The sequence below is a fragment of the Bradyrhizobium sp. USDA 4541 genome, from assembly GCF_024171085.1.
GTDB classification, from domain to species: Bacteria; Pseudomonadota; Alphaproteobacteria; order Rhizobiales; family Xanthobacteraceae; genus Bradyrhizobium; species Bradyrhizobium australafricanum.
In genome coordinates this window covers 7,449,891-7,678,931 of the sequence record NZ_JALJZF010000001.1, presented here as the reverse complement: position 1 = coordinate 7,678,931, position 229,041 = coordinate 7,449,891, and the positions used below count along the sequence as shown (strand labels likewise).

Genomic DNA, 229,041 nt, shown 5'->3' with positions numbered 1-229,041 from the left:
CCTGTTCGGTGGCGCCTGCCGCCGCCACCGCGCGGCCGCTGGCGTCCGACGCGACGGTTGCGATGGTCTGCGCGGTTTGACGCATCGTCGCGGCGTTGTCGTGCACCGCGCGGAGCACCTCGCCGATCGTGCCACGGAACGCTTCGACGAAGGTCTCGATATGCCGGCCGCGCGCGTCGCGCGCCTCGGAATCCTGTACGACCTGCGCGTTGAGGCTGCGATTGCGGTCCATCGCCTCCTGGAAGACCTTGATGGCGCGTGCCAGTGCGCCGATCTCGTCGCTGCGCCCGACATGCGGTACTTCGACATGGTCGGTGCCCTCGGCGACGCGCTTGATCGTCATGGTGATCTGCGACAGCGGCCGGGCCACCGAGCGGGCGATGATCAGCACGCCGAGTACCACCACAATCAAGGCCGCGGCGCCGAGGCCGGTCAGCACCAGCGCCATCGTGCGGTTGGTGTCGGTCTCGCGCGCCAGCTTCTTGCTGCGCTCGGCATAGACCTTGGAGAGCGCCTCGAGATCCTTGTTCAGCGCGGTGCGCACGTCGCGGTTGGCGTCGTTGTCGCCCCACTCCCGCCCGGCTGCGGCGCCGATCTCGATGCCGCGGCGTACCAGCTCCTTGCGGAAATCGATGAACTGCTCGATGCGCTTCTTGAACACCGCGAACTGGGCGGCGTCGTCGGCCTGCACCAGCGTTTCCCAGTTCTTGACCACGCCGAGAATGCGTTCGTTGAACGCCAGCAGCCCGTCGCCGTATTTCTTCACCGCTGCCGGATCGGTCGACATGTAGATGCCGCGGGATTCCATCACCACGGCGTAGACCAGTGAATTGACCCGCTCGACATTGAGTGCGGCACGGCTTGCGAGGTCGACGGCCTCGGTCAGCTCGGCATTACGCCGCGCATTGTATTCGGACAGGAAGGTGATGGCCGCGGTCAGCGCCGCAATCAGTGCAAACGTCGAGTACAGCTTGGCAGCAAGCGAGAATCGGGATGCCATTGGAGGCCGGGACATGGAGATGGGGGATGTGACGGGGGCGGGCATTGCGGGGCACTCCAAGAGGCCGGGGAGTACCTTCGGCCGATTAAAGCTTATGCAAAATTTTCATGGACAATTTCTTAACGGGCGAGTTTTGTGTCGCCGCAACCGTTAAAATCCGTAAATAGTCTCAATACCTTATGGGCTGCATTGAGTCTGGCGGTGCTCGTGGCTCGCTTCCGTGCCGGTGATGCGCCGCGATCACCGCCAACGGCGCCGGCACGCGGGGCGAAGCCGATGGCACGCCTTTCGCAAAGAGGTGCTAGATTGCGCCGCCCAGCCCGCGACGAACCCCCATGCTCTATCGTCACACCATCGACGCCACCAATTACGCATTCGACGATCTGCGCATCCTGCTTGCCAAGGCCTCGCCGCCGCGTTCAGGCGACCGCTTGGCCGGCATCGCCGCCGACAGCGCGGAGGAGATGATCGCAGCGCGGCTTGCGCTGGCCAATGTTCCGCTCAAGCAATTCCTCGATGAGCCTGTCATCCCCTATGAGGCTGACGAAGTCACCCGCCTGATCCTCGACAGCCACGACGTTGCTGGCTTTCTGCCGGTGTCGTCGCTCACCGTCGGCGGATTCCGCGACTGGCTGCTGTCGGATGCCGCCAGCGGGGAAGCGATCAAGAAGATCTCGCGCGGCATTACGCCAGAGATGGTTGCGGCGGTGTCGAAGCTGATGCGCAACCAGGATCTGATCCTGGTCGCGAAGAAATGCGAGGTCACGACCCGCTTCCGCAACACCATCGGTTTGCGCGGGCGAATGAGCACGCGGCTGCAGCCGAATCATCCTTTCGACGACCCCAAGGGCATCACCGCCTCGATTCTCGACGGGCTGCTGCTGGGAGCGGGCGATGCCTGCATCGGCATCAATCCGGCGAGCGACGACCCAAACGTCATCGGCACCCTGCTGCGGCTCCTGGACGACATCATCACGCGATTCGAGATTCCGACGCAGGGCTGCGTGCTGACCCATGTCACGACCACGCTCGGACTGATCGGGCAGGGGCTGCCGGTTGATCTCGTGTTCCAGTCGATCGCCGGCACCGAGGCGGCCAATCGCAGTTTCGGCGTCGACCTCTCGCTGCTGCGGGAAGCCCGGGAAGCGGGGCTGTCGCTGCGCCGCGGCACGGTCGGTGACAATGTGATGTATTTCGAGACCGGGCAGGGCTCGGCGCTGTCCGCCAATGCCCATCACCAGGTCGACCAGCAGACGTGCGAGGCGCGGGCCTATGCGGTGGCGCGCGCGTTCGATCCACTGCTCGTCAACAGCGTGGTCGGCTTCATCGGTCCTGAGTACCTCTATGACGGCAAGGAAATCATCCGCGCCGGGCTCGAGGATCACTTCTGCGGCAAGCTGCTCGGCCTGCCGCTCGGGATCGACGTCTGCTACACCAACCACGCCGAGGCGGATCAGGACGACATGGACAATCTCCTGACGCTGCTCGCGGCCGCCGGCGTGAACTTCATCATGGGCGTGCCGGGCGCGGATGACGTCATGCTGAACTATCAGTCGACATCGTTTCACGATGCGCTCTATGTCCGCGACTTGTTCGGCTTGAAGCGGGCTCCCGAATTCGACGACTGGCTCGCGCGCGTCGGCCTTGCCGGGCAGGACTTCCGCCTCGTGGCCGGTGCGGAGCGGCTGCCCGACCTCGCTGCCAGGCTGCTGACCTGAGGGGGATAGCGAAATTCTGCAGAGCAACTATCTCGTCGTTATGACGTTAAGTAGTGCCACAATGTTGAAGAATTTCTGGCCCAGCGTTCCGCGCCGTGGTTAGATTTGCCGGTGCTTCGGGGTCGTTTGATGAGAGCTGAGGGCATAAAGACAGTACGACGTATCCTCTGCGTTTTTCCGCGCTATACGTCGTCGTTTGGGACCTTCGAGCACGCCTACCCCCTCACTGACGGCGTCAAGGCGTTCATGCCGCCGCAGGGCCTGCTGCTGATCGCCGCATACCTTCCCGAGAACTGGCCGGTGCGTTTCGTCGACGAGAATCTGCGTCCGGCGACGGCGGAGGATTTCGAGTGGGCGGATGCCGTGTTCGTCAGCGGTATGCATATCCAGCGCCAGCAGATGAACGACATCTGCCATCGCGCGCATGACCATGACCTGGTGGTCGCGATCGGCGGCCCGTCGGTCAGTGCTTGCCCGGACTACTATCCCTCATTCGACTACCTCCATGTCGGCGAGCTCGGCGATGCGACCAATGAGCTGATCAAGCGTCTGGCTGATGATACCAGCCGTCCCGACGAGCAAGTGGTGCTTAAAACCATCGACCGGCTGCCGATGACGGAATTCCCGCTGCCGGCCTATGAGCTCGCCGAAACCAAGAAGTATTTCCTCGGCAGCATCCAGTTCTCCTCGGGCTGCCCCTATCAGTGCGAGTTCTGCGACATCCCCGGGCTCTATGGCCGCAATCCGCGCCTGAAGTCGCCGCAGCAGATCATCGCCGAGCTCGACAAGCTGCGCGCCTGTGGTGCCACCGACACCGTGTATTTCGTCGACGACAATTTCATCGGTAACCGTAAGGCCGCGAGCGAGCTGTTGCCGCACCTGATCGAGTGGCAGAAGCGGACCGGATATGTCACGCGCCTCGCTTGCGAGGCGACGCTCAACATCGCCAAGCGTCCCGAGATCCTGGAGAAGATGCGCGAAGCCTACTTCGTGACGATCTTCGTCGGCATCGAGACGCCCGATCCCGACGCGCTGAAGGCCATGCACAAGGATCAGAACATGATGGTTCCGATCCTCGAGGGCGTGCGCACCATCAATTCGTTCGGCATGGAGGTCGTCTCCGGCATCATCATGGGGCTCGATACCGACAAGCCCCAGACCGGCGACGCGTTGCTCTCCTTTGTCGAGGAGTCGCGGATTCCGCTGCTCACCATCAACCTGCTGCAGGCGCTGCCGAAGACGCCATTGTGGGATCGGCTCGAAAAAGCCGGGCGGCTGATCGATGACGAGGGCCGCGACTCCAATGTCGAGTTCCTGCTGCCCTATGAGGACGTGGTCAGTTCCTGGCGCAAATGCATGGAAGTTGCCTACGAGCCGAAAAGGCTGTTCGCGCGCTATTTGCATCAATGCAACTACACCTATGCCAATCGCATCAAGGTGCCGGTTAGCCCGGAGATGAAGAGCTGGGCCAACATCCGGCGCGGCCTGATCATGCTCCGCAACATCTTCTGGAAGGTCGGCGTGCTCGGCGACTACAAGCGCGTGTTCTGGAAGTTTGCGCTTGGCCGGCTCAAGCGCGGCGACATCGAGGGATTGATCTCGGCGACGTTGGTTGCGCATCATTTGATCACCTTTGCGCGTGCAGCCTCCAGCGGCCGGCAGAACGCCTCGAACTACTCGATCCGGCTGCGCGAGGCTTCCGTCCCCGCCGAATAACAGCATGACGACACCGCCGGCGCCCACGTCCCCTTCGCTTGCCGATCTGCGCGAGCTCACGCCGGCGCGCGTCGGCCTTGGCCGGTCCGGGGCCAGCCTGCCGACCGATGCGCTGCTGTCGTTCACGCTCGACCATGCCCGCGCCCGCGACGCCGTCCACGCCGCCTTCGATGTCAGCGGGATCGCGGCCGGTCTTGCCGGCCTCGGCATCACGCCGCTTGAGGTGTCGAGCCAGGCGCACAGCCGGCGCGACTATCTGCGGCGGCCCGATCTCGGGCGCATGCTGGATTCTGCGTCGCGGCGGTCGCTGGAGAAGTGTGGCATCACCGCATGCCCCTGCGCCATCGTGATTGGCGACGGCCTGTCGCCGACGGCGGTCAATGTGCATGCCGTCGAATTGATCCGGCATCTCGTGCCGCGCTTGGCGGCCGACAAGATCGAGGCCGGCGCGGTGATCGCAGCGTCCGGGGCGCGGGTCGCGCTCGGTGACGAGATCGGCGCCATCGTCGGCGCGCGCATGCTGGTGATGCTGATCGGCGAACGGCCGGGCCTGTCCGCTCCCGACAGCCTCGGCGCCTATCTCACCTTCGCGCCGCGAATCGGTCTCACCGACGCCGATCGCAACTGCATCTCCAACATCCACCATGCCGGGCTGAGCTATGCGGAGGCCGCATTCAGGATTTCGTGGCTTGTGCGCGAGGGTCTGGCACGCCAGATCACAGGGGTCGCCTTGAAAGATGAAAGCGGCGGTGGATCGTCGAGGAATGCGCTACCAGGGTGTGACAAATCAGATACTTAATGGCGGGGATCGGCGGTTCCCTGTCGATTTGCCTCGCCCCTCGCGCTTGCGAGCAAAGGGTCGGGCAGGTAAAACCGGCGCCGGTCAATATTCGCGTGTTTTCAAGGACTAGCGCCGATCAGTTGCGCTCACCCGCCTCATTCGCGCCCCTAGACCCAAGCTAGACAGATTGAGCCGTTTTCAGAACTGGACAGGGCATGCTCGAAAAGAATTCCGAAAGTCAGGTCCACGTCGAGAAGATCGAAGAGCCGCGGTCGGGCCTCAGCATCGCGTTCGGGATCGAGCGTCTCGGCCTGATCCCGATGCGGGCGCCGATCCTGTCCTGCATCGTCCTCGTTCTGTTGCTGATCGGCGCCGTGTTCGGCGTGCACCGGATCAAGATCGACGACTCGCTGTCGCAGCTGTTCCGTTCCGAATCCAAGGACTACAAGCAGTATGAGGCGGTGACCAAGCGCTTCCCGGCGACCGAGTTCGACGTGCTCGTCGTGGTCGAAGGCAAGACGCTGCTCGAGCGCGACAATCTCGGCAAGCTGCGTGACATGGTCACGGATCTGCAACTCGTCGAGGGCGTGCGCGGCCTGGTGTCGCTGTTCTCCGCGCGCCAGGCGCCGGAGCGAGGCAAGCTGCCGGCGGCGTTGTTCCCGAACGAGCTGCCCGAGGGCGCGGCCTACGACAAATTCGTCGAGACCGTCAAAAGCAACGAGATCATCCGCGGCAAGCTGCTGTCGGAGGACGGAACGCTCGCGCTGATTGTGCTATCGCTCGAGCCCGAGGTGGTCGGCAGCAACAAGCTCAGCAAGGTGGTCGGCGACATCAGGAAGATTATGGCCGACGACCTCGGCGGCAGCGGGCTCAATGCGCAATTGTCCGGCGTGCCGGTCATGCAGCTCGAGATCCGCAACGCGGTCGAGCGCGACGGCCTGACCTACAACATCCTCGGCATCCTCGCCGGCTGCATCATCGCCATCATCTTCTTCCGCAAGATATCCTTCATGGTGGCGGCGGCGTTCCCGCCGATGATCGCGATCCTGCTCGCGCTCGGCGGCCTCGGCTGGGCCAATTTCAACCTCAACATGTTCCTCAACGTGATGACGCCGCTCATCATGGTGATCAGCTTCTCCGACTCGATGCAGCTGACATTCGCGGCGCGCGACCGGCTGATCGCGGGGCAGGACAAGTTCACCGCGTTCAAGAATGCGGTGCTGGTGGTCGGACCGGCCTGTGTGCTGACGCACGGCACGGCCGGAATTTCCTTCATCGCGCTGCAGTTCTCGGATTCCGACCTGATCCGCAAGTTCGGCGAGGCCGGGCTGGCGGCGACCATCATCGCGCTGATCGCGGTGCTGTCGCTGGTGCCGGTGTTCGGCGTCCTGTTCGTGCGCAACGAGAAGATCTTTGCGGTCAAGTTCCAGAGCGCGGATGCCGGCGTACAGGCGTTGCGCAATTTCTGCTACTGGATCGCGGTGCGCATGGTCGGCCGTCCCGGGCTGTTCAGCCTGCTTGCGCTGATCGTGGTCGGCGGCCTCGGCATCATCTACGCCAATCTCGAGCCGCGCTACCGGCTCGCCGATCAGGTGCCGGACAAGCGGCAGGCGGTGGCGGCGTCGAGCCGGCTCGACGCCAAGCTGACCGGCGCCAATCCGGTCGATGTGCTGATCGAATTCCCCAAGGGGCAATCGCTGTACTCGCCGGAGACCTTGAAGACGATTGCCGATGTCCATGCAATGGTCGAGGACTCTGCCGGCGTCGGCAACGTCTGGTCGCTGGAGACCTTGCGGCGCTGGCTCGCCGAAAAGGCCGGCAGCAATGATGTCGCGACGCTGAAGGAATATGTCGACCTGATCCCCGAACACCTGGTGCGCCGGTTCATCGACAAGAATCAGGATGCTGTCGTGGTGTCGGGCCGCGTTCCGGATGTGGACTCGAGCCAGTTGCTTCCGGTGGTGAACAAGCTCGATCATTCGCTGGACAAGGTGCGCGCCGAGCATCCCGGCTACGAGATCGCGGTCACGGGTCTGTCGGTGATTGCCGCACGCAACAGCGCCAGCATGATCGAAAAGCTCAACCACGGCCTCACCATCGAATTCCTGCTGGTCGCGATCTTCATCGGGCTCGCATTCCGCTCGATCGTGGTGATGTTCTCCTGCATCCTGCCGGGCATCTTCCCGGTGGTGCTGTCGGGCACGGTGCTGTGGCTGCTCGGGGAGGGGCTGCAATTCGCCAGCGTCGTGGCACTTACCGTCTCGTTCGGCCTCGGCCTCAGCGCCACCATCCACTTCCTCAATCGCCTGCGGCTCGAGACCAAGCCGGGCGTCACGCCGGAACTTGCGGTGGAGCGCGCCACCGTCCTGGTCGGTCCTGCGCTGATCCTGACCACGGTGGTGCTGGCCTGCGGTCTCGTCGTCACCGTGTTCTCCGACCTGCCGTCGCTGCGCCTGTTCGGCTGGCTCAGCGCGTTCTCGATGGTCGCAGCCCTGGTCGCGGACCTCTTCATCCTGCGGCCGACCTCGATGTTCCTGATCAACCTGTCGCAAAAGCTCCGCGGCAGGGGCGGCCAGCCCGCGCCGATCGAAAAGGCCTGATCGACGAGCGATCAAAAAGCTGCAGCAAAAAGGCCCGGTTCCGAAGCGTTCGGAACCGGGCCTTTGTGTCTTGTGGGCGCAATCGGCCGGGAGCGTCAGCTCTTCGTCATCGTGATCGAGACGCCGCGGATCTCGCCCTTGGAGTCGATCTGCACGACCTGCTTGGAGCCGTTGGTCTGCAGGTTCAGGTTCGCGGCAAAGCCGGACGCCTCGACGAACACGTCGATCCGCCCGCCGCCGGCGGTGCCCTGCAGATTGCCGAAGATGTTGCGGCTCGCCTCGCTCCAGTTGCCGGAGATCCGGTCGCCTTGGCTGGTGACGTCGCTGGAGAGGTCGAACTTGTAGCTGTCGCTGGCGCAATGCAGGGACTGTTTCAGGCTCATGCCCGAGGGTGCGACCTTGTAATCCGCCTTGCAACGAATCCGTTCAGTCGTGCCGTTGGACAGCGCCACCGTGCCCGTTCCGGTCCACGAGCCGGCAAAACCGGCAAACGGCCCGCTGGCCTGGGCGTGGACGGCGGAGGCAGAGAGCATCAGTGCGGCGCCGACGCCCACAGCCCTGAGAGCCTGACCATAAAGGCTGGAACCAAACCGTTTCATCGTGAATTTTCCCATCAAAATCAACGCTTCCTACGCAAGAAAGCGTCTCGCCGCATCGAAGGTTTAGTGTCACCGAAGAATGTTAGGTTCAAACGACAGAAACGGCGCGCGGCGCCCATATTGTCATCGAACAGAATCAGAAACCGTCGGCTTCGTGACGGCATGTAGCTTTGCGCAACTGGTATCCGCAATAGCCGAACGCGACAAAGTGATGGCACAAATCGTCATTGCGAATCAATAACTTATGTAGGGGTTTACAGCGCCGCAAATTTAGCCGCATTTAGCGGTGCTTGTCGTCAATCCGTTGCCGCGTTACGTGGCGTCTGCAAATCCCCAAAATCCGTCCCGGCCATGCCGAAGCGCTTTTCGGGAACAGATTTTCTGCTGTCGGAAATGAAGGAATACGATGCGTAAATTTCTCTTGGCTCTTGCCCTGTTGTCGATCCCGCTCTCCTCCAGCGCCTTCGCCCAGCAGCAGACGCGCGGGACACCCGATGAGCAGAAGGCCTGCACGCGCGACGTGCAGCGTCACTGCCGCGCCGTGATCGATCAGGGCGATTTCACCATTCTCGCCTGCCTGCAGCAGAACCGCAGCAAGATCAGCTCCGCCTGCGACCAGGTGCTGAAGACCCACGGCCAGTAAGGCCGGTTCGGGCCCCATGGATCGCCGCAAAGCCCGTGCTCGGCATGTGTGCCGGCCACGGGCTTCGTATGCTGGCGGTCACGGACAGCATTGGTTTTGGTGGCGTATTCCCCTATATGGGGCTCGCAAATCCCCCGCATGCGCTGACCTTTCGCGCCTGCGTCGTGCCATGACCAGTGTAGCCCAAATTTCCCATGACCACCGCGAGCGACCTGCGATCCGGAAAGACCCACCGCGACGAGAATTTCCCGGTCGCGTCGTGGATCATTCATCCGCGGCATCGTGCCCTGATCCTGGCCTTCTATAATTTCGTCCGCACCGCCGACGATATCGCCGATCACGCCACGCTGCCCGCCGAGGAGAAGCTGCGCTACCTCGACCTCATGGAGGCCGAGCTGCTTGGCAATGGCGACACCCAGAAGGAAGCGGTCAATCTGCGCCGCGCGTTCGCCGAGCGCGGCATGCCGCCGCGGCACGCGCTCGACGTGCTGGTGGCGTTCCGCCTCGACGTCACCAAGCTGCGTTACGAGAACTGGGACGATGTGATCGATTATTGCCGGTACTCGGCAATGCCGGTCGGGCGGTTCATGCTCGACGTGCACGGCGAGGATACCTCGACCTGGGCGGCGTCGGACGCGCTCTGCGTCGGGCTGCAGATCAACAACCATCTGCAGGACTGCGGCAAGGACTACCGCAACCTGAACCGTGTCTATTTGCCGCGCGATGCCCTGGCCGCCGCGGGCGCGACCGTCGAGATGCTCGGCGAGGCGAAATCGCAGCCGGCCCTGCTCAAATGCCTGCAGGCGCTCGCCGTGCGCACCGAGGCGCTGCTCGACCAGAGCAAGTCGCTCGCCGCCGAGGTGAAGGATTTCAGGCTGGGGCTCGAGATCTCCGTGATCCAGGCGTTCGCCGACAAGATCGTCAACATGCTGAAGGTGCGCGATCCGCTCAGCGAGCGCGTGCATCTGAGCCCGCTCGAACTGCTGCTGCAGAGCCTTGGCGGCGTGGCCGGCGAGACGGCGCGGCGTGCGACCGGACGGCGTGCGGTCTCCAAATCGGCGGCTGGCGCATGAGCGTGGAGGCGGCGGCCAACGCAAATTACGGAAGCACCGCGTCGGGCAGCTCGTTCTACGCCGCGATGCGCATTCTGCCGCGCGCGCAGCGCGAGGCGATGTTCCAGATCTACAGCTTCTGCCGGCAGGTCGACGACATCGCCGATTCCGACGGCCCGCGGCCGGAGCGGCTGGCCGCGCTGCAGCAGTGGCGCGACGATATCGACGCGCTCTATGCGGGGCATCCGCCGGAGCGGCTGAAGGACTATGTCGCCTCGGTGAAGACCTTCGGCCTGAAGCGCGAGGATTTTGTCGCGATCGTCGACGGCATGGAGATGGACGTGCCGCAGGACATCCGCGCGCCGGATCTCGCGACGCTCGATTTGTATTGCGATCGCGTCGCGAGCGCGGTCGGCCGGCTGTCGGTGCGCGTGTTCGGCCTGCCCGAGGACGACGGCATCCAGCTCGCCTATCACCTCGGCCGCGCGCTGCAGCTCACCAACATCCTGCGCGACATCGACGAGGATGCCGGCCTCGGCCGGCTCTATCTGCCGCGCGAATGGCTCTGGCACGCCGGCATCACCAATAACGATCCGGCCCGCGTCACCGCCGACCGCGCGCTGCCGAAGGTGTGCGCGCCGCTGGCCGAGCGGGCCAAGATGCATTTCCAGAAATCCGACGAGATCATGAAGCGCAATTCGCGCCGCGCCGTGCGCGCGCCGCGGATCATGTCGAAATACTACCGCGCGATTCTCGATCTTCTGATCGCGCGCGGCTTCACCGCGCCGCGCGCGCCGGTACGTGTGTCCAAGGCCGCCAAGATCGGCATCCTTCTTCGTTACGCGATCATCTGATGCAAAAGACCGTTCATATCATCGGCGCCGGCATTTCCGGCCTCTCCGCGGCCGTGCGCCTCGCCAATGGCGGCTACAAGGTGTTTGTCCATGAGGCGACGCAGCAGGCCGGCGGCCGCTGCCGCTCCTATTTCGACGCCGCCACCAGTCTCACCATCGACAATGGCAACCATCTGTTGCTGTCGGGGAATCGCCATGCGCTGAGCTACGCGCGCTCGATCGGCACCGAGGCCGGCCTCGTCGGGCCCCCGCGCGCGCAGTTTCCGTTCGTCGATCTTGCCAGCGGCCGGCGCTGGCAGCTCGACCTCGGCGATTCCCGCCTGCCGCTGTGGGTGTTCGACGAGGCGCGCCGCGTTCCGGATACGACCCTGCGCGACTATCTCGCCTTGGCACCGCTGGCCTGGGCCGGCACCGGTGCGCTGGTCGGCAACACCATTCCCTGCAAGGGCACGCTGTATGACCGCCTGGTGCAGCCGCTGCTGCTCGCCGCATTGAACGTCGATCCGCCGGAGGGCTCGGCCGGGCTCGCGGGCGCCATCGTGCGCGAGACGCTGCTCGCGGGCGGGCAGGCCTGCCGTCCGTTGATCGCGCGCGACGGCCTGAGCTCGGTCCTGATCGAGCCGGCCGTGAAGCTGCTGCAGGAGGGCGGCCACAGCGTCCAGTTCAGTCACGAATTGCGTGCGCTCGGCATGTCGGGTGATCGCATCAGTGAGCTCGATTTTGGCAATGGCGACAAGGTCGCGCTGGGAGCCGACGACGCCGTCGTGCTTGCGGTGCCGCCGCGGGCCGCGGCCGCGCTGCTGCCCGGCCTGAAAACCCCGACCAAATTCCGCGCCATCGTGAACGCGCATTTCCGCGTCGATCCGCCGCGCGACGCTGCGCCCATTCTCGGCGTGGTCGGCGGCCTCGTGGAGTGGCTGTTCGCGTTCCCGCAACGGCTGTCGGTGACGATCAGCAACGGCGACCGCCTAGTCGATATGCCGCGCGAGGAGCTCGCGCTGGCGATCTGGCAGGACATCTGCGAGGCCTCGGGCGTTTCCGGCGACCTGCCGCCCTGGCAGATCGTGCGTGAGCGCCGTGCCACATTTGAGGCGACGCCGGAACAGAATGCCCTGCGTCCGGGGCCCGCGACGGCGCAAAAAAACCTGTTCCTTGCCGGCGACTGGACTGCTACCGGGTTGCCGGCAACCATCGAGGGATCGGTGCGATCGGGGGATCGCGCCGCCGATCTGGTTCTGGCCAGACGTTAGATTCGACCTGTTGGCGCGTTTTCGAGCGAAGTGGCTACCGGTTCGCGTGAAGAAAACGCGACCAAACAGAAGGACAAGAACGTGATCCGAAGCAATCGGATCATGCTCTGGAGCGGCCGCGGCTTTCGATCAGCCGGCCCGCGATGAAGAGGATATCGAGCGAAATGCTTGCGAGAGATCACAGCGTTGCAGTCGACCCGGTCGCGCTGGAGAAGAGCATCTCCAAGGCAACCGAAGCGCTGCTCGGCTACCGTCAATCCGACGGGCACTGGGTGTTCGAGCTCGAGGCCGACAGCACCATTCCGGCCGAGTACATCCTGCTGCGTCACTACCTGGCCGAGCCGATCGATGCCGGGCTCGAGGCCAAGATCGGCAACTATCTGCGCCGCGTCCAGGGCGCCCATGGCGGCTGGCCGCTGGTGCATGACGGCCCGTTCGACATGAGCGCCAGCGTGAAGTCGTACTTCGCGCTGAAGATGATCGGCGATTCCGTCGACGCGCCGCACATGGCGCGGGCGCGCGAGGCGATCCGTTCGCGCGGCGGCGCTTCGGGCAGCAACGTGTTCACGCGATTCCTGCTCGCGCTCTATGGCGTCGTGACCTGGCGCGCGACGCCGGTGCTGCCGATCGAGATCATGCTGCTGCCGATGTGGTCGCCGTTCCACATCAACAAGATCTCCTACTGGGCGCGCACCACCATGGTGCCGCTGATGGTGCTTGCCGCGCTGAAGCCGCGTGCGAAGAATCCGAAGGGCGTCGGCATCGACGAACTGTTCCTGGAGGATCCGAAATCGGTCCGCATGGCGCCGAAGGCGCCGCATCAGAGCGCGAGCTGGTTCTATCTGTTCCGCTCGCTCGACGCCGTGCTGCGGGTAATCGAGCCGATGTTTCCGAAGAGCCTGCGCCAGCGCGCGATCGATGCCGCGCTCGCCTTCACCGAAGAGCGGCTGAACGGCGAAGACGGCATGGGCGCGATTTATCCGCCGATGGCCAACATCGTCATGATGTACGAGGCGCTCGGCAAGGACGAGAATTTCCCGCCGCGCGCCACCACCCGCCGCGGCATCGACAAGCTGCTCGTGATTAGCGAACACGAGGCCTATTGCCAGCCCTGCGTTTCGCCGGTGTGGGACACCGCGCTGGCCTGTCATGCGCTGCAGGAAGCGGGCGGCGACGACACCCTGGCCAAGGCCAGGCAGGGCCTCGACTGGCTGAAGCCGCGCCAGGTGCTGGACCTGAAGGGCGATTGGGCGGTCAAGGCGCCGGACGTCCGCCCGGGCGGCTGGGCGTTCCAGTACAACAACGACCATTATCCCGATCTCGACGACACCGCGGTGGTCGTGATGGCGATGGATCGCGTGCGGCGTCATACCGGAACCAGGGAATATGATGAGTCCATCGCGCGCGGCCGCGAGTGGATCGAGGGGCTGCAGAGCCGCGATGGCGGCTGGGCCGCATTCGACGTCAACAACCTCGAATATTACCTCAACAACATCCCGTTCTCCGATCATGGGGCATTGTTGGATCCGCCGACCGAGGATGTCACCGCGCGCTGCATCTCGATGCTGGGCCAGCTCGGCGAGACCGCCGAGAGCAACAAGGCGATGGCTGACGGCGTCGCTTATTTGCGCCGCACCCAGCTTGCCGAGGGCTCCTGGTACGGCCGCTGGGGCCTGAACTACATCTACGGCACCTGGTCGGTGCTCTCGGCGCTAAATGTCGCAGGGGTCGATCGCAACGACCCGATGATTCGGAAGGCGGTCGACTGGCTGGCGTCAGTCCAGAATCAGGACGGCGGCTGGGGCGAGGACGCCGTCAGTTACCGCCTGGATTACAAGGGTTATGAAGTTGCGCCTTCGACCTCCTCGCAAACGGCATGGGCTTTGCTTGGATTGATGGCGGCCGGAGAGGTCGAAAATCCCGCTGTTACGCGCGGGGTGGAGTACCTAAAGGCAACACAGACGGAAAAAGGGCTGTGGGACGAGCCGCGATACACAGCTACGGGGTTTCCGCGGGTATTTTACTTGCGATATCATGGCTACTCGAAGTTCTTTCCGCTCTGGGCGCTGGCGCGGTATCGAAATTTGAGAAGCACCAATAGCAGGGTGGTAGGGGTCGGGATGTGATTGTTGAGGCGGGGGCCGCCGAGACCGTGGGCAGTAGAATTGATCCTCGGCCGGTATTGATTGTGACTGGATTGGTGCAGGAGGCTCGCATCGCGGCAGGCCCCGGCATGATCGTAATCTGCAGTTCGAGCGATCCGCAGCAGCTGCGTGAGTTGCTGGCGACGCTGGATCCGAGCACCTTCCGTGGCGTGATTTCGTTCGGCGTGGCCGGCGGGCTCGATCCGTCGCTCAAGTCAGGCGACGTCGTGGTTGCGACCGAGGTGATGTCGGGCGATACCCGTTTCCTGGCCGCATCCGCGCTGAACGAAGAGATGATCGCCAGCGCCGCGCTGAAGCGCCGCAGGATCGTCCGCGGCAGTCTCGCCGGCGTGGAAGAGGTGATCGCGGCAAAGGCCTGCAAGGCCGCTCTGCGCTCGATGACGGGCGCAGCCGCGGTTGATATGGAGAGCCATATCGCGGCGGCCTATGCCGCCAAGGCCCGCATTCCGTTTGCCGCATTGCGCGTAATCAGCGATCCCGCGCACCGTGCGCTACCGGAACTTGCGAAATCCGCGGTGAAGCCGAACGGCGACATCGACCTGCGCAAGGTGCTGCGCGGCATCGCCCGCAATCCACGGACGCTGCGCGCGCTGGTGTCGACCGGAATTGACTTCAACCGCGCGCTGCGCTCGCTGCGCAGCTGCCGCGGCTTCCTGCTCGGCAACGAGGTGTTGATGCCGGTAGAAGACGTTCTGATCACAGCGAAGGCGGCCTGATCCGCTGCGCCGGGCAGGGACCGGGTTTCTCACCGCATCAAGCTCAACTCACAGGCCCGGTCGCATCGCGATCGGGCCTTTTGCTTGTGTGCCGAGTATGAACGACAGCTTGGAGGTGGAAGTCCTCTATCCAGCCTGATGACGGCGAAGGATTAGCGAAGCGCAAGGGCGTCATCGCGAGGTGGGGTCTGAAGACAGCGTGGAGCAAAGCCGCGGCTCGATGGACAATTACCGGATAACGAGGCCTACCCGGCCGGACGAGCGAGCATGTGATCGCGAAGTCCATAGTCATCAAGGGTCGGGGTGGTAAATCCGGCGAGCGTGCGGTGAAGGCGGTCGGTCTTACCTCGGGAGGTCTGTGCTGTGTCCCGGTAACGGGACTGAGGTCGTCGTAAGGCGACTTGACCGCAGCGCAGAAGTCAGCAGCGGGCATAGTAGGCGGTGGCGTGCCGTCGAAGGCCCAAACGGTGGAAGTGGCCAGTAGAACGGTGATCTCGCGCGAGCCATGCGGCAGAAGAATCAGGTCGAGCTGAACTTGGGCACCGGAGCGAAGGGTGAAGCCCCGAACGCCGCCGCCCAAGAGTCCGAAGCGCGCGCGGCGGCCACCGCCCTCGAACGCCCGGCGGCCGCAGGGCCGTCGATGGAAGCGGTAATCGAGCGTGAGAACCTGAAGACGGCGTTGGCGCAAGTGACGCGCAACAAGGGCGCGGCGGGCGTCGATGGGATGACCGTCGATGAGTTGCCGGCCCACCTGAAGGAGCACTGGCTAGCGATCCGAGCCCAGTTGCTTGAGGGCACCTACAAGCCGCAGCCGGTGCGGCGGGTGGAGATACCGAAGACGTCGGGCGGCCTGCGGCCGCTCGGCATCCCGACGGTGCTCGACCGCTTGATCCAGCAGGCGGTGATGCAGGTGCTGCAGGCGGATTGGGACGGGACGTTCTCCGAGACCAGCTTCGGCTTCCGGCCGGGGCGCTCGGCGCATCAGGCGGTGGAACGGGCGCAGACGTACATTGCGGCCGGCCACAGCTTCGTGGTGGACATCGACCTGGAGAAGTTCTTCGACCGGGTCAACCACGACATCCTGATGAGGCTCGTTGCCAAGCGGGTGACTGACAAGCGCCTCCTGAAGCTGATCCGCGGATTCCTGAATGCGGGTGTGCTGGAGAGAGGGCTGGTCAGTCCGACGGAAGAGGGTACGCCGCAGGGCGGTCCGCTCTCGCCGCTATTGTCGAACCTGATGCTGGATGTGCTGGACAGGGAACTGGAAAGACGCGGCCATCGCTTCGTGCGCTACGCCGATGACTGCAACATCTATGTGCGCAGTCGGGAGGCGGGCGAGCGGGTGCTGGCGGGCATCGAACGGTTCCTCGAAAAGCGCCTCAAGCTCAAGGTCAACAAAGCCAAGAGCGCGGTCGCCAAACCGAGCGTTCGCAAGTTCTTGGGCTTCAGCTTTATCGGTGGGAAAGAACCGCGTCGGCGCATCGCGCCGCAGGCACTTGCCCGCTTCAAGGCGAAGGTCCGAGGACTGACACGACGCACCTGCGGCCGAAGCCTCGCGCAGATTGCCAAGGAACTATCGCGCTATCTGATCGGATGGCGCGGCTACTTCGGCATCTGCCAAACCCCGTCGGTGTTGCGCACACTTGACGAATGGCTCAGGCGGCGGTTGCGCGCCATCGCCTGGAAACAATGGAAGCGCGGTGACACTCGCTTTGCCGAGCTGCGACGCTGCGGCGTCGGCCGGGATCTGGCGGCACAAACCGCCGGCAGCCCGCATGGCCCTTGGCGGCTCGCGAACAGCCCCGCGCTCACCATCGCCATGCCAATCGCGTTCTTCAGGGCACTCGGCTTGGCTTCCGTCGCGGCACAGCAGCCCGCATAATCCACCGAACCGCCGGATACGGACCCGTATGTCCGGTGGTGTGGGAGGGGAGAAGCCGCGAGGCTTCCCCCTATCCCGATTGATGCCCAAAGGTTTCGCTCGATGCCACGCTGTTCCGGTTCCACGCGGTCAGCGGGACTTGCGCGTCGGCTGTGCGGTGAGAGACCCCGCATATCCGTGTCCCTCGGGCCGGCGGCTCGCGCGGTCAGCCTATGACGACTTGCCAGCAGCGCGCCGGCGCCCCGGGAAGGGGCCCTGCGCGGACCGCGCTGGGTCAATGCTTGACAGCTACGGCAATTCATCCGAGAATGAACTATGATCCTTTATTCATGAATTAAGGTTCACTATGGCAATCGCTGCCGTTCGCCTCAACCAACTGGTCGAAACCAAAGCGCGTATTCTCGATGCCGCCAGGGAGGCCGTGGCGCTGAGTGGCTGGAAGGACGCCCAGATCGCCCTGATCGCCTCACGGGCCGGCGTGGCCACGGGCAGCGTGTATCGCTACTTCGACTCCAAGGCGGACCTGTACGCGCAGGTGCTCGCCCTGGTGTCCGAGCGCGAGGTGGCTGTCGTCGCCGCGATCGTCGAGGCGGAAGGCTCGGCGTCCCAGTGCCTGGTCGACGCGATCTACACTTTCGCGGTCCGGGCGATGCGCGGCCGCCGCCTGGCGTACGCGTTGATCGCCGAACCCTGTGAACCCGAGATCGACGCGGCGCGCCTGAAATACCGGGCGGCCCTGGCCGATCAGATCGCAAGGCTGGTTCGGCGCGGTATCGCCGGCGGTGAGTTCGTCGAGATCGACGCGAACGTCGCGGCATCCTGCGTGACCGGCGCCTTCATGGAGGCGCTGGTCGGTCCCCTTGCGCCCGAAGCGGCCCCCGATTCCGACGCGGCGAAGGCGATCGCACAGTCGATCGCAGGGCTTTCCGCGCGCATGCTGTTTCGCCACGCCACGCCTGAACTCATCCCTGTATCGCGAGTCTCCGCATGAACGCGCGCGTCCAGCCGGTTGCCGTCGCTGAAGCGAAAGCCGCTCCGTTTGCGACCCATGAAGTACGCAATCAGGCGCGGCCGGCGCTCGGCTTCAATGCGTTCGATGACGACCGCGCGCTGAGTGGCCTGATCGCGACGATCGCGCCGTGGGCGAAAGACAAGCTTTCCGCGCTCGGAGCTCATGCCGGCAGCGAATCCGTACAGGAGGCGGCACGGCTGGCCAACGAGCACGAACCGAAGCTCCTGACCCATGACCGGTATGGCAACCGCAATGATTGGGTCGAATTTCATCCGGCCTGGCATCAATTGATGGCGCTGGCGTTCCGGAGCGAGGTGCATAGCCTCGCCTGGTCGACGCGCGAACCACACGGCCATCTGGCGCGTGCGGCGCTGAGCTATCTCTGGAACCAGATCGAGAACGGCGTCGGTTGCCCCACCGGGATGGCGTACGCCGCGATCGCCGGGTTCTCCGGCAAGCCGCAATTCAATTTGTGGCGGGAGCGAACGCTGGCGGCGGACTACGATCCGCGGCGGCTTCCGATCGAGGCCAAGCGCTCCGCGGTCATCGGTTACGCCATGACCGAAAAGCAGGGCGGCTCCGATCTGCGTGAGACCCAGACCACCGCGCGCTTTGTCGAGCGCGGCGCGCATGGCGAGATCTATGCGCTCACCGGCCACAAATGGTTCTTCTCGGTGCCGGTGGCCGACGGATTCTACACGCTGGCGCGCACCCAGTCCGGCGTCAGCTGCCTGTTCGTGCCGCGCCTGCTGCTCGATGGCAGTGCCAACCGCATCCACATTCAGCGTCTGAAGGACAAGTGCGGCAACCGGTCGAACGCGTCGAGCGAGATCGAGTACCACGATACGTGGTCGATCCTGGTTGGCGAAGAGGGCCGCGGCATCGCGGAAATCCTTTCGCATGCCCATCTGACGCGGCTGGATTTCGCGGTCGGCTCCGCCGGGCTGATGCGCCAGGCGCTGAGCCTCGCCCTCAACCACGCGCAAACGCGAACGGCGTTCGGCAAGCCGATGTCCGAGCTTCCGATGCAGCGCAACGTGCTCGCCGACCTCGCGCTCGAGAGCGAGGCGGCGATGCTCGGCGCGTTTCGGGTCGCGCGCGCGACCGACGGCCTGCAGACAAGCGAACACGAGCGATTGCTGGCGCGGGTCGCGACACCCGTGATGAAGTTCTGGAACTGCCAGCGCGCGCCGGCCTTCACCTATGAATGCCTGCAGGTGCATGGCGGCAACGGCTTCATCATGGAGAATCCGATGGCCCGGCTCTATCGCGAGGCGCCGTTGAATTCGATCTGGGAAGGTACCTCGAACATGATGTGCATGGACGTTTTGCGCGCCATACAACGCGATGCGAATTGCCGGGACGCATTCGTCGACGAGTTGCGTGCGAGCAGGGGCCTCAATCCGGTCTATGACCGAAGCACGGACGATCTCGCCGATCGCTTGCGTGCTCGATACCCGGACGACGGGCATGCGAGAGCACTCGTCACCCGCATGGCGCATGCGCTGCAGGCCGCCGAGATGCTGAAGCATGGCGACGCCGCGGCCGCCGAACTGTTCGTGAAATCCAGGCTTGGCGCGGACGGGATGCAGGTATTCGGCGGGCTTCCATCGACGGAAGGTCTTGGCGCCATCGTCGAACGTGCCTCCGTCATCCATCACTGAGGGTCCAAGTCATGCGTCAGACCGAAGTTTGTGCCGTCAGCGATGTCAGGGCCGTCGTCGGAGACGAGGAGTGGGCAACCCGCGTCGACCTTGCGGCGTGCTACCGCCTGGTCGCGCTCTACGGAATGACCGACCTGATCTACAACCACATCAGTGCACAGGTCCCGGGGCATCACGATCAGTATCTGATCAATCCCTATGGCATGCTGTACGAGGAGATCACCGCGTCGAGCCTCGTCAAGATCGACATCGAGGGCCGGACCCTGCTGCAGCCCGACCATGGCTACAACGTCAACGTGGCCGGCTTCTATCTGCATGCCCCGATCCATCGCGCGCGACCCGACGTGAAGTGCGTCCTGCATACCCACACCAGGGCAGGCACCGCCGTCAGCACGCTTGCCGAAGGGCTGTTGCCGCTGTCGCAGACGGCGATGCGGTTTCACGGTCGGATCGGCTATCACGATTTCGAGGGGCCGGCGATCGATCGGGAGGAATGCGACCGGGTCGTCGCTGATCTCGGTCGCAACAATTTGCTGGTGTTGCGCAATCATGGCCTCCTGGTGTGCGGCAACACGATTCCGCAGGCGTTCAACGCGATCTACTGGCTGGAGCAGGCCTGCCGGATCCAGGTCGACGCGCTCGGCTGTGGCCGGCCGCTGCATGCGCCGACCGAGATGGCGATCGGCAACACGGTGACCTGTTTTGCCGGCACCGAGATCACGCTGGACAATGAGCGCGACACCAATCCGGTGCTGAATGAAGCGGCGCAAAATCTGCAAGCCGGGTACGGCCTGCTGGAATGGCCGGCGCTACGGCGCAGGCTCGACCGCATCGACGGGAGCTACGCGCAATGAGCACGGCGCTGGCGGCGTTGCGGATCGGCTTCATCGGCGCCGGCCGCGTGGCGCAGACGCTCGCGCCGGCCTTCGCCTGCGCGGGGCTGAACGTCGCGGCGTTCTACAACCGCGGTGCCGATGCCGCGCAGCGGCTCGGATCCCGCATCCCGTCGGCGCGGCCGATGACGGATGCGCAGCAGGTCGTCGACCGCTGCGACATGGTTTTCCTGACCGTGAGCGACGACGCGATCCTGCCGGTCTGCCGCGACTTGCGCTGGGAGCCGCGTCACCGCGTGGTTCATTGCAGCGGCGCGACCGAACTGGCCGCGCTCGATCATGCGAAATCCGCAGGCGCCGCGACCGGCGGATTTCATCCGATGCAGATGTTTGCCAATCCCGACGTCGCGCTCGAGGGGTTGCGCGGATGCACCGTCGGCATCGAGGCAGAGGGCGACTTCAGGCGTGACCTGGAATTGCTTGCGACCCGCATCGGGTGTGAACCGCTCGCGCTGCCGGCCGGTGCGCGGGCGCTCTATCATGCGTCGGCCTATTACGTCGGTCCGTTCCTGATCGCGCTGCTCAAGGAGGGCGTCGAGCTCTGGAAGAGCTTTGGCGCCAGCGAGGCCGACGCGTTGCGCGCGATGATGCCGCTGCTGCGGGGGACGGTCGCGGCTGTTCTCGACGGTGGCCTCGCCAACGGCATGGGCGGCTGCGTGGCGCGCGGCGACGTCGGAACGATCCTCAAGCATCTCCGGGCGCTGGATGAGCGCTTTCCTCCCTCCGGCGCGCTGTATCGCGAGCTCGCCCTGCGCAACGTCCCGCTCGGGATCGAGCGCGGCACACTCAGTGCACCGCGCGCGGCAGAGATCGAGAGATTGCTTCTGCGCACGAGATCGGAAGAGCATGCGGCATCCTGATCCAAAGAAAAAAGCCCCGGTTCGCTGAACCGGGGCTTTCATGTGTGTGCCGAGCATGACCGGCAGCTTGGAGGTGGAAGTCCTCTATCCAGCCTGATGACGGTGAAGGATTAGCGAAGCGCAAGGGCGTCATCGCGAGGTGGGGTCTGAAGGAAGCGTGGAGCAAAGCCGCGGCCCGATGGACAAAAACCGGATAACGAGGCCTACCCGGCCGGACGAGCGAGCACGTGATCGCGAAGTCCACGGTCATCAAGGGCCGGGGTGGTAAATCCGGCGGGCGTGCGGCGAAGGCGGTCGATCTTACCTCGGGAGATCTGCGCTGCGTCTCGGCAACGAGACTGAGGTCGTCGTAAGGCGATCTGACCGCAGTGCAGAAGTCAGCAGAGGGCATAGTAGGCGGAACGAGTTTCGCCGAAGGCCTGAACGCTGGAAGTGACGAGTAGATGCAGCGATATCGCATCGGCCATGCGACTGAATTCCGGGCAACTGGCCTCGGAACGGCGGGAAGGGGTGAAACCCTGACTGACGCTGATCAGAGGAGTCGAAGCTGGCGCGACGATTGCTGACACCCAAACTACGGCGGCAACAGAACAACTCTTGCCGCTTAATCCAGCGAACCGCCGTATACGGACCCGTATGTACGGTGGTGTGGGAGGGGAGGGGCTGCGAGGCTCCCCCCTATCCCGATTTCTGCTTTCGCTCACATCGCGCGTCAGGCGGCGGTCGAGGCCTTCGCTTGCTGCTTGGCGGCGGCGGCCGCAGCCTCGTCGCGGCGGATCTCCGAGAGCTTCTTCTGCACCTGCTCGGCGAAGATGTACTGCGCCGGACGCTGCTTCGACATGTCGATCTCGGGCGCCATCGGGCCCGATGTCCTGATGCCGCGCAGCGCAACCCACATCGCCTTCAGCGGATTGTTGATCGCGGCGGTCGCCGCGGTCGGCTCATAGCCGCAATGGGCCATACAGTCGGCGCACTTCTCGTACTTGCCGGTGCCGTAGGTGTCCCAGTCGGTGGTGTCCATCAGCTCCTTGAAGGTCTTGGCGTAGCCTTCACCGAGCAGATAGCAGGGCTTCTGCCAGCCGAAGATGTTGCGCGCCGGCATGCCCCAGGGCGTGCACTCGTATTCCTGGTTGCCGGCGAGGAAGTCGAGGAACAGGCCGGAATGCATGAAATTCCACTTCTTGCCCTTGCCGAGCGCAAAGACGTCGCGGAACAGCTTCTTGGTCTTGGTGCGGTTGAGGAAGTGCTCCTGGTCGGGCGCACGCTCATAGGCGTAACCCGGCGACATCGAGACGCCGACGCCGAGCTCGGTGGTGAAATCGAGGAACTTGGCGATCTCCTCGGCCGGATGACCATCAAAGATTGTGGCATTGACGTTGACCGTGAAGCCGCGCGCCTTCGCCGCCTTGATCGCCGAGACGGCGCGATCGAACACGCCCTTCTGCGACACCGCCTTGTCGTGATGATCCTTCAGGCCGTCGAGATGCACCGAGAAGAACAAATAGGGCGACGGCTCGAACAGATCGAGCTTCTTCTCGAGCAGCAGCGCATTGGTGCACAGCGAGACGAACTTCTTGCGGGCCACGAGGCCGCGCACGATCTCGCCGATTTCCTTGTGGATCAGCGGCTCGCCGCCGGGGATCGCCACCATCGGCGCGCCGCACTCATCGGCCGCATCCCAGCATTCCTGCGCCGTCATGCGGCGATTGAGGATCGCATCGGGATAGTCGATCTTGCCGCAGCCGACGCAGGCGAGGTTGCAACGGAACAAAGGTTCCAGCATCAGCACGAGCGGATAGCGTTTGCGGCCAAGCAGCTTCTGCTTGATCAGATAACCGCCGATCCGCATTTCCTTGAAGAACGGTATAGCCATTAGACGATTTCTTTCTGCACTTATCAAAGGGATGTGGGTTCAGATCAGCCCGCAGTCAGTTCGGCTGGCAGCCGGAATTCGATATTCTCTTCTCGGCCCGGAACGACCGAGACCGACACCGGTCCGATCCGCCGCAGAGCCTCGATCACATCGTCGACCAAAACTTCGGGCGCAGAAGCGCCCGCGGTAATGCCGACGGCCTTCGCATCCTTGAGCCAATCCGGATTGAGTTCGCTCCCATCGGCAATGAGATAACTCGCGACGCCGACCTCGGTGCCGATTTCACGAAGCCTGTTCGAGTTGGAACTGTTGGCGGCCCCCACCACCAAAATGACGTCAACCAGTTTGCTGAGGTCCCTTACCGCAGATTGGCGGTTCTGTGTCGCATAGCAGATATCCCTGATATCCGGGCCTTGAATATCTGTAAATTTTGCCTGAAGGGCCGCGATGATGTCCCTGGTGTCGTCCACGGACAGGGTGGTCTGGGTGATGTAGGCGACCGGCGTATCGCTCGGCAGCCGCAGTTCCGCCACGTCCTGGACACTCTGGACCAGCAGGACCGGCCCCGGAACCTGGCCCATGGTTCCCTCGACCTCGGGATGGCCGGCGTGCCCGATCAGGATCAGGGCGCGGCCCTTCGAGATATAGCGCTTGCCCTGGTTGTGGACCTTGGTGACGAGCGGGCAGGTGGCATTGAGCACCGGCAGATCGCGGGCTTCCGCCTCCTCCTCGACGCTCCTAGCAACGCCATGGGCACTGAAGACGGTCACCGCCTTGGCCGGCACTTCCGAGAGGTCCTCGACGAAGATCGCGCCCTTCTTCTTCAGGCTCTCGACGACGTGTTTGTTATGCACGATCTCGTGGCGGACATAGACCGGCGGCCCATACTTCTCGAGCGCGCGTTCGACGATCTCGATCGCGCGCACAACGCCCGCGCAAAAGCCGCGCGGCTGAGCAAGAAACACTTCCATCTGACGTCCGTTACGCAAATTGCACCAATCTCGTTCAATGCCCTGCGGCCTTTTCGGCAACGCACTCCACAGGTCGGACGTCGCAACGTCAGTTGCAATGTCTGAGCCATCACAGTTCCTGGACGGGATCTGCGCCCCAAGCGCATGGAAATACAGCGATTTGTGGCAAAAAGGTAGCGGTTCGATGGGGGCGTGGTCACGGACCAGGGGCGTTAGAGGTAATATGGTGTGGATTTCGATCCCTGCGACCGTCCGTCTCCCTCACTTGTTCGTCACTTTATCGCCCACTGATGCGGTTTATACCGGCCATTCGTGGCCGTTCCTGTGGTTTGGAACCTCCTCGCCGTCCCGTCGAGGAAGATAACCAAAACAACATTAGATCGGTCCCGGGAACTCCGCTACAGAGCGGGCGTTTTCGGCCATGCTTCCCCGAGATAGAAAGAAACGAAGTGCTGACAAATATTGTCGTCTCCGTTGTTAGAACCTGTACGCGTTTTGCCCTTCCGGTTGTGATTATCTCTGTCCTGTTGTCGATCGGCGCCGGCTTCTACACGGCCCGCAACTTCTCGATCAACACCGACATCAACAAGCTGATCTCGCCGGATCTCGATTGGCGCAAGCGCGACAACCAGTTCGAGGAAGCATTTGATCGCGAGCGGCTGATCCTGGCGGTGGTCGAGGCAGCGACGCCGGAGCTGACCAGCTCGGCCGCGAAGGCGCTCACCGCGAAGCTGCAGGCCGACAAGAAGAACTTCGAAGCGATCACCGCGCTCGGCTCCGGCGAATTCTTCGAGAAGAATGGCCTCTTGTTCCTGCCGACCGAAGAGGTCGGCAAGGTCGCGGGCCAGCTCGAATCGGCTGCACCGTTGATCGAGATCATGGCCGGCGATCCCTCGATACGCGGCCTGACCGGCGCGCTCGAGACCGGCCTTGCCGGCGTCAAGCGCGGGCAGGTCAAGCTCGACAATGCCGCGCCGCCCTTCAACCTGATCTCCGAGACGGTCGAGACCGTCCTCGCCAAGGGCAACGCGACCTTCTCGTGGCGCGAGCTCACCAGCGACAAGCCGCTGACCGATTCGGACAAGCGCGCCTTCATCGAGATCAAGCCGATCATCGACTATTCGGCGCTGGAGCCGGGCAAGGCCGCGACCGATGCGATCCGCCAGGCGGCGGCCGATCTGAAATTCCCGACTGAATATCACGCGCGCGTTCGCCTGACCGGACCGGTGCCGATCGCCAACGAGGAATACGCCACCGTGCAGGACGGCGCGATCACCAACGGCATCGGCACCGTGGTGATCGTGCTGGTCATCCTCTGGATGGCGCTGCATTCCGGCAAGATCATCTTCGCCGTGTTCGTGAACCTGTTCATCGGGCTTGCCATCACCACGGCGGTCGGCCTGATGATGGTCGGCTCGCTGAACCTGCTCTCGATTGCCTTCGCCGTGCTGTTCATCGGCCTCGGGGTCGACTTCGGCATCCAGTTCAGCGTCCGCTACCGCTCCGAGCGCTTCAAGAACGACAATCTGACGCTGGCGCTGGAAAACGCGGCGCGCCGCTCGGCGGTGCCGTTGTCGCTCGCCGCGATGGCGACCGCTGCCGGTTTCCTCTGCTTCCTGCCGACCGACTACAAGGGCATCTCGGAGCTCGGCAAGATCGCCGGCGCCGGCATGCTGGTGGCGTTCGTCACCAGCATCACGGTGCTGCCGGCGCTGCTCGATCTGCTCAATCCGCCCGGCGAGAAGGAGCCGGTCGGCTACGCCTTCCTGGCGCCGCTCGATAACTTCCTGGAGAAGCATCGCGTTCCGATCATCGTCGGCACGCTGCTGGTCACGGTCGCGGGCTTGCCGCTGCTCCATTACATGAAGTTCGACTTCAACCCGATCAATCTGCGCAATTCCAAGGTGGAATCGATCGCGACCTTCCTCGACCTGAGGAAGGATCCGAACACCGGCGCCAATGCCATCAATGTGATGACGCGCTCGGAAGCCGACGCCAAGAAGATCGAGGCCAAGCTCGAGAAGCTGCCGGAAGTGTCGCGCGTGATGTCGCTCGACAGCTTCGTGCCCGACGACCAGCCGGCCAAGCTGAAGCTGATCGCGCAGGCGGCCAAGACGCTCGGCCCCGCGCTCAACCCGGATTCGGTCGATCCGGCGCCGTCGGATCAGGAGAATGTCGAGTCGCTGAAGAGCTCGGTCGACGGCCTGCGCAAGACCGCGGGCGACGGCAAGGGGCCGGGTGCGCTGGCCGCGCGCCGGCTCGCCGACGCGCTGCAGAAGCTCGCCGATGCGAATGAGGCGACCCGCGACAAGGCGCAGGACGTATTCGTCGCGCCGATGAAGATCGTGTTCGATCAGCTCCGCAATACGCTGCAGGCCCAGACCGTCACGCTGCAGAACCTGCCGCCGGAACTCGTCGCCAGCTGGAAGACCAAGGACGGCCTGATGCGTGTCGAGGTGGAGCCGAAGGGCGATCCGAACGACAACGACAATCTGCGCCGCTTTGCCGACGCCGTGCTCGCCGCCGAGCCGACCGCGATCGGCGGACCGGTCTCGATCCTGAAGTCGGGCGACGTCATCGTGAAGGCGTTCATCCACGCCGGCATTCTGGCGCTGGTCACGATCAGCCTGCTGCTGTGGCTCACGCTGCGCCGCGTCGTCGACGTGCTGATGACGCTGGTGCCGCTCCTCGTCGCCGGCATCGTCACGCTGGAGATTTGCGTCTTGATCGGGCTGCCGCTCAACTTCGCCAACATCGTCGCGCTGCCGCTGCTGCTCGGCGTCGGCGTGGCGTTCAAGATCTACTATGTCACGGCGTGGCGCCAGGGCAGGACGAATCTGCTGCAGTCGAGCCTGACACGCGCGATCTTTTTCAGCGCGCTGACCACGGCGACCGCGTTCGGCAGCCTGTGGCTGTCGAGCCATCCCGGCACCGCCAGCATGGGCAAGCTGCTGGCGCTCTCGCTGGTCACCACGCTCGCGGCGGTGTTGCTGTTCCAGCCGGCGCTGATGGGCAAGCCGCGCGAGGTCAAGGAGGAGGACATCGCCAACGACGTCACCTGACGCGTTGGCGATTCGCTGTCGAACCGGCTTGGCGGCAGGCGCCGCCGAGCCGCGATGTCAGCGGACGGTGTTCCCGCAGGTTTCCGCTAATGCGTCGGTCGCGCGATGTCGGGGAGCAGGCAGATATCGCCCACGGCGTCAGCCTGCGCATTGGCATTGCTCGGGGCCTGCTTTTGCCCCGGCTTGGTGGCCGGCGCCACGGCACCGGTGGTTTTCTGCGGTGCTGTCGACTTGGGCTGGGTGCCCTTCGCCGCCGGGCTGCCGGCGGCGCTCACCGGAATCGGCGGACCGACGCGGGTCCAGGTCTCGCCGCCGCACAGGAAGCCGAGCACGCAGCCCTGGATCTCGAGCTGATCGGTGCCGACGGGCTTGATGGTCGAGCTGTAGAGCTGTCCGTCCTTGGCGTTGTAGACCTGACCTTCCCACGCATCCGCGCCGGCCTTCTTCTTCATGTCGATCAGGATCGGCATGCCGAGCGTCGGCCTGCTCTGCTTCGCAGGATCAGGATTGTTCTTATCCTTGCCGCCTGGGGTTTTTTCCCAAGACACCGCACCCCACATGTTGCCATTACACTGGGCGACGCGGATGGTGGCGACACCGTCAGCGACCTTCCAGTCGCCGGTCGGGTCCGCTGCAAGTGCCGGTGATAATACGGTGGCCAAAAATAAACCTGAAAAGGCTATTGTACGCGCGAAAGTTCTTGGGCAGTGCAACATGGTCCAAACCTGTGCTTAACTGGACGATCCGAGCGGGGGTCAAAACGCCGCTAGCGAGCGTTTTAAGTTGACGAGATGGCCATCAACCGACGTATGTAACGAATGGTAAGTTCCAATTTAGACGTTTCCGAGATTTTTGTGGAGCGCGAGGGGCAGCGCGGTGCCATGCACACGCGTCACCTCAACGAGCAGCTCGTTCGCGTTCTCAAGACCATCGGCTACGACGTCGGCTTCCAGAAGGGGCAAGGCCAATACCTCTTCGATCGTCAGGGGGCTCGTTACCTTGATCTATTGAGCGGATTTGGCGTTTTTGCGATTGGCCGCAATCATCCGGCCCTGCGCCAGGCGCTGAAGAGCGTGCTCGACGCCGATCTGCCCAATCTCGTGCAGCTCGATGTCTCGACGCTCGCCGGCGTGCTCGCTGAACGTCTTCTGGAACATGTTCCATATCTGGACAAGGTGTTTTTCGCCAATTCCGGCGCCGAAACCGTCGAAGCCGCGATCAAATTCGCGCGTGGCGCGACCGGCCGCCCCGGTATCGTCTATTGCGGGCATTCGTTCCACGGCCTGTCCTACGGCGCGCTGTCGCTGACGGATGATTCGAATTTCCGCGGCGGATTCGAGCCGCTGCTGCCGGGCTGCACTCCGATTCCCTTCAACGATCTCGAAGCGCTGGAGAAGGCGCTGTCGTCGCGCCAGGTCGGCGCCTTCATCGTCGAGCCGATCCAGGGCAAGGGCGTCAACATGCCCACCGACGAGTTCCTGCCCGGCGCGCTGGCGCTGTGCCGCAAATACGGCACGCTGTTCATCGCCGACGAGATCCAGACCGGCATCGGCCGCACCGGAAAATTCCTCGCGATCGAGCATTGGGGCATCGAGCCCGACATGGTGCTGCTGGCGAAGGCGCTGTCCGGCGGTCACGTGCCGATCGGCGCGCTGCTGACGCGCAAGAACATCTTCGACAAGATCTTCAACCAGATGGACCGCGCGGTCGTGCATGGCTCGACCTTCGCCAAGAACGATCTCGCGATGGCCGCCGGCATTGCCACGCTCGACGTCATCAAGGCCGAGAAGCTCGTCGAGAACGCCGCCAAGCGCGGCGCCGAGCTCCGTCTTGCGCTGACGCGCATGGTGCCTGGCTATGAACTGATGAAGGAAGTTCGCGGCAAAGGCCTGATGATCGGCGTCGAGTTCGGTCCGCCGAAATCGCTGCGGCTCAAGGCGTCGTGGAATCTGCTGGAGACCGCCAACAAGGGCCTGTTCTGCCAGCTGATCACGGTGCCGCTGTTCAAGGATCACAAGATCCTGACCCAGGTCGCGGGCCACGGCCTCCACACCATCAAGCTGCTGCCGCCGCTCATGATCACCGAAGAGGACTGCACCTGGATCGAGAAGTCGTTCGACGACGTGATCGCCGGCAGCCACAAGGTGCCCGGCGCGATCTGGTCGCTCGGCAAGACGCTGGTCGACAACGCGGTGCGCAAGTCGGCGTAGTTTCGAACCTGTAGCCCGGATGGAGCGAAGCGAAATCCGGGATTCTCGCAACTGGCAAGACCGTTCCCGGATTGCGCTTCGCTCCATCCGGGCTACAAGATTTCACCCCTCCTTGTTGGCGCGCATTGCGCCCTCGAACTTGTCGCCGAATTCGGAGAGCTCGTCGGCGCCGAGATCGCTGACCGCCCAGTAGTTCAGGCCGCGGTCGCTCCAGCGGCGGATGTTGAAGCCCTGCAGTGTCGAGATCTTCGCCGCCTTGCGTTCGGTGTTCGCTGTCTGCGCCACGAACAGGTTGATGACGTGCTGGCGCCGCTTGTAGACCACGGCGCCGATCTCGCGGGCGTTGACGTAGTCGAGCCGGCCGCCGATCAGGGTAAAGCCCTGCGCGGTGAGATCGATCACCGGCGGCGAGACGTCAAGCTTGCCGTTGAACCAGGGCTTGACCGTATGCTGATCCGTCGAGATCACGTCGGTGAGGTGGCCGGCCTGCAGCGAACGCAGATGCGCCGACACCACCTCGTTCTCGATGCGCTGCTCGTCATCGTTGCGCAGCACGATCGCGACAAGGCCGGTCGCTGCCATCGCCGACACCGCGGAGCCCAGCGCGAAGCCGCGCAGCACCGAGCGCCGGGTCGGCGCCGCCTGCGCTTGCGGTTGCGGCAGTGACTTCTCGATCTTGCGGCGCAGCTCGAGCGGCGCCTTGTAGCGCAAATCGCTCTCGGCGATCGCCTGGCGGATCTCCTGATACTCCTTCATGAGCGCGGCACAATGCGCGCACCCCTCGACATGGACTTCCACTTCGCGCGCATGGCCGGCGTCGAGTTCGCCGTCGATCAGCGCGTGGATCAGCACTTCGGCTTCCTCGCAGGTCATTTCGCTTGCTCCTGTTCCGCAAGCCAGGCCGATCGCAGCATGGCTCGGGCACGCGCGAGGCGGGACATCACGGTGCCGACCGGCACGGCGGCGACATCGGCGATCTCGCGGTATGAAAGATTCTGGATTTCCCTGAGCACGAAGGTCTCGCGGAACGGCTCGGCAAGCGCCGCGACCAGCTTGCGCACGGTTTCGCCGTCGAAGCGGCGCAGCAGCTGCTTTTCCGGGGTCTCCGGGGCTTCATTCCACAGCGGGGTCTGCTCGCCGCCTTCGGGCAACTCCTCGACCGCGGTCGGGGCGGTCTTGCGCCTTGCATATTCGGCCCGGCAGACATTGCGCAGGATCGCGAACAGCCACGGCTTCATCGCAGGTCCGCGGTAGCTGTCGAAATGCTTGTAGGCGCGCAGATAGCATTCCTGCACCGCATCCTCGGCGTCGGCGGCGTCGCGCAGCAGATAGCGGGCCAGCGTATAGGCGTCGTCAAGGTACGGCAGCGCGGCCTCGCGGAAGCGCCGCGCCTTTTCGGGATCGTCTTGCGACGCGTTGACAACCATCGTGTCCTGTCCGGCATGTCGAGAGACGGCGCGTGCCCGGCCGGGGGCGGAGGGCCACCGGCCGGGCATGGTTGTGATTGTATGGGTTGTCACGTTACCCAACCTTGACACTGCCTGTCATGTGCGGATGCAGCGAGCAGAAATACTTGTACTCGCCGGGCTCCGTGAAGGTGAACGAGAAGGTGCCGTCGGTATCCATGGTCTTGGAGCGGAATTTGCCCGCGCACACCACGGTGTGCGGGATGTCGTCGCGGTTGGTCCAGGTCACTGTCGTGCCGGCCTTCACCTCGAGCTGGGGCGGGGTGAACGAGAAGTTGTCGATGTGAACCGCGGTATCTTCGGCGCGGGCCGCCGTGACCGGCAGCAGCATGGTCGCGACCACGGCGATCCCGAAGTCGCGTCGATTGATCGAACTCATCGGTCTTGTCCCTCAGCCTTGCAGCGGCGTGTCGATGATCGCCAGCGGCTGGCTGTTCTGCTTGAAGTTGATGCTGGCGACGCCGAGCATGCTGCGCAGCTTGGCATCCTCCACCTTCATCGGGCCGGGCGAGGGGGCGGAGCCCGGCGACGGCTGCGGGAAGGCGGTCGAACGCGCGGTGTGGAAGGTGACGTTGCCCTCGACCTTCTGCATTACCTGGTGGATGTGGCCGTTGAGCACCGTGACCGAGCCGAAGCCCTTGACGTATTCCAGCGCGCGGGCGCCGTCCTCGGTGCCCCAGCCCCATTGCGGATAGACCGTCCACAGCGGGATGTGGGCGAACAGCACGATCGGCGTCGACTTCGAGCGGCCCTTGAGGTCGTTCTCCAGCCATTCGAGCTGCTCGTTGCCGAGATTGCCGAGGCCGCCGCCCTTGAGGTCGACGACGTTGACGAGGCCGATGAAATGCACGCCGCCGGCATCGAACGAATAGTAGCCCGGACCCTTGGTGCCGCGGCCGTAGCGCTCCTTGTAGAGCTTGACCTCCTCGTCGATGAAGTCGTGCTCGCCCGGCACGTAGTGCACGTCGAGCTTGGCCTGCGAGATGATGCGATCGGCGTCATCGAATTCGGACGCCTTCGACAGATGCGTGATGTCGCCGGTGTGGATCATGAAGGACGGCTTGACCGGCATCGCCCGGACCTTGTTGATGGCCTCTTCCAGCGTGCCGATGGCGTTCGGGTTGGCCGGCTTGTCGAAGCCGACATGGCTGTCGCTGATCTGCATGAAGGTCATGCCGGGCGCAGCTTCCGCAGCCGCGGCCGAGCCGACGATGCCGAGCGAATGCGGCACGCCGCCGGTGACGGTCCACAGCACGCCGGTGCCGGCCCAGGTCATGCATTCCAGCACCTTGCGTCGGCTAACGCCTTTTTCCTCATCGCGATGGTCGTGATCGTGTCCGCTCATGGCAAGTCTCCCGTGGGCCCAGGGATTGGGTTTCCGGGGAGATGATCGGCGGGGCCGGGGCTTTATTCCCGACGCTTTGGCGGGGCCGAGGGCAGGGATGACGATTTCGTGAGGTACGACGCCGGTCTGCATGATCGGTGGGCGCAGGGGACCGCGCGACAGCTCGACGCAAGGGCAAGATGCGCAATTGAAGCGTTGCTGCTTGCGGCGTTATCGACCCGGCAAACCACTGATCGAGCGGAGGAAAACATGGCTGACGTCACCGGCGGCTGTCACTGCGGCGAGATCCGTTACGAGGTGACCGGCGAACCGGTCGTCCATGCTTTGTGTCACTGCACCGATTGCCGGCGCCACGCCGGCGCGCCGATGGTTGGCTGGATCATGGTTGCCGAGGACATGGTCAAGGTGACCAAGGGGCAGCCCAGGATCTACCGATCCTCGGAGCATGGCCGGCGGCACTTCTGCGCGAACTGCGGCAGCGGACTTTTCTATACCAATGGCAACATGCTGCCCGGGTTCATCGACATCCAGAGCGGCACCTATGACGATCCCGACGCGGTGCCGGCCACGATGCATATCCAGGTCGCGGAGCGGCTGCGCTGGATGGAGGATGCGCATGAGCTGCCGACCTTCGACCGCTTTCCGCCGCCGGAATGACCGCCGGTTGATGAACGCGGCGCGGCCTCTGGCGAAGAGGCGATGCGCGCCGCGACATGGAATCGCCCCGCAACGTAGACGCCTGCGCCCGTTTGGCTTTACTCGTCCTCGTCTTCCGGACCGCCGCGCTGCTCGATTGCATTTCGCACGCTACGCATGACAGCGAACGACACGAACGCCATCCTTCTCTTCTGATCATCGCTCAATGTCTTGTAGAGCGGCTCCCAGGCATCGGCGAGCTTCTTGAGGTCGGTCCCGCGCTGAATCAGCCGATCCGCCCTGCGCTGCATGAATTCGACCGGATTGCCTTCATGCATTCCGTCCATCGGTCCGTTTTCGTGCAATTCGGCAATGCGCTCCAACCGAGCCTGCCGATTTTTCGCTCTGGTGCGGATCGCATCCTCGATGGCCGGCCAGTACTTCTCCTGATCCGGAGTCAGCTGCAAGGCGGCCTTGACGATGCCGACGCGCATGTCGGTCAGGCTCTTCAGGTCGGCGGCGCTGGGTGGCGCAACGCCGACAGTCGGGGATGTCTCTGCTGCGATGGCGAGAGACGAGGTTGTCATCAAAAGTGCAATCGCTGCGGCGGCTGCGTTCCTCGTCATTGCAAACTCCTGAGCTGCTTTTCTTGGACGTCCCGAGAAGGAAAACATAGCCGGATCGGCTGCCGGTTGATCTAGGTCAAAGGGGCAGGGAGCCGGAGGCAGGAACGCTCTTCTGACCGTTCGCAAAATACCGAGCGACGTCGGCTGTTTGCGGGTTGAGCTAGATCAAGCGCGGGCGGTCCATGGTGTTCAGAAATTGCTGTCCAACTCCCACCGACCGGGCGGTCCCATGCACCTTCTGCTCAAGGAAATTCGTCACAATCCATTATTCTGGATGCTTGTCTTCGTGCCGATTGTGCTGGTGGTCGAGACGGCAGCTCCGTCCGCCCACACAGCACTGTTTGTGCTCGCCGTGCTGGCCATCGTGCCTTTGGCTGCCCTTCTCAGCCACGCGACGGAAAGCGTCGCGGAGAAAACGGGCGACGCAATCGGAGGCTTGCTCAACGCAACCCTGGGCAATCTGACCGAGCTGATTATCGCGATCGCTGCGCTGCATGCCGGAGAGTACATGCTGGTCAAGGCATCGATCGCTGGTGCCATCGTCACCAATTCACTCTTCATGCTCGGCGCATCGTTCCTGCTCGGGGGGCTCCGCCATCACGTTCAGGAGTATAACCGGGCCGGCGGGAGGATGTATGCCGCGCTGCTGCTGATGGCGACGATTGCGCTGCTTGCGCCCTCGGCTGTCGCCGACCTCGATCCGGCGCGCGGCGAGGCCATGGCGCTGGCTCTCAGTACGGGCCTCGCAGTGCTGCTGATATGTGCCTATGGGCTCGGCTTGCTGTTCTCGCTCAAGACACACAAGGAGCTGTTCGCAAGCGAGGAGCACGGCGAAGCCGGCGGTGCCGGCTGGCCGATCGGACTTGCGTTAGGCACCCTTCTCGTGGTCACGGTGCTGGTTGCACTGGTCAGCGAAATATTCGTCAGCTCGGTGCAAAAGGCGGGCGAGACGCTGGGATTGAGCCCGGCGTTCGTCGGTTTCATCATCGTCGCGCTGGTCGGCGCCGCGGCAGAAATGGCGGTCGCGTTTTCTGCGGCGCGCAAGAACCGTCTCGATATGAGCGTCAGCATCGCGCTCGGCAGCGCGTCTCAAATCGCCTTGTTTGTCGCGCCGGCACTGGTGCTTCTGAGCTACGTCGTCGGTCCGAAGCCGATGGATTTGCAGTTCTGGCCGGGCGCCGTGACGATGGTCATGATCGCCTCCGTGACGTCCTGCTTCATCACCAACAGCGGACGGTCGGCATGGTTTATCGGCGCCTTGCTCGTGCTCATCTATGTGATTTTCGCCATGACCCTGTACATGGTGCCACCTGGATCGCACGGCCCGGTTTGATCAACGGCGAGCGTTGCCGGCACCAATCCGGACGAGGGCGCGTGTTCTTCGTCGCGTTCACGCGGACCCCTGATGGCTTTAGAGCGGTAGCTCGCTCTGACCGCGCGTCCAGTCGATGATGTCGATCTGGAGCCCCCGTTTCAGAATCTCGGCCTCAAGATTGCTGGCATGCCGCTTCCATTCGGCCGTCGACCGGACCCGGAATTTTGGATCTTCACCGTTTGCCTCGAACTCATCGTCGGCTTCGAGCGCGCCGCGAACAGCCTCGTACATCATCTTAAGGCTCGCGTCGGTGAAGGCGTCGTACTCCATCGAGCCGTCTCCTTGGAAAAGCAAAATGCAAGGGACCGCCACGATGGCGATCATGGCGTCTCTTTGCGATCGATCCATTCAACATGGACATGCCGATGCCTGACCGAAGCTCGACAGCGAGCCGGTGCGGTGCAACCGCACGTCCATCCATTGCAGCTCAGCCGGATCAATACTGCGGGCAGACCATTTGCCCGTATTCATTGTAGTAGCAGCTTTGGTTGCCGTAGTAGCCATAGGCGCCATACGCGCCGGCTGCGGCTGCAGCGCCGACGGCGGCAGCACCATAACCCCAGCCCGGCCGATAGTAGCCTCTGCCGTAGCCGGGATAGCCGGCGACCGGGCGGCCAGGGCGCCCTGCAATCGGTCGACCGGGATAGCCCGGACGCCCTGCAATCGGTCGGCCACCTGGACGGCCGGCAACGCGATATCCTCCACCGTGAACTCTTCCGCCGCCTACATGCATGCCACCGCCACGCATCCCGCCGCCGTGAAAGCCGCCTCCGCCGCCGCGGAAGCCGCCGCCTCCTCCGCGACGGGCATAGGCGTCATCAGGAATCAGGCAGACAGCGACGAGAACCAGAGCCGCCAGAGCGGCGAGGATGCAACGAAGCATGGCGTGTCCTCCCTATGGGACAATTTGCGAACGGCGACACTGCGACAATTTCGCCTCGCGAGATTGACGTAGATCAACGGAATGCAGCAGGGCGCGCGTTCGAAAAGGGTCAGGCAGCTGTCATCAACCCCAGGCACAATCTGTACTTTGCTGCCGAAGCATCTTGCCTGGAATGCGAACGTGAGTTCCATGACATTTGCTTTCGCCTCAGTCAGGCGACAGCCGTCGTTTCTTTGCCGAGTTCACCTGGTGCTTCTACGTCCTGCAGAACGCAGCCAAGAGGATCAACGTGCGGAAAGCGGATGTGACGTGCGCGTGCTGTGGCGCAGGTTTCCGGCGGTTGGAGCTATGGTCCGAACCTGGCGCCAAAGGTGAATATCACTGTCCCGTTTGCGACTACTTGCTCGAGGCATTCGATGGCACCAACCTGATCGCCTATCGGCTGACGATCCAGCCGGTGCGCGCGCCGGCCTACTCGGTCAAGCCGTTCGACGATCAACAATAGCCGGACGATTGGTTGCCGCGAGCGCGCTTCGGTTTTCGAGGTGACGGCTGACGCCATGACTGTTTGGCCGTGTCACTGCACCGATTGGCGCCGCATCCCGACGGGGCGATGGCCGACCCGGTGATGGCCGCAGAGGACAAAGTGACCTGGGCAGAACTACCTGTCGTCGGAGTACGGCCGTGGGCGGGTCGCTCGCACCCTCGTCGGATGGTCTCGGTGCTGGCTTGCTCGGGCGCCGGGGCGTCGGCTAGTTCTTGACGGCATACAGAGGCGTTCTGAACGTCAGTTGATAGGCCGGTTTCGGCACCCACATGATTTCGGCTGTGACGCCAAACAGTCGGTTGTCATTATCGTCCACGCGGTCGAGATCGATCCGCACGATCGGTTGCGCAAAGGGCTGAATGGATGCGAGGTTCAGAAGCTGCGCGCCCTCGAAGGATTGCACGCCCACGCGGCCGGTAAATTTCCAATTGTTCGGCCATTGATAGTAGCCGCCGACATAGGCAATCGTGTTCGGGTTGATCCTTCCCAGCGCACCGTCGACGTCGGTTCGCGTGTATTGGAAACCGCCGAGGAAGCCTCTGGTCTCATCGGAATCGAGCGCATAGTCAAATTCGAGAATGTTGTTGAAGGAGGTTGTGCTCAGTGGACCATCGGGAATCGACTTTGTGATAGTCGACTGCAGCGTCACGGTAGGAAAGGTTCCACCGTTCTGCTCGTAAAGGTCGGCCTGGAAGCCGATGTTCCAGCTTGTGATTTGAAAGGACGAAAAGCCGGCGCTTCCAAAGCTCGTCGAACTACCGGAGACGCCGGCATAAAGCGAGGCGCTCTCGGTGACATCGACCGTCAGCGGAAAATCCATATTGAGAGATTTCGCTGCTGGCAGGCCGACCGGAAATACCGCGCCGCCTGATGTCGCAAGCGTCTGCGTATTGAACAGCGTCGGATGGCCAAAGCCGAACGCGAGCGATCCTGCCGGAACCTGTGCGTAGATCGTCCTGAGGTCGAGATAGATCGTCGGCACCGAAGCATTGGCAAGGCCATCATCGTTTGCGGCAAAGGCCTGCGCAACCGGGACGGCGATAAGCAGCGCGCACAATGCCGCGCTCAAGATCGATCCGGGAGCCAGGAGCCCCGCGTTGTTACGTGGCGGCGCGTTCAAGGCGAGAACCTTCCCTAGGCGCGGCGATTGCCATTGGATCGGGAGGCAGGCCGATCGATCGTGGCTTGTCCGTTGCTCGACCTTTGCCGAAACTCCCGTGGGGTGCAGCCGGAAATCCGGCGGAAAGCCCGCGTGAAGTGGGCAGGGTCGGCATAGCCCGACGAGAATGCAACGTCGATGATCTTGATTTCTGTGCTGCCCAGAAGCTTGGCCGCATTGTTGAAGCGAGCCTGCTCAAGCAGACCCGAATATGTCAGACCAGCGAGCGAAAGCCTCCGCTGCAGACTCCTGGTGCTCACGCCCATCATCTCGGCGGCCTGCATGATCGTGAGGCCTCCTTGATCAAGGTAGGAGGGCAAGCTTAGCTTCAGTGCGCTGACGACGTCCTTTCCGAATGACTGCGGCTCGTGATCGGCGGGCGTCGGCCGAACGTCGTTTGCGGGATTTGCAAGACTGAGGAGTTCTGCCGGCACTTCGATCCATGACGCCTTTTGACCCGACATGAAGCGCGTGTTCGGCCAATGCGACTGGACCTCCGGGCTCGGCGTATAGAGTGCTTCAAACGCAATCACTCTCGGAGACCAACTGATCCCGGCGAACTGACGGACGATGTGCAGGACGAATATGTTCTGAAGCCACTGGGATATCTCAAGATGGGAAATGCCCTCCGTTCCAGTAAGCTTGCTGCAAATCTTCAAGCTCTCGCCGCTTGGCTCGAGCCATAGCTGGAGGATCGTATCTTCGCACGGCGCCCACCGGCAAATTTGCTGCAGGGCAACCAGAAGCGTTGGCGCATGGCGCACCCGCGCCCGCATGGCTTCGCTCAAATGTTCGAACGAGAGCCGCTGGGCTGCGCGAAAGGCGATTTCCGATAGGCCCTGCTTTTGCTGAGCGGCCGTCGCGAACCGAACCGCCGGCAGCAAAGGCACGTAATGATCCGCTTTTTCTTCAAAGGACGTCGGGAGTTGAAATCTGGCGAGAAGTGCTGCCGTCGGGCCGCCTATTTCAGAATGGAGCTCAGCGAACGGGATCAGAAATTGACAACGGGTCAATGGAATGACGGTCATTACTACCTACCCAAGAAGTTTTGCCGCGATCGCAGCTTAGCAGGCCGGAACTCGTCTTGCGTTGTCTTTATCGCGAAACCAGCTGCGACGACGCGTTCGACGAATTCCGGTTCGCGAAAGTTTTGGCGGCCGATGGCCAGATCGGTGGACGAAGCTGCTTTATCTTGAAGCGTCGTTTTTCTTGCAGGAGCACGGGCTTCACGCCTCAAACCAACCGATGAGAGCTGTCCGATTGCCTTCAGCCCAGGCGGTCCGCGCAGTCATTGTCGCGTCGCTGCGACACGGTGACGCAACTCTTGATAGCACCGCTCGCGCCCTCAAGATCAGCTCGCGCACGTTGCAGCGACACCTTGGTCGCCTGGGCACCAGCCACAGCGACATACTCGCGGAGGTTCGCTTGAACATCGCTTGCCGCTTGCTCGTAGACTCAAGCAAGCGACTGTCGGAAATCGCGAAATTCGTCGGCTACAGCAACGCCAGCAGCTTCAGCCGCAGGTTCGTGCGTTTGATGAAAATCCAACCTATCGTTTACAGGCAGCGGCAACTTGCCGATCGGCAGGGCCAAGCGGGCCATCGCAAGAGATCCCACACCGCTGGGCCATGACAATTCCGATCATTGGCGCGAAATGGCAAGACGCGCGATTTGAATTGGCGCGAAATGCTTAGCGAAGCTGATTGCCGAGATAGCGCTCCCCAAAGGAATAACAAACATGACCCTTCGCTCAGCTCTGGCGTCGCCGGATTGATTGCCGCTCCCCATAAGGTGCTTTCCCAAACTGCACCCGAGAACAAACCACACGTACCGCTCGAGAAGTCGATAGGTCAGGCAAAGCCGGAAGTCGTGCCATCGCTCTTCGTCCTCAACTCGCGCGGTGCGAGCTTGAAGGACGGGAAGCTTGTGCTGACGGGGGTTTCACCGAATGCGATCGTGTTCGCCGATCGGCCCGTGAGGGCAGCCGGTCATGATCTCACATCGCGCATTGTCGAGGATTGGGGCAATGGCAGTGACAATTTCGCAAAGGACCCTCCAAACGCCACGGTGTCCGGGTTCAGGAAAGACGGATCATCGGTAGCGGACGCCGTCGTCGTCTTGAAATCGCCCAAGCTCGAAGGCGACAGGCTGACTTTCGATGTCGATATGCTCGAAGGCGACCTTGCGGGGGCTGATGGACCGGCGTCGATCTTTATCGACATCATCGGTCGTCCATTCACGCCGCTGTCTTTTGCCGGCGTTGCCCGCCGCACCGCCTGGCGAGGTGCTTACTACCGCGGCGCTGCAGTCGCGGGTGCGGCCGCGCTTGGAGCTGCGGCAGCCTATCCGTACTACGCCCCCCGATGCGGATACTATCCTTATCCGCCTTGTTACTGAGCAACGCGACCGTCGCGTCGAAGCCGCTGGGCCGACAGGTGGAAGATCGGCCGCGATCTAAGCCGGGCACGCGAGCTCACAGGAGAGCATCATGAGACGAACCGCTATGATCGCAGCATCGCTGATCGTCGCCGGCATTCAGTCGGCGCACGCGCAGACAGACCTCAGCGCCTACGCCAACGCCGAAGGCTATCTGGACGTTCAGAAGCTGACCTGCGCGCAACTCGCCGGAACATGGCAGGGAGACGCCGACCTTCTCACTGCCTGGTACAGCGGTTGGTACAACGGGCTTGCGCGCAAGCACTACCTCGACATCAAGAAGTCCCGCGAGGCCGAGCACGAAGTAATCCAACATTGCAAGGCGCATCCTGATCAACTCATCATCGAGGCGATCGCGGCGGTCTTCAAGGATATGAGAGCGGCGCTCGGGATCAGGATGCAGCCCTGACCCGCGGGATCGGACACCTTTTACGGCAGGCCGACAGTCGGAGCAGCCTGACGATTGTTTGAAGACCATTCGATTTGCAAAGGAGAGAACAATGGAGATCACGCGTCGCAATCTTGCGCTCGGCGGAATGGGTCTGCTCACCGGAGCGGCGATAGGTCGACCAGCCGTCGCCGAGGAGGGAGCTTTCCTGGGTGTCGGTCAGGGCTTGGAGGACTTCTGGCTCGCGAGCGACGCCTACATATTCGGCTATCCGTTGGTGACGATGGAGATGACGCGGAGAATCATCACCAACGTCGCGGAGCCCGTGGGCACGCGGGGGCCGATGGGCCATATCATCAAGCTGCGTCAATATCCGGACGCGTCGTTCCGTGACGTCACTGCGCCCAACGCGGACACGCTCTACACCACGTCCTTCTTCGACGTCGGCAAAGAGCCGTGGGTCCTCAGCATCCCGGACATGAAGGGGCGCTATTTCCTGATGCCCATGCTTGATGGCTGGACGACGGTGTTCCAGGTGCCGGGAAAACGCACCACCGGCACCGGTGCACAAACCTATGCCATCACCGGGCCCGGCTGGAAGGGCACGCTGCCGGACGGCGTGAAGGAGTACAAATCGCCCACCAATATCGTGTGGCTGCTCGGCCGCATCTATTGCACCGGAACGCCGGAGGACTACGCCGCCGTCCACAAGCTGCAGGATGAGTGCAAGCTCGTTCCGCTCAGTGCTTACGGCAAGCCGTACACACCGCCTCCAGGAAAGGTCGATCCTTCGATCGACATGAAGACGGCCGTCCGCGAACAGGTCAATCGCATGGACGCGGTGTCGTATTTCAAGCTGCTATGCGAGCTCATGAAAAGCAACCCGCCGAACGCGGCAGACGCGGCCCAGCTCGCCAAATTTGCCCGCATCGGCATCGTACCCGGGCGGGACTTTGACGAGACCAAGCTGAAGGCGGACTTCCTGAAGCGTGTGCCCGAGGTGTCATTCGACAGGATCATGCTTCAGTTCAAGGTCAACAAGGCCATCACGGATGAGAACGGCTTTGCGTTCACGACGAAAACCGGCATCTACGGGACGGACTACCCGATGCGGGCCCTGGTAACCGCGATCGGACTCGGCGCCAACCGCCCGCAGGATGCCGTCTATCCGACCTCGCAAAAGGATGCGGATGGCCGCAAGTACAATGGTGCGAACAAATACGTCATGCGGTTTCCCAAAGGCCACTTGCCTCCGGTCGAGGGATTCTGGTCGCTCACCATGTACGACAGCAGCTACTTCTTTGTGAACAATCCTCTCAACCGATATTCGATCAGCGCGCGGGAAAATCTGAAGGAAAATCCGGACGGCTCGACCGATCTCTATATTCAGAAAGACTCGCCCGGTAAAGACAAGGAATCGAACTGGCTTCCTGCGCCCGAGGGAGATTTCATACTCATGCTGCGGATGTATTGGCCGCAGGAAACCGACCCCTCGATCATCAACGGCACTTGGACGATTCCGGCCGCCAAGAAGATCGGGGCCTGAGAAACTGGATTCATGCCGGCTCCAACCGGGCCGGCATGAATCAATGTGCTACAATTTGCGGGGGGCGAATCGTGCGCCTGAGCGAGCCGTACAGGTCGCACCGCACCAAAGGGGCGTGACATGCGGCTTCGCGGTCTTTCGATGAGGCGGCGACCAAACGGGCGAGGCAAGCCACTCAGGGATGTCGGCATCGCCATGATACTGGTCATGGCGTCAGTTTCGTCTGAGGCCGCGCGTGCCGACGAGGCCGGCGTCTCATACTGGCTTCCCGGCCGCTTCGGCAGCCTCGCTGCGACCCCGCAGGTCCCTGGCTGGTCGATGGCGGAGGTCTACTATCACACCAGCGTAAGTGCATTCGGCAATGCCGCGGCCGCCAGGGAGATCCAGGTCGGCAGAATCCCCGCCGCGGCTAACGTCAACCTAAACCTGCATCTCAACGCGCAGGCGGATCTCATCCTTCTCAATCCCACTTATACGTTCGCAACGCCGGTGCTGGGTGGCCAACTTGCCATCGGCGTGACCGGGCTGTTCGGACGGTCGAGCGCGGATCTTGCGGGGACGCTGACGGCGGCCGTCGGTCCGCTGGCGACAACCCGCACCGGCAGCTTCGGCGATTCGATCACATCGGTCGGCGACCTCTACCCGCAGGCGACGCTGAAGTGGAACGCCGGGGTGCACAATTTCATGAGCTATGTAACGGGAGACATCCCGGTCGGAGCATACAGCCCGAGCAGCCTTGCCAATCTCGGCATCGGTCACGCGGCCATCGATGCCGGCGGCGGCTACACCTACTTCAACCAGCAGGCGGGCCACGAATTTTCCGCGGTCGCGGGCTTCACGCCGCGTGCTTGGCGTTGGTCCGCAGATCGGCTTCCTGTTTCCCGTAGGCGACATGCAGGGTTATCTGAATCTCGATGGGTATGGAGAATTTGCAGCAGAGAATCGCCCGGCCGGCTGGAATACCTGGTTGACGTTCTCGATCTCTCCGATGGCGCCGACCAGCACCGTGACGCCGGCCCGACGGGTCGTGACAAAATAGCAGCGCTGCTGGCGCCTTCGATTGTGCCGAGATCACGCCACTATGGGCCGCAACCGTGTCGATGCCCGCCGTTCGGACGCCGCCCGGCAATTAGCCGACGCCGGTTCGATACGCGGGCGTCGTGATTGTCAGCAGGGTCCACGCTGCCAATGCTCGGCCGATTGGTTTCAGCCGCGCCAACCCGAAAGTGGAGTCGATGTTACCGGATACGCCGTCGGTCAGTCAGCTCTCTCAAGTGATTTCTCAAGCGGCCGCGCCCGCATTTCTGCTTGGCGCATTGGCGGCCTTTATCGCGGTGCTGATTTCCCGCCTGAACCGGATCATCGACAGATCGATTTACCTGAACCAAATTTCGGATCAGGATCAGGCGAGATGCCGGCTCAAGGCAGACCTGCCGCGTCTTGCTCGGCGCGCCACCATGATCAATCGCGCGATCTTCTGGTCCATCATGGGAAGCATTTCGATCAGCGTTGTCATCGTCGTCGGCTTTGTGAGTGCGTTCCTTCACATCCAGCACGAGCGGGGCGTTGCCATTCTCTTCATTGTTGCCGTTGTGGCTTTCATCGTGTCGTTGGTCGATTTCGCGCGAGAGGTCCGAATTGCCCTGAGCGAGTTCGATCACTACGGCTAGACGCAACGCATTGATACGTGCACGCCTTAACGCGCACGCGCGGCAAATGTCGTGAGCGCTGCCACCATCAACTCCGGCGCTTCCTGCGCGACGCAATGTCCGACACCGTCGAACGTCCAGCGGCTCGCATGCGGGATCAGCGCCGCGGCGCGGTCGGCCATTTCCTTGTAGATTGGCCATGACTGCTCGGTGGTCGCGATGCAGACCGGGCAGGCAATGTCGGAGAACCAGGGGAACGGATTACCGCGGGCGTCGCCGGTGTAGATTTGCTCCATGGCCTGGAAGATCGGCCCGAGTAGGGCCGACTCGATTTCCGGCGTACAAAGCAGCCGCATGCGGCCGTCGCCGAGCCGCGCAAAGCCGTGATGGACATAGGCCCACAGCGACCGTTCGGTCCATGGTGCGAAGGCCGGCGCGGCGCGCAGCCGCTGGAACAGATCGTCGGCGCTGTCGAACTCGGCCCGGCGGCGCAGCACGCCCTGCACCGAGCCGTTCGCGATGTCGCTGAGGCCTCCGGCGCGCGGCGCGCGCGGATCCATCGCGGTCGGCTCCGTGACATGCAGGCGCGCGAAGCGACCGGGCATCAGTCTGGCTGCGAGCAGCAGGTCGGTTGCGCCGGCACTGTGACCGATGGCGTAGATGTCGTGGAGGTCGAGGCGCTCCACCACCATGCGGACGTCTTCGGCAAAATCCTGGAAGTGATAGCGATCGGCCGGCGGCTTGTGGCTCAAGCCATGGCCGCGGCGGTCGAGCGCATAGACGGCGTGATCGGCAGCAAGCGCCTCCGCGACCTCGGTCCATACCTCCGCGACAAAGCCTGTGCCGTGCAGCAGCAGCGCCGGCGGCTTGTCCGAGGCCGGCTCGCCCCATTGCGCCACCGCAACCTGTGCACCGGTATCGCCAACCAGGAGGCGCTTCGGGGCGTTCATCGTCGCTCTATCGCGCATCCTGCAGGATCATCGCCGCCGCCTTCTCGGCGATCATCGCCGTCGGCGTGTTGGTGTTGCCCGAGGTGATGGTCGGCATCACCGAGGCATCCGCGATGCGCAGGCCGTGCAGGCCGTAGAAGCGCAGCCGCTCGTCGACCACGGCCATCGGATCGTTGGCCGTTCCCATCTTCGCGGTGCCGACGGGGTGGAAGATCGTGGTGCCGATGTCGCCGGCAGCCTTGGCAAGCGAGGCATCGTCGTCGCCGACCGAGGGGCCGGGCAGGAATTCCTCGGGATGATATTTCTCCAGCGCCTTCTGCTTCATCAGCCTACGCGTGGTGCGGATTGCGTCGGCCGCGACCTGGCGGTCGTCGTCGGTCGACAGATAATTCGGCGCGATCGACGGCTTGTCGTCGGGAACGGACGATTTGATGCGCACGGTGCCGCGCGAGCTCGGCTGCAGATTGCAGGCGCTCACCGTGATCGCGGGGAAACGGTGCAGCGGATCGCCGAACTTGTCGAGCGACAGCGGCTGCACGTGGAACTGGATATTGGCGCGCGAGCGCGTCGCGTCCGAGCGCGTGAAGATGCCGAGCTGCGACGGCGCCATGGTCAGGGGACCACGGCGGCGGAATGCGTAGTCGAGGCCCATCAGGCCGCGGCGCACGAGATTGTAGTAAGTTTCGTTCAGCGTACGCACGCCGGAGACCTTGTAGATCGCGCGCTGCTGCAGATGGTCCTGCAGATTATGGCCGATGCCCTGCACGTCGAGCACGATGTCGATGCCGAGCGGCGACAGCCATTCGGACGGACCAATGCCGGAGCGCTGCAGCACCTGCGTGGTTCCGATCGAACCGGCGCAAAGGATCACTTCACCCCGGGCGCGCGCCTCCACCGTCTCATTGCCCTGCCGGAACAGCACGCCGGCGGCGCGGCCGCTCTCGATCACCAGGCGGTCGACCAGCACGTCGGTTTCGAGCCTGAGATTGCTGCGGTTCAGCACCGGCTTGAGGAAGCCGCGCGCCGACGACCAGCGCCGGCCGCGCTTCTGGTTAACGTGGAAGTAGCTGGTGCCCTCGTTGTCGCCGGTGTTGAAATCCGGGATGCGCTTGATGCCCATCTCCTCGGCGGCATCGCCGACCGCGTCGAGGATCTGCCACGACAGCCGCGGCGCCTCGATGCGCCAGCCGCCGCCGACACCATGATGCTCGCTTTCACCGAGGAAATGATCCTCCAGCCGCCTGAACGCCGGCAGCACGTCGCTGTAGCTCCAGCCGGTGAGGCCGAGCTGCCGCCAGTGGTCGTAATCCGCGGCCTGGCCGCGCATCGAGATCATGGCGTTGATGGCGGAGGAGCCGCCGATCACCTTGCCGCGCGGATAGGCGAGCGCGCGGCCGTTAAGGCCGGGCTCGGCCTCGGTCTTGAACATCCAGTCCGAGCGCGGGTTGCCGATCGCGAAGAGATAGCCGACCGGGATGTGAAACCAGATCCAGTTGTCCTTGCCGCCGGCTTCCAGCAGCAGCACGCGCTTCTTCGGATCGGCCGACAGGCGGTTGGCCATGATGCAGCCCGCCGTGCCTGCGCCGACGATAATGTAGTCGAAATCACCCTCGAGCCTTCGCGGCATGTCCTCGTTCCCGGCAAGCGTCTTTTGTTGGGCCCCTTCTATAGCGTTTTCGAGCGAAGTGGAGCCCGGTTCGCGTGAAGAAAACGCGTCAACACAAGAAAATAGAACTCGGTTCTGACAGAGTCAGGACCGAGTTCTATCCAGACGCAGCGGGCCGACACAAGCCCGGCAGTGGATGCCGGGCGTGCGCTGGATGATCAGGGGCGGCTCGGTTCGGCCAGTGTGACCTCATGGCTCGCGCGGGGAACACAGACGATCAGCGTCAGCATGCCGATGCCGAGCACGGCGCCGACGAGGGCGAGCGGTGCGTAGATGCTCCCGGTTGCGGCAGTCATCCAGCCAATCAGGGCAGGGCAGACCGCGCCGCCGAACGAGCCGATCGCTGAGATCAGCGCGATGCCGCCGGCCGCGGCGCTGCCCTCCAGCATCGCGTTCGGAATCGTCCAGAACAGCGACAGGATCGCGAAGATGCCGATCGAGGCGACGGCGAGCAGCGTCACGGTCAGGAGCACGCTGTCTTGCGCGGCTTGCAAGGCGATGAAGCAGGCCGCCGCGACGAGGCCGCAGCAGACCACGTGCCAGCGCCGTTCCCGTGTGCGGTCGGAACTGTAGCCGATCGCCACCATGCCGATCGCGGATGCAACCGAGATCGCGCCGCTCAGCCAGCCGATCTCGGTGGTGGTCGCCACGCCGACGCGTTTCAGCAGCGTCGGCGTCCACAACAGGATGGTGTTGAGCGAGCAGAAGAACGCGAAGTAGATGAAGGAGAGCAGATAGACGCGCGGCTCGCGCAGCGCCGCCGCGAAGCTCCGCGTGGTGCCGGGAACAGCGGCGCGGTCGCGGGCGAGGTCGCTTGCGACCTGCCGCCGCTCGTCGGCGCTCAGCCAGCTCGCGACCTGCGGTCCGTCGGCGAGGTAGAAATAGGCGGCGATGCCGAGCAGCACGGCCGGGCCGCCTTCGAGGATGAACAGCCACTGCCAGCCATGCAGGCCATGGACGCCCTGCATGTGATCCATGATCAGGCCCGACAAGGGACCCGCGATGACGCCGCCGAGCGGCACCGCCATCACGAACAGGCTCGTCATGCGGCCGCGCACGCGATCCGGGAACCACAGCGTCAGATAATACAGGATGCCGGGGAAGAAGCCGCCCTCGGCGGCGCCTAGCAGGAAGCGTAGCAGATAGAGGTGATACTGGTTCTGCACCAGCGCGAGCAGCACGGTGACTGCGCCCCACAGTACCATGATCCGCAGCAGCGTCTTGCGGACACCGACCTTGACCAGCAGGAGATTGCTCGGCACTTCGAGCGCGACATAGCCGACCGAGAAGATGCCGGCGGCAAGCCCGAACACCGCGTCGTCGATCTGCAGGTCGTGCAGGAACTGCAGCTTGGCAAAGCCGATGTTGAAGCGGTCGATAATCGCAACCGTGTAGCACGCCAGCAGGAACGGGATCAGGCGCCAGGCGATCCGTCCATAGAGCCGCGAATGGGCCGCATCCTGCATGAAAGTCTCCTCGAATGGTTATTGATTGTTTGTTGGTGCCGCGACGGCGGTAGGCTCCCTCGCCCCGTTCTTACGGGGAGAGGGTTGGCGCGAGGGGCGTCTCCCCATAGACGGTGACAGCAACCCTCGCGGAGGCGACCCCTCACCCGGAATGCATCCAGCGATGCATTCCGACCTCTCCCGGCAGGCGGGGCGAGGTAAGTGGAGCCCGTTGCTCCGATCGAGTGCAGGCGGCTACCCCGCTTTCGCGTTCGGCGGAAACTCCAGCATCGCTTCGCCGGCCGCGACCGTCTCGCCGCGTTGGTTCTGTACGGCGACGTCGACCAATACCCAGCGCGATTTTGCGCTGACCTGCTTGGCCTTGATGGTGCCGGCCGGGCGGATGGTGTCGCCGGGCTTCACCGGCTTCAGCCAGCGCGTCTCGAGCCTGCGATGGATCGCGCCGGCAGGCGTTGCCCAGTCGGTCAGCATGCGCGAGATCAGGCCGAAATTGTTCATGCCGTGCATGATGATGCCGCCGAAATTGGTCTTGCCGAAATCGCCCTTCATGTAGTTGTCGTCGAGATGCAGCGGGTTGTAGTCGAGCGATGCATCGCAGAACAGGCGGATCGATTCGCGCGAAACCGCGAATGCCGGGCCGTCGATGGTGTCGCCGGCCTTGAGAGATTCGAAATTCGCCGTGGTCATGGTGATCCTCCTTACATCGGACGGATGGTCTGGCCGCGACCCGAGCAGATCACGTCGCCATGCTGGTTGAAGAAGACATTGTCGTGCACCACGAACAACCGCTCACGCTTGATGAACTTGTCGAGCGCGCGCGCCTGCAGGGTGATGGTGTCGCCGGGGCGTGCCGGGATGTTGTAGCTCCACGACTGCCCGGCATTGACGGTGCCCGGCGAGCGCATCCAGTCGTCGGCCGGCGTGCAGGCGAACATCAGCAGGATATGGATCGCGGGCGGCGCGATCAGCCCGCCATAGGGCCCGGCCTTGGCGGCTGCTTCGTCAAGATAGAGCGGATTGGTCTCGCCGACTGCGCGGCAGTACAGCGCGATCGCTTCCTGCGTGAGCTTGTAGGGCAGCGTCTTGCGCGGCTCGCCGGGGACGATGTCGTCCCACACCTTGCGCAGCTTCGCGTCTTTCCAGAAATCGGTTTCGAACGGGGTGGCCGCAGAACTTTCTGCTTGCGCCATCGTGCATCCTCCTGCTACTGAGTTCGCCAGGCGAACAATTCATTCGCTGTATGAATTCACGCTAGCGCGGTCGGGAGCCCCTGACAAGCGCGCAGGGCCGCGTCATGTGCAGGCAGCCATGCGGGCTGCGATGTCATGAGCGCGATGACGGAACCAGCTGGGCGCCCGCCATGAGCAAAGAGAGTGACGGCTTCGTGCGCGCGATTGCGCGCGGCTTCTCGATCATCGAGGCACTCGGCAAGCCGCCGGGGCGGCACACGCTGGCGGAGGCCGCCGATACTGCCGGCCTCAACCGCGCCACCGCGCGGCGTATCCTCGCGACCCTGATCGCGCTGAAATATTGCGCCTCCGACGGACGCTATTTCAGCCTGCGGCCGCGCGCGCTCGGGCTCGGCCTGTCCTATCTCAACGCCTTGCCATACTGGGGTCATGCGCAGCGTGCGCTGGAAAACCTGCGCAACGAGATCGGCGAATCCTGCGCGATGGCGGTGCTCGACGAGGATGAGATCGTCTATGCGCTGCGCCTGCCGGCGCGGCGGATTCTTTCCGCCAATCTTGGCGTCGGCAGCCGGCTGCCCGCGCATCTGGTCTCGCTCGGCCGCGTCATGCTCGCGGCGCTGCCGCCCGGCACCCGCGAGGCTTATCTCGCGACCGGGGGGTTCAGGCAGGTCACGCCGCGCACGGTCACCGATCCGGAGCGTCTCGGCGAGTTGCTCGCGCGGGTCGAGAGCGACGGCTATGCCTGGGTCGACGGCGAGCTCGATCCGGCGATCTGCGGCATCGCGGTGCCGTTGCGCGATCCCGCGGGCGCGGTGGTCGCCGCGCTGAGCGTCAACACGATCTCGGGAACGGTGAGCGAAGCCGGCGCGCGCAAGAAGTTCCTGCTGCCGCTGCGCCGCACCGCGCAGGAGATCCGCAGCCAGATGCTGACATCAGGGTAGGGGACGGCCGTTATCGACGCCTTTTCACCCGCTCCGGACCTGGATGGCTTTCCACGCCCATGCCGAATGAATAGTCTTTCGCCTTGCTGGCCGGGTGAACTGCCAAGGAAAATCGCGGCCACGTCAAAGTGCAGATCGATTGCTCAACTTGCCGGAGGATTGCCGTGGCCGACCCAGTCCGCGCCCCTTTCTATCACGACGGAATGCGTGAGTTGCAGGACCGCTTCGACGGTCGGCGTGTCGCCGACGGCCTCGAGAAGCATCGCCTCCACTTCGAATTCTGGGAACAGGACCGCAAGCTCATCGAGGAGACGCGCTTCTTTTTCATCGCGACCAGCTACCAGGACAACGTTGATTGCTCGATGCGTTCCGGCGATCCCGGCTTCGTGAGGATCACAGGGCCCGATACGCTTGAATTCCCTGAATACGACGGCAACAACATGTACCGCACGCTCGGCAATATTCACCGCAACCCGAACGTCGGATTGTTGTTTGTACGGCTCGACGGCAAGACGTTTCGCACGCGCATCCGAGGCAAGGCAACGATCCACGACAGCGCCGAAGTGCTTGCCGGGCATCACGGCGCGAAGGTCGTCGTGCGCGTCAAATGCGAGATCTTTCCAAATTGCCCGCGCTACGTTCCGGACCTGATGGGCGCCTCAGCGGACGTACCGGCGAATCTGTACGTGCCTCGGCCCGGGTACGAGCCGCCCGCCCCGGAATGGAAAAGCCGGGATTATCTCAAGGACGTGCTTTCGAAGTACGATCCGCATCGGAAACGTGACGCATAGCGGACAGCCGGGAACCGCATCCGGACGAGCGAGCAAACCGCGATCAGGGCAGCGGCGCCATGTAGGGAATGCTGCCGACCAGAGCGAACACCTGCACCGCGTTGCACAGCATGCCGCCCCAATGCAGCTGGCGCAGCCGCCGCACCGCGGTAGGATCACCCGAGTCTCGCGCGTCCGCCTCAGCATCGAGCCGCCGCAAGAACCATCGGCGCGCCAGCACCGCGAACGCCGCGATCAAGGCGATGCCAAGCGCAACGGCGAACCGGCCGGCCGTGGCAAAGGCGAGCGTGCCGATCACGCCCGAAACAGTGAGCACCAGGAAGTAGGCATTGAACATGCCACGCAGCAGCCGTGTGACCGGCGGGACGTCGAGCTTCACGAGCAGGAACGCCGGCGCCGCCAGCAGGAAGTATCCCATCGGCACCAGCAGGATGATGGTGGAAAACAACACCGCCTGATCCGGCGTCATGCAGCCGCTCCCTGTTGGAAGGCGAGAGGATTTCGGTGCGGAAAACCTGGGGTAGTATCCGCGCCGGATATGTCCCGCACTATTAGGCTTTGGTCGGATGCGATGATATCAGGCCCGAGGTCTGCGCAAAGTCCAGCGAGGGACGGCTCGCATCCCGATTGCGAATGCAGGCCCCAGCCGCGAGCATGCCACATCCGTTTGGGTGGACCGGCTCTTGCATGCTAGAGATGACTTACGTCCAACCTCTGAGGCCAGAATTCTCATGCCCATCGTGAACCGCGTCGCCGATCTGCAACCCGATATCCAGGCCTGGCGCCGCCACATCCATGAAAACCCCGAGTTGCTCTACGATGTGCACCGCACTGCATCATTCGTCGCCGACCGGTTGCGCGAGTTCGGTTGCGACGAGGTCGCGACCGGGCTCGGCAAGACCGGCGTGGTCGGGGTCATCAAGGGCAAGAAGGGGCCGGCGAAGGGCGACGTCAAGGTGATCGGCCTGCGCGCCGACATGGATGCGCTGCCGATTCACGAACAGACCAATTTGCCCTACGCCTCGAAGACGCCGGGCAAGATGCACGCCTGCGGCCATGACGGCCACACCGCGATGCTGCTGGGGGCGGCGCGCTATCTCGCCGAGACGCGCAATTTCGCCGGCGAGGCGGTCGTGATCTTCCAGCCGGCCGAGGAGGGCGGAGCGGGTGCCGCCGCGATGATCAAGGACGGCCTGATGGACCGCTTCGGCATCGAGCAGGTCTACGGCATGCACAACGGTCCGGGGATTCCGATCGGCTCGTTCGCGATCCGCACCGGCCCGATCATGGCCGCGACCGATGCGATCGACATCAAGATCGAAGGGCTCGGCGGTCACGCCGCGCGTCCGCACAAATGCATCGATTCCGTGCTGGTCGGCGCGCAGCTCGTCACCGCCTTGCAGCAGATCGTCGCGCGCACCGTCGATCCGCTCGACTCCGCCGTGATCTCGATGTGCGAATTCCACGCCGGCAACGCCCGCAACGTGATCCCGCAGACCGCGGAGTTGCGCGGCACCGTGCGCACGCTGACCCGCGAGGTGCGCGACCTCATCGAGAAGCGCGTGCGCGAGGTGGTGGATGGCGTTGCCAAGATGACCGGCGCCAAGATCGATCTGACCTATGAGCGCGGCTACCCGGTCACCGTCAACCATGAGGCGCAGACCGAATTCGCGAGCCGCATCGCGCGCGAGGTCGCGGGCGCATCCAACGTGCACGAGATGCCGCCGCTGATGGGCGCCGAGGATTTTTCCTACATGCTGGAGGCGCGGCCCGGCGCCTTCATCTTCTGCGGCAATGGCGACAGCGCCGGCCTGCATCACCCCGCCTACAATTTCAACGACGAGGCGATCGTCTTCGGCACGTCGTATTTCGTGAAGATCGTCGAGAACGCATTGGCGGCGTGAGGCTCACGCGTCCCATCGCACCGGCAGCGTCACCGGTCCGCGGAACACCCAGCCGCGCACGACCGGCGGCGCCTCCGCGCGGAGGCGCAGATTGCGCAGGCGCGCGAACAGCATCGGCGCCACGATCTTGCCGACGGTGAGCCGTGACACCCAGGTGCCGGCGCAGAAATGCGGTCCGGCGCCGAATGCCAGATGCGATTGCTTGGGCCGCGTCACGTCGAAGCGATCGGGCTCGACGAAGCGGCTGCCGTCGCGGTTGGCGGCGCCGACGCAGAGGCCGATCTGAAGGTCTTGCGGCAGCGTGGTGCCGGAGAGCTCGACATCGCGGGTGACGCGGCGCGGATACATGCCGATCGGCGAGATCCAGCGCACCGCTTCCTCGAGCGCGGCCGGCCACAGCTCCGGCTTCGCCAGCACGCCGTCCTTCTGTGCCGGGTTTTCCAGTAGGCCGAGCACGAGCGTCAGGATCGCATCGCGCGGCTCGTTCAGGCCGCCGCCGATGATCACCTTGATGTTGGCGCGAATGCCCTCGATCGGCATCGACGGATCGGCATTGACCATCGAGGACAGGATCGAAGGATTTGGCTGGCTGCGGAGATCGTCGAGCACCGCGTCGATCGCGGCATCGACATCGGCGCTCGCCTGCATCGCCTTGCGCTCGATCTCGGCGTCGGCGGCGTAATTGCCCGCGCCGTCGATCAGCGCCTGCGACCACTCGGCGAGGGTTTGCCACGGCATCTTGCGAAACCCGATCATTGCCATCAGGCTGAGTGAGGCCATCGGCGCGGCAAGGGCGGAGAACAGATCGGCCTCTTCGGTCGCCAACAGATCATCGATCAGTTTTTCTGCGATCGCGGTGAATTGCGGCGCCCAATGCTCCTTGATTGTGGCCGGACGGAACGAGGGCTCGATCGCCTTGCGGCCGATCGCATGCTCGGCGCCGTCCTTGCGCATGAAGGTCGGCCCCATCACCTTGTTGACCAGCGAGGCCGGATTGTCGGCCGAGTAGGTCGCGGGATCGCGCTCGATCCGCATGATGTCGTCGAAGCGCGTCACCAGCGTCAGCTTCGCGGGCGCGACGAAGACCGCCGGCGCGATCTCGCGCAGGCGGCGGAAGATCGGATAGGGGTCGTCGAGCAGATCCTGATACGCGATATCGGTAACGACAGGCACGGCGCTGGTCATTGGTCCTCCCGGGAGCGCTTTTTCGCCAAGGCTAGCCCCGGGGTGCGCGATCGCTCAATTCGATGGGATTGATCTGGACCATCGAAATATTCCATGACCTTGTGCTAGGCTGGGCGGCCAGCAATGCGGGAGGTGCAGGGTGGCGGCCAATTCCTCGATCGATCCGATCGACATCGGGACTCTGCGGACCCTTGTGCTGGTCTATGACCTGCAGTCGTTCTCCGCCGCCGCCAAGCGGCTCGACGTCAACCAGTCCACCATCAGCTATGCGATCGAGCGGCTGCGCGGCGCGCTGCATGACCCGCTGTTCGTTCGCAGCGGCAATGGCGTGACGGCGACCGAACGCTGCGCGACGCTGGTTACCTGGGCGCGGGACATGATCGGCGAGATCGACGGGCTTGCCTCACCGGCGGAGTTCGATCCGGCGACGGCGCAGGGCAGCGTGACGATCTCCTGCAACTATCACGAACGCCAGACCCTGATCCCGCAGTTCAGCACGCGGCTGCGCGCCGGCGCGCCGCAAGTCCGTCTCGTCCTGCTCGATGCCGCGGGCCACGGCGATGTCCATCTCAAGCAGAACCAGTGCGACATCGTGCTTGGTCCGGTCGGCATCGCCGGCGAAGGCTTCTTCCGGCGCCATATCCTCACCGACCACTACGTCTGCGTGATGGATCGGGCCAATCCGCTGGCGCGCGGCCGGATCGCGCTGTCGGCCTATGCCAGGGCCGAGCATGTCTTCATCACCCACAGCGGTGAGTGGCAGCCGCTCTATCTCGCGGCGCTGAGGGCGAGGAAGATCGAGATCGAGCCAGTGGTCAGCCTGCCCAACCACGACAGTCTGGAGCGCATCATCACAGGCACCAGGCTCGTCGCGACCATCCCGCATCATCTGGCGCGGCCGATGCGCGGCGGCCTCCATGTCGCTGCGCTGCCGTTCCGCGTGCCGATCTCGATCGACATGCACTGGGGCGCCAGGACGGCCAAATCCGGCTTGCACAAATGGGCGCGCGGCCTGCTGGCCGAGGTTGCGAAGGCCTGCGCCGCCTGAGCAAGGAGCCGGGCTGCAGGTCCAAAGCAAAAGGCCCGCACCGGAGTGCGGGCCTTTGTCCGGCGCGTTGCTGCGCCCAAAGCGTGGGGCGTCAGAACAGGTGGTAGAACACGTAGTACAGAACGCCCGAGATGATCATCGCGGCCGGCAGCGTCAGCACCCAGGCCATCGCGATGTTGCGGATCGTGGCCCATTGCAGGCCGGAGCCGTTGGCGGCCATGGTGCCGGCGATGCCTGACGACAGCACGTGCGTGGTCGAGACCGGCAGGCCGTAGCCGTCGGCCGCCGCGATCGTCGCGGCCGCCGTGATCTCGGCGCAGGCGCCCTGCGCGTAGGTCAGGTGGGTCTTGCCGATCTTCTCGCCGACGGTGACGACGATACGCTTCCAGCCGACCATGGTGCCGAGGCCGAGCGCGATGGCGACGGCGAACTTCACCCAGCTCGGGATGAACTTCGTCGCGGCATCGAGCGAGCCCTTGTACTGGTTCAGCGTGGCGATGTCGGCAGCGGTCAGCTCGGCTTCCTTGTCCTTCATCAGGAAACGGATCGCCTCGGACGCCAGGTACATGTCGTTACGGGTGTTGCCGACCGCGTCAGCCGGGAACTTGGCCAGCGATCCATACTGGGCAATCTGCTGGCCGATGTCGCGCACCAGCACCGCAAGCGACGGAAAGGTGCCTTCGTTGATCTGGTGCTGCGCGACATAGTTGGTCACAGCCGGGCGCGGGTTGCCGATCACGTTGTAACCGGCGGCCTTGCCTTCGATGACCTTGCTGGCCGCGGTCGAGTGCGCCGTGAACAGCTCGATCTGGCTCGAGGGCATTGCGCGGTTCAGCGCATAGGCGGTCGGCACGGTGCCGATCAGGATCAGCATGATCAGGCCCATGCCCTTCTGACCGTCATTGGAGCCGTGGAAGAAGCTGACCAGTGTGCAGGTCAGGATCAGGATGCCGCGGATCCACCACGGCGGCGGCTGGTCGCCGACCGGTTCGCCGAACAGCGCCGGCGTCGCGCGCTGCAGCGCGATCTTGAGGAGGTAGAGCAGGCCGGCGGCGAGCGCGAAGCCGAACAGCGGCGACAGCAGCAGCGCCTTCGCGATGTTGGTCGCCTGCGACCAGTCGACGCCCGAGGTGCCGTCACGGCCGCGCAGCAGCGCGTTGGTGATGCCGACGCCCATGATCGAACCGATCAGGGTGTGCGAGCTCGAGGCCGGCAGGCCGAGCCACCAGGTGCCGAGATTCCAGATGATGGCGGCGATCAAGAGCGCGAACACCATGGCAAAGCCGGCACTGCTGCCGACCTGCAGGATCAGTTCGACCGGAAGCAGCGAGACGATGCCGAACGCGACGGCGCCGCTGGAGAGCAGCACGCCGATCAGGTTGAACATGCCCGACCACACCACGGCGACATGCGCCGGCAGCGAGCGGGTGTAGATCACGGTGGCGACCGCGTTCGCGGTGTCATGGAAGCCGTTGACGAATTCGAAGCCGAGCGCGATCAGCAGCGCGACGAACAGCAGGATATACGGCAGGAACGAGGTGATGCGCGTGCCGGTGGCGTCGACATCGGCATAGATGCTGTAGGCAACGAACAGCAGCGCGGCCGCAACCACGCCCAAATAGATAACCCCGGTGAGAGGATGAAAGCCCTTGTCGAGGTCCGGACCCTTTTTCAGGGCGGGCTCGATCGAGCCGGGTAACGCCATATCGCTCATGGTAAACTCCTGTCCCAATGCTCCCGATTTTGATCGATGCATATGACAAGCAATTGAAATCCGGCCCGCGAGCCGCGCCGGTCTCCCGTGGCGGTGGACATCGAGCCGAAGTTTTGTGCAACGCATTGAGCGCGCACGTGGCTTCGCGGCCTCGTGGCAATCTTCAGCAACAAGGATCGCGGATCGCGACGGAAAGCTGCCTGCGTTTCGCAGGACGAGACAATGTGCGGACGACATCACACTGGCATCCGGCCGGCCGGGCAGCCGGAGAATTCGGCGGACGCCTGCGAGTGGAAGGTTGCGAAATGAGGGAGGGGGATTGAGAGATGAGGTGGCGCGCCGCACGATCGGGGCTAGCAAACCGCGCAGCGCGCCCGCCTCAGGGTACGTCATGGCGTGAACATGACGCCCGATACCTGCGGAACATGCTACCCTACCACGGATCAATTAAAGGTTGTAGGTATTTGTCCGCGGCTTAGAACAATTTCTCGTTGCGATGTGGTTCCTCAGGTTCCGCTGGTTTTGCGGAACTCAAGCTGCATCGACTGATCTGCGCAACTGATGTGCGGCGATTTTCAGGTCGTCGATAAAGCGCTGATATTCCAGCGCCTTGGCTTTTTCATCCGGCAGCCGCAACAGATAGGACGGGTGCACGGTGACGAGCACCTTGGTTCCGTCGTGGTCGATCAGATGGCCGCGGTTCTTGTTGATCGGCGTGATCTTGCCGAGCACGCTCTGCGCCGCGGTGGCGCCGAGCGCCATCACGAGGTCCGGCTTGATGGTGGCGAGCTCGCGCTCATACCACTGGCGGCAGGCGCGGATCTCCGGTGTGCTCGGCTTCTGGTGCAGCCGGATCTTGCCGCGCGGCACGAATTTGAAGTGCTTCACTGCATTGGTGACATAGACCTTGCGGCGATCGATGCCGGCTTCCTGCAGCGCTCGATCGAGCATCTGGCCGGCCGGTCCGACGAAGGGGTGGCCTGCGAGATCTTCCTTGTCGCCGGGCTGCTCGCCGACCAGCATCAGCGTTGCGCTTTGCGGTCCCTCACCGAACACGGTCTGGGTTGCGTCTTTCCACAGCGGGCAGGCTCGGCAATCGGCGGCCTCCTCGCGCAAGGCCGCGATGGTGTCGTGAGCTTGCCTGCCTTGAACTTGCTTGCCTTGAACTTGCTTGCGGGGCATCGGCGTATCCTGCCGCTTCTGCGGCTCGGCCGCCTTGCGTGCGATGAAGGGGCCGCTGGTCATGCGCATTGCGTCTTCGATCAGAGGCTTAATGATCGAGTCCTCGGGCAGGTTCCTCCAATAGGCTTGCGGCATCTCCATCACTTTCAGCCGTGCGGGATTGAAGCGGCCGTTGTCGTGACGCCGCCAGGCCTCCTCGAGCCGGTCCTCGGTCGGCACTTCGGATTTGGCGACGCCCGGCGTGATCGAGATCGCGTGCCCGTCCCAATGTGCGCAGACGTCGGGGGTCAGGATCGACCACGGCATGTCGGCGAAGCGGCCGGCGAAGAACGGCGCGGCAAGCTCGACGATGTGATGCTCCGGCTCGAACCAGGCGACGTAATGAGCCGTCCGCTCGCGGCCGATCTCGCGGAAGCGCAGATGCGCATGCATCCTGTCGATATCGACATAGATCGCGCGCGCCATCGCGTGGACCTCGGCGATATCGGGATCATCGGTCGCACTGAGCAGATCGTGACGGCTGCGCAGCCGCCACAGCAGGCGATAGAGCAGGGCAAAGCGTTCGTCACTGCGATGCAGGATCGCGGCCTTTGCGAGCTCGACGAATTTGGCCGACACATTGAACCGCGCCTGCGGCGTATCCGGCAATTCATTCACGCAGGATGCCGACGACAATTCGTCGTCGCTGCGTACGGTCCATGTGATCTCCGCGGGCTTCACATCGTTCAGCGCCAATCGCCGCGCGGCCTTGCGCCAGCCCTCGAAATCGGTGTCGTTGTCGAGCACGATGATGCGCATGCGATTGCTCCGTTTCCGTCACGCCGTCATTTTCGGGGCCTGCGTGCCTGACTTGCGGAAGATGAGGGCCTGTCCGGTTCGGCGGCTGCTGAATCCCATTGATTCCACTCATTAATCGATGATCTCACCAATCCGATTGACTCCGCGGGCCCTGTTAGCTTTATATTAGAACATATCATGAACAAATGAGCCAGTCCCTGGTTCTCTGTTCAGACCAGTGACGGCCTCAAATTTTGGTTGGAAGGAGCGGCGCATATGCCGGAGCGCGATCAGCAAAAGTGGTCGCCGGTTTTGCGTCCGATCGCGCTCCTCTTTTTTAAGAAAGGCGCATGATCTTGTCGCCAAACCGCTCACACTTTGGCGGATCATGCGCCGCCGCACGCATAGGTACGCTTGCGTCTCTGCGCGGCAGCATCGCGCGTATCGAGGCGTCATCGGATGCGGCGATGCCGAACCGCGTCGCGCTCGGCCATGCCGGCGCGGATGCGATGCTGCGCGGCGGGCTTGCGCCGGCGGCATTGCACGAGGTGTTCGCGGCCGGCCATCAAGGCGGCGCGGCGACCGGCTTCATTGCGGGGCTCGCCGGACGGCTGTCGGCACGCAAGCCGCTGGTCTGGGTGCGGCAGGATTTTTCCGATCGCGAAAACGGCGCGCTATCGATGCGCGGGCTTGCCGAGCTCGGCCTCGATCCGCGCCTCTTGGTCACGGTGCGCGCTGCCGATGTCGATAGCGGCCTGCGCGCCGCGGCCGACGCGCTCGCCTGCGATGCGCTCGGCGCGGTCGTGCTCGAGGTCTGGGGCCAGGCGCGCCAGCTCGATCTCGTCGCCAGCCGCAAATTGACCCTGGCCGCGCAGGCCTCCGGCGTCACCGCGCTGGTGCTGCGGATCGCGGCAACCCCGATCCCCTCGACCGCGGAGACGCGCTGGATCGTGCGCGCGGCGCATTCGCCGCCGGGCAATGCCGCGAGCGTGTGGGGCGCGCCGCGCTTCGAGGCCGAACTCGTGCGCAATCGTCATGGCCCTGTCGGGCGATGGATCATGGAATGGAAATGTGATGAGTGCCAATTCAGTGAACCGTCGGCGTATCCTCAGCCTGTGGCTGCCACGCCTGCCCATCGACCGCATCAAGCGCAAGCTCGCGCAGGACATCGCCTCGCAAGCTGATGCACGGGAGGTGGCAGGGCTCCCTCTCCCGCAAGCGGGAGAGGCGAAGAAAGCAGAACTCCCCAGCGTCGTCGTCGCAAAAGACCACAACGCCATCCTGCTGCACGCGATCGACGAGGCCGCGGTGCGCGCCGGGCTGTCGATCGGGCTGCCGCTCGCCAATGCGCGGGCGATCTGTCCGGAGCTCACGGTCTATGATGCCGATCCCGCCGCCGATCTGAAGACGCTGAACGACATCGCCGACTGGTGCGATCGCTTCACGCCGCTGGTCGCGCTCGATCTGCCTTACGGTCTGTTTCTCGACATCACCGGCTGCGCGCATCTGTTCGGCGGCGAGCGCGCGCTGCTGCAGACCGTGACGGGGGCGCTGAGCCGGCGAGGCTTTGCCGTCAGCGCGGCGATTGCCGGCACCTCGATCGCGGCGCGTACGCTGACGCGCACCGCCTCGGGCAAGATTGTCCCCGATAGCGAGGAAGCGGCGGCGGTCGGTCCGCTGCCGGTGTCGGCGCTCGGTGCCGATGCCGCTGTCACCACCGGCCTGCGCCGCGCCGGCTTGAAGACCATCGGCGATGTCGCCTCGCGCGCGCCGCATGAAATCTCGGCGCGGTTCGGTGCGGCCTTCACCACCTTGCTCAGCCACGCGCTCGGGCAGGGCGATGCCCCGATCAGCCCGCGCAAGCCGCTGCCCGATTACATCGTCGAGAAGCGTTTCCCCGAGCCGATCGCGACCGACACCGTGATCGCGCTGACGCTCTCAAGCCTTGCCAAGATGCTGGTTGCGGCGATGGACAAGCAGGGCAAAGGTGCGCGGCAGCTGGAAGCGAGCTTCTTCCGCACTGACGGTGCGGTGCGCGCGATCATGGTCGAGACCGGGCGTCCGGTGACGCGGCCCGAGATGATCGATCGCCTATTCCGCGAGCGGCTCGATGCGCTGAATGATCCGCTCGATCCCGGCTTCGGCTTCGATCTCATTCGCCTCGCCGCAGGGCGTACCGAGATCGTGGTACAGCAGCAGCGCGATCTCGACGCCACCATACACGACAATGACGAGCTCTCGGCGCTGATCGACCGCATCGCCGCCCGCATCGGCGGAAAACGCGTCGTCGTGCATCTGCCGCTGGAGAGCCACATCCCCGAACGATCGGCGCTCGCGCTGCCGGCGCAGCATCATCTGGCCGCGGCCAGCGCCGCCGCCTGGCCGGAGCACGTTGCGAGCGAACCACCGCTGCGTCCCTTGCGGCTATTCGAGCAGCCCGAACCGATCAAGGTGCCGTTCGCGACCGTGCCCGACGGTCCGCCGCATCAATTCACCTGGCGGCGCGCGCAGCACGAGGTGGTGCGGGTCGAGGGCCCCGAGCGCATCGCGATGGAATGGTGGAAGCAGGACGGCGCGTCGCTGACGCGCGATTATTTCCGCGTCGAGGATGCCGAAGGCCAGCGCTTCTGGATCTTTCGCGACGGTCTCTACGAGAGCGAGCTGCGCGACGAGGAGGGCAAGCCCGTTCCGGCCAATTGGTATGTGCATGGGCTGTTCGCATGAGCGCACCTCCACCTGATTATGCCGAGATCGGCATTACCAGCAATTTCTCCTTCCTGCGCGGCGGTTCCGATCCGCGCGCCTATGTGCATCAGGCGAGCGAACTCGGGATTCCCGTGATCGGGCTCGCCGATCACAACACGCTGGCCGGCGTGGTGCGCGCCTGGAAGGAGCTCGACAGCGAGAAGGTTGCCCATCCGCCAAAGCTTTTGATCGGCGCCCGCATCGTCTTCATCGACTCTACGCCCGACATCCTGGTCTATCCGCGCGATCGCGCCGCCTATGGCCGGCTGTGCCAGCTCCTGACCCGCGGCAAGCGCGGCGACGACATCGTGCGGATCGAGAAAGGCGAGTGCCATCTGAAGCTCGCCGACCTCCTCGACTTCGTCGAGGGGCAGCTCCTGGTGCTGGCGCTGCCGCATCGCTTTGAGGAGGCAGGCACGCTCGATCTGCTTGCAAAGCTGAAGGCAAGCGCCGCCGACGGCGTCTGGCTCGCCGCAAGCCTGCTCTATCGCGGCGACGACAGGCGCCGCCTCGCGCGGCTGCATGGCCTCGCCACCGACGCCGGTGTGCCGCTCATCGCCACCAACGAGGTGCTCTATCACCATCCGGCGCGCCGCCCGCTGCAGGACGTGCTGACCTGCATCCGCGAAAAGACCACGATCGAGGCGGTCGGCCGCAGGCTCGAGGCCAATGCCGAGCGGCATCTCAAGCCGGCGCATGAAATGATCAGGCTGTTTCGCGATCTGCCGGACGCGATCGCGGAAACCATGCGCTTTGCTGCACGCATCTCTTTCTCGCTCGACCAGCTCAAATATCAGTATCCCGACGAGCCGGTGCCGCCGGGCAAGACCGCGCAGCAGCATCTGGAAGATTTGACCTGGGCCGGTGTCGACAAATATTTCGGCGGCGAGATCGACGAAAAGCTTCGCACCACCCTGAACAAGGAGCTCGCGCTGATCGCCGAGCTGAAATACGCGCATTACTTCCTCACCGTGCACGACATCGTGCACTATGCGCGCAGCCAGAACATCCTGTGCCAGGGACGCGGCTCGGCAGCCAATTCCGCGGTCTGCTTCGTGCTTGGCGTCACCTCGGTCGATCCGACCAAGGTCGATCTGTTGTTCGAGCGCTTCATCTCCAAGGAGCGGCTGGAGCCGCCCGACATCGACGTCGATTTCGAGCATTCGCGGCGCGAGGAGGTGATGCAATATGTCTACCGCCGCTACGGCCGCCACCGCGCCGCGATCATCGCCACCGTGATCCATTATCGCCCGCGCAGCGCGATCCGTGACGTCGGCAAGGCGCTCGGGCTGACCGAGGACGTCACCGCGGCGCTCGCCGACACCGTGTGGGGCAGCTGGGGCAAGGGCCTCAACGACATGCAGGTGCGACAGGCCGGGCTCGATCCCAAAAATGCGATGATCAACCTCGCGGTCGAGCTCGCCACCGAGCTGATCGAGTTTCCGCGTCATCTCTCGCAGCATGTCGGCGGCTATGTACTGACCCAGGACCGGCTCGACACCTATGTGCCGATCGGCAACGCCGCGATGGACGACCGCACTTTCATCGAATGGGACAAGGACGACGTCGACGCCCTTAGCATGATGAAGGTCGACGTGCTGGCGCTGGGCATGCTGACCTGCATCCGCAAATGTTTTGACCTGATCGCCGACCACAAGGGCGAGCACTGGGAGCTAGCTTCGGTCCCGCAGGACGACAAGAAAGTTTACGACATGCTGTGCCGCGGTGAATCGCTCGGCGTGTTCCAGGTCGAGAGCCGGGCGCAAATGAACATGCTGCCGCGGCTGAAGCCGCGCACCTTCTACGATCTCGTCATCGAGGTCGCGATCGTGCGCCCGGGGCCGATCCAGGGCGACATGGTGCATCCTTATCTGCGCCGGCGGAACGGCCAGGAAAAGGTCAGCTATCCATCGCCAGCGCCCGACCAGGGCGACAAGGACGAGCTCTACAACGTGCTGCACAAGACACTCGGCGTGCCGCTGTTCCAGGAGCAGGCGATGCGGATCGCGATCGAGGCGGCCCATTTCACCTCGGAGGAAGCCAACGGCCTGCGCCGCTCGATGGCGACCTTCCGCAATCTCGGTACCATCGGCAGCTACGAGGAGAAGCTGGTCGGCAACATGGTGGCGCGCGGATATTCACCCGACTTCGCCCGCAGCTGCTTCGACCAGATCAAGGGTTTCGGCTCCTACGGCTTCCCGGAAAGCCACGCCGCGAGTTTTGCGCAGCTCGTCTACATCTCCTCATGGCTGAAGCACCATCATCCCGATGCGTTCTGCTGCGGCCTGCTCAACTCGCAGCCGATGGGCTTCTATGCACCGGCCCAGATCGTCGGCGACGCCCGCAAGAACGGCGTCACGGTGCGCGAAGTCGATGTCTCCTTCAGCTTTGCGCAGAACACGCTCGAGGAGAAGGTCGGCGATCATTGCGCGGTGCGGCTCGGCTTTCGCCAGATCGACGGATTTCACTGGCTGGATGAGGACGAGGAGAGGCTGAAACAGCTTCAACTGTCATTCCGGGATGGTGCGCTAGCACCAGACCCGGAATCTCGAGATTCCGGGTTCTCGCTTCGCGATCCCCGGAATGACGGTGGTGAGACAGACTGGGCCGACCGCATCGTTGCCGCGCGCAACCGCCGGCCGTTCACCTCGCTGGAAGACTTCGCGCGCGACACCGGCCTGCCCAAGCGCGCGCTGATCCTGCTCGCCGACGCCGATGCGTTCCGCTCGCTCGGGCTCGACCGCCGCGAGGCGCTGTGGGCGGTGCGCCGGCTGCCCGACGACGTGCCGCTGCCGTTGTTCGAGGCCGCCACCGCACGCGAGCAGCCGGATGAGGGCGCCAAGCCGCTGCCGGAGATGCCGCGTCCGGAGCAGGTGGTCGCCGACTATCAGACCATCCGCCTGTCACTGAAGGGCCATCCGATGGAGTTTTTGCGCGACACCTTTACAAAGGAGCGCGTCGTCGCCTGTCACACCATCAACCGGAGCAACGACCGCCGCCGCGTCCGCTGTGCCGGCGTCGTGCTGGTGCGGCAGCGGCCGGGCAGCGCCAAGGGCGTCGTGTTCATGACACTGGAGGACGAGACCGGCATCGCCAACATCGTGGTGTGGCCGAAGGTGATGGAGCAGTACCGCAAGGAGGTGATGGGCGCGCGCCTGATCCTGGTCGAGGGCTATATCCAGAGCAGCCCGGAGGGCGTGACGCATCTGGTGGCGCAGCGCATGACCGATCGCTCCCACGATCTGATCGGCCTCGCCAACGAATCCTTGAGCCGCAAGCATCCGGTGCCGGCGGGCCCCGCGCTGATCGAGCCGCTCAACGACGACCGCCGCGATCACGGCGACAACTCGCCGCAAAAGATCCGCCACCCACGCAACGTCCGCATCCTGCCGCCGTCCCGCGATTTTCATTGAACCGCGTGCGACGGCTCTCTCACCGTCACCCTGAGGACACCTGTGGTCCTACCCCCGAGCTTTCTACCCATTCCTCGGGGCCCATGGGTGCGATCGGCACCCGGCTTTCCCTGCGCCCTCTGTTCAAAAGAGAGGGCGGAACGAGATGCAAAGCTCGGACAAAACATGTCGTGAGAACGCGGAAGCATGACTCACATACCGCGCCACACACTCATCGTCGTCCCGGCGAAGGCCGGGACCCACAACCACCGTTGCAAATGGTTACGCTCTGCTGGAACGACGAGTGCCATCCACAACATCCGCTGCGGCGTATGGGTCCCGGCCTTCGCCGGGACGACGCCTGGGACTTAACCACCGAAGCAAATTGCTATGCACTCTTGCAACGGCGAGTCCCGCCTACAACATTCGCCGCGGCGTATGGGTTCTCCGAGTTCATGCGGCGCGAACGCGCCATTGTCCATCCAACCAGTTCATCGACTGATGTCGCGCGAATGCGAACGTGTAGCCTACACGCCAATGCTGACACGTAGCTTACAGCTGGTCCCTGTCGGGCGGGTCTCACCGTCGCATCGATGGCGGATGACTTCCTCAGCCGCTGCATGCTACTCCACCGCGGCGCCGACCGGCGGTCCGCCCGGCGGGCGGTGCAGGAAGGTGATCGATGCGTAGGCGCCGACCCACGAGCCGAGGGCGGCGAAGGCGACGTAGAGCCAGTTTTCGGTGTAGCTGATCACCGCATAGGAGGAGAGCACATACCAGACGCTGCTCCAGGTCGCCGCCGGCACGCGCTTGCGCGCCACGACCGCCGAGGTGAACATGACATAGACCGCGTCGGTCGCTGCGGTCGCGAGGAAGACAGCGCCGGCGGTGAGAGGATCGATGGCAGCCATTGCAACTCCTGTGTGGGTCGGGCAGAGCTGGATATAAGCAGGGCCGGAAATGATTGTTGGGATCGGGCACCGCCTTTTTGTCATCATGCTCGGGCATAGGATAATCGCAAACGGGTATGCGCATGCAGGACATTCGTGAAATCCTTTCCGATGTCTGGACCGGCGCCGGCGGCGCGCCGGCCGCGCTCGATGCGGTCACATTGACCGGCAGCGAGCCGCAGCTGCCGTCGTCGTTTCGGGTCGCAGCCGCAGCGCAGGCGCCGATCGCAGCAGCCGGCCTCGCCGCGGCCGAGATCTGGAAGGCCCGCAGCGGCGAGCAGCAGGACGTCGCGGTCGACATCCGCCATGCCGTCGTCGAATGCCGCAGCGAGCGCTATTTGCGCGTCGACGACAAGCCGCCGCCGCCGGCCTGGGACAAGATCGCCGGCGTCTATCGTGTCAAAGACAACCGCTTTGTCCGCCTGCACACCAATTTCCCGCATCATCGCGACGCCGTCTGCAAGGTGCTCGGCTGCAACGCCGAGCGTGACGAGGTCCAGGCCGCGCTGCTGCAATGGGACGGCGAGGCGTTCGAGACCGCGGCCTACGCCGCCGGCGGCGTCGTCGCCTTGATGCGCTCGCACGACGAGTGGTCGGCGACGACGCATGCCAAAGAACTGGCAAAACTGCCGCTGATCTCGATCGAGAAGATCGGCGAGGCCGCACCGAAGCCGTGGCCCGCGGGCAACCGGCCGCTGGCCGGCATCCGTGTGCTCGATCTGTCGCGCGTAATCGCCGGTCCCGTCGCCGGCCGCACGCTCGCGGCGCATGGCGCCGACGTACTCCTGATCTCCGGTCCCGATCTGCCGGCGATCCCCTGGCTCACCATCGACACCGGCCGCGGCAAGCTCACGAGCTTCCTCGAACTGCGGAGCGAGGAGGGGCGGGGTGTGATGCAGGGGCTGTTGGCGCAGGCCGATATTCTCTCGCAGGGCTATCGGCCGCAGGCGATCGCGCGGCTCGGCTTCTCGCCGGAGGAAGCGGCGCGGATCAATCCCGGGATCGTCTATGTGACACTGTCGGCCTACGGCCATGCCGGCCCGTGGGCCGGGCGCCGCGGCTTCGACTCGCTGGTGCAGACCACGACCGGCTTCAATCATGCCGAAGGACAGGCGGCCGGCACAGATGGGCCGAAGGAATTGCCGGCCCAGATGCTCGACCACGCCACCGGATATTTCATGGCGTTCGGTGCCATGATGGCGAAGGCCCGCCAGGCCCGCGAAGGCGGCAGCTGGCACGTCCGGGTATCGCTGGCGCAGACCGGACGCTGGCTGTGGAATCTCGGCCGCCTCGAAGGAGGCCTTGCGACCGAGGACCTGAAGGCGGATGCGGTGCAGCCCTTCATCGAACGGCTGCGGTCAGGCTTTGGCACGCTGAGCTCGGTCCGGCATGCCGCCGTGCTGTCCAGGACCCCGGCCCATTGGTCCCGTCCGGCCATGCCGCTCGGCAGCCACCCTCCGGAGTTTCCTGCCCCGGAGTTTCCCGGATGAGACATTCAGCTGCCGTTCAGGCTATGCAAACTTTAACGACAGGCGTCGCCGAATGGCGATTTTTAGGTTGTTTGATACGCCAATTCAGCACTATTAGCGCACCGCTGGGGCCGTCCCGCCGGATGCTGCAACGATCGACCCCGCGGACCGCATGGTGAAAGAGTTTACCAAGAGAATGCAGAGCTTTAGCCGTCCGCGCCTGGTCGTGGCCGCGGCGCTGCTGGCGGTTGCCTGCGCGGGTGCCTATGGCTACACGCGTTTCGGCTCGGAAAAGCAGACATCTTCGGAAGTCTCCAGCCAGTCCCGCAAGGGCGGCGCGCGCTATGCGCCGTCGGCGGCCGAGTGGGCCAGCCTGACCTTCCAGACCGTGAGCGAGCACACTTTCCGCTCCGAGCTGGTGACCGAGGGCAAGATCGGCATCGATGAGGACCGCTCCACCCCGGTCTATTCGCCCTATACCGGGCGTGTCACCCGCCTCATGGTGCGGCCGGGCGATGCCGTTGTGAAGGGCCAGCCGCTGTTCGTGATCGAGGCGGCCGACACCGTGCAGGCGCAGAACGATTACATCGCGGCTATGACCGGCCTCAACAAGGCGCAGTCGGCGCTCGACCTGGCGCAGATCCAGGAGAAGCGCGCCAAGGATCTGTCCGAGGGCAAGGCGATCCCGCTGAAGGATTATCAGCAGGCCCAGACCGCGCTGGTGCAAGCGCAGAACGATGCGCGCTCGGCGCAGACGCTTTTGGAAGCGGCGCAGAACAAGCTGCACATTCTCGGCTTCGGCGACGACGACATCACGACGCTGCGGCAGAAGGGCCGCCTCAATCCGGAGACGACGGTGTTCGCGCCGATCGGCGGCACCGTGGTCCAGCGCAAGGCCGGTCCCGGCCAGTATGTCTCGACCGGTGCCAGCGACCCGGTCTACGTGATCGGCGATCTGTCGACGGTCTGGCTGATCGCCTTCGTCCGCGAATCCGACGCAGACAATGTCGCGGTCGGCCAGGACCTCACCTTCAGCGTGATGGCGCTGCCGGGCAAGACGCTGAACGCCCGGGTCAACTATGTCGCCGCGGCGATCGACGCGACCTCGCGCCGGCTCCTGGTTCGCGCCACCATCGACAACGCCGACAAGCGGCTGAAGCCCGAGATGTTCGCCAATGTGACGCTGTATTCGAAGGGCGATCACCCGGCAGTCGGCGTGCCGAAGCAGGCGCTGATCTACGAGGGCGACCAGGTTCGGCTCTGGGTCGCGAGGGCCGACGACAAGACCATCGAGCTGCGTCAGATCAAGCCCGGCCTCATCAATGGCGACCTCGTCGAGGTGGCCGGCAACCTCAAGCCGGGCGAGCAGATCGTGACGAAGGGAAGCCTCTTCATCGACCGCGCCGCATCAGGCACCTAAGCGCATGATCCGGAAAAGTGGGAAGCGGTTTTCCCTCGCGACAAACGCGCAACGCGTTTGCGCGGAGATCACGCTCAATAAGAAAATTCCCTTCCAGTTGAAAGCGCCGATCTGAATGGATCGCCTCGTCGCCCTTGCCGTCAATCGCCGCTACTTGATGGTGGCCATGTTTGTGGCCGTCTTGATCGGCGGCCTGCTCGCGTTCAAGCAGCTCAACATCGAGGCCTATCCCGATCCGACCCCGCCGATGGTCGATATCGTGACGCAGAGCCCGGGCCTCTCGGCCGAGGAGATCGAACGCTACATCACGATCCCGATCGAGACCCAGGTCGCCGGCATCAAGAACCTCAAGACCATCCGTACCATCTCGCTGTACGGCCTTTCCGACGTCAAGCTGCAGTTCTCCTTCGACTACACCTATGACGAGGCGCTGCAACAGGTGCTCAACCGCCTGTCGCAGCTCGCGCCGCTGCCGGGCAACGTGCTGCCCGGCATCTCGCCGCTCAGCCCGATCGGCGAAATCTTCCGCTACCGCCTGAAGGGACCGCCTAACTACAGCGTGCTCGACCTCAAGACGCTGCAGGACTGGGTGCTGCAGCGCCGCTTCCGCGCGGTGCCCGGCGTGATCGACGTCACCGGCTGGGGCGGCAAGACCAAGACCTACGAGATCCAGGTCGACTTCAACAAGCTGGTCGCCAACGGACTGACGCTGCCGCAGGTGCTGCAGGCGGTGTCCAACGCAAACATCAATGTCGGTGGCAACACCGTGAACATCGGTTCGCAATCGGCCGTGGTGCGCGGCGTCGGCCTGATCCGCTCGATCGACGACCTCGCCAACACCATGGTCTCGCAGTCCGGCGGCAATCCGGTGCTGGTGCGCGACATCGCCCATGTCACGATCGGCGAGAAGCCGCGGCTCGGCATCGCCGGCCTCGACAATGACGACGACATCGTGCAGGGCATCGTCCTGATGCGCCGCGGCGAGCAGAGCTCGCCGACGATTACCCGCGTCGAGCAGCTGGTCCACGACATCAACCATTCCTCGATCCTGCCGCCCGGCGTGAAGATCGAGCGGATCTACGACCGCAAGGACCTGATCGAGCTCACCACCCACACCGTGCTGCACAACATGGTGGTCGGCATCCTCCTGATCGTGCTGTTGCAGTGGATATTCCTCGGCGACCTCCGCAGCGCGCTGATCGTCGGTGCGACGATCCCGTTCGCGCTGTTCTTCGCCGTGATCATCCTGGTGCTGCGCGGCGAATCCGCCAATCTGCTGTCGGTCGGCGCGATCGATTTCGGCCTGATCGTCGATGCCACCGTGATCATGGTGGAGGCGATCTTCCGCCGGCTGTCGCAGACCACCGCGCTGTCGGAACACGAGCGAAGCCACATCTCCGAGGACACGGTGATGGGGATGAAGAGCCACGCGATCCTGTCGGCGGCCGCCGATGTGTCGCGCTCGATCTTCTTTGCCGCGGCGATCATCATCGCGGCGTTCCTGCCGCTGTTCACGCTGTCCGGCGTCGAAGGCAACATCTTCGGCCCGATGGCGCGCACCTATGCTTACGCGCTGGCCGGCGGGCTGCTGGCGACGTTCACGGTCACTCCGGCGTTCAGCGCGATCATCCTGCCGGCGCATATCCACGAGACCGAGACCTGGATCGTCAAGAAGCTCGACGCGATCTACCTGCCGGTGCTGAACTGGGCGATCGCCAACCGCAAGCTGGTGATGGCCGGCGCGGCCGGCCTCGTGGTCATGACCATCATCTTCGCGCGCTTCCTCGGCCTCGAATTCCTGCCCAAGCTGGAAGAGGGCAATCTGTGGATCCGCGCCACGCTGCCGCCGACGATCTCGCTGCAGGAGGGCAATGCCTATGTCAACGAGATGCGGAAGCTGATCCGCAGCCGTCCCGAGGTGGTATCGGTGGTGTCGCAGCACGGCCGTCCCGACGACGGCACCGATGCGGCCGGCCTGTTCAACGCCGAATTCTTCGCGCCGCTGAAGCCGGCCAGCGAATGGCCAAATACTCACGACAAGGACGTGCTGACTGCGCAATTGCTGGCGCAGTTGCAGGAGAAATTCCCGGGCGTCGAATTCAATTTCTCGCAGTATCTGCAGGACAACGTGTCGGAAGCGGTGTCCGGCGTGAAGGGCGAGAACTCGATCAAGCTCTACGGCAATGATCTGCAGGCGCTGACCGACACCGCCAACAAGATCAAGTCGGTGCTGTCGACGGTGCAGGGCGTCACCGATCTTGCGGTGTTCACCTCGCTCGGCCAGCCGACCATCCAGATCGACGTCGATCGCGCGCGCGCCGCGCGCTATGGCCTGTCGCCGGGCGACATCAACGCCACGATCCGGGTTGCGGTCGGCGGCGACAGCGCCGGCGACCTCTATGAGCCCGGCAGCGACCGGCACTTTCCGATTATCGTCCGCCTTGCGCCGGAATATCGCAAGAGCGCGGAGGCGATCCAGAACTTGCGGATCGGGGTGGCCAACGCCAACGGCGGCATCACGCAGATACCGCTCTCCGAAGTGGCCTCGATCAACCTGATCTCCGGCGCGGCCTATATCTACCGCGAGCAGCAGGAGCGCTATTTGCCGATCAAGTTCTCGGTCCGCGAGCGTGACCTCGGCAGCGCGATCCGGGAGGCGCAGCAGAAGATCGACGAGCAGGTGCAGCTGCCGCCGGGATCGCGTGTCGAGTGGGTCGGCGAGTTCGGCAATCTGCAGGACGCGATCAGGCGGCTGTCGATCGTGGTGCCGATCAGCCTCGCGCTGATCGCGGTGCTGTTGTTCTTCAATTTCGGCTCGATGGTCGACACCATGCTCGCGATGAGCGTGATCCCGATGGCGATCTTTGGCGGCGTGCTCGGGCTGCTGATCTCGGGGATTCCGTTCAGCGTGTCGGCGGCGATCGGCTTTATCGCGCTGTTCGGCATCGCGGTGATGGACGGCATCATCATCCTGTCGCAGTTCAACCAGCTGATCGACGAAGGCTACGACCGGATGCGCGCGGTGATCCGCACCGGCGAGCTGCAGTTGCGTCCGGTGCTGATGACCTGCGTGGTGGCGGGCGTCGGCCTGTTGCCGGCGGCGATTTCGGAAGGCATCGGCTCGCAGGTGCAGAAGCCGCTCGCCATCGTCGTCGTCACCGGCATGATGCTGGCGCCGCTGGTGATCCTGATCACGCTGCCGGTCTTGATCTCCTACTTCTCGCGCCGGCCGAAGGACGGCCTCAGGTGAAGCCGTAGAGCCGCGCCGGATTGTCGACCAGGATCGCCTTGCGGACCGCGGCGTCCGGCGCCCAGACCGGAAGCTGGTTGAGGAGGCGGCCGTCGTCGATTTGAAACAGCGGCGTCACGTCGGTGACCTTCTTGCCTTGCGGCGTCACCGAATCCGGGTGCGGCCAGTCGGTGCCCCAGACGATGCGCTCGGCATTGGCCGCGATCAGCGCCTGCGCCAGCGGCGTGGCGTCGGCATAATCGGGCGCGAGCTTGGAGGCGCGGTAGGCGCCGGAAATCTTGACATAGGCCTTGCCGGATTTGACCAGCGCGAGCAGGTCGGCAAATCCCGGCTGGTCCGTGCCGAGGGCGGCCTCGGCGCCGCCGAAATGGTCGAACACGACCGGCACCGGCGCTGTAGCGACGAGGTCCTTGATCGCGGAGATCATGGCGAGGCTGGTGAACAGCTGCACATGCCAGCCGCGCGCCTTCATCCGCTCGATCGCGGCCGAGAAGCGCTGCCGGCCGACATTGGGATCGTTGACGCCGCCGGTCGCGAGGTTGAGGCGGATGCCGCGGAAGCCGGCCTTGTTCATGGCATCGAGATCGCTCTCGCTGGTCTTGTCGTCGATCACGGCGACGCCGCGCGCGGTCGGCCCGCGGGCCGTGATGCCGAACAGGGTCGACGAATTGTCGGGGCCATAGACGCTCGGCGTCACGATCACCACGCGCTCGACATGGAGCGCCTTGTGCAGCGCGCTCATCTCCTCCGGCGAGGCCGGTTCCGGCGTGTAGACGCGGCCGGCGAAGAACGGGAATTTCTCGGGGTCGCCATGGATGTGGGTGTGGCAGTCGCATGCCCCGGCAGGCACGTCGAAGTTCACCGCGGTCGATGGTTGCGCTGCCTTGGAAAATGCGTTGCTGCTGGTCATGGTCACTCCGGCTGCGATGGAAACCTGCATCATATCGCGTCGCGTCAGCATTGGACGTCTCCCTGCGTGCTCGGCTGTTATGCGCGTCATACGCGCGCCGGCATTATGGGTTGCCGGCGGGGGCGGAGGTTATCGGCGGAGAGAGCGGGCGGGAAGGGCCAGTTCGCGGAGCGAACGGTTCCGCAGTGCCTATTGTCCCGACGGCGTGCGCAGGCCGTGCCAGGCGTCGCGCACCTGATGGTAGTGCACCTCGGGCAGATAATCCGGCGTCTTCAGGTTCAGCGTCTTGACGTCGAGGCGCCCGGTCGCGCTGAGCAGCGTGTAGGAGGCGATCACGCGGTCGCGCTGCGCACCGATCAGCCGTGCTCGCGCGGTGATCAGATCCTGCTGCGCGTTGAGCACGTCGACCGTGGTGCGCTGGCCGCCCGCGGCTTCTTTCTGCACGCCAGCCAGCGCAACCTCCGCGGCCTTCATCTCGGACTCGGAAGCCGACACCGCGATCTTGGCGCCCTCATTGGCGACCCACGCGCTGACCACGGCGGTCTTGGCCTGATTGCGGACCTGATCCAGCACCAGCCGGCTCTGCGCCGCGACTTCCTTGGTCTGCCGGGTCTGCGATGCGGCGGTGCCGCCGTCATAGATCGGCTGCGTCACCTGACCGATCACCGAGGCTTGATCGGTGCCGAAGCTGCCGAGCGTGGTGTCGGTGTCGCGGCTGCGGCTGACGCTGCCCTGCACGGAGACATTCGGCATCAGGCTGCTCTCGGCGACGCGGATCGAGGTCGAGGCAACGTCGACGTCAAAGCCTGCCGCGGTGACGGCGGGATGCTCGCGGAGCGAGAGCGCGATCGCATCCTCGCGGCTGCGCGGCAACAGCCGGTCGATGGTCTCGGCCGGGCGCAACTGGGATGGTGCGTTGCCGACCACCTGCGCATAGGTGGCCTGGCTGATCGCGTAATTGACCTCGGCGGCGTTGAGATCGGCAAGGCCGCGGTTGAGCCGCGCCTCGGCCTGGGCGGTATCGGTCGGCGTCACGTCGCCGGCATTAAGGCGCCGTTCGGTGATTGCCCGGGTCTCCTTCAGGAAGGCGACGTTGGCGCGCTGCGCCTCGACCAGGGTCTGGTTGGCCAGGACGTTGGTGTAGGCGGTGACCGCGTCGAGCAGCACACCCTGGCCGACATTGCGCAACGCCTCGCGGCCGGACTGCACCTGCAACTCGGCGACGCGGACGCTGTTGGCGGTCTTGAAGCCGTTGAACAGGGTCTGCGTCACCGTGACGCCGATCTGCCACGGCTTCAGCGTTGCGGTCTGGATCACATTGCCGGGCAGCTGGTCGCGCACCGCTTGCAGACCAACCGACAGGCCGGCGATGATCTGGGGACGGTAGCCGGCCAGCGCCTGCGGCACGTTCTCGTCGGTCGCACGCTGGCGCGCCCGCTCGGCGTTGAGTTGCGGATTGGTCTGATACGCCTTGACCAGGGCGTCCGGCAGGCTCTCGGCGCGTGCCGCGGTCTCCGTCAGCAGCGCACATGCCAGCGCGCCAAGGCCGATGCCCGACAAAAGCACGCGCCTCGCTACGTCGCCGACCCTCGCGGCACGCTCAACCATGTGATCCCGCAAACCAAAACTCCGGCAGTGCGCCCCCGCCGACGCCGCCGACACATCTACCTGTTTACGGGGCGGTGCCGCCACAGACAAACCGCCGCGCGACATCTGCACATCATTTCAGTTCTTGTCTGTTGCCGGTTCGTCACAGGCGCACGTATCGGTCATATGAAGTATAAGTTTGAACCGCCGGCCGTCGATTCAACGATGCCGGTTATCCACCGTCTCGTCCGGGTCCATTGCTGATGCCGATATTCTTCTCCGACCCCGAGGCGATCGCGGAGCACATCATTCGTGACGTCGGAACCGAACTGGTGGTCGGGCTGCCGCTCGGCCTCGGCAAGGCCAACCACATCGTCAACGCGCTGTATGCGCGAGCAGTGGCCGACCGCTCCATCAACCTGACGCTGTTCTCCGCGCTGACGCTGGAAAAGCCGAAGCCGAAGAGCCTGCTCGAACGGCGCTTCATCGGACCGGTGATCGATCGCCTGTTCGGCGGCTATCCAGATCTCGCCTACGCGGATGCGCTGCATCACGGCGCACTTCCGCCCAACATCAAGGTGATCGAGTTCTTCTTCCTCGCGGGGCAGTGGCTGCACCAGCCATTCGCGCAACAGCACTACATTTCCGCCAACTACACCCATGCGGCGTCATATTTGTTGTCGCGCGGACTGAATGTCGTGCCTCAGCTCGTTGCCAAGCGCATGGTCGACGGCGTGCCGCGCTACAGCCTGAGCTGCAACACCGACACCACGCTCGACGTGCTGAGCGCCCGTGCGCAGGGGCGGGCGTCGTTCAAGCTGATCGGCCAGGTCAATTCCGAGCTGCCCTTCATGCCCGGCGCCGGCGACCTGCCGGCGGATGAATTCGCCGCGGTGCTCGACAGTCCCGAGACCGATTTCCCGCTGTTCGCGCCGCCGTCCGAGCCGATCAGCGACACCAAATATGCGATCGGCTTGCACGCCGCCGGTCTGGTCCGCGACGGCGGCACGTTGCAGATCGGCATCGGGCAGGTCGGCGACGCGCTGGCGCAGGGGCTCGTGGTCCGCCATCGCGACAACGCCCAATTCCACGGCATCATGCAGCGCCTTGCGCCCGGTACCGGGCAACTCGCCGCGGCCGAGACCGGGTCGTTCGAAAAGGGTCTCTACGGCGTCAGCGAGATGCTGTTCGAGGCGTTCCTCGGGTTGATCGACGCCGGCATCCTCAAGCGCGAGGTCGGCGGCGTGATCCTGCACGGCGCATTCTTCCTGGGCCCGCCATCATTCTACCGGGCGCTGCGCGAGATGGCACCGGAGCAGCTGGCGCGAATCCAGATGATGCCGGTTTCCTTCACCAACGAGATCTTCGGCGACGAGGACGGCAAGCGTCGCGCCCGGGTCGATGCGCGCTTCGTCAACAATGCGATGATGGCGACGCTGCTCGGCGCTGCGATCTCGGACGGTCTCGAGAACGGCCAGGTCGTGAGCGGGGTCGGCGGTCAGTACAATTTTGTGGCGCAAGCATTCGCGCTCGAGGGCGCACGTTCTGTGCTGGCGCTGGAGGCGACCCGTCAGTCCGGCAAGCAAGCGCAGTCGAACATCCGCTGGTCCTATGGACATGAGACCATCCCGCGGCATCTGCGCGATGTCTTTGTCACGGAATATGGCGTTGCCGACGTCAGGGGGAAATCCGATGCCGACGTGATCGCCGCGATGCTGCAGGTCTCGGACTCCCGCTTCCAGGGCGAATTGATGCGGCGGGCAAAGGATGCCGGCAAGCTGCAACGCAGCTACGAGATTCCTGCGGCGCATCGCGAAAATTATCCCGAGCGCATCGGCGATGCGCTGAGGCCCGCGCGCGATGCCGGGCTGCTGCCGTCATTCCCGTTCGGCAGCGACTTCACCGATGTCGAGCAGCGGTTGATTCCGGCCTTGCAGATCTTGCAGCAGGCGCAGCACACGCCGCTGCAACTCGCCGGCCTGCTGTGGCAGGGCATGCGGCATCCGCCCGATGCCGCCGACCGCGAATGCCTGGCGCGGCTCGGTCTCGACAAGCCGACGCATTTCGCCCAGCGCGCCTATCGCGCGCTCGTCACCGCGGCCTTGCAACGGAGCCGAATGGCTAAAGCGCGATGAGATCATCGCGCCTTAGCCTGTTGTCTGAGCATGGTCTTGTCCGGAAAACCGCTTCGCACTTTTCCGGATCATGCTTTAGCGGTTCTTGTTGACCGGCTTGCGCTTCTCGATGAACGCCGCCATGCCCTCGGAGCGATCCTCGAGCGCGAAGGTCGAGTGGAACAGGTTGCGCTCGACATTCATGCCCTCCGCGAGCGGCGTCTCGAACGCGCGGTTGACGGCTTCCTTTGCCATCGCGGCGGCCGGACGCGACATCGAGGCGATCTTCTCGGCTGCCGCGAGCGCCTCCTCGAGCAGCTTGTCGGCCGACACGATCCGCGACACGAGGCCCGAGCGCTCGGCTTCCGCCGCATCCATCATCCGCCCGGTCAGGCAGAGGTCCATCGCCTTCGACTTACCGATCGCACGGGTCAGGCGCTGCGTGCCGCCGATGCCGGGAATGGTGCCGAGGGTGATTTCCGGCTGGCCGAACTTGGCGGTGTCGGCGGCGATGATGATGTCGCACATCATCGCGAGCTCGCAGCCGCCGCCGAGCGCATAACCCGCGACCGCGGCAATGGTCGGCTTGCGGCAACGGGCGACGCGGTCGCCGCCGATGGCGGTGAAATCGCTGTTGAACATGTCGATGAAGCCTTTCGGCTGCATCTCCTTGATGTCGGCGCCGGCCGCGAAGGCCTTCTCGCTGCCGGTGATCAGGATACAGCCGATCTTGTCGTCGGCCTCGAGATCGTCGACCGCCGCGGCGATCTCGCGGAACACGCCGAACGAGAGCGCATTCAGCATTTTCGGCCGGTTCAGCGTGATGACGCCGACTGGTCCCTTGCTTTCGACAATGATGAATTCGAACGTAGCCATGGACGCAAACCCCGTGCCTGATTTGCCGGGCAATGTGCCCGCTGACGGGATGCGCTTCAAGTGGCTGAAACGAGGCTTTGGGCTGCGGTGCGGCGCCCCCCGCGCCGCACCGCAGGTGCCTCCGCTAGGCCATGAACATGCGCGCGGCGGAGGCCACCGTGAGCAAAGCGCCGAACCCGATGAAGATCTTCCCGATCAGCGAGGTCTGGTCCCAGCTCGCGCTGTCGCTGCTCGCCAGAACCGGGGCCGGCTTGGGTGCAGCCACGGCAACCGTCGGCGGCGGCGCCGGCGATGCCTCCTGTTGAGCGGTCTGCGGCTGGGCCGGCTGCGGCTGTTCCGCCGGCTGCTCCTGCTGCAGGGCTCGGTCGACCTCGTTGAGCTGGTCGGATGCGACCACATTACCGTCGGACTGGTCTGCGGGCTTGTCGGCCGCGGCAATCAACACATTGGCTTTCACCGGCGTCGCCGCTGCATTGTCGTCGCCGGAGGTCAGCTCCGCATTGGCGTTGGCGACGGTGGCGGGAATGCCTGCCGAGGTGACCCTGCCGGCGTCGTTATTGGTGGCCTTCTTGCTGTCGGATTTGTCGGCGGTCTTGTCAGCGGTCCTGGAGGACCGGTGGCGTGCCGAGCGCCGGCCATGCCGCGAACTCTGCTCGGCAGACTTGTCGGTCGTTGCGCTGTCGGATTTCGATGCCGATGCGTCCGATCCGGCCGCATGCGCCGGCAACGGAGCCGCGAGACACACAAGAAGCCCTGTCAGTCCTGTCGCAACCATCAATGCCAAGCGCCCGCTGGCTTTGATCTTCATTTTGATGATCTCCCCATGTCGCCCGCCCAAGGGCGAAAAGAGACCCCGCTGCGTGTCCACACCGGGGCAGAAAAAGGGAATCTTCGGGCATCCGGGGGCAAAAGCTGGGCAATTTCTTCCCAGTGGCCCATCGACGGCAGCAGCACCGATGCTTGTCGGACCGATCGGTGTTATGAGCCGTGACGTCTGGAAACCCGCCGGAGCGATTCTTTGAGGCCGATCCTCGGCGCGGTCTTGCTGGAGGATAGAGATCACGAATTCGTGATCGTCTGGCATGCCGCGTAACGAACTGAAAGATCGGCCGAATTGCAATTCAGGAGCCTGCGTGCGCGAACGTGAGGATGAATGGACCGGCCTGATGCGGTCGGCCATTTCAGGCGATGATGCGGCGTACCATCGCCTGCTCAAGGCCATCACGCCGGTACTCCGTGCTGCGGCGCGCCGCGGCCTGGCGCGCGCGGGACAACCGGTCGATCAGTCCGAGGACATCGTGCAGGACATCTTGTTGGCGGTACATTTGAAGCGACAGACCTGGGACACCAGCGCGGCGTTCGCGCCGTGGCTGTTCGCGATCGCGCGCAACAAGCTGATCGACGCGCTGCGCCGCCGCGGCAAGCGGATCTTCGTCAACATCGATGATTTCGCCGAGACGCTGCCCGGGGAAACGCCGGAACCGACGGCCTCGCCGGGCGAGGTGAGCGCCCAGTTGCAGGCTTTGCCTGCGCGGCAGCGCGAGGTGCTGCAATCGATTGCGGTCGACAGCGCCTCGATCAAGGACACCGCGGCGAAATTCTCGATGACCGAGGGCGCGGTGCGAGTCGCGCTGCATCGCGGGCTTGCGAGCCTCACTGCGAAATTACGGGATCGATGAGCATGGACACCGATCAACTCATTCGAACCCTGGCCGCCGACAATGCCTATCGCGCGCGTCCGATCGGTCTTGCGCTGATGCTGGCACTACTGGCGGCGGCGCCGGTCTCGCTCCTGATCTTCTTCGCCGAACTCGGCGTGCGGCCCGACGTGATGATCGCGATGCACAATCCGTTCTTCGACCTGAAATTCGCCGTGACGCTGGCGCTTGCCGCCTCGGCGATCGCGGTCAGCCTGCATCTGTCGCGCCCGGAGGCTTCGCTGCGCGGCTTCGGCTGGTGGCTGCTGATTCCCGCCGGCATCCTCGTCGCCGCCATCAGCGGCGAGATGATGATGCCGCAGCGGACGCCGATGATGACGCGGCTGATCGGCAAGAATTCGATGGCCTGCATGACCGCGATCCCCGCGATGTCGCTGCCGCTGCTGGTCGGCGCGCTGTACGGGCTGCGGCAGGGCGCGCCGGCGCGGCCGGCGGTCGCGGGTGCGATAGCCGGCCTGCTCTCGGCGGGGCTCGCGGCAACCGTCTACGCGTCGCACTGCACGGATGACTCGCCGCTGTTCGTCGCCACCTGGTACACGCTGGCGACCGCGATCGTTGCGAGCGTCGGCGCACTGATGGGAAACCGGGCGCTACGCTACTAGGCCGCTGGCGCGGACTGCTGCATGCGATGGAAGCGCAGCACCTGCTGCGCGGTCGACGGCCGCAGCCGCTCATAGGTGTCCTTGCAGGCCTGCAGATCGGTCGGCTCGCCGCCCGAGATGTCGTCGCGCAGGTTGATGATCGCCCGCACCGTCGACCATGACAGGCCCGAGACCTTGGCCAGGATCATGACACCCTCGGCGCGGGTTTCGATCATCATGTTCTCGGCGACGCTGACCGAGACGTTGGCGAGTGCGGCGAGCGAGGCGTTGGTCTCGTCGAACTTGCCGGCCTCGGCGAAGGCTGCGAGCTGGAATTCGTCGAGCCGGCCATCCTGGTAGAGCGACTTGACCAAGGCATGCGCGATCGTGGTGTTCGGCGTCACGGCGGCCGGCGCCGAGCGCGCGCGCCGCGTCGCTTCCTTCACCGCGATCGGAATCTCCTTGGCCTGCTGCGGATTGGCAGCCTCAAGCCGCTGCCTGACCGCGTCCGAGGCCTTGGCGACCAGCTTGAGATAGAGATGCCGCGGGATGTTCGGGCGCAGGCCGACGCAGGTCGACAGGTTGTCGTCGCCCTCGGCGCGGCTGACCAGGCGGGTGAAGCCGCGCTCGGTGAATTCCGCGCCGGGATTGTTGACCGCGCTCTGGATCACCTCGTCATTGCCGCGCAGCACCAGCACGTCGGTGACGGCGCCGCTCAGCGTCTTGCGGTTCGAGATTGCGAGCAGATGCGCCTGGCTCTTGCTGCGCGCCGTTTCGATCAGGGTGTCGTCGTCGAGCCGCGGCGACAGCGTCAGCACGGGGCCCGCGACCTCGATCAGGTCGTCGAAGGCAAGGGTGCGGATGGTCTGCGGCGGTGCGGTGTCGATCGGGGCGAGGCGGTCGGCGAGTAACGCCTTGGCCGAGTTTTCGATGTGCTCGAGCAGGCATTGGAAAACATCGTCGAACAGCACGATCTGCTCGTTGGAATAGTTCACCGAGCCGTTGATGAAGAGGTCGGTCACGCGGCGCAGCGTCTCGACGCGGCGTGCGACGGTGCCGTGCGCGAGCGTCGTCTGCAGCTCGTCGAGCAGACTTTCGGGGGCGGTCTCGGGCTTCAAACTCATGACTCTATCCTGGAGCGGTGGCGACGGCTTCTCCGGCGCCGAAGAGGGAAATGGATTTCAGGCGCTGGCGATGCGGTTGCGTCCCCTGGCCTTGGCTGCGTAAAGCGCGCCATCGGCGCGGGCGAGCAATGTGTCAGAGTTTTCGCGCGGCTTGAGCGTCGTGACGCCTGCGGAGATCGTCACCCGCATGCCGGGCGAGAATGCGCTCCAGTCGAGATCGGCGATGATCGCGCGCAGCCGTTCGAGCGCGCGCATCGCCTGATCCTGCGACAGGTCGGGCAGCACCAGCAAGAATTCCTCGCCGCCGTAACGGCCGAAGCGATCGACGCTGCGGAGGTTGGCGAACATGCCGATGGCGAAGGTGCGCAGCGCCTCGTCGCCGATCGGATGGCCGTAGACGTCGTTGATGCGCTTGAAATGGTCGAGGTCGATCAGCGCGACCGCGCAGGAGCTGCCGTTGCGCGCGCAGCGCGCGATCTCCTCCTCGAGCGTGCGCATGATGCTGCGGCGATTGGAGGCGCCGGTCAGTTCATCGAGCTCCGCGAGCTCCTCGATGCGCCGATAGGCCTCCTTCAGCTTCAGTCCGCTCTGGTACAGCGATTGCTGCATCGAACTGGAGAAGATGCCGAGGCACATGCAGCGCCCGATCGTCAGCGCGAACACCAGCATGGTGGCGAGGCGATCGATCCGGGTCGCGGTCGGCATCCCGATCGCCTTGTCGGTGCCGAGGAACAGCGCGGCGAGGCCCAGCACCATGACGGTCCAGACGATCGCGGTCTGCCGCGCCGAGGTGCGCAGCGCGCCGAAGCCGAACACCACGAACAGGTTGCAGAGAAACAGCACGCCGACTTCCGGCGCGATGTAGGTGAACACCAGCAGGTTCACCATGTTGATCGCCGATTGCGGCGCGACCAGATAGTGGTCGCGGAAGCGCTCGTGAAAGCCGCGCTCGGAGAGCACCACATAGACGGCGACCAAAGACAGACCGGTCAGCGCGTAGGCGGCCGCCACCCAAGCCGACGTGGTGCCGTCGTGCGCGTAGATCAGCAACACTACGGCGTCGAGCACGAAGCAGGCCGCGATCATCGACTGGATCTGGCGGCGCTGCTTGGCCCGGCGCGCCAGGCGCTCGGCCGTCAGCCTGGGACGGCCGCTTTCCGATGCGCCCGCGATCGGGCTGGGAAGTGACGACGCAGCGCTGCCCATGGTCTCGCCATTGGTGAAATCCGGCAAAAATCTACGTGGGAAAGCCTTTAGGTTTGGTATCTTTTGGAACCGAATCTACCCCGGTGTAACCCGGTCATCGCCCTTGTTTCGTAAGGGGAATCCGTTCGCAGAGGCGAGGCGGGAGCAATGTGCGGCAAGCCTGCGCCGTGGCGGACTGCGTGACGGTGCTGGCGTGCCGATAAAGCCTTGGTATGGTCGCGCCGGATGGTGCCTGTCCGCGAGAGTTTTAACTACTATGATACCGTTTATCGAGTCTCGGCTGATTTTTCCTCATTGGAAGCGCCGACTGTGGCATAGATCACACATGCAGTGCGGACATTGCCGTAATGTGAAGAATCTTGGCTCTCGCGTCGAACCACGCACCGCCCCCTTCAGACCAACTTTGCGAGACGGGCATTGAGCGCGACACAGGCGGCTTCAGACGACGTTCTGATCGCTCGGATCGCTCAAGGCGACCGGCTTGCCATGCAGGTGCTGTACGGGCGGCACCATGTCAGGGTGTACCGCTTCGGGCTTCGGCTCGTGCGGGACGAGCAGGTGGCGGAAGATCTCATCAGCGAGGTCTTCCTGGACGTGTGGCGTCAGGCGGGCAAGTTTGAGGGACGATCCGCCGTTTCGACCTGGCTTCTGGCGATTACCCGGTTCAAGGCGTTGTCTTCGCTGCGGCGAAGGAAGGACGCCGAGCTGGACGATGAGGCCGCGAACGCGATCGAGGACACGTCCGACGATCCGGAAACGGTGGTGCAGAAGAAGGACACCGGTGACACGCTGCGTAGGTGCCTGACGGGACTATCGGCGGAACATCGGGAAATTGTCGATCTTGTCTACTATCACGAGAAATCCGTGGAAGACGTCGCTGAGATCGTGGGGATTCCGGAGAATACCGTGAAGACGCGCCTGTTCTATGCGCGCAAGAAACTTGCCGCGTTGCTGAAGGCAGCCGGTGTCGAGCGAGGTTGGCCATGATGGCTGCGAGAACAAAGGTGCAAGAGCCTGACGATATCGAGATGCTGCTGCCCTGGCACGCGGCCGGCACGCTGAACGCGCGTGACACGCGCCGCGTCGAGGACGCGCTTGCGAGCGATCCGGAGCTCGCTCGGCAATATGCCGTCATTCGCGAGGAATATGCCGAGACCATCGGCCTCAACGAGAGCCTCGGTGCGCCCTCGGCGCGCGCGATGCAGAAGCTGTTCGCCGCGATCGATGCCGAGCCGGAGCACAAGCCGTCGATGGGCGCGCGCATGTCGGCCTCTGTCTCGGAGTTCTTTTCGAAATTGTCGCCGCGGACGCTGGCGTGGTCGTCCGGCCTCGGTGCGGTCGTGGTGTTGTTGCAGGCGGGTGTGATCGGCGCGGTGCTGATGCGCAGCCAGCCGGCCTTGTTCCAGACGGCGTCGCTCGATGTCGCCGAGCGCAGTGCGCCGGTCGCGCCCAGTGCGCCGATCACGCGCGACCTTGGCGCCAGCGTGGCGGCGACGCCGACCCGGCTGCTGGTGCGCTTCACACCCGATGCCAGGGTCGCCGACATCACGTCGCTGCTCGACAATTACCAGGCCTCGATCCTCGACGGGAAGGGCGGGATGTTCCGGCTGCAGTTCCGCGCAATGGACAAGAGCAGCGTCGCTGCGCTGATTGCGCGTTTGCAGAAGGAGAAGATCGTCAGCCTCGCGGTCGAAACGCCGTAATCGGCGGCTGACGGTTCTGCGCCGAGTTGAGGTCACCATGGCCGCCAACGGCCGGACCAGATCGACGAACCACGCGATCGCCGCAGCCACAGCATTGTTGCTGGTCTGTGTTGCCGGCTCCGCCTCCGCCCAGAATTTCATGCGATCGCCGACCGGTGGCGGCGCGCCCCAGGTCTCGCCCGGGTTGCGGGCCAATCCCGGCATCGGAAAGCTTGGTGGCAATCCCGCCGGCGGGTTCGGCGGCCCAGTTGGCCGCATGCCGCCGCTATCGGTGGACCGTGGCCCGGCCACGTCGTGGACCGACGATGGGCCGCGACCGCGCGTGCCGCCCCCTGTGCGCCCCGCGCCCCGTCTCTCCGCTAATTGCGATGACGGCGATCGAGGCCAATGTTCCGACCGGCCGGTCGCCGGCAACGGCGGCAAGGGCGCAACGCGGAAGGGCAGGGCCGGCGGTGGCGGCAGTTTGCGTGCACAGGATGCGTCGAGCGTGCGAACCGTGCCAAATGAGCTCGTGGCCGAAATCGACGGTGCATTGACGGAGGCGGAAGCAGATGCACTCGCACGCCGTCATGGGTTGAGGCGGATCGCCTCGCAGAATGTCGCGCTGCTGGGTGCGACGATCGGCCTGTTCCGCATCCTGGGCAATCGTTCGGCCGAAACGGCGAGCCGCGAGCTCGCAAGCGATGCCGGCGTCCGCTCCGTTCAGCCCAACTACCGTTACGCGCTGCAGGACCAGAAGGCGTCGGGCGGCAGCGATCCGGCGCAATATGCCCAGACACAGCTGCATCTGCCCGCGGCTCACAAGCTGGCGCGCGGGATGAATGTCACCATTGCCGTGATCGACTCTGGCGTCGACGCCGCCCATCCGGAATTGGCGAACACGGTCGCCGATACGTTCGATGCGCTCGGCAGCAAGGATGCTCCAAACGCCCACGGCACCGCCATTGCCGGCGCGATTGCGGCGCGTGTCAGGCTCACGGGGAGCGCGCCGGAAGTGCGGATCCTGGCGATCCGCGCCTTCGGTGCGGTCGCGGGCGGCGCCGGGAGCACTTCCTATGTGATCCTCAGGAGCCTCGACTACGCGGTGGCGCATGGCGCGCAGATCGTGAACATGAGCTTCGCCGGACCGCAGGACGCACTTGTCGGACGCGCCGTGGCAGCCGCCGCGGCACGGGACGTCGTGCTGGTCGCCGCGGCCGGCAATGCCGGTCCGACATCGCCGCCGCTGTATCCGGCCGCCCATCCCGATGTGATCGCGGTGAGTGGCACCGATGCCGGCGACCGGCTGATGGCGGCCTCGAACCGCGGCAGCCATATCGCGCTGGCGGCCCCGGGCGCCGACCTCCTCGCGCCGGTGCCCGATGGCAAATACCAGCTGATGTCGGGCACCTCGTTTTCGGCCGCGTTCGTCAGCGGCATCGCGGCCTTGGTGCTGGAACGCAATCCGGCATTGAAGCCCGCCGAGGTGCGACGGGTCCTGGCCAGCACGGCGCGCGATCTCGGGACACCTGGACGTGACGATCTGTTCGGTGCAGGGGAAGCGGATGCGCTTGCCGCGGTGATGGCGGCCACCAGTGCTCCCGTTGCCTCTGCCGCGGACAAACCGTCGCATCCTGCACAGCAGGCCGACGGCAATAACACTTCCGTGAGCCGCACGTCGAATGAACCCGCGCCGTCGATCGCATCGGAGGATTCCGCTGCAAATCGCCGTGCTGCGCAGTGATTTTCGACGCCGAACGCCGGCAACGGTGCGATGGAACCGCGGCGCGAGAAGGTTAAAAAAATCGCCGGCGATTTGAACGTCCGCCTTCCTCTCACGACTTATGTGTGTGGGAGCGGTTTATCCCTCCCCGGCTATATCAGGCGCGAGCGCCCATCCACCCCAAGCGCCCATATGGCTTTGACCCGTCCGGTTGTCCCCCCGGACGGGTCTTTCATTTTGGGGGTCCCTTGTGTGACGGACTCGACGGTGCGCGGCGCGATGGCGCCGACCGATCGCAACGGGATGGGCAAACGCGCGACGGCTGCGACGGTTTGCTGTGGATCATTCCGCCCCAGGAGCGGTGCGCATCGCCACCACGGCAAGTCGATGACTTGAGGCAGTTCGAGCGAGAAACTCCGTAGTAGAGCGGACTTCTTCGATCGCCCGTTCGCGACTAAGAATTTAGTTAGACTTTATTTACCTTTTCCACAGAATATCGGCGTCGCGTCCAGTTGATTCGGTTCGGTTCGGTTCGTTCGGTTGCGTCTGCGTCCGTTTCTTTTCCTGCGGGCAATTTGAATGACACATCGGACCGACGTGGCCAGAGGCCAGGAGATCGTTGCACGCTGGTGCAACCTCGCCGAGCAAAGGCTGGAGCACCTTACCGAACTGTTCGATACCGGGCGCTGGCGGCGCTATCACAGCGAGCAGGCCTTTCTCGAGAACATCAGGGAAGCCCGCGCCGCGGTCGACATCTGGCGCGAATTGCTGACCCGCGAAGCCTCGCTCGACAATTCGCCGATCGATCTGTCCTGGCTCGGCCGCGGCAGGTCGAAACTGCCGCCGCCCCACATCTCGCCGCCGCCCGCGCGCCGGCCGGAGGCTGCGGTCCTGGCCGAGGCGGCGATGAAAGCGGTCGCGGCCGCGCTGGAAACGGCGGCCGAGGTGCTGGAGCAGCCGCCCACGGTCGCCGACGCGCCGCCGCTGGAGATGCCGCCGGTCATGCCGCCGCCGCCGGTGCTCGATCTCGACACCATCCAGCGGCGCTATCCACTGCTGCGCAACACGCTGTAGGCGACCGCTCTCGCTTATTTTTTGAGCGTGATCTCCGTGCTTGTCGCGAGGAAAAACCGCTTCGCCCTTTTCCGGATCTAGCGCCGCACCGCGTTCGCGCCGACCACGAGCTGCGCATATTGCTGGGCGCCGCCTGCCGACAGATCCGGCGTGATCGGGCGGGCATGGTCGAGCCCGACCACCGCGCCGCGCGGGGTTTCCGAGATCATGTTGTTGTTGATCAACGCGGTGCCGGCGCCCGGCACTACCGAGACGCCGATGCCGACGAAGGCGTTGCGGACCACGTTGCCTGATATCGCGACGTCGCGCAGGTACTTGCCCCAGCCGGCGACGATGCCGAAGGTCGGCGCGTTCTCGATCACATTGCCGGTCACGGTGCTGTCGGCCTCGACATAGATGCCAATGCCGGCGCCGTCGTTCGGGTCGGTGCCTGCAGGGCGCTTCGGCAGCAGGTTGCGGATGATGTTGCCCTGGACCACCGCAATGCGGCCGCCCTCGTTGAAATTGCACACGGAGATGCCGATCGCGGCGCCGTCGACGGTGTTGTTGGCGATCACCGCGGCCTCGAACGAGAACTCCGAATAGAGCGCGACTTCGCGGACATTGCTGACGCTGTTGTCGGTGATGTGGATGCTGGAGGCCGAATTGCCGCGGACCGCCGAGAAGTCGCAGTTCTTGATGCGGTTGCCGCGCACGATCACGTTGCCGGCGCGGAAGGCGTTGATGGCGTTGCCGTACTGCCCGGAGCCCCCGGGGCCGGCCTTGATGTCCTCGATGCGGTTGTCGGCGACGATCGAGCCGTCGTCGCCGATCGCGGTGCGCAGGATCTCGATGCCGTTGTCGTTGGTGCCCTTGATGGTGTTGCGCGACACCATCAGGCCGAGCGCGTCGAATGACACCAGCGCCGTGGTCGCGATCTCGGTGAAGATGTTGTTGCTGACGTCACCCGACATCTGCTCGAACCAGATGCCGTTGCCGCCGCTGCCGGTGAACCGGCAATCGGTGATGCGGATGTCGCGGCCGGACAGGCAGTGCACGAGGCCGCGCCGGTTCGGCAGCGGGACGTTGCCGCCGTCGAAGCTGAGGCCCATCAGGACGACGCCGCCGGCGCCTTCGCCCTCCAGTAGCGAGGCGCCGCCGTTGAACACCAGCCGGCTGGCGCCGCGCACGCCGATTAGCTGGCTGCCGGGCGCAAGCCGCAACAGGCCGGTGCGGTAGACGCCGGGCGGGAACGCCAGCGGCACCTGCGCCCGCGCGGCGTCGTCGATCGCGCGCTGCAGATTGCGGGTCTGGTCGTCCGGGCTGCCGGGGTGCACGCCATATTGCGTGACGTCGCGGCCGAGCGAGCCGGTCGATGGCGCGGCGGCACGCGCGGCGTCCGGCGACATCGCAAGCGCGCCGGCTGCGCCGGCGGCGGTTACTCCGATCAGATGGCGGCGGTTGACGTCCATGGGCAAGGCCCTCGCAACATTCGCGAGCGGTGACGTTCGCGGGTCGAGTGGTAGCGCGAAAGGCGGCGCGGCATGGTGAACACGCCGACGCAGCGGGGCGATTGTTGGCGGTAGGGTTAATCGCGGGTGCAACCGATTCACGTGTCAAACAGGCGTTCCTCGGTGTCGTCACCCGCGCATGCGGGTAATCTAGAATTCCAGAGCCGCCGGTGCTTGAATCGAGAGGCCGCGGCGTACTGGATGCCCCGCCTTCGCGGGCCTGACACCGGGGAGAATGCGGGCCCACGACTCCTTCCCAGGCCGCCCCGGCGAAGACCGGGACCCATACGCCGCGGCTTGTGTTGTGAACGCGACTCATCATCGCAGCGACGATGATCTTTCGTGGTTATGGGTCCCGGCCGACGACACTGAATTCAACCCGTTGCAGACCTCGTCATTCGATCCAATTTTAGTATTTGCCGGGGTCTACGGTTGACGCGTCTGGAGTATTGCTCGCCCGCTGGCTTGAGAGGAGAGACCGGTGTTTGACGTAGGAGACCTGGTTGTCTGCATCGACAATGGCCCGAAGAAAGGAGCCATTGGGCCGGTAGTGCCCATCCATCATCTGCTGCACAAGGGGCGCATCTACCGTGTCAATTTCATCGGGACGACCTGGACGGGGAGTCTGACCGTCGGGCTAGCGGGCGTCGCGCTACCTCCTCCGATGATTGGGTTCGAGCCTTACAGATTCCGCAAGATCGATCCTGCGGAGCCTGAGTTCATTGAAATGATGCGCAGCTTGCGTACGCGTGAGTTGGAGGATGCCAACTAGGGACGTGTACTTACACCGCCCGATCCGCGCGCTCACGCGCGCGAGGCCTGCCGGGTCAGTTTCACCAGCTCCATCAGCATGGCCTCGCCGGCATCGACGAGCGCTTCCAGCGTGATCGATGATTTGCCGGGTGCAGCCGTGCCGTCATGGGCGAGCGGCGGGAAGTGGACGAATTGCGCGAGGCGCAAGTCATTGTCGCCGTTGACGGCCTCGATCGCGCGCCAGCTCAGATAGTTGCAGAGATAGCTGCCGGCGTCGCGCGAGGCTCGCGCGTCGATCCCGGTCGCCAGCGCGGCGCGCAGTAATTTTTCAGTATGAGGCCCGAACATGCGCGCATCGGCGCCGCCCTCAATCGATCCCTTGCGTGCATGCTGGCGGCCGGCGTCGGGGAAGCGTGTGGTCACCGCGTTGCGGGCACGGCTTTCGATCCGCAGATAGTCGGTGCGGCCGGCGAGGCCGAACATCAAGAGCGCCTGCGGGCGGTGTTCTGCGATCAGCTCCGGCAATTCGCGATCGACGGCCGCGTAGGTGACGTCGAAGATGTGGCTCGACAGCGCGACGTCGTCGAAGGCCGGGCGGCGCAGGGCGGTCAGCCGCTTCACCAACGGCATGGTCGGGTTGAACGGCGCACCCGGAAACGGCCCGAAGCCGGTGACGAGGATGCGCAGCCTGCCGCTCAATGCAGCATCTCCGCGATCTGTTCGGCGGCGACCGCGGGCGAGATGCGGCCACCGGCGACCTCGGCCTCCATCTTCTTCACTTTGGCGCGGATCGCGGCATCCGAGCGCAGCCGCGCCATCATCCGGCTCTCCAGCATCGACCACATCCACTTCACCTGCTGCTCCCGGCGGCGGCCGGCGAACTCGCCCGAGGCGTTCATCGCGGTACGGTGGTCGAGGATCTTCTGCCAGAGCCGGTCGAGCCCGGCGCCGGTCAGCGCGGAATAGGTCTCCACCGGCGGATGCCAATGCTCGGAGCGCGGCGCCAGGATGTGCAGCGCGCTGCGATAGTCGGCGGCGGCGAGGTTGGCGCGCTTGAGGTTGTCGCCGTCGGCCTTGTTGATCGCGATCATGTCGGCGAGCTCGACAAGGCCCTTTTTTATGCCCTGCAGCTCGTCGCCGGCACCGGGCAGCATCAAGGCCAAGAAGAAATCGGTCATATCGCAGACCGCGGTCTCGGACTGGCCGATGCCGACGGTCTCGACCAGCACGACGTCGAAGCCGGCCGCCTCGCACAGCAGCATCGCCTCGCGGGTCTTCGCCGCGACACCGCCGAGCGTACCCGAGGAGGGCGAGGGACGGATAAAGGCCTGGTCGGAGACGGCGAGCCGCGCCATCCGGGTCTTATCGCCGAGGATCGAGCCGCCGGTGCGCGCCGAGGAGGGATCGACCGCCAGCACCGCGACCTTGTGGCCGCGCTCGATCAGGAACATGCCGAGCGCATCGATGGTGGTCGATTTGCCGACGCCGGGCGAGCCGGTGATGCCGACCCGCACCGCCTTGCCGGTGTCGGGCAATAGCGCCTGCACCAGCTCGCGCGCCGCCGCCTGATGATCGCCGCGCCGGCTCTCGACCAGCGTGATCGCCCGCGCCAGCGCGGCACGGTGGCCGGCACGGAGGTCCTTGGCGAGGGCGCGGATGTCGGGAGCTGCAGGCTTCGGTGAGGTCATGGTGTTGGTTTACAACGGCTGGCCATGGCAGGCGAGGGGAACGCGGATCGGCACGTCGCAGGGGCGCACTGCCAAAATGTCGAAAACAACCCCATGCAAAGGAGCCGGCGGCTGGCAGCCGGCGTGCGACAAGGCACGTGCGACAAGGCTACTTGACACGTCGGGCAACTCAGCGGCATTCTTCCATTATCCAGAAATCGTGCAGACACCCGTAGCCCGGGTGAGCCAACGGGTCGCGCGAACGCGCGCCCGATGACAGGCTCCGCGATGTCAGGGGAAACCGGCCCCGCATATCGCTTCGCTCATGCGGGCTACGAACTATTGCTGCTCGTCCGCATCGCCCTTCGGCCGTGCGCCGGCGAAGATCTTTGCGCCTTCCGGTGTCAGATAGGGTTTCAGCGTCTCCCACGGCACGAAGATCACGTATTGGCCCTCGGCGTAGGGGCCGACGGCATAGGGCGGGTAGTGGAAGGTGAGGCCGGAGCTCTTGCCCGCTTCGGTCGACGGCGCCAGCGTCACGGCGCCGATCTTGAGCAGGGTCGGCTTCATCTCCTTGTACCACTCGGCGGTTGCGGTCTCGCCGGCATCGCGCCGCTTCTTCTCGGCGTTGAGCGCGGCGATGACCGCCTTGCGCATCGCCGTCAGGGTTGGGCCGTTGTCTGCGGTCTCGGTGAAGAACGGGCGGATGCTGATGCGCTTCTTCGCGGTGGTGTCCCACAGGATGGTGTTGACGTCGGAGTTCGGATGCGCGCCGTGGGTGTCCATGTAGTCATCGCGCAGCACGCTCACATAGCGGCCGTCGACGACGGAGCGCTCCGAGTATTTGCGGTCGAACGAGTAGCCACCACGATCCTTGAAGAGGTCAGGCTCCTGCTTGCGGTCGGCCGCAGCCTCGGCGGCATTCTTGTCGATCCACGTCTTGCCTTCGGCGAGGCAATCGGCCGCCAGCGCGCTATCTGCCTTGATCCTGTCGTCGAGATAGACGCTCGCCTCGATGCTCGCATTCTTGATCGACGCGTCGGGCTTCGGATCGGCGGCGATGGCGGGCAGGCAGAGGCAGGCCAGCAGGCCGGTAAAAGCCATGATGCGGGCAGGCGTCATCAAGCGATCGGCGCGCATGAAAAACTCCAGGTGGCAGGGGACAAGCGCGGCAGCGTTACTCCGCTGCAGCGCTATGGCCGAGCCGGGCGTTGAGCTTGTGGATCAGCTCCTCGGCGGCATCCGAGATCACCGTGCCCGGCGGGAAGATCGCCTCGGCGCCGGCGGCATAGAGCGCGTCGTAATCCTGCGGCGGCACCACGCCGCCGATGATGATCATGATGTCGTCGCGGCCGTGTTTCTTCAGCGCGGCCTTCAATTCGGGCACCGCGGTGAGATGCGCCGCGGCAAGCGAGGAGACGCCGAGAATGTGGACGTCGTTCTCGACCGCCTGACGGGCGGCTTCATCGGCGGTTGCGAACAGCGGTCCGATATCGACGTCGAAGCCGACATCGGCGAACGCCGATGCGATCACCTTCTGGCCGCGGTCATGGCCGTCCTGGCCGATTTTCGCCACCAGGATGCGCGGGCGGCGGCCTTCGGCCTCCTCGAACGCATCGATCAGGGCCTGCACTTTTTCGACCTTGTTGGACATCGCCGCTGCCTCTCGCTTGTAGACGCCGGTGATGGACTTGATCTCGGCGCGGTGGCGGCCGAACACCTTTTCCATGGCGTCCGAAATTTCGCCGACGGTGGCTTTGGCGCGAGCGGCGTCGATCGCCAGCGCCAGCAAATTGCCGTTGCCTTCGCCCGCCGAGCGGGTAAGCGCGGCGAGCGCCGCATCGACGTCCTTCTGGTTGCGCTCCTTCTTGAGCCGCGCCAGCTTGTCGATCTGCAGCCGACGCACGGTGGAGTTCTCCACCTTCAAGACGTCGATCGGCTTCTCGTTCTCGGGCTTGAACTTGTTGACGCCGATCACCGCCTGGCGGCCGGCATCGATCCGCGCCTGGGTCTTGGCGGAGGCTTCCTCGATCCTGAGCTTCGGCACGCCGGCCTCGATCGCCTTGGCCATGCCGCCGAGTGCCTCGACCTCCTGGATGTGCCCCCAGGCCTTCTGCGCGAGATCGCGGGTCAGCCGCTCGACATAATAGGAGCCGCCCCAGGGATCGATGATGCGGTTGGTGCCGCTCTCCTGCTGCAGGAACAGCTGGGTGTTGCGGGCGATGCGCGCGGAGAAGTCGGTCGGCAGCGCCAGGGCCTCGTCGAGCGCGTTGGTGTGCAGCGACTGGGTGTGGCCTTGGGTTGCCGCCATCGCCTCGATCGTGGTGCGCATCACGTTGTTGAAGACGTCCTGCGCGGTCAGCGACCAGCCCGAGGTCTGGCAATGGGTGCGCAGCGACAGCGAGCGCGGATCCTTCGGATTGAACTGCTTGAGCAGCTTGGCCCACAACAGCCGCGCGGCGCGCATCTTGGCGACTTCCATGAAGAAGTTCATACCGATCGCCCAGAAGAACGACAGCCGCGGCGCAAAGCGGTCGACGTCGAGGCCCGCGGCAAGCCCGGCGCGCAGATATTCGACGCCGTCGGCCAGCGTATAGGCGAGCTCGAGGTCCTGCGTCGCGCCGGCCTCCTGCATGTGGTAGCCGGAAATGGAAATGGAATTGTATTTCGGCATCCGCTGTGAGGTGTAGGCGAAGATGTCGGAGATGATCCGCATCGAGGGCGCGGGCGGATAGATGTAGGTGTTGCGCACCATGAACTCTTTCAGAATGTCATTCTGAATGGTGCCCGACAGTTTCTCCGGCGGCACGCCCTGTTCCTCGGCGGCGGCAACGAACAGCGCGAGGATCGGCAGCACCGCGCCGTTCATGGTCATCGACACGCTCATCTGGTCGAGCGGGATGCCGGCGAACAGCGTGCGCATGTCGTAGATGGAATCGATCGCGACCCCGGCCATGCCGACGTCGCCGGAGACGCGCGGATGATCCGAGTCATAGCCGCGGTGGGTAGCGAGGTCGAACGCGACCGAGAGGCCCTTCTGTCCGGCCGCGAGGTTGCGGCGATAGAAGGCGTTGGAATCCTCCGCCGTGGAGAACCCTGCATATTGCCGGATGGTCCAGGGCTGGTTGACGTACATCGTCGGGTAAGGGCCGCGCAGATAGGGCGCGATGCCCGGCCAGGTCTCGAGGAAGTCGATGCCTTCGAGATCGGCCTCGCCGTAAACGGATTTCACCGGGATGCCCTCGGGCGTCAGCCACGGCTCGGCGCTCGCGGCCGAGGCCGCGGTGGCAACGGGCTGGAAGGCGACATCGGCGAAATTGGGAATGCGGGTCATTCCTGGGCTTCCTCAAACTGGCGATTGCGTTCGATCAATCGCTGTAGCTTCTAACTCAATCATGGTCCGGATGCTGATGGCTGACGATCGTCGCCATCTTGTCCGGTCCGTAATTCTGCATCGTGGTCTGGCTCGGCAGGTTGGCAATGCCGACCACCCAGCCGTGGCGGGACTCGGTTCCGAATTGCTGCGTCGGTATCACCCGGTCGGGCCGGTCGAAGGCGCCGGTCATGATCTCGATCCGCGGGCCGTCGATACGGCGGAAGCTCAGGGGTGTTCCGCAGGCCGCGCAGAAGTCGCGCTCGGCGATCGAGGAGGACCTGAACGCGGCGGGCTTGCCGCGGGTCCATTTGAAGTCGTTGCGATCGATGTCGGCGAAGGAGGCAAATGGCGCCCCAGACGCTTTCTGGCACATCCGGCAGTGGCAGATGCTGATCCGGGTCGGTGCCGCCGAGACGGCAAATCGGACGGCGCCGCACTGGCAGCCGCCGGTCAGAACGGGTGTCGATGGTGCCTCTGCGCTCATGTCTGCTCCATCTGCCGATAGGCGTCGCGCAATGTCGCCAGCGCATCACCGCCGGCGAAGATGAACTCGCCGATGCCGGCCGCCCGCAGCGCCGCTTCCTGGTCGCCGGGCCGCCCTGCCAGATAGATATGCCTTGCACCGGCGCCTTGAAGGGCCCTGGCGGCCTCAACGGCGCTGGCGGCATAGACCTTATCCGAGGAACAAATGCACGCCATCGCGGCGCCCGAGGCCTTGTAGGCCGCGGCCAGCGCCGCCGCGTCGGCAAAGCCCTCGCTGTCGATGGCCTCGATCCCGCCGGTTTCGAAGGAACTCTTGGCAAAGGTCGCGCGGGCCGTGAAGTCCGCGGCGGTGCCGAGATTGGCCAGGAATATCTTCGGCCGTGCGCCATGCGCCTTCAGCGCGGCATCCGACTTGTCGCGCAGCGCCTCGAACGGTTCGGCAAGCCGCATCGGCGCGAGGGCGTCGAACTTCACCTTGGCGCCGGCGAGGGACGCCGGCGCTGATGGTTTCACATCCAGCACCGCGGGGGCGGCCTCGCGCAGATCCGGAAATTCGCTGGCGCCGGTCAGCACGTCGCGGCGCTTCGCCACATTGGTCTCGCGCAGTAAGCGCGTCGCGGTGACCTTGTTTTGCAGCAGTCCCTGCTCGAGTGCGGCGAAGATGCCGCCGGCCTTCTCGATCTCCTGGAACAGCGTCCACGCCGCCTCGCAGAGTTGCGAGGTCAGCGTCTCGATGCCGCCGGCGCCGGCCGCGGGATCGGACACCTTTGCCAGGTTGGATTCATCGAGCAGCACGAGTTGCGTGTTGCGCGCCACGCGCCGGGCGAAGTCGTCGGGCAGGCCGAGCGCCAGCGTGTGCGGCAGCACCGTGATCGCATTGGCGCCGCCGAGCCCGGCCGCAAAGGTCGCGATCGTCGCGCGCAGCATGTTCACATTGGGATCGCGCTGGGTCAGCATCCGCCAGGCGGTTTGCGCGTTGACGAAGATCGGCTTCGGCGCAAGTCCGCAGGCCTCTTCGATTCTTGCCCAAAGGCGGCGCAGCGCGCGGAATTTCGCCATGGTCAGGAACTGGTCGGCATCGGCGCTGAGGCGGAACGAGATGCCCGCACGCGCCGCATCGAGATCGATGCCGGCGTCTTCCAGCATGCGCAGATAGGCGAGGCCCAGCGCGAGCGTGAAACCGAGTTCCTGCACTTCGGAGCCGCCGGCATCATGGACCGGCCGGCCGTCGGCCAGCACGAACGGCCCCTTGAAGCCGCGCTTGATCAGGCCGTTGACCATCTGGCCGAACGGCTTTGCGTAGTCGGCCCAGCCGGCTGTCGCAGCACCGCGCACGGCAATCGTGCTGAGTGCCTGGTAATTGAAATGCAGATCGAGCTTGGCCGGGTCGAGCTTGCGGGCCTCGACCATGTCGGCAAAGGTCTCGCCGGCGTTCTCGCGGCCGATCACCGGGTTGAGCGCGATCATGATGCCGGCATCGAGATGGACGCCGCCGCAGGCGCGCGCCAGCGTCTTCTTGCTGGCATCGGCAAGACCGAAGCCGCGCGCGCCGGGACCGCCGGCGAACTCGAATTCGAGGCCGGTCGCGCCGTTCTCGAGATCCTGCAGCGCTTGCGCATTGGCCTGTGCGGCATCGGGATGATCGACCCGTTGCAGGATCTGCCAGGGCGCAGCCGCGGCGCGGCCGGCAAGCGGGCTTGAATTGGCGGCGCGGCGGTAGATCGGATCGATCTTCAGGCCGTCATAGGTCTTGCCGACCAGCTTCTCGAACGGGGCGCCCTTCAGCACGCCGTCGACCAGCTTGCGCCAGTCGTCATAGGTCGCAGGTCGAAAATCCGAAGCCAGAGCCAAATCGTCAGTCGAGGTCGTCATCCGCCCAAATCGTCCTTCACCGGCCCCGCGAGGGGCCCCTTGATTTGGCCGGAAATTGCCACGGGCGGGCGGCCAAGCCAAACGGTTGTTTGCGATGGTTTGGCTTTAATCGAGGTCCGCTAGACGGAAAATACCGTCTGTAGAGACCTTCGCCAGCGCATCGGCGACGCGGCGCCCGGCGATGACGCGGTCGGGAACGATTTCGGCGAGCGGCACCAGCACGAAAGCGCGCTCGAACAAACGCGGGTGCGGCAGCGTCAGTTCCGGCTTGTTCAGTGTGACGTCGTCATAGGCGATCAGGTCGAGGTCGAGGGTGCGTGGCCCCCAGCGCTGCTCATTGGCGCGGTCGCGGCCGAATTTGGCTTCGATCTTGTGCAGCGTGAACAGCAGCGCGTGCGGATCGAGACTGGTCTCGATCTCGATGCAGGCGTTGATGAAGCTGTGCTGCTGCTGCTCCCCCCAGGCCGGCGTCGAATAATCCGACGAGCGTGCGATAAGCGCGGCCTGGGTCATGCCGCAGATATTGGCGATCGCCTTGCGAAACGTGGTGCGGACGTCGCCGACATTGCCGCCGAGGGCGATCAGGACGTCAGCCATCTGCGTTCAACCCTGGGGCGGTTGATGGCGCGAGCGGGTCAGCACCACGCCGACATCGTCGAAGATCGCGGCGATCGGCGCGTGCGGCTTGTGCACCGTGACTTTGACCGCCCGGATGCGCGGGAAGCTCGCCAGGATGTCCTCGGCCACCGCACCGGCGGCGCGCTCCAGCAGCTTGTAGTTGGTGTTCTTGAATGCCGATGTCGCGGTCGCCACCACGTTGGAATAGGAGACGGTGTCGGAGAGGCGATCGGTGCGCGAGGATTCCGAGAGGTCGGTATAGAGCTCGAGATCGATGACGAAGCGCTGCCCGACTTCGGTCTCATGTTCCATCACGCCATGACGGGCATGGATGACGATCCCGGTGATGAAGATCGTGTCGGTCATTGTTGTCCCTCGATTGCTGCGGCCACGCGCAGCGCCTGAACGGTTTCGGCGACGTCATGCGCGCGGATGATGCGGGCGCCATTCTGCGCGGCGATCAGATGCGCCGCGATCGAGCCGCCGATCCGCTGTTGCGGCTCCGACGGCACGACCGTGCTGATGAAGCGCTTGCGCGAGGCTCCGACCAGCAGCGGCAGTCGGAACGCGCCGAGCTCGGAGAGCCGTGCCAGCGCGGTCATGCTCTGCTCAGGGGTCTTGCCGAAGCCGATGCCGGGATCGAGCACGATCCGATCGGGCGAAATGCCGGCGCTTGCGGCGATCGCGAGCGAGCGCTCGAAGAAGGCGGCGATGTCCTGCATGATGTCGATCGCCGGATCGGCCTGCTCGCGATTGTGCATGATAATCACGGGCACGCCGCGTGCGGCGACCAGTGGCGCCATGCCGGCATCGCGCTGCAGGCCCCAGACGTCGTTGGCGATGACAGCGCCCTGGTCGAGCGCCCAGGCCACGACCTCCGATTTCATGCTGTCGATCGAGACCGGCACGCCAAGCGCGATCACGTCGGCAAGCACGGGCTTCAGCCGCGCCATCTCGGCCTCGGCGGTGATCGGCTGCGAGCCGTAGGGACGGGTGGATTCCGCGCCAATGTCGATGATATCGGCGCCCTCGGCGACCAGCTTGCGGGCCTGCGCCAGCGCCTCTTCGGGTGCGGCGAACTGGCCGCCGTCGGAGAACGAGTCCGGCGTCACGTTCAGGATACCCATCACGGCCGGATAGGGCCGCGACAACAGCGCCGGCAGCAGCGCCGATACGGCCGGGCCGGTCACCGTCGATGCTATGGGCTTGCTCGCCATCATGCGGTGGCTTTGCGCTGACCGCAGCGGCAAGTCAAGGTGTGGAATGGCGGGTGACGCGGCCGGCGGCCGAATGCCGTTAAGACAGGCTAATAGGTGATCTTGGGAGGCAGCTTGCGTGCCTCTTCGATCAGCAGCTCGACCGACTTCTCCGACGGCATCACGCGGACGAGCTTACGCCGCACATTGGCGTCCTTCATGCTCTGCGCGAGCCGCGACGGGTTGCGGTGCGCGAGCTCGCGCACGGTGGTGACGCCGGCGGCGCGGACTAGACCGACCTTCGCCTTGCCCATGCCGGGAATCCGCATGTAGTCGGAGATATTGGCCCATTCGAGCAATTGTTGTTCGCTGATCCCGGTCTTGGCGGCGAGCGCCTTGCGTCCCTTGACGGTGCGGGCGGCTTCAAGCAGTGCGTCGGTCGTGCGGATACCCTGCGATTTCAGTTTGGTGGCGCAATAGGCGGACAGGCCTTCGATCTCGGAGAGGGGGTATGTCATGATACTCGTATGCAGGTAGAAGGGAGCGCACGTGCAATGGCGTTTTGGGAGAATGCTTCAGGCAAACTGGCTGAGGCCCGGCGTCCCCGAGATGATCTCGCCCATTTGATCCGCTCCGATTTTGTCGCGGCCGAACCTGAAAAGTTCACGCGCGACGTTCTGAATCTCACTCATGCTCAATCCGAGCGCCATCAGCCGGGTGCCGACAGCCATCAGACCGCCACCCATCAACCGCGATAGGCCACCGCTGTTGTTGGAGGCGGCGATTGCCGCTTCGGCGCCGGGGATTTGGTCGATCAGAGCCTGAACTTTGTCGGAAGGTCCCTCGTTACGGAGGAAACCCAGAACGATGCCGATGGTTTTTTCAGCGACAGCACCGTCGATGCCGGCCTTCGCGGCCAGCTGCCCAACCAATTCGTCCATATTGCCCCGCCTCAACCGGTTTTTGCCGGATCATTCTTGAAGATTTATCTTGAGCGCCTGTGTCACGAAATACAAGCGATCCGCGCATTTCAGTTCGTTTTCTTTTTCGATCGCGTCGGGAGTGTTGCACCTCTGCAAGATTGAGCGGCGGATTCACACCATCTTGTCGCAATGCGCAATGCCTTTCGTCACTTGGCCCGGAATCTTGGCCGGGAATAAAGTATGAGGAACTGGTGCAGCGACAATATACATCAGTGCGCGCCGATGGTTTCAATCGACCTGCAAGATGCAATATGATGTCATCGGTTCGAATGGATCGAGCCGATTTAAAATCGCGTTAAGAGGCGAAGCGATGGCGACGTCCGACACCAAGTTGGCCGATACCGATGAGAAGATCTTTATCGGCAAGGGCGAGGAAACAGCCTGGCTGACGCTTGCGCTGGCCAACCGCCACGGCCTTGTGACCGGTGCGACCGGAACCGGCAAGACCGTCACGCTGCAGGTCATGGCTGAAGGATTTGCGCGCGCCGGCGTTCCGGTTTTCGCAGCCGACATCAAGGGCGATCTTTCCGGTATCTCCGAAGTCGGCGAGGCCAAGGACTTTATCCTGAAGCGCGCCAAGGAGATGGACCTGACCTTCCAGCCGGATCAGTTCTCGACCGTATTCTGGGACGTGTTCGGCGAGCAGGGCCATCCGGTGCGCGCCACCGTCACCGAGATGGGACCGCTGTTGCTCTCGCGGATGCTCGATCTGAACGACGTGCAGGAGGGCGTGCTCAATGTTGCCTTCCGTGTCGCCGATGAGAACGGCCTCACGTTGATCGACATGAAGGACCTTCGAGCGCTGCTGGATGCGATCGCCCCGGACGGCAGCAAGAAGGCTGCCGACGACGAGGAAGATCCGCTGGCGCCGATCCGTAAGGCCGCGCAAGGCTACGGCAATGTATCCAAGGCGACCGTCGGAACGATCCAGCGTCAGCTCCTGGTGCTCGAGAACCAGGGCGGCGCCAAGTTCTTCGGCGAGCCGGCGCTGACGCTGAAGGATTTCATGCGCACCGACCGCGACGGCCGCGGCATCGTCAATATCCTGGTCGCCGACAAGCTGATGCAGAGCCCGCGGCTTTACGCCACCTTCCTGCTCTGGATGCTTTCGGAATTGTTTGAGGAATTGCCGGAGGCCGGCGACCTGCCGAAGCCGAAGCTGGTGTTCTTCTTCGACGAGGCGCATCTCTTGTTCACCGACGCGCCGAAGGCGCTGATGGACAAGATCGAGCAGGTGGTGCGGCTGATCCGCTCCAAGGGCGTCGGCGTCTATTTCGTCACGCAGAATCCGATCGACGTGCCGGACAAGGTACTGGCGCAGCTCGGCAACCGCGTGCAGCACGCGTTGCGCGCCTTCACGCCGCGCGATCAGAAGGCGGTTGCCGCGGCCGCACAGACCTTCCGGCCCAATCCGAAGCTCGACACCGCGCGGGTGATCATGGAGCTCGGCAAGGGCGAGGCGCTGGTGTCGTTCCTCGAGGGCGGCGGCACGCCGTCGATGGTCGAGCGCGTCATGGTGCGCCCGCCGTCGGCGCGGATCGGGCCGATCACGCCGGAGGAGCGCAAGGCGATCATGGATGCGAGCCCGGTCAAGGGCAAATACGACACCGCGGTCGATGCCGAATCCGCCTACGAGATCATCCAGAAGCGGCTCGCCGGGACGGCGGCGCCGGCGGACGGCAGCGCTGGCGGCGAGGGTGGCGGCATCCTCGGCCAGCTCGGTTCGATCGCGTCCACGATCTTCGGCACCAACGTCAAGCGCGGCCGCATGTCGACCGGACAGGTGATCGCGCGCAGCGTCACGCGCTCGGTGACCGACAAGGTGATCGGCGGCGTGGCCGCCGATCTCGGCAAATCGCTCGGCGGTTCGGTTGGCGGCTCGATCGGCCGGGCGCTGGTGCGCGGCGCGCTCGGCGGATTGCTGCGCAGATAGCACCGCGCCGGTCGGCTGAAGCGGGAGACCGGCTTTGCCTCCCGCGGCCGGCGCGCTACAACCTGGCGCAACGTCCAACAAAAAGGATATCCGCGATGTCCAACGCCAAGCTGCAGCCCGTCCTCGACCGCATCGACGCCGATTTCGACAACAGTCTCGAGCGGCTGTTCACGCTGCTGCGGATCAAATCGATCTCGGCCGATCCGGCCTTCGCTGATGACTGCAAGGCGGCTGCCGATCATCTCGCCAAGGACATCGCAACCCTCGGCTTCAAGACCGAAGTGCGGCCGACTGCCGGCCATCCGGCCGTGGTCGGCAAGCTGAACGGCTCGGCCGACGGACGCCCGCACGTGCTGTTCTACGGCCACTACGACGTGCAGCCGGTCGATCCCTTGAATCTCTGGCACCGTCCGCCGTTCGAGCCTGTCGTGACCGACCATGCCGACGGGCGCAAGATCATCGTCGCGCGCGGCGCCGAGGACGACAAGGGACAGTTGATGACCTTCGTCGAGGCGTGCCGTGCCTGGAAGACGGTGACGGGATCGCTGCCGGTCGACATCACGATCGTCATCGAGGGTGAAGAGGAGATCGGTTCGAAGAATTTCGTGCCGTTCCTCGAGGCGAACAAGGACGACCTCAAGGCCGACTTCGCGCTGGTCTGCGACACCGGCATGTGGGACCCGAATACGCCGGCGATCACCACCTCATTGCGCGGCCTGGTCTATGACGAGGTCAAGATCAAGGCCGCCAATCGCGATCTGCATTCCGGCGTGTTCGGCGGCGGCGCGCAGAACCCGATCCGCGTGCTGACGCGGATCCTCGGCGGCCTGCATGACGAGAACGGCCACATCACCATCCCCGGTTTCTATGACGGCGTGAAGGATTTGCCGCCGGATATTCTGGCCCAGTGGAAGCAGCTCAATCTGACGCCGGAGAGCTTTCTCAAGCCGATCGGCCTCTCGGTGCCCGCCGGCGAAAAGGACCGGCTCCTGATCGAGCAGGTCTCCTCGCGCCCGACCTGCGACATCAACGGCATCGTCGGCGGCTATACCGGCGAGGGCTCCAAGACGGTGATCGCGGCCGAGGCGTCAGCGAAGGTCTCGTTCCGCCTGGTCGAGGGACAGGATCCCGAGAAGATCCGAAAGGCGTTCCGCGACTATGTGAAGGCGCGCCTGCCGGCCGACTGCAAGGCCGAGTTCACCGACCATTCCAGCGCGCCGGCGATCGCGCTCGACTGGAACATGAAGCCGCTGGCAGCCGCGCGCCGTGCGCTGACCGACGAATGGGGCAAGGAGGCGCTGCTGATCGGCTCCGGCGCCTCGATCCCGATCGTTGCCGATTTCAAGCACACGCTCGGCCTCGACAGCGTGCTGATCGGCTTCGGGCTCGACGACGACAACATCCATTCGCCGAACGAGAAGTACGACCTCAAGAGCTACCACAAGGGCATCCGCTCCTGGGCGCGGATCCTGGCGGCGTTCGGCGACGCCAAATAGCGCAACGGCAATTCACGTAAAAACGCCGCCCGGAATTGGGCGGCGTTTTGATTCGGTAGTGCAGAGGATGTTGGCCGATAGCCTACCCGAAGATTGAGAAATTTCAATCACGGTAGCCGGGATTGACCCGGTCGAGCTTGCGCAGCAGCGGCGGCCAGACCAGCTGGGTCGAGCGCAGCTCGGCGCGGTCCGGGTTGGAGAGCAGCTCGGTGTTCTTGTCGATCGCATGCTGGTCGACCGGATAGGCGATCGGTCCGAGCGCGCGGGTCGCCACCTGCATCGAGCAGGCGCGCTCCAGATGGTACATCCGCTCGAACGCGGATGCGACCGAGCGGCCGACCGTCAGGGTGCCGTGATTGCGCAGCAGCATGTGGTTCTTGCTGCCGAGATCGCGCTGCAGGCGCGGGCGCTCGTCATGATCGAGCGCGATGCCTTCATAGTCGTGATAGGCGAGGTCGTGGGTGACGAGCTGCGCGGTCTGGTTCAGCGGCAGCAGCCCGTCGGGGCCGCTCGATACCGCGGTGCCGTCGACGGTGTGCAGATGGAGCACGCAGCCGGCGTCCTCGCGCACCTCGTGGATCGCCGAATGGATGGTGAAGCCGGCCGGGTTGATGCTGTAGTCGCTCTTCGAAAGCTGGTTGCCGTCGAGGTCGACCTTGACGAGGCTCGACGCGGTGATCTCGTCGAACATCAGCCCGTAGGGGTTGATCAGGAAGTGATGCTCGGGCCCCGGCACGCGGGCGGAGATGTGGGTATCGACCAGATCGTCCCAGCCATAGAGCGCGACCAGCCGGTAGCAGGCAGCAAGATTGATCCGCTGCTCCCATTCCGCCGCACTCATATCCGACGGCACTTCCTTCAGGCGCGCTTCCGCTGGCGACATGGCCGATTGCTCCATTGATGGCGTTATTGCTTGGTCCAAGCGTAGCGCCGCCGCCGGACCGCAGCAAGGCAGGGTAACGGCGTGACAGTCATGTCGGCATGCGGCCCACGATCGGAACGGCAATCGTCAGTGGGCAGCGTGATGCGTTACGGCGCCGGGATCGCCAGCAGGCTCGAGATGCTGCGGCCGCGGATGTCATAGACGCGGGCGAACACGACGTCGTCGCGCTTGATCTCGACCATGACCGGCGCGGCCAGGCCCTTGCAGTAGAATTCGCCGAGCGTCATCGCGAAGTCGGCGGCATTGCTGTCCCATCCGATCGTGAAATCGGGGCCGAGCGCCACCTGCGCGGGGCGCTGCGGTCCGCACACCGCGACCTTCCACTTGCGGTTCTGCGGCGGCACTTCCTGCCGCTCCGCCAGCTGCTCGCGCAGCCCGTCGGATGCCTGCTTCAGCGCCAGGCCCCAATAGTCCAGCATGAAGAAGTTGTCCGCGGTCCGCACCGTGCCGGCGATGTGGTTGAAGTGCGTGTACTGATACGGATGCAGGCGGATCATTTCGCTGAGCGGCAGCAAGAGGCCGAACGCGAACATGGCGAGCGCCGCGGGCTGCCAGGCGCGGCGGTTCTCGCCGAGCCAGTCCATGCCGCGCGCGAATGCGACGCCGGCCAGCACCGTCATCGGCGGAATCACGAAGATGAAGTGGCGGATGCCGTTATAGAGCGCCGGCCGCTTCACCATCGCGATCACCAGCGGCAGCGTCGCCGCCAGCGTCAGCATCAGCATGATCGACTTGCGCTTCGCGGTGACGTCATAGCGCGACAGCGACATCAAGGTGATGACGACGGCGGCGGCCAGCAGCACCAGCAGCACTTCGGGAAGCTGCAGCGCGAACAAGGTGGGCAGATAGGACCACGGCATGTCCGGCACCGACACCAGCGCGCCGTCGAACATCTCCTTCCACGGTTTCTCGAAGAAGTGCGAGAAATAGGTTACCGCTTCGAGCGGATGTCCGGGCTCCATGATCGACCACGGCCAGATCAGGCCCATCACGAGATAGCCCAGCAGAAGTCCCGGCAGCAGCACATAGACGACATGGGCAAAGCGGTGGGTCGCCTCGCGCGGGCCCTGCTTGCGGAATTCCTCGATCAGGAGCGGGACGAAGCCGACCACGGCGTAGATCAATGCGAGCCCGCCAAGCACGCGGCAGCCGATCGACAGGCCGGCGCCCAGGCCGACGATCAGGATGGTGCGCGGCGAGGGCGCCGGATATTCCTCGATCAGGCGGACCAGGCCCATGATCAGGACCACCATCGCCACGGCGAACGGCGCATCCTTCGGATTCATGAACATGTGGCCGTAGAAGGTCGGGCACAGCGCCAGCAGCAGCAGCGCCGCCAATCCCGCCAGCGGGCCGCCGACGCGGCGTGCCAGGCGCCAGGTTACGGCAAGGCCGATGACGCCGACGATCGCGCCGAGCAGGCGGCGCGTCTCGAACAGTTCGAGCGGAATGAGCTTGTGCAGCAAGGCCGCGGCCATGTCGAAGCCGCCGCCGTACATATACAGATTGGCAAACGACAGCGCGCCGGTGTCCTTGAACCCGGACTCGTACATGCGCAGCAGGAGGTCGGCATATTCAGCGTGGGTGTAATCGTCCCAGCCCAGACCGTAATCGCGGAACGTCAAGCCGGCGACCACGGCGACCACGCCGAGGACGAGGACAGCGAGATCGTCGCAGGTCTTCTCCACCGAGCGCCGCGCAGGCGCCTCGAGGGCAGACGTCGTAATCGATGACATAGCTAGTGATACCGGCGTGCCTGTGGCCCAGATTGGCGCTTTAGGGCCTCATTCCCCGGCATCCATAGCGCAGTTCCGTTTCCGAGTAATTGGTAATTGTGGCGTAATTTCCCAGATGCGTTGCAATAAATTGGCAGCAATTCGTAGCCAGTAAATCTACGGGAGCTGGCTGCCCGATAGCCACTGCGGCTGCGGTGAAGCAACGCATCGCGGCTTGGTTAAGCGGGATTTTAGGGAACTCTGTCTACAATTGGCGGTTGGCGGTGTGGGCAATATGACGGTATCGTGGCGTTGGTGGCCCGCGCCGATTTTCGGTCGGGTCTCCCGGGGGTTAGTTCGATGAAGGTTGGTCTGTTGGTCGTCGGCGCGGGCCTGGTCGTGGCGGGCCTGGCGGCGATCGGCCTCGGAATTCCAAACAAGGAATTCAGCGTCGGCGGCACGTTGATCGCAACAGGCGTGACCGGCGCATGTACCGGCGTGATTGTTGTGGCCCTTGCCGCCATCCTTCGCGAACTCCAGGCCATGGGCGACCGGCTCGATGCCGTAGTGGCGGTGGGTCTGCGGTCCGGGTCGCCGTCTGCAACTTCCCCGCGCGGCACTCCCGACGATCCGGTGTTCCCGCCGCCTGAGCCGAAGGTCTCGGCGCCTCCGCCGCTGGCTCCAGCGTTCCCGCCATCCGCTCCCGCGGCGCCGCCCTGGCACGACGAGATCGCCTCGCGCGGCGCATCAGGCGAGGTGCCGCCGCCCGCACCGGCGGCCGCGCCCGCGGATGGCGCTGCGCCGCCCAAGCGGCGCAATCTGCTGTTTTCCTCCTCGCGCAAGGAGCGCGAGCGGAGCCAGGGGCGTGCCGCCGAGCCGCTCACGCCGGATCTGTTGTCGCCGGAACTGCGTCCGAATCCGGGTGGTTCGGCCGAACCGGCGTCGGCAACCTTCGACGATGCCTGGCCGAAGGCCGACCGGCCGCGGCCGGTCGACGTCGCCCCGCGGCGCGGCCCCCGGACGCCATCCACCTTCGGCGAGGCCCAGTCGGCCGCCGCCGCCTCGCCGTCGTCGGGCCATCCGCCGCCGCCGCAGGAGCAGCCGCCGGTGACCGTGCTCAAATCCGGCGTCGTCGACGGCATGGCCTATTCGCTCTATTCGGACGGATCAATCGAGGCGCAGATGCCGGAGGGCATGATGCGATTTGCCTCGATCGACGAGCTCAGGTCGCATCTGGAGCAGCGGCCTTAAGATCCGGGCCAATACTTGCGCGCGGCCGGCCCGTAGCCGGAAACGCGGCCGTTGTTGTCAGATTTGCTGCAATTCGTGCATATTCGCAAAGTAGTACGCGATTCCATTAATGTATTGCTGCGCATGGATACTGTCCGGTGGGCGCCGGGCTGCCGAGAGCACGGGGAAGATTGAGCCATGTCCGATACGTCAGGCAAAACGCCGGTCGAGCTGACCGCCAACATCGTTTCGGCCTATCTCAGCAACAATCCGACGCCGGCCTCGGACATTCCGAACCTGATCAGCCAGGTCCACTCCGCCTTGCTGCGGGTGTCGAGCGGACGCAACGACACGCCGAGCGAGCCGGCCAAGCCTGCGGTGTCGATGAAGAAGTCGATCACGCCCGAATATCTGGTGTGCCTCGAGGACGGCAAGCGCTTCAAGTCGCTGAAGCGCCATCTGCGTACCCAGTACAACATGACCCCGGAGCAGTATCGCGACAAATGGGGCCTGCCGGCCGACTATCCGATGGTGGCGCCGAACTATGCGGTGGCGCGATCGCAGCTCGCCAAGAAGATGGGTCTCGGTCAGCAGGCGCGGAAGCGGAAGTAAAGATCTACGCGGCGGACGCCAGCGCCTCGCGCGCATCGTTGCGGATGCGGTCAACCATCGAGCGCAGGCCGTTGGAGCGCTGCGGCGTCAGATGGTCGCGGAACCCGAATTCGTCGAACAGCGCGAGCGCGTCGGTGCCGAGGATTTCCTTGGGCGTTTGCCCGGAAAACAGCGTCAGCACGATCGCGACCAGGCCGCGCACGATGTGGGCGTCGCTGTCGCCGATATAGATCAGGCGCGGTTCGCCGTTGGCATCGCGCTCGATCCGCTTCGACAGCCAGACCTGACTGACGCAGCCCTGCACCTTGTTCTCGGCCGAGTGCTCCGCCTCCGACAACGGTTCGAGCGTGCGGCCGAGCTCGATGACATAGCGGTAACGGTCGTCCCACTCGTCCAGCAGCGCAAAATTGTCCCTGATTTCGTCGATCGTCGTCATCGTGGCCCGCGTCCTGTCCTTGACGGCTTATATAGGAAGGCGGGCCGCGAAAGCGATGAAAATGGAACCGGTTCCCGGCTGTTTTGACGCGTTTTCTTCACGCGAACCGGTGCCTGCCTCGCTCGACAGCGCCTTGGTTTCCGCTCACGGCGTCGGCGGCAGGCGGAATTCGATCGACTGATCCTCTGCGGTCAGCGTGTCGCGGAACGCGGTGGCTGAATCGGTATTGTCCTGGCCGATCGAGCCGGTGTGATCGGGTGGCTTCTTGTCGGTGATGATCTGGTAGAGTTTGCGCGCCCCGTCGGTCGCGCGCTGGCCGATTGCGGTCGCGGCCTGGCCGCCGACCTCGCAGGCGGACGGCTGGCGCTTGCAGAACTGACCCATGTCGTTGATCGTCGCGGTCGCGGCCGACACCGCGTCCGACGCGCTGATCTGCGGCGCCTTGTCCGCTTCAGGTGTTTTGTCTCTCGGCAGCAGCACGAGCACAAGCCCGAGCCAGAATGCCAAACGCAGCAGGAAGAACATGGCGCGATCCCGGTCGTCTGTCTTGTCTTGCTTCTTGCGCGGTCGATGCCGCTATTGGCCTTGAGGGTTAGCATCGGTCGATAAATCGGAAGTATCTGCCTTGAAGTAAATCCGCCGAAAAATCGCGGAAAATTCGCCTGAATTGATTCGCCGTAAATTTTCGATTGATGGCGGCCGACGCGTGCCGGATGCGCAGGATTCGCCGCGTCCACCATTTCGAAACCATAGAAATGTCGCATCCGGAAACCAGCCGTTCACCATCCCCGACAAATGGCCGGTGAATAGCGGGTCAAACCCACTCCAATGCACGGTGTTTGGCGGCAGGCCGCCCAGCCTTAGCGTTCGCTTAAGTTCGCTCTGACACGTTGACCTGCAATCACGAAGGAGGCGTTCCGGCGCGTCTGTGTTGACGATTGAGCCGAAGCGCGAGTGCTGTGAGTAGTTTGAGTCTGATCCGCGATTGCCTGGATGCGCTGCTGCATCCGTCGGCGCAATATGATGCGCTGACGCGTGCGCGCCATCGTGCCTTCATGGCGCCGCGGCTGCTCGGCAGCCTGGCGGCGCTTGCCTCGTTCCCTGCCTTTCTTGCGATGCGCGGTGCGCCGACGGCGATCGAGGTCGCGGCATTCGCCTGGCTGATCGCGCCGATTCTGCTGTCGTGGTTCCTGTCGCGCACCGGCCGCTATGAAGGCGCGCATGTGCTGTCGTCGCTGGCGCTCGCCGGTCTCGTGATGATGATCGCGGCGACGACCGGCGGCCTCGCCTCGTTCGCCGCCGTGTGGCTCGTCGTCATTCCGATCGAGGCGGCGCTGTCGGCCTCCCGGCGCGTGGTGGCGTTTGCGTTCGCGCTGGCGATGATCTGCGCGGCGCTGCTGAGCGTGCTCGGCCATTATCATGTACTGCCGGTCGTCGATCCCGCGGTTGCTTCGAACAGCACGCTGGTCGGCTTCGGCGTCGTGTCGGCGATCTTCTACGCCGCCGGGCTCGCCTTCGGTGCGGAGTCGCTGGCGCGCACCAGCGTGGCGCTGCTCTATGTCGAGGAAGAGCGCTACCGCCTGCTCGCGCATAACATGAGCGACGTGCTGTCGCGGCACAGCCGCAACGGCGCGGTGCGCTTCATTTCGCCCGCGGCCGAGAACATGCTCGGCGTGCCGGCATCGCGGCTGTTGGGCCACGGCCTGTTCGACCGCGTTCATGTCGCCGATCGCCCGGCCTATCTCACGGCGCTGTCGGACGCCGCGCGCGGTGACTCCCGTAGCGTCGAGTTCCGCGTGCGCCGTGACGGTGCGCGTGGCGAAGCCGTCGCCGAATTCATCTGGGCCGAGATGCGCTGCCGCCCGCTCGATCAGGCCGCCGCCGATGCCGAGGTCGTCGCCGTGATCCGCGACGTGACCGATCGCAAGGTGCAGGAGCAGGCGCTCGAACAGGCGCGCAATGTGGCCGAGCAGGCCGATGCGTCGAAGACGCGCTTCCTGGCCACCATGAGCCACGAACTGCGCACCCCGCTCAACGCCATCATCGGCTTCTCCGAGATGATCGCGCAGGAAGACGTGCTCGGCCTCGACGTGGCCCGCCGCAAGGAATACGCGCAGCTGATCAACGATTCCGGCCAGCATCTGCTGTCGGTCGTCAACGGCATCCTCGACATGTCGAAGATGGAGTCCGGCAATTTCGAGATTTCGCCGGAGCCGTTTGCGCCGCGGCCGGCGCTGCTCAATTGCTGCAATCTTGTGGCGTTGAAGGCGCGCGAGAGCGGCGTCGATCTCGTCACCCGCGTGCCCGACGATCTGCCGATCGTGAACGGCGATCCGCGCGCGTTCAAGCAGATCGTGCTCAATCTGGTCTCGAACGCCATCAAGTTCACCGAGCGCGGCGGCAAGGTCACCGTGTCGGCCGGTGTCGAGGGATCGCGGCTGGTGCTGCGTGTCTCAGACACTGGCGTCGGCATCGCCGCCGATGATCTCAAGCGGATCGGCGATCCGTTCTTCCAGGCCGGCAAGACTTATCAGCGCCGCCACGAGGGCACCGGTCTTGGTCTTTCCATCGTGAAGGGGCTGGTCGGCCTGCACCACGGCGAAATCAATGTGGAGAGCAAGGTGGGCGAGGGCACCATTGTATCGGTCGCGCTGCCGCTGGCGTTCACCCCGCCCGCCGCCGTCGAGCCGTCCAGCAATGTCTCGACCCTGAAGCCCGCGCTGCGTTCCGGACTACAAGAGCAAACCCATCAGGTGAAGAAGAGTGCCTAGACAGACTTTGGATGACGATGAAACGCCGCGCCGTCGCCGCGGCGCCAAGGCAGTGGCCATCGCGGCCGAGGAGGAACGTGGCCTCGTCCTGCGCCTGCTGCTGCACAGTCCGAAGGATCTGGTCGCCGGCGTGCTGGCGACGTCTGCCATCGTTGCGATCCTGATCAATGCGCTGTTCCTGCAGGCGGGCCGTCATCCGTCGCCGATGTTCGGCGGTTCGGTTGTGACGCTGCCGCCGCCGGCCCCGGTTGCCGCGGCCACCAGCCCGATACCGCGCCCGCGTCCGGCCGAGGCGGCTGCCCGATCGGCCGAGCCCGTCGACGTGAAGCCGGTGGAGACCAAGCCGGCCGAGACCAGGTCCGTCGAAGCCAAGCCGGCAGAACCCAAGGTCGAGGCCAAGCCGGTCGATCCGATGGCCAATCTGGTGCTGAAATCGACCACTGCGCCACCGGCCGCAGCACCGTCCCCGGCCGCCGCGCCGTCCAGCGTCATTCGTCCGCCGGCGTCCATTCCGACACAGCATCTGAGCCCGGCCGGAAAACGCATCGCCGCGGTCCAACGTACACTGACCGAGTATGGCTACGGCCAGCTCAAGCCGACCGGCACGATCGGCGCCGACACCCAGCACGCGATCGCGAAGTTCGAGCGCGCCCGCAAGCTGCCGGTGACCGGACAGATGTCCGATCGCCTGGTGCGCGAGCTCGGCGCGATGATCGGCCATTCGATCGAGTAGTCTCTCTGCGAAGGCATTGAATATGTATTCGTCATGCCGGGCTTGTCCCGGGCATTGACGTCTTTGAGACTTGTTGCAGCCAAGACGTGGGTGGTCGGGACAAGCCCGGCCATGACGAGTTAAGGCGCGTCGCCAAGCAGAACGTCCCTGACCTCGTCGGAGAACAGCTTCCTGCGGCCGGCCACCAGCACCCATTCCGGATCGTCGCGATCCGGAATAGCGCGCGGCATGCCGTGATCGAGCAGGGCCTGCGCGCAGCCCACCCAGTCGCCGCCCCTGACCGGCTCGTTGCAGGAGGCCCATGACAAGGAGCCGGACACGTTGTCGCCGAAGCCGTGCTGCTCGGTCCACTCCGCGCCGTGCTCGAGAAGGAATCGCGTCAGGCCGGCATTGCCGCGGAACACCGCGTGATTGAGTGCCGACGCATCCCAATCGCCGCCGCGCACCGTGATCGGCCAGCCGAGCTCGACCATCAGCCGCACCGCATCGTCGCCGCCTGCCGCGGCGAGCTCCGGGAGCAACCGCAATTGCTGCGGTGAAAGTGAACCTGGAAGATCGGGCCGACCGGCCTGGATTCGCCGCGCCTCGCTCTCGTCACCGCTGCTGCACGCCGCGACGAACCGCTCATCATCGGCAAGCGTCTCGTCGCCGGTGCGCTCGCGGAGCAACTCGGCGACCTCGGTCAGTCCGAATTGCAGCGCGTACCTGTAGGCGCTGAGCCCGCCTGGTGTCGTGATGCGCGGATCCGCGCCGGCGTCGAGCAGTATCGCGATGCAGGTTCGCGACCGCCGCCGGCGGATCGCCCACAGCAACGGCGAGCCGCATTCGGTCAGCGGCGCGTTGTCGGCGGGTTCGTTTGGATTGCCGCCGTGCCGCAGCAGCAGGTCGAGCGCCGCCACGTTCTCGTCATCGAGCACCTTGTACATCGCGTTGGTGCCGGCGATCCGTGCGCCATGCTCGAGCAGCAGGCCAGTCGTCACCGAGCCTTCGAGCGAGTGGTAGAGCGATTCATTGTCGTTCGGATTGGCGCCCGCTTCGAGCAACAGTCTGGTCAGTTCGAGATCGTGGTTGCGGCCGGCGGCGCCGTACAGCGCTGACAGCGGATTGCTGTCATCGGGTGCGTCGAGCGTTCCGGGCGGCCAGCGGCTGCTGATGTGCTGGTCGGGATCGGCGCCGGCCTGCAGCAGCAGGCGTGCGCAGCGATGCAGCCGCGCTTCAAATTCCGGAATCTGCAGCAGGCTGGAATGCGTCACGGCGACCAGCGGCGGCAGTTTGAACGGACCGCCGGCACGGTTGACCCATGTGGGATCGTCGTTGGCGGTGCGTTGCACTGTCTCCTCGTCACCGATGGCGCAGGCGAGATAGGGATCGTCGGCGACAAGACTGGAATCCTCGGTGAGCATCCGCGCCGCAACGCGCGGATTGGCGCGGTCGGTGGTGCCGGCGACGTCCGCGGCATAGACCAGCTGTAGCCATCGCCTCACGCGATCGGCCTTGCTTTTACCGGACGGCAATTGTGCGTCGACATAGCGTCGCAGGTCCGGCCAGGAGGCGAAGCCGAGATCGCGCGCCACGCAGGACTGCGCATCGTGCAGCCGCAGATTGAGCGCGGCGATTTGAGCGTCGCTGCGCCCGGCCGCAGCCGGAAGCGCATGCCGGAAACGCGCGTAGGCCTCTGGCGCCTGCCGCCGATAAAGGCGGATGAGCTCCTTGGCCTGCTTCTTCAGATGATCGAGATTCAATCGCCCGGGCGATCGGTCCATGTAAACCTCCGTGCATCATCGCCGATGGTCCACAAAACCGGCTGCACAAAGGCTTGGTTGGCCGCTCAATTGGTGCAAGTGGGTTCAACCCTTCCCGTGGACCCGGGCGCGGCTTGCACCGCAGATGCAAGGATATGGGTGACGATTGGTTCGGTCAACCCGCCGCGGCGTGACGACATCTGTGACAATTGGACGTGACCGCGCCGCTGGCCTATAGCTCGGCGCATGCGATTGAAAACCAGCATATGGGTCGCGGCGTATCTGCGCCGCTGCCAGACCGAAGGCGTGTTCGGCGCAGTCCGCAAGAAGGGCGCCGAGGAAGCCGGCGCCGTGTTCGTCAAGGTGGCGCTGATGGACGGCAACGCGATGTTGTATGCGCCGGCGCCGCAGACGGTCTATGATGACAGCCGTCCGGTCGAGCGGCTGTTCGTGCCGACGGCACCACAGCCGGTATCCGAGCCATCTGTCGAGGAGCGCTTGACCAAGGAGCTCCGCTTCGATCCCGACGCCTGGATCGTCGAGACCGAGGACCGTGCCGGGCGGCACTTTCTTGATCTGGCGAAAAACTAGCTTCCGGACTTCTGGTTGCGAATGGCGGGCGCGCTGCCGGGCTGCAACGCGGGGCGCGTCTGCGACGCCGTCGCGCGCACGCGATGACGCTCATCGTCATAGAGCGACGAGCGATACCTGGCGCGGGCCACCGCCATGGTCGAGCCGCGCCACGCCGCCAGCATCACCAACGCCGAGCGCTCGCTCAGGCGATCGTAGAGCCGCGACAGCCGATAGACGTAGTTGACCGAGGAGCCGGCTTCCGGATTGAGGAACATCAGGATCCGCTGGAACGCGGCGCTCGACACGTCAAGCGCCCGCATCGCGCAGGCGAGCGGCTCGCCGCCGGGATCGTTGACGACGTCCGCGGCGATCCGCGACGGCAGGATCAGCGCCTCGCCGAGTTCGAGCGTGAAGTTATCGAGGTCCTCGGCAAACGCTGCCATCTCCAGGATATGGATCGCGCGCGCGGCGCGCGCGGCCGGGATCCGCGTCGCGGCCTTCAGCGGCGTCTCCTGCAGATTGTGCAGGATCTGCGCGCGCTCCCTCGTGCTGGCGGCAAAGAACATGTCGGAGATTTCGGCGGCATCGTTTGGCCGCATGGCAAGGCTCGCGGCCATCCGCAACTCGGCTTCGGTCGGGACCTTGGCCGGCAGCGCTGACGGGGCGGGCGCAGGAATTGGTGCGGCCGCCGGCATCGGCTGGTCGGGACCGACCCGGCGCAGCCCGAGCTTGTCCACGATCCGTGCGGGCGTCGCCGGATAGATCGCAAGCCGCGCGCGGACCGCGGCGCGGGTCGCGTCGTCGACCTCGTCGATCAGGCGCGTCGTCAGCTCGACGAACTGGCGCTCTTCATCGTCGGAATGCGCGCTGGCCTGCACATAGAGGTCGGTCAGGACGCGCAGCAGCGTCGGACGGATGTCGACGCCCTCGCGACGGGAGAGCGTCATCAGCCCATCGAAACCAGGAAATAGCGGAGCTGCGCTCATCTCGGGCTTACGCGACTTGCCAGTAGACTTCGGTTTGAAAACCTTGTGGCAGCGAGCCTACGCAGGCTGTTTTAAGAGGCAGTTAAGGAAAACAAGCCGTGAAGGTGAATGCTCGAATTTGCGCGTGTCTATTAAGGCACAGCGCCATATCCGTAACCGTCCGTACCGGCGGCTTAAGATGTCATTAACCATGCGCGTTCTTAACTCGGCGTGCGCGGGGCAAATCATGTCCGTGCGGGGCCAGAGAGAACGGAACATGGGCACCATCGTTGAGTTTCCGGCGGATGCGGCTGCACGGCGGCCGAGCATGGCCGGTGCTGCCGGCGAAGGCATGGGGACCGTACTGATCCTTCCCGTCGTTCGGATCGAGCGAACGACGGAGGAGACCGGCGGTGGTCGCGGACCGGAGCAGGGCACTGCGCAGGGCCGCCGTCGCCGACGCCGCTCCTGATCGCGGACATCGGGCAATGCCGGAGCTTGTGCAGCGGACCGCCGCGCGGCGGTCACTCCCGGCGCTGATCCTGCTGCTGGCAGGCTCGGCGCTTGCCGGCTGCAGCGGCGGCGATTTCGGCCGCACCCGCGCCGATTTCCGCAACGACGACATGCATCGCTGGATCGGTGCCGAGGCGACCGGCAGCATCGGCAAGAACGCTTCGCAATTCCAGCTCACCGAACACGAACGTCAGCTGCGCGACCTCGCCTATCAGTTCATCGAGCCGCCGCTGTCGCGTCCGGCATGGAAGAGCGTATTCGGCGACTACCAGCCGCTGCCATCGCCGTGGCGGCAGAGGGTCGTGTTCGATCGCACCGCCTATGGCCGCAATTTGATCGATGAGCCGCATCGCTCGTTCGCCTCGCGCTATTCGCTGCTGATCGACGAGGTGCGCGACGACATCACCCGCTTCGAGCCGTTCTTCGCCACCGCGCTCCAGGTGATCGAGCTCGATCGCAAGCGCAATGCCAGCCTCCACATGATCGCCGACGTGTCGCCGCGCGAGCGGGCTGATGCGGTGGCGCGGATGGAAGAGAACACGCTGATCGTGCAATGGGTCCAGCAGGCCCTGGAGCGGCGGATCTCGTCCTATCGCTGGGCGCTGGAGCGACTGGTGATCCAGGCGCCCGACGGCATGGCCGCCGACGCCGAACGCCAGATCAACGAGCTCGCCCGGCTCACCGCCAATGCGCCGCTCATATCCGCGCCGGTGACAGGCCAGGCCGTGGTGACGAAGGGCTAGTCTAGGCGCGCTTCGTTTTCTTCGCCGTCGATTTGACCCGGCGACTGTTGGCTTGCCGTGGCAAGCTCGCAATGAATGCCTTCAGCGCATCGGAGGGCGGGTGGGCCGAGGGGTAGGCGAGGCCGACCTGGCGCGTCACGTCGATATCGATCGCGCGCATTGCGACGTCCGGATTGCCGCGCGCCACGCCCTCGGGGACGATCGCGACGCCGACCCCAGCTGCGACCAGCGCCATCGCCCATTCCTCGGATTCCGCGATCGCCACCGGCTTGCGCGGCGCTGAGGCACGCTTGAAGAATTCCTGCTGCTCGCAATGGCAGCGATCGATCATCGGAACGCCGGCGAAGTCGGTGGTCCGCAGCGTCTCCTTCAGCGTCAGGGGATGCGAGGGCGGCAGAGCCGCGACATAGCGCTCGCTCCACAGCGGGATGAAGTGCTCGCCGGCGCCGACCATGGTCTTGGCGACGATCCGCGCGTCGGCCTTCTCGCTGGCGCCGACCAGCCGGAGCGCAAGATCGGTATTGCCGGTCAACGGCTTCAGCAACGCGATGGTCCGGGCCTGATCGAGCGTCCGCAACAGGCCGAGCGTCAGCGCCTGCCGCGTCGCGGGCTTGCGGAAGAGATTTCGCGCCGCGTCCGCCTCGTCGATGATCCTGCGGGCGATGCCGTGAAACTGCGCGGCTGAGGCGGTCGGGGCCATGCCCTTCTTGTGCCGGATGAACAGCGTGGTGCCGAGCTCGGCTTCGAGATTGGTGATCGCCGCCGAGATCGACGGCTGCGAGATGAAGCAGCGCTTCGCCGCGGCGGTCAGGTTGCGCTCGCGGTAGACCGCGGCGAAGTAGCGGAGTTCGCGGATATCCATAGGCGTGTCCTATCACATGGATAGAAAGACAATATTTTACCTATGGAAACGCGAGTGGCAAGTCTGCGCCTGTTACAGCGGAGGACCTGTCATGCGCATCCACCATCTCAACACCGGCACGATGTGCCCGATCGGAAAGCGGCTCGTGAACGGCAGCGGCAGCATCTTCCAGCGGGCGCGGATGGTCTGTCATTGCCTGCTGGTCGAGAGCAATGACGGCCTCGTGCTGGTCGACACCGGGATCGGGCTCGACGACATCGGCGACCCGCCGCGGCTCGGACGCAAATGGGTGCGGCAGACGACGCCGCGGCTCGATCCGGCCGAGACGGCGGTGCGGCAGGTCAAGGCGCTCGGCTTCTCGCCGGGCGATGTGCGCCATGTGCTGCTGACGCATCTCGATCGCGATCACGCCGGCGGCGTGCCGGACTTTCCGAAGGCCAGGGTGCACGTCCATCGCAAGGAGTACGACATGGCGGTGACGCATCAGGTCACGCCGCCGCAGGGGCGCTACATCACGGCGCAGTGGCAGCACGGGCCGGACTGGACGTTCTATGGTGCCGGCGGCGAGGACTGGTTCGGCTTCAAGAGCGTGCGCGCGCTCGGCGACCGCGAGCCGGACATTCTGATGATCCCGTTGCCGGGCCACACGCTCGGCCATTGCGGGATCGCGGTGCGCGACAAGGACAGGTGGCTGCTGCACGCCGGCGACGCCTATTTCCACTACGCGCAGCTCGATGCCAGGCCGCGGATCCCGCTGGTGCTCGGCATGTTCCAGCGCCGGGCGGACATGGATCGCGCGACGCGCATCCAGAACCAGGAGCGGCTGCGGCAATTGAAGGCGGCGCATGGCGCCGATGTGACGATCGTCAACAGCCACGATCCCGTCGACTACGAGACCTGCCGCTGCGGCCGGCACGCGCTCGCCGCGAGCTAGCGCTTGCGTGCCGCAGGCGGCGGGGCCGGCACAGGCAGCGGCGGCGGCGCCTCCTGCTTGGCCGCGACCGGCTCGGTCTGCACCTTGCAGGAGGAGGCGGCGAGCGAGGCCTGCGCCTGCGGCATCAGGCCGGGCTCCGGCGCCAGCGCCTTCAGGAGGATCAGGCCGGTTGAGGTCGGCGAGTCGATGATCAGCCGATCGGCAGCGGTGATTTCCTCGTCCTCCGGCAGCTCGTTGTGCTGCGCCTCCGTCATCAGGTCGAGCTCGATCACCTTCTTGCCGGCGGAGCGATCGTTGATCGCGTAATAGGCGACCTCGTTGCGGGTATAGAACGACACCGACGTATAGGCCTGGCTGACCGGTACGGTGAGCTTGAGCGGCCCGGTCGAGAGATCGTAGCGGCAGATCGCCACAGCGAAGGCCGGATCCATCAGCGGCATCGGCGAATGGCTCGGGTCGGCCAGCGGCAGCTGCGTCACCTCGTTAAGCTTGGTCATCGGCGTCAGCCGCGAATAGGCGTCCTGCGAGGCGATGCGCGGCAGCGCCAGCACGCTGACGAGATGCACCACGCCGCCGAGCAGCACGCCTGCGAGGATGGTGAGCAGCACGCGGATCATGGGCAGCCCGTCGTTGTGATCGACGGCATCGGCGCGTCGCGCTGGGTGCGGGTCGCGACCCCGACCGGCGTGTCGTAGAGCCGCAGCATCAGCGCGTAGCGCTCGATGCCGCCGGTCGGCAGCCAGTTGCCGGCGCGCGAGCGCGAGGCGATGTGGATCTCGAACGTGCCGTCGGAGGCGCGCATGATCTCCTGGCTGGTGAAGCCGTAGCGCTGCAGCGAGTTGGCGACCAGGTGCCCCTTGCGGTCGAACAGTGTCAGCGTCCAGAACCGCGCCGCCGGTGTCACGCCGCTGACCACGATGTCGCAGCGGCCGTCGAGCGGCTTGTTCTTGTCGTCTGATACCGCCGAGAACGCGATGCCGTCGCCGGTGCCGATCGGCAGCTCGCCGCTGCGCGCGATGGTGGCGCGCGAATAGGGATCGACGTCGGAGGTGCCGCTCTTCGGCCGCGCGGTCCAGGCGCCGATCTTCAGCGTGCCGAGATCGGTGCCGCGGGTCGCCGTCGCGTAGGTCAGGCCGAGGCCGACGGCGGTGGCGATGACGAGTGCCAACAAGGTGGTGAGGAGGAGCCGCACGTCAGTTCTTGCGTGGCGGTGCCGGTGTCGCGCCGTCCGGCCCGGCCGCGGCAACGTAGTTTTCGGGGAACGCCAGCGCGCTCGATGACTCGGCCTTGCCGGTCTTCGAGGACTCGTTCAGCGTGGTCTTGCCGGTGGTCTTCTCAGCCGTCCTGGCCGCGTCGTCGAGCAGCTTCTCGACCCGCACCAGGATATCCGCGCCGCGCTTGGTCAGAACCGGCGGCGGGCCCGGCTTGGTCTCCAATACGCGCGGCGCCGTGTTGGCCTGGGCATTGGCCTGCGCCGGCTGCGGCGGCAGCTTCTGGCCCATGCCGACGCCGACCAGCTCCTTGACCTCCACGCCCTGATGCGCCGCGACCATGATGTCGTGCCAGGTCTGCGCCGGCAGCGAACCGCCGGTCATGCGGTTGGTCGGCGAATAGTCGTCATTGCCGTACCAGACAGCGCAGGTGAAGTTGCCGGTGTAGCCGACGAACCAGGCGTCGCGATAGGCGTTGGTGGTGCCGGTCTTGCCGGCGGTCGGAATGCCGTCGAGCGCGGCGCGGCGCGCGGTGCCTTCGCTGACCACGTGGCTCATCATGCCCGCCATATCGGCGGCGATGTTCGGCGGAATCGCCTGCCGCGGTTTCGGACCGTCGCGGTCCCAGCGCCATACCAGGTCGCCGGCGCCGGTGCGCACCTCGAGCACCGAATGCGGCGTCACCGCCTTGCCGCGATTCGGGAAGGTCGCATAGGCGACCGCGTGCTCCAGCACCGTGACTTCGTCGGAGCCGATGGGCAACGACGGCGTATCGGGCAGCGGCGCCTTGAGGCCGAAGCGGCGCGCGACCTCGACGATCTTGGCGCGGCCCGCCTTCGGCCCTTCCTTGCCGCCCATCATGATCGAGAGCTTGACCGGCACCACGTTGATCGAGCGGGTGATCGCCTGCGTCAGCGTGACCTGACCCGAATAGGAATGGCCATAGTTCTGCGGGCACCAGTTGCCGATGCAGACCGGGCCGTCCACGATCTTCGAGTTCGGCGTGAAGCCGTTCAGCAGCGCCGTGGTGTACACATAGGGTTTGAACGATGAGCCCGGCTGGCGATAGGCGTCCGTGGCGCGGTTGAACTGGCTCGCACCGTAGTCGCGTCCGCCGACCATGGCGCGGATGCCGCCGTCGAGATCGGACACCACGGTCGCGGCCTGCGTCGCGTGATAGTCGCGCCCGAACTGTCGCAGCTGGTTCTCGATCGCTTCCTCGGCCGCCTTCTGCACGTTCATGTCGATCGCGGTGCGGACCACGAAGACGCGCTCGGTGTAGGATTTCGGGAAGGTGTCGACCAGCTTGCGCATCTCGTCGAAGGCGTAGTCGAGATAGTAGTTCGGCGAGTTCTCGTCGCGCCGGTCGACCGCGACCGCCGGATTGCGGCGGGCGCCGAACACCTGGCCCTCGGTCATGAAGCCGGCATCGACGAGGTTGTCGAGCACGACATTGGCGCGGGCGCGGGCCGCGGGCAGGTTGATGTGCGGGGCGTATTTGGTCGGCGCCTTGAACAGGCCGGCGAGCATCGCGGCCTCCGCGAGATTCACGTCGCGCACCGACTTGTTGAAATAGAAATGCGCCGCGCCGTCGACGCCGAAGGTGCCGCCGCCCATATAGGCGCGGTCGAGATAGAGCTTCAGGATCTCGTTCTTGGTGAGCCGCGTCTCCAGCCAGATCGCGAGGAAGGCTTCCTTCACCTTGCGCTCGATGGTGCGCTCGTTGTTCAGGAACAGGTTCTTGGCGAGCTGCTGGGTGATCGACGAACCGCCCTGGCGGACGCCGCCGGCCTGCGCGTTGGTGACGAGCGCGCGGGCAAGGCCCGGCACGTCGATGCCGAAATGGTCGTAGAAGCGGCGGTCCTCGGTCGCGAGCGTCGCCTTGATCAGATTGTCCGGAAAATCTTCCAGCGGGATCGAGTCGTTGTGCTTGATGCCGCGGCTGCCGATCGGGTTGCCGTAGCGGTCGAGGAACGTCACCGCGAGGTCGGACTTCTTCAGCCAGTCCTCGTCGGCGGTCTCGCGGAAGGCGGGGATCGCGAGCGTCAGCATCAGGATCATGCCGCCGAGCCCAAGGGTTGCGGCCTCCGACAGCGGCTCGATGAACACCCAGCGCTTCCAGCGGCCGACATAGAAGCGGTCCATGAAGGTGGAATAGCGCTCGTAGAGCTCGCGCAGGCCCTTGCCCGACGAGAACAGCGTCGAGTCGATACGCGCATCGAGGTCCAGGAAGAAGTTCCGGACCCTCTGTTTCCAATGGGACGGCATGATCTGAAAGGACCGGACCCTTGATCAGTTCGACTGCGCTGCGGGCGCCCAAACCGGGCACAGGGCAGCGTCTTGCTTCGATGTTGCGGCAATCCCAAGGCGCTTTTGCGTCGATGGGGACTCGTTCGTTGTTCTATCCGAGCGGCTGCCATAAACCAATGGCGCGGCTTGTGAATTTAATGGGAGCCCTAACGCTGCCCACCGGCTTTTTCGACCCCGCAATACCACCCCCTTGCGCAAGCGTTGCCGGCATCCCAAGAAGAGTTGCACCGCCATTTCAGGGATATCATGACCGCATCGCCCAAGCGCCCGTCGGACCAGGAGGGATTCTTCTGGAAAACCAAGACGTTGGAAGAGATGTCCAACGCCGAATGGGAGAGCCTGTGTGACGGCTGCGCACGGTGCTGCCTGGAGAAGCTCGAGGACGAGGACACCGGCAAGATCTATTTCACCCATATCTCCTGCAAGCTGCTCGATTCCGGCCTCTGCACCTGCAAGGACTACCCGAACCGTTCCGACCAGGTTCCGGATTGCGTCCGTCTGACACCCGAAAACGTCCGGACGCTGAACTGGCTGCCGCCGAGCTGCGGCTACCGGCTGGTGGCCGAGGGGCGGGACCTCTATTGGTGGCATCCCCTGATCTCGGGCGATCCCAACACCGTCCATGAAGCCGGCGTCTCGGTGCGCGGGCGGGTTGAGGGCACCGAGCTCGATGTCAACGACGCCGATCTCGAGGATCATATCGTGCGATGGCCGGCTCTGCTGCCGAAACGGGCACAATTGAAGAAGCGGCCGAAAACGCTGGGCAAGACGACCAAAGCGTGACGTCGTCGCCGCGTCCGCGATCACGTCACCGCGAGAACATCGCGGCGGGATGCACCCATGCGCTGGGGTGCCTGCCTCAGCATTCAATTGCTGCATAAATTGCGAAGCAGAGAATGATTCCATCGCGGGACGCGCCCGCGCAGCAGCATTACGCCTCAAATGAACAAGTATGAACGGCAGAGCCGGATTCCTGCCGACCAAGAGACATTGCCCGACGACATTGCCGAAGAGCTGTCCCGCCTTCCGAGCGAGGTGATCGAACTCAGCGAAGCGCCGCCGCTGGCGCCGCCGGCACCACTCAATCCGGACGAGGTCCGCACCATCGTCATCAGCCTGATGCTGACGATGTTCCTGGCCGCGCTCGACCAGACCATCGTCGCGACCGCGCTGCCGACGATCGGGCGCCAGTTTCACGACGTCACCAATCTGTCCTGGGTGATCACGGCCTATCTCTTGGCCTCGACGGCGGTGGCGCCGGTGTTCGGCACGCTGAGCGACATCTATGGCCGCCGCGTCATGATCATCACCTCGCTCAGCCTGTTCGTGGTCGGCTCGGTGCTGTGCGCAATCGCGCCCAGCATGACGATGCTGATCGTCGCCCGCGGCCTGCAGGGGCTCGGCGGCGGCGGCATCATGCCGGTGGTCCAGACCGTGATCTCCGACGTGGTGAGCCCGCGCGAGCGCGGCCGCTATCAGGCCTATTTCTCCAGCGTCTGGATGGCCGGCGGCATCCTCGGCCCGGTGGTCGGCGGCGTGTTCGCCGAGCATCTGCACTGGTCGATGATCTTCTGGATCAATCTGCCGCTCGCGGCGGCGGCGCTGGCGCTGCTGCTGCCGAAGATGGGCAAGATCTCGGTGTTCCACCGCAAGCGCAAGGTCGACTGGCTCGGCGGCATCCTGCTGATGGCCTCGGCCGTCGTGTTGATGCTGGTGCTGACCTGGGGCGGCACCCGTCTGTCCTGGCTGTCGCCGACCATCACCGCGATGGTGGGCGCCTCGATCGCGCTCGCCGGCGCCTTCGTCTGGCACGCGCGCCGCGCCGACGAGCCGTTCCTGCCGCTGTCGCTGCTCGGCGGCTCGGTGGTGCCGTTCGCGATGGGGGCGGGCGGCTGTGCGCTCGGCGCCATGGTCGGCCTCACCGTGCATCTGCCGCTCTATTACGAGGTGGTCTATCATCTCACCGCCAGCGAGGCCGGCCTCGCGCTGATCCCGCTCGCGGCGATCTCGACCTTCGGTGCGGCGATCGCCGGCCGGACCATGGCGAAGGCCAAGCACTACAAGCGCGTCGCCATCGTCGGCACCTCGGTGGCCGCGATCTGTGCCGTCGGCATGGCGGTGACGACGCTGCCGCTGTGGGGATTATTGCTGTTGATGAGCGTGTTCGCGCTCGGCCTCGGCACCACATTCCCGATCAGCGTGGTGTCGTTGCAGAACGCGGTGGCGCGGCCGCAGGTCGGTACCGTGACCGGCGCGATGAACTTCTTCCGCGCGATGATGGCCTCCTTCACGGTCGCCGCCTTCACTACCATCCTGCTGATGACGCTGGGGACCGACATCTCGCTCGCCGGCGAGCATCATGCCGCCTCCGCCGGCACCGTCAGCGCGATCCCGATGGCCGACATGATCCATGCGTTCCGCTACGTGTTCGGCGCCGCCGCCGTGCTGCTGACCACCGCCTCGATCTGCATGATCACGATGGAAGAGCGCCCGCTCGCTGGTCCCGCCGCCCACCCGCCGGCGGAGATGGCGGAGTAGAGGCAGTCGACTCATACACCGCTGTCGTCGCCGCGGCGGATGTTGTGAATCGGACTCGTCGTTCCAAATCGCGTAACAATGAGCATCCGTGGTTGTGGGTCCCCGCTTTCGCAGGGACGGCACTGAGCTTGTCGCACGGCCAGCGGGCAACAATCCGCGTTCTCGCGACATGAATTGCCCGAGCCGTGCTTTTCGTTCCGCTCTCTCCGCTTCGCTCGCCCCGCGTAATTTGCGCAGCGGGGAATGACGATCTGAGCGATCGGTGCACCACCACTTTATTCCCCCGCTGCCTCATGTTTGTTCATTTGGTGAGCGCCGACCCACTACTTTAGTCGCCGTCCTTGCATGGCGATCTGCGCGCAGTTTCACTTGCTGCGCATTTTGTCGCGGCTATAGTCGCGCCCCAAGAGCTCGAAGCAGCCGAAGAAAAAGAGGAGAGAAACAGGGTGACAAGAACATTGCGACTCCCCGTGCACGCGATGCAGAAACTTGCAGGAGCGGCCGTGTTGGGCCTGTTGGCTGCGGCGCCGAGCGGAGCGCTGGCTGCCGACACCCTCAAGATCGGCGTGATCGCCGAAGCGCAGGCGATTGCCGGTGCATCGATCCCGCAGGCGGCGCAGCTGGCCGCCGACGAGATCAATGCCAAGGGCGGCATCGACGGCCGCAAGATCGAGATCGTCAGCTACGACAACCACTCGTCCTCGGCGGATTCGGTGCGCGCGTTCCAGCGCGCGGTCAACGAAGACAAGGTCAACGTCGTCATTTCGAGCTACATCAGCGAGGTGGTGCTGGCGCTCGAGCCCTGGGCTTCGCGCCTGAAGACGCCGTTCGTCACGCCCGGCGCCGCCTCCAACGAGATCAGCAAGAGCGTCCACGCCGATTACGAGAAGAACAAGTACACCTTCCACGGCTACCTGACCTCGGCCGCGCTGGCGCTGTCGGTCTGCGACGCCGCCAAGGAGCTGCTGGTCGATCAGAAGCACATGAAGACCGCGGTCATCATGAGCGAGGATGCCGCGTGGACCAAGCCGCTCGATGTCGGCTACGAGGAGTGCCTGCCGAAGATCGGGCTCAAGGTCGTCGACCATATCCGTTTCTCGCCCGACACCACCGACTTCACGCCGATCTTCAACAAGGTCGAAGGCTCCAAACCCGACGTGATCATCACCGGCATCTCGCATGTCGGCGTGCAGCCGACGGTGCAGTGGAAGAACCAGCAGGTGCCGATCCCGATGTTCGGCATTTCCTCGCAGGCGACCAACGAGACCTTCGGCAAGGACACCAACGATGCGGCGGAAGGCGTGCTGTATCAGGGCGTGTCCGGCCCGAACGTCGCGGTGACGCCGAAGTCGGTGCCGTTCGCGGAAGGCTTCAAGAAGCGCTACGGCAACTATCCGTCCTACGCGGGCTACACCGCCTATGACGAGGTCTACTACATCGCCGATGCGGTGAAGCGCGCCGGCTCGGTCGAGGCCGACAAGATGGTCGATGCGCTGGAGAAGACCGACTGGGAAGGCACCATCGGACGCGTCCAGTTCTACGGCAAGGACGATCCGTTCACCCATTCGATCAAATACGGCAAGGGCCTGATCACCGGACTGATGCTGCAGTGGCAGGGCGGCAAGCAGGTCGCGGTCTGGCCGAAGGAGGTCGCCAAAAGCGATCTCAAGTTCCCGAGCTTCATCAAGGTCACCACGAACTGACTGATGATCATGCTCCCGGGCCCCACCCGGGAGCATCCCTGTTCGGTTCTGTGTCCTCCACAACAGGCAGCCCTGCTGCCGCGGCCAATCTGAGATGCTTGCCTTACAAATCCTGATCGATGGCTTTGCCATCAGCGCGCTCTATGCGCTCGGCGCCACCGGTTTCACCCTGATCTTCGGTGTCTCCGGCGTCCTCAATCTCTCCCACGGTGCCATCATGGTGGCCGCGGCGGTCGCGGCCTGGGCCGCGGCCAGCGTGCTGCACCTCGACCTCTACACCGGCGCGCTGTTCGGTGTCGGCGTCGCGCTGATCGTGTCGTTCGCGACCTATTTCGCGGTCGTCAAGCCGATCCAGAATTCAACGCGGATCCCCAACGAGGAAAAGGAAATCTTCGTCCTCACCGGCACCCTGCTGTGGGGCATCATGATCCAGGAGCTGATCGCCTATTTCTTCACCAACAACGCCAAGACGGTGCTGCCGATCGTCGAGGGTGTCGTCGATATCTTCGGCAACCGCACACCGCGCAACAATATCTTCACCGCGCTGGTCTGCTGCCTCGTGATCGGCCTGCTGTGGCTACTGGTGAACCGCACCAGGACCGGCAAGGCGGTACTGGCGGCCTCGATGAACCCGCGCGGCGTCACGCTGCTCGGGCTCGAGCTCACCCAGATCTACATCGTGGTGTGGGGCATCTACGGCATTCTCGCCGGCATCGCCGGCGTGCTGCTCGGCATGTTCCTCGGCGTCAGCTCCTACAGCGTCGGGCCGCTGACCGCGAGCGCGTTCTCGATCGTCGTGCTCGGCGGCCTCGGCAGCGTGTCGGGCTCGCTGATCGCAGCCTTCGTCGTCGGCTATCTCGAGACCATCACGGCCTACATGATCTCGCCGGCCTATCGCACCATTCCGGCGCTGCTGCTTCTGGTGTTCGTGATGTATATCCGGCCTCAGGGCCTGCTCGGGAGGCGCTGAGATGGCCAGCTTCTTTTCCTCGCGCCTGTTCTTCATTTCGCTGTTCTGCGTAGTGGTCGCCGCGACGCTGCCGTTCTACGTCTCGGGCTACATCCTCGGGCTGCTGACCGTCGCGTTCTATTTCGGCGTGTTCGCGATGGCCTGGGACCTCCTGTTCGGCTTCGCCGGCGAGGTCAATTTCGGGCCGACCTTCCTGATCGGCACCGGCGCCTACACCGCCGGGATCCTCAACAACCAGTTCGGCTGGTCGGTCTATCTCTGCATCCTGCTCGGCGCGCTGGCGTCGGTCGTCGCGGGCTTCGTGCTGGCGCTGCCGGCGCTGCGGGTGAGGGGGCCGTATTTCGGCCTGACCACGCTGGTGGCGGTCTTGATGCTGCAGAACTTCGTCGTGGTGTTCGCCGATCTCACCGGCGGCGAGATCGGGCTCACCATCCCCGACGTCATCACCATCAATGCCGGCGCCAATTACTGGATCGCGCTCGGCTTCATGACCGTGAGCGCGGCCATCCTCTACGGCCTGTCGCAATCGCCGGTCGGTCTCGTGCTGCAGGCGAGCGGGCAGGATCCGGTGCAGGCCGGTGCGCTCGGCTTCAACATCGTCAAGCACAAGCTCGCGGCCTTCATCGTCAGCGCCTTCTTCTCGGGACTGTCGGGCGCGCTGCTCGTGTTCTACTTCGGCACCGCCTCGGTCGGCACCGTGGTAGACGTTGCGGTCGGCGTGAACGTGATCGTCTCCGCCGTGCTCGGCGGCCGGCGCACCGTGCTCGGCGCCGCATTAGGCGCGATCTTCCTGATCGTCGCCGGCGAATTCCTGCGCCCGACCGGCGAGCTTGCGACCTTCATCGTCTCGGCGGTGGCGCTGCTCGTCGTCCTGTTCTTCCCCGGCGGTTTCCTCGGAGCGGCCCTGTCACGCGAGGCGCGCTCTTAAATGGATCAGACTGTGACCACAGCAACGCTCACCGTCCGTGGATTGACCAAAAGATTCGGCGGCCTGACCGCCGTGAAGAATCTCTCGTTCGACCTGCATCCCGGCGAGATTCTCGGCCTGATCGGGCCGAACGGGTCGGGCAAGTCGACCGCGATGAAGAGCGTGATGGGCATCGAGCGTCCGACCGCGGGCGAGGTGCTGTTCGAGGGCGAGAACGTCGCCGGGCTGCCTGCGCACAAGATCGCGCGCAAGGGTTTTGGCATGGTGTTCCAGCACTCGCGGCCGCTGAACCGGCAGACTGTGCTGGAGAACATCATGGTCGCGCTGTTGCCCGACAGCCTGTTCATGCTGTTTCCCGACAAGGCGCTGACTGAGCGCGCCAAGTGGATCGCCGAGCGCGTCGGGTTGGGGGCGGTGATGGACCGCCGCCCGCCGACGCTGCCGTTCGCCGACCTGCGCCGGCTGGAATTGGCCAAAGCGATCGCGCGCGACCCCAAGGTCGTGCTGGTCGACGAGCCCTTTGCTGGTCTCACCAGCGCCGAGGTCGGTACCTTCTCCGCATTGATCCGCAGCTTCCGCGACGAGGGCCGCGCGGTGATGCTGGTCGACCACAACGTCAAGAGCGTCGCGGCGCTGGTCGACCGCGTGCTCGCGATGTATCTCGGCGAGGAGATCACGACCGGCCGCGCCGAGGACGTGATGAAGAACGAGACCGTGCGGCGGGTCTATCTCGGCGGCGCGATCCAGACGCACGCGCGGCCCGAGACCTCGTTCAAGGACAAGGTGCCGCTGCTGCAGGTCGAGAATATCAGCGTGCATTACGGCAAGGCGCAGGCGCTGGAAAACGTCTCGATCCACGTCCATGAGGGCGAGTTCGTCTCCGTCGTCGGCCTCAACGGCGCCGGCAAGACCACGCTGTTCAACACCATCTCGGGTTTCCTGCCGTATACCGGCGAGATCCTGCGCGGCGGACAGCCACTGCGCGGCACGGGACCCGCGAAGATCGCTCGCTCCGGCCTCGTGCAATGTCCGGAATCGCGCGAATTGTTCGGCGAGATGACGGTGCGGGAAAATCTCGACCTCGGCGGCCAACATCTCGACGACGCGGCGCGGGCCAAGCAACTCGCCTGGCTGTTCGAGCTGTTCCCGATCCTGAAGGAACGCCAGGGCCAGATGGCGCAGACGTTGTCCGGCGGCGAGCAGCAGATGCTGGCGATCGGCCGCGCGCTGATGATGCAGCCGCAGATCCTGATCCTGGACGAGCCGACGCTGGGGCTTGCGCCGGTTATCCTCGAGCTGCTGTCGAAGGCGCTGGAGAAGCTGCGCCAGACCACCAAGATCACGGTGCTGCTGGGCGAGCAGAACGTGACGTTTGCGCTTCCGCATGCCGACCGCGTCTATGTGCTGGAGCACGCGCGGATCGTCTGGGAGGGCGATCCGGGCCGGTTCGCCGCGGAGGCCGGCAAGGACTTTCTCTGACGTCCGCAGTTTGAAAAGAAGAAAGCAAAGCAAGGGAGATCATGATGACAGCATATTCAACCGCGACCCGCGTGAGCCTGTTGGCCTCGGCGCTCGCGCTCTGCCTCGCGGCACCGGCCTATGCGCAGTCCAAGGACCCGATCAAGATCGGTATCATTGCCGAAGTGCAGTCGATCGCGGGCGCGGCGACGCCGGGCGGCGCGCAGATCGCAGCCGACGAGATCAACGCCAAGGGCGGCGTGATGGGCCGCAAGATCGAGATCGTCACCTACGACAACAAGAGCTCGTCGGCGGACTCGGTGCGCGCCTTCCAGCGCGCGGTGAGCGAGGACAAGGTTTCGGCCGTGATCGCGAGTTACATCAGCGAGGTCGTGCTGGCGCTCGAGCCGTGGGCTGCGCGGCTGAAGATGCCGCTGATCACGCCCGGCGCCGCCTCGAACGAGATCACCAAGGCGGTGCACAACGACTATGAGAAGAACAAGTACACCTTCCACGGCTACCTGACCTCGGCCGCGCAGGCGCAGCTGGTCTGCGACGCGGCCAAGGAGCTGTTGGTCGACCAGCTCAAGTTCAAGTCGGTCGCGATCATGAGCGAGGACGCGGCCTGGACCAAGCCGCTCGACGTCGGCTACGAGGCCTGCCTGCCGAAAGCGGGCCTGAAGGTGGTCGAGCACATTCGCTTCTCGCCCGACACCACCGACTTCACGCCGATCTTCAACAAGATGGAAGCCGCCAAGCCCGACGTGATCGTCACCGGCATCTCCCATGTCGGCGTGCAGCCGACCGTGCAGTGGAAGAACCAGCAGGTGCCGATCCCGATGTTCGGCATCAGCGCGCAGGCGCTGAGCCCGACCTTCTGGGGCGATACCAACGGCGCGGCCGAGGGCGTGCCCTCGCTCGCGGTGGCGACGCCTGATGTTGCCGTCACGCCGAAGACCAAGCCGTTCGCGGCGGCGTTCAAGGCCAAGTTCGGCACGCCGCCGGCCTATACCGGCTACACCGCCTATGACGAGGTCTACATCATCGCCGAGGCAATCCAGCGCGCCGGCTCGACCGATCCGGACAAGATGGTGACCGAGCTCGAGAAGACCGACTTCGAGGGCGCGATCGGCAAGATCCAGTTCTACGGCAAGAACGACGAGTTCACCCACGGCATCAAGTCCGGCCCGGGCGCGGTGACCGGCCTCGTGTTCCAGTGGCAGGGCGGCAAGCAGATCACGGTCTGGCCGAAGGCGATCGCCGAGGGCCAGATGAAGTTTCCGAACTTCGTGAAGCTGTCGCAGTAGCAGGCGTACGCGCCGTCATTGCGAGGAGCTCGCGACAAAGCAATCCATTTATCCCGGCGTGGAGGGGTCGATTGCTTCGCGGAGCCTGTCATCCGGCGGCGCTTCGCGCCGACCGGGTGGCTCGCAATGACGATCGGCGAATGTGAGTCCCAAGCTACTTGCGCGTCGGCGGCGCCGTCTGGATCGTCGGCGCGGCCGCCGCGAGCAGCGCGGCGCGGTCGCCGTTGCGTGGCGGATAGATGCGCTGCTGGTTGATGGTCTGCTTGGTGAGCTTGGCGGCGGCGCCTGTGGTGTGCACCTCGCGGTCCCAGCCGGTGGTGTAGAGCGCACCCCAGGCGCCGAGATCGAGCACCGTCACATACCAGTCGATATTGAGCGGCAGCAACTTCTCGCCAAACAGGTCCGCCACCACATTGTGGCCGGCGAAGCGGCCCATCGGCCGCGCGAACTGGCACGACATCACGGTCGGGTGCTCGCCGTCGATCAGGCAGGCGGCGACGTCGCCGGCGGCGAAGACGTCCGCAAGGCCTTCGACGCGCATGGTATGGTCGACCTTGATGCGGCCGAGCGCGTCGCGCCTGGCCGGCAGCGAGGCGGCGAGGGGGCTGGCGCGCATGCCGGCGCACCACACCACGGTTTTGGTCGGAATGATCTCGCCGCTATCGAGCGTGATGCTGTCGGCGCCGACGGCACTGACCCGGACGTTCAGCCGCGTCTCGACGCCGAGCGTGGCCAGCGCCTCGTTGATGACCGGGCGGCCATGCGCGCCGAAGGTCGCGCCGACGACGGGATTGGGATCGATCAGGATGATCCGATGATCGCCGGTGATGCCGGCGTGCGCCAGCTTGGCCGGCATCTCGGTCGCGACCTCGATCCCGGTGAACCCTGCGCCGACGACCGCGATGCTCGCGCGTGCCTCTGACGGCGGCTCGTTGCCGAGCGCCGCCAGATGCGCGTCGAGCCGCATCGCTGCCTCATACGTGTCGACATCGAAGCCGTGGGCGGCAAGGCCCGAAATGGCGGGGCGGACCAGCTCACTGCCGGTGGTTAGCACCAGCCGGTCGTAGCTCAGAACCTCCGCGCCCGCGCTGGTCTTGATCGTGACCGCGCGCGTCGCCGGATCGATCGCCGCGACCTCGGCCACCATGTGGCCGACGCCAACCGGATCGAGCAGGTCCTTGAGCGGCAGCGCGACATCGCCGAGATCGACCTCGTAATTGCGCACCCGGATGTTGTGATAGGCGTTGCGATCGACGACCAGGATCTCGGTGTCCGCTGCCCGTGCACCGATCTCGTCGCGCTTGCGGGCTGCGCCGAGCGCGGCCCATAGCCCGGCAAAGCCGGCCCCCAGCACCAGGATGCGCGCCATCTCTCCCTCCGAAGTTGCACAGGAGGGAGCTTGCCTGCGCTGGCGCGGTCAAATCAAGTGGCAGAGCGGCGTGTGAGGTGCCGTCACGTCCCCGGCCGCGACACCTCGGTCTCCTTGCTGGTGATGAATTCCAGCAGCACCGGCACGCCCTCCTTGGTCTTCTGGATGCCGCGCTTTATCGCGGGGATGATGTCCTCGGGCTTGGTCACCCGTTCGCCATAGCCGCCGAAGGCGCGGGCCATCGCGGCGTAATCGCCGGAGATGTCGGTCGAGCGGTATTTCTCGGTCGAGATCGGCATCACCTTCAATTCGATCGCCATCGAGAAATTGTTGAGCAGGATCGACATGATCGGAATCCGCTCGCGCACCGCGGTCTCGAAGTCCATCCCCGTAAAGCCGATCGCGGCGTCGCCCCAGACATTGATGCAGAGCTTGTCCGGCTTGGCGAGCTTGGCGCCCATCGCGAGACCAAGGCCGTAGCCGAGCTGCGTGGTCTTGCCCCAGCCGATATAGGACAGCGGCTCGACGGACTTCCAGAACGGCGAAAGCTGGTCGCGCGGGCTGCCGGCGTCGTGGGTGATGACGGTGTTGTGGATGTCGACGGTGTGCTGCAGGTCCCACAGCACGCGGTAGGGATTGAGCGGCGCGTCGTTGTGCGTCAGCTTCGGCATCCACTTGGCGAGCCACTCCTTGTGGGAGGCGGCGATCTCCTCGGCGACCGCGCTTGCGTTGCGGTCCGAGGTCACGGTCTTGCCGATCTCCTCCAGCAGCGCGTCGAGCACCAGGCCGGCGTCGCCGACGAGGCCGACCTTGGCCTCGACATCCTTGTTGATGTGGTTCGGATCGAGCGTCGAATGGATGATGGTCTTGCCCTTCGGCATCGCGATGCCGAATGACGTCTCGGTGAAGGAGCAGCCGACGCCGAAGATCACGTCGGCTTCGGAAAGAAATTTCGGCACCGCGCGCGGCACCGCGAGGCCGCCGGAGCCGAGCGAGAGCGGGTGCGTCTCGGGGAAGGACGACTTGCCGCCGAGGCTGGTGGTGACCGGGATCGCGAGCCGTTCGGCGAGGCGCTTCAGCTGCGGCCAGGCCTTTGCATAGTGCACGCCCTGGCCGGCATAGATCACCGGACGCTTGGCGCCAACGAGCAGGGCGGCTGCTTCCTTCACATGGACGGGGTCGGCGCCGTAGCGGGTGCGCAGCACCGGCGTGTAGTTCAAAGGCTCCGGCACCTCCTCGTTCCACATGTCGGCGGGGATTTCGACGATGACCGGCCCGCCGCGGCCGTTCTTCAATTTTGTAAACGCCCGCCGAAAGATGTTGCAGACCTCGGCTGCGATGTTGATCGGCTCCGACGATTTTGAAAACGCCTTCATCGCCTGGCTGGAATTGAAGTTCGGGTCGATATTCGCCAGCCGACGCGCATAGCCCATCGGCAGCACCAGGACGGGCACGGATTCGCCGTAGCACTGCGCGACGCCGCCCATCGCGTTCTCCGCGCCGGGGCCGTGCTGCATGCAGAAGGCGCCGATCTTCTCGCCCGAGGTGACGCGGGAGATCGCGTCTGCCATGTGCACGCCGATGCGCTCCTGGCGCACCATCACCGGGCGGATGTCGGCATTGGCGGCGTATTCGATCAGGTGGTTGACCGGGTAGCCCGTGAGGATCTCGATCCCCTCGCGCTTCATGATTTCCGCGATCGCGGTGCCGAGCTTCATGACGGTCACTCCCTTTGCATGCGGCCGGTTCGTTCCGGCCTCGTTGTCGCCTGTCCGATAAAGGAACAGGATTCCGCGGCACCGGTAAAGCGCGGCCGGGGCCGGATCAGGTAGTTCTGATATGCGTTTACGACTGGAGCTGTTTCCGGTCAGACAGGATCAGAACGGAGCTCTAGATACTTGTTTTGACGCGTTTTCTTTGCGCGAGCCGGTGTCCACTTCGCTGGAAAGCGCTCCGGCCGCGGCCAAGTGCCTCGCCCGGCGGCAACCCGATGCAGGCAGAACTAGCACGGAAATTCGCTGCAACTTTTAAGCGACCGTTCATCCTTTCCCTCAATGGGCCGTCAACCAATGTGGCCTAGTTTGGCCGGCATATTACTACGGCGCGGGAGAAAAAGCCGCGAGCGTCGGACAGGAGCTTTTCATGCGCGCGTTGATGGCAAGGTTTCTGCGTGATGAGGTCGGGGCGACGGCCATTGAATACGCCATCATCGCCGGAGGCATCAGCATCGTGATCGTCGCCGGCGTCAGGGGCATCGGCACCAGCGTGAGCGGCCAATTCAATGCCGTCAGCTCGGCATTCAAGTAAGCCCAGCCGGCAGCTCGGCATTTTCCGGATTCAGTCGTCCCCGTTCAACGCGCGCAGCATCGCGATGCGCGCGAACATCAACCAGCCGGCGCCTTGTTCCGCCGCATTGATCAGATGCTCGACCGCGATCTGCCAGCGCGTTTCCTGCTGGGTGTCTCCCGATAGCTTCATGATGTAGTCGGCGGCGTGCTGCAGCGTCACCAGTGTGCCGCCGCGATGCAGCGCGATCGGTTCGTCAAACGGCGTCGACCAGGGCATCTCGACCGGAACATCTCAGGCGCTGTGGACCGGGCTCATCTTGCGGTCGCTGCGCTAGCCTGCCTTCTTGCGCGCCGCGGTGCCCTGGGCGCGCGTTGTCTTCTCGGCCTTCTTCGGCTCGGGTTTGGCGGCCTCCTTGGGCTCGCGCTTGCCGCTGCCCGAGATCGGCAGCAGCATTTCGCGCTGGCCCTCGATGCGCTTCTTCGGCTTCTTGCCCTTTGCTGCCTTTGCCTCGGCCTTGGCGGGCGCGGCCTGCTTCTCGTTGGCAAGGCTCTTCTTCAGCGCGTCCATCAGGTTGATGACGTTGCCGCTGGTCTTCGCCGCGGGCTTGGCGACCTTGATGCCGTTGCGCTTCTGGTTGATCAGGTCGATCAGCGCCTGCTCGTAGCGGTCCTCGAACTCCTCCGGATCGAAGTCGGCGGACTTCTGCTCGACGATGTGCCTGGCGAGATCGAGCATGTCCTTGGTGATCTTCACATCCTGGATGTCGTCGAAATACTCCTTCTCGCTGCGCACTTCATACGGGTAGCGCAACAGTGTGCCCATCAGCCCGTTGTCGAGCGGCTCGAGCGCGATGATGTGCTCGCGATTGGTCAACACCACGCGGCCGATCGCGACCTTGTTCAGGCTGCGGATGGTCTCGCGGATCACCGCAAAGGCGTCGTGGCCGACCTTGCCGTCGGGAACGAGGTAGTAGGGGCGGATCAGATAGCGGCTGTCGATCTCGCTGCGCGGCACGAATTCGTCGATCTCGATGGTGCGGGTCGAATCCAGCGCGATGTCGTCGAGCTCTTCCTTGGTGACCTCGATATAGGTGTCGGTGTCGACCTTGTAGCCCTTCATGATGTCTTCGGTGGAGACTTCCTCGCCGGTCTCCGCGTCGACCTTGGCGTATTTGATCCGGTGGCCGGTCTTGCGGTTGATCTGGTTGAAGGAGACCTTTTCGGTATCCGATGTCGCCGGGTACAGGGCAACCGGGCAAGTCACGAGCGAAAGGCGCAAAAAGCCCTTCCAATTGGCGCGAGGGGCCATGGGGAAACTCCAGGGAAACTCCGATTACGCAACCGACGGAACGGTCAAGGATAACACCGGGAACCCCAGTTTGAAACAACACGGCCCGGTGAATCTCGCAACGGCGTTAACCGTGTCCTCGCGCTGCGCCCGTTTGACGCGGCGGGCGGGACTGCCGTCGGCCCAGCCGTCAACGCTCTCGGAACATCGCTCCCGATCACGCGTTGGCTGTCGAAGGGGCGCGGCAAACGCCGGAATTACAGGCACTTAAGCAAAGAGGTTGCCATGGCAACGGAACGACACGGTCAAATCGTCGAAACCCCGACCGAGGCACGGCAGGCCGAGCCTGGACCTTCGGTTCTCGCGCTGCTCACGGCCTCGACAGGGCTGGCCGTCCTGATCCTCGGCATTGTCTGGTTCGCCTTTTTCCGCGTGTGAGGCGATTATCATTGGTTGACCGCGTGCGAGGACTTGATTGTTAAACTGAGAGGCAGGGCGAAGCGGGCAGATTGCTCCCGGGAAGAATCCGTTCGGTCGCGCCGGCCTCCGGCGCGCGGCTATCCTGCATGCCGGCCACATCGCCTGGTCAAGCTGCACGACCGTCTTGATCGACGTATGTGACGTCGATCGGGCGAGGATCCGAAGGGAAATTCCGGCGCGCGGGCCGCCGCGATCGCCGACGTAAAATTCCTGATCGTGTCGAACGGAATTTCCACTGCGCGATGGCGTGCGGCCTGGCGGCGTTTTGCAGCGGTGATCTGTGATGCGCGATGCGAATGGCTGCTGCGACGCGTCACGAGATCATCGAAATTGACTGCTAGCTGATTTGAATCAGCTACGCCTTGAGCCTGAGATGTTCTACTCGCAAGAAGAAAAAAACTCGTTGCTGGCGCGCTTCAAGGAGAAAAGCGTTTCAGGTGTCTTCGTCGGACTGACGGTGCTGGCGATGGCGGGGTGGATTTATCTTCTCAGCTCGATGTTCCTGAAATTCATGCTCTGGTGGTTCTCCTGAGACGTTCTCTCGCGAGAACAATTATTGTCGACGCTGATCATTGATGCGTCGTTCGATTGCACAAAAATTCCAGCGGCTGAACAATCTTTCGGCGCGTCCAATCATGATGTCGTCACAACTTCGAATGTTAATAACATCGGGGCGAACGTGGACGGTTGTGATGGTTTCTCCTGCTCTGATTCTCGCGGCGGTGTTCGTCGCAGGCTTCTTCTCCGGTTTCGCCGCGCGCTCGTGGCGGTCGCACAAGCGCCGCGCGCAATATCGGATCTATGCACCGTATGTGGCGCCATCAGCCGCGAAATCGTCGAGGCGGGAACAGCCGGTCAGTGCGTTCGGCCACATGCGTCGCGCGTTCTAGCGGAGTAGTTCGATCGAGGTAGCGCGACGGTGTGCGGTGAGTTGGGGTTGGCTGGCAACATGCAATCGGTCATCATGTCGGCGTCCGTCGCGGCAGGCGGGTTGGTTGCATGCCAGCGTGCCCCTGATCTCGTCGCCAGCCCCGCGGATCGCAAGGGAACTTTCACGTCATGAGTGATCTCAGGGGGCATTCGCCAAGGCGGTATGTCGTCGATGTCAGTGGCAAGCGTGTGCTGGTCGGGCTGACGCTTGAGGAGACGTCGGAGTTCGAGGACCTGGACTCCTCGCTGCCGGGACTGGCGGACGGGCACGATAACGGGACGGGCCTGGTGCCGTCAGCCGGTGAGGGACGGTGGCTCGAGCTCTATGACAAGCACGACAAGGCCTGGATCAAGTGGAAAGCCGACCTGAGGGCCGGGCACGAGGGCAATTCACCCTTTTTTAACTAAGACCGGGCGATTTTGACCTGTGCTGCCTCAATGGGCCCGAACCGGATACTGACAGATGTTTCAGCTGTTTTTGCGGTCTCGCGCGCAGGACCTGATCAAATCGCGGCGCGGCGAGGAAGGTTTCAAGGCACGCTCGGCCGAGCGCGATGCCGAGACCGATCGCGCCCGGATCGGATCGATCATGGCCGCGATCGAGGCCGCGTTGCAGGCGGCCGAAAGCGAGCAATCCGGTCTTGGCCGCCGCGTCGATGATGTTCTGGCCCGTGCCGCGGTGACTCTCGGCAACGGCACCGACGAATATCTGGAACGCGAGGCGCTTGACAACTATCATCAAGACCTGTTTGACGCCGAGATCTCCAACGGCCAGCGCCGGCTGAAGGAATTGGCGACCGAGATTGCGCACTTCAAGTTCATGAAGGCCGCGGTCCTGAGCCGCTTTCCGGACTACAAGCCTCCGGCCGCCAGCAACTGACGCCTGGCGGCGCGCAACGCGAAGACAGCTGCGGCTGCCGCGTGTAACGGCTTATTCGAATGGTCCGGCGCAAGGCGAAAGGCACGGGCAAGACGTGGTGATCGCAGGCAATCTACTCGTCACGGGCTGCGCCGGCTTCATCGGCTTCCATCTGGCGGAGCATCTGCTGCGGGCAGGGCAGCCGGTCATCGGCCTCGACAATCTGAACGACTATTACGACCCCGCGCTCAAGCGCGCGCGCCTCGATCTGCTCAAGCAGCACCGTGGCTTCACCTTCGTGGAGCTCGACCTCGCCGACCGAGCCGGCATGAAGGCGCTATTCGAGCGTTATCGCTTCGAGGTCGTGGTGCATCTCGCCGCGCAGGCCGGCGTGCGCTATTCCCTGCAGAACCCGCACGCCTATGCGGATTCCAATCTGGAGGGCTTCCTCAACGTCCTCGAGGGCTGCCGACACACCGCGTGCAAGCACCTGTTGTTTGCGTCCTCATCGTCGGTCTATGGCGCCAACACCAAGTTGCCGTTTTCGGTCCACGACAATGTCGACCATCCGGTCAGCCTGTACGCCGCGACCAAGAAGGCCAACGAGCTGATCGCCCATTCCTATAGCCATCTGTATCGCGTACCGGCAACCGGGCTGCGGTTTTTCACCGTGTATGGGACGTGGTATCGGCCGGACATGGCGCTCTATGCGTTCGCCGACGCGATCACCAAGGGCAAGCCGATCCAGCTGTTCAACAATGGCAACATGCGGCGCGACTTCACCTATGTCGACGACGTGGTCGAGGCGATGGTGCGGTTGATCGGCCGCGCGCCGGAAGGCGATGTCAACTGGTCGGGAGCGCATCCCGATCCGGGCTCGAGCCGGGCGCCGTGGCGGGTCTACAATATCGGCAACAGCAGGCCGGAAGAACTGATGCATGTGGTGGCGCTGCTCGAGCAGGGCTTGGGGCGGCAGGCCGAAAAGCAGTTGATGCCGATGCAACCGGGAGATGTACTGGAGACGTCGGCCGACGTCTCCGACCTGGAGCGTGAAATCGGCTTCCGCCCGCAGACGCGGATCGAGGATGGCATTGCCAGGTTTGTCGCCTGGTATCGGGCCTATCACGACGTCGATCGGACCTAGGCGCCGCGAGAAGCGTCGTCGTGTTCCAGCTCGCGGTCAGAGCTTGATCTTCGCGCAAACGCGATCCGCGTTTTGTTGCGACGGAAGACCGCTTCGCACTTCTCCGGATCATGCTTTAGGCGCTCATTGCGAGTCCGGGCTCGAGAGAAAAAACTGATTCAGTTTGGAACGGAGTGTGGCAATGCGAGTTATCTGGGGTTTTGCGATCGTCTCAGCCGTGATCATGATCTCCAGCGCAATGGTTCCCGCGCATGCGATCGACGTGCAGGTGGCGCGCGCCTGCGATGCCTTGGTCGCGAAGGCATTTCCGCCGCTACAGCCCGGCAATCCCGCTTCCGGGAGCGCGCGGGGAGGCGCCAAAGCCCAGCGGGACTATTTCAACAAGTGCGTCGCCAATGGTGGCAAGATGGACGACGATACGCCTCCTAAATCGAAATAGCGCGCGATCGCGACGCGGGGCGAATTAGCGATGCTTATGGCGAATCTTCGCTGTCGCTGCTGTTCGTGGGGACTGTGCAAGCGTGCGAATGCAGCGACAGGCGCGCGAAACGCGTTCACTCCCACTGTTCAAGCCGGACGCTTCGGTCCCGCTCATTTTAATTAGAATAGCGTTAGCGCGGTTGGGTCCGGCGGAGGCGAAATCGCGTTTGGTCCGATGTTCAGCGTTGAATTCATTTCGCTGGATTGCTCGAGCGCTTCAGGACACCGTCAGCCGCTTCAATATTCGCAACCGGTCGAAACACTCTGCGATCCTTGATGGACGTGGCAGCAGCAGATTTTGCGTCTACGGAGCAGCTTTGGTGGAATATCTTGTGTGCACCTGAGCGCGTCCCTTGAAGCGCGATCGCTGTAACACGGCGACATTGTGATAGCCGGACAATGCACGTTCGGTTGAACGACTTGGCAGCCATCAATGATCACCAAGCAATATCATGCGCTTGGTAGAGCTTCCGACCCACATTGAGCCGCGTTGTCCAGCCGCGCGCCTCATAGCTGCCGCTGCCAACTCATCTGTACGACACATCAAAGGCCGCCGATCGGGCGCTTCGCGATCAGGTTGTGGAACCTGATTGAGAAAATTTAACTCGGAGGCATGTTGGTCGCAAACCTGCCCCATTAACCGCCTTCCATGTGCGCGGAATAACCCTGTCATCGAAACTTCAATCACATCGCTCATACCCTTAACCGCAGAGCGAGGGCGCGCCATGAAGCAGCACAAAGTTCAACATTTGCATCAGCCGATCGAAGAGGCGTTGCTCGCGACCAATCAATCGCTGCGCAACGAAGTCGTTGCGCTGATGCTTGATATCGCTGAGTTACGTGAAATCCAGGAACGCCCGGGCTCGTCGCGTTCGTTCGGCATGTCTCGAGAGCAGAACACCCCGCGCGTCGCGCTGCGCCGGGTTCACAGCTGAAGTCCGTCAGCCTCTTTCTCATCGGCAGAATATGCGGCCACATCCTCGCCAATCCGGCGAGCATGCTCGCGCGCCTGCAGTTGCGGACATTTCAATTCTAAATTGAATGATGCGCTGGCCCGATGCTCGTTTAGGCGAGCTGGCGGACGTTGCTGCGGATAATCGCGGTCGTGAGGGTGGGGGCGGTCAGTGCTCCAGCGGCACGGACTTGCGTACATCGGACAGACGCTCGCGCAGGATCCAATTCTGCAAGACCAGTTCGACCGCGGTATGCCGGAGCTCGCAATTCTCCGCGACGAGGCGTTCCAGGATGTCGGCCGCCTCGCTTGACGCGGGTTGGTTCCCCTCGAAGACCTTGAGACGCGCCATGGTGTCGATCCTCGCAAAAATGTTGATCAGAGGCTGGCTCTGCAAGCGTCAGCACAGAATGGTTCGCGGATTATCGGGCGGACGTGGTTCCGCCTGATGGCCTCGGGTGGGAAAGCGCTTAATTGATAATTCGTGGATCGAGATATGAGCGTTAGGTTTCGTGAAAATAATCCTCAAATATGTTGAAACCCTCGTGACACCTAACATCCTAGTAACTACTGCTGGGCGTGTACGCCCGCAAGCGGCCGGACGCGAAACTCGCGGGATTAATTTGTTAGAAATTTGTGAAAGTTGCGCTTGACCGGTGGGGCGATTATCGCGGCGAGGCATGGCGCACTCACAATCTGTCGAGAGACCGATTGAATATTCTCATTTGCTTCCCGTTTGAGAATGCAAACAGTGCGCCAGTTATCCCGATCAAACTCTCATACACAGAAAGTCGTATAACTTTTTTTATCGGGCCCTTTCAGCGGAGGAATATTCCCCGTATATTCCGCTCAATACCTTGCAGCTTCGGCGTTTCTTCGCACTATGTGTTGCTGCCGACCGGCAAGTTCGAGGCTTCCGAAAGGCCCCCGGGAAACCCTCAATTTGAATTTCCTGTTGCATTTACATAGCTTATAGGCCATGCGATGATTGCTAATCTAGGGGGCAATGAGATGACCAATGAGGCGTCATTCTACTGAGGAGATCAGTTCCAAGGTCAAACAGGCCGAGGAACTCATGGCGCGGGGGCAGTCCCAGGCCCAAGCGTGCAAGGTGCTGGGCGTTAGCGTGATGACGTTTCATCGCTGGCGCAAGCAGGAGGCCGCACGCGGCCACCAGGCGAATGGTACTGTTACCGAATTCGCCGCTCGCACCGATGATAGAGATGGGATCCCCCCTGTCCATAACCGTATTGATGAATTACGGCTGGAAAATGAACGGCTGCGCCGGATCGTGACCGACTTGCTGCTCGAGAAAATGAAGATCGAGGAAAAGCTTGCGCTCAGGTCCGGCGGCGGGAGCGGCTTGCCCCGCCGTGGTGAAGCCCAAAGCTGACGTAAGCTATCCGTTAGTGGATGCGTGAAGGCCTGGGAGCCAGCAGCAGCTGGTCGCTCAGATGTGCCTTCTCCGACCTTGCGCGCAGCTCTTCGAAGATCGGACGCAGTCTGGCCTGCGCAAGGTCCAGGCCCCTGACGATGTCCTGATTCGGCATGTCGGCCGGGAAGCGGGCCGCGCGCAGCTTTGTCTCGATCGCCTTGACCAGCACCTCGACGTCGTCGCGGTGCTGGCCCGCGACGAGCTCGGCGCCCATCAGGCGGATGAGGTGGAGGAGGGCCACCAGCGCGGCCTCGGTTTCGCCAGCCGATGAACTCATGCGCGCTCTCTATCCGATATCCGCAGCAGCTCTTGCGAGCTCACGACCCGCCTGATAATACACATATGAATTGTTAACACGAATGTTAATTCCCGATGACCGACCTTTCGGACGCTCGATTGGCGAAGGTACCGGTTAACTTCGGCGCCTTCTCGTTCGCTTTCGCCTCCCTCGAGGCGTTTGCCGTCGCGTTCGAGATGATAATCGTCGTGCTGTCCAGCATCGTCGGCGGCGCGGCCTATCACCTCTTTTACTACCACACGGTTTATAGCAACAGCTTCGAGGGTTTTCTAGGGATCGGGGTCCTCGCCGCCATCCTTCACATGTTCGTGGCGAAGTCGCAGGGCCTTTACGATGCGCAGGTGCTGGCCGGTCTCGACCGGCGCTGGAGCAGCCTGCTCGGCGGATGGCTGCTGGTCGTTCTGCTGATGACCCTGATCATCTTCCTTTTGAAGGTGGGTTCCGGCGTCTCGCGCGGGTCGGTGCTGTCATTTGGCCTGATCGGCGGCCTCGGGCTGGTCGGCGGACGGATGCTGCTGCAGGCGCCGCTGCAACGCGCGATCGACCGCGGCATGCTGGCCACGCGGCGCGCGGTCGTGGTCGGGATGGCGGACGAATTGTCCCGGGTGCGGCAAGCGAGCCTGCTGCGCGATTTCGGCCTCAGCGAGGTGCGACGGGTCCAGCTCTCCGGATCGTCCGACGACGCCGGCGACCGGACCGCCGTCGCGTCGGCCATTCTTGCAGCCCGCGAGTGCGGCGCCGACGAGATCATCCTGGCCATGCCCTGGCAGCAGGAGCCGCGCATCCAGTTCGTGTGCGATCAGCTGCGGGCATCGCCGCTGCCGGTGCGGCTGCTGCCGGACCGGACCGCGGAGCGGTTCCTGGCACTGCGAATGGTGGCGACCGGCCCGATCCCGACGCTGGAAATGCAGCGCTCGCCGCTTACTTCGCTCGAGCGCGCCGGCAAGCGACTGTTCGACATCGTGGCGTCCAGCGGCCTCCTGGTGCTGTTCGCGCCGCTGCTGATCGGAACGGCGATTGCGATCAAGCTCGACTCCAGGGGGCCGGTCCTGTTCCGGCAGCGCCGCAACGGCTTCGACGGCAAGCAATTCACCATTCTCAAATTCCGCTCGATGCACGTGCTCGAGGATGGCGATATCATCACGCAGGCCCGCCCGAACGATCCGCGGCTGACCGGGATCGGCGCGACCCTGCGCCGCCGCAGCATCGACGAATTGCCGCAGCTGGTGAACGTACTGCGCGGCGACATGTCGCTGGTCGGGCCGCGGCCGCACGCGCTGGCGCATGACGACAAATATTCGAAGCTGATCGCGAGCTATGCAGAGCGCCAGCACGTCAAGCCCGGCATCACCGGTCTCGCGCAGGTGCAAGGGCTGCGCGGCGCGACGCCGGCGATCGAGGACATGCAGCTGCGGGTGGCGCATGACCTCATCTACATCAAGAGCTGGAGCTTCGTGCTCGACCTGCGCATCCTGCTGCGCACGGTCGGCGCGGTGTTGCGTCACAAGGGTATCTGACGGCTGGGCATCTGGGCGCCAGGCGCGCGTTACTGCGGAATGCTCTGGTTGGCGTCCTTGAACTCCGCCTCGATGATGCGCCGGTTGGCGTCGCCAGCCACGCGATAGGCCTGCCCGATCGCGCCCTTCAGTTCCGGCGCCCGCGTGAGGATCAGGCGGATCTGCCGCTGCAGCAGGTCGACCAATTCGACATCGCGCGTGGTGTCGACTTGCGCCAGGAGGATCAGGCGCGGCGCGATCAGATCGCTGCGGTTGAAGCCGGTATAGTAGGACATCTTGAGCGCCTTCGACGCGGTCGGGTTCAGCCAGTCGAATCGTCCGGTTGCCGAGGCGAGGCCGAACCAGGCGCCGGCGTCCATCGGCGAGAGGCGAAGCGCCCGCGTGAACGCGGCTTCGGCCGCCTCCGGTGACGTCTGCAATTGGCTCCAGCCGTCGCGCAGCCACAGCTCGCCTCGGACCATGCCGACCTCTGCGGCGATCGCCGGTTTGGCGCGCAATGCATCGGCGGCAAGCCACCAGGCCGACAAGGCCAGCGTCGCCGCGCCGATCGCAGCGGCGGCCGGCACGAAGGCCGGCGAGAGACGCCTCGCATTCCGGCCGATCGCGTCAGCCATCGTGTTAGCCATCGCATTAGCCATGGCGCGCGGCCCGGTTGCCGGTCATCAGCAGGGTTCGCCGGGCTCCCTCGAGCTTGACGCAGGTCAGGCGGCCGGTCGCATAGGCACCGGTGTCGACATTGATGCGGTTGCGCAGCAGCTCGGCCTCATGCACCGGCGTATGGCCGTGGACCACGACCTTGCCGAAGTCATCTTCCGAGATCAGGAAGTCGTCGCGGATCCAGAGCAGATCCTCCTTGCGCTGCTGGTTGAGCGCGACGCCGGGCCTGACGCCGGCATGGACGAAGAAATAGCGTTTGTGCACATAACAGAGCGGCAGCGAGCGCAGGAAGGCGAGATGGGCCGGCGGCATCTGGCGGATCAATTGCCGGGCGAGCGCCCTGCGTTCGGAAGCGTCGGGATTGGGCGAGGGCGTCAGGCCGTAGGACATCAGCGTTTGCAAGCCGCCAAACTGCCGCCATTGCGCGAGCATGTCGGGATTGACGAGAAATTCCAGCAGGCAGGCCTCGTGATTGCCGAGCAGGCAGACCATGCTGCGGGTGCGGCGGCGTTGTTCGAGCATGGCGATGACATCGCGCGAATCCGGTCCGCGATCGATATAGTCGCCGAGGAACACCTGGATCGGTCGCGCCGGCCGGAACCGACGGATGTCGGCATCGATGCGGGCGCAGATCTCGTGCAGCAGGTCGGCATGACCGTGGATATCGCCGACGGCGTAGATGCAGGTCTCGTCGCCCTCATGTTCGAGATCGCCGGTCTGGCCGACAAGACGCTGGAGGAAGCTGCGCATCTGGCGTCTAGCCCGCCTGCGACCGTGAACGGCTGATCCGCTGTGCCAGTCCTGTTCCGATCACGGCTCCCAACACGATCACTCCGGGCAGCGCCGGCAATTCCGGCAAGGTGAAGCCAGCAAGCAGCAGCGTCAGCAGGACGGTTGCCGCCGATGCAGGGTAGGACCAGTCGCGGCCGCGATTGCGCGCACCGGCCGTGAACGCTGCGATGCCGACGATGATAGCCGCAACTAGAGTCCAGAACATGGCGGAACCGAATTGCGCGATCAAGGCCGCCGCGCTGGTCGCAATCACGGGGCGCGTGGTGGCGCCCTGCCAGTCCATATAGGTCGACGCCAGCGTTGCCGTGGCGCCGGCGCCGCTGCCGAGCGCGGGCAGGTCGGCGAGCAGATTGTGGGTCGATTGCACGAACTCGGACGGTGCATGAACAAAGGCGACCGCAAGCGGCACGTCGGGATGACGGTTGCCGATCGCCGTCGCCAGGGCGATCAGCGCGATCGCTGTCGCCGCAGCAGCGCTGCTCCTGCGGTGCAGATGAAGTTTCCGCGCGGCGAAGGTCATCAGGACGAGGGCGATGCCCGCGGCGATCGCGATCGCGGCGCCGCGCCGCCCAACCCAGCAGGCGCTGGCGGCGCAGAGCAGCGCGCCGGCAGCGAGCAGCCAGCGCAGCCGTGTCAATTGGGCGGCGGTGCGGCCATCGGCGTGTCCGCCGACGTCGAGCGCGCGCGCAAGGCCGAGCGGAACGCCAACGAGAACGACGACCAGGAATCCGTTTGCCGTCTCATCGCGTGCAGCGCCAGACCAGACTTTGACCGGATCGCTTGATAGCAGCAGGATCAGGGCCGCGACGGCCGCGGTTGCTGCAACGGTGCGGGCCACCATATCGGCGCGGCGGGCGTCGATCGCGACAGCGGCGGCGGTGATCATGGCTGACATGAGTGACAGCCAGATCAGCAGCGCGCCGAGGCTTGCGCCGGCGTCGATCGTGATGCTGCCGCTGAGCTGTGCCCCCAGCGTTTCGCCGGCGAACTTCCACACCGGATGCGCCAGGACCGCCAGGGGAAGCATCTGCAGGACGATCCAGAGCACCGGCAGAAGCGCCGCCGCAACAGCGGGACCGACCACCGACTTCAGGAACGACAGCTCACCTGGACGGATCGCCACGAGGCTTGCGAGCAGCCCGAGCGACGTCGCCGCGCCGACGAGACCCGTCGCGAGCGATGCGTCGATGAGACCGAGCGGAATCGACGCCCCGATCAAGATGCAGATGAAGGCCGTGACGTTCCACACGAGAGGGGGAGGTCCTGCAGAGGATGAGACGCAATTCAGCGGGATGCCCCGGGCTTGCCGCGAGGTCAACGGAAATCGGGCACGCCAAAGCGGGCAGTGTCATGCCCTGCTATTGCGAACGGCGCAGGGCGAGACGTGGCGTCGAGGTGCGGGACCAGAACAGCGGCGCGAAGGCGCCTGCCAGATATCCGATTTGCAGCGCTACGAGCGCAGCGATCATGAGCAGCGCGGTTTCCGACCACGACAGGCGCGCGACTCCGATGGCGGCCAGCAGCGCGAGTTCCACGAGCGCCACCGGTGCCAGCACCAGATAGTGCTGGCGCAGCCCGAGAACGGCGCCGCCGATCAAATTGCCAAGGAAAACAAATAACATAACCAAACCCTGCGCCCGCATGGTATCGGGCCGGGCCTAAGCTGGGGTTAACCCGCACGTCGCAGAGCCGCCGGCGCGGTGCCGGCCTACGCTCGAATGGCCTGTGGTTTTGTTAGTCAATTAACATTCAGAACGGGCGCAGATCGCCGTAACTATAGGCCGCCCAATAATCGCGGCCGCCATACGGTCCATAGGCGCCGTAAAGCGGCGCGCAGGAGTAGCGATCGGGACAGCCGTGCCAGCAAACCCGTTTCCACTGGCAGACGTCGCCACGACAATATTGCAGCCGCTGACAATTGCCGCTGACCCGTTGCACGGCGCGCGGGGCCGGGGAAACGCTTAGTTCTGCGGCGAAAACCCCGGAGCCGCCGAGGGCGCCTAGCAGCGGCAAGGCGACCATTCCCAACGCGATCGCGGGTAGCTTCCTGCGGGCCATCGAACCCTCAATCGGTTAACTCAAACCATCTCATTCACAGATAACGGGGAGATCGGACGAAAGCAAAGCCGGAGTGACGGCGCGCGGGGCTTTGTCTCACGGCGGTGCGCCGGTGTCGCCGAATTGCCTCACCTCGCTAACATTATTTATCAATTGCATCGCAATATATCGCGGAAACTTGTGATTGTGATAGTCGGCGTGTTACGGCACGGCCGGAGTATTTAGATGTCGCGTGCGATTTTCATTCGGGTGATGTTATTGCTTGCGGCCGCCTGTTGGGTCAGCGGTTGCCATTACATGCCGACCAACGGTCCGACGAGCTCCGATGTCGTGGCCGGGCAGCGCGATCCTGAAAGCCTGCCCTATGCGATGGTCAAGATCACACCGCAGATCGAGAACGTGCTGGCGTCGTTCGCGCCGCAACTCGCCGGTGGCATCCAGGGCCCGCCGCCGAAGGACATCCGCTTCGGCATCGGCGACGTCGTCAGCGTCACGATCTTCGAGGCCGCCGCCGGCGGCCTGTTCATTCCGGTCGAGGCCGGCGTGCGTCCCGGCAACTACATCACGCTGCCGAACCAGAACGTCGATACCGACGGCAATATCTCGGTGCCCTATGCCGGCGCGATCCGCGCCAAGAACCGCACACCGACCGAAGTGCAGCGCTCGATCGTCGATGCGTTGAAGAATCGCGCGATCGAGCCGCAGGCCGTGGTCGCCCTGATCGAGCAGCGCACCTCGCTGATCTCCGTGCTCGGCGAGGTCAATTCGCCGAACCGCTTCCCCGCCAATGCCGCGGGTGAGCACGTGCTTGACGCGATCACGCGCGCCGGCGGCCCGAAAGGGCAGGGTTTTGACACATGGGTCATGCTCGAGCGCGACGGCAAACGTACTACGGTGCCGTTCGGCCAGCTGGTCTACGAGCCCAAGAGCAATATCTACGCCCATCCCGGCGACACCATTTATGTCTACCGCGAGCCGCAAACCTTCGTCGCCTTCGGCGCGTCGGGCGCGCAGGGCCAGTTCAATTTCGAGGCCTGGCGCATCTCGCTCGCCGAAGCCGTTGCCAAGGCGGGCGGCCTGAACGACTCCTCGGCCGATCCGGCCTCGGTGTTCGTCTATCGCGGCGAACTGCCGGAGGTGGCCGCCAAGCTTGGCGTCGACGTCAGCAAATATTCAGGGCCGATCATCCCGGTCGTCTACAACATCAATTTCCGCGATCCGGCCGGCTATTTCCTGGCCACGCGTTTCCAGTTGCGCAACAAGGACGTGCTCTATGCGTCGAACGCGGCATCCGTCGAGGACGCCAAGGTGATGCAGCAGATCCGCCTCGTGACCGCAACGGCGAACGATCCGATCGTGGCCGCCTACAACGCAACCCTACTTCGTAATTCGATCAAGCTTGCGCCCTGATATTGGGGCGTGAGCCGGCACGGCCGGCTTCATGACACGTTTGCGATTAGCTTCCGGCTCAAGCGAGGCGACGGCGTTGCCGTGGCCGGTGCGCTGGTCATCGTGGCTGTTCTGCGCCGTCGTCGCTTTGGCGCCGCTGCCGCTCGGCTCGGTCGGTACGGTTGCGCCCGCGATCTGGTCCATCCTGCTCGGGATTGCACTGTTCGGGGTGTTGCCGATGCGCCTGCGCGGCAGTCAGCTCATGATCCTCGCCGTCACGGCGTTGTTGACGGCGCTTGCCATGCTGGTGCTGCACGAGCAGTCGGTCGTCCGGCCCTGGTCGGGTGCGGCGCCGAACGCGTTGTGGGCGCAGGCCGGCAGATTGCTGCCTGCCGAGCTGCCGCCGGCCGTGTCGATCGCGCGCGGTCAGCCGTTCTATTCGATCGGCGTCGGAATCGTTTGCCTGCTCAGCTTCGCCATCGGCGTCGTGCTCGGTGCCAACCGCGGACTGGCGCGCGGGTTGTTGCGGGCGGTGGCCGCAGCGGGGCTGGTCTATGCGATCTGCGGCATCATCACTTTCGTGATCGATCCCACCCGGATCTACCTGCTGCACGAGAAGCAGGCGCACCTGGCGTGGCTGACATCTCCCTTCGTCAATCGCAACACTGCCGGCATCTATTACGGTTGCTGCGCGCTGATCTGGCTGTTGTTCGGCTGCGAGCTGATCGAGCGGCATTGGCCGCCGCGCCGTGCCGGCCTGTCACGGCTGCTCGCGCGCCTCGATATGCCGGCGCGGCGCCGGCTCGCCGGCCATGCGTTCGGCTGGCTCGCTTGCCTGCTGGCGATGTTTCTGACCGGCTCGCGCGGCGGCGTCGGGGTCTCGCTGCTCGCCGCGGTCGCGGCTGTCGCGATCTTTTTTCGCAACCGGGTGCCGCGCCGCTACGGCATGATCGTGGCGCTCGGGGTCGGCAGCCTGGTCGCGCTGGCACTGCTGCAGCTTCTCGGCGGCGGTGTCGGCGCGCGCTTCAGCACGATGGGCCTGTCCGATGAGGGACGGTTCTCGACCTATCGCGCAACGTTGCGGATGATCTGGGATCACCCGTGGCTCGGCGATGGTTTCGGGACCTTCGAATGGGTTTATCCGGCCTATCGCACCGACGACATCTCGCTGCGCGGGACTTGGAACCGGGCACACAACAGCTGGCTCGAACTGGCGTCCGACGGCGGAATGTTAATGGCCGGCGCCGCCATGATCGCGCTGCTCGCGGCGTTCGTCGTGCTCGCGCATGGCGTGCGGACCCGTCGCCGCGACGTGATCGTGCCGCTCGCGGCGCTCTGCGCGTCGGTCGCCGGCGTACTCCATTCGATGATCGATTTCTCGCTCCAGATCACCGGCTATGCCGTTGTTATCGCGGCCTTGCTCGGGGCAGGCCTGTCGCAATCCTTCCGCTCCGGCCGGGGCGCCGGCGGTGGCGGCTCCGACCGTGACGCCAGTGTTACGGTCGGGCTGCCGGTTAACGCTGATTTCGCGCGCCACGGCCCGGCCGCGGCCGGCGCGGCTATTTAATTGGCGCGATAACTCTGACTATGCTAACGAACTGTTAGTATTCGTTAGGGAGACGGCTGTGTTCACATTTGAGCGATCCGGCGGCTTTTCCGCCCCGCGCCTTGCGATGTTGGTGATGCTGGTGCTCGCGACACCCGGTGGCGCGGCGCTGGCGGAGACACCTGGCGGGCTGATACAGCCGTCCCAGGCGGTCACCAATTTCAAGGCCAATCCCGAGCAGTTGCTGACCCAGTATCCGAATGCGGGCGTGGAATTGACCTCGCGGGCGCGCGATTTCGCCCTCAACGATCCGACATCGCTCGATCCGCTGATCGCGCTGCTCGCCAAGGCAAGCAAGGACCAGAAGACGGCGATCGCCGCCGGTCTCGCCCAGGCCGCGCGCATCGTGGTGCGCAGCAACCAGCCCTACGCGACGCGCATCCAGCAGGCGATTGCCGACACCAAGGATCTCGACACCGTGATGGCGTTTGCCGCTGCGTCGGGTGACAGCGGCACCGCGGCGACCGGCGCCGGCGGCGCGGGCAGCGCCGGTGCATCCGGCGGCCAGACCAGCGCGCTGGGCGCCAGCGGCGCCGGCGGCGGAACGCTCGAGGCCATCGACGGCAACAGCGTGAACACCGGCATCTTCAGCTTCACCTCGTCGGTCAGCAGTTCGGGCAGCACGACGACCGGTACCGCCACGGGCACCGGCACCACACTCATTTCAACAGTTACCCCCTGAGCGGACGTCCGATCGCCAATGGAGAACTTTCTGCAGCAACGCGCTTCGGTGTCGGCGGCGGGACGCTTCCCAGGATCATTGGAGGGCGCGAGGGCAGGATCCATCCTGCCGGCGCGGCGATAGGACGAGATGCTTCAGCGCAACCAGATTTCGCCGTCTGTCGATCTGAGAAATCGTCCGGCTGAATTGCCGTCGCTGGCGGAAACCTTTGACGCCTTCGTCACCTATCTGCTCCGGCAATATTGGGTCATCCTCGGGACCGCCGCGCTCTGCCTGTTCGGCGGCATCTGCTATCTGGCGACGGCGGCGCCGAGCTATACGGCGCTTGCCACGATGATCATCGACACGCGCAAATTCCAGGCCTTCCAGCAGCAATCGCCGGTGAGCGAGGCCCCCGTCGATTCCGCCGCGGTCGAGAGCCAGGTCGAAATCCTGAAGTCGGAGAATGTGGCGCTCGCGGTGATCCGCGACCTCAAGCTCAACGAGGATCCGGAATTCGTCGGCTCCAGGGCCGGCGCGGTAGGAGCCGTGCTCGATTTCGTGTCCGGCCTGCTCGCCGGCGGGGCGCCGCCCACCGAATTCGACCGGACCCGGCGCGCGGTCCGCACGTTCCAGAAGCAGCTCGACGTCCGCCGCCGCGGCATGACCTATGTGATCGAGGTCAGCTTCCGCTCGCTCGATCCCGAGCGCGCGGCGCAGATCGCGAACGCCGTCGCCGACGCCTATATCGTCGATCAGCTCGATTCCAAATATCAGGCGACGCGCCGCGCCAGTGTCTGGCTGCAGGACCGCATCCAGGAGCTGCGCACGCAGGCATCCAACGCCGAGCGCGCGGTGCTCGACTACAAGAAGACCAACAACATCGTCACCTCCAGCGGCAAGCTGCTCAACGAGCAGCAGCTCGGCGAACTCAACACCCAGCTGCTCCAGGTGAAGTCGCAGGTCACCGACGCCAAGGCCAAGCTCGACCGCATCGAGGCGGTGGTGAAGGGGGGCGTCCCCGATGCGACGGTGGCCGATACCCTGAACAACCAGGTCATCACCAAGCTGCGCTCGCAATATCTCGAGCTGGCCAACCGCGAGGCCGACTGGTCGTCGCGCTACGGCTACAATCATTTGGCCGCCGTCAACCTGCGCAACCAGATGCGCGAGATCCAGTCGTCGATCATCGATGAACTGAAGCGGCTCGCCGAGAGCTACAAGAGCGACTATGCGATCGCCCTGCAGCGCCAGAACGAGATCGAGCGCGCCGTGAACGACTCGGTGTCGCAGTCGCAGTCGACCAACCAGGCGCAAGTCACGCTGCGCGAGCTCGAGAGCTCGGCGCAGACCTATCGCTCGCTCTACGACAATTTCCTGCAGCGCTACATGGAAAACGTGCAGCAACAGTCGTTCCCGGTCAGCGAGGCGCGGGTGATCACCCGCGCGTCGCGTCCGCTCAGCAAGAGCCATCCGCAGACCTTGGTCGTGCTCGCGCTCTCGGCGCTCGGCGGCCTGATCGCCGGGCTCGGGCTCGGCGTGTTGCGCGACCTCTATGACCGGGTGTTCCGCACCGCTGAAATGGTCGAGACGATCCTCGAGGCCGACTGCGTCGCCATCGTTCCCCGCGTCTCGCCGGGCCAGATCAAGGCGCCGGTCGCCAGTCGTCCCAGTCTGCCGATCGGTCCGCGCACGATCCGGCGCGGCGACGAGCCGGTGCTATGGGCGGCGATCGATTCGCCATTCTCGCGGTTCTCGGAAGCGATCCGCTCGATCAAGGTCAATGCCGACCTCAACGTCACCAAGCCGTCGAAGATCCTCGGGCTGACCTCGGCGCTGCCCAACGAGGGCAAGTCGACGTTGGCCTTCGTGTTTGCGCAACTGGTTGCCCAGAGCGGGGCCCGCGTGCTCCTGATCGATTGCGACCTGCGCAATCCCTCGCTCAGCCGCAAGGTCGCCGCGACTGCCGAGCGCGGCATCCTCGACGTGCTGTCGAACAATGCGACCTTGCAGGACACGCTATGGCGCGATCCCGAGACCGGCCTCGCCTTCCTGCCTGGCGCCACGCGATCGCGCATCGCGCATTCGCACGACGTGCTGGCCTCCGACCAGATGAGGGATTTCATCGACGGGGCCCGCAGCCACTATGATTACGTGATCGTCGATTTCCCGCCGCTCACGCCGGTGGTCGATGTCCGCATCACCGCCCACTTCGTCGATTCCTTCGTCTTCATCGTGGAATGGGGCAAGACGCAGGTGCAGGTGGTCGAGCGTGCGCTGCGCAGTGCGCGAGCGGTCAACGAGAACCTGCTCGGCGTCGTGCTCAACAAGGCCGATATCGCCGCGATGAGCCGCTATAGCGGCTATGGCGGCAAGAACTACTATTACAACTCGCACTATGGGCGATATGGCTACACCGAGTGAGACGCACGGCGGGTTGCCCGGGCGCGCAGCCGCCTGGCTTGCGCGCGGCTTGCTGGCCGCGGTCGCGTGCTCGTCCGTCGCCTGGGGCACGACCACCTTGCCGGACTTTGTCGACCAGACCCGACTCGACGGCGCAAAGGACCTGATCCTTCGCAACGTACCGGTCAGCGACGCCGAGCTCGATGACCTCGGTCTGCTGCTGTCGCGCGCCGTGGCGGAGAAGTATTGCATGCCGGCCATCGATCGCAGCGCGGCGGTGATCCGGCTGCGGCTCGCCGAGAACGCGCTCGCATCCGGCGAGCAGGTCGACGCCCGGATGGGCGAGCTTGACGAAGCTGTCCGCAAATCGCTGGGCTGCGCGCCGGCCGATCCCTATCTCTGGCTCGTGCTGTTCTGGCTTCGCAATATACGGCAGGGCTTGAGCGACGCCAATTTCGACCTGCTGCGGATGTCGTACCGGCTCGGACCCAATGAGGGCTGGATCGTGGTCAAGCGCAGCGCGATGGCGCTCGCAATGTTCGACGCGCTGCCGCCTGACCTTTCGTCCGACGTGGTTGCCGAGTTCGCGCGTCTGGTGAAGACCGAACTGTACACCGAGGCAATCGATCTCCTGAAGGGGCCGGGCTGGGCGCACCGCGACACGCTGCTGGCCGGCCTTGCAGCTGTCCCGCAACGGAACGTCGACATCCTGACCCGCACCATGGCCGACATTGGATACGATCTCGACCGCCGCTCGCCGGCGGAACGCCGCAATTGGGAGCGCAAATCATACGACCGCCTCGACGAGCCTGCCCGAATGCCGCCGGAGGCGAGCGCTAGGCCATGACGATGGAATTTTGCATCGGACAGCACAACGCGCATTATGAGGGCGTCTATTCGGCGCAGGAGCGCGACTGGCGCCGCGTCTGCGCGGTCGACAAGGCCGATCATATCGCCGGCTTGCTCGGCGCAGCCGCCGCGAAGGTAGGCAATGTGCTCGAGGTCGGCTGCGGCACCGGCGCCGTGCTGGCGCGGCTGTCGGCGATCGGCGTCGGCCGCGACTTCACCGGCATCGACGTGATCGATCCCGCGACCAATCTGGAGATCGACGGCGCCGCTTCGGCTCCGTTCCGCTGGTCCAGCTATGACGGCGTGACGATCCCGTTCGCCGACGGATCGTTCGACCTCGTCTATGCCAGCCACGTCCTGGAGCACGTGCCCGAACCGCGCGCATTCCTGCACGAGCTCGCCCGGGTCGCGCGGACCTTTGTCTATGTCGAGGTGCCGTGCGAGCTGCACGCGCGGACCAATCGCCGGGCGTTGCAATCGACGCTCGACATCGGCCATATCAATTTCTACACGCCCGACACGTTCCGCCTGGTGCTGGAGACGGCCGGGCTCCGCGTCACCGGCTTCGGCACCTATGATCACAGCCTGCCGGTTCATGCGTTCCATTCGTCGCGGGTGAAGGGGCTCGCCAAAAGCATTGTGCGGAAGTCGCTGTTGTCGGTCGGCCCGGCGTTCGCGACCCGGCTTGCGACCTATCATTGCGGGGCGCTCTGCCGGCGTGACGAGGCGCAGGCGCTGCCGCGGGACCGGTAAGCCATGGCGCCCCGCGTGGTCGTCTTCAACAACATGATCACACCCTACACCAACCGTCTCTACAACGAGCTGGCCAGCCGCGGGCTGGATCTCGCCGTGCTGTCCTGTACACCGCAGGAGGCCGATCGCTCCTGGGCCGGCTCGTTCACGACGCGCTACATCACGCGCACGGTGCCGGGTGTATCGATTCCGCTGTCGCGGTCGCGTCACACCCATGTCAATATCGGGGTCGGGCGCGCCTTGAATGCGCTCGCGCCCGACCTGCTGTTCGTGAACGGTCTTTATCCCTCGATGCTGGCGGGCGCGGCATGGGCGCGCGCCAACGGCAAGGCGCTCGCGCTGACGATCGACGGCTGGCGCGAGACGATGCCCAACACCGCCTATCACCGTCTGGCGCGACCCTGGCTGCTGCGCCAGTGCGACGCAGTGGTGTGTTGCAGCGACAAGGGCAGGGCGTATTTCCGCGGCGAAGGCGTTCGCGCCGACGATCTGTTCGTGGTGCCGTTGGTGCCGGCATGGGATCCGCCGGCGATTGTGCCGGCATTCGACGACCGTCCATTTCATCTGCTCTGGTGCGCCCGCCTCAATGACGGCGCCAAGAACGCGATCTTCTTCGAGAACGTCGCGATCGCGCTTGGCCGGATCGTGCCCGGACTGAAGGTGCGCGTGGTCGGGTCGGGTGCAGCCGAGCGGCGCATGCTGGCTCGGCTCGGCGGTGCCGGCATCGATGTCAGCCACGACCGCTATCTGCCGTGGCAGGCGATATCGGACGCTTTTCTGCAGTCGCGGCTGTTGCTGCTGCCTTCACTGCTGGAACCGTGGGGCCTGGTGTGCAACGAGGCCCTGCAGTGCGGGGTTCCGTGCCTGGTGTCGCCCCATGTCGGGGCAGGCGGCGAGTTGGTCCGTGACCAGGACAACGGCTATGTTTGCGCGCTCGATGAACAGGTTTGGGTCGACGCGGCGCGCGGCTTGCTCGAACATCCCGCGCACTGGGAGGCGATGTCGCGGCAGGCCCGGCAGAGCGTGCGACGCGATGCGCTTGCCGACGCCGCGGCGCGTTTTGCGGCCGCGGTCGATCATCTCTTGAGGGCTCCGGCCCGGCAGGAGGCCGTGCAATGATTGGCAGATGGTGGCTGCGAACCGATGTCTTTCTGCACGCCTATCTGGTGATGGTGCTCGGCTGCATCTATTTCCTGTTCAATTTCATCGAGGGCATCTCGTTCGCGGAAAGGGCCGGGGAATCCACGCTGTTCCGCGGCGCCTGGCTGCTGCTCTACATCCTCCTGGTGCTGCACATTGCAATCGATCGGAAGCGCTTCGGCCTGCTGATGCTGCAGTCGCATCTCTATCTGACGTTCATCGCCTTCGCCCTGGTATCACTGGCGCTGAGCGCCGACCCCGCCGGCTCGTCGATCAAGTTCGCGATGTATCTGTTGACCACGATGTTCTCGGCGTGGGTCGTGATCAGCTGCCCGGTCGATCGTCTCGTCGATGCGCTGTTCCGGATCGGGATCGTGGTGCTGATCGTTCACGTCCTGCTGTTTCCGGTGATCGGCTCGCAATGGGATTACGACCCGCTGCATCGGCCGACGGTGCTCGGAACCCAGGCCTATGCCGGCGTGTTCGGTCACAAGAACCTCGCGGGCGCATTCTTCGGTCTCATGGTGCTGATCTGCTTCGTGCGCATGCTGGCAGGACCGCGCCGCCAGTTCGGCTGGACGCTGCTGCTGATGGGATGTCATCTTTTTGCGCTCGCCGCGGCCGGCGCCGCAGGTCCGCTGATCAGCATGTTGACGGCGCTTGCCGTGACCTTCGGGCTCGTGCTCGTGGTGCTCGGGCACAGGGGGGCTGCCTCGATCTATTGGCTTGGCCTCGCTCTTGTTGCGCTTGTCGTGTTCGTCCTGCCGAGCGACGAGTTGTACGGGCTGGTGGGCCGCAGCGGAAACCTGACCGGCCGCTCGTTCCTCTGGTCGGTCTGGCCGCACTTCTTCTGGCAGCACCCCTGGCTCGGCTACGGGTTTTCGGGATTCTTCAACGAACTGCCGAATTCGCCGGTGAACGAGCTGACGAGCATGGCGCCGTGGAATACCGAGTTCGGCTCGTTCGAGAATTCCTATCTTGACGCCTTTCTCCAGTTCGGCCTGCTCGGCGGTGCGCTCTATATGCTGCTGCTGGCGCGCGCATTGTGGAACAGCATCGTCTTCGCGTTCGAGCGGAGAGGGATGTACTGCATGGCACCATTCGCGATGCTGCTGTTCGTCGTGATCGCGTCGGCCAATGACTCCAGCCAGCTGCTGCACAATTATTTCGGCTGCGTGCTGGTGTTCTGGTGCTATTTCGGCCCGGAGGCCAGGCTGCAGATGGCGCCGCGGCGGACATTCAACAGATTGCGGGTGAGTGAGGCGTGAGTGCGTTGACCGACAGGCTGGACCGGGTGGCGGCTCAGACCCGGGTCGCCGGTGCCATGAGCGGATTGCTTCGCCGGCTGCGGCATGCCGGGGGCAATGTCGCGCTTGGCCTGATCGATCAGGCGCTGCTGAGCGGGTCTGCCTTCGTGCTGACGATCGTGCTCGCCAACGTGCTCGACATCAATTCATTCGGCAGGTTCAGCGTCGCCTGGGCATTCTCGATCCTGATCGAGGCGGTGTTTCTGCGCGGCCTGTTCGACGACGGGCTGCCGGCGACCGCGCATCGCATCCCGAAGTCGCTATGGCCGCAGCTGCGGCTCGGCCTCTATCTGTCGTCGCTGCTCGTCTCGGGTGCGCTCGGCCTGCTGCTGGTGGGTGCGGGGCTTGTGATCGCAGCCGTCGGCGGGGACGCCGGCGGGCTCGTGATCGCAACCGGGCTCGCGATCCCGGCGGTTCGGCTGCAGAGCATGTTCCGCCGGATCTGCTATCTCGACGGGCGACTGCCGCGCGCGCTGGCGTCCTCGCTGACCTATTGCGTGGCGCTGGTCGTCTCGGCCGGGCTGATGATCGCGCTCAAGCTCGCCGGCGCCGCCGCGGCGATGGCGTGTATCGCGATCTCGGCCGCGCTCGCCGGCAGCCTGCTGCTGGCCCACACCCGCGAGCTGGCCTGGCCGCAAGCCAGAATCTTCCGCGGCTCGCTGCGGCGGCTGTTTCGGAACGGGCGCTGGTTCGTCGCGACCTCGCTCACCTACTGGATCGGCAGCATCGGGCTGATCCCGGTCTGCGGCTTCCTGATCGGGCTGGACGCGAGCGCGTCGCTGCGAATCCTGCTGTTGGTGTTCGCACCGCTCAGCCAATTTTGCGCGACGATGTTCTCGGTTCGCCTGCCGGAAATCGCGGCCGAACTGCGCGCCGGCCGGCGCAGCGCGGTCGCCGCTGCCGCGCGCGAAAATGCCCTGTTGCTCGGATCGATCGCCGCGGCCTATGGGGCGGCGGTCGTGCTGCTCGGCCAGCGCATTCTGGCGCTTGTCATCCACGGACAGAGCTATGAGATCGGCACCGGCAGCCTCGCCTTGATGGGCGCTGCGATGGCGCTCGACGCGGTGTGGCTCGGCCTCGCGCTGCCGCTGTTTGCGACCGGCAAGCCGCAGCGGTTCATGCTGAGCCGGATTGCCGGCCTCGTCGCGCTGTGCTGCGTCCTGCCGTTCGCAGCCGAGGCCTGGCAGGTGATGGGCGCGGTTGCGGCGATGGTGGCCTCCAGCGCGGCGTCGGTGATCACGGTTGTGCTGACCAATTCGGCGCGGGAGCGGACATGACCGACGACGCGCGCGGCGGCTCGCTCGAAAAGCTGCATATCGGTGCCTTCAATTGCGGCATCGACGGCTGGATCAATACCGACATCACGATGCACCTGTGGATCGCGCGGGTGCCGTTCGCGGCGAAAGCGCTACATCTCGCCGGCATGCTGAGCGATGCCCGCTATGCCGAGCATCGCCAAGGCAAGTTTGCCGGACTGCGCCACATGAACCTGACCAAGCCGCTGCCGTTCGCGGATCGCAGCCTCTCGGCGGTGTTCAGCGCGCACGTCTTCGAGCACCTGTTTCCCGACGAGGTCGAGCGGCTGGCGCGCGAGATCGCGCGGGTGCTGGCGCCTGGCGGGGTATGTCGCATCGTCGTCCCCGACATGGAGCGGATCGTCGCGCTCTACGATCCGGCGGCGCCGCTGGCTTTCCTCAAGGGCGTTTTCGAGATCGATCGCCGCAAGGAGGCCGCCTTCGCGCATCACTGGGGCTTTACCCGCGCCTCGCTCGCCGCGCTATTCCGCAACGCCGGCTGTTCGGAAACCTACACCCGTGCCTATCGCGAGGGGGTCTGTCCCGACATCGACCGGCTCGACAACCGGCCGGACGAGTCGATCTTCTTCGAGGCCATCAAGTGAGCGCGACAGGAAAATCGATGCATCGTAGCGTGAGGGATCGCGCATGCCGTGCTAGACCGGACCGACCGGTAGCAGGAGACTGACCTTGCTGGGTGCGATTCAAGCCCGATTTTCCAATGCAGCGCGCCAGCGGCGCGGCGAATTCCTCGTTCGCACCGTGAACCTGCCGCTTGATGCGAAAATCCTCGATCTTGGCGGCGGAACCGGCCGCCACATTCGCGCGATCCTGCCGCGCCATACCGACATCACGGTCTGCGACATATCTGCCGATGATTTGAAGGCCGCGCGCGAGCGCTTTGGATTCAAGACGGTCCTGCTCCGGGAGACCGAGCGCCTGCCGTTCGACGATCAGGCGTTCGACTTCTGCTTCTGCTCGTCGGTGATCGAACATGTCACCGGGCCGAAGCAGGATGTCGTGACGATCGAGGACGAAGCGGCGTTTCAGAGCATCGCGCGCGCGCATCAGAACCGTTTTGCGGGCGAGATCTCGCGGGTCGCAAAGTCCTTCTACGTGCAGACGCCGTACCGGTACTTTCCGATCGAAAGCCATACCTGGCTGCCGGGCATCATCGTCTTGCTGCCGAGGCGGCTGCAGATCGCGCTGATCGAGCGATTCAATCGCTTCTGGTTCAAGCGCACCGCGCCCGACTGGCATCTGTTCGACTGGCGCGAGATGACCGAAACGTTTCCGGACGCGAAGATCTATCGCGAACGCTATCTCGGCATGACCAAATCGCTGATGGCGATCAAGGCCTGAGGCAGCTATCCGCCTGCCAAGTCAATCGTCGCGCCGGGCCAGGATGTTGATCAGCGTGCCCACTGCGGGCTGGCGATCGAGTGCCGGCGGCAGCGGGGAGCCGGCAAAGCTGCTCCCCAGCATCGTGAAGCCGAGTTGTCGGAGCAGACCCTGCATGGCCGCCGGCGAGGTATCGAATTTGGAGAATGCGAGATAGCGAAACAGCGGCCGCGCCGACACGCGCGAAGAGGCCGCATGCGCGAGCTTGTAGCTCCGGCGCAGCAGCGATCCGCGGTTGGGGATCGAGAGCAGCAACAGCCCGCCGGGCATGAGCACGCGATGCATCTCGGCGAGGCACTGCGCCACGTCGGGAACATATTCCAGCACGCTCGCGCACAGCGCGCCGTCGAAGGATCTATCGGGAAACGGCAGGCTTGCGATGGTCGGAATCTGCCGGAATTTGAGCCGCCCGGCGAGCGTGCCGTCGGCGCCGCGGCCGCGAGCCGCCGCAATCATCTCCGATGAGGCGTCGACGCCGGTGACGTCGCAACCGCGTGCGGCGAGCAGGCGGGACAGCGTTCCGGTGCCGCAACCGGCGTCGAGCCAGCGCTGTCCGTTGAGGTCCGCGTTCCCGAGCAGACCGAACATCGCGGCCGTCCGCGCCTTGAAGGTGCGGCTTTGATGCAGCGTCTCCCACCCCGACGAAATCTCGTCGTGAAAGCGGATTTCGGGTCGCTCGCGGGTCTGGCCCATGGTGGCCATGATATTCCCTACCAGTGAAAGCCGCTCACTTTGGCGCGCACCTGCTCGGGCAATCCGATCTCCGACAGTTCGAGCACGACCTGGTCGGGACGGGTCGCCGTCAGCGCCGCAACGAAGCGCGGATCCGCCGTCGTCAGCACAATAATGTCGGCCCATTCGATGGTTTCCGTCACGTCGTCGTTCAACAGGCCGACCAGTTCCGGATTGCGCATCAGGAAATCCCGGTTGGCGCCGATCAGTTGCGAGAGCTGCACGTTGGGGTCGTAGATCCGGATGTCGCGCCGCTCGCCGCGCAGGCTCTTCACCAGCCTCACGAAGGGACTGTCGCGGACGTCGTCGGTGCCGGCCTTGAAGCTGATGCCGAGGAACGCGATGCGGCGGCCCTCATGCGACAGGATCCAGTCGGCGCCGCGCGACATGATCATGTCATTGCTCGGCAGGATGCTCTCGAGCACCGGCGTCGACAGTCCGCGGCTGTGTGCCAAGTGTTTCAGCGCCTTGACGTCCTTGGGCAGGCAGGAGCCGCCGAACGCAAAGCCCGGCCGCAAATAGGCCGGCGAGATGTTGAGCCTTGTGTCCTGCATGAAGATGTTCATGACGTCGCGCCCGTCGATGCCGAGCGTCTTCGCGATCGTGCCGATCTCGTTGGCAAAGCTGACCTTGAGCGCATGCCAGCTGTTGTCGACATATTTCACCAGTTCCGCGGTCTCGACCGGCGGCGTGATCTTGGCGCCCGGCAGGTCCTTGTAGAGCGCCATGACGCGGTCGGCGGTTTCCTGATTGAAAGCGCCGACCACGGTCTTGGACGGCGCGTTGAAATCCGCAATCGCGCTGCCCTCGCGCAGGAACTCGGGATTGAACGCAAGGTCGAAATCGCGTCCGATCCTGTTGCCGGAGGCTTCCTCGATCAGCGGCCCGACGGTGCCGCGGGTGGTGCCAGGCAGCACGGTGGAGCGGATCGTCACGGTGTGCGGCGCGTTCTTGGCGCGCAGTCCGCGGCCGATCTCGATCGCGACTTGTCGGATCGCGGTCAGGTCGAGGTTGCCATTGCCGGAGGAGGGCGTGCCGACGCAGACCATCGATATGTCGCTGTTGACGATCGCTTCGGTGGCGTCGGTGGTCGCGGTCAGCTGACCGGTTGCCACCGCGCGCGCCACCTTGTCCGAGATGCCCGGCTCGACGACCGGCGACCTGCCTCCGCGGATCAGGTCGACCTTCGCAACGCTCTTGTCGACGCCGATGATCTGGTGGCCGAGCTCGGTGAAGCAGGCGGCGCACACCGTTCCGACATAGCCGAGGCCGAAAATGCTGACGTTCATGCTTCGACCTTCAACAATCCAGGACGTGCGCGTGGCCGCAGCCGCGTCGCGTTTGACGTGAGTGAGGCGGCTGCGCGTTCAAGACGATGCCCGCCCGGCGGCTGCGTTCGCGCTGGAAGGTTGCGAGGTCGGCCGCTCGGCGGGGACATGCGCGCGCGGTGCGCGGTTCTGCGCGGGGACCTTCCCGGCGAACAACGCCTCATAGGCCGCGAGCAGCTTCGGCTCCTCATGTGTCCACGAGAGTGCGCGCTCGACGCGATTGCGGCCAAACGCCCCCATCGTCTGTCGCAACGACGGATCGTCGATCAACGTGATGATCTTGCTGGCAAAATCCTTTGGATCGTTCTTCGCGGAATAGAGCGAGGCGTCGAGCGCCGAGCGGCGGCCTTCGCGAACGTCGAACTGAACGATCGGCCGTCCGAGCGCCATGTATTCCATGATCTTGTTCATGGTGGAGATGTCGTTCATCGGCGTGACGCGGTCCGGATTGACGCAGACGTCAGCGGTCGAGAGCATCGTGAACAGCGCGTCATCCGCGATGGCGCCGGTGAAGTTCACGTAGTCGGAGAGCTGCATCTCCTCGCAGAGCTTGACCACGGCATTCCACTCTGGCCCGGTGCCAGCGATGTTGAACTGGATGTCGGTGCGGCCGAGATCGTGCACGATGTGGCCGATCGACTGCAGTAGAAGATCGATGCCTTCCGATTGGCCGATCACGCCGACATAGCCGACGCTGTAGCGCCGGCCACGGCGCCAGGCCGGATCGGCCGGCCGCGAGCGCACCCGGTCGAGATTGGGGCCGGATCGCACCACGAAAACCCGGCTGGCCGGCATACCGCCGCGCGTGATCGCGATCTCGCGATAGGATTCGTTAGTCGCGATCGAGATGCTCGCCGTCTTGAAGGTGAGATATTCGACCAGCCGCAGCAGCTGCCAGAAGAAGTCCCTGCGGCCGAATTTCGCCTCGTAGAGCTCAGGATTGACGTCGTGATGATCGAACACGAAGCGCTTGCCGCCGAGTTTGAACAACAGGCCGATCAGGAAGATCAGGTCGGGCGGATTGCAGCCCTGGATCACGTCGAAGCCGTGCTTCCACGCCACCTTGATCGCGAGCAGCGTTTCCCAAAACAGCGCGACCGGATATTCGATCAGGTAGGCAGCGATCCCGCGCGCTTCCACGGGCATCGGATGGCGATAAATGTGAATGCCTTCGGGGCATTCGTAGGATTCGTCATGGCCGCGGCCCTTCGGGCAGATCACAGAAACTTCATAGCCCGCCTTGCGCAGCGACGTTGCTTCGCACCACACCCTGCGATCGAAAGGAACCGGAAGGTTCTCGACGATGAACAGGATCCGCCGCGGTGATGGTTCAGCTCTCGACATCTGAGATGATCTATACCATTGACCTAACAACATCACAATCCGACTAACATCGGCATTAACATGCGTGGCTTCCACTATGCAATCCCGGCACCGATGTGACGGCGACGAGACAGGGACATGGCAGGCAGAGTGAGGGATTGGGGCCAAAGGGCATTGATTGCGCTGGTTTTGAGCGCGGTGCTGCCGCTGGCCTACAAATGGCCGCTGCAGTGGAGTGGTTCGACGTCAAGCGATGCGCTGAGTGCGAGCCGCGTGAACGCGGTGATCCCGCCGACGCTTTTCGGCATGACCATCAATGCGATCGGACAGTCGCAGCCAAAGTCGCAGCCCTGGCCGGAGCTCAAATTCGACGGCGTTCGGCTATGGGGCGCGATCTACTGGGCACAGATTAATCCGGCGCCCGGCATCTACAATTGGGCGCGCTTCGATGCCATCCTGGCGGCGGCCGAGCGAGAACACGTCGAGATCGTTCTCAATCTCGCCTATACGCCGCGCTGGGCCGCGTCGGTGAAGGATGCGCCGCCGGCGTTCACGCCCGGTGCAAGCTCACCGCCGGCCGATCTCGCGTCATGGGACGACTGGGTGCGCGCGGCCGTGGCGCGCGCCGCCGGCCGCATCAAATACTGGGAAATCTGGAACGAGCCCGAGGATCCCAAATATTACTCGGGCGATATCGCGACCATGGTCCAGCTGCAGAAGCGGGCCTACGAGATCATTAAAGCCAGCGATCCCACCTTGACCGTGCTGACACCGCCGTCCAACGGCACGCCGGACGGATATCGCTGGCAACAGGCCTTCATGGCGCAAGGCGGCGGACAATATGCCGATGTGTTCGCCTTTCACGGCTACACGAGCGAACCCGAAGCGGTGATTGGAATCATTGCGCGCTTCAGGAAAATCCTCGCCGCACACGACCTGTCCGCGAGGCCAATCTGGGACACCGAGGCCGGCTGGTCGTCCTATGAGGACAATCCGGACGGGTGTCTGGCGCGCGCCTACATCCTGAAATGGATCAGCGGCGTCGACCGGTTCTATTGGTACGAGTTTGCCGGAGGCGGCAGCGACTTTGGAAAATTATGGGACCCGGCGCGCGGGCTGCTTCCGAGCGGAATTGCCTACCGCACGATCCAGTCCTGGTTGGTCGGTGCAAGCGTCGTGGCGGCAGGCAGGACGGCGCCGTCGACCTGGCGCGTCGAGCTTCGCATGCCGGATGGCCGCAACGGCTTGATCCTCTGGACCACCAAAGGCCGGTCCGTTTATCGGGTCGACCCGCGCTTCAGCCTTTACCAGGGCCTCGACGGCGGCGAAGGGCCTGTCGCCAACGGCGAGGTCGAGATCTCGCCAAAACCGGTCCTGTTGCTGGAATGATAACAATGTTAAGTCTCCGGCAATGAGACAATTATGACGATGATCCTGGCTTCATTGCGGGCGGCAGGCGCGATACAAGGAGCGCTGTTAACTTGAGGCGATTGACCGACCGTGAAGCAGATCGCGCAGAACTATAAGAGCGGCGAGCTCAAGCTGATCGATGTGCCGGCGCCGCGCTGCCGCCCCGGCGGGGTTTTGGTGCGCACGGCGTTCTCGGCGGTGTCGACCGGCACCGAGATGATGAAGTTCACCGAAGGTCGCCTGTCGCTGCTCGGCAAGGCGCGCGCGCGACCTGACCAGGTTGCCAAGGTGGTGCGTTCGGTCCGTCAGCAGGGGTTGGCTGCGACCTATCAGAAGGTGATGAACCGCCTCGATTCCTACACGCCGCTCGGCTACTCGCTGTCGGGCACCGTCGTGGAGGTGGGCGAGGGCGTCGGCGGCTTCTCGGTCGGACAGCGTGTCTGCTGCGGCGGCAATCAATATGCAACCCACGCCGAATATAATTGGGTGCCGGTGAACCTCTGCGTGCCGCTGCCGGACAGCGCTGCGCTGGACCAGGCCGCATTCACCACGATCGCCTCGATCGCGCTGCAGGCGATGCGCCAGTCGGAGATCCGTTTCGGCGAGACCGCCTGCGTGATCGGCCTTGGCCTGATCGGGCAGATCATGGTGCGGTTGCTGCGCAGCGCCGGTGTCGTGGTCGTCGGGCTCGACAGGCTGGAGGCGCGATGCCGGCAGGCGGAGGCTGCTGGCGCCGCGGTCTGTGCCGTCGCATCGGATGATGCCGCGGCCGAATTCCGCGCCCGGATCGACCAGCTGACCGCAGGCAACGGCGTCGATTGCGTGTTCATCACCGCAGGCAGCGACGATCCCGATCTCGCGTCGCGTTCGGCGGCGCTGCTGCGCGACCGCGGCCGCATTGTCGATATCGGCAAATGCACGCTGAACCTGCCGTGGAGCGAATTCTACGACAAGGAGCTCGACGTGCGCTTCTCGCGCTCCTACGGCCCCGGCCGCTACGATCCGCTCTATGAGGAGGGCGGCATCGATTATCCGATCGGTCATGTGCGCTGGACCGAGAAGCGCAATATGGAGGCGATCGTCGCGCTGCTCGCCGACGGGCGGCTCGATTTTTCCTCGCTGATTTCCGAAACGGCGCCGCTGGAGCAGGCGACGTCGGCGTTCGAGCGCATGAGCCGTGGCGAGGTCGGTCTCGGCATGGTGTTCGCCTATCCGGACGCCGCTCCCCGCGCGATGCAGATGACCTATCGTCCGGCGGTTGCCCTGCGCAGCGGCCGGGTGCGGCTCGGCGTCATCGGCGCCGGCAATTATGCCTCCAGCATGCTGTTGCCGCAGCTTGCGAGCAACCAGCGCGTCGATCTCGTCGAGGTCGCCACCAATACCGGCCTGAGCGGCGCCACGGCAGTCCGCAAGTTCGGCTTCGCGCGTGCCTCGACGGATGCGGCCTCGGTGCTCGGCGCCGACGACATCGATGCCGTGCTGATCGCAACGCGCCATGCCTCCCATGCCGACCTCGCGACGCAGGCGCTGCGCGCCGGCAAGGCGGTGTTTGTCGAGAAGCCCTTGGCGATCGATACGAGCTCGCTCGATCGATTGGAGCAGGTGATCCGGGAAACCGGCAACAGCCGGCTGATGGTCGGCTTCAACCGCCGCTTTTCGCCGCTGCTGCAGGGCATGCGCGCGGCGTTCGCGCCGGCAGGACCGCAGACCCTGCAATATCGCGTCATCGCCGGGCCGCTGGAGAAATCGTCCTGGTATCTGCAGGCCGAGAGCGAAGGCAGCCGCTTCGTCGGCGAGGGCGGCCATTTCATCGACGTATTGTGCTGGTGGCTCGGCGCCGAGCCGGTGCGTGTCTCCGCGAGCACGGCGGGCAGGGACGTCGACAATCTCGTCGCCACCTTCGATTTTTCCGACGGTTCGGTCGCGAGTCTCAGCTATCTCACCGGCGGCGATCCGCGGGTGCCGAAGGAAGCGCTCGAGATATCGGCAAGCACGGGTTTTGCCGCCTTCGACAATTTCTCGGGCTTCGAGGTCTGGCACGCCGGACAGCGCACGGCGAAGACGGCGCGGCTCGACAAGGGCCAGCGGCCGATGCTGGATGCCTTCATCGCAGCGGTCGCATCGGGAGCCGCGATGCCGATTGCGCTCGACTCGCTGCTGGCGACCACGCGCGCAACGCTTGCCGTGCAGGAAAGCGCGGCCGCCGGGATGCCGATCGATCTGACGGCCGGCGCGGCAGAGCAGGGCGTCGCGCACGCCTCGACGGCGTGAGATGAATCCGGCCTGGTATCTGCGCAGGCTGCAGCGCATGGAGCCGTCCGAGCTTGCGGGGCGGGTGAACGACCAGGTGCTGCATTTGCTCTGGCGGATCACTCCGCCGGATATCGCGCGGCGTGCCGGCGCCAGGCTCGCTGCCGGCCCGCGGCAGCCGCGCCTGAAGCCGCTGCCTTCGCGGGCCAGCGCTCCGCAACAGGCCGCCGAACGGCTGATCCAGAGCGCCGACCGGATTCTCGCCGGGCACTGGCGGATTTTCGCCAGGGATCATGGGGCCCTCGGCGAATGGCCCGACTGGTTCGTCGATATCAGAAGCGGCAAGCGGGCGCCGGCCGGCGTGCACGCATTCGCGGTTCCCTATCGTGACGAAACCGCGGTCGGAAACATCAAATACATCTGGGAGCCGTCGCGTCACCACCATCTCACGGTGCTCGCGGCCGCGTATTACCTGAGCTCCGACGAGCGCTACGCCGTGCGCGCGGCCGAGCATCTGGTGAGCTGGTGGCGCGAAAATCCGTTCCCGCGCGGCCCGCACTGGATCAGCGGCATCGAGCTTGGCGTGCGGCTGATCTCATGGGCCTGGGTACGTCAGCTGCTGCAGAACTGGCCCGGCGCTGCCGCGCTGTTCGAGGACAACGAACTGTTCCTGACGCAGCTCTATGCGCATCAATACTGGCTGTCGCAGTTCCCAAGCCGTGGCTCCTCGGCCAACAACCACCTCATCGCGGAGGCTGCCGGGCAGTTCGTGGCGGCTTGCGTGTTTCCGTTCTTCCAGGACAGTGCGCGATGGCGCGAGCAATCGGCCGCCACACTGGCGCACGAAGCCGTTGCGCAGACGCTTGCCTGCGGCAGCAACAGCGAGCTCGCGACCGATTATCATGGCTTTGTTCTCGAACTGCTGCTGGCGGCGGCAGTGCAGGGCGAGTCCTCCGGACATCCGCTTGGCGATGCGGTGTGGACCACGATGTGCCGCATGAGCGACGTCATTGCTGCGATGCTGGACGATCGCGGTCATCCGCCGCGGCAGGGCGATGGCGACGACGGCATCGGCCTGTTGCTCGACGATCACGCCGGCAATCGCTGGCTCGGCTTGCTCGCCAGCGGCGCGCGCCTGTTCGGCGCTCTGCCATGGTGGCCCACATCGCCGGAGCCCGATCTGCGTAGCTTTGTGCTCACCGACGGCATCGAGGCCCGAGCGATCGCCGGGCGGCCCAAGCGCCGCCCGCATCTGCTCGAGGGGGCGGGACAGACCTTTCTGATCGATTCCGACCGCGCGGTGTGGTGCCGCTGTGACCATGGCCCGCATGGCTTCGGCCGCATTGCCGCCCACGCCCATGCGGACGCGTTGTCGCTCGAATGCAGGATCGGCGGTGTGGAGATCCTCGCCGACCCCGGCACCTATTGCTACCATGGCGATCCGCGATGGCGGGCCTACTTCCGCTCCACGCTGGCGCACAACACGCTGTGCCTGTTCGCGCGCGACCAGTCAGTGTCGGGCGGGCCGTTTCTCTGGACATGGCATGCGCAGAGCCGGCTTGTCGCCGCCAGCGGTCTGGACGATCGCGATGCGGATGCGAGCTGGGTCGCGGAGCATTCGGGATATCGCGACGAAGCAGGTGTCGTGCATCGCCGCTCGGCGCAATTGCAGCGTCAGGCGGCGCGGCTCGTCGTCACCGATACCGTGCTTGCTGATGAAGCGCTTGCGGTGCCGGCGAGCCTCAGCTGGCATCTCGGTCCCGAGGTCGAATGCAGGCTCGAAGGGCACAGGGCGCAGCTCGCATGGCCCGGCGGGCGCGGCGAGCTCGATCTGCCGGCGGCCCTCAGCTGGGTGCCGTATCGGGGTGACGAGACCATGCCGGCCGGCTGGTATTCGCCGTCCTTCGATCTCAAGGTGCCGGCGACGACCTTGATCGGCTGCGGTACGCTCGCGGGCGGGCAAAACCTGGTGACCGAGCTGCGCTGGTTTTCAGACCCGGCCAGATCATGAAGATCCTGGTCGCTCACAACAGGTATCAGGGACGCGGCGGCGAGGACGTCGTGTTTGAAGCGGAAGTCGACCTGCTGCGCGCCGCAGGACACAGCGTTGAAACGCTCACGGTCAGCAACGCGGCGATCAATTCGCTCCCCGCGCGCATCACGACCACGCTGTCGATCGCCGATAATGCGGAGGGAAAGCGGGTCGTGGCGGAAGCGATCGATCGCTTACGCCCCGACGTTGTGCACGTCCACAATTTCTTCCCGCTGCTGTCGCCCGCCGTGTTCGATCTCTGCCGGCAAAAGTGCGTGCCCGCGGTGGCGACCCTGCACAATTATCGCAGCATCTGCACCGGCGGCATGCTGCTGCGCGACGGCCGCATCTGCCACAAGTGCCTCGATCGCGGACACCTCTGGGGCGTCGTGCACCGCTGCTACCGCGGATCGCTTCCGGGCTCGATCGCCTCGGCCTACATGATCGCGCAGCACCAGCGCCGTGGCACCTGGACGCGTCCCGGCCTGCGCCTGATCGCGCTGACGCAGTTCGCCAAAGCCCTGTTCACGCAGGCCGGCTTCGACGCCGATCGGATCGACGTGAAACCGAATTTCATGGTCGATCCGGGGGCGCCCGATGCAGCCACGCCGCGCAGCGGGCTACTCTATGTTGGACGGCTGAGCCGCGAGAAGGGCGTCGGCGTGCTGCTCGAGGCCGTTGCGGGGACCGGCGTGCCCTTGCGCGTCGTGGGCGAGGGGCCGGAGCGTGCTGCGTTGGAGGCTCGGGCTTCCGATCATGTCACCTTCCTGGGCGGGCTCTCGCGCGATGAGGTGCTGCGGGAAATGGCGAATGCCCGGGCATTGGTGGTGCCGTCGCTATGGTACGAAGGATTTCCGATTGTCGTGGTCGAGGCCTTCGCGTGCGGCACGCCGGTCATCGCCTCCGAGATCGGCGGACTTGCCGAGGTGGTGAGCGCCGGCAAGACCGGCGCGCTGGTGCCGCCGGGCGACGCGGCCACGCTCCGAAATCGGATCAGTGAGGTTCTCGGCGCCGCCGAACTGACCGCCGCATGGGGACGGGCCGCACGAGCCGCCTATCTCGAGCGCTACGCGCCGGACGAGAACCGCCGGCTGCTCGAGGCCATCTACGCGCGGGCCGCCGGGGGATGATCGCCGCAGGTCGGCGCTCTGCCCGCGATCGGGCATCGCCGGTTCCATGCCGGCGTTGCTAACATATTGCGGCAAATCTGGTGTTAATTTGTTACAGCAGGGTGTCTGAGCGGCATCGCGCCAGGTTTTTGATCTTGCGGTCGAACGGCGCTGATTCTGCGGGTGATTCCGTGGATCTCGCTTGATCGAGCCCGCAAACTGCTGCCAAGGGGCGCTATAACACTGGCCGGTGGGGCGCCGGCTGCGAAGTTTGACGCTTTTTTGCAAAACGTCTCATGCGATGCAGAAATATTTTTTTCAGATCAGAAAATCGCGTCGAAGCGCTCACGGCATCAGCGAAATTCTGCGCTCCCGCGGTATCCGGGGGCCCCGTGAAACCCCGTATAATCGCTACCCTTTTTTGCGTCGCGGCTAACATTGGCGATTGGCCTGCGCCCAATGTTATAGTGCATTGGAAGTAGTGCTAAGTCCCGCATAAATCTCAGGGAACCAGGTGTTAACAGCGCATTGCTGATTGACACTCCGGCCTAACGGTCTTAACAATGGACTTAACAAGTTCGTAACCTGGGTCCACATTTGAGTTGCGTCGCAACAAACCAGTTGTGAATCAACAGCTTATGTGTGGGCGAGCGGCTTGAATCCTCGTATCCCAAGCAGGGGCTACATCGATGGCGACTTACAATCTAGACCAGACGGACCTCAAACACGCGATCAACGGAACGATCGATCACTCGACCCAGCAACAGATTCTTGACTATCTGATCAACGCGGGGATCGGATACACCAGCCCGGATAACGGCGCGACGATTCCGGTGCAGGAAGGGGCTGGGATCACCAACCCGGATCCGAACGCCAATGTTCTGATCGAAACCAACCCGATTAACACCGTTAACACCGACGCCAACCTGAAGGCGATCATCGAGGACACCAACAAGGACGTCACGCTGACGGTGAACGGCAGCACCCCGGTGCTGGTCGCGACCGGCCACGGCAACGATCAGGTGTTCATCAACAATACCGGCGACACGACGGTTCTCACCGGCTCCGGCAACGACACGATCTTCGGCGGTGCCGGTCACGACTCGATCGATGCCGGCTCCGGCAACGACGTGCTGGTCGACAACGTCTCCGGTCACAGCACGCTGGATGGCGGCAAGGGCAACGATCTGCTGTTCGGCTCCGGTGCCGACACCCTGAACGGTGGCTCCGGCAACGACACGCTCTACGGCGGCAGCTCGTCGCAGTTGAGTGGCGGTGACGGCAAGGACGTGCTGGTGTCCGGCAGCACCGCCGGCAATTCCAGCACGCTGGATGGCGGCAAGGGCAACGATGCGCTGTACGGTGGTGCGGGCAACGACAGCCTGGATGGCGGCGCCGGCAACGACTCGCTGTATGGCGGCTCCGGGGTCGACACGCTGCATGGCGGCAACGGCAATGACCTCCTTGTCGGCGGTGCTCAGACTGCTGCTGAGTTCGGCGGCAACGGCAAGGACGTGCTCTACTCGGGCAGCGATGCGTCGCACGCGACCTCGCTCGATGGCGGTGCCGGCAACGACTCGCTCTATGGCGGTGCCGGCAACGACACGCTGCATGGCGGTTCCGGCAACGATACGCTGGTCGCCGGCTCCGGCACGCAGACGCTGATCGGCGGCGACGGCAAGGACTCGTTCGTCGGCTCCGACACCGGTACGGCTTCGATGGTCGGCGGCTCCGGTCAGGACTACTTCTACCTGAACAACGCCACCAGCAGCGACACCATCGATGGCGGTGGCGGCAACAAGGACTCCCTGACCTTCCTGGATCACGCTTCGACCGACGTGAGCAACATCAGCTCTGGATCGAACGGTTCTATGGACATCACCTTCAGCAATGGTCAGGTGACCCAGATCAGCAACATCGAATACCTGATCTTCAACGATGGTAACTCGACCAAGCTGTAAGATCCTAGGTCTGCACTAAGCGAAAGCGCCGCCCCAACCGAGGTTGAGGCGGCGCTTTTCTCTTTGATCGCGGGCATGGCCGTCAGGAATGGGTAATTGAAATTGAACAATCGAATACGCTGCCGTTGATGATCATGACGCACCTGCGATGAGTTCGACGGCTCGCCTCAAGGGGAAGCGCATGCGCGCATCCCGATTGGAACTTTATCGGCCGATTCGCGCCGGATGCATCGAATCAATCACAAGTTCCGCCCGGGGCATTTCCGCCAATGGATGTTATAAGTTAGTTCGTCACATTCGGACCACGTAGCTTTTGTAAAGCCGTGCCGCTCGCTTGACACAACGGAGCTGCGCCCGATGGCTATCTGCGGCCCTGGCACCTTTGTTCAAGACGAACGATCGCTGCAGAACTCAGCCGCTTAACGAACTCGCGGAGCTCTCGAATTGGCCAAGAAAAAAATGCTGAATGCCGGCGCTGGATCGACGGTTACCAAGCGCATCCAGCCGCTCCTGACATCGCATGAATGGGACGAGATTCGATTGGACGTCGACGGCGGCGTGAACCCAGACGTCGTCGGGTCGATTACCGATCTTGCCCGGTTGTTCCCGGCGGCCTCGTTCGACGCGATCTGGTGTTCTCATGTCATGGAGCATCTCTACGCCCATGAGGTTCACCCCACATTCGTCCAGTTCCGCCAAGTCCTCAAGCCGGACGGATTCGCGTTGATCATGTCTCCCGACCTCGAGGCGGTCGCGCAGCACATGTTGACGCGCGGCCTCGGCGCGATCGCTTACGTCTCGCCGGCTGGTCCGATCCGGCCATTGGACATGATCTACGGGCATTCCGGCGCGATCGAGCAGGGGCGCTATCACATGGCGCACAAGACCGGCTTTTCGACCGAGCGGATGGGAAACCTGCTGCTCAGCGCCGGTTTCCCGACGGTTTCCGTTCGCAGCGGGAATTTTGAGATCTGCGCATTGGCGCTGATGCCGGAGGCCAGGGATGAGCGGATCAGGCCGCAGCTGGAGGCCTGCGGATTCGACTTCCAGGAGACGGTGACCGCCGACTCGTGATTTGTCGATGTTAAACAATGTTATAAGGTTCCCTGGTTAAATCGCGCGAGAACGTGCTCGAAATTGGCTTCGCGGCCTGCCGTGAAACATATCTTTTTCGAGTGACGCGCTGAAAATGCTGCGTTAGCGAACTAACAGTGATACGTTATATCTCGCTGGGACCGGACCTTGCGCAGTCGAAACTTCGAGGCATCCATGACCAAACACCTCTCGCTCGTCGGCGCACCTTCGGTGGAGGCGCTGCCACCTTCGGGCCTCGCTTGTCTCGTCATCGTGGCAAGGCAGCATGGCTTGCATCTGACCCCGTCCCAGCTGATCCACGACAACCTCCTGGGCGATCAGGAAGTCACGCTGGCCGAGCTTTTGAAGTGTGCGAATTCCTCGGGCATGACGGCAAAGGCCGTCACGCTGGACTGGAAGGGTCTGAGCCATCTCAAGAGGGCGCTGCCGGCCATCGTTCGGCTGCGCGACGGCAGCCACATGGTGCTGCTGCGCCTCGAAGGCGACGAGAACAGCTCCCGGGTGGTCCTGCAGGATCCGAACGCGAGCGAGGACGCGCTGCTCGTCATCGATCAGCCGCGCTTTGAGGACATCTGGTCGGGCGACGTCGTCATGGCCAAGCGCGACTATGAGATTTCCGACGAGACGCAGCCGTTCAGCTTCGGCTTTGTCACCGCATTGTTGTTCCGCGAACGGCGCATCCTGCGCGACGTCGCGATTGCGGCGCTGATCCTGGGCTTCATGGGCCTGGCACCGATCATGTTCTGGCGGCTGCTCTCGGACAAGGTTATCTTCTACAAGGCCTACAACACGTTCTATGTGCTGTGTACTGCGATGCTCGTGGTCATCGTGTTCGAGGCGGCATTCTCGTTCCTGCGGCAGTATCTGGTTCAGCGTTTGACGGCACGCCTCGACGTCAAACTGTCGACCTACGTGTTCGAGAAGGTGCTCAATCTGCCGATCGACTACTTCGAGCAGAATCCCGTCGGCCTGATTTCCCGGGATATCCGCGAAGTATTTCGAATTCGCGGCTTTCTGACCGGGCAGTTGTTCGGGACCATTCTCGATTCGACGACGCTGTTCTTCTTCCTGCCCGTCATGTTCTTCTTCAGCCCGCTCATGACGCTGATGGTTCTTGCCTTTGCTGCGATGATCGTGACCTGGCTGATCGTGATGCTGCCCGCCTATCGGAAGAAGTCCTCGGCAACCCTGGCGGCCGAAGGGGCACAGGGAGCGTTTCTGATCCAGAGCCTGAACGGCATGCGGACCATCAAATCGCTGGCGCTCGATGCGCGCCAGCGCCACATGTGGGACGTGCTGGTGGCGCGCGTCGCCAAGGCGCGGCTTGCGGAAGGCATGACCGGAACCGCCATCCAGACGCTGGTGAAGCCGTTGGAGCGGCTGGCGGTGAGTGCTCCCTATGCGTTCGGCGTCTACATGGCCGTGTCGAGTGGCGATCCGGTCTATGTTGGCGCGCTGTTTGCCTTTCTGATGCTGTCGCAGCGCGTTGCCGGCCCCCTGATGCAGATGGCCCAGCTCATCAACCAATATGACGAGGCGCGCACCGCGGTCACGATCGTCGGCAGGCTGGTGAATCAGCCGGCCGAGGAGGGACGCTCCGGCCATGGTGTGAGGGTCCCGCTGAAGGGGCTGGTCGAATTCTCCGGCGTCACGTTCAAGTACAAGGGCGCGGTGTCGCCGGCGCTCAACAATATTTCCTTCGAGATTCCGCTCGGTACGACGCTGGGCGTGATGGGCAAGAGCGGCTCGGGCAAGACGACGATCACGCGGCTATTGCAGCGCCTGCACTCCGACTATGGTGGGCTGATCAAGGTCGACGGGATCGATGTCCGCGAATACGATGTCGACCATCTCCGGCGCAACGTCGGCGTCGTGCTGCAGGAGAACTTTCTGTTCAGCGGCACGATCCGCGAGAATATTGCGGCCGCAAAGCCCGATGCGACCTTCGACGACATCGTCAGGGCGGCGCGATTGGCCGGTGCCGAGGAATTCATCGACAAGCTGCCGCGAGGCTACGAGACCTATATCTACGAGGGATCCACGAATCTTTCCGGCGGCCAGCGCCAGCGCCTCGCGATCGCGCGAGCGCTGATCGTCAATCCGCCGATTCTGATCCTGGACGAAGCGACCAGCGCGCTCGATGCGGAGAGCGAGACGATCGTGAACGCGAATATTTCGCGGATTGCCCATGGCCGCACGCTGATCATCATCTCGCACCGTCTGTCGTCGCTGACGAAGGCCGACGCGATCCTCGTCCTCAACCGCGGCGTCGTCGACGATATCGGTCGTCATGAGGAACTTCTTGAACGGAACGACATCTACAGCTCGCTCTGGTACCAGCAGAACACTCACCTTGCACCGGCGGGCCGCAATGAAAAGCATTTCAGGAGTCCGACCCTTGTCTCCTAATCAAGCTTCGCTCGCGACCGTTCGCCAGTTCCAGTCCGAGACCGATGCGATCCGCGAGGCCGCCGAGCCGTTGCTGGCCCGCGCAACGCTGTTCGTCCTGGTGGGGTTCCTCGCCGCCGTCGTGGCGATCATGTGCTTCACGCGCGTCGATCGCGTGATCACGAGCGTGGGCGGCAAGATCGTTCCCGTCGATCAGATCAACGTCCTGCAGGCTTTGGACGCGTCCATCATCAAGACGATCGATGTTCGGGAAGGTCAGCAGGTTGAGACGGGACAATTGCTCGCGACTCTGGACTCGACGTTCACGGCTGCCGATGTCACGCAGTACAAGCTGCAGGTTGCGAGCCTTGAGGCGCAGGTCGCCCGGGACGAGGCCGAATTGTCCGGAAAGCCGTTGTCGTACGGCCAATCCAACGATCCTGATGTCACTAGGTACAACTCCTTGCAAAAGGCGCTCTACGACCAGCGCGTCGCGCAGTACCACGCACAGGTGAACAGCTACGATTCCAAGATCAGCCAAACCGAAGCGACGATCCAGAAGTCGAAGAAGGACGACGAGCGGTACAGTCAGCGTGCCGAGATCGCCGGCAAGATCGAGGACATGCGCTCGACGCTCGCCGAAAGCGGCAGCGGGTCCAAGCTGAACCTGTATCTTTCGCAGGACACGCGCCTGGAGCTGTTGCGTCAGATCGACAACACGCACAACACTTTGCTGGAAGCGCAGCACCAGCTGGATTCCTTGAAGGCGGATCGCAACGCCTTCACCGAGCAGTGGAACGCGCAGCTGAGCCAGGATCTGGTCACGACGCGCAACAACCTTGATACGGCCCGCTCACAGTATGACAAGGCGATCAAGCATCAGGACCTCGTGCGGTGGACGGCTGCCGAGCCATCGGTCGTCTTGACCCTCGCCAAGCTCTCGGTCGGGTCCGTGCTGAAGCCGGGTGATCCCTTCATCACGCTGATGCCGCTCAAGACGCGGCTCGAGGCGGAGATCCAGATCCTGTCGCGCGACGTCGGCTTCGTCCGGCCCAACGACCCCTGCACGATGAAGGTCGATGCGTTCAACGCGGCGGAGCACGGTACGGCCGAAGGCAAGATTCGCTGGATCAGCGAAGGCGCCTTCACGAACGACGATGATGGAAAGCCTGTCGACGCCTTCTATAAGGCGCGGTGTTCGGTCGACCAGACCAACTTCAAGGATGTTCCGAAGACCTTCCGCCTCATCCCCGGCATGACGCTGCAGGGTGATGTCAATGTCGGCACCCGCTCGGTGGCGATGTATCTGCTCGGCGGCATGCTGCGCAGCGCAAAAGAAGCAATGCGCGAGCCATGACGGTATCGACGCGTTCCCTTCTCGACTTGCTGCGCCCCGGCTCGTCCCGTTCAGACTCGAAGCCGTTTGAACGGGGGCTGGAGGCGTACGAGAACCAGCAATATCTCGAGGCGTTGCGGTTTTGGCGGCTCGCCTCGCAAGCCGGCGATCCGGAGGCGGATTACCGGATCGGGCTGCTCTATGCGCGGAACGAGGGCGTTATCGGCAGCCTTCCGGATGCGGTCGCGTGGTACGAACGCGCCGCCCTGAAGGGACATACCGAAGCCCAATTCCAGCTTGGCTTGATCTACTTCAACGGCGTCAACGCCACGGTTGGACCGAACAGGCCAGAGATGTGGCGGCAATCCACTGCGGCGCGTCTGGGCGACAAGGCAGTCAACCTCCACGATCTGGTTTTCCCGAACGGAATCGGCGTGCCCAGGGATATCGACGCCGCGTTCCTCTGGTTATCGGTGGCGGCGGAGGCCGGCAAAGCGGAGGCGCAAGCGATCCTTGGCGATATGTACGCCAACGGGCAAGGCTGCACGAAAGATCACGCTGCCGCCCTGCGCTGGTACGAGGCCGCGGCCGAGCAGAAGGCGGCGGCCGGTGAGTTCGCGCTTGGCGATGTGTATTATCAGGGGCGGGGCGTTCCCGTCGATTTCGCGCAGGCCGCGATCTGGTATCACAAGGCCGCGGAACAGGGACATGTGCGCGCACAGGTTGCGCTCGCTTTCATGTGCCTCAAGGGCACCGGGCTTCCCCAAAATGTCGAGGAAGCCGCGCGACTGTTCCAGAGCGCCGCTGCCCATGACGATACGATCGCGCTCTACAACATTGCACTGCTGCGGTTGAGCGGCAAAGGGGCTGTCAAGGATCTCGACAGGGCCGAGACCGCATTGCGCAAGGCGGCGCGGAAGGACTACCTGCCGGCGATCCAGGCGCTGGCTGAGTTCTATGCGCTCGGAACTGCCGCCGAGCCGGATCTGCGCGAGGCGGCATATTGGTACGAGAAGGCGGCCGAGCGCGGCGATACGCAGGCGCAGTTCCTGACCGGACGCTTCTATGCCACCGGCACCGGCGTTCCGCCCAGCATCCGCCAGGCTGCGAAATGGTTCGAGCGTGCGGCGGAGGGCGGCCATGCCACGGCGGCCCACAACATTGCGGTGTTCTATCTCAATGGCAGGGGCGTGGCGCGCGATGTCGCCACTGCGATCAAGTGGTTCGAGCGCGCGTCCGAGGGAGGCATTAGCGCCGCAGGTGTGCAACTCGGCCGGCTCTACTCGGCGGGCAACGGCGTGCCGCGCGATCAAGCGCGTGCGGCGGAGTGGCTCAGCAAGGCGGCCGACGGCGGCGATGCCGATGCGAAGACGGCCTATGCGATGTTTCTTATCCAGGATGAACCGTCCGCGGAGCGTCTTGCGCAAGCACGTGCGCTGCTGACCGACGCTGCCGAGGCCGGCCATCCGGCCGCGGCATTTCAGCTGGGCGGGCTTCACATGGGAAGATCCGGCGGCGCCGTCGACCTTCCGGCCGCAGCCCAATGGTTCAAACGTGCGGCGAACGCCGGTCACGTCGAAGCCCAGCACACATTGGCGCTACTGTATTCCGATCCCAAGAGCGGCCTCAAGGATCCGCAGGCCGCCGCCGGCTGGATCGTCAAGGCCGCGGACGGCGGCAACGCTGCGGCGCAGTTCAAGCTTGCGGTGATGTATTGCACCGGACAAGGCGTCGAGCAGGACCTCGCCAACGGCGTCACGTGGTACGAGGCGGCGGCGCGCCAGGGCCATACGACGGCGCAATACAACCTTGCCGTGATGCTGGGCCGGGGACAGGGCCGCGATGCCGATCCGGCGAAGGCGGCCGAATGGTTCGAGGCCGCTGCGAAGCAGGGCATGATCGAAGCCCAACTCGCAATTGGCGATGCGCTGCGCGCCGGCAACGGCGTCGCACAGGATCGCGATCAGGCGCTGTACTGGTATCGACAAGCGGCGCAGCAGAACAACGAAGGCGCGCGACGTCGTCTGCAGGCAATGGGCGAAAGCGTTGGCTGAGATTGTTGGAGGCGGCATCGCGTTGCGCGCAGGCAACGGCAGAGATGATGGACAGCTTTGTTTTTGAGCGCGAAGGCACGGAAGCGAGCACGTCCGCGTGACAATCTAGGCAGAACTAACAATGGTTTTCACATCGACGACAGAGAGATTGCGCTAATGTTGCGTTCGCGGAAGAAATGCTCATTGTACCTCTGGTTGTGTGGAGATGATCGATAAGGATCAAGAGGTCACGATCCGGGCATGTCAGGCAGCGTGATCTCGGGATCGAACTTCCGCGCGACCGGGAAAGAGAAACTGGACCCGGCGCTGAGCGTTGGCAGGAGATTGAGTGGCAATGAACAAGATGGTCGAACGGAGCGTCAGGGATACAAAGGATATGTTGCCCGTTGCCAGTCCGGTTCAGCAGGACGACCATCCGCAGAGCCTGTTCCTGGATCCCGACGTAGGCGATCTCCAGTCAGGATCGCGTCTGCGCGGCGCGATACTGGAGTATTCGGGGCGTGGGATTTCGGGTTGGATTGTCGATGCCCAGTCGCCCGCTTCAACCGTTTCGATCGCGCTTTTTGTCGGTTCCCACTGTGTCGAGGAGGGGCGGACGGGCCGATCTATGCCGGCCCGCGTAGGTCCGCGGAGCGTGATCGGACGTCCCGGATTTCGTATCGATCTATCCGCGCCGGGAGTGCGCCGTCGCTTGGCGCGCGCCCTGAGAAACGCGCTTGTGGAGCCTAAGCGTGCGCAGATCTATCTGCGTATCAGCCTGAATGATGGCGAGTACTACGAAATACCCCTGTTCGAGAACTATACGCCAGGCGAATTGATCGTCGCGCTGGGGTTCTCGACCGCGGACTACGACGACCTGTTGTTTCCGAGCAACAACAGGATCGTTGCTGGACTGGCGGACGCGCCTCCCAAGGAGGTGCGCTACATTTGCTTCTACCTCCCGCAATTCCATTCATTTGATGAAAATGACAGGTGGTGGGGGCCAGGGTTTACCGAGTGGACCAACGTCGCGCGCATGCGTGCCCAGTTTCCGGCACACGAGTCCCCATGGTTGCCGGCCGATCTTGGATTCTATGACGTCCGGCTGCCGGAAACGCGTCGTCAGCAGGGCGAGCTTGCGCGCCAGTACGGCATCGATGGATTTTGCTACTACGTCTATTGGTTCCAGGGCCGAAGGTTATTGGAAAAGCCGCTTCAGCTGCTGCTCGAGGACGGCGAGCCGAACCTGCCTTTCTGCATTTGCTGGGCAAACGAGAATTGGTCTCGTCGGTGGGACGGCTCGGACGCTGAGCTTCTGTTGGGACAAAACCACTCCCTGGACGACGATGTCCGCTTTATCGACGACATGGCCGACCTGCTGCTCGATGAGCGCTACATAACTGTCGACGGTCGAAAGGTCATCGTCATCTACAGGCCGTCATTGTTGCCGGACAAGCAGCGCTTGTTCGAGATTTGGCGCGAGCGAGCCAGAGAACTCGGAATCGGCGAGCTTCTCATTTGCAATGCGATGACGTTCGGAGAGTTCGATCCGCGCGACGTCAATTGCGACGCGGCAATCGAGTTTCCTCCGCACACGGTCTCGACAAGGGAGGTGCCGCCGACCGAAGTCGATGCACCGCCGACCTTCGCTGGAAAGGTGTACGACTATGTCGACGCCATGCGATCGTCGATCGGCAAGATCTACGACTTCCCGTTCTTTCCTGCGGTGATGCCGCGTTGGGACAATACGCCTCGCAAGGGGCCGCGCGGTCACGTCTTTACCAGGTCCAGTCCGGAGGCGTTTGAGGTTTGGCTTCGCGATGCAACCCTGCGTGCCAAGGGCAACAGCTTTTCCGAATCATTGGTGTTTATCAATTCCTGGAACGAGTGGGCGGAAGGTGCGCATCTCGAGCCGGATTCGCGCCATGGACGGGCGTTTCTCGAGGTCGTGCGAAGGGTCGCTTCGGCTGAGCCCATTTCGGCCCAGATTCGAAATAGCCCGGATTTGCTGGATTGCCTGAGTAGGCAGGAGCTTGAGTGGGCGGTAAAAGAAGCCTCGACGCATGTCGAAGTGCTCGCAAGCCTGCACCGGTCGGGCCTCACCAATTCGGGGGTGCAGCGCGTAAGAAGCGGCACGCCAGTGGAGGCAGAAGGCGCGTCCGGTAATCCGGCAGGTTCGTTGCTGGTGATCGAGAACATCAATTCTCAAACCGGCGAACGGGTGATTGTCGATGCGCGCTATGAGATATTGGTGCGGGGATGGATTTGCGCGGGCAACGCCTTTGAGGCCAGCCGACAGAGAACGGGATTCCTGGTCCTGTCGGGGCTTACTCCGGATGGCGCAGCAAACGGCGGCTATTGCCTGATCGTAGATTGGCACGAGCGCGTGGACGTGAAGGAGTATATGAAGGCCGAGAGCAAGGACTGCTATTTCGGTTTCCAGCTGTCCTTCTCGATTCGAGATTTGCCGGATGGTGAATATCAACTCGCGGTTCTGGAGGTCGGCGACGGGACTAGTGCACTCGTGCGGTCTCGCCACTCGATCATCGTGAGACGTTGAGGTCGCCACCAATGCTCGCAAGTGTTGTCATCGCGTGCTACAAGCATGAGCAGTATCTTGAGGAATGCCTTGAGACTGTCTATCAACAGACGTTTGCCGACATCGAGCTCGTCATCGTAGACGACAATTCGCCGGACAAGAGTTTTGAAGTCGCGCAGAGGGTCCTCAAGAAGAGGTCGTTCGGAAAGCGCTTTGTTTCCTGCAAGCTGCTCAAGAACCCTCAAAATCTTGGCGCCCACTACACCTGGAACAGGGCATTATCGCTGACGAACGGCGACATGATTTTCCTTTTGAATTCGGACGATGCCTTTTCCAAGGAACGGGTTCGGCTGTTCGCGGATAAGCATGCCAATGATCGGCTGTTCTTCGGCTTCTCGGCGGTTGAGCCAATCGACGAACATGGAAAGTCGATCAGCAACTTCCAGTTTCCAACGCGCCTGCGCTATGCGATCGATCGGGCCCAGATCGCAGGTGCGCCGTTGTCATGGACATTTCTGGATTCTCAGATCGCGGCATCGACCGGAAACTTTGTCTTCAGCCGTGAACTGCTGCGGCAGGTGGGTTGGCTTGCCGATCTCAAATACTGCCATGACTGGGACTTTGCGTTGCGCGCGGTAACCAAGGTCGAGCCGACCTATCTCGAGACCGACCGCTATCTGTACCGACTTCATTCAACCAACAGTTTCCGAAGTCTGAGCAAGGTGGCAGAGAGCGAGACAAAGGCTTGCATGATGTCGTATTGCCTGAATGCAATCGCGTCACGGCCTCAGAACAAGACCTGCCTCAGTCCGTCGAATTTCGGCGATTCATTCTATGACTTCGTGAAGCTGCACCCGAACTTCAACTATTGGGTGAAGCAGATCTACGCGCCCTATCATGTAGAACACCGGACGGTGGAGTCGAACGATCGGACCCGGCCGGTTCGCTGGCGCTGATCGAGCAATGCAAGGCCAGCCTTGTCCGTTCCGACACAATCGGAACGGGGCCTTGATTGGGATGGAGACCGAGCGATTGCTTCATCGCTTCGTCGGCTGGGAGCCTGGCGTCCGATCGAATTGCGCCGACGAGAGGTCTGGAGCGTGCCGCAGCCGCAGCAGGGTGCTGGAACTCAAAAAAGCTGAACGCGCCGGGCGGGAGGCTTGCGGATAACGATGTCAAAAGCATCGTTCTTGTAAGCCCGAACGACTGGCGGACTGCTTCATTCCCGTCGTCCATCGGCGATCTCCGATCGTTCCGGTCCCGTGACGCGGTTTTCGTGCAAATGACGTCGAGCCCCTTGCTCTATTGTATTGATTTTCCTCGAAATAACCTTACAAGAGTTAATTGTGAGCACTGCGTGTTATAGCCTTATTCTTGTAGGATATGTGCGCTAATAGGGAATTCGTGGTGCGAACCAATGTTAATAGCTTGTTGATCTCGTGGAGCGGCTCAGGTTGGACATGGAAATTCCAGCATTGTCTAGTTTCAGCTCAGGCGTGAATCTCGATACGCTTCCAGCAAGTGAGATCGAGACAAGGCTTAGAGATTTCTTTTCCGGGCGGATCGCAAATCCGAAGCCCGACGAGCTGATCCAATCGGTCAAGCAGTTGGAGCAGCAATTCGGTGATTACAAGGAATTCCAGTTTGCAAAGGCGGCGGCGCTTGTGCAGGCATGCGATTTCGCGGGAGCGCGTGGAATCCTTCTCGACCTCGTCAAGCAGATGCCATCCGACTCGCGGGTGTTGCATCGCCTGGCAATCGCGGCCCTCAATATGGGGTCCGCCCATGAAGCGCAGGATGTCTATCTTGCCGCGCTCATTGCGGCCCCGAAAAGTGAAAATCTGCGGCGAGAGTTTGCCGGCCTCCTGCGCGTGATGGAGGCCAAGAAGCTCTACGCCGGGGTCGATCGGAAGAAGCACGGCTTGGCGGTGGTGTGCGCCATCAAGAACGAAGGCGACGATCTGCTGGAATGGCTACACTTCCACAAACTGGTCGGCGTTGATCACTTCTACCTCTACGACAACGGCAGCACTGATGATACTCGTGCCGTGATCGAGTCCTTCCCGTGGCCGGAAATGATCACCTATCATTTCGTGGAAGGGGAATTCGGCCAGATGCGCGCGTTCTCGCATGCGATCGACAGCTACCGCAATTGTGCCGAATGGTGCGCCTTCATCGATGCCGATGAGTATCTGTTTCCGACGCAGGCCGGCAACATCAAGGACGTCTTGACCGAGCTCGGGCCGGCGCCGGCGGTGGCGGTGCATTGGTTGAACTTTGGGTCGAATGGTCACGACGCGAGGCCGGCCGGTCTGTGCATCGAATCTTTCACGCGTCGTGCTCCGGACGATTTCCCGGATCATTTCATCATGAAGTCAATCGTGCGGCCTGACACCATCGTGTCCTATCTGCATCCCCATCAATCGCTTGTCTTGGGTTGCTACGTTCACGAGGACGGCGCGCCTGTCTTCCCGATCGGCGGGCGCTGCACTGCTCCGAAGCGGAACAAGCTCGTGATCAATCACTACTACACGAAGTCGCGGCAGCAATTGCTGAAGAAGCGTGAGCGGGGCAGGCCGCTCGGCGATGGAGATCCTGAAAAGATCCGCGCAATGGAATTCTTCACGTTGCGCGATCGCAACGATGTCGAAGACGCCACGATCCAGAGGTTTCTTCCGGAGCTGAAGAAACTGGTTCAGGGCTGAATTCAAGGGAACAGCGATGTCCTCGCTGGAGGAGGGCGCGCCAGGCGGCGCGCCCGATCGTGTGCTTGAAGTGATTCTTGATCGCCGCGATCGGCTACTCTGGCCGCAGCGATCGGCTACAGCGGTTCCAGCCGGTATTTCGCAAGCAACTGCTGTGCGGCGACGAGATCAATCTCTGCCGGCCTTTGGAAGATCGACATGTTGTTGGCGCGCGCGATTTCGCGAGCGACCGTCCGCACCGAATGGTAGTGGGGACGATTCTCGAAGTCGTGAATTGCGATGAAGGCTCCCGGTGCGGCGTGAAGCACGCACTGTACGAAGCAAGCCACGCGAAACCGGCCGTCAACGAAATACAGGTCGGCGGTCTTGCTTTCCGGACGCTCCCAGACACGTTCGTGATACTCGGGCCACGAGCGCTCCTTGTCCTTTTCCACGGGATAACCCCACTCGCGCAGCTTGCCGATATCGACGTGCAGCAGCAAAGGCTTGGTGCTCGCGTCGCCCGTGGCGTCGGCAACGTTGGCGAGCCATTCAGCGGAGGAATCGATGGAAATGACCCACTCCTTCTTGGTTTGACAGGCCAGCCAAGTGCTTCCTCCCGAGCCAAATTCCAGATACCGCGTCGAGAGGTCCACGAAACTTTTGAACAGTGTCAGTTCCTGACCGTCCATTGCGATGTTCATGACGGGATTCCGTGGTTTCTCGAGTTGTTGTCTGGCGGGTGGCTGCCAATCCACCGTCGGAAGGCGGTCGCGGCTCGTCAAGCAGCGATGATATCTGGTTGAGTCGTCATCGCGCTTCTCGACGTCCTGTTGGCGGCCATCCACGCCGGTGATTGGAAAGATCGGCGACTACTGGTTCAGGCCGACGCGCTCCACCTTGTAGCCGCCCTCCAGGATGGCGCGCCACCAGGGTTGCTCGTCGACATACCAGCGCACGGTCTTGGCGATGCCGGTCTCGAAATTCTCCTCGGCGCGCCAGCCGAGCTCGGTTTCGAGCTTGGTGGCGTCGATGGCATAGCGGCGGTCGTGGCCGGGCCGGTCGGCGACGAAATTGATCAGCTGGCGGCGCGGGCCTGCCGCGGCCGGCACGACCTCGTCGAGCAGGTCGCAGATGCTCTCGACCACGTGCAGGTTGGTGCGCTCGTTGCGGCCGCCGACATTGTAGGTCTCGCCGACCTCGCCGCGCTCCAGCACCAGCGTCAGCGCCTTGGCGTGATCCTCGACGAACAGCCAGTCGCGGATGTTCTTGCCGTCGCCATAGACCGGCAGTGGCTCGCCGGCGAGCCCCTTGATGATCATGTGCGGGATCAGCTTTTCGGGGAAGTGATAGGGGCCGTAATTGTTGGAGCAGTTGGTCACCAGGGTCGGCAGCTCGTAGGTCTCGCGCCAGGCCCGCACCAGGTGATCGGACGATGCCTTGCTGGCCGAATAGGGCGAGTTCGGCGCATATGCCGTGGTCTCGGTGAACAGCCCTTCGTCGCCGAGCGAACCGAACACCTCGTCGGTCGAGATATGCAGGAAGCGGAACCGGTCGCGCTTCTCGGGCGAGAGCGAACGCCAGTGGCGCAGCGTCTCCTGCAGGATCGTGAAGGTGCCGACGATGTTGGTCTGGATGAATTCGCCGGGGCCGTCGATCGAGCGGTCGACATGGCTTTCCGCGGCAAGGTTCATCACCGCATCGGGCTGATATTTCTCGAACAGCCGGCGCAGGTTCTGCGCCTCGCAGATGCAGGCCTTCTCGAAGGTGTAGTTCAGGCTTTCGGCGGCACGGGGCAGCGAGGCCAGGTTTGCCGCATAGGTCAGCTTGTCGATGTTGACGACGCGGGCGTGGGTGTCGCGCAGCAGGTGGCGGACCACGGCGGAGCCGATGAAGCCGGCGCCGCCGGTGACGAAGATCGTCGATCCCTTAAACCGCATGTTTGAATACCTCCGCCGCGCGCGGCTCGCCGTGGAATGAGCGGTAGACCGACAGCAGGTACTCGCCGTAGCTGCTCTTGGCGGTCTTCTGTGCGACCCTCGCGAACGCCTCGAGCGAGATGTAGCCCTGGCGCAGCGCGATCTCCTCGGGGCAGGCGATGCGCAGGCCCTGGCGCTGCTCCAGGATCTGGACGAAATGGCTGGCCTCGACCAGCGAGGAATGGGTGCCGGTGTCGAGCCAGGCAAAGCCGCGGCCGAGCACCTCGACATAGAGGTCGCCGCGTTCGAGATAGGCCTTGTTGACGTCGGTGATCTCGATCTCGCCGCGCGGGGATGGCCTGATACCGGCCGCTATGTCGACCACATCATTGTCGTAGAAGTAGAGGCCGGTGACCGCGACGTTGGATTTCGGCCGCTTCGGCTTCTCCTCGATCGAGAGCGCCCGGCCGGTGCCGTCCAGCTCGATCACGCCGTACTGTTCAGGCGCGTTCACGACATAGCCGAACACGGTGGCGCCTTTCTTGCGGATCGAGGCGGACGACAGCATGCTCGGCAGGCCGTGGCCATAGAAAATGTTATCCCCTAACACAAGGGCAACGGAGTCATCACCGATGAAGTCGCGTCCGACGATGAAGGCGTCGGCAAGACCCCGCGGGGTCTCCTGCGTGGCATAGGCGAACCGGACACCCATCTCGCTGCCATCGCCAAGCAAGCGCTGGAACAGCGGCTTGTCCTGCGGCGTGGAAATGATCAGGATATCGCGGATTCCGCCCAGCATCAGCGTCGACAGCGGATAGTAGATCATCGGCTTGTCGAACACGGGCAGCAGTTGCTTGGAGACGACTGTCGTCACCGGATAGAGGCGCGAGCCGGTGCCACCGGCAAGGATAATGCCTTTCATGGTCCCTCACAATTTGACTATCAGAACATAACATATAGCGTGCGCTGCACAAGTTTGTTATGAGAAGGAAATTAACATTTCAAGCACGTCAAACTGGAACAAATGTTAGATGAACGTCATCAAGACCGAGCTTCCTGAAGTCCTGATCGTCGAGCCGAAGCTGTTCGGCGACCAGCGCGGCTTCTTCCTCGAGACCTACCAGTCTCCGCGTTATTTCGAGCACGGCATCACGCGTCCGTTCGTGCAGGACAACATGTCCCGCTCGGCCTATGGCGTGCTGCGCGGGCTGCATCTGCAAAACCCGGTCACCCAGGGCAAACTCGTCTCCGTGCTGCGCGGCAAGGTGCTGGACGTTGCCGTCGACGTGCGCGTCGGCAGTCCGAATTTCGGCAAGCATGTCGCGGTCGAATTGAGCGAGGAGAACCGCCGGCAATTATGGGTGCCGCGCGGCTTCGCCCACGGCTTCGTGGTGCTCTCGGAGACCGCCGACTTCTTCTACAAATGCGATGATTTCTACAGTCCCAAGGACGAGCTCTCGATCCGGTGGAATGATCCAGCGATCGGGATCAAGTGGGGCGTCGACAAGCCACAGCTGTCGGCCAAGGATGCGGACGCGCCGCTCCTTGCCGACGCCAGCAACCTTCCGACCTATGGACAAATCTGATGCGGATCTTGTTGACGGGAACACGCGGCCAGGTTGGCAGTGCGCTCAAGCCTTTGCTGGAGAGCCACGGCACGATCATCGCGCCGCCCACCGCGGAGTTCGATCTGTCGAAGCCGGAGATGCTGACGAGCCAGCTTGAGAGTCTGAAGCCCGATCTCATCATCAATCCGGCGGCCTATACCGCCGTCGATCGCGCCGAGGACGAGCGTGAGCTGGCGTTCCTGGTCAACGCGAAGGGACCTGAAGCGATCGCCAAATGGGCTGCAACGAACGGCGTGCCGCTGGTGCATTTCTCCACGGACTACGTCTTCAATGGTTCTGGCGACAGGCCGTGGCGCGAGGACAGCCCGACCGAACCGCTGTCGGTCTACGGCGCCAGCAAGCTTGCCGGCGATGTCGCGATCCAGGCGGCGGGCGGGGCGCATCTGATCGCGCGCACCTCATGGGTTTATGCCGCAAAGGGCACGAATTTCCTGCGCACCATTGCGCGGCTCGCCGGTGAGCGTAAGGAGCTGGGGATCGTGGCCGATCAGATCGGTGCGCCGACCACGGCATCAGCGATCGCCGGTGCGGTCGCCGGCATCGTCCTGCCGAACCTCACCACGTTGCACGATCAGCTCGCGCGCCGGGGCGGTGTCGTCAATCTCGTCTGCGCCGGCGAAACCAGCTGGCACGGCTTCGCAACCGCCATTGTCGGCGGGCTGAGGTCCCGCGGGGTCACGCTGGCGGTCGAGAACATCGCTCCGATCGCAGCAGCCGATTTTCCGACCAAGGCGGTGCGTCCGGGCAATTCGCGGCTGGATCTGTCGCGGCTGAAGGCGCAGTTCGGCGTGGCGATGCCGACCTGGCAGGAAGCGCTGGCGCGCGAACTGGATGCGTTTGTCCAGCTCGGCGCGCCCGCCCACGCTTAGGGCCGCTTCGGAAGCGGATGCCGGTGCGCGTGAAGAAAACGCGTCAGACAAGAAAAGAGCCTTGGTTCTGATTTGATCAGAACCAAGGCTCCAGGATTGAACGGGCCGGCGGCTATCGTTGCCAGGCGCGAGCGCTCAGCGCGGCCGACCGATGCTGTCGTAGGTGAAGCCGTGCGCGGCCATCTCGTCCGGACGGTAGATGTTGCGCAGGTCGACGACGACCGGATGCTTCATCTCCTGCTTGATGCGCTTGAGATCGAGCGCGCGGAACTGGCGCCACTCGGTCACGATCACCAGCGCATCGGCCTGGCGCGCGCATTCATAGGCATCCTTGCAGTACTCGATCTCAGGCAATTCCTTGCGCGCCTGCTCCATGCCAATGGGATCGTAGGCACGAACCTTGGCGCCGAAGTCGATCAGGCCGTTGATCAGCGGGATCGAGGGCGCCTCGCGCATGTCGTCCGTGTCGGGCTTGAAGGTCAGGCCGAGCACGCCGATGGTCTTGCCGCGCAGCTCGCCGCCGAGCACGTTGGCGACCTTGCGCGCCATCGCGCGCTTGCGGTTGTCGTTCGCGGTCAGCGTGGCCTCGACGATTTTCAGCTGGACGTCGTGGTCGAGCGCGGTCTTGAACAGCGCACGGGTGTCCTTCGGGAAGCAGGAACCGCCATAGCCGGCGCCGGCATGCAGGAACTTGGTTCCAATCCGGTTGTCGAGCCCGATGCCGCGCGCGACCTCCTGCACGTTCGCCCCGACCCTCTCGGAGAGATCGGCGATCTCGTTGATGAAGGTGATCTTGGTGGCAAGGAAGGCATTCGCGGCGTATTTGATCAATTCCGCCGTGCGTCGCGCGGTATAGAGGATCGGCGCCTGGTTCAGATAGAGCGGACGATAGACTTCGCCCATCACCCTCTTGGCCCGGTCGTCCTCGGTGCCGACGACGATGCGGTCGGGATGGCGGAAATCCTGGATTGCGGCGCCTTCGCGGAGGAATTCGGGGTTCGACGCAACGGCGAAATCGGCGTCGGGATTGGTTTCGCGGATCAGGCGTTCAACCTCGTCGCCGGTGCCCACGGGCACGGTCGACTTGGTCACCACCACGGTGAACTTCTTGAGCGCCGCGCCGATCTCCTTGGCAGCAGCATAGACGTAGCTCAGGTCCGCATGGCCGTCGCCGCGCCGCGAGGGCGTTCCGACAGCGATGAACACGGCATCGGCGTCCGCGACGGCGCCCGCGAGCTCCGTCGTGAAGGTCAGCCGTCCAGCCGCGGCGTTGGTGTCGACGAGCTTATCGAGGTCAGTTTCGTAGATCGGGATCTTGCCGCGCTTCAGGGCTTCGATCTTGCCGGCGTCCTTGTCGACGCAAACGACCTGATGGCCGAAATCGGCAAAACACGCTCCGGACACGAGACCTACATATCCCGTTCCAACCATTGCAATCTTCATGAATCCGCTCGTCGATCAGTGTGGAGAGGAGGAGTTAGCACTAGCACAATTGGCGCCGACAACGCCAAGTTTTATAACGCATAGTTTGTGTTGGAGGTCGGCGGCTTTTTGTGCAAACGGTGATCGCCCCAGTGCAGCTGAGCGCCCGCTAGTCACCTCGGGCGCACCATGGACACATTCTCAACTTGAAATCGACCGACATTCGAGCTGCCGTTTGAGGGTGGACATGAGCATGAAGACGATTAGCAAGCAGAAGCCCTCAGGAGCTGAATACGCGTCGTTGCAAACGCGGTTCTCCAGATCCGATCACACGACGTTTTCCGGGTTTGTCTATGATCGCGCCGATCTCGGCCGGCGTTACACTGTCGACCTGCTCGTCGACGGCGAGCCATACATGTCATCATTGTGTGACGAGTTCGTAACAGAGCTTGCCGACGCCGGGATCGGCGACGCTCGATTTGGCTTTACGTTCAACGTGCAGGATCAGGTCAGCGCGAACGCCGGGATCATTGAGGCAAGGCTGGCAAATATCGGCAGTCCCGTCGGTGCTCCGATTCGTTGCGATGTCGCTGCGCCGGAAGCGCGGTGGCACCGGATCGGCGATATCGAGTGGGTCGGAGGTCTGCGCTTCGAAGGCTGGCTTGCTCAGGACATCGACGAGGACATCGAAATCCTGATCGCGCAACGCCCGGTGATGACCGTGAAGCCGACCGGGTGGACTAACGTTGCGCGGGGCGGCGAGTTCGGCGTCGGCCGCCGGATCGATTTTCATCTGCCCGAGCATTTTGCGGACGGTCGCATGCGCGGACTATCCGCGCGGACGATTTCGGGACGGAGTCTGATCTCGGAGCCGATTTCCTTTGTCGCTTTCGATCGCGGATTGGAGCAAACGCTCGCGGATCTCGGGCGCTGGGATAGCGAGCGGCTTCGTGGAGAGCTGTTCGACCGGGTGCTGCCGGCCTCGATGCCGTTTCACGCCTATCGCGGCTGGAAAGAGCGCTTCTCGCCGACGACACAATCTGAACAGTCTGATGTTGCATCCGAGGCGGCAGTCGTCCTGATCGGCGATGTCAGGGTGGACGAGAGCATCGAAAGCCTCGAAGCCCAACGGCACTCCGCCTGGTCGGCGGTGTCCCTGCCGGCGCGAGCGTTCAGTCAATTCGACCCGAAGGCAGCGCGCGAGTTTGTCGAGGGCGATGCCGCCGGCAGTGCGTTCTTTGTGTTTTGTCTGAGCGGAACGATCCTCGCGGAAGACGCCTTGCAGCGCTTCGCCGATCTCTTCGCGTCCGAGCCCGGCTGCGATCTCGTCTATGGCGACGTCGAGGTCGCTGCAGGCGCCGGCGCAGTCTGGCCGCTGGCGTTCTCCGCATTCGATCTCGAGCGCGCGCTCGAGCAGGGCTATGGGGCGTATTGTTTTGCAGTGCGCCGGGAGCGTGCCGTGGAAGCGCTGCGATCGGCGACGTCGCTCTACGACATCTTCCTTTGCTGCGCGGAGCCGGATCGAACCTATCATCTTCCGGGATCGATTGCGGCATTGCCGCGGATTGATGCATCGGCCGCAACCTCCGAACTGGTCGCCGCGAGCAAGGCGTATTTTGCCAGAGCCGGCATCGAGGCCAATGTCGAGCCTCGGAAAGCGGGTCTTCTTCCGGCTGTTCAGGTCAAGCGCGCCGTCGATTGGAGCGAGCGCACCACCATCATCATCCCGACCAGAAATCGCGCCGAGCTGCTCAAGCGATGCATCGAGACGGTCATGCCGGCGGCAAATGAGACGAACGCCCGGATCCTTGTCGTCGACAACAGCTCGACCGAGCCGGAAACGCTGGACTATCTGGACAGCCTGTCGGCGCAGGAAATCGACGTCATCTCGGTCGAGGGGCCCTTCAACTTCGCATTCATCAACAACGCCGCCGTCGCTTGCGTCGACACGGAGAACATCTGCTTTCTCAACAATGACGTCGAGGCGCTCGACGACAGTTGGTTGGCGGAGATGCTGTGGCGGCTCGCGGCTCCCGACGTCGGAGCCGTCGGTGCAAAGCTGCTCTGGCCGAGCAGCGTCGTGCAGCACGGCGGAGTGGTGCTGGGAGCCAATTTCTCGGCCGCGCACGCCTTCAACGACCGGATGGATGGTGATCCCGGCTATGGCGATTTGCTTCAGGTGGCGCACGAATGTTCGGCGGTGACGGGGGCGTGCCTCCTGATGCGCAAGCGCGATTTCGTGGCCGTCGGCGGCATGGACGAGATCCGCTTTCCGATCAGCTTCAACGATATCGATTTGTGCCTGAAGCTGCGCCAGCTCGGAAAGCGGATCGTGTTCACGCCGGACGCGAAACTCGTTCATCTGGAATCGGCAAGCCGCGGTCGCGATTCCGCGCCGGATCGCAGGGCACGCTTCAGGCGCGAGCTGTCGATCCTGCGCGCGAAATGGGGCGAGGTGCTGCTCGACGATCCCTATTACAGCCCACTGCTGGGGCTGGATTCGACGCCGTTCTCCTCGCTTGCATGGCCGCCGCGATCATGGAAGCCGCGTGCCAACCTGCCGCCGGTGTCGACCGCTCCTCCGATCGGGTTGTAGCAGGACGTCATCGACCGCCCAGTCGCGTACGGCAGCAATCGTTGCATCGGCATCAAAGCCTGGCTGCAGCTGCAGGTCCGTGCTTCGGCCACGTCCCGGACGAGTTGGGCTCCATTCCGTCACGGCGATCGGCAGGCCGGTTGCCAGCAGCGCGTCCACCAACGGATGGCCAAACGCCGGTTTGCCGATGTCGAGAACCAATTTCGTGATGCCGTGACCTTCGATGAGCGTGGCGACGTCGTCGACGACAATATCGCCGGTGACGATGACATTGGTGCGCTGCATCAGCTTGAGATCGTCGAGGGTACTTCCCAGCACGATGATCTCGACGTCTTGGTCGGCGTCGGCCAGTTGATCGCTCAACGCTCGTATGAAGCGAAATTCCGCGGCGTTGGCGTGCAGGACCAGCAGGCCGAGACGCGCGGGGCCGCTCGCGGCGGGATACAGCGCCGGCGGCGCGGGCGGGTCGCTCAGCCTCACGGCTTGCAGGCCGAGAACCCCTTCCGAAAAGGCCGCGCCGTGGTCATCGATCGCAGTCACGCGCCGCGCCCCGGCGACCAGGCTTGCCCAGTCCGGATGAACGCCTGATCCAACCGCCGCGCGCGTTGCAAGCGCGGTGTCGGTGATCAGGAGGTCGTAGGCAAAGTGTTGCGTGAGCTGCGCCAGACATGCGCCGGGAATGCGGTTCGGCTCTGCGATTTCGAGCGATCGGATTCCGAGATCGGCGAGAGACTTCAGAAGAGCTTCGCGGCCCTCAGGCGTCGCAACGTCGAGTACGATCGACTGCGGCGCTCCGCCATCCGGATCGAACATCGCAGCCAGCTGGCGTTGTCCCTCGGAGCGGATCTGCACGACCACACCGTGCTGATCCTCTGCCGCCAACTGCCGGCAGCGCCTGATGGCAATTGCGCGGCCGGCGAACGAGCCGCACAGGATGACGGATGGGCCGATGGCGACCTGCTGGTTCGTGAGCAGCTTGAGCTCAAGCGCGGCCCGGCAATCGCGGAGCGGATCGGCAAGCAGGAATGCGGCGCAGTCCGTCGCATAGCGCCGGTAACGGTGTTCGAGAACGCGAAGATTTCGCATCACGAGCGAACGCTTCTCGCCCAGAAACGAGCGCGAACCCTCGTGTCCGACGAAAACCGAAGGAATGCAGACGTTGCGGAAGCCCGCCTCCGCCGCGCGCAGGCAGAAGTCGACGTCTTCGAGATAGCCGCGATAGAAGTCGTCGGAGAGCTCGCGCACGGCGTCGAGGCATTCGCGGGTAATGTAGAGGCAGAACCCGATGCCGTTGGGGATGTCGATGGCAATCCCGGAATTTGCCCTGCCTGCAAGTTCATCCAGCAATTCGATTTCGCCGGCCGCGGGCAGGGGATTTGACCGGTTCGGGACTGGAAAGCTGGTGTATTCGCCGTTGTTCGACAGCGGGGTCGCCGTGCCTACCCGCGGCGTCGCTTGCACGGCGCTGCGCAGGCGTTGCAGCGCGTATTTCGGCACGATCGTGTCCGAGTTCAGCAGCACGACGTCGCCGGCGCCGGTCTCGCCGAGCGCCCGGTTGACCGCGCCGACAAAGCCAAGATTGTGCTCGTTGGTCAGGAGCCTGATGCGGAATTCGGCGGCGAGCTCATTGAGCAGGTGCTTGATGTCGGGCTCGGGCGACGCATCATCCACGACGACGATGGTCGAGCCCGGCGTGCAGGCGAGCGCATTCAACGCGCTGTCGATGCAGGCTCGCGTTGCGGCCAGATCCCGGTATACCGGGATGATGATGGTGAGCGGAGGGGGTTCGCCGTTTCGAAGGCGAGCCGGCCGGCGTGGTGCGGTCCGATGATCCGGAACGCGGTTGGCCGGGAGTTGAACACTTGCGATCACCCGGTCCGCCTGCGTGATCTGCAGGCGCTGCGAGGTCGCGGATGCGGGCCGGATCAGACGGAAGCTCGCAGCCTGTCGCCCGTCACGCGCGAATCTGTGGCGTGGATCGGCGGGAAGCTGGATCGTGCTGGATTGATCCGCCTGCGCCAGCGAAAGGTGCGGGTCGTCCGGCCCGCGCCACGTCACCCATCCCTTCACCTCTTCATCGAGAAAGTCGATGCGGGCGCAGCTGTCCTGGCCGCTCTGTTCGAGCAGAAGGAGGGCGCTCCTGACCGAATCCGGATCGTCATCACGCCGCGTGACGCTTCGCGCCGCCTCGATCTGCTGAAGGTCGTCGCCCCAAGCCATCATTCGCCGGGCAGCGACCAGATCGTCCGGCTCGAGCTCGAGCGCCCTCGCCACGCTGGCGATGGCCGCATCCCTGAGATCGAGATGAAACAGCGCTTCCGCGCGCAGCAGATGGGCGCGAGCGCCCGGATGCGGCAGGATCCGGCAGCGGCGGTCGGCGAGCGCGAACGCCAGGCGGAAATCACGCGCCTCGAGCGCCCCGACAGCGGCCCGCTCGAGATCGACGTGGTGGTGGAGCGTTTTGGACGTAAAGGCGATCCTGCGCGCGTCGGCGGTCAAGTGGCGCCCTTATCTGCCCGCATGGTCAGCCTGCCGTCTTGACGGCGCCCTGCCGGCTCCGGAACACGCGCACCCGTCCCTCGAGGCGGGGTCCGTCCTGGTGCGGCATCGGAGCGGCGGGTTCGACGCGCCGTGGCTGCTGGGGCGCGAGCGGGGCTGCCTGCACCCGGCGCTCCTCGAGGTTGAGCTTGAGGCCCACCAGCGGTTCCCGTCCTGAGGGACCCGACACCACAATCCGGTTCCCGGTGACCCGCAGGGTCGGAGCCCCCAGGAAGATGGTTTCAGCCGCGATGGAGAAGCGATCCGCGCCGGGACCCGAGGCCTCCAGCGAGAACCCCGTGATGGCCAATGCGCGTCCCCGGGTTCCGGCAAAAGTTCCGAGAGGAACGAACTGGTTGTCGCCGCGCTGCGGCCTAGCGAACTTGACGGCATATTGCAGCTGGAGATCCCGCGGCTTGTTGGGCCATTCGAGGGAAATTCCCTCGATCCGGGCTGGCGCGGACGGTCCGGCAATCCAGACATTCGAGCCGACGGTCACGTCGCCCAGGCCCGCGACATGCGCGAGCAGCTTGAGATCGCTCAACTCGCCGGGGCCGGCCTCCGGCTCGAACATGTCGAATGGCTGGCTGGCCGGCTGCTGCTCAGCCGCCTGTCCCTGGGTCAGCGGCTCGATCTTGATATTGGCGGCGGTCGACCCGCCGACGCGCCCTGCCGTGACCTCGACGATCAGGCGGCTCGGTCGGGCGACCGACACGACCAGCGCGGTCTCGGGCGCGAACAGGGTTCCATTGACCACGTCCGGTCCGGTAATGATATTACAATTGTTAAGACTGGCGCGATCCGCGTATACGCGCACCACCGGAGGTGACACCTTATCATCTGCGCCATTGTATCGAACCAGGAAGAGACCCCGTGCCAGATCAATGGTTTTCTGCTGAATCTGTTCGTTCATTGTCCCCTGCGAGCCTAACGGAATGATTGATAAGTCTCCCGCAGTGTGCCCCAAAAATCTGTGTGATAGAAGGGGGCTTAATGTTAATCCGGTAAGATAGTTTTACTCGCCAATCGATGACATACCGCCGGTGATGATGCAGACCCTGACCCCAATCGAAGACCGCGCGGCCGGGGGGCGCGCTCGCCCGCCAATGAACGTCCTGTTCGTCCACAATAACTTTCCGGCCCAGTACCGCCACATTGCGCGCGCGCTCGCACAGCAGCCCGGCAACAGGGTCGTTGCCGTCGGTTCATTGACCGCCAGCACGACGCCGGATATCCGGCTGCTCAAATATTCGACGACCAAGACGGATTCCGCGGTCGTCCATCCGTTTGCCCGGCGCTTCGATGTCGAATCGCGGCGTGCCGAAGAGGTTCTGTATGCGCTGTCGTCGCTGTCGGGGCAGGGCTTCGTGCCCGACCTGATCTTCGCGCATCCCGGTTGGGGCGAGACGCTGCCGCTGCGCACGATGTTTCCGCGCGCGCGGATCATCCTCTATTGCGAATTCTACTACGGTGCCGAGGGCAGGGACGTCGGCTTCGATCCCGAGTTTCCCATGACGGGCCTTGATGGCAACGTCGCACTCCATCTGAAGAATGCGACCACGCTGCTGGCGCTCACGGAATGCGATACGGGCGTCTCGCCGACGCCCTGGCAGAGGTCGACCTTTCCCGCCGAGTTTCAGAGCAAGATCGAGGTGATCCACGAGGGCGTCGACACCGACGAGGTGAAGCCCAATCCCGTCGCGCGGTTTCAGCTTCCGAACGGCGCGACGCTGTCGGCGGACGACGAAGTGATCACCTACGTCTCGCGCAACCTCGAGCCGGTGCGCGGATTCCATATCTTCATGCGGTCCCTGCCGAGGATACTCGCCGCGCGGCCGAATGCGCAGGTCGTGATCGTCGGCGGCAGCGGGACATCCTACGGGGCGAATCCACCCAAGGGCTCGAGCTGGAAGTCGATGTTCCTCGACGAAATCAAGTCGGACATCGACCTGCGCCGGGTGCATTTCCTCGGCCGGATTCCTCGGGAACCGTATCTCGAGCTGCTGCAGATTTCCTCGGTGCACGTCTATCTGACCTATCCCTTCGTGCTGTCCTGGTCGCTGCTGGAGGCGATGAGCGCGGGATGTGCGGTGGTGGCATCCGACACCGCCCCGCTTCGCGATATCATCTCGGACGGCAACGGCCTGCTGGTGCCGTTTTTTGATATTGATGCGCTGTCGGATCAGGTACTGTCGGTGCTGTCACGGCCCAAGGCCTTCAAGAAGATGCGGATGAAGGCGCGCAGCTTCGTGCGGGACAATTACGACGCAAAGCGGGTCTGTCTGCCCCGGATGCTGACGCTCGTTGATGAAGGTGTCCTCCCGCGCACGTACGGGGGATAACGCCAGGAGTTTGCGATGCCGCTTGTCATCTCGGTTGCCCAGCGCAAGGGCGGAGTCGGAAAGACGACCCTTGCGGTCTTGCTCGCCGCAGAACTGGATCGGCGCACGGGCGTGGTCGGACTGGTCGACGCCGACTCGCAGGCGTCCGCGTGTCACTGGGCCGAGCCCGGCAATCTGTCGTTCCCCGTCTACCAGCTTGATCCGGAAACCCGGCCGGTTGCCGAATGGGCCAGGCTGATGCGCCAGATCCCGCATCAGATCATCGTGGTGGACTCCGCGCCGAACGATCGGGTGCTGGGCGCGGTGCTCGCGGTCGCCAATATCGTGCTGATGCCGTGCACGCCGTCCGGCCTTGACATCGAGGCCACCGCGCGGACGCTCGACATCGTGCGGGAAGTGCGTGCCACGCGGCGAACCGCGCTCCGTGCCATGATCGTGCCGAACCGCGTCGACCAGCGCACGCTCGAAGGCCAGCAGCTGATCGAGGAGCTTGATACGCTCGACGAGGAGATCGGGCCGATGATCGGCAGCCGCTCGGCCTATGTGCGCGCCGTCGCCTTGGGGCAATCGGTCGCCGATTTCGCCGGCGGGACGCCCGCGGATCTCGAGATCAAGATGCTCGCCGATCTCGTGATGAGCTGGTGCGGGATCGCGCCCAGGCAGCGGGTGGCGATTTAACAGAGCGCGCCGGCGGCTTCACGACAGGCCAACCATGCCGGCATGGGAACGAAAGAGTTCGGGCCGCAACCGGCCCTTGACCTGACGGCGGCGCCCCGCAGGCTTGGTTAACGGATTGCTCGCGCACACCCTCGCATTTGAAACAAATGCCGCCGCGCGCTTGAGCCCAAGCTCAAGACATTTCCCGTACATGCTTCCCGTCACTGTGGGGAGTGATGAATGTACAACGTCAAGAGAGTGATGGCCCTGGTTCTGGCCGTCCTTGCGCTCGGGACAAGCGCACAGAACACCCAGGCTGGAATGGTCGGCTTCCCGCTGCCGCTGCGCGGCGTGATCGAGAAGATCCGCTTCAGCGAGCCGACGCTGGCCCCGATGGCCTACACCATGTTCTGCATGCGCTATGCCGACGAGTGCAAGCCGAAAGCCCGCGTCCGGATGGTGTTCCGCGGCGGCGCCACACGCCTGACCAAGCAACGCATCGCCGACCTGATCGAGGTCAACGCATCGGTCAATCGCAGCATCGTGCCACAGCGCAACGAACGCGGCCTTGCCGGCGAGGAATGGGTGATCAATCCGGCGCGCGGCGATTGCAACGACTACGCGGTCAGCAAGCGCCACGAGCTCCTGGCGCGCGGCTGGCCGATGCGCGACCTTCTGCTGAGCGAGGTTGTGACCTCCTCCGGCGAGCATCATCTCGTGCTGGTGGTCCGCGCCAAGGGTGGAGACATCGTGCTCGACAATCTGAATGCGCAGATCCGCAGCTGGTCGCAGGCGCGTTATCGTTGGGTCAGGATGCAGACCCCCGCGAACCCCGACCACTGGGCTGGCGTCGCGCAGGCCGGCGCCTGAATTTCTGAACGAGCCCCATCGTTCGAAAATGGCGCAGCGAGACATTTCGCCGCGCCATTTTTCGTAGCAGCGACGATCGCCAGCGCGCCGCGGCGACATTGCCGGAACGATTGGAGGCATCGACGGTTGACCCCGGTTCAACCCATCGAGGCATCGACATGAAGCTGGCCGGCCTTGTCACAACAGCGACGCTGGTCGTCGCCCTAGCCACACCGGTGCTTGCACAGGGCACCGGGCAGACCACGCAGGGCACAACACGCTATTCGATCGATGGACCGGGCGGTGGTGTTCCGACATCGCGGCCGCAGGCGACCCAGCCGGTCCCGCCGGCAACACCGGCTTACCCCTATGGCAGAGCGTCGCGGCACGGGCCGCCGGTCGGTCAACGGACCAACGTGCCGCTGGGGTCGCGCTGACCGTCGCTTCGGCTGCAAATCCGTTCAGTCTTAACGCTATTCCCATCGTCATTTTGCCGCCTCGGACGGAATGTCGTACCGATGCGATCACTGCGCCGGTTGAGGCGCGGGATTGGTTCGCGCAGGGCGAAATTTTCAGATGGCGAGCAGGGGTTCAATCCTGATCACGGGTGGCGCGGGATACATCGGATCCCATTGCGCCAAGGCGGTTGCCGAGGCCGGATTTCTGCCGGTCGTCTACGACAATTTGTCCACCGGTCACCGTGATTTCGTGCGATGGGGGCCGCTCGTGATCGGCGACGTCGCCGACCACGACAAGATCGCCGCTACCATCCGAGAGCACAATGCGCTCGCCGTGATGCATTTCGCCGCGTTCAGTGCGGTCGGCGAGTCCGTGGCGGATCCGCAGAAATACTTCACCAATAACGTTGCCGGCACGCTCGGCCTGCTGCGCGGCATGCGGGAGGCGGGTTGCGACCGCCTGGTGTTCTCCAGCACCGGCGCGGTCTATGGCAACGCCGGCCGCGATCCAATTCCCGAGAGTGCCGCAGGTCCGACCGTCAATCCCTACGGCCGCTCCAAATTCATGATCGAGCAGATCCTGGCCGACTACCGCGCGGCCTATCGGTTCAACTCGGTCTGTCTGCGCTATTTCAATGCCTGCGGCGCCGACGCCTCCGTCACCATCGGCGAACTCCGCGATCCCGAGACGCATCTGATTCCGCGCGCGCTGATGGCGCTGCTGGGGCACGTGCCGGACTTTGCCATCTTCGGCGAAGGCTATGACACGCCTGACGGCACCGCGGTGCGCGACTACATCCATGTCGATGACCTCGCGAGCGCCCATATCGCGGCGCTCGAGCTGCTGCTGAGTGGCGACGCCGGCGGCGTGTTCAATCTCGGCACCGGCACCGGCTATTCGGTGCGCCAGGTGCTCGACGCGATCCGGGCCGAGACCGGTGAAGCGGTGCCGAGCGTGGTGCGCGAGCGCCGGGCCGGCGATCCGCCGATCCTGGTGGCCGATCCCTCCAGGTCGGAGCGCGGCCTCGGCTTCAAGGCCAGCCGGTCCGATCTCGGCTACATCATTCGCTCGGCCTGGGCCTGGCATCAGAAGGCGCATCCGCGCCGGCGGTAGAGCATGATCCGGAAAAGTGCGAAGCGGTTTTCCGACAAGATCATGCTCAAATAACGATCAAGCCGCGAGAGGCTCAGTTCAATGTGATGTAGTGCTGTTCGGCCAGCCGCGAGAGGAACGGCATGTCGACAAGGCTTGCCACCAGGAAGACGGCGACCAGCGCCAGCACGAGCAGCATCAGGCCACGCTCGCCATAGAGCTTCTCGGGTTTCTGCGCCGACGACCCCGGCGACGTCGACATCGAGAAGTAGGTGGTGAACAGCATCACCACCAGCGGCATCGCAAGGACATACTCGATGCGGTACTTCACCAGGAACACCGAGAGGAAGAACACCGAGAACAGCGAATAGCTGAGGCACGAGGCCGTCAGCGACACCTCGGTATAGTGCGCGAAGCTAGCGCGGTAGCGCGCCAGAAGCTCCTTGCCATGGGACGCGGCAATCTCGCGATATTCGGACAGCCGCTTGGCCGCCATCAGGAACGCGCCGCCAAACCAGTAGCACAGGATCACCGAGCCCGGCGGCAGCGAGGTCGGGTCGATCATCGCCCAGCCGATCAACAGCCGCAGCGGATTGTTGACGGATTCCGAGATGACGTCGAAATAGGCCTTGTCCTTGCTCCGGAGCGGCGGGACATTGTAGACGATGCCCTGCACGGCGAAGATGCCGGTTGCGAACAGCATCAGGCGGCTGCTCGCAGATGCGCAGACGAGGCCGAGCGCGACCAGCAGCAGCCACTCTAGCCCGATGATCTTGCCGTCCATCGCGCTCTGCACCGCGGAGCGCCGCGATTTGGTCGGGTGATGCCGGTCGAAGTCGCGGTCGAACCATTCATTGATCACATAATTGGCCGACGCGATGCAGATCGCGGCCACGAGGCCGAGGACGATCGCGCTTGCGATATGCTCGCCTCTCGGGCCACGCAACAGCCAGGCGAGGACAATCCCGGGAACGATGAAGATGTGCTTGGTGCTGTGATCGAGCCGCAGGATGGCGAGATACTGCCGGATGCTTGCGGCCGGCGGCTTGCCGGCTTCGACCTTGCTGTCCATCAGCGCCATCGCGCGGTCCTTTTTCTGTCGTCGTTGATCGATCGCCTAGTTGAGGAGGTAGACGTCGAAACTCTCGTCGGTCTTGGCGGGGCCGAAGCGGCGGAGCATCGTGGTCGCTTCGCGGAAATCGCGGATCTGCGCCGCTGAGGCACGGAACGTCCGCCAGTCCTTGCCTTCGTCGTAGTTCCGGTCGGGCGTGATCTCGTCGAGCCGGCAGGCCAGCAGGATGATGACGGGCGCGCGGGTCGTGTCGCGAAGCTCGCGGCCAAGGCGCAGGGTCTCGCCGAGATCGCTGTCCATCTTGCCCTTGCGCGAGAAGATCACGACGCTGCCGAATCTATGGTCGCGCGCGAGATAGATCCGGTTCTTGACGTAGTAGGGCAGCGCCTCGACCAGCCATTCCGGCTCGGCGAGGATCACTGCATCGGTGAGATCAGCGCGCGAGGCGATCAGGCGGCCGAGATCGGCGCTGCGGCTCGCGACCGCGCCGGTCACCGCGTTGCGCAAATCGTTGATGCCGGCGGCGGTCTGGATCGCCAGCACCAGCAGCAGCGACCCGCGTCCGATCGCCGGCAAGCGCCGGTCGAGCCATGCCCGAGAGCCGGATGGCGCGGTGACCCGGCTCCAGCCGATCCAGTAAAGCGCGATCAGGAAGCTCAGCCAGACCGCGGCATGTCGGTAGGCACCGTTGGCGGCGACGGCGAAGAACAACGACGTCAGCAACAGGGCGGCGATGGCGGCGAGGAAGGCCGGTCGCCGCGGCAAGAGCCCGAGCGTCGCGCCGAACAGCAGCACCGATCCCGCGATCGAAGGCAGCAGATTGGCAAACAGCGCGCCCAGCGACGTCGCGCCGGGGTTCACGAGGGACAGGATTGCCGCCGCCAGCGGTGACTCGTGCGACCAGTCCCGGGCCGCGGCGTCATTATAGGTCGGCAACATCGTCGCCGCGCAGATCACGACGCCAATCGTCGCGATCGTTGCATTGATCGCGAAATTGGTGAGTTGCGGCGACCAGCGCCAGTCACGGCTCCCTCGGGTCTCGAGCAGGTCGAGCAGCCAGAACAGCAGGAATGCGCCGGCCATGATCGCGCCGACGACGTTGGTGTTGGCGAGCAGGAACAGCAGTGCGCCGAGCAGCAGACCACGGTCGCGGTGGGCCCGATAGCAGGCCGCGATCGCGAACAGGAACAGGGCCGAGATGCCGTAGTTCCTGGCCATCACGACATACTCAAACAACAGCGCATGGCTCGTGATCAGCAGCAGGACCAACAGTCGTGGGAATGGTGACCGGAAGATCAGCAGTGCGACCGTGATGAGCCCGACCACGAAGGCGACGGCGGGCAGCACCTCGACCCGATCGAAGACGGCATGCGCGCCGCGCAGCAGAAGGTACCAGAGGGCGGGGTGGCCCTCGCCATGCAACCCTCTCAGCATGGCGACCGGATCGTCGCCGTTCAGGGCAATGGTGAGCGCCCGGACCTCGTCGCGCCACATCACGTGACGGCCGATCTGGAAGCCGACCAGCGCGACCCATCCCGCGAGGAGCAGGACGTCCGGCGAGGATCGGCGGTCCCGCTTGGGCGCGAACAACCACTGGTCCAGGATGGGCAGAGAACGGGTCAATGAATCCTGCTGCTGCTCGGATCGGGACGGTCAAACCGGGGCGTCATCTGCCGGCCTGGTGGTTTGTGTTAACAGTAAAATCCACATAGAATGTTGTAACATTATGGGCAAACCAGACTAACATTTATGACGCCGACGCCGGCCCAGAGAACGGTCAGGGACATCGGTCCTGCGCACCCCGAGGTGGAGTTCGCGCTGGTGCTGGCACGAACCATCGATTCCGTGAGCACCGACCCGCAGCAGCTGCGCAGCGCGGTCTACGAGTTCGCGCGGCAGAAGCTGCAGCAGCTCGCGCACGAGGATCCGGCGGAAAAGCAGCGTCTGATGCAGGCGCTGGAAGTGGCGATCGAAGGCGTCGAAGCGCACACGAAGAGCAACGTGATCGAGAAATTCGAGGTGCCGCCGGCGCGGGCGCTGCCCGCATTCCTCGAGGCGGCGGGCGCGGCGCGACGGATCGAGGCGCCGCCCCGGATCGATGCCGAGGCGGCCTTTGTCACGACCCCCGACCGCGTCGAGCCTGCCGCGGTGACGCGTGGTCCGCGATGGTCGTCGTCGGCGCCGCTGCGTTACGTTGTCATGCTGGCGTTCTTCGGGCTGATCGCGGCCGTTGTCCTGCTGCAGCAACGCGGCGTGTCATTGGCTGCGGCCCGCGCGATGATTGCCGGCACGCTGGCATCGGCGCCGCCCGAAGCCCAAAGGCCGGCGGTGGTCGCGGCCGTCCCGGCGCCGGCCGCTGCGGCCGAGCCGCCGGTGCCGAGACGGCCATTGCCGACCGCCTACGGCGTCTACGCCGAGAGCGGCCGCAAGCTTTACGAGCTGCAACTGATCCAGGGGCGTGCGCCGGATCCGCGGGTGGCGATCTCGGCGGCGATCACCAGGCCGAGCGAGACCACGCTGCCTGACGGACATCTCCGCTTCATCGTGTTCCGGCGCGAGGGTGCTGGCGGCGCCTTCGACCCGATCGATGTGCGTCTGATCGCGCATGTGAGCCAGCAGACCACGTTCGACGCGACCGGCAAGCCGGTGGTCTCGCCGGGCGACGACAGCTGGGTGATCCGCAACATCTCGATCCCGTTCCGCGCGGCGCCGCTCAAGGACGATCCGCAGATGTTCGAGGTCCTGCCGCGCGACGACGTGCCGCTGCCGCCGGGACGCTACGCGTTGATCCTGAAGGCGCAGGCCTACGATTTCACGGTCGAGGGCGCGGTCACCGACAAGCGGCATTGCCTGCAGCGGCTGGCGGCCGCAAATGGCGTGTTCTACTCGGAATGCGAGAAACCGTGAGCGGGGTGTCCATCCGGTTCAGTGTCGTGCTGGCGCTCCTGCTGGCATCGCGTGCCGCCGTCGCCGCACCCGCCGCCGAGACCGCAAAGCGCTGCCTGCGCGCGGCCTACATGGTCTACCCCTACAAGCGACCGGGGGCCGTGCCGATGAATGGCGATCGGCTGCATTTCTTTCAGCAATGCATGGCGCAAGACGACACGAAGTCGGCGGAAGCGCCGAAGCGCGATTGAGCGCAGTGCGCCGAATGCTCAGTTCGCGGACTGCTCCACGTCCGACCTCAGCCGGCCGAGCTGGTTGCGCAGCACGAGCAGCATGAAGCGACCGACGCCGATGCCGGCGAGACCCCCCGCCACCTTGACGATCGCATCGATCAGGCGGCCGTGACGATCCGGTGTCAGGAATTGCATTGCTTCGAGCGTGAACGCGCTGAAGATGACAAGGAGCACGATCAGCGCGGTGCGCCGCGGGTAGCCCAGCACGAAGGCCAGCGCCATCACGGCGAACGCCGCGAAATGCTCGATCTGCGGATGGAATAGCGAGGGACGGTCCTGGATCGGGGACAGTGTCACGAAGGCGATGAGCGCAAGCGCAAGCCAGCCTGCAATCACGCCGAACCTCCGTATCTTTGAAACAAGCAACGCGTTCTTCCCGGTCCATATGCGCTGGGCGCGCCGCCGTTGAATTAGCGCATCGCCGGTGTCAGCGACATGAAAATGGTCGTCGAAGGTTAACTTGCCGGGTCGGCTGCAAATGACCCGACATGTTGTCCGCGCTCCGGTCCGCCGGCAGGTTGCCAGCAACTTGCTTTCAAGTTTTTGGTATTAAAATACCCTAAACTGAAACCCAATCTCACTTCGCGCGCATCTCATGGAGGGAACCAGGGGTGCTTGCGCGGGTTCCCCGGATGGTGCACCTGACGAAAAAATTAGCGGCGCCTTGCGGGTCCATTCATAAGCCGTTCACGGCGGGAAGCCTCATTTGGTGCCGGAATGTCGTAATGCTCACTCTCGGAGGCCAAAGTGCGTCTGCTCGTCGTTGAGGATGATCCGGATCTAAACCGCCAGCTCACCACCGCGCTGACGGACGCCGGCTATGTGGTCGATCGCGCGTTCGACGGCGAGGAGGGGCATTTCCTTGGTGATAGCGAGCCGTACGACGCGGTGGTGCTGGATATCGGCCTGCCGAAAATGGACGGTATCTCGGTGCTCGAGGCCTGGCGGCGGAACAAGCGGGTGATGCCGGTGCTGATCCTCACCGCACGAGATCGCTGGAGCGACAAGGTTCAGGGCTTCGACGCCGGCGCCGACGACTATGTCGCCAAGCCCTTCCACCTCGAGGAGGTGCTGGCGCGGATCCGCGCGCTGCTGCGCCGCGCGACCGGGCATGCCCAGGTCGAACTGAACTGCGGGCCGGTGGCGCTGAACACCCGCACCAAGCGGGTCACCGTCAACGGCAATCCGATCAAGCTGACCTCGCACGAGTACAATCTGCTCGACTATCTGATGCACCACACCGGGCGGGTGGTCTCGCGCACCGAACTGGTCGAGCATCTCTACGACCAGGACTTCGACCGCGACTCCAACACGATCGAGGTGTTCGTCGGGCGCATTCGCAAGAAGCTGGAAGTCGATATCATCCAGACCGTGCGCGGCCTCGGCTACATGCTTTCGCCGCCGACCTAGAGCATGATCCGGAAAAGTGCGCAGCGGTTTTCCCTGCGACAAACGCGAAGCGTTTGCGCGGGGATCATGCTCTTGAAGCATTTTCGAGCGAAGTGGATGCCGGTTCGTTCGCGTGAAGAAAGCGCGGACCAAACAATGGGATAAGAGCATGTCCTATTCAATCGGATCATGCTCTTAAGGTGCTTGATCGCGATGCGGGCATTGGCATGATCCGCGCCAGGAGGACTGGATTCGCCATGTCTGAACTCGCCTTGTCGCGGCCCGCTGACGCGATGTTCGAGCTCGTGCCCTGATGGGCGGCAGCTCGCTCGCGACACGCCTGTTCGTCTCGGCGACCGCCTGGGTGGTGGTGATCCTGGCGATCACGGGCGTCATCCTGTCGTCGGTCTATCGCGACGCGACCGAGCGCGCCTTCGACCGCCGGCTCAATCTCTATCTGCGCACCCTGATCGCCGAGGTGGCGACGCCGGACGAGCCGGCGGACCGCCAGTTCCAGTCGCTGGGCGAGCCGCTGTTCGACCTGCCATTGTCGGGCTGGTACTGGCAGATCACCCGGACCGATACCGAAAAGGGCGAGACCCGCGCCTCGCGCTCGCTGTGGGACAAGAAATTGCCCAAGCTCGAGGAGCACGGCGCCGAGCTGACCGCTGCCGGGGTCCGGCTCGGCTATGTCGACGGGCCCGAAGGCCAGAGCCTGCGCGTGGTGGAGCGGCCGGTCGATCTCGGCGCCGACGGCAAGTTCCTGGTCAGCGTCGCCGGCGATGCTACCGAGATCTTCGATGAGACGCGCAGCTTCGACTATTATCTCGGCGGCACCTTCGCCGCGCTCGGCATCGTGCTGCTGCTGACCACGATCTTCCAGGTGCGCTACGGTCTCGCGCCGCTCAAGCGAATCTCGGATGCGATCGCCGACATCCGCTCCGGCCGCGCCGAGCGGCTGGAAGGCCGGTTTCCGGTCGAGATCGCACCGCTGGCGCGCGAGACCAATGCGCTGATCGATGCCAACCGGGAGATCGTTGAGCGCTCGCGCACCCATGTCGGCAATCTCGCCCATGCGATCAAGACGCCGCTTTCGGTGATCGTGAACGAGGCGGCCGCCCATACCGCCGATCCTTTCGCCAGCAAGGTGCTGGAGCAGGCCGATCTGATGCGGGATCAGGTCGCGCACCATCTGGAGCGCGCGCGGATCGCGGCCCGTGCCACCATCGTCAGCACCATCACCGACGTCGCACCTGTGATCGAGGCGCTGCGCCGGACCATGGAGAAGATCCATCGCGATCGCGACCTTTCGATCGAGGCGAAGGCCGATCCGGCGGCACGGTTTCGCGGCGAGCGGCAGGACCTCGAGGAGATGGTCGGCAATCTCGTCGACAACGCCTGCAAATGGGCGGATTCGCAGGTGTTTGTCGAGGTGACCGTGGTTCCGCCCGAGGCCTCGGGCGCCGGGCCGAGGCTGCGCATTGTGGTCGACGACGACGGGCGCGGCCTGTCGGAAGCCGAGCGTGCCCAGGTGTCGCGGCGCGGCCAGCGGCTCGACGAGTCGAAACCCGGCTCCGGGCTCGGCCTGTCGATCGTGACCGATCTCGCCGGCCTCTATGGCGGCAATCTCACCCTGAACAACGCGCCGATCGGCGGCCTGCGCGCCGAGCTCACGCTGCCGGCGGTGTAGTGCACGATGACTTTACTCTGAATCGAGCGGCAGATTCCGCTTCACCTCGCCCCGCGCGCGGGGAGAGGTCGGAACGCATCGTTAGATGCGTTCCGGGTGAGGGGGAGTCTCCGTAAACGCAGCTATCACCCGATACGCGGAGGCGGCCCCTCACCCCAACCCTCTCCCCGTAAGAACGGGGCGAGGGAGCGCAGCGCCGCCGCGGTCGCCATCCGACCTAAACCCATCTCGCTCTAGTCGGCCTTGGGAGGCTCGGCGCCGCTATTCTTCCTAAACGGCTTCTTAACGCGCCCGCCGCTATCATTGCGGGCGGACGAGCTGCGGCGCTTGCCGGGCACCAAGCTTTCACGACCGGGCATGAGCCAGAAATCGACCGAGCGGCTGAGGGATTATCTCGCGCAGCTTCCGCCGCAATCGCAGGCGCTGCTGATGCGTGAGCTGGAGCGCGCCGTCGAACGCGGCGATGACGTCGCCGTCGCCAATCTGGTCCTCGAGCAGCTGCGCAAGATCGTGCGCGGGGCTGAGGAGGACGAGCAGATCCAGCCGCGCAGCGACGACCCGGCACGGCTCCTGTTCCGGCCGCTCGAGCCGTTCCTCGCCGAGACCAATTTCCCGACGCGAGCGGGCCAGATCCGGCGCGCCTCGCTGCTGCCGATCTGGCAATGGCTGGCCCGCGAGGGCGCGCCCGAAGCGGCTCGCGCGTTCGAGGCGGCGTTGGCCGCGGCCACGGAGAGCGGTCCGATGGAGGCCGCCGCGCGCAAGTTCCAGCTTGCCGCCGCGGACGCCATCCTCACGATCGCGGCGCCGAGCCAGGACGACCGCCAGCGCGCGCTGTCGCGGGTCGGCCCGCCAAACGTGGTCGAGGACCTGCTGCCGATCGGCCTCGTTCTGCAGGCCCGCGAAGCGCTGGAAACCCTGGGAAGCCGGCTGCCGAGCCAGATCCGGGTATTTGCCGATTCCCAGATCGCCTCCGCGATGGAGGCGCTCAAGCTGCCGTCGTTGCAGACGCCGCAACTGCTGCCGTTTGCGCTGTCATTGATTGCGCAGCGGCTCGCCGCGCCATGGCAGATCATCCGTCTCGCCATCAAGATGGCGGCCTCCGACGACGAACTGCGGGTTGCGGCGACGCCTTACGGCATCGCGGTCACCATCGCGCTGCATGATTTGTCGTTCGTCGCGGCCTGCCTGCGCACCGACATCAGGCGCGGGCATTTCGATTATGTCGGCGAGCAGCTCAAGACCCTGCATGACGGCGTCCGCGGCCTGCGCACCGAGCTCGATCTGCGCAACGATTCCACCTGGGGCCGCCAGCTCACCTCGGTCCGCGCCGATACTTCCAACGCGCTGCAATCGGAGATCGACAGCGTGCCGGGCCGGGTCCGCCGCATCCTGCGCCAGCGCGCCGACAAGGACATTACGGCAGGGGCCAAGATCGATGCGACCGAGGTCGAGGATGCCGCGGCGCTGATCGATTTCGTTGCGGTGTGCCGCACCTATGCCAGCGAGCTCGCCATCAACGAGGTGACGCTGCGGACTTTCTCCGACCTGCAACATTATGTCGAGCAGTCGACCGAAGGGCTGGTGCAGTCGCTGCGCGGCGGCGACGCCCGGGTCCGGGCGTTCCGCCAGCAGCAGGTCAAGGCCGCGATCCGCTTCTGCGAGGTGCTGTTCGGCCACGACTACGCCTCCCTGATGAACCGGGCCGCCGAAAACGCCGTGACCGGCGAGCGCAAGTCGTCGCGCGCGGGGTAGCGAGACCGCGCAATTCGCGAGCATGTTCGACGGTAAGCCGACGAGCCCGCCACGGCGGGATGATAGGCATTTGCGCTATTTCGGAATAATGGAAGTGTGGCACTGAGTTGCCCGACGTGTCAACCGTCAATCGAGCACCGGCGACCGCCTGCTACTTTGCATGGGGTTGTTTTCGATATTTTGGTCGTGCGCGCCTTCGCCCGGAGACGCCGGCGCAATACCGCCGGAACGGCACCGGAAACCGCCTGATTTCGACCTTCCGCCGATCCAGCAATTGTCAATTGCCGGGCTCGCCGCCGGTAGTGTAAAGCGATTCTAAGGCGGCTTGCCGGAAGCCGCCGTTCCATCCGGGAACCGCTTGATGACGCTGTGGTTTGTGTTCGCGCTGATGACGGTCGCGGCGATCTTTGCCGTGCTGTGGCCGCTCAGCCGCCGCGGGCGCGCGGATACCGGCGGCAGCGAGGTCGTGGTCTACCGCGACCAGCTCGCCGAAATCGACCGCGACATGGCCGCCGGCATCATCGGTGCCGCCGAGGCCGATGCCGCACGGGTCGAGATCAGCCGCCGGCTGCTGGCCGCCGCCGATCAGGGCGGACGTGAGACCCCGGTGCAAGGCAACCTCAATCTGCGGCGCACTGCCGCGATCGTCGGCCTGGTCGGATTGCCGGTGATTGCCTCGAGCTTCTATCTCGCGCTCGGCTCGCCGCGGCTTGGCGACTTTCCGCTCGCCGAGCGCGGCCGGGTGGCCGACGCCAACCAGCCGCTCGCCAATCTGGTCGCGCAGGTCGAGGCGCACCTTGAAAAGAACCCGACCGACGGCCGCGGCTGGACGGTGCTGGCGCCGGTGCTGTCGCGCCTCGGCCGCTACGATGACGCCGTCCGCGCCTATCGCAACGCCATCACCTATGCCGGCGACAGCGCCGATCGCCGCGCCGATCTCGGCGAGGCGCTGATGGGGACTGCCGGCGGCGTCGTCACCGCGGACGCCAAGGCGGAGTTCGAGCGTGCGGTCGCGCTGAATGGCGACGATGCCAAGGCGAACTATTTCCTCGGTCTCGCCGCCGAGCAGGACGGCCGCAAGGCCGATGCCGCGGCGCTCTGGCAGAAGATGCTGGCGAAGGGGCCATCGGACGCGCCATGGCGGCCGCTGGTGCAGGCCGCGCTCGTGCGGGTCGGCGGAAGCGTGCCCGGCGGCGTCAGCGCACCCGGTGGCGTGAGCGCACCGGCGCTGCCGGACAGTGCGGTGGCTGCGGCCAGGGACATGAGCGAGGCCGATCGCGGCACCATGATCAAAGGCATGGTCGATCGGCTGGCGACGCGGCTGAAGACCAATGGCGACGACGTCGAGGGCTGGCTGCGGCTGGTCCGCGCCTATCTCGTGATGGGCGAGCGCGACAAGGCGATGAGCGCGCTCGCGGATGCCCGTCAGGCGGTCGCCAACGATGCGGATCGGTTGCGTCAGCTCAATGAGGGGCTGAAGAATCTCGGGCTGGATGGATAGAGCATGACGCCGAAAAGTGCGCGGCGGTTTTCGGAGGATGTCATGCGCAAGGATGGAACATGACCAGGAAGCAACGGCGTTTGACACTGATCGGCTGCGCGCTCGTCGTGCTCGCGATCGCCGCGGGCCTGGTGCTGAACGCGCTGCGCGATTCCATCGTGTTCTTCTCGACGCCGTCGATGGTCGCCGAAAAGCATCTCGGTCCGGGCAAGCGTTTCCGGCTCGGCGGCCTGGTGGAGCAGGGCTCGCTCAAGCGCGGCGACAATCTCGCCGTGACCTTCACCGTCGGCGACGGCGGCGCGACGCTGCCGGTCGCCTACAAGGGCATCCTGCCGGATCTGTTCCGAGAGGGGCAGGGCGTCGTCGCCGAAGGCGCGCTCGACGCGGGCGGCGTGTTCCGTGCTGACACCGTGCTCGCCAAGCATGACGAGACCTACATGCCGAAGGACGTCGCCGACGCCCTGAAGAAGCAGGGGCACTGGAAGGACGATTACGGTGCCAAATCAGGCAATACGCCGAGCGCCTCCGCGGCGCCGACCCAGGGAGCCGTGCGGTGATTGCCGAAAGTGGACATTACGCCCTGGTGCTCGCGCTCGGGCTGGCGCTGATCCAGTCCATCGTGCCGATCGTCGGCGCGCGCTGGCGCGATGCGGCGCTGATGAACGTCGCGCGTTCGACCGCGCTCGCCCAGTTGCTGTTCGTCGCAGCGTCGTTCGCGGCGCTGGTGACGCTGCACGTCACCTCGGATTTCTCGGTCGCCAATGTCTACGAGAATTCGCATTCGCTGAAGCCGCTGCTCTACAAGATCACCGGCGTGTGGGGAAACCATGAAGGATCGATGCTGCTGTGGGTGTCGATCCTGGCGCTGTTCGGCGGCCTCGTCGCGGCCTTCGGCAACAATCTGCCGCTGTCGCTGCGCGCGCATGTGCTGGCGGTGCAGGCCTGGGTCGCCAGCGCGTTCTATCTGTTCATCCTGATCACCTCGAACCCGTTCCTGCGCATCGCCAATCCGCCGCTGGAGGGACGCGACCTCAATCCGGTGCTGCAGGATATCGGCCTCGCGGTGCATCCGCCGATGCTCTATCTCGGTTATGTCGGCTTCTCGATCTCGTTCTCGTTCGCGGTGGCGGCGCTGCTCGAGGGACGGATCGACGCCGCCTGGGCGCGCTGGGTGCGGCCGTGGACGCTGATGGCTTGGATCTTCCTGACGCTCGGCATCGCGATGGGCTCCTACTGGGCCTATTACGAGCTCGGCTGGGGCGGCTGGTGGTTCTGGGATCCGGTCGAGAACGCATCGCTGATGCCGTGGCTTGCCGGCACCGCGCTGCTGCATTCGGCGCTGGTGATGGAGAAGCGCAACGCGCTGAAGGTCTGGACCGTCCTGCTGTCGATCCTGACTTTCTCGCTGTCGTTGCTCGGCACCTTCCTGGTGCGCTCCGGCGTGCTGACCTCGGTCCACGCGTTCGCCACCGATCCGACACGCGGCGTGTTCATCCTGCTGATCCTGTTCGTCTTCATCGGCGGCAGCCTGTCGCTGTATGCCTGGCGTGCGCCGGCGCTGAAGCAGGGCGGGCTGTTCGCGCCGATCTCGCGCGAAGGCGCGCTGGTGCTCAACAATCTGCTGCTCACCACCGCCTGCGCGACCGTGTTCATCGGCACGCTGTATCCGCTGGCGCTCGAGGTGCTGACCGGCGTGAAGATCTCGGTCGGCGCGCCGTTCTTCAATTTCACCTTCGCGCCGCTGTTCGTGCCGCTGCTGCTCGCGGTGCCGTTCGGGCCGCTGCTGGCCTGGAAGCGCGGCGATCTGCTCGGCGCAGCGCAGCGGCTGATGGTGGCCGGCATCGTCGCGCTGGTTGCGATGGCGCTGGTGCTGGCGTGGACCTATGGCGGCGCGACCTTGGCGCCGCTCGCGATCGGGCTGGCGGTGTTCGTGATCATGGGCGCGCTGTGCGATCTCGCCGAGCGCATCGCGCTGTTCCGGATTCCGCTGTCGCTCTCGTTGCGCCGTGCGCGCGGCTTGCCGCGCGCGACCTGGGGCACCGCCTTCGCGCATGCCGGTCTCGGCGTCGCGCTGATCGGGATCGTCTGCGAGACCACCTGGAACAGCGAATATATCGGCGCGATGAAGCCGGACGACGTCGCTCGCGTCGCGGGCTACCAGTTGCGGCTCGACGGCCTGAACCCGCGGCAGGGTCCGAATTTCCGCGAGATGGTCGCGCAATTCACCGTGACGCGTGACGGCGAGAAGGTCAGCGTGATGACGCCGTCGAAGCGCAACTTCACGACGCGCGGCGCCTCGACGACCGAGGCCGCGCTGATGACGCGCGGCGCCAGCCAGCTCTACATCTCGCTCGGCGATACCTCGGCCGACGGCGCGATCGCGGTGCGCATCTATCACAAGCCGCTGGTGCTGATGATCTGGTGGGGCCCGGTGCTGATGGCGTTCGGTGGTCTGCTGTCGCTGTCCGACCGCCGCTTGCGGGTCGGCGCGCCGAAGCCGGCGAAAGCGGCGCGTGCATTGCAGGCGGCCGAGTGATGCGGTCGCGCGCGCTTGCAGCCGCCGTGCTTGCGACGGCCCTGATGCTCGGCGCGATGCCCGCCCGGGCGGTGCTGCCCGACGAGGTCATGGCGGACCCGGCCAAGGAGGCGAGGGCGCGCGAGCTCTCCAAGGAGCTGCGCTGCATGGTCTGCCAGAACCAGTCGATCGACGATTCGGAGGCGCCGCTGGCGCGCGATCTCCGTCTCTTGGTGCGTGAACGCATCTCGGCCGGCGACAGCGACGCCCAGGTGATCGATTTCCTGGTCGCCCGCTACGGCGAATTCGTGCTGCTGAAGCCGCGCCTCAACGAGCACACGCTGCTGCTGTGGCTGACCCCGCCGCTGGCGCTTCTGCTGGGCGGCTTGGCGCTCTGGCGGCTCGGCCGGCGCAAGGCAAATCCGGCCGCCGGCGGGGGCGATTCCGCCCCTGGACTGACGTCCGACGAGCAGGCGCGGCTGGAACGCCTGCTGGCGGCGGAATCCGCGCCGGACAAGCCGCTTTAGTTCCCTTTTAAGTCCTTTATTTACCTGCGCTATTCTGCCGCAGCGGCGGCCGCCTCGATTACAAAAGTTTAATTCCGCAGCCAGCGCGCCGTAAGGCTGATGACCCCATGTTCAGACCCATCAGGTGCTCGCCCCCGGCACCAATGATTCTGGCCCCTGGAGATTTCAAGACATGACCGACCGTCCCGACCTCTCGACCCTTCCGTCCTACAAGGCGCCGAAGCGCTCGCTGTTCTCTGCCCGCAAACTCGCGCTGATGGCGTCGGTCGTGGCCGGCCTCGGTGCCGCCACCTACGGCTTCAGCCCCTCGCACAACCCCGCCGACCTGTTCACGACGCCCGCGCATGCGCAGGTCAATAACGAGGTCAAGAAGGTTCAGCAGCCGGTCGGATTTGCCGACATCGTCGAGCGCGTGAAACCGTCGGTGATCTCGGTCAAGGTCAACATTCGCGAGAAGGTCGCGAAGGATGACAGCAACAACAATGACGATTCGCCGTTCCAGCCGGGTTCGCCGATGGAGCGCTTCTTCCGCCGCTTCGGCGGTCCGGATGGCTTGCCCCCGGGCCTGCGCGGTGGACCGCGCGGCGGTGGCGTGGTGACGGGCCAGGGTTCCGGCTTCTTCATCTCGGCTGACGGCTTTGCCGTGACCAACAATCACGTCGTCGACGGCGCCGACAAGGTCGAAGTCACCACCGACGACGGCAAGACCTATTCCGCCAAGGTGATCGGCACCGATCCGCGCACCGACCTCGCGCTGATCAAGGTCGAGGGCGGCTCCAACTTCCAGTTTGCCAAGCTTTCCGAAACCAAGCCGCGCATCGGCGACTGGGTGCTGGCGGTCGGCAATCCGTTCGGCCTCGGCGGCACCGTGACCGCGGGCATCGTCTCGGCCTCCGGCCGCGACATCGGCAACGGCCCGTATGACGATTTCATCCAGATCGATGCGCCCGTGAACAAGGGCAATTCGGGTGGCCCGGCGTTCGACGTGTCCGGTGAGGTGATGGGCGTCAACACGGCGATCTACTCGCCGTCCGGCGGCAGCGTCGGCATCGCGTTCTCGATCCCGGCCCAGACCGTCAAGAGCGTCGTCGCCCAGCTGAAGGACAAGGGCGCGGTCAGCCGTGGCTGGATCGGCGTCCAGATCCAGCCGGTGACCTCCGACATCGCCGACAGCCTCGGCATGAAGAAGGCCGAAGGCGCGCTGGTTGCCGAACCGCAGGCCAACGGCCCGGCGGCCAAGGCCGGCATCGAATCCGGTGACGTCATCACCGCCGTCAATGGCGAGCCGGTGAAGGATGCGCGCGAACTCGCCCGCACCATCGGTGGCCTCGCGCCCGGCAACGCCGTGAAGCTGAACGTACTGCACAAGGGTCAGGACAAGACCGTCAACCTCACGCTCGGCCAGCTGCCGAACAACCTGGAGGCCAAGGCTGACACCGACAAGAGCGACAAGGGCAATTCGTCCCGCGGCACCGACGTGCCGAAGCTCGGCCTCACCGTCGCGCCAGCCAACAGCGTGGCCGGCGCCGGCAAGGATGGCGTGGTCGTGACCGAAGTCGATCCCAAGAGTGCTGCCGCTGAGCGGGGCTTCAAGGAAGGCGACGTGATCCTCGAGGTCGCCGGCAAGTCCGTCGGCACCGCCGGTGAAGTGCGGGATGCGATCACCGCGGCGCGCAATGACAGCAAGAACAGCGTTCTCATGCGCGTGAAGAGCGGCGGTTCGTCGCGCTTTGTGGCAGTGCCGCTGGCGAAGGGATAACTATCTATGAGTTGGAAGGCGTCGCCGGCATCAGTCGCCCCCGCCGACGGCGCTTTCCGGGGGGCGGGCCCCTTGCTCGCTCCCTACGTTGCCTTTCGATGGAATATGCCCCCCTCTGTCGGAAGGTCTCAGGGCGGTGAGGTCCCCCAGCTTCACCGCCCACTTTTTTCAAGCAATCGAGAATATGCGCGGTCGTCTTGCATGTGCAGGCCGGCCGCGTCATGCTGACAGAGGGCCAATTCCCGTGACCGCAATCGCTCCGCAAATGCGCATCCTGATCATCGAAGACGACCGTGAGTCAGCCGACTATCTGGTCAAGGCATTCCGCGAAGTCGGCTATATCGCCGATCTCGCCTCCGATGGCGAGGAAGGGCTGTCGATGGCCGAGTCCGGCGACTACGACGTGCTGGTTGTGGATCGCATGCTGCCGAAGCGTGACGGCCTGTCGCTGATCGGCAGCCTGCGCGACAAGGGCAACCGGACGCCGGTCCTGATTCTCTCGGCGCTCGGCCAGGTCGATGACCGCATCAAGGGCCTGCGCGCCGGCGGCGACGACTACCTGCCGAAACCCTATTCCTTCGCCGAGCTGCTCGCGCGCGTCGAGGTGCTGTCGCGGCGCAATGTCGGCCCGGCCGAGGAGACGACCTACCGGGTCGGCGACCTCGAGCTCGATCGGCTTTCCCATCGCGTCGCCCGCGGCAAGGACGAGCTGACCTTGCAGCCGCGCGAGTTCCGCCTGCTCGAATATCTCATGAAGCATGCCGGGCAGGTGGTGACACGCACCATGCTGCTCGAGAATGTCTGGGATTATCATTTCGATCCGCAGACCAACGTCATCGACGTCCACATCTCGCGGCTGCGCTCCAAGATCGATAAGGGTTTTGAACGGCCGCTGCTGCATACCATCCGCGGTGCGGGGTATATGATCCGTGACGGCATTCGGTAAACTGATCCGGACCACGGCGTTTCGGCTGACGCTGGTCTACCTGTTCCTGTTCGCGCTGTTCGCCGCCTCGCTGCTGGCTTACTTCGCCTGGAACACGCGGCGGCTGATCACCGAGCAGATCACGACGACGGTCAACGTCGAGATCAGCGAGATCACCGACATCTACAACCGCCGCGGCCTGCGCGGCCTGCTGGGCACCATGGGCAATCGTGCGCTGCGGCCGGGTGCCAACCTCTATCTGGTGACGGCGCCGAACGGGCAGATGCTCGCCGGCAATGTCGGCGCGCTGGCACCGGGCGTGATGAGCGTGCAGGGCTGGACCGAGACCGCCTATCGCCGGCTCGACGACCAGGACAAGACCGATCACCGCGCGCTCGTGAAGGTCACCGAGATGGAGAACGGCTTCCGCCTGCTGGTCGGGCGCGACCTCGAGGAGCGGCGGCGGCTGTTCGGCATCGTCGCCAAGGCCGCGCAATGGTCGATCCTCGTCGTCGTCGTGCTCGGCATTGGCGGCGGCATCTTCGTCGCCCGCCGCGTGCTGCACCGGATCGACGCCATGACCGGCACCACCAAGCGCATCATGGCGGGCGATCTGTCCGGCCGGCTGCCGGTCGGCCGCAGCGGCGACGAGCTCGATCGCCTGGCGGAAAATCTCAATGCCATGCTCGAGCGCATCGAGGCGCTGATGACGGGGCTGAAGGAGGTCTCCGACAACATCGCCCATGACCTCAAGACGCCGCTGACGCGGCTGCGCAACCGCGCCGAGGAGGCGCTGGCGCGGTCGGGCTGCGAGGCCGACTATCGCGCGGCGCTGGAGCGGACCATCGAGGAATCCGACGGGCTGATCCGCACCTTCAACGCCCTGTTGATGATTGCGCGTGCCGAGTCCGGCCAGGCGCGCGGCAACATGGACGATTTCGACGGTGCCGATGTCGCCAACGGCATCCACGAACTGTACGAGCCGCTGGCCGAGGACGACGGCATGACGCTGCAGGTGAAGACCGTGCCGGCGCCGATTCACGGCAACCGCGAATTGATCAGCCAGGCGGTCGCCAACTTGGTCGAGAATGCCATCAAATACGGCAAGCCCGACGTCAGCGTGCAGCCGCTCAATGCGGATGCGCGGGAGATCCTGATCGAGGCGCGGCGCGAGGGCGACCAGGTCCTGCTCAGCGTCACCGACCACGGTCCGGGCATTCCCGAGGCCGACCGCAAGCACGCGGTCGAGCGCTTCGTCCGGCTCGAGGCGAGCCGGACCTTACCCGGTTCCGGTCTCGGCCTCAGCTTGGCCTCGGCGGTCGCCACGCTTCATGGCGGCGAGCTCAGGCTCGGCGATGCCCATCCGGGGCTGGTCGCCACCCTGGTGCTGCCCGCGCGGGCGGGCGGCAGTGACAGGCTTGCGGCTCAAACGCAGGATGTGCCACAGAAGGCGGCATGAATGCCGCCGCGCCGGGAAACGCGGATCGACATGGTCTGGCCGCGCGGTTCGCGGACGGACCGCGTGTCGCCGCGCCCACATCCGCCGATCAGCGCCTGACCGACTGGTTCGCCGAGCTCGAGCCGGCGCAATTGGCCGCGCTCAATGCGCTGCTTGAACATCCGTTCGCACGCGACATCCTGCGCGGCATCGCCGAGTTCTCGCCCTACCTGTTCGAGCTCGCGCGTGCCGACGCCGCGCGGCTGATCCGGATCCTGTCATGCGACCCGGAGTCGCATCTGGCCAACCTGATCGAGACGACGTCGCGCGAGGTGCTCGCCGCCGGCAGCGAGGCCGACGTGATGGTTCCGCTTCGCCGCATGAAGGCGGAGGCCGCGCTGATGATCGCGCTGTGCGACATCGGCGGCATCTGGCCGGTGATGCGGGTGACGGCGGCGCTGACCGACGTCGCGGTGAATTCGGTGCAATCGGCGCTGCGATATCTGTTCCGGCAGGAAGTGGCCCGCGGCCGGATGACCGCGGCCGATCCCGATCACCCCGAAGCAGGTTCGGGCCTGATCGTGCTCGCGATGGGCAAGATGGGGGCCGGCGAGCTGAACTATTCCAGCGACATCGACCTGATCGTGTTCTTCGATCGCGCGGCCACCTCGCTCGCCGAGGACATTGAGCCGCAGCCGTTCTTCGTGCGCGTCACCCAGGCGATGGCGCGGATGCTACAGCAGCGCTCGGGCGACGGCTATGTGTTCCGGGTCGATCTCAGGCTGCGTCCGGACCCGGCCTCGACCCAGGTCGCGATCTCGACCGACGCGGCGTTGCATTATTACGAACGCGAGGGACGCACCTGGGAGCGTGCTGCGATGATCAAGGCGCGGCCCTGCGCCGGCGATCCCAAGGCCGGCGAGGCGCTGATCGCCGAGCTCGCGCCCTTTGTCTGGCGCAAGCATCTGGATTTTGCCGCGCTTGCCGATGTCCACGACATGAAGCGGCAGATGCAGACCTATCGCGGCCAGAGCGAGATCTCGGTCGAGGGCCATAACGTCAAGGTTGGCCGCGGCGGCATCCGCGAGATCGAGTTCTTCGCCCAGACCCAGCAGCTGATCGCTGGCGGCCGCCATCCGGAGTTGCGGGTGCGGCCGACGCTGGAGGCGCTCAACGTGCTCGCCAACAGCAACTGGATCACCTTTGAAGCGCGCGACGAATTGACGACGGCCTATGAATTCCTGCGCCGGGTCGAGCACCGGCTGCAGATGATCGCCGACGAGCAGACCCATTCGCTGCCCGAAGCGCCTGAGGATGTCGAGCGCTTTGCGCATTTCTTCGGCTACGAAAATCGCGAGGCCTTCGCCAGAGACCTGCTCGGCCAGCTCAAGATCGTGCAGAGCCACTATGGCAAGCTGTTCGAGGGCGACGATCCGACCGGCACCGCAAAGCTGCCGGATATCGACTACGGCGCCGGACCTGACGACGCCCGCCTGATCGAACATCTCGCCAATCTCGGCTTCAAGAAGCCCATTGCGGTTGCCGGCACCGTGCAGCAATGGATCGAGGGCGACTATCGCGCGCTGCGCGTCGAGGCGACGCGCGCCGCGTTCCTGGAATTCATTCCCGGCCTGATCGACGGCCTCGCGCATGCCGAGGAGCCGGACGATGCGGTGGCGGCGTTCGACCGTTTCCTCGGCGCGCTGCAGCGGGGCGGCCGGCTGATCTCGCTGCTCAGCCAGAACCGCGACTTCGTCGCGCTGGTGGCGCTGATCCTCGGCGCGGCACCGCGGCTCGGCGACATGCTGGCGCGGCAGCCGCAGATCATGGACGGCCTGGTCGATCCGCGCTTCTTCGGCGCGATGCCGGACAAGAAGGAACTGTCGGAGCGGCTGGCCGCCACGCTGCAGGATGCGTCGTCCTACGAGGATTTTCTCGATCGTCTGAGATTGTTCGGCCAGGAGAGCCTGTTCCTGATCGGCACGCGGATCCTGTCCGGCACGGTATCGGCGCAGCACGCCAGCACCGCCTTTGCCGATGTGGCCGAGGGGATCGTCCACACCGTGCACGGCCTCGTCACCGACCAGTTCGCCGCGCAATATGGCCGGATCAATGGGCAGGAGACCGCGATCGTCGCGATGGGGCGGCTCGGCAGCCGCGAGATGACGGCGTCCTCCGACCTCGATTTGATCCTGCTGTACGATTTCGATAGCGAGGCGCCGGACTCCGACGGCGAGCGCTCGCTGCATGGCGCGCAGTATTTTGCCCGCTTCACCCAGCGCCTGATCAGCGCCTTCACGACCCGGACCAATTACGGCGTGCTCTATGAGGTCGACATGCGGCTGCGCCCGTCGGGGCGCGCCGGCCCGGTCGCCTCGCGGATCGATTCGTTCTCCGACTACCAGGAGCGCGAGGCGTGGACCTGGGAGCACATGGCGCTGACGCGCGCCCGCGTGATCTCGTCGTCGCCGGAATTCCGCGAGAAGATCGAAGCGATCATCCGCAGCGTGCTGACCCGGCCGCGCGATGCGGCGTCGACCGCGGCCGACGTTGCCGACATGCGGCGCGCGATCGCGCTGGAGAAGGGCGAGGACGACGTCTGGGATCTCAAGCTCGCCGCCGGCGGGCTCGTCGACATCGATTTCATCGCGCAATATCTCCAGCTCGCGCATGCCGCGGTGAAGCCGGAAATCCTCAGCGTCTCCACGCTGCAGGTGCTCGACAATGCCGCCAAGCTCGGCCTGCTCGGCCAGTCCGAGGCGGAGATCCTGCGCTCGGCGGCGCGGCTCTATCATGACCTGACGCAGATCCTGCGGCTCTGCGTCACCGGCAAGTTCAATCCGGAGACCGCGGGCGAAGACCTGCTGCGCGTAATGGCGCGGGCCGGGGACACGCCGGACTTCTCCGCGCTGGAAGCCCGCCTGCGCGAGACCCAAAGCGAGGTGCGCCGCGTCTTCAACACGATCGTGGGGTAGGGGAAGCTACGATCTCAATCCCGTCATCCTGAGGAGCGCGTAGCGCGTCTCGAAGGATGCACGGCCACAGTCGGGCCGTCGACCCTTCGAGGCTCGCTCCGCTCGCACCTCAGGGTGACGGTGAGAAACAGTGTGGGGTTTGCAGTTCGCTACGCCTGCTGCTTCAACTTCTGCAAGGCATCGCGGACGTCGGGATCGAGGCCGGTGCCGCCGGCGTCGAGATGGGCGAAGATCTGCTTGCGCATCCGCGGATCCCAGAACTTCCAGATGTGCTCGGAAATGCCCTGCACGGCGCGATCGCGCCCCTGGCTCTGGAAGAATTTTCCGATCTGGTTCGCCATATAGACCAGTTTGTCAGGCGACGACGACATAAGCGGGCTCCTTGCCGGCCATCGCGCCTGTGACGCGTTCCGGATGCGTAAAGATTTCAAATCCATCGGCGCGAGCGATCGCGGCGAGCGTGATGCCGGCGGCATCCGCCATCCGCACCGCAAGCGCGGTCGGCGCCGACACCGCAGCGATCAGCGGCGCGCCGATCGCGGCGGTCTTCTGAACCATTTCGACCGAAACGCGGCTGGTGAGCAGCACCATGCCTTCGCCGGCCATGACCTTGTCGCGGGCCAGCGCGCCGGCGAGCTTGTCGAGCGCATTGTGGCGGCCGACATCCTCGCGCAGCGCCACGATGCCGCGCGCGCCCGTCCAGAACGCCGCGGCGTGCACGGCGCGGGTCTGGTGGTTGATCTCCTGCAGCGGCGCCACCGCCGCCATCGCCGCCATGATCTCGCGCGGCGAGAAGGCGCGGCCGGCGCGTACCACCGCGGCCGGCCGGACTGCCTCGCTGATGGAATCGAGTCCGCACAGGCCGCAGCCGGTCGGTCCGGCGATGTTGCGCCGTCGCTCGGCGATCCGCTCGGCCCTGTCAGGCCTGAGCCACATCCGAAGCTCGATGCCGTCATCGAGCTCGACGATGTCGAGGGTCTCGATCTCGTCGGCCGCTTGCACGATGCCTTCGCTCAGGCTGAAGCCCACGGCGAAATCGCCGAGGTCCTCGGGCGAGCCCATCATCACGGCGTAGGTGCCGCCATTATAGGTCAGCGCGAGCGGCGTCTCCTCCGGGATCAGGCGCGCGCCGTCGCTGAAGACGCCGTTGCGCCAGACCTTCCGGTTCGCCTGATAGACGGGCTCGCGCATCGCTATTCCGCGGCTTCCACCACCGGCGCGGCGATGCGGCGGGAGTGGCGAGCCTGCTCGTCATAGGCCTTCTGCCAGTCGGACGGACCGTTCGACGGCGAGATCTGCACTGCGGTGACCTTGTACTCGGGACAGTTGGTGGCCCAGTCCGAGAAATCAGTCGTGATGACGTTGGCCTGGGTGTCAGGGTGGTGGAACGTGGTGTAGACAACGCCCGGCGCCACGCGGTCGGTGATCTCGGCGCGCAGCGTGGTCTCGCCGGCGCGGCTCGCCAGCCGCACCCAGTCGCCGTCGCGCACGCCGCGCTGCTCGGCGTCGTGCGGATGGATCTCCAGCCGGTCCTCGGCGTGCCACACCACGTTCTCGGTGCGGCGGGTCTGCGCGCCGACATTGTACTGGCTGAGGATGCGGCCGGTGGTGAGCAGCAGCGGGTAGCGCGGGCCGGTGCGTTCGTCGGTCGCGATATATTCGGTGAGGATGAACTTGCCCTTGCCGCGCACGAAGCCGCCGATATGCATCACCGGGGTGCCTTCCGGCGCCTTTTCGTTGCAGGGCCACTGCACCGAGCCGAGCTCGTCGAGCCTGGCATAGGAGACGCCCGCGAAGGTCGGCGTCAGCGCGGCGATCTCGTCCATGATCTCGGATGGATGGGTGTAGTTCATCTCGAAGCCCATCGCCTTGCCGAGCATGATCGTCACTTCCCAGTCGGCGTAGCCGTTGAGCGGCGTCATCACCTTGCGGACGCGCTGGATGCGGCGTTCGGCATTGGTGAAGGTGCCGTCCTTCTCGAGGAAGGTCGAGCCGGGCAGGAAGACATGGGCGTAGTTCGCGGTCTCGTTCAGGAAGAGATCGTGGATGATGACGCATTCCATCGCCGACAGCGCCGCCACCACATGCTTGGTGTTGGGGTCGGACTGCAGGATGTCCTCGCCCTGCACGTAGAGACCCATGAAGCTGCCTTCGATGGCGGCGTCGAACATGTTCGGGATGCGCAGGCCCGGCTCGTTGTTGAGCTTGACGTTCCACATCGCCTCGAACTGCTCGCGCACCGCATCGCCGGCGATGTGGCGGTAGCCCGGCAGCTCGTGCGGGAACGAGCCCATGTCGCAGGAGCCCTGCACGTTGTTCTGGCCGCGCAGCGGATTCACGCCGACGCCGGGCCGGCCGATATTGCCGGTCGCCATCGCGAGGTTGGCGATCGCAATCACCGTGGTCGAGCCCTGGCTGTGCTCGGTGACGCCGAGCCCGTAATAGATCGCGCCGTTGCCGCCGGTGGCATAGATTCGTGCCGCCTCGCGCAGCGCCTTCGGATCGACGCCGGTCATGATCGCGGTGGCTTCCGGGCTGTGCTTGGAATCGGCGACGAAAGCCGCCCAATCCTGGAACTCGCTCCAGTCGCAGCGCTCGCGCACGAAGGTCTCATCGACGAGCCCTTCGGTGACGATGACATGGGCGAGCGCGGTGAGCACGGCGACGTTGGTGCCGGGCATCAGCGGCAGATGCAGCGCCTTCACGTGCGGCGATTCCACCATCTCGGTGCGGCGCGGATCGATCACGATCAGCCTGGCGCCCTGGCGCAGCCGCTTCTTCAGCCGCGAGGCGAACACCGGATGGGCGGACGCCGGATTGGCGCCGATGATCAGCACGACGTCGGTGTCCTCCACCGAATCGAAATCCTGCGTGCCGGCCGAAGTCCCGAAGGTTTGCGACAGGCCGTAGCCGGTCGGCGAATGGCAGACGCGGGCGCAGGTGTCGACATTGTTGTTGCCGAAGCCGGCGCGGATCAGCTTCTGCACCAGATAGGTTTCTTCATTGGTGCAGCGTGACGAGGTGATGCCGCCGACCGCGTCGCGGCCGTATTTCTGCTGGATGCCCTTGAACTTCGCGGCGGCGAAATTCAGCGCATCGTCCCACGACACTTCCTGCCAGGGATCCTCGATCCGCTCGCGGATCATCGGCTTCAGGATGCGCTCCTTGTGGGTGGTGTAACCCCAGGCGAAGCGGCCCTTGACGCAGGAATGGCCGCGATTGGCCTTGCCGTCCTTCCACGGCACCATGCGTACCACTTCCTCGCCGCGCATCTCGGCCTTGAAGGCGCAGCCCACGCCGCAATAGGCACAGGTGGTGACGACCGAGTGTTCGGGCTGGCCGATCTCGATCACGGATTTCTCGGTCAGCGTCGCGGTCGGGCAGGCCTGCACGCAGGCGCCGCAGGACACGCATTCCGAGCCGAGGAAGCTTTCGTTCATGCCGGGCGAGACGCGGCTGTCGAAGCCGCGGCCGGAGATCGTCAGCGCGAAGGTGCCTTGCACTTCCTCGCAGGCGCGGACGCAGCGCGAGCAGACGATGCACTTCGAGGGATCGTAGGTGAAGTACGGATTGGACTCGTCCTTCGGCATCCAGTTGTCGTTTTCGCAGCCGTGCGATTTGGCGAAGACGTGGTTCTCGCCTTCATAGCCGTAGCGCACGTCGCGCAGGCCGACGGCACCCGCCATGTCCTGCAATTCGCAGTCGCCGTTCGCGGCGCAGGTCAGGCAGTCCAGCGGGTGGTCGGAGATGTAGAGCTCCATCACGCCCTTGCGCAGCTTCTTCAGCCGCTCGCTCTGGGTGTGCACGACGAGGCCGGGCATGACCGGCGTCGTGCAGGAGGCCGGCGTGCCGGCGCGGCCCTCGATCTCGACGAGGCAGAGCCGGCAGGAGCCGAAGGCGTCGACCATGTCGGTCGCGCAGAGCTTTGGAATCTGGGTGCCGGCTTCCATCGCCGCGCGCATGATCGAGGTGCCTTCGGGCACCGTGATCTGATTGCCGTCGATGGTCAGCGTGACCATCGTCTCGGATTTGGATTTGGGCGTGCCGAAATCGGTTTCCTGGATCAGCGACATCGTGATTTCCTTGCTATTCCGCGGCCTGCAGCCGGGCCGGTGCGGGACCTAGATCTCCGCCGAAATCTTCCCGGAAGTGTTTCAGTGCGCTCATCACGGGGTAGGGCGTGAAGCCGCCGAGTGCGCACAGCGAGCCGAATTTCATGGTGTTGCAGAGGTCTTCGACAACAGCGAGGTTTTCCGCCACGCGCTCGCCATTGATGATCTTGTTGATGGTCTCGACGCCGCGGGTCGAGCCGATCCGGCACGGCGTGCACTTGCCGCAGGATTCGACCGCGCAGAATTCCATCGCAAAGCGGGCCTGCTTCGCCATGTCGACGCTGTCGTCGAACACCACGATCCCGCCATGGCCGATCAGGCCGTCGCGCGCGGCGAACGCTTCATAGTCGAACGGCGTGTCGAACAGCGCGCGCGGGAAGTAGGCCCCGAGCGGGCCGCCGACTTGAACCGCGCGCACCTCGCGCCCGGTGAAGGTGCCGCCGCCGATCTCGTCGACGAGTTCGCCGAGCGTGACGCCGAAGGCGGTCTCGAACAGCCCGCCATATCTGATGTTGCCGGCGAGCTGGATCGGCATCGTGCCGCGCGAGCGGCCCATGCCGAAATCGGCGTAGGCCTTGGCGCCGTTGTCGAGGATGAAGGGAATCGCCGCGAACGACAGCACGTTGTTGATCACGCTCGGGCGGCCGAACAGGCCCTTATGCGCCGGCAGCGGCGGCTTGGCCCGCACGATGCCGCGGCGGCCCTCGAGGCTTTCCAGCAACGAGGTCTCTTCGCCGCAGACATAAGCGCCGGCGCCGACCCGCACCTCGAGATCGAACTCATGGGCGGAGCCGCCGATGCGCTTGCCGAGCAAGCCGGCGCGGCGGGCGACCACGATCGCCGCGTTCATCGCTTCGACCGCGTGCGGATATTCCGAGCGGATGTAGATGTAGCCCTTGGTGGCGCCTACCGTGATACCTGCGATCGTCATGCCCTCGATCACGACGAAGGGGTCGCCTTCCATGATCATGCGGTCGGCGAAGGTGCCGCTGTCGCCTTCGTCTGCGTTGCAGACGATGTATTTGCGATCAGCGCTGGCCTGCGCCACGGTCTTCCACTTGATGCCGGTGGGGAAGCCGGCGCCGCCGCGGCCGCGCAGACCGGACGTCGTGACGTCGGCGAGGATCTGGTCGGAGGTCAGCGTCAGCGCCCGCTCCAGGCCCTTGTAGCCGCCATGGGCGCGGTAATCGTCGACCGAGCGCGGATCGATCACGCCGCAGCGGGCGAAGGTCAGCCGGGTCTGGCGCTTCAGCCAGGGAATCTCGTCCGTGACCCCAAGCCGCAGCGCGTGCTGACCGTTGCCGGCCATCGCGTCGAGCAGGGGTGGAACGTCCGCCGGCGTCACCGGGCCGAACGCGACGCGACCCTGGGCGGTCGCCAGTTCGACCAGCGGCTCCAGCCAGTACAGCCCGCGCGAACCGGTCCTGACGATCTCGATCGGCATGCCGCGCGCTGCTGCGGCCTGCTCGAAGGCGAGGGCGACGTCGTCGGCGCCGACGGCAACCGCACCGGCGTCGCGGGGAATGAAGATCCGCATTGTCATCGCTGTGCCTCCGCGACCAGCGCGTCGATCCGCGCTTCGTCGAGCCGGCCGACCACGCGGCCATCCAGCATCGCCGAGGGCGCGGTGGCGCACAGCCCGAGGCAGTAGATCGGCTCCAGCGTCACGCGGTCATCCTCCGTGGTATTGCCCAGGGCAACGCCGAGCTTGGCTTCCGCGCGCGCCGCGAGCGCATCACCGCCGGCGGCCTGGCAGGCCTCGGCGCGGCACAGCTTGAGGACGTGGCGGCCCGCAGGTTGCTTCCGGAAATCATGGTAGAAGGTGAACACGCCGTGCACCTCGGCGCGCGACAGGTTGAGCGCCTCCGCCACCATCGGGATCGCAGGCTCCGGCACGTAGCCGAAGGCCTCCTGCAGCGCGTGCAGGATCACCAGCGTGGCGCCTTCGAGCCCGGCGTGCTCGGCGATGATTTCAGCGCCGCGCGCCTTGTCCCAAGGTTCGTATCCCACCGTCATCAGCGCTTCTCACGATCAGTTTTTTGCTTCGCACATGAGAGTTGGAATCCTTCGAAACATCAATAAAGCTGTCTCATGCGGCGATTGCGAAACGCGATTAATAGCGCTGTCGAATGGATCGATGCGGGATCGTAATAATGTTCTGGAATCGCGCACTTCCGGGGCGCTTTGGATTTCGGGATCGCACCCCGATCGTGCTACCTATGGACGTGTTGGGCTGCCGCTTGGGGCGCCGTTTTCCGAAGGGATTTGAACCTTGATCGACAAGCTGGAACTTCTGCTGGCGCTGGCCAAGGAACGGCACTTTGGCCGGGCTGCGGAGGCGTGCGGCGTCACCCAGCCGACGATGTCGACCAGTCTCAAGCAGCTCGAGGAAATCCTCGGCGTCATGCTGGTGCAGCGCGGATCCCGCTTCCAGGGCTTCACGCCGGAAGGGGAGCGGACGCTGGACTGGGCGCGGCGCATCGTCGGCGATGCGCGCGCGATGAAGCAGGAGATCAACAGCCTCAAGGACAAGCTGTCGGGCGAGATCCGGATCGCGGCGATCCCGACCGCGCTCGGCATGGTGGCCTCGCTGACCACGCCGTTCCGGGCGCGCCATCCCGATGTGCGGTTCCGCATCCAGTCGTGCACGTCGGCCGACGTGCTCGGCCTGCTCGAGAATCTCGAGGTCGATGCCGGGCTGACCTATATCGAGAACGAGCCGATCGGCAAGGTCCGCACCATCCCGCTCTATAACGAGAGCTATCGCTTGCTGACGGCGCCGGATGCGATGTTCGGCGACCGCAAGCAGGTGACGTGGAAGGAAGTCGGCACCGTGCCGCTCTGTCTGCTCACGCCCGACATGCAGAACCGCCGCATCATCGATCGCGCGCTGACCTCGGTCGGCGCGGAGGCGACGCCGACGCTGACGTCGAACTCACTGCTCGTGCTCTACACCCACGTGAAGACCGGCCGCTGGGCCAGCGTGATGCCGGCCAAGCTCGCCGAGACGCTCGGCCTTGCGGATGCGGTGCGCAGCATTCCGATCGTCGATCCGGTCGTGGACTACAGCATCGGCCTCGTGATCCCGCAGCGCGATCCGATGACGCCGCTGATCGCAGCCTTGGTGCAGGTCGCACGCGAGGTCGCGCCGACGCTCGAGAGCGCGTAGCTCTCGGCATTCCTTCGTAGCCTTTCCGCCACGGTTCCGGCACAGCAGCAACCGACCACGCGTTGTGTGGTTGCGTTGAAGCAAGTCCTGGTGTTCAGCCGCGAACAATCTTCGCTTGCTCGCAGCAAAGATGGAACTCAGCGCCGGCTCGGCGGTTGCATTGCGGCGTCCCGATCAGCGAGCAGGAGCTGCTTTGAATCGTCGCCAGTTACTCCACGGATCGGCCGTATTGCCGACACTCATGTTCTTGCCACAGCGCCAGGCCGCCGCCGCAGCGAGCGCGACGGACGCACCCTTCAACCCAGGCATGGTCAGGGAGCTTGCGCGCAATCTCGCCGGCAAGTCGTTCGAGGCGCCGGACGAGAAGTTGCCGAACGGCCTGACGGACCTCAACTACGACCAGTACCGCTCGATCCGCTTCACGCCCGAGCGCGCGCTGTGGCGCGGCGCGAAGCTGCCGTTCGAGGCGCAGTTCTTCCACCGCGGCTTCTTCTACAAGAACAAGGTCAAGATCTTCGAGGTCGCCGACGGCAAGGTCAGCGAAGTCAAGTACAGCAAGGACATGTTCACGTTCGGCGAGACCGTACCTGACTTCACCGAGACCGATCTCGGCTTTGCCGGATTTCGCATCCACGCGCCGATCAACAAGCCGAACTACTATGACGAGGTCTGCGTCTTCCTCGGCGCGAGCTATTTCCGCGCGGTCGCCAAGGACGAGACCTACGGCCTGTCGGCGCGCGGCCTGTCGATCGATACCGGCGAAGCCAAGGGCGAGGAGTTTCCGTTCTTCAAGGCGTTCTGGCTCGAGCGTCCCGTGCCCAACGCGACCTCGCTGGTCATTCACGCCTTGCTCGACAGCAAGAGCTGCGCGGCAAGCTACCGCTTCACGATCAGGCCTGGAGCGACCACGGTGTTCGATGTCGAGGCATCGCTCTATCCGCGTGCCGATCTCGAGCACGTGGGCCTTGCGCCGATGACGAGCATGTTCTTCTTCGGGCCCAACGATCGCAACGAGGTCGACGACTTCAGGCCGTCGGTGCACGATTCGGACGGGCTTGCGATCTACAACGGCAAGGGCGAGAGCCTGTGGCGCCCGCTGAGCAATCCGCGCGACCTCCAGATCAGCACGTTCCAGGACGTCAATCCGCATGGCTTCGGTCTGATGCAGCGCGAGAAGAATTTCTTCGCCTATCAGGACATCGAATCGCGCTTCGAGAAGCGTCCGAGCTTGTGGGTCGAGCCGATCGGCGACTGGGGCGAGGGCGCGGTCATCCTGTTCGAGATCCCGACCAAGGAAGAGATCCACGACAACATCGCCGCGTTCTGGCGGCCGAAGGCGCCGCTCAAGGCCAAGAGCGAGACCAATTTCACCTATCGCCTGCATTGGGGGCCGGATGCGCCGAAGCCGCATTCGCTCGCGCGCTTCACGCGCAGCGGCATCGGCGCGCATGGCGAGAACAGCAAGCTGTTCGTGCTCGACCTGTTCGGTGACAATCTGAAGGGGATCGATCCCGGCAGCGTCAAGGGCGTCGTGACGGCCGAGAAGTCCGAGATCACGAATGTCGTCACGCAGCCAAATCCGAATACCGGCGGATGGCGGCTCAGCTTCCAATGTGCCGTCAAGAAGGACCCGGTCGAGCTGCGTGCGCATCTGGCGCAGGATGACAAGCCGCTCTCCGAGATCTGGGTCTATCGATGGGCGCCATAGTCACGTCGCCTCAGTCCGACGTCGCCGCGGCGGCCGACGGCTTCCTGCCACAAGAGAGCCCGCTTGCGATGTCGGCGGCCGATCTCGGCCGGCCGCCGCATGCGGTGAGCAC

Annotated in this window: 198 protein-coding genes and 1 pseudogene (2 of these 199 running past the window's edge); 119 read left to right on the top strand and 80 right to left on the bottom strand. The window is 64.5% G+C overall.

The annotated features are described in order from the left end of the window. Positions 1 to 1,000, bottom strand: partial view of a methyl-accepting chemotaxis protein gene (locus tag J2R80_RS36965; RefSeq protein WP_253640307.1) — the 5' portion only. It extends 707 nt beyond the left edge of the window; the window shows 1,000 of its 1,707 coding nt (coding positions 1-1,000); it begins with the start codon at positions 998 to 1,000; its stop codon lies beyond the left edge, outside the window. A gap of 335 nt (positions 1,001 to 1,335) precedes the next feature. On the opposite strand from J2R80_RS36965, the gene J2R80_RS36960 reads away from it, so the two are divergent. From J2R80_RS36960 to J2R80_RS36945, 4 genes are all read left to right on the top strand, one after another. Next, positions 1,336 to 2,718 carry an ethanolamine ammonia-lyase subunit EutB gene (locus J2R80_RS36960; protein ID WP_076833024.1) on the top strand — a complete coding sequence of 461 codons (1,383 nt, stop codon included), beginning with the start codon at positions 1,336 to 1,338 and terminating at the stop codon, positions 2,716 to 2,718. Between the two features lie 129 nt (positions 2,719 to 2,847). Then, complete coding sequence (locus J2R80_RS36955) at positions 2,848 to 4,434, top strand: B12-binding domain-containing radical SAM protein (protein ID WP_253640306.1); 1,587 nt, start codon at positions 2,848 to 2,850, stop codon at positions 4,432 to 4,434. Between the two features lie 4 nt (positions 4,435 to 4,438). Beyond that, complete coding sequence (gene eutC, locus J2R80_RS36950) at positions 4,439 to 5,233, top strand: ethanolamine ammonia-lyase subunit EutC (protein ID WP_076833029.1); 795 nt, start codon at positions 4,439 to 4,441, stop codon at positions 5,231 to 5,233. A 197-nt stretch (positions 5,234 to 5,430) separates the two neighbouring features. After that, positions 5,431 to 7,815: an RND family transporter gene (locus tag J2R80_RS36945; protein WP_076833031.1), complete on the top strand. Its 2,385-nt coding sequence runs from the start codon at positions 5,431 to 5,433 to the stop codon at positions 7,813 to 7,815. A gap of 95 nt (positions 7,816 to 7,910) precedes the next feature. Here J2R80_RS36945 and J2R80_RS36940 read toward each other — a convergent pair whose 3' ends face one another. After that, entirely contained in the window at positions 7,911 to 8,414 is a 504-nt protein-coding gene (locus J2R80_RS36940; protein ID WP_028331723.1) for a hypothetical protein, read from the bottom strand. A 406-nt stretch (positions 8,415 to 8,820) separates the two neighbouring features. On the opposite strand from J2R80_RS36940, the gene J2R80_RS36935 reads away from it, so the two are divergent. From J2R80_RS36935 to J2R80_RS36885, 11 genes are all read left to right on the top strand, one after another. Next, positions 8,821 to 9,057, top strand: a complete 237-nt coding sequence (locus J2R80_RS36935; protein ID WP_057015701.1) for a hypothetical protein — start codon at positions 8,821 to 8,823, stop codon at positions 9,055 to 9,057. A 194-nt stretch (positions 9,058 to 9,251) separates the two neighbouring features. Then, positions 9,252 to 10,130 (top strand): squalene synthase HpnC, encoded by an 879-nt coding sequence (hpnC, locus tag J2R80_RS36930; protein ID WP_253640305.1) that lies wholly within the window; start codon positions 9,252 to 9,254, stop codon positions 10,128 to 10,130. Continuing rightward, a complete protein-coding gene (gene hpnD, locus J2R80_RS36925) occupies positions 10,127 to 10,963 on the top strand; it encodes a presqualene diphosphate synthase HpnD (protein WP_076833035.1) in 837 nt (278 codons plus the stop codon). Before hpnC ends, hpnD begins: the two co-directional genes overlap by 4 nt. Beyond that, on the top strand, positions 10,963 to 12,213 hold the full coding sequence (hpnE, locus tag J2R80_RS36920; RefSeq protein ID WP_253640304.1) for a hydroxysqualene dehydroxylase HpnE: 1,251 nt from the start codon (positions 10,963 to 10,965) through the stop codon (positions 12,211 to 12,213). Before hpnD ends, hpnE begins: the two co-directional genes overlap by 1 nt. A gap of 164 nt (positions 12,214 to 12,377) precedes the next feature. Next, positions 12,378 to 14,339, top strand: coding sequence for a squalene--hopene cyclase (gene shc, locus J2R80_RS36915; RefSeq protein WP_253640303.1), 1,962 nt, complete (start codon positions 12,378 to 12,380; stop codon positions 14,337 to 14,339). Beyond that, entirely contained in the window at positions 14,336 to 15,094 is a 759-nt protein-coding gene (locus tag J2R80_RS36910) for a phosphorylase (RefSeq protein WP_076833044.1), read from the top strand. Before shc ends, J2R80_RS36910 begins: the two co-directional genes overlap by 4 nt. 505 nt (positions 15,095 to 15,599) lie before the next feature. Continuing rightward, the gene (gene ltrA, locus J2R80_RS36905) at positions 15,600 to 16,976 is read left to right on the top strand and encodes a group II intron reverse transcriptase/maturase (RefSeq protein ID WP_253638654.1); all 1,377 of its coding nucleotides are present in this window, start codon (positions 15,600 to 15,602) and stop codon (positions 16,974 to 16,976) included. A gap of 346 nt (positions 16,977 to 17,322) precedes the next feature. Next, the gene (locus J2R80_RS36900; protein ID WP_057015695.1) at positions 17,323 to 17,967 is read left to right on the top strand and encodes a TetR/AcrR family transcriptional regulator; all 645 of its coding nucleotides are present in this window, start codon (positions 17,323 to 17,325) and stop codon (positions 17,965 to 17,967) included. After that, positions 17,964 to 19,652: an acyl-CoA dehydrogenase family protein gene (locus J2R80_RS36895; protein ID WP_253640302.1), complete on the top strand. Its 1,689-nt coding sequence runs from the start codon at positions 17,964 to 17,966 to the stop codon at positions 19,650 to 19,652. Before J2R80_RS36900 ends, J2R80_RS36895 begins: the two co-directional genes overlap by 4 nt. Before the next feature lie 11 nt (positions 19,653 to 19,663). Then, entirely contained in the window at positions 19,664 to 20,506 is an 843-nt protein-coding gene (locus tag J2R80_RS36890) for a class II aldolase/adducin family protein (protein ID WP_253640301.1), read from the top strand. Beyond that, positions 20,503 to 21,405 carry a Rossmann-like and DUF2520 domain-containing protein gene (locus J2R80_RS36885; protein WP_076833049.1) on the top strand — a complete coding sequence of 301 codons (903 nt, stop codon included), beginning with the start codon at positions 20,503 to 20,505 and terminating at the stop codon, positions 21,403 to 21,405. The genes J2R80_RS36890 and J2R80_RS36885 overlap by 4 nt, the downstream gene beginning before the upstream one ends. A 712-nt stretch (positions 21,406 to 22,117) precedes the next feature. On the opposite strand, the gene hpnH is transcribed toward J2R80_RS36885, so the two are convergent. Together hpnH and ispH are read right to left on the bottom strand one after the other, a co-directional pair. Then, positions 22,118 to 23,278 carry an adenosyl-hopene transferase HpnH gene (gene hpnH, locus J2R80_RS36880; protein WP_028331712.1) on the bottom strand — a complete coding sequence of 387 codons (1,161 nt, stop codon included), beginning with the start codon at positions 23,276 to 23,278 and terminating at the stop codon, positions 22,118 to 22,120. 44 nt (positions 23,279 to 23,322) lie between these two features. Continuing rightward, entirely contained in the window at positions 23,323 to 24,249 is a 927-nt protein-coding gene (gene ispH / locus J2R80_RS36875) for a 4-hydroxy-3-methylbut-2-enyl diphosphate reductase (RefSeq protein WP_076833051.1), read from the bottom strand. Between the two features lie 449 nt (positions 24,250 to 24,698). Here ispH and J2R80_RS36870 point away from each other — a divergent pair, with 449 nt between their 5' ends. Then, positions 24,699 to 27,311 carry an MMPL family transporter gene (locus tag J2R80_RS36870; RefSeq protein WP_057015691.1) on the top strand — a complete coding sequence of 871 codons (2,613 nt, stop codon included), beginning with the start codon at positions 24,699 to 24,701 and terminating at the stop codon, positions 27,309 to 27,311. Between the two features lie 86 nt (positions 27,312 to 27,397). Here the strand turns inward: J2R80_RS36870 and J2R80_RS36865 are convergent, their stop codons facing one another. After that, entirely contained in the window at positions 27,398 to 28,027 is a 630-nt protein-coding gene (locus tag J2R80_RS36865) for a DUF2147 domain-containing protein (protein ID WP_253640300.1), read from the bottom strand. A gap of 102 nt (positions 28,028 to 28,129) precedes the next feature. On the opposite strand from J2R80_RS36865, the gene hpnO reads away from it, so the two are divergent. Continuing rightward, a complete protein-coding gene (gene hpnO / locus J2R80_RS36860; RefSeq protein WP_057015689.1) occupies positions 28,130 to 29,521 on the top strand; it encodes an aminobacteriohopanetriol synthase HpnO in 1,392 nt (463 codons plus the stop codon). Between the two features lie 102 nt (positions 29,522 to 29,623). On the opposite strand, the gene J2R80_RS36855 is transcribed toward hpnO, so the two are convergent. From J2R80_RS36855 to J2R80_RS36840, 4 genes are all read right to left on the bottom strand, one after another. Further along, on the bottom strand, positions 29,624 to 30,394 hold the full coding sequence (locus tag J2R80_RS36855) for an anti-sigma factor (protein ID WP_057015688.1): 771 nt from the start codon (positions 30,392 to 30,394) through the stop codon (positions 29,624 to 29,626). Continuing rightward, positions 30,391 to 30,948 carry a sigma-70 family RNA polymerase sigma factor gene (locus J2R80_RS36850; RefSeq protein ID WP_018270594.1) on the bottom strand — a complete coding sequence of 186 codons (558 nt, stop codon included), beginning with the start codon at positions 30,946 to 30,948 and terminating at the stop codon, positions 30,391 to 30,393. The genes J2R80_RS36855 and J2R80_RS36850 overlap by 4 nt, the downstream gene beginning before the upstream one ends. Before the next feature lie 94 nt (positions 30,949 to 31,042). Further along, positions 31,043 to 31,366 (bottom strand): cupredoxin family copper-binding protein, encoded by a 324-nt coding sequence (locus J2R80_RS36845; RefSeq protein WP_229190026.1) that lies wholly within the window; start codon positions 31,364 to 31,366, stop codon positions 31,043 to 31,045. Between the two features lie 12 nt (positions 31,367 to 31,378). Further along, entirely contained in the window at positions 31,379 to 32,332 is a 954-nt protein-coding gene (locus J2R80_RS36840; RefSeq protein ID WP_253640299.1) for a metallophosphoesterase, read from the bottom strand. A gap of 249 nt (positions 32,333 to 32,581) precedes the next feature. Here J2R80_RS36840 and J2R80_RS36835 point away from each other — a divergent pair, with 249 nt between their 5' ends. After that, entirely contained in the window at positions 32,582 to 32,989 is a 408-nt protein-coding gene (locus tag J2R80_RS36835; RefSeq protein ID WP_076833057.1) for a GFA family protein, read from the top strand. Between the two features lie 98 nt (positions 32,990 to 33,087). Here the strand turns inward: J2R80_RS36835 and J2R80_RS36830 are convergent, their stop codons facing one another. Further along, a complete protein-coding gene (locus tag J2R80_RS36830; RefSeq protein ID WP_233475477.1) occupies positions 33,088 to 33,642 on the bottom strand; it encodes a Spy/CpxP family protein refolding chaperone in 555 nt (184 codons plus the stop codon). A 181-nt stretch (positions 33,643 to 33,823) separates the two neighbouring features. Here J2R80_RS36830 and cax point away from each other — a divergent pair, with 181 nt between their 5' ends. Beyond that, a complete protein-coding gene (gene cax / locus J2R80_RS36825) occupies positions 33,824 to 34,927 on the top strand; it encodes a calcium/proton exchanger (protein WP_057015684.1) in 1,104 nt (367 codons plus the stop codon). Between the two features lie 78 nt (positions 34,928 to 35,005). Here the strand turns inward: cax and J2R80_RS36820 are convergent, their stop codons facing one another. Continuing rightward, positions 35,006 to 35,293, bottom strand: coding sequence for a hypothetical protein (locus tag J2R80_RS36820; protein ID WP_244558960.1), 288 nt, complete (start codon positions 35,291 to 35,293; stop codon positions 35,006 to 35,008). Between the two features lie 112 nt (positions 35,294 to 35,405). Next, a complete protein-coding gene (locus J2R80_RS36815; RefSeq protein ID WP_076833062.1) occupies positions 35,406 to 35,852 on the bottom strand; it encodes a hypothetical protein in 447 nt (148 codons plus the stop codon). A 196-nt stretch (positions 35,853 to 36,048) separates the two neighbouring features. On the opposite strand from J2R80_RS36815, the gene J2R80_RS36810 reads away from it, so the two are divergent. Continuing rightward, positions 36,049 to 36,357, top strand: coding sequence for a hypothetical protein (locus tag J2R80_RS36810; RefSeq protein ID WP_245311297.1), 309 nt, complete (start codon positions 36,049 to 36,051; stop codon positions 36,355 to 36,357). Positions 36,358 to 36,604: 247 nt separating this feature from the next. Here J2R80_RS36810 and J2R80_RS36805 read toward each other — a convergent pair whose 3' ends face one another. Together J2R80_RS36805 and J2R80_RS36800 are read right to left on the bottom strand one after the other, a co-directional pair. Then, positions 36,605 to 37,471: a hypothetical protein gene (locus J2R80_RS36805; protein ID WP_076833565.1), complete on the bottom strand. Its 867-nt coding sequence runs from the start codon at positions 37,469 to 37,471 to the stop codon at positions 36,605 to 36,607. Positions 37,472 to 37,533: 62 nt separating this feature from the next. Next, a complete protein-coding gene (locus J2R80_RS36800) occupies positions 37,534 to 38,586 on the bottom strand; it encodes an AraC family transcriptional regulator (RefSeq protein WP_057015681.1) in 1,053 nt (350 codons plus the stop codon). A 217-nt stretch (positions 38,587 to 38,803) separates the two neighbouring features. Between J2R80_RS36800 and J2R80_RS36795 the strand changes: the two genes are divergently transcribed. From J2R80_RS36795 to J2R80_RS36770, 6 genes and pseudogenes are all read left to right on the top strand, one after another. Next, the gene (locus J2R80_RS36795; protein ID WP_076833065.1) at positions 38,804 to 39,190 is read left to right on the top strand and encodes a helix-turn-helix domain-containing protein; all 387 of its coding nucleotides are present in this window, start codon (positions 38,804 to 38,806) and stop codon (positions 39,188 to 39,190) included. A 54-nt stretch (positions 39,191 to 39,244) separates the two neighbouring features. Continuing rightward, a complete protein-coding gene (locus J2R80_RS36790; RefSeq protein WP_375162671.1) occupies positions 39,245 to 39,955 on the top strand; it encodes a hypothetical protein in 711 nt (236 codons plus the stop codon). Positions 39,956 to 40,061: 106 nt separating this feature from the next. Further along, on the top strand, positions 40,062 to 40,403 hold the full coding sequence (locus tag J2R80_RS36785) for an HdeA/HdeB family chaperone (protein WP_057015680.1): 342 nt from the start codon (positions 40,062 to 40,064) through the stop codon (positions 40,401 to 40,403). 91 nt (positions 40,404 to 40,494) lie between these two features. Beyond that, the gene (locus tag J2R80_RS36780; RefSeq protein WP_057015679.1) at positions 40,495 to 41,928 is read left to right on the top strand and encodes a DUF1254 domain-containing protein; all 1,434 of its coding nucleotides are present in this window, start codon (positions 40,495 to 40,497) and stop codon (positions 41,926 to 41,928) included. Positions 41,929 to 42,123: 195 nt separating this feature from the next. Next, a pseudogene (locus J2R80_RS36775) lies at positions 42,124 to 42,967 on the top strand (transporter). A gap of 121 nt (positions 42,968 to 43,088) precedes the next feature. Next, complete coding sequence (locus J2R80_RS36770; protein WP_229190019.1) at positions 43,089 to 43,598, top strand: DUF2721 domain-containing protein; 510 nt, start codon at positions 43,089 to 43,091, stop codon at positions 43,596 to 43,598. A 26-nt stretch (positions 43,599 to 43,624) separates the two neighbouring features. Here J2R80_RS36770 and J2R80_RS36765 read toward each other — a convergent pair whose 3' ends face one another. From J2R80_RS36765 to J2R80_RS36745, 5 genes are all read right to left on the bottom strand, one after another. Then, positions 43,625 to 44,527 carry an alpha/beta fold hydrolase gene (locus J2R80_RS36765; protein WP_253640297.1) on the bottom strand — a complete coding sequence of 301 codons (903 nt, stop codon included), beginning with the start codon at positions 44,525 to 44,527 and terminating at the stop codon, positions 43,625 to 43,627. A 7-nt stretch (positions 44,528 to 44,534) separates the two neighbouring features. Beyond that, positions 44,535 to 46,154: a GMC family oxidoreductase gene (locus tag J2R80_RS36760; RefSeq protein WP_092079382.1), complete on the bottom strand. Its 1,620-nt coding sequence runs from the start codon at positions 46,152 to 46,154 to the stop codon at positions 44,535 to 44,537. 197 nt (positions 46,155 to 46,351) lie between these two features. Next, on the bottom strand, positions 46,352 to 47,659 hold the full coding sequence (locus tag J2R80_RS36755; RefSeq protein ID WP_253640296.1) for an MFS transporter: 1,308 nt from the start codon (positions 47,657 to 47,659) through the stop codon (positions 46,352 to 46,354). A 234-nt stretch (positions 47,660 to 47,893) separates the two neighbouring features. Continuing rightward, positions 47,894 to 48,346, bottom strand: a complete 453-nt coding sequence (locus J2R80_RS36750) for a MaoC family dehydratase (protein ID WP_253640295.1) — start codon at positions 48,344 to 48,346, stop codon at positions 47,894 to 47,896. Positions 48,347 to 48,357: 11 nt separating this feature from the next. Then, positions 48,358 to 48,849: a MaoC family dehydratase gene (locus tag J2R80_RS36745; protein WP_028331684.1), complete on the bottom strand. Its 492-nt coding sequence runs from the start codon at positions 48,847 to 48,849 to the stop codon at positions 48,358 to 48,360. A 170-nt stretch (positions 48,850 to 49,019) separates the two neighbouring features. Here J2R80_RS36745 and J2R80_RS36740 point away from each other — a divergent pair, with 170 nt between their 5' ends. Next, positions 49,020 to 49,790: an IclR family transcriptional regulator C-terminal domain-containing protein gene (locus tag J2R80_RS36740; RefSeq protein ID WP_076833082.1), complete on the top strand. Its 771-nt coding sequence runs from the start codon at positions 49,020 to 49,022 to the stop codon at positions 49,788 to 49,790. Between the two features lie 164 nt (positions 49,791 to 49,954). Continuing rightward, positions 49,955 to 50,581 carry a pyridoxamine 5'-phosphate oxidase family protein gene (locus tag J2R80_RS36735; protein ID WP_141339524.1) on the top strand — a complete coding sequence of 209 codons (627 nt, stop codon included), beginning with the start codon at positions 49,955 to 49,957 and terminating at the stop codon, positions 50,579 to 50,581. A gap of 43 nt (positions 50,582 to 50,624) precedes the next feature. On the opposite strand, the gene J2R80_RS36730 is transcribed toward J2R80_RS36735, so the two are convergent. Then, a complete protein-coding gene (locus tag J2R80_RS36730; RefSeq protein ID WP_057015672.1) occupies positions 50,625 to 51,050 on the bottom strand; it encodes a hypothetical protein in 426 nt (141 codons plus the stop codon). Positions 51,051 to 51,312: 262 nt separating this feature from the next. Between J2R80_RS36730 and J2R80_RS36725 the strand changes: the two genes are divergently transcribed. Beyond that, positions 51,313 to 52,485, top strand: a complete 1,173-nt coding sequence (locus tag J2R80_RS36725; RefSeq protein ID WP_253640294.1) for a M20 aminoacylase family protein — start codon at positions 51,313 to 51,315, stop codon at positions 52,483 to 52,485. A gap of 3 nt (positions 52,486 to 52,488) precedes the next feature. Here the strand turns inward: J2R80_RS36725 and J2R80_RS36720 are convergent, their stop codons facing one another. Continuing rightward, the gene (locus J2R80_RS36720) at positions 52,489 to 53,670 is read right to left on the bottom strand and encodes a cytochrome P450 (protein ID WP_253640293.1); all 1,182 of its coding nucleotides are present in this window, start codon (positions 53,668 to 53,670) and stop codon (positions 52,489 to 52,491) included. Positions 53,671 to 53,809: 139 nt separating this feature from the next. Between J2R80_RS36720 and J2R80_RS36715 the strand changes: the two genes are divergently transcribed. Beyond that, the gene (locus J2R80_RS36715; RefSeq protein ID WP_253640292.1) at positions 53,810 to 54,718 is read left to right on the top strand and encodes a LysR family transcriptional regulator; all 909 of its coding nucleotides are present in this window, start codon (positions 53,810 to 53,812) and stop codon (positions 54,716 to 54,718) included. Positions 54,719 to 54,809: 91 nt separating this feature from the next. Here the strand turns inward: J2R80_RS36715 and J2R80_RS36710 are convergent, their stop codons facing one another. Then, positions 54,810 to 56,432: an inorganic phosphate transporter gene (locus J2R80_RS36710; protein ID WP_253640291.1), complete on the bottom strand. Its 1,623-nt coding sequence runs from the start codon at positions 56,430 to 56,432 to the stop codon at positions 54,810 to 54,812. 531 nt (positions 56,433 to 56,963) lie between these two features. Further along, complete coding sequence (locus J2R80_RS36705; RefSeq protein WP_253640290.1) at positions 56,964 to 58,412, bottom strand: UdgX family uracil-DNA binding protein; 1,449 nt, start codon at positions 58,410 to 58,412, stop codon at positions 56,964 to 56,966. A 329-nt stretch (positions 58,413 to 58,741) separates the two neighbouring features. Between J2R80_RS36705 and J2R80_RS36700 the strand changes: the two genes are divergently transcribed. Genes J2R80_RS36700 through J2R80_RS36690 form a run of 3 tightly spaced genes read left to right on the top strand, consistent with a single transcriptional unit; the run spans position 58,742 to position 64,549 of the window. Beyond that, positions 58,742 to 59,575, top strand: coding sequence for an ImuA family protein (locus tag J2R80_RS36700; protein WP_057015667.1), 834 nt, complete (start codon positions 58,742 to 58,744; stop codon positions 59,573 to 59,575). Further along, positions 59,466 to 61,115, top strand: coding sequence for a DNA polymerase Y family protein (locus tag J2R80_RS36695; RefSeq protein ID WP_057015666.1), 1,650 nt, complete (start codon positions 59,466 to 59,468; stop codon positions 61,113 to 61,115). The genes J2R80_RS36700 and J2R80_RS36695 overlap by 110 nt, the downstream gene beginning before the upstream one ends. Further along, a complete protein-coding gene (locus J2R80_RS36690; RefSeq protein ID WP_253640289.1) occupies positions 61,112 to 64,549 on the top strand; it encodes an error-prone DNA polymerase in 3,438 nt (1,145 codons plus the stop codon). Before J2R80_RS36695 ends, J2R80_RS36690 begins: the two co-directional genes overlap by 4 nt. A gap of 602 nt (positions 64,550 to 65,151) precedes the next feature. Here J2R80_RS36690 and J2R80_RS36685 read toward each other — a convergent pair. Next, entirely contained in the window at positions 65,152 to 65,439 is a 288-nt protein-coding gene (locus J2R80_RS36685; protein ID WP_018270628.1) for a hypothetical protein, read from the bottom strand. Positions 65,440 to 65,561: 122 nt separating this feature from the next. Here J2R80_RS36685 and J2R80_RS36680 point away from each other — a divergent pair, with 122 nt between their 5' ends. The 3 genes from J2R80_RS36680 to J2R80_RS36670 all read left to right on the top strand — a co-directional run bounded on the left by J2R80_RS36680 (position 65,562) and on the right by J2R80_RS36670 (position 71,617). After that, positions 65,562 to 66,968: a CoA transferase gene (locus tag J2R80_RS36680; RefSeq protein ID WP_076833569.1), complete on the top strand. Its 1,407-nt coding sequence runs from the start codon at positions 65,562 to 65,564 to the stop codon at positions 66,966 to 66,968. Between the two features lie 151 nt (positions 66,969 to 67,119). Beyond that, positions 67,120 to 68,367 (top strand): efflux RND transporter periplasmic adaptor subunit, encoded by a 1,248-nt coding sequence (locus tag J2R80_RS36675; protein ID WP_057015665.1) that lies wholly within the window; start codon positions 67,120 to 67,122, stop codon positions 68,365 to 68,367. Positions 68,368 to 68,482: 115 nt separating this feature from the next. Further along, on the top strand, positions 68,483 to 71,617 hold the full coding sequence (locus J2R80_RS36670) for an efflux RND transporter permease subunit (protein ID WP_076833100.1): 3,135 nt from the start codon (positions 68,483 to 68,485) through the stop codon (positions 71,615 to 71,617). Here J2R80_RS36670 and J2R80_RS36665 read toward each other — a convergent pair. Further along, the gene (locus J2R80_RS36665) at positions 71,610 to 72,578 is read right to left on the bottom strand and encodes an amidohydrolase family protein (protein ID WP_168856444.1); all 969 of its coding nucleotides are present in this window, start codon (positions 72,576 to 72,578) and stop codon (positions 71,610 to 71,612) included. The two genes, J2R80_RS36670 and J2R80_RS36665, sit on opposite strands and share 8 nt — an antisense overlap. Positions 72,579 to 72,716: 138 nt before the next feature. Beyond that, complete coding sequence (locus J2R80_RS36660) at positions 72,717 to 74,135, bottom strand: TolC family outer membrane protein (RefSeq protein WP_143271176.1); 1,419 nt, start codon at positions 74,133 to 74,135, stop codon at positions 72,717 to 72,719. A gap of 242 nt (positions 74,136 to 74,377) precedes the next feature. Between J2R80_RS36660 and J2R80_RS36655 the strand changes: the two genes are divergently transcribed. Then, positions 74,378 to 76,249 carry an acetyl-CoA hydrolase/transferase C-terminal domain-containing protein gene (locus J2R80_RS36655; RefSeq protein WP_253640288.1) on the top strand — a complete coding sequence of 624 codons (1,872 nt, stop codon included), beginning with the start codon at positions 74,378 to 74,380 and terminating at the stop codon, positions 76,247 to 76,249. A gap of 75 nt (positions 76,250 to 76,324) precedes the next feature. Here the strand turns inward: J2R80_RS36655 and J2R80_RS36650 are convergent, their stop codons facing one another. Both J2R80_RS36650 and J2R80_RS36645 read right to left on the bottom strand, forming a co-directional pair. After that, complete coding sequence (locus tag J2R80_RS36650; RefSeq protein WP_253640287.1) at positions 76,325 to 77,104, bottom strand: enoyl-CoA hydratase; 780 nt, start codon at positions 77,102 to 77,104, stop codon at positions 76,325 to 76,327. 124 nt (positions 77,105 to 77,228) lie between these two features. Beyond that, the gene (locus J2R80_RS36645) at positions 77,229 to 78,188 is read right to left on the bottom strand and encodes a hypothetical protein (protein ID WP_225641783.1); all 960 of its coding nucleotides are present in this window, start codon (positions 78,186 to 78,188) and stop codon (positions 77,229 to 77,231) included. A 49-nt stretch (positions 78,189 to 78,237) separates the two neighbouring features. Between J2R80_RS36645 and J2R80_RS36640 the strand changes: the two genes are divergently transcribed. Together J2R80_RS36640 and J2R80_RS36635 are read left to right on the top strand one after the other, a co-directional pair. Then, positions 78,238 to 78,783: a sigma-70 family RNA polymerase sigma factor gene (locus tag J2R80_RS36640; RefSeq protein ID WP_076833573.1), complete on the top strand. Its 546-nt coding sequence runs from the start codon at positions 78,238 to 78,240 to the stop codon at positions 78,781 to 78,783. A gap of 2 nt (positions 78,784 to 78,785) precedes the next feature. Then, on the top strand, positions 78,786 to 79,424 hold the full coding sequence (locus J2R80_RS36635) for an NrsF family protein (protein ID WP_076833110.1): 639 nt from the start codon (positions 78,786 to 78,788) through the stop codon (positions 79,422 to 79,424). On the opposite strand, the gene J2R80_RS36630 is transcribed toward J2R80_RS36635, so the two are convergent. Further along, the gene (locus tag J2R80_RS36630; RefSeq protein WP_076833113.1) at positions 79,421 to 80,527 is read right to left on the bottom strand and encodes a DUF2336 domain-containing protein; all 1,107 of its coding nucleotides are present in this window, start codon (positions 80,525 to 80,527) and stop codon (positions 79,421 to 79,423) included. The two genes, J2R80_RS36635 and J2R80_RS36630, sit on opposite strands and share 4 nt — an antisense overlap. Before the next feature lie 57 nt (positions 80,528 to 80,584). Further along, entirely contained in the window at positions 80,585 to 81,733 is a 1,149-nt protein-coding gene (locus J2R80_RS36625; RefSeq protein ID WP_253587391.1) for a GGDEF domain-containing protein, read from the bottom strand. A 417-nt stretch (positions 81,734 to 82,150) separates the two neighbouring features. Here J2R80_RS36625 and J2R80_RS36620 point away from each other — a divergent pair, with 417 nt between their 5' ends. The 4 genes from J2R80_RS36620 (at position 82,151) to J2R80_RS36605 (ending at position 86,212) form a co-directional block, all read left to right on the top strand. Then, positions 82,151 to 82,720 carry a sigma-70 family RNA polymerase sigma factor gene (locus J2R80_RS36620; RefSeq protein ID WP_253640286.1) on the top strand — a complete coding sequence of 190 codons (570 nt, stop codon included), beginning with the start codon at positions 82,151 to 82,153 and terminating at the stop codon, positions 82,718 to 82,720. Continuing rightward, entirely contained in the window at positions 82,717 to 83,436 is a 720-nt protein-coding gene (locus J2R80_RS36615) for a hypothetical protein (protein ID WP_050387103.1), read from the top strand. Before J2R80_RS36620 ends, J2R80_RS36615 begins: the two co-directional genes overlap by 4 nt. Before the next feature lie 37 nt (positions 83,437 to 83,473). Further along, complete coding sequence (locus J2R80_RS36610) at positions 83,474 to 85,159, top strand: S8 family serine peptidase (protein ID WP_253640285.1); 1,686 nt, start codon at positions 83,474 to 83,476, stop codon at positions 85,157 to 85,159. Between the two features lie 558 nt (positions 85,160 to 85,717). After that, positions 85,718 to 86,212, top strand: a complete 495-nt coding sequence (locus J2R80_RS36605; RefSeq protein WP_057015654.1) for a TIGR03809 family protein — start codon at positions 85,718 to 85,720, stop codon at positions 86,210 to 86,212. Positions 86,213 to 86,289: 77 nt separating this feature from the next. On the opposite strand, the gene J2R80_RS36600 is transcribed toward J2R80_RS36605, so the two are convergent. Next, complete coding sequence (locus tag J2R80_RS36600; protein WP_253587388.1) at positions 86,290 to 87,663, bottom strand: TIGR03808 family TAT-translocated repetitive protein; 1,374 nt, start codon at positions 87,661 to 87,663, stop codon at positions 86,290 to 86,292. Between the two features lie 520 nt (positions 87,664 to 88,183). Here J2R80_RS36600 and J2R80_RS36595 point away from each other — a divergent pair. Further along, positions 88,184 to 88,474, top strand: a complete 291-nt coding sequence (locus tag J2R80_RS36595) for a hypothetical protein (RefSeq protein ID WP_057015652.1) — start codon at positions 88,184 to 88,186, stop codon at positions 88,472 to 88,474. Between the two features lie 32 nt (positions 88,475 to 88,506). On the opposite strand, the gene J2R80_RS36590 is transcribed toward J2R80_RS36595, so the two are convergent. From J2R80_RS36590 to J2R80_RS36540, 11 genes are all read right to left on the bottom strand, one after another. Further along, positions 88,507 to 89,154 (bottom strand): pyroglutamyl-peptidase I, encoded by a 648-nt coding sequence (locus J2R80_RS36590; RefSeq protein WP_253640284.1) that lies wholly within the window; start codon positions 89,152 to 89,154, stop codon positions 88,507 to 88,509. After that, positions 89,151 to 90,143 carry a methylmalonyl Co-A mutase-associated GTPase MeaB gene (gene meaB / locus J2R80_RS36585; protein ID WP_253640283.1) on the bottom strand — a complete coding sequence of 331 codons (993 nt, stop codon included), beginning with the start codon at positions 90,141 to 90,143 and terminating at the stop codon, positions 89,151 to 89,153. The genes J2R80_RS36590 and meaB overlap by 4 nt, the downstream gene beginning before the upstream one ends. 318 nt (positions 90,144 to 90,461) lie before the next feature. Continuing rightward, complete coding sequence (locus tag J2R80_RS36580) at positions 90,462 to 91,262, bottom strand: RsiV family protein (protein WP_083715176.1); 801 nt, start codon at positions 91,260 to 91,262, stop codon at positions 90,462 to 90,464. A gap of 37 nt (positions 91,263 to 91,299) precedes the next feature. Beyond that, a complete protein-coding gene (scpA, locus tag J2R80_RS36575) occupies positions 91,300 to 93,456 on the bottom strand; it encodes a methylmalonyl-CoA mutase (RefSeq protein WP_253640282.1) in 2,157 nt (718 codons plus the stop codon). A gap of 55 nt (positions 93,457 to 93,511) precedes the next feature. Beyond that, positions 93,512 to 93,982, bottom strand: coding sequence for a GFA family protein (locus J2R80_RS36570; protein ID WP_028331649.1), 471 nt, complete (start codon positions 93,980 to 93,982; stop codon positions 93,512 to 93,514). Beyond that, positions 93,979 to 95,853, bottom strand: coding sequence for a methylmalonyl-CoA mutase family protein (locus J2R80_RS36565; protein ID WP_253640281.1), 1,875 nt, complete (start codon positions 95,851 to 95,853; stop codon positions 93,979 to 93,981). The genes J2R80_RS36570 and J2R80_RS36565 overlap by 4 nt, the downstream gene beginning before the upstream one ends. Before the next feature lie 105 nt (positions 95,854 to 95,958). Continuing rightward, a complete protein-coding gene (gene folK, locus J2R80_RS36560; RefSeq protein WP_253640280.1) occupies positions 95,959 to 96,450 on the bottom strand; it encodes a 2-amino-4-hydroxy-6-hydroxymethyldihydropteridine diphosphokinase in 492 nt (163 codons plus the stop codon). A 6-nt stretch (positions 96,451 to 96,456) separates the two neighbouring features. Then, positions 96,457 to 96,837, bottom strand: a complete 381-nt coding sequence (gene folB / locus J2R80_RS36555) for a dihydroneopterin aldolase (protein WP_016842351.1) — start codon at positions 96,835 to 96,837, stop codon at positions 96,457 to 96,459. After that, on the bottom strand, positions 96,834 to 97,691 hold the full coding sequence (gene folP / locus J2R80_RS36550; RefSeq protein WP_253640279.1) for a dihydropteroate synthase: 858 nt from the start codon (positions 97,689 to 97,691) through the stop codon (positions 96,834 to 96,836). The genes folB and folP overlap by 4 nt, the downstream gene beginning before the upstream one ends. Before the next feature lie 86 nt (positions 97,692 to 97,777). Beyond that, positions 97,778 to 98,185, bottom strand: coding sequence for a DUF4332 domain-containing protein (locus tag J2R80_RS36545; protein ID WP_018270650.1), 408 nt, complete (start codon positions 98,183 to 98,185; stop codon positions 97,778 to 97,780). 57 nt (positions 98,186 to 98,242) lie between these two features. Further along, positions 98,243 to 98,608 carry a hypothetical protein gene (locus tag J2R80_RS36540; protein ID WP_016841849.1) on the bottom strand — a complete coding sequence of 122 codons (366 nt, stop codon included), beginning with the start codon at positions 98,606 to 98,608 and terminating at the stop codon, positions 98,243 to 98,245. A gap of 352 nt (positions 98,609 to 98,960) precedes the next feature. Between J2R80_RS36540 and J2R80_RS36535 the strand changes: the two genes are divergently transcribed. Beyond that, complete coding sequence (locus tag J2R80_RS36535; RefSeq protein WP_253640278.1) at positions 98,961 to 100,583, top strand: helicase HerA-like domain-containing protein; 1,623 nt, start codon at positions 98,961 to 98,963, stop codon at positions 100,581 to 100,583. Positions 100,584 to 100,678: 95 nt separating this feature from the next. Further along, on the top strand, positions 100,679 to 102,079 hold the full coding sequence (locus J2R80_RS36530; protein WP_253640277.1) for a M20/M25/M40 family metallo-hydrolase: 1,401 nt from the start codon (positions 100,679 to 100,681) through the stop codon (positions 102,077 to 102,079). Positions 102,080 to 102,182: 103 nt separating this feature from the next. Here the strand turns inward: J2R80_RS36530 and J2R80_RS36525 are convergent, their stop codons facing one another. Together J2R80_RS36525 and J2R80_RS36520 are read right to left on the bottom strand one after the other, a co-directional pair. Continuing rightward, positions 102,183 to 102,962 (bottom strand): class II aldolase/adducin family protein, encoded by a 780-nt coding sequence (locus J2R80_RS36525; protein ID WP_028331642.1) that lies wholly within the window; start codon positions 102,960 to 102,962, stop codon positions 102,183 to 102,185. A 146-nt stretch (positions 102,963 to 103,108) separates the two neighbouring features. Further along, positions 103,109 to 104,758: a glycosyltransferase family 39 protein gene (locus J2R80_RS36520; protein ID WP_076833154.1), complete on the bottom strand. Its 1,650-nt coding sequence runs from the start codon at positions 104,756 to 104,758 to the stop codon at positions 103,109 to 103,111. A gap of 339 nt (positions 104,759 to 105,097) precedes the next feature. Here J2R80_RS36520 and J2R80_RS36515 point away from each other — a divergent pair, with 339 nt between their 5' ends. Then, complete coding sequence (locus J2R80_RS36515) at positions 105,098 to 105,988, top strand: DUF308 domain-containing protein (RefSeq protein ID WP_253640276.1); 891 nt, start codon at positions 105,098 to 105,100, stop codon at positions 105,986 to 105,988. A 177-nt stretch (positions 105,989 to 106,165) separates the two neighbouring features. Further along, a complete protein-coding gene (locus tag J2R80_RS36510; protein ID WP_057015640.1) occupies positions 106,166 to 106,579 on the top strand; it encodes a MucR family transcriptional regulator in 414 nt (137 codons plus the stop codon). Positions 106,580 to 106,583: 4 nt separating this feature from the next. Here J2R80_RS36510 and J2R80_RS36505 read toward each other — a convergent pair whose 3' ends face one another. Then, positions 106,584 to 107,015 (bottom strand): SufE family protein, encoded by a 432-nt coding sequence (locus tag J2R80_RS36505; protein ID WP_141343262.1) that lies wholly within the window; start codon positions 107,013 to 107,015, stop codon positions 106,584 to 106,586. Positions 107,016 to 107,159: 144 nt separating this feature from the next. After that, positions 107,160 to 107,540, bottom strand: coding sequence for a DUF5330 domain-containing protein (locus tag J2R80_RS36500; RefSeq protein ID WP_057015747.1), 381 nt, complete (start codon positions 107,538 to 107,540; stop codon positions 107,160 to 107,162). Between the two features lie 434 nt (positions 107,541 to 107,974). Between J2R80_RS36500 and J2R80_RS36495 the strand changes: the two genes are divergently transcribed. Together J2R80_RS36495 and J2R80_RS36490 are read left to right on the top strand one after the other, a co-directional pair. Next, a complete protein-coding gene (locus J2R80_RS36495) occupies positions 107,975 to 109,786 on the top strand; it encodes an ATP-binding protein (RefSeq protein ID WP_200844492.1) in 1,812 nt (603 codons plus the stop codon). Next, positions 109,779 to 110,519, top strand: a complete 741-nt coding sequence (locus J2R80_RS36490; RefSeq protein ID WP_199805192.1) for a peptidoglycan-binding domain-containing protein — start codon at positions 109,779 to 109,781, stop codon at positions 110,517 to 110,519. The genes J2R80_RS36495 and J2R80_RS36490 overlap by 8 nt, the downstream gene beginning before the upstream one ends. A 119-nt stretch (positions 110,520 to 110,638) precedes the next feature. Here the strand turns inward: J2R80_RS36490 and J2R80_RS36485 are convergent, their stop codons facing one another. Next, on the bottom strand, positions 110,639 to 112,282 hold the full coding sequence (locus J2R80_RS36485) for an ankyrin repeat domain-containing protein (RefSeq protein ID WP_141343260.1): 1,644 nt from the start codon (positions 112,280 to 112,282) through the stop codon (positions 110,639 to 110,641). Between the two features lie 225 nt (positions 112,283 to 112,507). On the opposite strand from J2R80_RS36485, the gene J2R80_RS36480 reads away from it, so the two are divergent. Further along, entirely contained in the window at positions 112,508 to 112,852 is a 345-nt protein-coding gene (locus J2R80_RS36480) for a DUF1491 family protein (RefSeq protein WP_092079509.1), read from the top strand. On the opposite strand, the gene J2R80_RS36475 is transcribed toward J2R80_RS36480, so the two are convergent. Then, positions 112,849 to 113,781 carry a DUF2336 domain-containing protein gene (locus tag J2R80_RS36475; protein ID WP_141343259.1) on the bottom strand — a complete coding sequence of 311 codons (933 nt, stop codon included), beginning with the start codon at positions 113,779 to 113,781 and terminating at the stop codon, positions 112,849 to 112,851. The genes J2R80_RS36480 and J2R80_RS36475 overlap by 4 nt on opposite strands. Before the next feature lie 295 nt (positions 113,782 to 114,076). Between J2R80_RS36475 and J2R80_RS36470 the strand changes: the two genes are divergently transcribed. Then, on the top strand, positions 114,077 to 114,271 hold the full coding sequence (locus J2R80_RS36470; protein WP_024579523.1) for a hypothetical protein: 195 nt from the start codon (positions 114,077 to 114,079) through the stop codon (positions 114,269 to 114,271). Positions 114,272 to 114,287: 16 nt separating this feature from the next. Then, positions 114,288 to 115,055 (top strand): hypothetical protein, encoded by a 768-nt coding sequence (locus J2R80_RS36465; RefSeq protein ID WP_141343258.1) that lies wholly within the window; start codon positions 114,288 to 114,290, stop codon positions 115,053 to 115,055. A gap of 1 nt (position 115,056) precedes the next feature. Here J2R80_RS36465 and J2R80_RS36460 read toward each other — a convergent pair whose 3' ends face one another. Then, entirely contained in the window at positions 115,057 to 115,917 is an 861-nt protein-coding gene (locus J2R80_RS36460; RefSeq protein ID WP_168856466.1) for a LysR family transcriptional regulator, read from the bottom strand. A gap of 91 nt (positions 115,918 to 116,008) precedes the next feature. Here J2R80_RS36460 and J2R80_RS36455 point away from each other — a divergent pair, with 91 nt between their 5' ends. Beyond that, the gene (locus J2R80_RS36455; protein ID WP_253640275.1) at positions 116,009 to 116,851 is read left to right on the top strand and encodes an MBL fold metallo-hydrolase; all 843 of its coding nucleotides are present in this window, start codon (positions 116,009 to 116,011) and stop codon (positions 116,849 to 116,851) included. On the opposite strand, the gene J2R80_RS36450 is transcribed toward J2R80_RS36455, so the two are convergent. The 3 genes from J2R80_RS36450 to J2R80_RS36440 are packed head-to-tail and all read right to left on the bottom strand — an operon-like array spanning position 116,848 to position 120,330. Further along, entirely contained in the window at positions 116,848 to 117,468 is a 621-nt protein-coding gene (locus J2R80_RS36450) for a DUF1254 domain-containing protein (RefSeq protein WP_057020197.1), read from the bottom strand. The two genes, J2R80_RS36455 and J2R80_RS36450, sit on opposite strands and share 4 nt — an antisense overlap. Then, positions 117,465 to 118,043, bottom strand: a complete 579-nt coding sequence (locus J2R80_RS36445) for a DUF1214 domain-containing protein (protein WP_141342546.1) — start codon at positions 118,041 to 118,043, stop codon at positions 117,465 to 117,467. The genes J2R80_RS36450 and J2R80_RS36445 overlap by 4 nt, the downstream gene beginning before the upstream one ends. 1 nt (position 118,044) lies before the next feature. Continuing rightward, on the bottom strand, positions 118,045 to 120,330 hold the full coding sequence (locus J2R80_RS36440; protein WP_141342547.1) for a transglycosylase domain-containing protein: 2,286 nt from the start codon (positions 120,328 to 120,330) through the stop codon (positions 118,045 to 118,047). Between the two features lie 288 nt (positions 120,331 to 120,618). Here J2R80_RS36440 and J2R80_RS36435 point away from each other — a divergent pair, with 288 nt between their 5' ends. The 7 genes from J2R80_RS36435 (at position 120,619) to J2R80_RS36405 (ending at position 129,276) form a co-directional block, all read left to right on the top strand. Beyond that, the gene (locus tag J2R80_RS36435) at positions 120,619 to 121,155 is read left to right on the top strand and encodes a YcgN family cysteine cluster protein (RefSeq protein ID WP_057020199.1); all 537 of its coding nucleotides are present in this window, start codon (positions 120,619 to 120,621) and stop codon (positions 121,153 to 121,155) included. A gap of 159 nt (positions 121,156 to 121,314) precedes the next feature. Next, entirely contained in the window at positions 121,315 to 122,910 is a 1,596-nt protein-coding gene (locus J2R80_RS36430; protein ID WP_253640274.1) for an MDR family MFS transporter, read from the top strand. A gap of 479 nt (positions 122,911 to 123,389) precedes the next feature. After that, complete coding sequence (locus J2R80_RS36425) at positions 123,390 to 124,613, top strand: ABC transporter substrate-binding protein (protein ID WP_076833190.1); 1,224 nt, start codon at positions 123,390 to 123,392, stop codon at positions 124,611 to 124,613. Between the two features lie 94 nt (positions 124,614 to 124,707). Continuing rightward, complete coding sequence (locus J2R80_RS36420; RefSeq protein WP_253640273.1) at positions 124,708 to 125,583, top strand: branched-chain amino acid ABC transporter permease; 876 nt, start codon at positions 124,708 to 124,710, stop codon at positions 125,581 to 125,583. A 1-nt stretch (position 125,584) separates the two neighbouring features. Continuing rightward, the gene (locus J2R80_RS36415) at positions 125,585 to 126,511 is read left to right on the top strand and encodes a branched-chain amino acid ABC transporter permease (protein WP_141342549.1); all 927 of its coding nucleotides are present in this window, start codon (positions 125,585 to 125,587) and stop codon (positions 126,509 to 126,511) included. After that, entirely contained in the window at positions 126,512 to 127,990 is a 1,479-nt protein-coding gene (locus J2R80_RS36410) for an ATP-binding cassette domain-containing protein (RefSeq protein WP_141342550.1), read from the top strand. Positions 127,991 to 128,031: 41 nt separating this feature from the next. After that, positions 128,032 to 129,276, top strand: coding sequence for an ABC transporter substrate-binding protein (locus J2R80_RS36405; RefSeq protein WP_141342551.1), 1,245 nt, complete (start codon positions 128,032 to 128,034; stop codon positions 129,274 to 129,276). A gap of 154 nt (positions 129,277 to 129,430) precedes the next feature. On the opposite strand, the gene J2R80_RS36400 is transcribed toward J2R80_RS36405, so the two are convergent. Together J2R80_RS36400 and J2R80_RS36395 are read right to left on the bottom strand one after the other, a co-directional pair. Beyond that, on the bottom strand, positions 129,431 to 130,645 hold the full coding sequence (locus tag J2R80_RS36400) for an NAD(P)/FAD-dependent oxidoreductase (protein WP_141342552.1): 1,215 nt from the start codon (positions 130,643 to 130,645) through the stop codon (positions 129,431 to 129,433). A gap of 83 nt (positions 130,646 to 130,728) precedes the next feature. Continuing rightward, entirely contained in the window at positions 130,729 to 132,363 is a 1,635-nt protein-coding gene (locus tag J2R80_RS36395) for a thiamine pyrophosphate-requiring protein (protein WP_141342553.1), read from the bottom strand. Positions 132,364 to 132,787: 424 nt separating this feature from the next. Between J2R80_RS36395 and J2R80_RS36390 the strand changes: the two genes are divergently transcribed. Continuing rightward, positions 132,788 to 132,952 carry a Flp family type IVb pilin gene (locus tag J2R80_RS36390; RefSeq protein WP_016841801.1) on the top strand — a complete coding sequence of 55 codons (165 nt, stop codon included), beginning with the start codon at positions 132,788 to 132,790 and terminating at the stop codon, positions 132,950 to 132,952. A 30-nt stretch (positions 132,953 to 132,982) separates the two neighbouring features. Here the strand turns inward: J2R80_RS36390 and J2R80_RS36385 are convergent, their stop codons facing one another. Both J2R80_RS36385 and J2R80_RS36380 read right to left on the bottom strand, forming a co-directional pair. Then, positions 132,983 to 133,210, bottom strand: a complete 228-nt coding sequence (locus tag J2R80_RS36385) for a hypothetical protein (protein ID WP_141342554.1) — start codon at positions 133,208 to 133,210, stop codon at positions 132,983 to 132,985. Positions 133,211 to 133,264: 54 nt separating this feature from the next. Then, complete coding sequence (locus J2R80_RS36380; protein WP_057020206.1) at positions 133,265 to 134,242, bottom strand: Ku protein; 978 nt, start codon at positions 134,240 to 134,242, stop codon at positions 133,265 to 133,267. A gap of 264 nt (positions 134,243 to 134,506) precedes the next feature. On the opposite strand from J2R80_RS36380, the gene J2R80_RS36375 reads away from it, so the two are divergent. From J2R80_RS36375 to J2R80_RS36340, 8 genes are all read left to right on the top strand, one after another. Beyond that, positions 134,507 to 134,659, top strand: a complete 153-nt coding sequence (locus J2R80_RS36375) for a hypothetical protein (protein WP_016841798.1) — start codon at positions 134,507 to 134,509, stop codon at positions 134,657 to 134,659. Between the two features lie 415 nt (positions 134,660 to 135,074). Beyond that, complete coding sequence (locus J2R80_RS36370) at positions 135,075 to 135,233, top strand: hypothetical protein (RefSeq protein WP_168856472.1); 159 nt, start codon at positions 135,075 to 135,077, stop codon at positions 135,231 to 135,233. Between the two features lie 160 nt (positions 135,234 to 135,393). Further along, positions 135,394 to 135,591 carry a hypothetical protein gene (locus tag J2R80_RS36365; RefSeq protein WP_028331616.1) on the top strand — a complete coding sequence of 66 codons (198 nt, stop codon included), beginning with the start codon at positions 135,394 to 135,396 and terminating at the stop codon, positions 135,589 to 135,591. 169 nt (positions 135,592 to 135,760) lie between these two features. Beyond that, positions 135,761 to 136,039: a hypothetical protein gene (locus J2R80_RS36360; protein WP_057020207.1), complete on the top strand. Its 279-nt coding sequence runs from the start codon at positions 135,761 to 135,763 to the stop codon at positions 136,037 to 136,039. 55 nt (positions 136,040 to 136,094) lie between these two features. Next, positions 136,095 to 136,511: a hypothetical protein gene (locus J2R80_RS36355; protein WP_057020208.1), complete on the top strand. Its 417-nt coding sequence runs from the start codon at positions 136,095 to 136,097 to the stop codon at positions 136,509 to 136,511. A 94-nt stretch (positions 136,512 to 136,605) separates the two neighbouring features. After that, positions 136,606 to 137,634, top strand: a complete 1,029-nt coding sequence (locus tag J2R80_RS36350; RefSeq protein WP_141342556.1) for an NAD-dependent epimerase — start codon at positions 136,606 to 136,608, stop codon at positions 137,632 to 137,634. Positions 137,635 to 137,815: 181 nt separating this feature from the next. Then, the gene (locus J2R80_RS36345) at positions 137,816 to 138,073 is read left to right on the top strand and encodes a hypothetical protein (RefSeq protein ID WP_246786786.1); all 258 of its coding nucleotides are present in this window, start codon (positions 137,816 to 137,818) and stop codon (positions 138,071 to 138,073) included. A 766-nt stretch (positions 138,074 to 138,839) separates the two neighbouring features. Next, the gene (locus J2R80_RS36340; protein ID WP_016841790.1) at positions 138,840 to 139,049 is read left to right on the top strand and encodes a hypothetical protein; all 210 of its coding nucleotides are present in this window, start codon (positions 138,840 to 138,842) and stop codon (positions 139,047 to 139,049) included. A gap of 186 nt (positions 139,050 to 139,235) precedes the next feature. Here J2R80_RS36340 and J2R80_RS36335 read toward each other — a convergent pair whose 3' ends face one another. Further along, positions 139,236 to 139,418 carry a hypothetical protein gene (locus tag J2R80_RS36335; protein WP_141342557.1) on the bottom strand — a complete coding sequence of 61 codons (183 nt, stop codon included), beginning with the start codon at positions 139,416 to 139,418 and terminating at the stop codon, positions 139,236 to 139,238. Positions 139,419 to 140,084: 666 nt separating this feature from the next. Between J2R80_RS36335 and J2R80_RS36330 the strand changes: the two genes are divergently transcribed. Continuing rightward, complete coding sequence (locus J2R80_RS36330; RefSeq protein ID WP_018270679.1) at positions 140,085 to 140,459, top strand: helix-turn-helix domain-containing protein; 375 nt, start codon at positions 140,085 to 140,087, stop codon at positions 140,457 to 140,459. 13 nt (positions 140,460 to 140,472) lie between these two features. Here the strand turns inward: J2R80_RS36330 and J2R80_RS36325 are convergent, their stop codons facing one another. After that, complete coding sequence (locus tag J2R80_RS36325) at positions 140,473 to 140,778, bottom strand: hypothetical protein (protein WP_016841787.1); 306 nt, start codon at positions 140,776 to 140,778, stop codon at positions 140,473 to 140,475. A gap of 119 nt (positions 140,779 to 140,897) precedes the next feature. On the opposite strand from J2R80_RS36325, the gene J2R80_RS36320 reads away from it, so the two are divergent. After that, positions 140,898 to 142,316 (top strand): undecaprenyl-phosphate glucose phosphotransferase, encoded by a 1,419-nt coding sequence (locus J2R80_RS36320; RefSeq protein ID WP_253640272.1) that lies wholly within the window; start codon positions 140,898 to 140,900, stop codon positions 142,314 to 142,316. 29 nt (positions 142,317 to 142,345) lie between these two features. Here the strand turns inward: J2R80_RS36320 and J2R80_RS36315 are convergent, their stop codons facing one another. The 5 genes from J2R80_RS36315 to J2R80_RS36295 form a co-directional block, all read right to left on the bottom strand. Further along, positions 142,346 to 142,930 (bottom strand): hypothetical protein, encoded by a 585-nt coding sequence (locus J2R80_RS36315; RefSeq protein WP_057020211.1) that lies wholly within the window; start codon positions 142,928 to 142,930, stop codon positions 142,346 to 142,348. 16 nt (positions 142,931 to 142,946) lie between these two features. Further along, positions 142,947 to 143,723: a metallophosphoesterase family protein gene (locus J2R80_RS36310; RefSeq protein WP_082654012.1), complete on the bottom strand. Its 777-nt coding sequence runs from the start codon at positions 143,721 to 143,723 to the stop codon at positions 142,947 to 142,949. 7 nt (positions 143,724 to 143,730) lie between these two features. Further along, positions 143,731 to 145,014, bottom strand: a complete 1,284-nt coding sequence (locus tag J2R80_RS36305) for a hypothetical protein (RefSeq protein ID WP_141342558.1) — start codon at positions 145,012 to 145,014, stop codon at positions 143,731 to 143,733. Positions 145,015 to 145,123: 109 nt separating this feature from the next. Beyond that, positions 145,124 to 145,408 carry a hypothetical protein gene (locus tag J2R80_RS36300; protein ID WP_141342559.1) on the bottom strand — a complete coding sequence of 95 codons (285 nt, stop codon included), beginning with the start codon at positions 145,406 to 145,408 and terminating at the stop codon, positions 145,124 to 145,126. A 106-nt stretch (positions 145,409 to 145,514) separates the two neighbouring features. Continuing rightward, entirely contained in the window at positions 145,515 to 145,823 is a 309-nt protein-coding gene (locus tag J2R80_RS36295; protein WP_141342560.1) for a hypothetical protein, read from the bottom strand. A 225-nt stretch (positions 145,824 to 146,048) separates the two neighbouring features. On the opposite strand from J2R80_RS36295, the gene J2R80_RS36290 reads away from it, so the two are divergent. From J2R80_RS36290 to J2R80_RS36240, 11 genes are all read left to right on the top strand, one after another. Continuing rightward, positions 146,049 to 147,233 (top strand): polysaccharide biosynthesis/export family protein, encoded by a 1,185-nt coding sequence (locus tag J2R80_RS36290; RefSeq protein ID WP_194295410.1) that lies wholly within the window; start codon positions 146,049 to 146,051, stop codon positions 147,231 to 147,233. A gap of 31 nt (positions 147,234 to 147,264) precedes the next feature. Further along, positions 147,265 to 148,779: an O-antigen ligase gene (locus tag J2R80_RS36285; RefSeq protein ID WP_253640271.1), complete on the top strand. Its 1,515-nt coding sequence runs from the start codon at positions 147,265 to 147,267 to the stop codon at positions 148,777 to 148,779. A 58-nt stretch (positions 148,780 to 148,837) separates the two neighbouring features. Beyond that, complete coding sequence (locus J2R80_RS36280) at positions 148,838 to 149,500, top strand: hypothetical protein (protein ID WP_253640270.1); 663 nt, start codon at positions 148,838 to 148,840, stop codon at positions 149,498 to 149,500. 129 nt (positions 149,501 to 149,629) lie between these two features. After that, positions 149,630 to 151,903, top strand: coding sequence for a polysaccharide biosynthesis tyrosine autokinase (locus tag J2R80_RS36275; RefSeq protein WP_253640269.1), 2,274 nt, complete (start codon positions 149,630 to 149,632; stop codon positions 151,901 to 151,903). Next, positions 151,887 to 152,729 carry a hypothetical protein gene (locus tag J2R80_RS36270; protein ID WP_246786740.1) on the top strand — a complete coding sequence of 281 codons (843 nt, stop codon included), beginning with the start codon at positions 151,887 to 151,889 and terminating at the stop codon, positions 152,727 to 152,729. Before J2R80_RS36275 ends, J2R80_RS36270 begins: the two co-directional genes overlap by 17 nt. After that, on the top strand, positions 152,726 to 153,484 hold the full coding sequence (locus J2R80_RS36265; protein WP_141340799.1) for a class I SAM-dependent methyltransferase: 759 nt from the start codon (positions 152,726 to 152,728) through the stop codon (positions 153,482 to 153,484). The genes J2R80_RS36270 and J2R80_RS36265 overlap by 4 nt, the downstream gene beginning before the upstream one ends. Before the next feature lie 3 nt (positions 153,485 to 153,487). Next, positions 153,488 to 154,603, top strand: a complete 1,116-nt coding sequence (locus J2R80_RS36260; protein WP_141340798.1) for a glycosyltransferase family 4 protein — start codon at positions 153,488 to 153,490, stop codon at positions 154,601 to 154,603. After that, positions 154,600 to 155,892: an O-antigen ligase gene (locus tag J2R80_RS36255; RefSeq protein WP_141340797.1), complete on the top strand. Its 1,293-nt coding sequence runs from the start codon at positions 154,600 to 154,602 to the stop codon at positions 155,890 to 155,892. Before J2R80_RS36260 ends, J2R80_RS36255 begins: the two co-directional genes overlap by 4 nt. Next, complete coding sequence (locus tag J2R80_RS36250; protein ID WP_253640268.1) at positions 155,889 to 157,208, top strand: polysaccharide transporter; 1,320 nt, start codon at positions 155,889 to 155,891, stop codon at positions 157,206 to 157,208. The genes J2R80_RS36255 and J2R80_RS36250 overlap by 4 nt, the downstream gene beginning before the upstream one ends. Next, on the top strand, positions 157,205 to 157,831 hold the full coding sequence (locus tag J2R80_RS36245) for a class I SAM-dependent methyltransferase (protein WP_057020219.1): 627 nt from the start codon (positions 157,205 to 157,207) through the stop codon (positions 157,829 to 157,831). Before J2R80_RS36250 ends, J2R80_RS36245 begins: the two co-directional genes overlap by 4 nt. An 85-nt stretch (positions 157,832 to 157,916) precedes the next feature. Further along, complete coding sequence (locus J2R80_RS36240) at positions 157,917 to 158,588, top strand: class I SAM-dependent methyltransferase (protein ID WP_057020220.1); 672 nt, start codon at positions 157,917 to 157,919, stop codon at positions 158,586 to 158,588. Positions 158,589 to 158,609: 21 nt separating this feature from the next. Here J2R80_RS36240 and J2R80_RS36235 read toward each other — a convergent pair whose 3' ends face one another. The 3 genes from J2R80_RS36235 to J2R80_RS36225 all read right to left on the bottom strand — a co-directional run bounded on the left by J2R80_RS36235 (position 158,610) and on the right by J2R80_RS36225 (position 162,031). Further along, positions 158,610 to 159,329, bottom strand: a complete 720-nt coding sequence (locus J2R80_RS36235; protein ID WP_141340794.1) for a bifunctional 2-polyprenyl-6-hydroxyphenol methylase/3-demethylubiquinol 3-O-methyltransferase UbiG — start codon at positions 159,327 to 159,329, stop codon at positions 158,610 to 158,612. A gap of 8 nt (positions 159,330 to 159,337) precedes the next feature. Continuing rightward, positions 159,338 to 160,648 (bottom strand): nucleotide sugar dehydrogenase, encoded by a 1,311-nt coding sequence (locus tag J2R80_RS36230; RefSeq protein ID WP_141340793.1) that lies wholly within the window; start codon positions 160,646 to 160,648, stop codon positions 159,338 to 159,340. 78 nt (positions 160,649 to 160,726) lie between these two features. After that, the gene (locus J2R80_RS36225; protein WP_141340792.1) at positions 160,727 to 162,031 is read right to left on the bottom strand and encodes a glycosyltransferase family 4 protein; all 1,305 of its coding nucleotides are present in this window, start codon (positions 162,029 to 162,031) and stop codon (positions 160,727 to 160,729) included. Positions 162,032 to 162,148: 117 nt separating this feature from the next. On the opposite strand from J2R80_RS36225, the gene J2R80_RS36220 reads away from it, so the two are divergent. The 12 genes from J2R80_RS36220 to J2R80_RS36165 all read left to right on the top strand — a co-directional run bounded on the left by J2R80_RS36220 (position 162,149) and on the right by J2R80_RS36165 (position 182,868). Continuing rightward, the gene (locus tag J2R80_RS36220) at positions 162,149 to 163,399 is read left to right on the top strand and encodes a glycosyl hydrolase (RefSeq protein WP_253640267.1); all 1,251 of its coding nucleotides are present in this window, start codon (positions 162,149 to 162,151) and stop codon (positions 163,397 to 163,399) included. 111 nt (positions 163,400 to 163,510) lie between these two features. Beyond that, a complete protein-coding gene (locus tag J2R80_RS36215; RefSeq protein ID WP_141340791.1) occupies positions 163,511 to 165,691 on the top strand; it encodes a bi-domain-containing oxidoreductase in 2,181 nt (726 codons plus the stop codon). Between the two features lies 1 nt (position 165,692). After that, positions 165,693 to 167,681 carry an alginate lyase family protein gene (locus J2R80_RS36210; protein ID WP_253640266.1) on the top strand — a complete coding sequence of 663 codons (1,989 nt, stop codon included), beginning with the start codon at positions 165,693 to 165,695 and terminating at the stop codon, positions 167,679 to 167,681. Then, a complete protein-coding gene (locus J2R80_RS36205; RefSeq protein ID WP_253640265.1) occupies positions 167,678 to 168,832 on the top strand; it encodes a glycosyltransferase in 1,155 nt (384 codons plus the stop codon). Before J2R80_RS36210 ends, J2R80_RS36205 begins: the two co-directional genes overlap by 4 nt. A 668-nt stretch (positions 168,833 to 169,500) precedes the next feature. Further along, positions 169,501 to 170,772 (top strand): calcium-binding protein, encoded by a 1,272-nt coding sequence (locus tag J2R80_RS36200; protein ID WP_076833253.1) that lies wholly within the window; start codon positions 169,501 to 169,503, stop codon positions 170,770 to 170,772. 459 nt (positions 170,773 to 171,231) lie between these two features. Next, a complete protein-coding gene (locus tag J2R80_RS36195) occupies positions 171,232 to 171,846 on the top strand; it encodes a methyltransferase domain-containing protein (RefSeq protein ID WP_141340804.1) in 615 nt (204 codons plus the stop codon). A gap of 195 nt (positions 171,847 to 172,041) precedes the next feature. Next, positions 172,042 to 174,276 (top strand): peptidase domain-containing ABC transporter, encoded by a 2,235-nt coding sequence (locus tag J2R80_RS36190; RefSeq protein ID WP_253640264.1) that lies wholly within the window; start codon positions 172,042 to 172,044, stop codon positions 174,274 to 174,276. Continuing rightward, entirely contained in the window at positions 174,266 to 175,612 is a 1,347-nt protein-coding gene (locus J2R80_RS36185) for an HlyD family type I secretion periplasmic adaptor subunit (protein WP_076833256.1), read from the top strand. The genes J2R80_RS36190 and J2R80_RS36185 overlap by 11 nt, the downstream gene beginning before the upstream one ends. Continuing rightward, the gene (locus tag J2R80_RS36180; RefSeq protein ID WP_141340789.1) at positions 175,609 to 177,645 is read left to right on the top strand and encodes a tetratricopeptide repeat protein; all 2,037 of its coding nucleotides are present in this window, start codon (positions 175,609 to 175,611) and stop codon (positions 177,643 to 177,645) included. The genes J2R80_RS36185 and J2R80_RS36180 overlap by 4 nt, the downstream gene beginning before the upstream one ends. 334 nt (positions 177,646 to 177,979) lie before the next feature. Further along, positions 177,980 to 180,184 (top strand): glycoside hydrolase family 99-like domain-containing protein, encoded by a 2,205-nt coding sequence (locus J2R80_RS36175; protein ID WP_253640263.1) that lies wholly within the window; start codon positions 177,980 to 177,982, stop codon positions 180,182 to 180,184. Positions 180,185 to 180,195: 11 nt separating this feature from the next. Further along, entirely contained in the window at positions 180,196 to 181,119 is a 924-nt protein-coding gene (locus J2R80_RS36170) for a glycosyltransferase family 2 protein (RefSeq protein ID WP_076833264.1), read from the top strand. Between the two features lie 504 nt (positions 181,120 to 181,623). Continuing rightward, positions 181,624 to 182,868 (top strand): glycosyltransferase family 92 protein, encoded by a 1,245-nt coding sequence (locus J2R80_RS36165; protein ID WP_057020235.1) that lies wholly within the window; start codon positions 181,624 to 181,626, stop codon positions 182,866 to 182,868. Positions 182,869 to 182,984: 116 nt separating this feature from the next. On the opposite strand, the gene J2R80_RS36160 is transcribed toward J2R80_RS36165, so the two are convergent. The 3 genes from J2R80_RS36160 to rfbA form a co-directional block, all read right to left on the bottom strand. After that, positions 182,985 to 183,551: a hypothetical protein gene (locus tag J2R80_RS36160; RefSeq protein WP_225161215.1), complete on the bottom strand. Its 567-nt coding sequence runs from the start codon at positions 183,549 to 183,551 to the stop codon at positions 182,985 to 182,987. A gap of 168 nt (positions 183,552 to 183,719) precedes the next feature. Beyond that, positions 183,720 to 184,787: a dTDP-glucose 4,6-dehydratase gene (gene rfbB, locus J2R80_RS36155; protein WP_057020236.1), complete on the bottom strand. Its 1,068-nt coding sequence runs from the start codon at positions 184,785 to 184,787 to the stop codon at positions 183,720 to 183,722. Next, the gene (gene rfbA, locus J2R80_RS36150) at positions 184,777 to 185,688 is read right to left on the bottom strand and encodes a glucose-1-phosphate thymidylyltransferase RfbA (protein WP_018270712.1); all 912 of its coding nucleotides are present in this window, start codon (positions 185,686 to 185,688) and stop codon (positions 184,777 to 184,779) included. The genes rfbB and rfbA overlap by 11 nt, the downstream gene beginning before the upstream one ends. A 109-nt stretch (positions 185,689 to 185,797) precedes the next feature. Between rfbA and rfbC the strand changes: the two genes are divergently transcribed. Next, on the top strand, positions 185,798 to 186,352 hold the full coding sequence (gene rfbC / locus J2R80_RS36145) for a dTDP-4-dehydrorhamnose 3,5-epimerase (protein ID WP_141340786.1): 555 nt from the start codon (positions 185,798 to 185,800) through the stop codon (positions 186,350 to 186,352). Then, on the top strand, positions 186,352 to 187,263 hold the full coding sequence (gene rfbD, locus J2R80_RS36140) for a dTDP-4-dehydrorhamnose reductase (RefSeq protein WP_141340785.1): 912 nt from the start codon (positions 186,352 to 186,354) through the stop codon (positions 187,261 to 187,263). The genes rfbC and rfbD overlap by 1 nt, the downstream gene beginning before the upstream one ends. 135 nt (positions 187,264 to 187,398) lie before the next feature. Here the strand turns inward: rfbD and J2R80_RS36135 are convergent, their stop codons facing one another. Then, positions 187,399 to 188,706: a UDP-glucose/GDP-mannose dehydrogenase family protein gene (locus tag J2R80_RS36135; protein ID WP_057020237.1), complete on the bottom strand. Its 1,308-nt coding sequence runs from the start codon at positions 188,704 to 188,706 to the stop codon at positions 187,399 to 187,401. Here J2R80_RS36135 and J2R80_RS36130 point away from each other — a divergent pair. Beyond that, complete coding sequence (locus J2R80_RS36130; RefSeq protein ID WP_253640262.1) at positions 188,705 to 191,281, top strand: glycosyltransferase; 2,577 nt, start codon at positions 188,705 to 188,707, stop codon at positions 191,279 to 191,281. The two genes, J2R80_RS36135 and J2R80_RS36130, sit on opposite strands and share 2 nt — an antisense overlap. Here J2R80_RS36130 and J2R80_RS36125 read toward each other — a convergent pair. Beyond that, entirely contained in the window at positions 191,222 to 193,153 is a 1,932-nt protein-coding gene (locus J2R80_RS36125) for a glycosyltransferase (protein ID WP_253590474.1), read from the bottom strand. The genes J2R80_RS36130 and J2R80_RS36125 overlap by 60 nt on opposite strands. On the opposite strand from J2R80_RS36125, the gene J2R80_RS36120 reads away from it, so the two are divergent. Next, positions 193,109 to 193,822 carry a hypothetical protein gene (locus J2R80_RS36120; protein WP_253641120.1) on the top strand — a complete coding sequence of 238 codons (714 nt, stop codon included), beginning with the start codon at positions 193,109 to 193,111 and terminating at the stop codon, positions 193,820 to 193,822. The two genes, J2R80_RS36125 and J2R80_RS36120, sit on opposite strands and share 45 nt — an antisense overlap. Here the strand turns inward: J2R80_RS36120 and J2R80_RS36115 are convergent. Further along, on the bottom strand, positions 193,806 to 194,732 hold the full coding sequence (locus J2R80_RS36115; RefSeq protein WP_246786735.1) for a hypothetical protein: 927 nt from the start codon (positions 194,730 to 194,732) through the stop codon (positions 193,806 to 193,808). The two genes, J2R80_RS36120 and J2R80_RS36115, sit on opposite strands and share 17 nt — an antisense overlap. Positions 194,733 to 194,925: 193 nt before the next feature. On the opposite strand from J2R80_RS36115, the gene J2R80_RS36110 reads away from it, so the two are divergent. The 4 genes from J2R80_RS36110 (at position 194,926) to galE (ending at position 199,239) form a co-directional block, all read left to right on the top strand. Beyond that, positions 194,926 to 196,161: a glycosyltransferase family 4 protein gene (locus tag J2R80_RS36110; protein ID WP_141340781.1), complete on the top strand. Its 1,236-nt coding sequence runs from the start codon at positions 194,926 to 194,928 to the stop codon at positions 196,159 to 196,161. 15 nt (positions 196,162 to 196,176) lie between these two features. Beyond that, a complete protein-coding gene (locus J2R80_RS36105) occupies positions 196,177 to 196,839 on the top strand; it encodes a ParA family protein (protein WP_016841664.1) in 663 nt (220 codons plus the stop codon). A gap of 219 nt (positions 196,840 to 197,058) precedes the next feature. Further along, positions 197,059 to 197,688: a transglutaminase-like cysteine peptidase gene (locus J2R80_RS36100; RefSeq protein WP_057020242.1), complete on the top strand. Its 630-nt coding sequence runs from the start codon at positions 197,059 to 197,061 to the stop codon at positions 197,686 to 197,688. Positions 197,689 to 198,243: 555 nt separating this feature from the next. Beyond that, positions 198,244 to 199,239: a UDP-glucose 4-epimerase GalE gene (galE, locus tag J2R80_RS36095; RefSeq protein ID WP_141340780.1), complete on the top strand. Its 996-nt coding sequence runs from the start codon at positions 198,244 to 198,246 to the stop codon at positions 199,237 to 199,239. A gap of 73 nt (positions 199,240 to 199,312) precedes the next feature. Here the strand turns inward: galE and J2R80_RS36090 are convergent, their stop codons facing one another. Together J2R80_RS36090 and J2R80_RS36085 are read right to left on the bottom strand one after the other, a co-directional pair. Further along, positions 199,313 to 200,299: a UbiA family prenyltransferase gene (locus tag J2R80_RS36090; protein ID WP_141340779.1), complete on the bottom strand. Its 987-nt coding sequence runs from the start codon at positions 200,297 to 200,299 to the stop codon at positions 199,313 to 199,315. A gap of 36 nt (positions 200,300 to 200,335) precedes the next feature. Next, entirely contained in the window at positions 200,336 to 201,913 is a 1,578-nt protein-coding gene (locus J2R80_RS36085; RefSeq protein WP_141340778.1) for a hypothetical protein, read from the bottom strand. A gap of 126 nt (positions 201,914 to 202,039) precedes the next feature. Here J2R80_RS36085 and J2R80_RS36080 point away from each other — a divergent pair, with 126 nt between their 5' ends. Both J2R80_RS36080 and J2R80_RS36075 read left to right on the top strand, forming a co-directional pair. After that, complete coding sequence (locus J2R80_RS36080) at positions 202,040 to 203,197, top strand: hypothetical protein (protein ID WP_246786733.1); 1,158 nt, start codon at positions 202,040 to 202,042, stop codon at positions 203,195 to 203,197. Next, positions 203,194 to 203,427: a hypothetical protein gene (locus tag J2R80_RS36075; RefSeq protein WP_246786732.1), complete on the top strand. Its 234-nt coding sequence runs from the start codon at positions 203,194 to 203,196 to the stop codon at positions 203,425 to 203,427. The genes J2R80_RS36080 and J2R80_RS36075 overlap by 4 nt, the downstream gene beginning before the upstream one ends. A gap of 18 nt (positions 203,428 to 203,445) precedes the next feature. On the opposite strand, the gene J2R80_RS36070 is transcribed toward J2R80_RS36075, so the two are convergent. Beyond that, positions 203,446 to 203,805 (bottom strand): VanZ family protein, encoded by a 360-nt coding sequence (locus tag J2R80_RS36070; protein ID WP_200844528.1) that lies wholly within the window; start codon positions 203,803 to 203,805, stop codon positions 203,446 to 203,448. Positions 203,806 to 204,216: 411 nt separating this feature from the next. Here J2R80_RS36070 and J2R80_RS36065 point away from each other — a divergent pair, with 411 nt between their 5' ends. The 11 genes from J2R80_RS36065 to J2R80_RS36015 all read left to right on the top strand — a co-directional run bounded on the left by J2R80_RS36065 (position 204,217) and on the right by J2R80_RS36015 (position 219,940). Then, on the top strand, positions 204,217 to 204,879 hold the full coding sequence (locus J2R80_RS36065; protein ID WP_016841655.1) for a response regulator transcription factor: 663 nt from the start codon (positions 204,217 to 204,219) through the stop codon (positions 204,877 to 204,879). A gap of 292 nt (positions 204,880 to 205,171) precedes the next feature. Beyond that, complete coding sequence (locus J2R80_RS36060) at positions 205,172 to 206,548, top strand: sensor histidine kinase (protein ID WP_141340776.1); 1,377 nt, start codon at positions 205,172 to 205,174, stop codon at positions 206,546 to 206,548. Positions 206,549 to 206,905: 357 nt separating this feature from the next. After that, positions 206,906 to 208,300 (top strand): hypothetical protein, encoded by a 1,395-nt coding sequence (locus J2R80_RS36055; RefSeq protein WP_253640261.1) that lies wholly within the window; start codon positions 206,906 to 206,908, stop codon positions 208,298 to 208,300. A gap of 361 nt (positions 208,301 to 208,661) precedes the next feature. Continuing rightward, a complete protein-coding gene (gene ccmI, locus J2R80_RS36050) occupies positions 208,662 to 209,801 on the top strand; it encodes a c-type cytochrome biogenesis protein CcmI (RefSeq protein WP_168858112.1) in 1,140 nt (379 codons plus the stop codon). Between the two features lie 59 nt (positions 209,802 to 209,860). Beyond that, positions 209,861 to 210,358: a cytochrome c maturation protein CcmE gene (gene ccmE, locus J2R80_RS36045; protein WP_141340773.1), complete on the top strand. Its 498-nt coding sequence runs from the start codon at positions 209,861 to 209,863 to the stop codon at positions 210,356 to 210,358. Beyond that, positions 210,355 to 212,337, top strand: a complete 1,983-nt coding sequence (locus J2R80_RS36040) for a heme lyase CcmF/NrfE family subunit (protein ID WP_141340772.1) — start codon at positions 210,355 to 210,357, stop codon at positions 212,335 to 212,337. The genes ccmE and J2R80_RS36040 overlap by 4 nt, the downstream gene beginning before the upstream one ends. Next, positions 212,337 to 212,843 (top strand): cytochrome c-type biogenesis protein, encoded by a 507-nt coding sequence (locus tag J2R80_RS36035; protein ID WP_141340771.1) that lies wholly within the window; start codon positions 212,337 to 212,339, stop codon positions 212,841 to 212,843. The genes J2R80_RS36040 and J2R80_RS36035 overlap by 1 nt, the downstream gene beginning before the upstream one ends. A 172-nt stretch (positions 212,844 to 213,015) precedes the next feature. Continuing rightward, on the top strand, positions 213,016 to 214,602 hold the full coding sequence (locus J2R80_RS36030; protein WP_057020253.1) for a Do family serine endopeptidase: 1,587 nt from the start codon (positions 213,016 to 213,018) through the stop codon (positions 214,600 to 214,602). Between the two features lie 265 nt (positions 214,603 to 214,867). Further along, positions 214,868 to 215,548, top strand: coding sequence for a response regulator transcription factor (locus J2R80_RS36025; RefSeq protein WP_028331552.1), 681 nt, complete (start codon positions 214,868 to 214,870; stop codon positions 215,546 to 215,548). After that, positions 215,532 to 216,986 carry an ATP-binding protein gene (locus J2R80_RS36020; RefSeq protein ID WP_057020254.1) on the top strand — a complete coding sequence of 485 codons (1,455 nt, stop codon included), beginning with the start codon at positions 215,532 to 215,534 and terminating at the stop codon, positions 216,984 to 216,986. The genes J2R80_RS36025 and J2R80_RS36020 overlap by 17 nt, the downstream gene beginning before the upstream one ends. Continuing rightward, positions 216,983 to 219,940, top strand: coding sequence for a bifunctional [glutamine synthetase] adenylyltransferase/[glutamine synthetase]-adenylyl-L-tyrosine phosphorylase (locus tag J2R80_RS36015; protein WP_253640260.1), 2,958 nt, complete (start codon positions 216,983 to 216,985; stop codon positions 219,938 to 219,940). The genes J2R80_RS36020 and J2R80_RS36015 overlap by 4 nt, the downstream gene beginning before the upstream one ends. Positions 219,941 to 220,089: 149 nt before the next feature. On the opposite strand, the gene J2R80_RS36010 is transcribed toward J2R80_RS36015, so the two are convergent. Genes J2R80_RS36010 through J2R80_RS35990 form a run of 5 tightly spaced genes read right to left on the bottom strand, consistent with a single transcriptional unit; the run spans position 220,090 to position 226,068 of the window. Next, complete coding sequence (locus J2R80_RS36010; RefSeq protein ID WP_028331549.1) at positions 220,090 to 220,311, bottom strand: formate dehydrogenase subunit delta; 222 nt, start codon at positions 220,309 to 220,311, stop codon at positions 220,090 to 220,092. Beyond that, the gene (gene fdhD / locus J2R80_RS36005; RefSeq protein ID WP_141340902.1) at positions 220,295 to 221,131 is read right to left on the bottom strand and encodes a formate dehydrogenase accessory sulfurtransferase FdhD; all 837 of its coding nucleotides are present in this window, start codon (positions 221,129 to 221,131) and stop codon (positions 220,295 to 220,297) included. Before fdhD ends, J2R80_RS36010 begins: the two co-directional genes overlap by 17 nt. Positions 221,132 to 221,133: 2 nt before the next feature. Next, positions 221,134 to 224,013, bottom strand: coding sequence for a formate dehydrogenase subunit alpha (gene fdhF, locus J2R80_RS36000; protein ID WP_141340901.1), 2,880 nt, complete (start codon positions 224,011 to 224,013; stop codon positions 221,134 to 221,136). A gap of 13 nt (positions 224,014 to 224,026) precedes the next feature. After that, positions 224,027 to 225,595 carry an NADH-quinone oxidoreductase subunit NuoF gene (locus tag J2R80_RS35995; RefSeq protein ID WP_141340900.1) on the bottom strand — a complete coding sequence of 523 codons (1,569 nt, stop codon included), beginning with the start codon at positions 225,593 to 225,595 and terminating at the stop codon, positions 224,027 to 224,029. Continuing rightward, positions 225,592 to 226,068, bottom strand: coding sequence for a formate dehydrogenase subunit gamma (locus J2R80_RS35990; protein WP_141340899.1), 477 nt, complete (start codon positions 226,066 to 226,068; stop codon positions 225,592 to 225,594). Before J2R80_RS35990 ends, J2R80_RS35995 begins: the two co-directional genes overlap by 4 nt. 256 nt (positions 226,069 to 226,324) lie before the next feature. Here J2R80_RS35990 and J2R80_RS35985 point away from each other — a divergent pair, with 256 nt between their 5' ends. From J2R80_RS35985 to mdoH, 3 genes are all read left to right on the top strand, one after another. Further along, positions 226,325 to 227,221, top strand: a complete 897-nt coding sequence (locus J2R80_RS35985; RefSeq protein WP_018270739.1) for a LysR family transcriptional regulator — start codon at positions 226,325 to 226,327, stop codon at positions 227,219 to 227,221. A gap of 241 nt (positions 227,222 to 227,462) precedes the next feature. After that, positions 227,463 to 228,929, top strand: a complete 1,467-nt coding sequence (locus J2R80_RS35980) for a glucan biosynthesis protein G (protein ID WP_141340898.1) — start codon at positions 227,463 to 227,465, stop codon at positions 228,927 to 228,929. After that, positions 228,917 to 229,041: the 5' end (the start) of a glucans biosynthesis glucosyltransferase MdoH gene (gene mdoH / locus J2R80_RS35975; RefSeq protein WP_141340897.1), read on the top strand. Its footprint extends 1,996 nt past the window's final position; only the first 125 of its 2,121 coding nucleotides appear in the window; its start codon is at positions 228,917 to 228,919; its stop codon lies beyond the right edge, outside the window. Before J2R80_RS35980 ends, mdoH begins: the two co-directional genes overlap by 13 nt.

Excerpts from the sequence above, each read along its gene's own strand:
- J2R80_RS36960 (WP_076833024.1), top strand. The coding sequence starts at position 1,336 with ATGCTCTATCGTCACACCATCGACGCCACCAATTACGCATTCGACGAT.
- J2R80_RS36955 (WP_253640306.1), top strand. The coding sequence starts at position 2,848 with ATGAGAGCTGAGGGCATAAAGACAGTACGACGTATCCTCTGCGTTTTT.
- eutC (WP_076833029.1), top strand. The coding sequence starts at position 4,439 with ATGACGACACCGCCGGCGCCCACGTCCCCTTCGCTTGCCGATCTGCGC.
- J2R80_RS36945 (WP_076833031.1), top strand. The coding sequence starts at position 5,431 with ATGCTCGAAAAGAATTCCGAAAGTCAGGTCCACGTCGAGAAGATCGAA.
- J2R80_RS36940 (WP_028331723.1), bottom strand. The coding sequence starts at position 8,414 with ATGAAACGGTTTGGTTCCAGCCTTTATGGTCAGGCTCTCAGGGCTGTG.
- J2R80_RS36935 (WP_057015701.1), top strand. The coding sequence starts at position 8,821 with ATGCGTAAATTTCTCTTGGCTCTTGCCCTGTTGTCGATCCCGCTCTCC.
- hpnC (WP_253640305.1), top strand. The coding sequence starts at position 9,252 with ATGACCACCGCGAGCGACCTGCGATCCGGAAAGACCCACCGCGACGAG.
- hpnD (WP_076833035.1), top strand. The coding sequence starts at position 10,127 with ATGAGCGTGGAGGCGGCGGCCAACGCAAATTACGGAAGCACCGCGTCG.
- hpnE (WP_253640304.1), top strand. The coding sequence starts at position 10,963 with ATGCAAAAGACCGTTCATATCATCGGCGCCGGCATTTCCGGCCTCTCC.
- shc (WP_253640303.1), top strand. The coding sequence starts at position 12,378 with ATGCTTGCGAGAGATCACAGCGTTGCAGTCGACCCGGTCGCGCTGGAG.
- ltrA (WP_253638654.1), top strand. The coding sequence starts at position 15,600 with ATGCGGCAGAAGAATCAGGTCGAGCTGAACTTGGGCACCGGAGCGAAG.
- J2R80_RS36900 (WP_057015695.1), top strand. The coding sequence starts at position 17,323 with ATGGCAATCGCTGCCGTTCGCCTCAACCAACTGGTCGAAACCAAAGCG.
- J2R80_RS36895 (WP_253640302.1), top strand. The coding sequence starts at position 17,964 with ATGAACGCGCGCGTCCAGCCGGTTGCCGTCGCTGAAGCGAAAGCCGCT.
- J2R80_RS36890 (WP_253640301.1), top strand. The coding sequence starts at position 19,664 with ATGCGTCAGACCGAAGTTTGTGCCGTCAGCGATGTCAGGGCCGTCGTC.
- J2R80_RS36885 (WP_076833049.1), top strand. The coding sequence starts at position 20,503 with ATGAGCACGGCGCTGGCGGCGTTGCGGATCGGCTTCATCGGCGCCGGC.
- hpnH (WP_028331712.1), bottom strand. The coding sequence starts at position 23,278 with ATGGCTATACCGTTCTTCAAGGAAATGCGGATCGGCGGTTATCTGATC.
- ispH (WP_076833051.1), bottom strand. The coding sequence starts at position 24,249 with ATGGAAGTGTTTCTTGCTCAGCCGCGCGGCTTTTGCGCGGGCGTTGTG.
- J2R80_RS36865 (WP_253640300.1), bottom strand. The coding sequence starts at position 28,027 with ATGTTGCACTGCCCAAGAACTTTCGCGCGTACAATAGCCTTTTCAGGT.
- hpnO (WP_057015689.1), top strand. The coding sequence starts at position 28,130 with ATGGTAAGTTCCAATTTAGACGTTTCCGAGATTTTTGTGGAGCGCGAG.
- J2R80_RS36855 (WP_057015688.1), bottom strand. The coding sequence starts at position 30,394 with ATGACCTGCGAGGAAGCCGAAGTGCTGATCCACGCGCTGATCGACGGC.
- J2R80_RS36850 (WP_018270594.1), bottom strand. The coding sequence starts at position 30,948 with ATGGTTGTCAACGCGTCGCAAGACGATCCCGAAAAGGCGCGGCGCTTC.
- J2R80_RS36845 (WP_229190026.1), bottom strand. The coding sequence starts at position 31,366 with ATGAGTTCGATCAATCGACGCGACTTCGGGATCGCCGTGGTCGCGACC.
- J2R80_RS36840 (WP_253640299.1), bottom strand. The coding sequence starts at position 32,332 with ATGAGCGGACACGATCACGACCATCGCGATGAGGAAAAAGGCGTTAGC.
- J2R80_RS36835 (WP_076833057.1), top strand. The coding sequence starts at position 32,582 with ATGGCTGACGTCACCGGCGGCTGTCACTGCGGCGAGATCCGTTACGAG.
- J2R80_RS36830 (WP_233475477.1), bottom strand. The coding sequence starts at position 33,642 with ATGTTTTCCTTCTCGGGACGTCCAAGAAAAGCAGCTCAGGAGTTTGCA.
- cax (WP_057015684.1), top strand. The coding sequence starts at position 33,824 with ATGCACCTTCTGCTCAAGGAAATTCGTCACAATCCATTATTCTGGATG.
- J2R80_RS36820 (WP_244558960.1), bottom strand. The coding sequence starts at position 35,293 with ATGATCGCCATCGTGGCGGTCCCTTGCATTTTGCTTTTCCAAGGAGAC.
- J2R80_RS36815 (WP_076833062.1), bottom strand. The coding sequence starts at position 35,852 with ATGCTTCGTTGCATCCTCGCCGCTCTGGCGGCTCTGGTTCTCGTCGCT.
- J2R80_RS36800 (WP_057015681.1), bottom strand. The coding sequence starts at position 38,586 with ATGACCGTCATTCCATTGACCCGTTGTCAATTTCTGATCCCGTTCGCT.
- J2R80_RS36795 (WP_076833065.1), top strand. The coding sequence starts at position 38,804 with ATGAGAGCTGTCCGATTGCCTTCAGCCCAGGCGGTCCGCGCAGTCATT.
- J2R80_RS36790 (WP_375162671.1), top strand. The coding sequence starts at position 39,245 with ATGCTTAGCGAAGCTGATTGCCGAGATAGCGCTCCCCAAAGGAATAAC.
- J2R80_RS36785 (WP_057015680.1), top strand. The coding sequence starts at position 40,062 with ATGATCGCAGCATCGCTGATCGTCGCCGGCATTCAGTCGGCGCACGCG.
- J2R80_RS36780 (WP_057015679.1), top strand. The coding sequence starts at position 40,495 with ATGGAGATCACGCGTCGCAATCTTGCGCTCGGCGGAATGGGTCTGCTC.
- J2R80_RS36765 (WP_253640297.1), bottom strand. The coding sequence starts at position 44,527 with ATGAACGCCCCGAAGCGCCTCCTGGTTGGCGATACCGGTGCACAGGTT.
- J2R80_RS36760 (WP_092079382.1), bottom strand. The coding sequence starts at position 46,154 with ATGCCGCGAAGGCTCGAGGGTGATTTCGACTACATTATCGTCGGCGCA.
- J2R80_RS36755 (WP_253640296.1), bottom strand. The coding sequence starts at position 47,659 with ATGCAGGATGCGGCCCATTCGCGGCTCTATGGACGGATCGCCTGGCGC.
- J2R80_RS36750 (WP_253640295.1), bottom strand. The coding sequence starts at position 48,346 with ATGACCACGGCGAATTTCGAATCTCTCAAGGCCGGCGACACCATCGAC.
- J2R80_RS36745 (WP_028331684.1), bottom strand. The coding sequence starts at position 48,849 with ATGGCGCAAGCAGAAAGTTCTGCGGCCACCCCGTTCGAAACCGATTTC.
- J2R80_RS36740 (WP_076833082.1), top strand. The coding sequence starts at position 49,020 with ATGAGCAAAGAGAGTGACGGCTTCGTGCGCGCGATTGCGCGCGGCTTC.
- J2R80_RS36730 (WP_057015672.1), bottom strand. The coding sequence starts at position 51,050 with ATGACGCCGGATCAGGCGGTGTTGTTTTCCACCATCATCCTGCTGGTG.
- J2R80_RS36725 (WP_253640294.1), top strand. The coding sequence starts at position 51,313 with ATGCCCATCGTGAACCGCGTCGCCGATCTGCAACCCGATATCCAGGCC.
- J2R80_RS36720 (WP_253640293.1), bottom strand. The coding sequence starts at position 53,670 with ATGACCAGCGCCGTGCCTGTCGTTACCGATATCGCGTATCAGGATCTG.
- J2R80_RS36710 (WP_253640291.1), bottom strand. The coding sequence starts at position 56,432 with ATGAGCGATATGGCGTTACCCGGCTCGATCGAGCCCGCCCTGAAAAAG.
- J2R80_RS36705 (WP_253640290.1), bottom strand. The coding sequence starts at position 58,412 with ATGCGCATCATCGTGCTCGACAACGACACCGATTTCGAGGGCTGGCGC.
- J2R80_RS36700 (WP_057015667.1), top strand. The coding sequence starts at position 58,742 with ATGATCTTGTCGCCAAACCGCTCACACTTTGGCGGATCATGCGCCGCC.
- J2R80_RS36695 (WP_057015666.1), top strand. The coding sequence starts at position 59,466 with ATGAGTGCCAATTCAGTGAACCGTCGGCGTATCCTCAGCCTGTGGCTG.
- J2R80_RS36690 (WP_253640289.1), top strand. The coding sequence starts at position 61,112 with ATGAGCGCACCTCCACCTGATTATGCCGAGATCGGCATTACCAGCAAT.
- J2R80_RS36685 (WP_018270628.1), bottom strand. The coding sequence starts at position 65,439 with ATGGCTGCCATCGATCCTCTCACCGCCGGCGCTGTCTTCCTCGCGACC.
- J2R80_RS36680 (WP_076833569.1), top strand. The coding sequence starts at position 65,562 with ATGCAGGACATTCGTGAAATCCTTTCCGATGTCTGGACCGGCGCCGGC.
- J2R80_RS36675 (WP_057015665.1), top strand. The coding sequence starts at position 67,120 with ATGGTGAAAGAGTTTACCAAGAGAATGCAGAGCTTTAGCCGTCCGCGC.
- J2R80_RS36670 (WP_076833100.1), top strand. The coding sequence starts at position 68,483 with ATGGATCGCCTCGTCGCCCTTGCCGTCAATCGCCGCTACTTGATGGTG.
- J2R80_RS36665 (WP_168856444.1), bottom strand. The coding sequence starts at position 72,578 with ATGCTGACGCGACGCGATATGATGCAGGTTTCCATCGCAGCCGGAGTG.
- J2R80_RS36660 (WP_143271176.1), bottom strand. The coding sequence starts at position 74,135 with ATGGTTGAGCGTGCCGCGAGGGTCGGCGACGTAGCGAGGCGCGTGCTT.
- J2R80_RS36655 (WP_253640288.1), top strand. The coding sequence starts at position 74,378 with ATGCCGATATTCTTCTCCGACCCCGAGGCGATCGCGGAGCACATCATT.
- J2R80_RS36650 (WP_253640287.1), bottom strand. The coding sequence starts at position 77,104 with ATGGCTACGTTCGAATTCATCATTGTCGAAAGCAAGGGACCAGTCGGC.
- J2R80_RS36645 (WP_225641783.1), bottom strand. The coding sequence starts at position 78,188 with ATGCCAGACGATCACGAATTCGTGATCTCTATCCTCCAGCAAGACCGC.
- J2R80_RS36635 (WP_076833110.1), top strand. The coding sequence starts at position 78,786 with ATGGACACCGATCAACTCATTCGAACCCTGGCCGCCGACAATGCCTAT.
- J2R80_RS36630 (WP_076833113.1), bottom strand. The coding sequence starts at position 80,527 with ATGAGTTTGAAGCCCGAGACCGCCCCCGAAAGTCTGCTCGACGAGCTG.
- J2R80_RS36625 (WP_253587391.1), bottom strand. The coding sequence starts at position 81,733 with ATGGGCAGCGCTGCGTCGTCACTTCCCAGCCCGATCGCGGGCGCATCG.
- J2R80_RS36615 (WP_050387103.1), top strand. The coding sequence starts at position 82,717 with ATGATGGCTGCGAGAACAAAGGTGCAAGAGCCTGACGATATCGAGATG.
- J2R80_RS36610 (WP_253640285.1), top strand. The coding sequence starts at position 83,474 with ATGGCCGCCAACGGCCGGACCAGATCGACGAACCACGCGATCGCCGCA.
- J2R80_RS36605 (WP_057015654.1), top strand. The coding sequence starts at position 85,718 with ATGACACATCGGACCGACGTGGCCAGAGGCCAGGAGATCGTTGCACGC.
- J2R80_RS36600 (WP_253587388.1), bottom strand. The coding sequence starts at position 87,663 with ATGGACGTCAACCGCCGCCATCTGATCGGAGTAACCGCCGCCGGCGCA.
- meaB (WP_253640283.1), bottom strand. The coding sequence starts at position 90,143 with ATGACCTCACCGAAGCCTGCAGCTCCCGACATCCGCGCCCTCGCCAAG.
- J2R80_RS36580 (WP_083715176.1), bottom strand. The coding sequence starts at position 91,262 with ATGCGCGCCGATCGCTTGATGACGCCTGCCCGCATCATGGCTTTTACC.
- scpA (WP_253640282.1), bottom strand. The coding sequence starts at position 93,456 with ATGACCCGCATTCCCAATTTCGCCGATGTCGCCTTCCAGCCCGTTGCC.
- J2R80_RS36570 (WP_028331649.1), bottom strand. The coding sequence starts at position 93,982 with ATGAGCGCAGAGGCACCATCGACACCCGTTCTGACCGGCGGCTGCCAG.
- J2R80_RS36565 (WP_253640281.1), bottom strand. The coding sequence starts at position 95,853 with ATGACGACCTCGACTGACGATTTGGCTCTGGCTTCGGATTTTCGACCT.
- folK (WP_253640280.1), bottom strand. The coding sequence starts at position 96,450 with ATGGCTGACGTCCTGATCGCCCTCGGCGGCAATGTCGGCGACGTCCGC.
- folB (WP_016842351.1), bottom strand. The coding sequence starts at position 96,837 with ATGACCGACACGATCTTCATCACCGGGATCGTCATCCATGCCCGTCAT.
- folP (WP_253640279.1), bottom strand. The coding sequence starts at position 97,691 with ATGATGGCGAGCAAGCCCATAGCATCGACGGTGACCGGCCCGGCCGTA.
- J2R80_RS36545 (WP_018270650.1), bottom strand. The coding sequence starts at position 98,185 with ATGACATACCCCCTCTCCGAGATCGAAGGCCTGTCCGCCTATTGCGCC.
- J2R80_RS36540 (WP_016841849.1), bottom strand. The coding sequence starts at position 98,608 with ATGGACGAATTGGTTGGGCAGCTGGCCGCGAAGGCCGGCATCGACGGT.
- J2R80_RS36535 (WP_253640278.1), top strand. The coding sequence starts at position 98,961 with ATGGCGACGTCCGACACCAAGTTGGCCGATACCGATGAGAAGATCTTT.
- J2R80_RS36530 (WP_253640277.1), top strand. The coding sequence starts at position 100,679 with ATGTCCAACGCCAAGCTGCAGCCCGTCCTCGACCGCATCGACGCCGAT.
- J2R80_RS36525 (WP_028331642.1), bottom strand. The coding sequence starts at position 102,962 with ATGTCGCCAGCGGAAGCGCGCCTGAAGGAAGTGCCGTCGGATATGAGT.
- J2R80_RS36520 (WP_076833154.1), bottom strand. The coding sequence starts at position 104,758 with ATGTCATCGATTACGACGTCTGCCCTCGAGGCGCCTGCGCGGCGCTCG.
- J2R80_RS36515 (WP_253640276.1), top strand. The coding sequence starts at position 105,098 with ATGAAGGTTGGTCTGTTGGTCGTCGGCGCGGGCCTGGTCGTGGCGGGC.
- J2R80_RS36510 (WP_057015640.1), top strand. The coding sequence starts at position 106,166 with ATGTCCGATACGTCAGGCAAAACGCCGGTCGAGCTGACCGCCAACATC.
- J2R80_RS36505 (WP_141343262.1), bottom strand. The coding sequence starts at position 107,015 with ATGACGACGATCGACGAAATCAGGGACAATTTTGCGCTGCTGGACGAG.
- J2R80_RS36500 (WP_057015747.1), bottom strand. The coding sequence starts at position 107,540 with ATGTTCTTCCTGCTGCGTTTGGCATTCTGGCTCGGGCTTGTGCTCGTG.
- J2R80_RS36485 (WP_141343260.1), bottom strand. The coding sequence starts at position 112,282 with ATGGACCGATCGCCCGGGCGATTGAATCTCGATCATCTGAAGAAGCAG.
- J2R80_RS36480 (WP_092079509.1), top strand. The coding sequence starts at position 112,508 with ATGCGATTGAAAACCAGCATATGGGTCGCGGCGTATCTGCGCCGCTGC.
- J2R80_RS36475 (WP_141343259.1), bottom strand. The coding sequence starts at position 113,781 with ATGACGCTCTCCCGTCGCGAGGGCGTCGACATCCGTCCGACGCTGCTG.
- J2R80_RS36470 (WP_024579523.1), top strand. The coding sequence starts at position 114,077 with ATGGGCACCATCGTTGAGTTTCCGGCGGATGCGGCTGCACGGCGGCCG.
- J2R80_RS36465 (WP_141343258.1), top strand. The coding sequence starts at position 114,288 with ATGCCGGAGCTTGTGCAGCGGACCGCCGCGCGGCGGTCACTCCCGGCG.
- J2R80_RS36460 (WP_168856466.1), bottom strand. The coding sequence starts at position 115,917 with ATGGATATCCGCGAACTCCGCTACTTCGCCGCGGTCTACCGCGAGCGC.
- J2R80_RS36455 (WP_253640275.1), top strand. The coding sequence starts at position 116,009 with ATGCGCATCCACCATCTCAACACCGGCACGATGTGCCCGATCGGAAAG.
- J2R80_RS36450 (WP_057020197.1), bottom strand. The coding sequence starts at position 117,468 with ATGATCCGCGTGCTGCTCACCATCCTCGCAGGCGTGCTGCTCGGCGGC.
- J2R80_RS36440 (WP_141342547.1), bottom strand. The coding sequence starts at position 120,330 with ATGCCGTCCCATTGGAAACAGAGGGTCCGGAACTTCTTCCTGGACCTC.
- J2R80_RS36435 (WP_057020199.1), top strand. The coding sequence starts at position 120,619 with ATGACCGCATCGCCCAAGCGCCCGTCGGACCAGGAGGGATTCTTCTGG.
- J2R80_RS36430 (WP_253640274.1), top strand. The coding sequence starts at position 121,315 with ATGAACAAGTATGAACGGCAGAGCCGGATTCCTGCCGACCAAGAGACA.
- J2R80_RS36425 (WP_076833190.1), top strand. The coding sequence starts at position 123,390 with ATGCAGAAACTTGCAGGAGCGGCCGTGTTGGGCCTGTTGGCTGCGGCG.
- J2R80_RS36420 (WP_253640273.1), top strand. The coding sequence starts at position 124,708 with ATGCTTGCCTTACAAATCCTGATCGATGGCTTTGCCATCAGCGCGCTC.
- J2R80_RS36415 (WP_141342549.1), top strand. The coding sequence starts at position 125,585 with ATGGCCAGCTTCTTTTCCTCGCGCCTGTTCTTCATTTCGCTGTTCTGC.
- J2R80_RS36410 (WP_141342550.1), top strand. The coding sequence starts at position 126,512 with ATGGATCAGACTGTGACCACAGCAACGCTCACCGTCCGTGGATTGACC.
- J2R80_RS36405 (WP_141342551.1), top strand. The coding sequence starts at position 128,032 with ATGATGACAGCATATTCAACCGCGACCCGCGTGAGCCTGTTGGCCTCG.
- J2R80_RS36400 (WP_141342552.1), bottom strand. The coding sequence starts at position 130,645 with ATGGCGCGCATCCTGGTGCTGGGGGCCGGCTTTGCCGGGCTATGGGCC.
- J2R80_RS36395 (WP_141342553.1), bottom strand. The coding sequence starts at position 132,363 with ATGAAGCTCGGCACCGCGATCGCGGAAATCATGAAGCGCGAGGGGATC.
- J2R80_RS36390 (WP_016841801.1), top strand. The coding sequence starts at position 132,788 with ATGCGCGCGTTGATGGCAAGGTTTCTGCGTGATGAGGTCGGGGCGACG.
- J2R80_RS36385 (WP_141342554.1), bottom strand. The coding sequence starts at position 133,210 with ATGCCCTGGTCGACGCCGTTTGACGAACCGATCGCGCTGCATCGCGGC.
- J2R80_RS36380 (WP_057020206.1), bottom strand. The coding sequence starts at position 134,242 with ATGGCCCCTCGCGCCAATTGGAAGGGCTTTTTGCGCCTTTCGCTCGTG.
- J2R80_RS36375 (WP_016841798.1), top strand. The coding sequence starts at position 134,507 with ATGGCAACGGAACGACACGGTCAAATCGTCGAAACCCCGACCGAGGCA.
- J2R80_RS36370 (WP_168856472.1), top strand. The coding sequence starts at position 135,075 with ATGTTCTACTCGCAAGAAGAAAAAAACTCGTTGCTGGCGCGCTTCAAG.
- J2R80_RS36365 (WP_028331616.1), top strand. The coding sequence starts at position 135,394 with ATGGTTTCTCCTGCTCTGATTCTCGCGGCGGTGTTCGTCGCAGGCTTC.
- J2R80_RS36360 (WP_057020207.1), top strand. The coding sequence starts at position 135,761 with ATGAGTGATCTCAGGGGGCATTCGCCAAGGCGGTATGTCGTCGATGTC.
- J2R80_RS36355 (WP_057020208.1), top strand. The coding sequence starts at position 136,095 with ATGTTTCAGCTGTTTTTGCGGTCTCGCGCGCAGGACCTGATCAAATCG.
- J2R80_RS36345 (WP_246786786.1), top strand. The coding sequence starts at position 137,816 with ATGCGAGTTATCTGGGGTTTTGCGATCGTCTCAGCCGTGATCATGATC.
- J2R80_RS36340 (WP_016841790.1), top strand. The coding sequence starts at position 138,840 with ATGAAGCAGCACAAAGTTCAACATTTGCATCAGCCGATCGAAGAGGCG.
- J2R80_RS36335 (WP_141342557.1), bottom strand. The coding sequence starts at position 139,418 with ATGGCGCGTCTCAAGGTCTTCGAGGGGAACCAACCCGCGTCAAGCGAG.
- J2R80_RS36330 (WP_018270679.1), top strand. The coding sequence starts at position 140,085 with ATGAGGCGTCATTCTACTGAGGAGATCAGTTCCAAGGTCAAACAGGCC.
- J2R80_RS36325 (WP_016841787.1), bottom strand. The coding sequence starts at position 140,778 with ATGAGTTCATCGGCTGGCGAAACCGAGGCCGCGCTGGTGGCCCTCCTC.
- J2R80_RS36315 (WP_057020211.1), bottom strand. The coding sequence starts at position 142,930 with ATGGCTGACGCGATCGGCCGGAATGCGAGGCGTCTCTCGCCGGCCTTC.
- J2R80_RS36310 (WP_082654012.1), bottom strand. The coding sequence starts at position 143,723 with ATGCGCAGCTTCCTCCAGCGTCTTGTCGGCCAGACCGGCGATCTCGAA.
- J2R80_RS36300 (WP_141342559.1), bottom strand. The coding sequence starts at position 145,408 with ATGCGGGCGCAGGGTTTGGTTATGTTATTTGTTTTCCTTGGCAATTTG.
- J2R80_RS36295 (WP_141342560.1), bottom strand. The coding sequence starts at position 145,823 with ATGGCCCGCAGGAAGCTACCCGCGATCGCGTTGGGAATGGTCGCCTTG.
- J2R80_RS36290 (WP_194295410.1), top strand. The coding sequence starts at position 146,049 with ATGTCGCGTGCGATTTTCATTCGGGTGATGTTATTGCTTGCGGCCGCC.
- J2R80_RS36285 (WP_253640271.1), top strand. The coding sequence starts at position 147,265 with ATGACACGTTTGCGATTAGCTTCCGGCTCAAGCGAGGCGACGGCGTTG.
- J2R80_RS36275 (WP_253640269.1), top strand. The coding sequence starts at position 149,630 with ATGCTTCAGCGCAACCAGATTTCGCCGTCTGTCGATCTGAGAAATCGT.
- J2R80_RS36270 (WP_246786740.1), top strand. The coding sequence starts at position 151,887 with ATGGCTACACCGAGTGAGACGCACGGCGGGTTGCCCGGGCGCGCAGCC.
- J2R80_RS36265 (WP_141340799.1), top strand. The coding sequence starts at position 152,726 with ATGACGATGGAATTTTGCATCGGACAGCACAACGCGCATTATGAGGGC.
- J2R80_RS36260 (WP_141340798.1), top strand. The coding sequence starts at position 153,488 with ATGGCGCCCCGCGTGGTCGTCTTCAACAACATGATCACACCCTACACC.
- J2R80_RS36255 (WP_141340797.1), top strand. The coding sequence starts at position 154,600 with ATGATTGGCAGATGGTGGCTGCGAACCGATGTCTTTCTGCACGCCTAT.
- J2R80_RS36245 (WP_057020219.1), top strand. The coding sequence starts at position 157,205 with ATGACCGACGACGCGCGCGGCGGCTCGCTCGAAAAGCTGCATATCGGT.
- J2R80_RS36235 (WP_141340794.1), bottom strand. The coding sequence starts at position 159,329 with ATGGCCACCATGGGCCAGACCCGCGAGCGACCCGAAATCCGCTTTCAC.
- J2R80_RS36230 (WP_141340793.1), bottom strand. The coding sequence starts at position 160,648 with ATGAACGTCAGCATTTTCGGCCTCGGCTATGTCGGAACGGTGTGCGCC.
- J2R80_RS36225 (WP_141340792.1), bottom strand. The coding sequence starts at position 162,031 with ATGTCGAGAGCTGAACCATCACCGCGGCGGATCCTGTTCATCGTCGAG.
- J2R80_RS36220 (WP_253640267.1), top strand. The coding sequence starts at position 162,149 with ATGGCAGGCAGAGTGAGGGATTGGGGCCAAAGGGCATTGATTGCGCTG.
- J2R80_RS36210 (WP_253640266.1), top strand. The coding sequence starts at position 165,693 with ATGAATCCGGCCTGGTATCTGCGCAGGCTGCAGCGCATGGAGCCGTCC.
- J2R80_RS36205 (WP_253640265.1), top strand. The coding sequence starts at position 167,678 with ATGAAGATCCTGGTCGCTCACAACAGGTATCAGGGACGCGGCGGCGAG.
- J2R80_RS36200 (WP_076833253.1), top strand. The coding sequence starts at position 169,501 with ATGGCGACTTACAATCTAGACCAGACGGACCTCAAACACGCGATCAAC.
- J2R80_RS36195 (WP_141340804.1), top strand. The coding sequence starts at position 171,232 with ATGCTGAATGCCGGCGCTGGATCGACGGTTACCAAGCGCATCCAGCCG.
- J2R80_RS36190 (WP_253640264.1), top strand. The coding sequence starts at position 172,042 with ATGACCAAACACCTCTCGCTCGTCGGCGCACCTTCGGTGGAGGCGCTG.
- J2R80_RS36180 (WP_141340789.1), top strand. The coding sequence starts at position 175,609 with ATGACGGTATCGACGCGTTCCCTTCTCGACTTGCTGCGCCCCGGCTCG.
- J2R80_RS36175 (WP_253640263.1), top strand. The coding sequence starts at position 177,980 with ATGAACAAGATGGTCGAACGGAGCGTCAGGGATACAAAGGATATGTTG.
- J2R80_RS36170 (WP_076833264.1), top strand. The coding sequence starts at position 180,196 with ATGCTCGCAAGTGTTGTCATCGCGTGCTACAAGCATGAGCAGTATCTT.
- J2R80_RS36165 (WP_057020235.1), top strand. The coding sequence starts at position 181,624 with ATGGAAATTCCAGCATTGTCTAGTTTCAGCTCAGGCGTGAATCTCGAT.
- J2R80_RS36160 (WP_225161215.1), bottom strand. The coding sequence starts at position 183,551 with ATGAACATCGCAATGGACGGTCAGGAACTGACACTGTTCAAAAGTTTC.
- rfbB (WP_057020236.1), bottom strand. The coding sequence starts at position 184,787 with ATGCGGTTTAAGGGATCGACGATCTTCGTCACCGGCGGCGCCGGCTTC.
- rfbA (WP_018270712.1), bottom strand. The coding sequence starts at position 185,688 with ATGAAAGGCATTATCCTTGCCGGTGGCACCGGCTCGCGCCTCTATCCG.
- rfbC (WP_141340786.1), top strand. The coding sequence starts at position 185,798 with ATGAACGTCATCAAGACCGAGCTTCCTGAAGTCCTGATCGTCGAGCCG.
- rfbD (WP_141340785.1), top strand. The coding sequence starts at position 186,352 with ATGCGGATCTTGTTGACGGGAACACGCGGCCAGGTTGGCAGTGCGCTC.
- J2R80_RS36130 (WP_253640262.1), top strand. The coding sequence starts at position 188,705 with ATGAATCCGCTCGTCGATCAGTGTGGAGAGGAGGAGTTAGCACTAGCA.
- J2R80_RS36135 (WP_057020237.1), bottom strand. The coding sequence starts at position 188,706 with ATGAAGATTGCAATGGTTGGAACGGGATATGTAGGTCTCGTGTCCGGA.
- J2R80_RS36120 (WP_253641120.1), top strand. The coding sequence starts at position 193,109 with ATGATCCGGAACGCGGTTGGCCGGGAGTTGAACACTTGCGATCACCCG.
- J2R80_RS36115 (WP_246786735.1), bottom strand. The coding sequence starts at position 194,732 with ATGAACGAACAGATTCAGCAGAAAACCATTGATCTGGCACGGGGTCTC.
- J2R80_RS36110 (WP_141340781.1), top strand. The coding sequence starts at position 194,926 with ATGAACGTCCTGTTCGTCCACAATAACTTTCCGGCCCAGTACCGCCAC.
- J2R80_RS36105 (WP_016841664.1), top strand. The coding sequence starts at position 196,177 with ATGCCGCTTGTCATCTCGGTTGCCCAGCGCAAGGGCGGAGTCGGAAAG.
- J2R80_RS36100 (WP_057020242.1), top strand. The coding sequence starts at position 197,059 with ATGTACAACGTCAAGAGAGTGATGGCCCTGGTTCTGGCCGTCCTTGCG.
- galE (WP_141340780.1), top strand. The coding sequence starts at position 198,244 with ATGGCGAGCAGGGGTTCAATCCTGATCACGGGTGGCGCGGGATACATC.
- J2R80_RS36090 (WP_141340779.1), bottom strand. The coding sequence starts at position 200,299 with ATGGCGCTGATGGACAGCAAGGTCGAAGCCGGCAAGCCGCCGGCCGCA.
- J2R80_RS36080 (WP_246786733.1), top strand. The coding sequence starts at position 202,040 with ATGACGCCGACGCCGGCCCAGAGAACGGTCAGGGACATCGGTCCTGCG.
- J2R80_RS36060 (WP_141340776.1), top strand. The coding sequence starts at position 205,172 with ATGGGCGGCAGCTCGCTCGCGACACGCCTGTTCGTCTCGGCGACCGCC.
- J2R80_RS36055 (WP_253640261.1), top strand. The coding sequence starts at position 206,906 with ATGAGCCAGAAATCGACCGAGCGGCTGAGGGATTATCTCGCGCAGCTT.
- ccmI (WP_168858112.1), top strand. The coding sequence starts at position 208,662 with ATGACGCTGTGGTTTGTGTTCGCGCTGATGACGGTCGCGGCGATCTTT.
- ccmE (WP_141340773.1), top strand. The coding sequence starts at position 209,861 with ATGACCAGGAAGCAACGGCGTTTGACACTGATCGGCTGCGCGCTCGTC.
- J2R80_RS36035 (WP_141340771.1), top strand. The coding sequence starts at position 212,337 with ATGCGGTCGCGCGCGCTTGCAGCCGCCGTGCTTGCGACGGCCCTGATG.
- J2R80_RS36030 (WP_057020253.1), top strand. The coding sequence starts at position 213,016 with ATGACCGACCGTCCCGACCTCTCGACCCTTCCGTCCTACAAGGCGCCG.
- J2R80_RS36025 (WP_028331552.1), top strand. The coding sequence starts at position 214,868 with ATGCGCATCCTGATCATCGAAGACGACCGTGAGTCAGCCGACTATCTG.
- J2R80_RS36015 (WP_253640260.1), top strand. The coding sequence starts at position 216,983 with ATGAATGCCGCCGCGCCGGGAAACGCGGATCGACATGGTCTGGCCGCG.
- J2R80_RS36010 (WP_028331549.1), bottom strand. The coding sequence starts at position 220,311 with ATGTCGTCGTCGCCTGACAAACTGGTCTATATGGCGAACCAGATCGGA.
- fdhD (WP_141340902.1), bottom strand. The coding sequence starts at position 221,131 with ATGCGCGAGCCCGTCTATCAGGCGAACCGGAAGGTCTGGCGCAACGGC.
- fdhF (WP_141340901.1), bottom strand. The coding sequence starts at position 224,013 with ATGTCGCTGATCCAGGAAACCGATTTCGGCACGCCCAAATCCAAATCC.
- J2R80_RS35995 (WP_141340900.1), bottom strand. The coding sequence starts at position 225,595 with ATGACAATGCGGATCTTCATTCCCCGCGACGCCGGTGCGGTTGCCGTC.
- J2R80_RS35990 (WP_141340899.1), bottom strand. The coding sequence starts at position 226,068 with ATGACGGTGGGATACGAACCTTGGGACAAGGCGCGCGGCGCTGAAATC.
- J2R80_RS35980 (WP_141340898.1), top strand. The coding sequence starts at position 227,463 with ATGTTCTTGCCACAGCGCCAGGCCGCCGCCGCAGCGAGCGCGACGGAC.